We start from the raw sequence: 230,686 nt of genomic DNA on the forward strand, positions 1-230,686 counted from the left end.
CTTCTTTTTCTAGTATTTCCAAAAGAATACGCTGCTCAATTTCATCCCAAGTTCCTGATAAATTGATCATCGCCAGTTGACTGGTTGCTTCATTTTGCAACGATTCCTTGACCTTTTGCCAACCTTCTTTCGCTTCATTCGTGCCGATATAATGACCGTTCGTACAAGCAAGCATGCTCTCAAGGACGATCCTCAGTTGATGAATGTTTCCTGGCCATAGCTTGTGCATGAGATCTTCTTCCAGTACCTCCTGCCTGATGCCAACGATTTGTTTGCCGTGCCTCGAGTTATAATTCGCGATTAACACACGGGCGATCTCATCAATATCTTCCAATCTTTCGCGCAAAGGCGGCAGGCTGATATACATATCCATGAAGGCCAGGACAAAGGATGGCTCCATTTCTTCTTTTTTTAGCATTAGCTTAATCGGGTGAGACGTTGTGACAATGAGACGGACATTCGTACCTATTGTCATCGTTGAAAGCAATTTACGCTGCAGCCGCTGACTAACATGCTGGATATTATCCAGACAAATCGTTCCTACAGATTCTTTGAAAAGCAGCCCCGGATAGTCGTCCGTTCCGAGTAAAACAGCTTCCTGCTCCTCCTCCGATAATTGCTCACAAGGAATGATGTACAGCGCGTCCCCTGCGCTTTCGCTAGCGGAATGAATGGCTTGACAGAATAACTGCTTTCCGCTGCCCTCTTCTCCCGATATCCAAATGGGATTGCGCGTCTGCGCCATCGCTTTGGCACGTTTGATTGCTTGCAGAATGACGCTGCTGGAGCCCATCACCTGGGCAAAAGTAGCAATCCGATCCGTTATTTGGAAATTGTAAGTAGCAGTGGTGTTCAGTTGATTTTCTGAAGGATACAAATAAATGAAATAATGGTAGCTTAGACGATTTTGCTTGGAAGGCACGATGATTTCAATGCTTACCTGCCTTTTTTGAAACCATTTTGTTTGCTTATTTACGCCGCTTGTTGTTCCTTTGCCAGCTTCCTCCAAATAACGGCTCCATATCGGATCTATGCCGGCAAGATTCATTCCGCGTATGACAGCGCTGTTATAACCTAATAATGAGGCAGCTGCCTCATTGGCATAAAGAATGCCGCCGCTTTCGTTGACTGCCATGACGCCCGTCCGGTGGTGCTCCAGAATATGCTCAAATAAATGTTCGCTCTCCTGGGCTTTCCAGACGAGCTCATAGATTCGCTTCACCTCTTCAAGCGCTTCAAGCACAGACTCCCGTCCGCTGGTAATCAGGATGCCGTTATAGCCCATTTGTTCAGCTGTATTCACGGTGACAACGTCTCCAAGCACGATTTGGGCATCTTGTTCGAAAGCTTTTTGCAGCGCTTCAGGAACATCATCGGCCCGATCTACCGAATAGATAGGAATTTCATAATCGAGCAGGCTGGATACCTCCGCAACACCGCGGCAAATATTAGGAAAACCAATGATGGCTACCTTGCTATTCGAATTTTTCACCAATGTGAGCACTCTCAAAATATCGTATCCAGAGACTGGAATATCGACCACAGGCGTTGTTACATGACTTTTAATAAGTGTTGAGGTTCCCCCACGGCTCAAAATGATATCATATTTTCCCTTGGCAGCTTGGACGATAGGAAGAGCATTATGAAGATCCGCAACTTCGATATCAATCTTTATCCGCGGATCCTCTTTTGCGATATTCTCTATTAAACCCTTTAGACCGGGGTATGGAGCGATTGCCAGTACTTTGATTTGCATTTGAAATGAGACCCCTTTATAAAAAATGTGATTTCATGTGTTGCACATTACAACAAATATGTATCATTATAAGCTTTTTTGTTTTATTATTGCCAATTATCCAAGTGATTACTTGATTATGCAACAATATATTCGGCGGCTGTATCGTTCTAACCAATGAAATAGCCAGCTTCACATAGACCATAATCATGTGAAGCTGGCTATTTGTTTACATAATATATATTATGTCTCTAATAATTATATCCACTTACTCGACAACTCGAACACGGCTCCCATCCAAAAGCGGTTCCGTAGTAATCAGATCACAAATATGGAGAGTAGTTTAAATGGTTTCAAATTTGACAGGTCTCATAAATAACTTCATAATCTGTTCTTGCGCATCTTGAGCTTTCCAAAGAACAGCGTTCACAGCCTGACAAATGGGCAATTCCACATCATACTTGGCTGACAAATGAAGCAAGGCTTTCACTGTAGCTGCTCCTTCGGCTAATTTCTCAAAGGGCTCTTGTTTGACAAAAGCTTCTCCAAATCGCCGATTATGACTATGTTTGGAAAACACCGTCGCCTCATAATCACCGAGATGACCCAATCCATATACAGTCAACTCATTCCCGCCCATGGCCTTGACTAGCCGGGCTATCTCTTTCGTCCCCCTAGCCATTAATGCACCTTTCAAGCTTGAATAGCCTAATCCGTCCAAGATGCCTGCCGCAATGCCGATCACATTTTTCGCAGCCGCACCAATCTCATTTCCTAATACATCTTCCCCATAATAAAAGCGGATCGTTTCGCTTCCCAAGCTATCAACGATTAACTTCGTAACTTGACTGTCGTCCGAATCAATCACCATACAGTTCGGAATGTCCTGCACGAAGTCTTGCACATGACCTGGGCCGACCCAGATGGCAACATGGACAGGCTGCTGAATTTCTTGCTTAATAACACTTGTTAGCCTTTCCCCGGAATTTTCCTCAAGACCTTTCATACACAGAACAAATGTCTTGTCTGAAAGGTTCAACGAATTAAGCTGCTTGGCAAACCCTCTAAGTTCTTGAGCGCTAATCGCAATAAAGATAAGTTCAGCAAATGCAGCGGCTTCTTCCAAGCTATTCGTCAACTGAATAGGTTGTGGTAACAGTAAATAATCATTTGTTCTCGTCTGCAACAGCTTCTGATAATTGCGGGAAGCCTCTCTTCCCCATAATGTAACATCATGTCCTTGTTGATTAGCATACCAAGACAAAAAAGATCCCCATCTTCCGCAGCCTAATACAGTCACTTTCATTACATAGCACTTCCTTTACGTCAATCTGAGGCCTGAGTACTCTCTATGCATCTCTATTAGCATTATTCGCGAAAAAAGTTGACGATCCTCTCGATGCCCATGAAAATAATACATCCGCCGGAGGGGCGGATGTGAAGTTTGACTATTTTTTTGGCAACCACAAACGATTTGACGTGCGGCCTCCCAGAAGGGGTCTGCCAACTTGTTTTTTTCCAGGCATGCCTGTAGGAATTTTTCTCAGTGATGAAATGCCTCTAGATGGCAAGGCTACAGGACCAGTAGATTTGCTCGCGCTACGAATTGCGGTTAATGTGAGTGTGAAATTGGCAACAAGCAAACCGAGCCTAATTCCCCTAAAACCGACAGTTCGGCAGGTGGAACAACCTGTGTCCCAGCACCAGCGATACGGTGTCGAAGGAACCTGTGTGAAGAATTGCCCTGCCCAGCGGCGTCCGAACGCATCTTCAGCGTAATAATAAAACGTTTGCCCGCCAACGAACCCACTCCACACTTGTCTCGTTTGCCCAGGGTCCACTCTGTACCAGCCGGTTTTGACAAAGGTCGTTGGTCGACAGAGTAAATTAAAGTATCCGAAGGAAATAAAGAGAGTAGCATCCGTGCCGTTTCGGAAACTGAAACCCATCGTTCGTCACTTCCCATCCAATTATAGTAATCTTACAGTTTATACTATGAGATTACTGAAATTCAGAAAGGGACAACCGTTGGCTCTCCTAAAATATTAGTTAGTGCTGGATCGCTAACTTCGCTTTCCATTTTGTTCCGCGACAAGACTCTTAAAATTGTCTAGTTTATAATTCATTTTCTCAAGCGCTATACTCATTTCAGACATTTGCATCTCTATGTCTTCTTTGTGTTTACGAAGAACTTGATAGCAACCTTCATAGTCTTGATCGATATAGAACTGAATATAGTGGTCGATTTCTTTTAACGGCATATGGGTTCGCTTCAGATGTGTAATGAAAATGAATCGTTCCAGGTCGCCGCTCGTATATTCCCGCTGTCCATTGCTTTTACGATTAGGTGAGGGCAAGACCCCGATTTTCTCATAATAACGTATCGTATCTATGCTCAGGCCCGTCTTCTCAGACAGCTCTGAGATCGAAAGTGTAAGCTCCATACCAAGCCTCCTTTGTAGCAATCTTATCGCCTGGAGTATACTCCATGTCAACCGGAATGGCCGCCTATAAAGCAATAAAGGCCGCTATTTAGCGACCATTCACTGTTTCATGCTGCATTTCGTACTCCATATCTTTTTTGATTTTATCCGGCATTTGGTCCGGCTTAGCGCCAAACCACTTCGTATACATCGATTCGTAAGTTCCGTCTTTGCTAACAGCCTCGATGCCTTTGTTCACTTTGCCGATATATTTATTACGTTTCTTCCCAACGACGGCGTATCGCTCTTTGTTAAACGTTTCTCCAACCATTTTCACTTGTCCTTGCGCTTTGTCCTGCAGAAAATCATGGGCGTTACGCTCATCAAAAATGGCGGCATCCACCGTATTGTTTTTTAATTCGTTGTAGACATCAGCGACATTGGAATAGCTCCGTATTTTTGCTCCTTGAATTTCACCTGCATAGTTAAACGCAGTCGATCCGTTCTTGGTTGCCACCACTTTCTGAGCTAAATCCTCCTTGCTTTTAATGACACCATTGTCGGTAGATGTCAAGACGACCAGCCCTGTTTGAAAATAAGGACTGGAGTAATCAAAATTGTTCTTGCGGGCATTGCTGACCGTCATCCCGGCAATCGCCAGATCTACCGAGCCGGATTTGACGCTCTTGATGAGTTCTCCATGCTCCATGGGAACGAGTTCATACTTAATATCCGCTTTTTTCGCAATTGCTTGCCACAAATCGACCTCGAAGCCCTTCTTATCCCCGTTTTCCATATACGTGAACGGACGGAAGTTTTGCTCAATGCCGACTTTGACCGTTTCCTGTTTCCCGCACCCTGAGGCAGCAAGCATAACCAACAGGACGGCTAACAGAACGATGCCTCGCTTGCTTCGATTTCCAACCATAGCTTGGATACCCTCCTTCTCATAACAACGGTATTATTTGTTAATCGATGAGAGGTTATACTTGGTTATTTACATAGAACTAACGATATGTCGGTGCGATTACTCCCCTATCAGCCTCTAACTTTTCCAGCTCTGTGCCATTCTTCAAATCAATTCTCTCATTTCCTTTTACATTTACAGGCCACTCATGCCCATCATAAGAAACGATCCCTTCTACCGTTCGAACGCTCATCCCGATGAAAAATTTCAGCTTTCCTTCTCGATCCGTCACGGCTCTTAGTCCATTCGGAAATTGCAGGAGCAACTTCCCATCCCGATAAACAATCGATTGCTCCAACGTATTCACCAGTTCAAAAATAACGCCGTCTACTGAGCGACTATAGGCCGTAGCCTCAGCGATTTCTTCTCCGTGGTCGACGGCGTACGGAAGCAGCCCTGTAAACCAAAGTTCACTTTCCGGTCTAGGCATAATCCCACAAAGCCGTTCAACATAATCCAATACGCACAAAATGGCCGGTGAGTAGGTTTGCGTAAAACCCTCTTCGCCTGTCCACGGACTAAGCGCTTGAGAGAAACGCGTCATTTTATTGAAGGCCGCCATGATGGGATACAACACATACGTTAGCTCAACGAATCGGCCGTGATGTTCAAAGGCATGCGGCGCGCGGATCAGGCTGAGAAAATTGGAAGGCCCTGCCCAACTGTTATACGATGAAAAAGGATCAAATCGAGGATCATCCATCGCGATTGAGGTAAAGGGATACTTGGCAAAGAACTTGCGCGTATTGAGCAGATATTTCCGCAGCGCTTGATCGAAAAATGCTTGATCCCCAACTTCGCAAGCTAACACACGCAGAAGGATATCCGATTGAACGCGGACCAGCTCGTCATTTTTATCCCGATCATAGAAGAACTGATCCGCCTCATCAAAGCAGTATTGGAATAAACGATTTAAGCTCGTAGCTGCTTTCTCCCGCCAAAACTCACCGCTTTCCCCTAACTCTTCCGCCATTTTCGCCAAATAAAGGCGCTGACAATACACATTTGCCGTTAAATCCGGTGCAAGGAAAGGCAGAATCGGAGAATCCGGGTTGTACACGCGCGGATCATTCCTATGCGGTGTGTCCGGTACATGCCAGAAGCGCGGCGACAAGTCATGTCCCGTATCGAACGTACAGAACGCTTCCACGGCACCTGTACCGCGCGTATCGCGATAAGTAGCAAGCCACTCGTCATAGCGCTGCATGGCCGTGTACATTTTACGCAGAAATGTCTGATCCTTCCCATTTAGTTGATAATGATTCCACACACTTCGCGCAAGCGGTGTCACCAGTTGAATTTGCCTATACGATGGGCCAGTCTCGGTCAACTTATACGGAATTAAACCATCTTCGCGCTGGTTGTCAGCGAACATTTCATAGGTCGTTTGCGACACGGACGGTAGGAATCGTGAAAGCAGCTCGGCATTAATGGTTCCGGTGCTTTCCAACCAACAACCCAAATAGATGCCGCCTTCATGTAAAATTGGCTTGTCGCCCAGAGTTGGCACCACGCAATCCAACAGTTTACGCAGCGCCTCGTAGTAGACGCTCTCAAATTTATCGGAGGAGGCGGCAAATTTAACGCCATGCTGTACCCATTCTTTCACGACTTGAACATCGGAAGCTTTTTTCAGCTCACCGATCTTTTCCTCCGTTTGAATCCCACGCAGCTTCATAAGCATATCTTCTCTCATCTGTTTCAGCCTCTCTTCTTATCTCATTTAAAAGTTCCAGCATGCTCATGAGTAGATAAGAAAAAGACTGCCAGTGGCAGTCTTTTCTCCCGCAAGCGGATTTCTTATTTGTTATTGTTGAAAATTTTGACTGTACCGGTATAGAAATCGGCCACGCCTTTTTTCACATCTTTTTTGCCAAACCCGATTTCCTGTACGGTTGTTTCAATTAATTTCGTATACTCCGTGTTGCCAGGAGGGTTGTAGCTCACAGCGAACGGTTCTTTGTTCGTTGCTGCAGAGACACGGCTCGTATAATCATAGATGACTTGATCAACGGGATTCGCATCCTTCTTCAACAGCTCACGCATTTTGGATGTAACAGGAACACCGCGGTCATTGCCCAAAATTTTCGCTGCATCCGGATCGTTAATCCAGTAATTCATGAGCATCGCCACTTCTTTCGGATGCTTCGTTTTGGCATAACCGGACAAGCCTTGGCTGGATTCGAATACGACTCCGGTACCTTTCGGTCCGCGAGGTAGTTGGACTAATTCCAGCTTATCGGGAATCAAGTTTTGATGAGCGCCAAGCTGATTGGAAGCTAGCAGACTCATCGCCACTTTGCCGGTAACAACAAGTGATTTGCTCGTATCCGACGGAGGGTTTGACACTTGCAGCGCCGGTGTAACAACGCCGCCAGCTTTGGTCATGGAATCCCATAAGCCGAACCACTCTTCCGCGTCCTGCTGCTCAAAGCCAAGCTTCGCGTTATCCATGTCGTAAAGCATCTTGCCTCTCTGCTTCAAGTAGATATCCATGCCATCGACAGTGAAATTGTAGGTGCCGAATACATCCTTGCCCAACTTATCCGAAATTTCCTTGCTGGTTTTTCCAAATTCTTCCCACGTCCAACCGTCTTTTGGAACGGGGATTCCAGCTTTTTTGAACAACTCCGTATTGACAACAATCCCCCTTGCATTCGCTCCCGCAGAGACATGTAGTAGCTTGCCTTTGAATGTCCCGTACTGAATCATGGATTTATCCATATCACTAAGGTCAAGTTCCTTGCCTACATAAGGGTCCATCTCCAACAAAACGTTTTTATTGGCATAATCAACGACGTTCCCGCCAAGGAAAAATGCATCGGGCGCTGTTCCGGAAGCGAGTTGCGTGTTGAGCTTATCGAAATAACCGGAGCTTGGCGCGAACTCACCAACAATTTTGATATTCGGATTTTTCTCTTCGAACTTGCGCAGCGCTTCATTCGTGCGATCTGCCCGTTTTTGATCGCCCCACCACATCAGCCTTAGCTCAACCGGCTCTGTTTTCGCAGCTCCGCTTGCCGTACTTGCCGCTGGAGCGCTTGTTGTGCCGCTGCTTGTACCTGTGCCTGTTCCTGAGGAGCAAGCCGTTGTCACGGCCATCAACATGGCCAACGTTGTCATGATCAACTGTTTTTTCATAGATAATTCCCCCTGCTTTTCATGTTATGATCGTTGATACCCTGATCGTAAAGCATTTTTAATGGACATAGAATGTCATTTCTTCGGGTGTTGACTACTCAATTTTTCGGGTTATTTCAAACCCGTAGTCGCAATGCCTTCCAAGAAATATTTCTGGAAAGATAGGAAAATCGTCATGATCGGTACCAGTGAAAGCACAGACATCGCCAGCAGCGCACCCCAATCTGATTCCCCGGAAGGATCAAACAAAGAGCGGATCCCAAGTTGAACAGTGAACAATTTGATGTTGTTCAAATAAATCATTTGCGAGAAGAAGTCGTCCCACGTCCAGATAAAGGTGAAAATGGCAGTTGTAATTAATGCCGGCACCAGCAGCGGCATCATAATCCGAAAATAGATTTGACCTTGTCCACATCCGTCAATCGTTGCACTCTCATCCAGCTCTTTCGGAATACCTCGGATGAACTGCACCATAAGCAGGATGAAGAAAGAATCATGAGCCAGCCATTTGGGTACGATCAGCGGCAGGTACGTGTTAATCCACTCAAATTTGTTATAAATAATGTACTGCGGGACTAAAGTGACATGGTAAGGCAGCATGATCGTCACCAGCATAAGACTGAACCAAAGCTTTTTGAATCTGAATTCCAAACGGGCAAAAGCATAAGCAGCGAATGAGCACGTAATGATGTTTCCAAGAACTGAAAGTACCGAAATTTGCGCGGAATTCAGGAAAAACCGGCCGAACGTCGTTCCCTGCAGCCCTTTCCAGCCGTTAATATAATTATCGAATGTAAATGTTGATGGCCAAAGGCTTGTATTTGAGAATATGAGCTGATTCGGTTTAAACGACGCGCTGAGCAGCCACAAGACGGGATACAGCATCAGCAAGCCAAAAGCGATAATCAACAAATGTTTAAGTAATTTTGTATAGTTCCTGTTCACAGTCATTGCATCATCCCCTTTCATCCTTGCCATCGCCGTAAAATACCCAATACTTTGAGGTCAGGAACACAACGGCCGTTAATACGCCAATCACAACTACCATGATCCACGCAAGCGCAGACGCATACCCCATATCGAAGAACGCAAATCCTTTTAAATACAGATACAGTGTATAAAATAGGGTTGAGTTAACCGGGCCTCCACGCCCGTCACCGATCACATAACCAGGTGTAAACACCTGGAAAGAGTTAATAATGCTCATGACGAGGTTAAAAAAGATAACTGGCGACAACAGCGGCAGTGTGATCTGAAAAAACTGCCTGATCTTTCCTGCACCATCCACTTGCGAGGCTTCATACAGATCTGCAGGCACTTGCTTCAGTCCTGCCAAAAAGATAACCATCGCAGATCCAAACTGCCACACCGACAGAGTAATGATCGTGGATAAGATATAATCCGGATGTGCTACCCAAGCCGGCCCCTCTATGCCAAACAAGCTCAAAAATTGGTTGAACAATCCATCTCCATCGAATATTTTACGCCATACGATGGCAATCGCAACGCTTCCCCCAAGCAGAGAAGGGATATAGTAGACGGTGCGGTAAACGCCTAGCGCTCGAATTCCTTTATTCAGCGCCATTGCCACCAATAAGGCAAATATCAATCGAAGAGGCACGGACAGCAAGGCATATTGGAACGTTAGTCCCATCGAATGCAGAAAGGAGTCGTCTTCCTTAAAGATTTGTACATAATTGTCCAGTCCTAGCCACCTGGGCCTGTTCAGTAAATTGAATTTCGTGAACGACAGATACAGCGAACCCACCATTGGTCCTAAGGTTAAACAGAAGAATCCGACCAGCCATGGCAATAAAAATAAATAAGCCGTACGATTTTGCCTCGAAAGGGCGGATTTTCGTAGAGATGACATGAGCGCCCTCCTCCTTCGTGATCGTTTCGGGTGGCGATGTGCCCCCATTAGGATCATCATAAGGATTTACGGCGCTCCTTTGAATGCTATTTCTTCGGTACTTGATTATCAAATTTTTCAGGTGATTTGAGGCGCACTCGATAATCGGATGGCGAAATCCCGTACATCCGCTTAAATTTCGAACTAAAATAACTCGCATTCGAAAAGCCCGTCAGCTCTGCAATATCCCACAGACTGAGCATCGTCTCCTCTAGCAGCTGTACAGCTTTCCCCATCCGCACATCCGTAATGTATTGAATAAACGTTTTGCCGACTTTGGCTTTGAACATCTCGGAGAAATAGGAGGAATTATAATTAAAACGTTCGGCTAACATGGTTAAATTCAGATCATACATATAATTGTCTTGAATAAATTGCTTGGCAGCCTGAATCATGGAATGATCGGCATCCAGAGAGTCTTTTTCCGGCCCTCCCATGATTTTCACAGCCAGTTTATTCAGAAATTGCTGAGCCTTGGCTGCCGTATCAAAACCCCATACCTGCTCAGGACGAAGCCACAGTTGTTCACTGCTCTCTAAGGCAATGCCGGCCGTAAAGGCCATCGTATCCAGCATCAGATATAACTGAAAAATAAGTTTCACAAAGCGAGCTTGCGAAGCGGTAAAAGAGGCACTCAGCTCTTTGTAAACCGCTTGCTCAAACGCGACCAAATCGCCTCGCGTCACATAGCGCTGCAGCACCTTCGTCGTTTCCTCCGAAAGAACGACCTCCATGGCGCCATGCTGCTGAATGACATTCGAACCATGATTCCCTTTCAAATTCCAAGCCAATAATGCAGATAAATAACCATCCTTCCATTGTCTTAGGCCAGTCACCGCCTGACCTATACCAATCGCAGGCTCGAATCCCAAATGATCGGTTACGGCTTGACGTAAGTTTTGAACGAAAGTTCCCAATTCTCCTTCCTCAGTGGCGGTAACGAAATGCATCAATCCCGCATAATTCGCATCGCGAAACACATGATACAGACCCTTTGAATTGTCTGCCGCTTCTCTGCAGAGCATTTCGAAAGGCAATCGCAATTTGTCAGGTGAACGTTCCTGCTGCATCGTGTGGCGCTCTATTAAACCTGCAGTAACGAAACGCACTTGTCGGCTTTCCCATGCATCCAGTTGAAACCACTTGGCTCTTTCCCGCAGTACGGACTCCCGTTCCACCTCTTCTTTGACAAGATGAACAAGAAAATGTTCTTTCATTTCCTTGTAATATTGCGAGAGCCGCCACTGCATCATGGCTTGTTGGTCACGTTCATTCCTTAATCCATCCAGCTCCTGAATAATTTTGACCAGCGTTTCAGTTAGTTCATCTTGGGTCACAGGCTTGAGCAAATAATTCCTTGCTTGATTGCGAATCGCCGCTTTGGCATAATGAAAATCCTCATAACCTGTAATAACAATCAACCGCAAGGCGGGATACTGTTCGTAGCAAGCTTCCAAAAAGGACACTCCGTTCATGACGGGCATATTCATATCCGTGATGACCACATCAGCAGGATGCTGTGTCAGCCACTCCATGGCTTCAGCTCCGTTGCCTGCCTCACCTGCAATGTTCAAGCCTAAGCGTTCCCAGTCAACCTTAAGCTTCAAGCCAAGGCGGATTTCCGGTTCATCATCGACAATAAGCACTTTATACATCTAGGCTCCCTCCTTGAATAGGTAAACTCAGTGAGATACTTGTGCCTGCCAACTCACCCGGCGTAATTTCGAACTCGAACAAATTGCCGTAGTAGAGTTGGCATCTGGCCAAAACATTGCGCAAACCGATTTGCTCCGACCTTGTTTTCAAAATATGGTCAAAATGAGAAGTCAAAGACTCAGCGCGCAGCTGCTGGTATAGGTCCAACGATATTCCCGTGCCGTTATCAGCAACGGTGAGAATTAAGCGCTGATCTTCACGTTGTACTCTAACAACTACTTTCGCTTCAGCCTGCTCTTTAAAGCTGTATTTTACAGCGTTTTCAATCAGCGGTTGCAAAATAAACTTAGGAATAACACATTGACGAAGCGACTCCTCTTCTTCCATTGAGAGATGCAGTCTATCGGCAAAACGAATTTGTAAAATGGAAGCATAATGGCGGACATATTTCAGTTCCTCTTCAAGTGGCGTTAAATCGTTGCTGATTTTCAAGGAAAAACGCATCATTTTCCCCAACGCTTCTATGACCTTCACGGTATCCTGTGTACGATGCTGCATAGCCAAACTGCTTAATAATTCGAGCGTATTAAATAAAAAATGCGGATTAATTTGCATCAGCAAAGCTTTATATTCCGCCTGCTGCTTCAACAGCTTTAGCTCAAATTCCGTTTTGATATGATACCGGAGCCGACTGACCATGTTTCGAAACGTTGCCGTGACATAACTGACTTCATTGCGCACCTTTTCGCCCTCAGGGATTCGATTCTCAGCGCCGTCAAAATCGCCCATCTGAACATAACGCATGCCGGATGCCAGCCGTGAGAGCGGTTTCGAAATACCATGCGAAAGCCAAATTGCCGCAATAATTGCCCCTACCAGCAGCAAGGAACCGAAGATCAGGAGACTTGTGCGCAGCTTGTACAACTTGCCGTACAAATCAACTTCAGGGACAATGCCAACCAACAGCCAATTGTTAAGCTTCAGCTTTTTATAAACCATAATATCCTTAGCGCCAGCTTCATTCTCCAGATAAATAACACCGTTCTGCTGCGTGCTGTTGCGAATTGTTTCCATTTGTTTGGCAGCCTCGGGGTGAGAGTCGTATTCGTGCTGTCCGAGAACGGATTCCCCTTGACCATCCAGCAGGAAAATCGTACCTTTTTCACCTAAATGAATCCGACTTAAAGGCTCAAGGAAAAATTGAGAGCTGACATTAATCTTCATCATATTTCTGGATTGCAAGGGCTCGAATGTGCCGATTGGGAGCAATAAACTGAGTACGTCAAACGTTTTCGAACGATTCAGTTCAATCGGATCTTTATGAGCAGACACCCATTGAATGCCTCTCGTTTTAAAACGATCGTACCAAGCTTCCTTCTTGAACGACGAATCGTTCATCATTTGATTGTCCGCCGTGATCCACAAGCCCTCCTGCCGATACACCGTCACCGACGAAACAATCGAATAATTATTAGTGGTTTGGGTTAGAAACTGGCTGAGATTAATGTTTGCCAGCATTTTTTCACCTGCCGGCAATGCAGGATCTGACAGGGTATTGTCCCAGTTTTTCACCGTCGAACTGTTAAAAACAATGGATGAAACATCGTAGATCTGAACCAACGCCATGTTGACGAATGACCCGTATTCGTCCATTTTTTCGAAAGCGGACGATTCGATATAGGACCGTATAATGGATCGTGACTCCGTAAAAAACAAGTACGACATCGTCCCGAACGAGACGAACAACAAGACGACGAAAAAAACGATCAATCGGTTTTTTAGCGAGTAGAACATGTACGGCCCCCTCTAGCTCGTTGTGGCATCTATAATTACATTCCATATAACGCCTTCGGGCAGCTTTTTGTCAACTGCTAAAAACATTGTAAATAAAAAAAATGCCACATTGACTGCGGCATTTCATCCCTTTATTTGCTGACTTTATTCCTCTTCACCCACTTCAACTTCTCCATTTAACTGATCCGCATATGCTCGAATTAAATCATATTCATGATTGGTTTCGGCGTTTTCCGCCTGTTCATCCGCTTGAAATTGCATCCACATCTCATTTTCAATCTGCATGCTGCCAACCCCTTCGTGTTGTTGCAATTAGAATTTCCTATCCGGGAATTGTTATCCTTTCACCATAGAAAGTTTTCCTTCTACTGGCTGCATCACGACACGTATACTAGAAAGTAAGAACTCTGAAAGGAGATATGGCTAATGATTGTAGCAGAACAAATTTACCGGTCGTATGGAATGGATAAAGACCAATTTATCACCTTTATGAAAGAACGAAGTTTGCATACAGCTATTCAATCGCTTGGCATCGACTTCGTGGAATTGGCGCCTGATCGAGTTGTCATGTCCATGCCGGTCGGACCTAGCACCCATCAGCCTGCCGGTATCCTGCATGGCGGAGCCTCGGTTCTATTGGCGGAAACAGCCGCTTCCATTGCCTCAGAGATTAATATCGTCGATAAAGAAAAGTATGCGGCGGTTGGGTTAGAAATTAATGCGAATCACCTTAAAAGCAAACGAGATGGCATTGTAACAGCAGTTGCCACACCTATACACAAAGGCCGGAAAACGATGGTTTGGGATATTCGCATCTCCGATGAGAAGAGTCAACTGATTTGTATTTCACGCTGTACCGTCGCAATTATAGATAAAAAATGACGAAAACAGCCCAGACAATGTGTCTAGGGCTGTTTATACATCGTTATGTAAGCTTACTCCTCTGCATAAATCATTTTAACCGTCATACCGCCGTCGATGGTTAGATTCTGACCCGTAATGAAACCGGCTTTCTCATCGGCCAGGTAGAGACAAGCAGCGGCAATATCTTCTGGTTTGCCTACTCTGCCTACCGGATGTTGTTTTTTATCCACTTCGGAATGAACAATGCTGCCTTCGACAGCCGGATAGTGCCAATCCCGAACCTCAATCCATCCGGGTGAAATGGCGTTGACACGAATGCCATATTCGCCCAAGCTTATAGCCATCGCATGCGTCAGTGCTGAGATGCCGCCTTTTGAAGCCGAGTAGGCCTCTGTGTTAGGCTCTGACATATACGCCCGTGTTGACGAGATATTGATGATGGCGCCGCCTTGCCCTTTCGCCTTCATCACACGTGCCGCGGCTTGCGAACATAGGAAAGCTCCGCCTAAATTCACGGAGATGACCCGTAAGAACTGTTCACTCGTGAGATCAAACACGTCCGCGTTATGCATAATCCCTGCATTATTAACAAGAACGTCAATCCCGCCTAAGTCAGAGACCGTGCGCTCCATCCACTGCCTAACTTCGTCTTCCTTCGAAACATCAACCTTCGTGAAAACGACATGTTCTGTATAGGAATCCAAGAGTTTTACCGTCTCCAAACCGGCATCTTCATGAATATCCGCTATGGAAACACTGAACCCTGCTTGAGCAAAGGCAAGAGCGATCGCACGTCCAATGCCATGCCCACCACCTGTGATTGCTGCTACTTTTCGCATAATCGTCACCTCATCTATTTATTTTTCATTATTTTACTATAACGGATTTGATCAAACATGTGTAATCGCCTATGCAATGGAATTGCAAGAGAAGGAAGTAGAGCATGTCACATGGAATTACTTCCTTGACCAATTAAATCCTTCATCTGGAGTGCTGCTCAAATATGACAAGCTATATGACTGATTATAAAACGTTTACTGCCCGAGATGGCGCTAAACTGCCTTACCGGCATTTCAAAGGACCTTCCGATATTGTGCTCATTTTTTTGCATGGCATTACAGAACCCAGCCTCTATTTACGTGAGTTTGGTACATACATGTCCGAACAACATTTGGCAACTGTCCTCTTACCCGATTTACGCGGTTATGGAGAAAATCCGCTTCGCCGAGGCGACATCGATTATATCGGACAGCTGGACGATGACATCGAAGATTTAATTCACCACATCCAAAGTTGTTATCCGGATGCAACTATCATCTTTGGCGGTCATTCTGCAGGTGGAGCTACGGCTCTGAGGCAAACAATTCGCCCGATTCACGCGAATATTCATGCCTATTTGCTTATTTCTTCTGCTCTTAGTCCCAATTCTCCACTTGCTCGCAAAGACGGCAACAATAATGAATCTACAGTAAGCATTCCGAAATATACGTTGTTGATGGGACTCAATGCAATTGGCATTACCAAGTTTAACCATACCGTTGTTTATCGACGACTCACGCCTCAGGATAAACTGCATGGCACTGAAACTTGCCAGCTAAGCTATCGATTGGCTGTATCCCGCATGTTAGATAATCAATATGAGAACTATTTGCGCCAATTAAACGCGTCTACTTTCGTCCTCGTTGGTGAAGAAGATGAAGTCTTTAATGCCCACGCCTATGAACCTTTGTACAACAAATATACACCTGCCAAAGTCCGCGTTCTAGTTGGCCATAACCATGACAGGATCGTGAAATCGGAAGAAGCTCTATCTATTGTAGGCGAGTGGCTGCAAGCCGTTCGAGCTAATAAAGCTTGATTTTAAAAACTAGCACATATAAAAATGACTTGAAGTTCCCCGTAGGAATTCAAGTCATTTCGATTTATATTGCCTGCCTGTTAGTTATAAGTTATTTTCAAACCCAATTCAGCCGCACGGTTAAGCGCCCCTTCAGAGAATTTAGGTTTCTTATATCTTTGTTCAAATTCTTCTTTGTCTAACGGGATCCATTTAAAATCTTTATTCTGATAGATCCACGTCTTCGTTCCCCAATCCACGTGGATGGTCCGGTTCGTTACTTTTTTGATGACGCCAATTTCAATGATAAAACCCGTTTTGCCAAATAACTTGGCACAATATTTGTTCAGCATTTCGCTCACGATGACACCCCATTTCTCTATACCTCGCTCTATTCTCTTATAAAATGCTTGTTAATGCAACCATGGCAAGTCCCTCTTAACACAAAAAAGGCACCAACCTTGGTGCCTAACTTGCTTCAAGCCTTACGCTAAAATTGAATTGGATCGGAGAGATTGAAGGATTGCAGATGCAATTTCAACCGAAGTATCCTGGTGTTGATACTCTTCGCCGAATGAAGTGCGAAATAGCTGATTGATGGCTTGGCTAAAGCTGTGCGCATCTAAATCTGAAACTTGTTTCGTTATATAAATTGTTAGCGTTCGCGCTTCACCTTCATATTCGTCTTCAAGACCATGCATGTCCAGCAGTCCGATAGGATCCCATGCATCCAGGTGTTGTTTGACGATCTCCATAATGGGTGAGGGATCATAGGGTAGAGAATTCAAATACGCATTTTCTTTGACAATCTCTTTTCTAATACTCCACATCATATAATTCATTTTTGTTTGCTCAGATACCGCTCTAAACTTCAATGGTTAAGCCTCCTTTATTGGACGCTCTCTTGATTCTCTGTCATCAACTTGTCAGACTTTGTCATCCGTTTGGCAGATCGTTCAATTATCGCCCCATTGAAGTTTAGCATTTTCCCCGTCCCTTGAGCAATACATGCCATCGGATGTTCCGCTAGATACACAGGTACACCTAATTCTTGTTGTAGACGCTTGTCCAGTCCTTCCAGTAAAGCGCCGCCACCGCAAAGCAGAATGCCTTGCTCCATAACGTCGCCAGCGAGCTCTGGAGGGCATTTCTCCATGGCAAGCCGTATGCACTCCACAATTGAAATCATAAAATCATCAAAAATCTCATAAATCTCCGTCGAAGAGATCGTAATGCTACGTGGCAAACCTTCCATCAAGTCACGCCCCCGAATGTCCATCGTGATTTCCTTCACAGGTTTCACGACCGTTGCGACGTTCTTCTTGATTTCCTCTGCCGTTCGCTCACCAATAACCATATTGTAGGCACGTTTCACATATTCAATAATATCCTGATCAATCGACATGCCTCCACGGCGAATTGCCTCACTTACAACAATGCCGCCAAGTGAGATAATCGCAACTTGGCTCGTTCCTCCGCCAATATCAAGGACCATGCTGCCTATGGGTTCTTCGACAGGAAGTCCTGCTCCCATCGCTGCGGCCAGCGGCTCTTCTACCGTTGTTGACCGCCTCGCTCCTTTATGAACGATCATCTCTTCAACGGCCCGCTTTTGCACATTCGTAATACCGCATGGCACGGAAATCAAAACGTGAAAGCTCCGGAACCAATTGTATCCTTTTCTAATTTTGCCAATAAAATATTTAAGCATCGCTAAGGTCATATCAAAATTAGCAATGACGCCATCTTTTAACGGATAAATGACTTCCACATTAGCTGGAGTTCTCCCAATCATATCATAGGCTTCTTGGCCAATAGCTTTGATTTCCCCTGTATCTGTTTGAATGGCGACTACGGACGGCTCTTGCAGAACAATACCTTTTTTTTGCTGGTAAATTAGCGTATTACAGGTGCCCAAATCTACACCAAACAGTTCTTCCAATCTCTTTAACATGACTCGCTCCTTCTCGCTGTTTATTAGACGATGCCCCTAGTAGCGTGTTTATTTAAAATGATTATGACTAACTGCATCTGTATACTTGTTCGCATTGCCAAGCCATTCTACGGGGGTATGCCAATAAACACCAGTCATTCCCAAAACAAACAAAACGTCAGATCCATCCTACTTATTCTGAATCAAACCGATTCCATTTCCTACAGGATCAACTAAATAAGCAAGATAGAAGTTATCAAATTCCATCTTCTCTCTAACAACTTGAGCTCCCATTTCTACAGAGTTATGTATAGCTTCATCTATGTTATCAACTTGAATTTGAATTCTAATACCATGAGGATAATCGCTTGGTCCCTTAGAAATTCCGCCATGAATGCCAGGCTTGTCCTCATTTCCTGTTGTCACTGGAAGGTAACCCCAATTGGATGCGCCGATTTCCCAACCAAAAACAGTAGAATAGAAATTCGCCGCACGCTCAGGATCTTGACTATTCATTTCAAATAAGACAACTCGTCCCATTTCACTCATCCCCTTAATTTGGAATTAATATCCACATAATACCAAACATTTGTTCCCGTGTAAACACTAAATAACGCAACAGGAACTACAGGGTTAAAACACTCTAGTTCAGCGCAAATAACGCCCTGTAGTTCCTACCCAACGCACACTTCTCTCCACCATTCATTCTTGGTAAGAGTAAAATCCCTGCCCCGATTTACGCCCTAATCTCCCCGCTTTCACATATTTACGCAGCAGTGGACAAGGCCGATACTTGGAATCTTTAAAACCATCATAGAGAATTTCCATGATCGAAAGACACGTATCTAGTCCAATGAAATCCGCGAGCTCCAGCGGTCCCATCGGATGATTCATGCCGAGTTTCATCACTTTATCCACGGATTCAATAGAGGCTACACCTTCATATACGGTGAAAATGGCTTCATTAATCATCGGCATCAAGATCCGGTTAGAAACAAAGCCGGGGAAATCGTTCACTTCAACGGGTGTTTTTCCCATTCGCTGACTCAGCCCGTAAACAACCTCGAACACTTCCTGCGATGTCTCCAACCCTCGAATCACTTCTACGAGAGGCATGACCGGCACTGGATTCATAAAATGCATCCCGATAATTTGTTCCGGACGTCCCGTAACAGCTGCAATTTCCGAAATAGGAAGTGATGACGTATTCGTCGCCAAAATCGTATGAGGCGGACAAAGACTATCCAGCCTATGGAACAGCAAGACCTTCAACGCCATATTTTCAGATATGGCTTCGATAACGAAATCTGCTTGCTCCGCGTGCTCTACAAACTCAGTTGGTTGTATGCGGCTAACAATCTCCGCCATGCCTTCCGGGGTCAGTTTGCCTTTTTCAACATTTCGGCTTAACTGTTTGTTGATCGCCTGCATGCCCCTGTTCAGAAATTCCGAGGATGAGTCGTGCAGCAGCACCCGGAAGCCTGCAGCAGCAGCCACCTGTGCGATCCCGCTCCCCATTTGTCCAGCGCCAATGACCATGATGGTCTGTATGTTCATCGTCCCGCTCCCTCCAACCTCTTCATCCATCCACCCGAATGAGAATGGCATCACCTTGCGCAGCCCCGCTGCAAATTGCGGCAATTCCGTATCCGCCACCGCTTCTTCGTAGCTCATGGATTAAGGTGAGCAGAATCCGTGCACCGCTTGCTCCAATAGGATGGCCGAGCGCGATGGCCCCCCCTCCCACGTTAACAAGTTCCGGATTCCATCCAAGCATTTGTTCACTGGTCAGCAAGACCGCAGCGAAGGCTTCGTTCACTTCAAACCGGCTGATTTGATCCAGCGTGATGCCTGTTTGCCGCAACAGCTTCTGAATCGCTAACGCAGGCGTTGTCGCAATGTACGGCGCCTTCTCGCCAACATTCGCCGACCCGACAATCGTGGCAAGCGGGGTCACACCGTGAGCTGCTGCCTTCTCCTTTGACATCACGACCATCGCCGCCGCCCCGTCGTTAACGCCAGGGGCGTTTCCCGCCGTGATCGTTCCGCCTTTCACCAGTGCCGGCAACGCAGCAAGTTTCTCCAAACTTGTATCCGTTCGCGGACCTTCGTCTTCATCGACCAGCTTTGTTCCATGCTTTGATTGCACAACAATAGGCACAATTTCTTCCGCTGAGTAACCTTTTCTCCTCGCCTCAATCGCCAAAACATGACTGCGAAGAGCCCATTCGTCCTGCCGCTCACGACTTAAGCCGAATTCTCTGGCTACATCGCTGCCATGAACGAACATTTGGACATGTTCAAATGGGCAGAGCAAACCATCGTGAATCATTAAGTCAATGGTCGTCTGATTCCCCATCCGCGCCCCCCAGCGGGTGCTTGGCAGCAAGAATGGGGCACTGCTCATGCTCTCCATTCCACCGGCAATCATGCATTCGGCATCGCCGGAACGGATCATTTGATCAGCAAGTGTGACACTTCGCAGACCCGATGCGCATACCTTATTGATCGTTTCTGCCGTTACACGCCACTCTAGACCCGCCAAACGCGCAGCCTGACGCGCGGGATTTTGCCCTGCTCCCCCTTGCAGGACCATGCCCATAATGACAGCCTCAATCACAGACGGCTCAAGAGAAGAACGCTGCATCGCCTCCCGAATTGCAGTACCGCCAAGTTCGACTGCCGAGACATCCTTTAAGCCGCCGCCAATTTTCCCAAAAGGTGTGCGGGCACCTCCAACAATGACACTTTCCTTCATGCATTAATCCTCCTAAGGTGAAAAGCCTCAGTAGATCATAGTTTCCATATCATATTTTTCTAAATAATACTTGACGCGCTGCAAAAATCGACCGCAAATCATCCCATCGAGAATACGGTGATCAAACGAAAGGCAGATTGAGACCATGGATCGGATGGCAATCATTTCTTGAATCACAACGGGTTTCCGAACAATATTCTCAAAGGTAAGATTAGCCGCTTGCGGTTGCTGAATAATGGGATAAGAAAGCATCGACCCAATGGTTCCGGTATTATGAAAAGTAAACGTACCGCCTTGCATATCCGCCATTCGTAAAGTGCCCGCCTTTGCCCGCTTGAGTAAATCAAACAGCTCAAACGCCAAGCCAGCTATGGATTTGCGGTCCGCATGATGGAGGACAGGCGTAATCACAGCGTCCTCAGAGCCAACTGCGACGGAAACATGAATATGTCTTTTGACAGCAATACCTTCCGGGGTCCATGATGCGTTGATTAGCGGGAACTCCTTTAAAGCATTCACAATCCCTTTGATTACAAAAGGTGAGATTGTAAGCGGCAAGCCTTCTTTCAACAAGAAGGTTTCCTTCAGCTTTTGCCGCAAGTTGACGAGATTAGTAACATCAACTTCGATCATCAGCCAGGCATGGGGAATTTCGGTGACACTTTGCTGCATGCGGGAAGCAATTGCTTGTCGCATCGGGCTGATAGCAAGCAGTTGATCGCCTGAGAGGGTTGCACCTGATTCCTCGTTTTGCGACATAGCTACCCTCCTCTACAATTCCGCTAACTGGCGCATCGCATCCTTCACGGTATCTACACTCGGCAGGTAATATTTCTCCAGCGTCGGCGCCATCCCGACTGGGGGAACGTCGGGCGGTGCGCAACGCATGATGGGAGCATCCAGCTCATACAAGAGGTGTTCAGCCAACATAGCCGATATCTCTGCACCAATACCACCAGTTTTGTTATCCTCGTGGACAATTAGAACTTTTCCTGTTTTCGCTGCAGCTTCAAAAATAGCCGGTTTGTCAAGAGGATGCAGTGTTCGCAGATCAAGAAGCTCTGTACCGATGCCCTCTAACTCCAGTTCAGCCGCTGCTTTCATGGCATATTGAACGGATAAACCGTAAGCAATGACCGTAATATCCGTACCTTCACGTCGGGTTATTGCTTTACCGATGGGGACGGTATAATCATCCGCGGGAACTTCGTCCGATACGGAGAGATAACATTTTTTATGCTCGAAAAAGAGAACCGGATCGTCGTCACGAATTGCTGCTTTCAATAATCCCTTGGCGTCATAAGCTGTGGACGGAGCGACAATTTTGAGGCCCGGCGTCCCAAAAAACACCGATTCGGGACATTGTGAATGATACAACCCCCCGCCGCCTGTGGCGCCGTAAGGTGCACGAATGACAATCGGGCAATGCCAGTCATTATTGGAGCGATAACGAATCTTGGCAGCTTCGCTAATGATTTGATTGGCTGCTGGAAATATGAAATCGGCAAATTGAATTTCTGCAATCGGCCTCATACCGACCATCGCCGCCCCAATTGCGACGCCTACGATGGCTGATTCAGAAAGCGGCGTATCGAGCACCCGCAGCTCGCCGAATTTATCGCGCATGCCTTTCGTGGCGTTCAGGACACCCCCTTTTCCGATATCTTCACCTAATACAAAAACGTTATCATCCCGCTGCATTTCCTCCGACATCGCTGAACGAATAGCTTCCAAGTAGGTTATGATCGGCATCTCAAACATCACCCCCATCTTCCGCGTACACATGCCGAAGTACATCCTCCGGAGCCGGAAATGGTGATTTTTCAGCGTATTTTGTGGCTTCATTCACTTCTTTGGCAATATTCTCTTGCAAGGCGCGATCCAAATCCTCACTAAGTACGTCACTTTCCATTAAATAACGCCGGAACCGTTGAACGCCTTCCTGATCTTTGTGGTAATCCACTTCTTCCTTCGTTCGATAGAGCATATCGTCGTCGGCGGTGGAATGAGGAGGAATTCGATACATCATTGCTTCAATTAATGTGGGACCATAGCCACGAACGGCACGCTCTCTGGCTTCTTTTACCGCACGATAAACTTCCAGAGCATCATTGCCGTCAACTCGTTGACCTGGAAAACCATACCCTGCTGCACGATCAACGACACGACCGGCAACCTGCCGATGGGCTGGAATAGAAATCGCATATTGATTGTTTTCGCATAGGAAAATCACAGGCAGCTTGAATACGCCGGCGAAATTGAAAGCCTCATGCACATCACCTTGATTACTCGAGCCTTCTCCAAAAGTTACGAATGCCACATGTTCTTCCTTCCTCATCAGAGCTGTGAGCGCAATGCCAACCGCATGCAGAACTTGCGTCGCTACGGGACTTGAGCCGGATACGATATGGTGCTTTTTATAACCGAAATGCCCTGGCATCTGCCGGCCCCCGTTAATATCCTCCGCTTTGAACAGCGCCGCCAACAGCAGTTCCTGGACCGTCATGCCGATTGTGAGCACAAAAGCATAATCTCTGTAATAGGGAAGGAAATAATCCTGCTGTTTATCTAAAGCGAATGCAGCCGCCACCTGTGCCGCTTCTTGACCGAAGCTGGAAATGTGAAAGGCCGTTTTGCCTGATCTTTGCAGCAGGGTAGCGCGTTCATCGAATTTTCTCGCTTTCAGCATGTAAGCATACATCTTCAGCACGTCATCGTCCGTTAAACCCAGCTGTTGATGCTTGAGCATGTGCTGAGAAGACATCGCCATTCCTCCTCTTCTGTTCATTACATGTTTCTGCGATACTGCCCGCCGACTTGATAAAGCGCACGTGTAATTTGCCCAAGACTCGCAACTTTGACAGTTTCCATTAATTCCGCGAAAATATTTCCGCCTGAGAGCGCCACCCCCTGAAGTTTCTGCAAAGCCGCTGGAGCTGCTTGTTGATTTCGATCAAGAAATTCCCGAAGATGGGTAATTTGTTGGTTTTTTTCGGCTGTTGATGCCCTCGCAAGCGGAATATCCATGTCCCCCTCAGGTGGATTAGGATTCAAGAATGTATTGACGCCAATGATCGGCAAGTCTCCTTGATGTTTTTTCATCTCATAGAGCATCGATTCATTCTGAATTTTACCCCTTTGATACTGAGTCTCCATGGCACCGAGCACACCGCCACGATCACTAATGCGTTCCAGTTCTTGCAAGACAGCCTCCTCGACCAGATCCGTCAATTCCTCAATGATAAAAGAGCCCTGAAGCATGTTTTCGTTTTTAATAAAACCAAGCTCTTTCGTAATGATTAACTGAATGGCCATCGCTCGGCGAACCGACTCCTCCGTTGGCGTCGTTACAGCCTCATCATAAGAATTCGTATGCAGCGAATTGCAGTTATCCAGCAGCGCCATCAAGGCTTGAAGGGTCGTTCGAATGTCATTAAAATCCATTTCCTGCGCATGTAAAGAACGCCCTGAGGTTTGTATATGATATTTCAGCTTCTGGCTGCGATCGTTCCCGCCATACTTCATTTTCATTGCCGTTGCCCATATGCGGCGCGCTACCCGCCCGATGACGGTATATTCCGGATCTAACCCATTGCTGAAAAAGAAAGAAAGATTCGGCGCAAAGTCATCAATCGACATCCCACGGGACAAATAATATTCCACATATGTAAATCCATTGGCCAACGTAAAAGCGAGCTGAGAAATCGGGTTCGCCCCAGCCTCTGCGATATGATAACCCGAGATAGAAACCGAATAATAATTACGTACTTCCTGATCGATAAAATACTGCTGAATATCGCCCATCATTCGCAGCGCGAATTCCGTAGAAAAAATACAGGTGTTCTGTCCCTGATCCTCCTTCAAAATATCCGCTTGCACCGTTCCTCTAACCGATTTCAGCGTTGTCCAGCGAATTTCGGACGCCTCATCTATGGTTGGCTCTCTTCCACATTTCTGAACGAAACGCTCTATCTGATCGTCCATCGCTGTATTCATATACATTGCCAAAATGATCGGCGCAGGCCCATTAATTGTCATGGAAACAGATGTCATTGGATCACATAGATCAAAACCGGCGTAGAGCTTTTTCATATCATCCAACGTACAGATGCTAACGCCGCTTTCGCCTATTTTTCCATAGATATCCTGACGTTCATCGGGATCTTCCCCGTACAAGGTGACAGAGTCAAAAGCTGTGCTGAGACGTTTTGCTTGATCATTTTTGGACAAATAATGGAATCTCAGATTCGTTCGTTCCGGTGTGCCCTCACCTGCGAACTGACGTTTGGGGTCCTCGGCGGTACGCTTAAAAGGAAACACTCCTGCGGTATAAGGGAAATCTCCCGGCACATTTTCACGGTACAGCCATCGAATAATGTCGCCAGAATCTCTATATTTCGGCAAGCTGATCTTCGGAATATCCATTCCTGATAAGCTTGTCGTGGTAAGTTCCGTCACGATTTCCTTCTCCCGAACACGCGTAATGAACGTCTTGCCGCTATACTGTTTCTGACGTTCAGGCCACTGTTCAAGCATGCGGAGCGTATCTTTGTGCATTTGATTCTCACAATTCAGCTTAAGCGCATGAAGGGAAGCTAAACTTTCCTCCTGAGCATGCGCTGCAACTTGCGCTTGCCTAGTGGCAGCGATAGCTCCTTCGAGCCGGTAGCAGACACTCGCCAGTTCCGCTTCCTTTTCCGCAAAAGCATGATAGGACCGGATGCACTGTGCGATTTCACCGAGATATCGCGTACGATCCACCGGAATAATGACATGTGTTTTCGCATGTGCTGCCGAGCCGAATCCATCAATCGGCCATTGCAAAGAGCACTTGCGGTTCAACGTCTGAATGATCGCTTTAAATAACGTATCCACGCCAACGTCGTTAAATTGACTAGCCATCGTGCCATAGACAGGCATCGATTCATAAGGCTCAGAGAATCTGCCGTGATTTCGCTGCACCTGCTTCTTCACATCCCGAAGAGCATCTTCGGACCCTCGTCGATCAAATTTGTTAATCGCCACCAAATCTGCGTAGTCGAGCATATCGATCTTCTCTAATTGCGAAGGCGCGCCGAATTCGCTAGTCATGACATAGAGGGAGACATCCGCCAGTTTTGTGATCTGGTGATCGCCTTGACCAATTCCGCTTGTTTCGACAAGGATCAGATCAAAGCCCGCTTGCTGCAGAACAGCGATTGCCGGGCTAAGCGCTGCGGATAATTCGTTGCCCGATCCGCGTGTAGCCATACTGCGCATATACACGCGATCGGAATGAACAGCATTCATGCGTATCCGATCGCCAAGCAAAGCTCCCCCGCTTCGCTGTTTAGTTGGATCAACCGATAGAATCGCTATCGTCTTATCTGGATATTGCCGCAGGAAACGCTGGACGATTTCGTCCGTTAAGGAGCTTTTCCCCGCTCCTCCTGTGCCAGTAATGCCGACAATCGGGCATGCCGGCACCTGTGTCGGCGAGTTATGTTCAGGCGATTTGTCCGCTGTGTTATCACATGAGAGTTCTGCCATTGTTATACGCTGCGCCAGAGATCTGTGATCTTTCGCTGATTCAGTACCGTTAGCTCTATTCCTATCGGTAGCAACCGTACAGAAATCGCACTCCTTCATCATGTAGGAAATCATCCCTTGAAGCCCTAGCTCCCTGCCATCGTCAGGTGAAAAAAGGCGGGTAACGCCATACGCTTGCAGCCTTTTGATCTCCGACGGCAGGATGACGCCGCCCCCTCCACCAAAAACTTTTATGCTGGAGGCGCCTTTTTCACGCAGCAAATCGATCATATAAGAAAAAAATTCGACATGACCACCTTGATAAGAGGAAACGGCAATGCCTTGAACATCCTCCTGAATCGCTGCCTGCACAATCTCCTGAACCGACCGGTTATGCCCAAGATGAATCACTTCCGCTCCGCTAGCTTGCAGAATCCTCCGCATAATCGTTATGGACACATCATGGCCGTCGAACAAAGCGGAAGCAGTGATGAATCGCACTTTATGATTCCCTGATGACACCGCTGAACCTCCTCTCCTCGGATGACGGATGTGCACAAAAACCCCACCGACATTAGGATATCAGTGAGGCCTAGCCCTTCTCGGGCAAAATGGTTTTGGCAATTTTCCCATCCAGCGCTTCATATTCAAAGTAACGAATCGTATCGTACAGCTCGCTGCGTGTTTGCATGTGGTCTAGAAATTCTTTTTGTGTTCCCGTCGTCTGGATTTCCTCAAACACCCGCTCCATCGCCTTGGCCGCTACACGCAGCGAAGTCACCGGATAAATCACCATGCGAAATCCCCAGCTTTCGAACTGCTGCGCCGTAAAATAAGGCGTTCTTCCGAACTCCGTCATATTTGCCAGCAAGGGACAGGTCAATTCTTGGCTGAATCTGAGAAATTCCTCTTCTTTCTCCAGCGCCTCCGGGAAAATCGCATCTGCACCTGCAGCTACATACTGTTTCGCTCGAGCGATCGCCGCGTCCATTCCCTCTACACTTTTGGCGTCCGTTCGGGCAATAAGGTATAAAGATGGGGAAACGGTCTTGATCGTTTGAATTTTTTGCATCATCTCCTCAGGGGAAACCAGCTTTTTCCCGTTTAAATGGCCGCATTTCTTAGGCATTTCTTGATCTTCCAGTTGCACTGCTGCAACTTTGGCTTCCACCATCTCCTTCGCTGTTCGTGCTGCATTCAGAACACTTCCAAAGCCGGTGTCGATGTCAACCAACAGCGGGAGACCTGACGCGCGAACCAGTTCACGAGCGCGCTCCGCCACCTCGTTAGAGTAGATGAGGCCCAAATCAGGCAGCCCTCTGCTGGCTGTATAAGCGGCGCCAGAAAGATAGATGGCTTCAAACCGAGCTTGTTTGGCAATAAGAGCTGCCATTCCATCGTGAGCGCCGGGGATTTTGACAATGGGACCCGCTTCGACGAGTTGACGAAAACGAGCGGCTAACTCCCATTGCTCAGGTTCTTCTTCAATGAGCCATGCCATAGGAACCTCCTGCATGATCATGTTTCCTGTTTTTTTGTGCATACCATCGGTCAAATAACAAAAAGCGATAGGAAATCCTGACATGGCGTCTGAATGAAACGCTCATAGTCAAGCGTAAGGTCCAAAATGTCGTATGATTTTCTCCTAGGGAAGCGGGTCACAAGGTTCGTCTCGAATTTCTCTATCACCTTAGGCAGACCTTCTGTTCGCCGCCTGCGATGACCGATTGGGTATTCACAGACGACTTTCTCGGTTGAGGTGCCATCCTGAAAATGAATTTGCACCGCATTCGCAATCGAGCGTTTGTCCGGGTCCAGATAATCCTTACTGTACTGCTCCTCTTCCGTGACGATCATCTTCGCCCTAAGAGCATCAATACGCGGGTCTTTTGCGATGCTTTCTTCATAATGCTCAGCCGTCAGTGTTCCGTACAGCAGCCCGATGGCAACCATGTACTGCAAGCAATGATCCCGATCCGCCGGGTTAAACAAAGGTCCTTTTTTATCAATGATCCGGATGGCGGATTGATGGGTGGTAAGCGTGATAGACTTAATTTCCCCTATACGCTCATTTACCAAGGGATGCAGCTCTAGCGCGCATTCCACAGCTGTCTGCGCATGAAATTCGGCAGGAAATGATATTTTGAATAAAATATTTTCCATTACATAGGAACCCAGCTCTCGCCCTAAAGTCAGCTCCTTGCCTCGGAACAACACATCTTGGAAACCCCATGTTTTGGCCGAAAGCGCGGTTGCATACCCCATCTCACCGCCGACAGCCATTAAGGCCAGACGCACCGCGCGACTAGTCGCATCCCCTGCAGCCCAGGACTTGCGCGAGCCAGTATTAGGCGCATGCCTGTAAGTTCTTAAGCTGGCTCCATCAATCCAGGCATTCGAGAGCGCGCTGCACACCTCCGCCTTCGTTCCGCCAAGCATGGCAGTCGCTACGGCCGTTGACGCTATTTTTACAAGATGAACATGGTCTAATCCCACACGATTTAAACTATTTTCTAAGGCCAGCACGCCTTGAATCTCATGCGCCTTAATCGACATCGTAAGAATATCCTTCACGTAGAGCGGCATTTTGCCCTCTGCTACCCTGCTGCGGCTAATATAGTCGGCAAGCGCCACGATACAGCCTAGATTATCGGATGGATGCCCCCATTCAGCCGCCAACCACGTGTCATTATAGTCGAGCCATCGGATCATGCACCCGATATTGAATGCCGCATGCACCGGGTCCAATTCGTACCGTGTACCCGGAACTCGGGCGCCTCCAGGCAAACTCGCTCCCGGCACAATCGGGCCCAGATGTTTCGCACATTCCGGAAAACGCAGCGCCAGCAAGCCGGTTCCTAGGGAATCCAACAGCACATGCTGCGCAATGCGATACGCTTCTTCGCTTTCAATATGCGCGTTTAGTGTATAGTCGGCTATTTCTTCAATTAACGGGTCAAAAGTCATCTCCTTATCGGCCGAGTTCTCGAATCCGCTCATTTACACTGTCGTCCTTTCTGGCAAATGAATTTCCAGCCCTCAAGGATGTAAGTTACGAGGTCCTGTGTATAGGACACGAGGCCGGAATAGCCGATTATTTGCGTGCTGCTCCATTACATGGCTGCTGACGCCAATCGTACGGGCAGCGAGAAATACCGGAGTGAACAATTCAATCGGAATGCCGAGCAAATAATAAACAGGAGCTGCATAATAGTCCAAGTTCGGATGAAGATTCTTCTCGCGTTTCATGACTTCTTCACCAACCACACACATCGTGTACAGCTCAGGTTGATTTTTCTCTAACGAAAGCGCAGCTAACGCATCTTTCATCAACAACGCGCGCGGATCGGCTTTTTTCATATAAACCCGATGACCGAAACCCATAATGCGTTCCTTCCGAGCTAATTTGCTTAACATGAGCGTTTCCAAGTTGCCTTCCGAACCTGCCTCAAGCAGCATCTCCATGACAGCTTCATTAGCGCCGCCGTGCAGCGTTCCTTTCAATGAGGCAACTGCTCCGGTTAGCGCGCCGTACAGGTCGGACTGTGTCGAAGCAATTACCCTTGCCGCGAATGTCGAATTCGGCATTTCATGCTCACTGTAGACGATCAGAGATTGGTCGAAAATATCCTCTTCCATCTTTGAAGGTACTTGACCCGTTATCATGTACAAAAAATTAGCAGAATAGGATAAGTCTTTTCGAGGTTCTACGAACGTTTGTTTGGTCTTGGCTTGATAGCCATTTGCTACAATTTGCGGCACCTTTGCCAGCAACCTGATCGCTTTTCGCGTATTTGCCTCCTTAGAACGATCTTCAAGCTCGTCATCGTAGCTGGCCAAAGCTGAAATCCCCGTTCTCAGCACATCCATAAGGTTAGCTTGCTCTGGCAGTAAACGAAGGATAGAACAAATGTTCGATGTCAATCCATATTCATCTTTAATTCTTTCTTCGAACGATGATCGTTCATTTTCATTAGGCAGCACTCCCTCAAGCAATAGCCCTGCAACATCCAGATAGGTAACCTGTTGCGCAAGCTCGATGAGGTCATATCCGCGAACAACAATTTCTTCTTTCTCGACATCCAGATATGAAATTCCCGTTTCACTAGCAATAACGTTCTCCAGTCCAGGGTGATAGCTGTTACTCATCTCATCGCTCCCCTTTCTCTCTTCCTGCCGCGTTTAGTCGGCAAGCAGCATGCGGGAAATCACAATACGCTGAATTTCGTTCGTCCCTTCATAGATTTGTGTAACCTTAGCGTCGCGCATATAACGTTCAACCGGATAATCTTTCGTGTACCCATAACCTCCGAAAATTTGGACAGCTTCAAGACTGACAGCAACAGCCGTATCACTGGCAAAAAGCTTCGCTATAGCGGCCTCCTTCCCGTACGGCAAGCCCTTGCTTTCCTTCCACGCGGCTTGATAGGTCAGCAGTCTGGCAGCTTCAATCTTGGTAGCCATATCAGCCAGTTTAAAAGCAATCGCCTGCTGCTCCCCGATTGGCTTTCCGAACTGCTTGCGCTGTTTCGCATAGCTAATCGATGCCTCCATCGCCGCCTGGGCAATCCCGAGCGCTTGCGCGGCAATGCCGATTCGCCCGCCGTCCAGACTTCGCATCGCGATTCGGAAGCCCTCTCCCTCAACCCCGAGCAAATGTACTGCGGGCACTCGGCAGTTCTCAAAACGCAGCTCGAGCGTTGGCGAAGAGCGAATGCCCAGCTTTTTCTCCTTGTGGCCGAAAATAAATCCCTCAGTCCCTTTCTCCACAAGAAATGCGCTGCACCCGCGCTTCTTGTTCACTGGATCCGTCATAGCAAAAACGATATAGACATCCGCTTCCCCTCCATTCGTGACAAATAACTTGGAACCATTTAGCACATAATGGTCCCCGTCCTTGACGGCCATTGTTTTCATCGCTCCCGCATCAGAGCCTGAACCGCTTTCTGTCAAGCTGTAAGCGCCAAGCTTCTTGCCTTGAGCCAGCGGCCGCAAAAACGCCATTTTCTGCGCTTCCGTCCCGTATTTCGAGATCGCCCATGAAACTAATGACGTATGCACGGATAACATCACACCTGTAGAAGCGCAAGCCTTCGAGAGCTCCTCGACGACGATGGCATACGTCAAGAAATCAGATCCGATGCCCCCGTATACTTCAGGCCACGGGATTCCCGTCAGGCCAAGCTCGCCCATTTTATCGAATATGGTCCGATCGAATCGCTCTTCTTCATCCCTTTGAGCAGCCGTAGGTTCAATTTCGTTTTTGGCAAAATCCCGCACCATAGCACGAATCATATTCTGTTCATCCGTTAAGGACAGTTCCATATGACCGCCTCCTTCGACATGATCGCTATTCCTGCATGTTTAGCCGAGGATAAGATCGGTGATTTGCTTCTTCATGGGACAAGTTGTAACCGCTTCCAACAACATGTTTTATATATACACGCCTTTCCGAAGGCTTATACCTGACAGGCTATGAAATTACCCGAAAATGAAAAAACACCGCTATTTAGCGATGTTTCTTCTCAGGACTATCTTAATTTAATCGGCATTCCGCTTACGGAAGACTCCAATGCCGCTAAGGTAATGCGCAGCGTGATAGCCGCGTCGGCGTAATCTGTCAAAATCCGCGACCGGTCTCCGGTTTTGATCGCATGCAAGAACGCATCCGTTTCAATTTCATAAGGATTGAGGATGTTCTTATACTCCGTTGTTTGCGTACTTTCATGATTCTTTAAGTACCGATTTTGTTGAATTTCCAAAACACCTTGATCTGTAAACAGTTCCAATCCCGATCGATGACCGAAAGGCAGCATACACGTATTCGTGATTGACGCCACGGCTCCACCTGCGAGCTTCAATGTCACAGCCCCGACATCAGCCACTTCAACGCCGTCGTGCTTCGTATGCATGTGGCGCTGCGCATAAACCGCGTACACTTCTTCCACTTCGCCAACCAAATAGCGAACCAAATCCACAATATGTGTTGTTTGTTCGACAAATTGACCGCCGGACCCATTTTGCTTACGCCACCAATGAACACCCGGCATGTCTCCTAACCAACTGCCAACCGCCATTCCGACTTTGCGGGTTTCCAGCAGCTCTTTCGCCTTCTGCACAGTGTCCGTATATCGGATATGATAACCAACCGAGGTGATGATATCCCTGCTATTCACCTGCGCTTGGATGCGATTCACAGTTTCCATGTCCAACCCGATCGGCTTTTCAATCAGGAATGGGATATTTCGCTGGACGATGGCTTCTTCAATACTACCATGCGCCATAGGCGGTACACTTATGTATACGGCGTCTGGTTTAACCGTATCCAACATCATCTCTATCTCGTCAAAAGCTTGTGCGCCAGCGAATTTCTGCGCCATCTTCTCCGCCTTTGGCAGCGAAGAACCAAGAAAAGCAACGACTTGCGCATCCTCCCTGGCAGCTAACAAACTTGCATGCTTCTCAGCAAACCATCCTGTTCCGGCAATTGCAATTTTCAACATGTTGATATACGCCTCCTAGTGGCTCAAATTAGCATAGATTCCCATAAGACAAGTATATACGCAGATGACAATCTTTTCTCTACTAAATTTTTTCTGATAAAATTTTAATCGTAATGTTAGTAATTATCATGATTTGGGTATATGATAATGAAGTCTCTGTCGATTTTGGCAAGATCTTTCAAGGTCATCTGGCCAAAAGTATGGTTTAATGGATGTATCATGTTTTGAAAATTCCCTGAAAGGTAATTACTGACCATGAAAACTGCCTCATTTCTATTTCCGAAAGATAAAGTAGCCTTTATTAAGTCAACCTCTTCCATGAAGGAAGCAATGGAACAATTAGAGCAGCACTATTATACAGCACTTCCCATCGTCGATGAAGGCGGAAAGTACGTAGGTACACTTTCCGAAGGCGACCTGTTGTGGACGCTCAAAAATAAGCCTGGCGTAAGCTTTGAGAACATGGATGACATCCCGGTAAGCAGCATAAAAAAACATATTCGCAACGAATGTGTTTCCATTGATGCGTTTATGGAGGATATGCTGGCCAAAGCAGCCGATCAAAACTTTGTTCCTGTCGTCGATGACAAACAAATTTTCTTAGGTATTATCCGCCGCAAAGATATTATCGCTTACTATATGAATAACATTACGGATTAAAATGAAAAGGAACTGGAGGCTGTGCCTCCGTTCCTTTTTCTTTTTAAGGCAACTGCCTTAAATCTGTACATGTTTAAGATTGCTGCATAAAGTACAGTTATTTAGCTGTATCTTCATGAAATGCCATATTTTACTGTAAAAGGTGCAGGTAATTTCAAGGAAATCAACTATTTCGTTGGTTTCAACGAAAATTACCTGTACAAAATGCAGTTGATAATAATCATTCAGGTGACAGCTGCTGAATTTACTGTATTTTTTGCAGGTAATGGTAAGTCTTATCCTGACCTTCCTTGCCAAGCAGGATTAGTTAGTCAACATACGGAGCAACAAGCTTCCGAACACGCTCAATCCCTTCCCACATGTCGCCAGGTCCATCATAGACGAGTGTAAACGGTCCTTCATACCCTGCTTGCTTTGCAATCTCCATGCACCGAATGAACTCTTCTTCATCCGGAAATCCTTCGCTATCCGTTTGCGCTTTGGCATGGATGGATTCACTGTATGGAATCGTTTTGGCGAGCGCATCGAACTTGTCGCTTCCTTTGAAATTGCCATAATCGGATGTGAACCCTAGGACATCTTCGCATCTCTCTAGCAAAGCAAGGCAGTTATCTGCTACGGAAGTCAATGAGTGGAAGTTTTCCGTAACCACCCTAACGCCGCGTGAACCGGCATACTCGCCTAATTCTCGTATTGCATTAGCGGAACGCGTTAAGGCTTGCGCGTCTGAAGGCTCCGCATCGCCAGCAATCACACGAACTCTTTCTGCTCCTGCACGGGCGGCAATATCGATCCATCCCTTGATCCAAGCGATGTCCGAGGCTCTGCGATCCTCATCAGCGCTAGAGATATCGCCGTACTCGAGTAGCAGCGTGTAGAAGCGAACATTTGCTGTTTGGAACGATTGTTTCAATGCAGTAAGATACGCTGCGCTCGTTTCCGGAAAATGAAAATGGCAAACCTCCAAAGAGGCAAACCCTTTGTCGGCAAGCACAGCGGGAAGCTCAAGCAGTGTAAGATGTTCCGGTTGCTCTTGCGCAGCCGTGATTTGGGAGTGCGTAGATTCATCCCAGCGTGTCCAGCGTAATGGCCCCAGCAGTCGGTGCAAGCTCCAGCTCGTCAACGATAAAAATGGCATATTGTCAACCCTTCCCTAGCTCTATTTGGTCATATTTTACCAAATACGTATTGCTGAACACCATATGCCATCTCGCCGTCTCATCTCTTATTGTGCTGTTTTGTCCACTTCTTCCACAACCAGATATCCGTTGCCATCAGGATCTTGAAAATGGAAACAGGTTACACCCAACCTCTTTTCAATCCCCTCTTTCACAAGACCCCCTACAGAATGGACATGCGCAAGGGCAGCGTCCAAATCCGGCGATTCCATGATCATAATCGGATTCGTGCGAGTTTCTACTTGCAGCTGCTCAAAGTATTTACTTTGGGAATGACTTAGCCGATTATCGTCAATGAGCAAATGAGGGCCGCGATCCATCAGAATCGCTGGCAAATCGCCGAAACGCGGGTCTGAACCGGCGCTTTTCCCCACAAAAGCTTCATACCAAGCCGTCGTATCCTCAATATCATCGGTATGCACCAAGATGCGGCTAATTTTTCGCAAATGTGCATTCGTTGGCCTGCCCGGTTTTAGACCTAAGTCACGATTCGCTTTGCAAACCATATGAGAGTTTATATTAAAAACGGATATATATTCGTCAGTAAAAGCCTCTGTCAATACCGTATGAGGTCTATGCTCACAAAATTGATGGGCAGCATGGATATCATCGGCATCGAACATCACCGTCGGTGGAGACCCCCAGGTATTCCTGTCCAGAATGATTTCCGTTTCCTCCAAAGCAAAAATATAAATACCATGGGTGTCCTGATCAGGCTGAGGCACGATCGGGCGCTGAAACAAATTCGCATACCATTCAATAGCTCGTTTAAGATCGTGAACGGGAACAAATACGGCTGGCATAAAAGCATTAATCGGATGTGACATCTTCGTTTTCCTCCTTAGATAGTCGTTCAACTTATAGACACAGCGGCTGCGTAATTTCTATCACGCTCATTCCACAATAGATGCAATCATTTGGATGCCTTCTTTTTCGGCCTCCCAAGCGAGCCGTAGTTCCTCTCCAATCTTGCTCATTCGGCCTGCATGACTGCCACCATATCCGAATGGAAAGCTCGGATACAAGCGAGTAAACGATTCGCTGACTTGTGTATAGCATGCTGCCGCTTCGGCAAGCCGCTGCTTACGCCAATCATTGTTGCTGCTATTTGACAACTCGAGCAAATACTGAGCAGCATGATGCCGAGCTTCGGCTAAAATCGCCACTTGATAGGCATGTCCTTGCAGATCAAGCGAACCATCCTTTACCGCCTCCAGCCAGAGGCGGTAACCGTCAAGGCCGAAGGCATAGCCAGCAAGCGGAGGCTCTTTCCCTCTTGCATGATCAATAATCGCTCGCAGTGTGGCGTCCACTGTCTGAGAAGGCGCCACTCTCCCGCGAATACCAAGGACGAACAATGGCGGCTGATCAGCCTTTCGTCCCAACTGGTCATAACGGACAATCCGTTCCTCTCGGTTATGACCTAGATATAGGATTTTCTGCTCGTTGTCATCGTAGCCATATATAAACCCAAACTCATTACTTTGCATGTTCCAAATAATCGCAGGAACACCTTGGTCGATAGAACCATGAAGAATGGATAAGATATGAACTTGCTGTTCCGGCGTTAACGTCTTTCGTTGAGGACGTCCAAAGCAGGTCCCGTGAACGCCGAGCCGTTCTAGAATGCGATAGGCGGTGTAACTCCAGTCAAACGTTGAGATCCCTTGGGAATGACAGCTTTTCGCCACATTCAAACGGAATGCATCCCCTGAGATCCCCATCAGCTCCGTATGGGAAATGTGTTCCTCTCCTACAGTTCGAAGCGCTTCACCGATCATAACCGATAGAAATGCATAAGGCCGAGAAAACACCGGAAGTGGCAGCGTTCTGGCGGCTCTGTGACCACTCTTCTTCCGTACCTCCAGATAACGCTCGATTTCCTTGCGGAATCGCTCTTCATTCGCTTTCACCCGAGCGCGAGACAGCAAATTGTAAATATTGCTTGGTTTCATGCCGAAGCGGGCAGCCAGTTCTTCCGTCGTCGCATCATCAAATGCATTCGCGCTTAAAACCTCGCGTGCCTGCTCAGAAAGCGGGCGCATGGAACTGCGAATCAGATCTTCGCCTTCTTCCCGTTCCTGCCATGCTGTTGGACTGAACACTTCTCCCCCGCTGAACGCTTCCCAACCTGTTTCCGGTATATCCTCCGTAACATATTCGCTCCGGTTAGCAGCTCCACGAATCGAATTCATGGCGATACGGCGAACCATAACCCGAAACCACGTACCGAATTTCTCTTCATCTTTCAGAGCGTGTATGTTGTCTTTTACTTTGAGAAAAGCTTCCTGGACCACATCTTCCGCGAGAAAAGCATCGCGAACGACGGCTTGCGCCCACGATAAGGCAGCTGAACGATAGGCGCTGAGCAGCAGCTCAAAAGCAATCGGATCTCCCTCTTTGACGCGGCGAATAAGATCGGGCAAATCATTATGGTTCCCCACTGGCAACCTCCTGCCGTGTTTATTTCCCGTCTATATTCGCTAATAAAGACCGATTCTCCTACCTATTCGCTCGATAGCTGGATAGATTCCAGGATGGCCAAGTTTTGTTCTTTTGATCACTCATCACACGATCTATGGTTTGTTGAACAGAACTTAACTCGGGATGCTTCACCTGCAGTTCCTTCAAAGCGGGAACTACATCGGTTGAAAGTCTTCCCAAATATTCAAGGTCGATGACACCCGTTTTTTCATAGCGCTCCATGTTGTTAATAGCAATCCGGTGGTCGAGATTCATGTAGTTCATCACCAAATAAGCAAGTATGGCCGTCGTTATGTAGGCTCTGGACATCGACATCGTTTCTATCCAAATCCGGAAAAAAGCAAGGATAAACAAAATGCCAAGGAAGATCATAAACCCATGCACAAGCAGTCTCGTTTGCGTAAATCCATAAGCTTCTTCATAAAGCGAAAGCCTTCCATAAGCAGAGATTAGCATGACTATCGTGCAGGCTACCAACAAAGTAAGCAGCACTTTTCGGATTTTTTCTCCTAATGGACTGCTTGAACGAATCCAATGTAAACCAGGAAATAGCAGCGATACATTGATTAGAGCAACAACAACCAGCTCTGCGAAACCTCTGCGCGCATATTCCGCATACGCTACACCGGATGGCAGCAGGCCATCTGCAGCCCCGAATAAATAAGAAAACTGGATAATCGCAAACAGCACATAAACAACATTCACACATATAAGCAGCGTTCCTGCTGTGATTGGGTCAAGCTGCGCTTTGCTCCGGACTACGACTTCCGTAGCGGCAGCAGTTTCATCTTTCTGACTGTCGAATGGGTGCGATGCTTCAGTGAGTTTTGGGAAAAGCAGTCCCCACATATAACAAAAAGAGTAAATGCTAATCACAACCGCAAGAATGATTCGTCCTACACTTTCCCCTATGGACGCGCCACTGAACCATGTTGGAATCTCCGCGATCCAGGAAAAGAATATCTGGTCAGCTGAAGCTAACAACAGGGTGACGATAAACAGGATTGGCGCTGCCAGCAGCAGACCTGCCAAAACTTTTACGACTTTTCCCCAAGACGAATCTTTATGGTTACCTCCGCTTGGCAGCCATGCCTTCAACATTCCGAAAGGTACAGGAAGATACGTAATCGGACTGCTGATAACATGCCTAACCATGTCTTGCAAAAATGTGGCATGGTACCACGCATGTTTGCTATTCCTTGACAACACGACCGTTTGCATCACGATACAAAGCGGAAGAGCGATCATATTTAGCAGGTGAAAAAAACGGTTTGCGAACAAGGCATAGGTCAAGGCCAACAAACCAACCGGCACCATCAGCAACCACCCTGCCGTACTCTGCCCTTTCCATGGCTCAAATCCACCTAATCGGCCTTTTATCGAATAAAAATAAAGTCCATAGAAACCGGCAACGCTTAGAAAGACAGAAACACCTGCTGGTCGGCCGATAAATAAATATTGTACCAGCAGACCGAATAAACAAGCGTACGCTAACATGTAGCTATATTTTCTTTGCCATGGAGCTGGATCTCTCATTGAACTTTCTCTCCTTTAATCATAACGATATAGAATTGCAAGGAATTGATAATTCCTGCCTTTTATTGTAACCTTTAAAACAAGAACAAAAAGTGTAAGATTATTTTCGGAAATTTCATATTTTATGACGGAGGCACTTAATGAAAATTCGCAAGCATTATTTGACACTTCGACATGCCTTTCCACAGCTTCAAGAAGAGTCTCCGCTGGAGACAACGCTCGAAGAGCTTGCTGCACAGTTAGATTGCACACATCGCAATATGGTGCTACTACTTAAGCGAATGCAGCAAGAACAGTGGCTCACCTGGCAACCCAAAAAGGGCCGCGGCAATCGCTCGACCCTCATTTTTCATATGCGCAAAGAGCAATTACTTTTGGAAGAAGCCAAACAGTTCGTGGCTAAGCAAGATTTGCAATCTGCTCTTGGACTGCTGCAATCAACTGAACATTCCTCTCACTTACGAGAGCAGTTCCAAGATTGGTTGTCTGGTCAATTCGGCTTTCGTTCCGAGCTTCAGGGTGATCGCCGATCGGATGTGCTGCGCTTTCCTCTGACTCAAACCATCCATGCGTTAGATCCCGCTGCCATCCATTATGCGGGGGAATCTCATCTGGTGAATCAGCTATTCGACGGTCTCGTCCGGATGGATTCGAAGGGGGAGCACATCGTGCCTCATTTGGCGCATGCATGGGAAGTTGATGAAACAAGAACCGTTTGGACGTTTTATCTCCGAAAAGGCGTGCGCTTTCACCATGGGCGCGAAATGTCCGCCAGCGACGTGAAATATGCGCTGGAAAGGCTTCGGCGCTTAGCGCCACGCGGACTGTACAGCTGGGCTTATGCAGGAATCGAGCAGATTTCATGCCCGAATGAGACGACCGTTGTTATCCGCTTAGTAGAGCGCAACGAATTGTTTTTGGGCTTCTTGAGCACGAATCGAGCTGCGATTGTTCCTGAAGATGCGTGTGAGGCAGCCGGAGGTTGGATGGGAACGAACCCTGTCGGGACAGGTCCTTTTCGCTTAGCGGGGCATGAGCACGGCATTTGGATTCTGGAGGCATTTCCTGCGTATTTTCAAGGCCGAGGTTTCCTGGATCGTGTCGAGGTGTGGACGCTGCCAGAGAATGAACATTTGTCTGACTCTACTCATAAGCTGCCTTTCCAAGTCATGCACAATGTACGAATTTCGGACATGGACGCTCAGCGCTGGCAGCAAGTGCGGCAATCGGGCATGACCACAAAATTCATGACCGTGAATGAGAGAAAAGAAGGCCCTTTACGAAATCCACTCATTCGCCAAGCGCTCAGTCTGGCATTAGATCAAGCTTATTTATTAGAGCAGCTTTCCGGGGATGTGATCGAATCGGCAAACTCTTTCTTTCCGAGGTCAGCTACAGAGGAACAAGAAGAAGTCCTTGCTCCCCTCCCTTATTCAACAGCACCAACAAGTTTTGAGCATTTGCTCTACACTGCCGGTTATCAAGGGGAGACGCTTACGTTAGCTACAATTCCGCAATACGAGCAGGATGCGCTTCTATTACAGAACATGTACGCTTTAGCGGGCATCACCCTCCAAATCATGCTCATTCCTGCTGAGCAATTCAATGGCGAACTGCGCATGTCGGCTGATCTTGTTCTCTTCGCCATTATGATTGACGAGCACCGTGAGCTGCGGCTTTACGATATGTACAAAAGCATGCAGCAGCATGCGGCGCCTGAAGTGCAGCGCTTGCTTGATGACAGCTTGCAGCTGCTCCGTAATGAAATCGACCCGATACGCAGAAAAACGCTGCTCGAGCAGTTAGAATCACAGCTCAAGCAGCGTTACAGCTTGCTTTTTCTATATCGGAAACATCTCAAAACCGCTTACCACCCGTCAATTCGCGGGATTTCGTTCGATTCCCTCGGGTGGGTACGATTTCGCGACATTTGGTTCACCTAAACAAACGCCCATTACAGACTATACGTCAGTGCTACGCCTGAAGGCAGCACATGTTCAATATGTTCACGAAGCGTTTCATTCGTGTGCATCTCCTCGCTAAAGATAGCGATAATCCCGCTATCTTCCCGCGTACGGATCAAGCGGCCAATCCCTTGTCTCAGTCTTAACAGCATGTAAGGAATGTCCACTTCCACATAAGCATTCGCGGCTGCTTCCCGTTTGGCCATAAACACAGGGTCTTGCGGTGGGAACGGAAGCGCCCAAATAATAACATTCGACAGTGATGGACCAGGCACATCAAGCCCTTCCCATAAACTTACCGCAGCAAGCACGCTATGTTCGTCGCCTTGGAAAGACGCAATGAGATGGCTGATTTCTTGATCGCCTTCAAATAGAAACCGCAGCTTCTCACACTCACTCCGCTTCAGAATCTCTTGCTTAAACCGCCGCAGCTCTTCATGGGTCGGGAATAGAATTAGCGCCCGGCCCTCCGTTCTTTGCAGCAGCTTGACAGCTGCCTCCATTTTCTCCTGGAAATTTCCGCCGGAAGTCCATTTGGGTGCGAGCACTTCCATACGTTCTGCATAATCATACGGCGAGTCCACGGAGAACGATAAATACTTGTCCAATCCCAAGCTGTCCGCCACATAATCAAACGTTCCCTCTACGGATAACGTAGCGGAGGAGAACACGATTGGCATTTTGGCAGAAAACACTTGCTCTCTAAGCACTTCTTTCACCGTTCTTGGCATGACCACTAAGCTTAAACCCGTTATACTTTCCGTTGCCCAACAGATGAAAGCTTGATCGTGACGGAATAACGCCAGCGCTTTCTGCATCATTTCCAAATGCTCTTCGACAATTTTGAGCTGATAGTCATTCAAAGTGAACATCTCACTCTCAAAGACAAGCTCCTCTTCAATTTGTGATAAAATATCACACAATCGGTGAATCTCACGCAGCAATTGCTCATTCATCACAATCTGCTTGCGATCCGAGCCCGGGATTGGTCGGCAGCAGCTTTCCAGCACTTCGAACATGTATTCGCTTTGCTCAATAGCCTGGTCAATACAGACGGCTAATGTCTCGCGCACTTCCCCTTTTAACAACCGGACCACTAACTCTTCAAAAACCGTATGCTTTAGCTTGTAGGTCAAAGCTTTCTGCGCAGCCGACTCCATCAAATGTCCTTCATCGAAAACAACTGCACAATGCTCCGGCAATAGCGGCAACTGACCTTCCCGCTTCCGTCCCTCATACGTCCAAACATGTTCCATGTAAAAATCATGGGAGCAAATAATGAGATCAGCGGATTTCCGGTACGACTCTCGGGATAAGGTTTGACCGCAGCGGTGCCGTTTATCGCAGACGAAACAATCCTGATAAGCATCCCAACTGACACGTTCCCACTGCTCATCGTTCAAATTCGGGTAGTCTTTCCGATCTCCGTATGCATAAAAGGACTGCAGAGCCTCTCGTGTGTGGACAAAGTCAGGCAAACCAGCATGCAGATCACGGTATAAGCTTATATCTTCATGTCCAAATCGGGCTTCATCCAGCTTCTGAAGACACAGATACTGATCAGGTGATTTGGCAAGCCGAGCATCAATTACAAGATCCAAGTGCCGCATTAATTTGTCAATATCTCCGCCAGGCTTGACCAATTGCTCAATTAATGATTCGTCCGCACACGCGATGATGGCCGGTTTGTTCGTGAGTCTGGAATAACAAATCGCATATAACAAATAGACAAGTGTTTTCCCGGTTCCTACACCCGCTTCAGCAAAAATGGTTTGTTTCTCCGCAAAAGCCCGCTCCAGCTGAAACGCCATATAGATCTGTTCATCGCGAACTTCAAACCCTGCTTCGGGTAAAACCTCATAGAATAAATCAGCAATCCAGTCAGAAACCTGCTGCATGAATGGCTGTGAATGATCATAATCGAATGGATACCGTCCCACGTTACAAGCCCCCAAAAATAGAAATCTAATCAAACTTGTATTATCTCACTAACTAGATACAAAAGCAAAGAAAGATAGAAAAAAGCTTCATTCATCCCGCTTTAACTGTGGAGATGAAGAAGCTTTCTATCTGTGATCAACTTCATTTTACATGCTGAAACGTTCTCGATATCCGCATTTGCGGCATAACTCTTCTACGACTTCCCGTCTCGAAAAGCCTTCGAACAAACGGTTCGCCCGCTCCCCTTCAACAATCTCAGAAAACGGCGTATGGTTAATATTCCCCAAATTAATAACGCCTTCCCCATCGAGACAGCATGGAATGACCGTACCGTCAACCAGGATGCCCGCTTGATTCCGCAGAGCATGGCAGAAGCCTGGCCCTTCAATCTCTTGCGCTTTCAGATCCGGCCATTGAAACTCATGATCCTGGTTCAGATATACGCGTTCTGCCAGTTTTACACCGCTTCCACGCACAAATTCCTCGTCAATTTTGTAATCCAGCTCAAACTCTCTCTCCAGCATTTCCAATACTTCACGATTCCGCTGCCGCTCCTGATTCGTTTGATTATCCATTGTTAAGTTCCACAACCGGAAAGAGATAATGACATTAGACTTTGCTACAATTTCCTTTGCGAATCGTAAGATGCTCATCACATAGCCTTCTTTATCCTCCGAGCCTTCGTGGCCGTCAAAACTGTGCAAAGAGAAATTCATTTGGCGAAGGGCCGGTTTGTCCAGCAGCTTATGCCTATTTTTATTAATCAACGTTCCGTTGGTCGTAATATTAACTTTAAAGCCTTTCTCATGGCTCAAATCAAGCAGTTCGTCGATCTTGGGATGCAGCAAAGGCTCTCCTTTGACATGCAGATAAATGTGATCCGTATGCGGCTTGATTTGATCAAGAATGTTCGTAAACGTATCTATCTTAATAAAATTAGCCTGCCGCTTCGTTTGCGGACAAAACGTACAAGCCAGATTGCATACACTTGTAATCTCAATATAAAACTTTTTAAACTTCTTCATGCCATGGCTCCGTTTCTAGCTGCGCTACTATGATAATAGCTATTATAACAAGCTGCTCTCCTGAAAGAAAGGAATTGAAAGAATTAGAAAATCCATTTCACCATCCATCCGATAAAATAGGCCGAAGGAATAAGAAATACTTGGGCCAACAAAGTACCTAGAAAACGGGATGTCATCAGCAGGGCATAAATTTTCCCAAGCTGACTACGTTGTGACTCGTCCTGCAGCGCTTTATCGGTAATGAGCCCTAACTGTGGATCGATGAAAATGGTGAGCAGGATCGTGGCGATCCCATTGATGAGACCTGATGCCTGGGAGGCCGTTGTTGCATACGCAGGTAACAAATGCGCCGCATACAAAGATGACAGCACCCCCACAGAATAAAAGGCAGTTACTAGGATGTTGATGACTAAAAATCTTTTGGACACGCCTAAATAGCGGAACTGGCTAAGCTTGAACTTAGGCTTTTTTAAGTAATTTTTGGTGTTCTTCAACTGCTCTATCTTCACGCTTGAAATGAGTTTCGGGATAGAACCTGCCACTTCCAAACGAGCAATAACTCTTACACTGAGGTTGATAAAAGAAGGAAATAAGGCAATGGCGATCAGCGTGCCAATGGACGATGCGAACAAAGATATCCGTAAGTATCTTTCTAAATCAAAAGTCGGGACAGCCTTGGCATAGTCGACGAAATTAGCCGTCATAGGCGCTTGAATTAAATTGGCTGTTCGAGAAACGAGCACTACGATACCAACTAGCGATAGCGCTACTGCCAGTTTGTTCACCTTCACCCCGGCAAAACGTATGGAATAGGATAAGGTTTCAGCGGTATGAATGATCATCGTTAAAATGAACACTAAAATGAGTGTATTCGTCATCGTCATTTGATCTTTAACTCCATCAGCCGTTTCAGGACGGCTTCCCAACGCACCTTCATTTCTTCTCTGCGCTGCATGCTGTCGAGCTTTTCTTGGTGAAAACTAATTGTCGTTCTGCCTGGAGAAGCGGCGGGCAGCAGCCGAATTTGCAGTGTCGATGCTTCCGCCCAACTTGCAGGCTGCCAAGAGAGACGTAGCTGTTCATTCGGTTTAACCACGCGAAGAACCCCGTTAATTCCTTCTTTTGTGCAAAACGCATGCCCTTTTTCGAAAAGGATAGTAGGCGTCTCCCCTAACCAAAGCTTGCGGCCTTGCGGCGAAGTCAATAATTCCCATGCCTTCTCTTGACTTAAAGTAATCGTCCTTCTGACACCGATCTGAAAGCCTGCAGCCGCCGTAAGTCCTACCATATTCTCTGAATTCATTAGCACTCCCCCTTCGCTATGTCGATCCAGTGTGCAACTGCTCTAAGTATTTCTTCAACTCCATCAGATCCCTAATCGTGTACTCTCGCTCAAAATTACCTGCGAAATGGTCGTCTTCCTTCCAGATTCCCTTCATTCCCACCCTTCGGCTTGCCTGAACATCATTTTCCGGATGATCACCGACATAGGCTGCTTCACCAGGCTGTGCTCCCAATCTATGTAATGCTCTATGAAAAATCTCAGGATCCGGCTTGCGCAGCCCTTCTATTTCGGAAACGAGTATCGTATCAAAATAGGTCGAAATCCTTAACGCTTCCATATTTTTCATCTGAAATGTACCGTAACCATTGGAAATTAGGCCTAGCTTAAAACCGCTTTCTTTCAAGTAGATTAAAAGCTCATGAAGATTTGGAAACCCGACACAGTGCAAGCTGAATTGATGCATGTAATCCTCTAATAAGTCCTCCCACTGCAAAGCAAGATCAAATTCATGTATGAGCTGCTGATACACTTGATCTTTCCATACGTAACCTCTCTGATCTAGGGCCACAAACCTGTTCACATACACGGATTTATCAATATGCTGAAGCTCAGCCATCCGTTGGTGCTGATTTTCCACAAAAGCTTTCAAAGATGTATCTCGATCCAGCAGCGTTCCGTCCAGATCAAAAATAATGGCTTTTAACACGGGAGCCTTCACACCTTTCTAGCTAAAAAATGAATCCGGATATCGAAGCTCTCCGCTCCAATCCTTTAGAAAACCTTCTGTGATTTCACAAACCATAAATACTTCATCTGGCACCTCAAACTGCTTTAACTCAAATCCATAAGTCCTAGCAGGTACAAATCCAAATTTCGGATAATAGCTGGCGTGACCAATCAGAAATATAGCCCCGTATCCTAGTTCTTTTGTTTTACGGATACCTTCCTGGATAAGTTGAGCGCCAACGCCTTGTTTTTGAAAGTCCGGCTTTACTGCTATTGGGGCTAATACGATGACCTCGTGTTCTTTGTCCTCATCCACTACGCTCGCTTTACTTAGCAAAATATGGCCTGCAAGCTGATGATCCATCTCCGCCACAATCGACAACTCCGGTATAAAACCCTCTGAAGCCCGGATACGCTCAATCAGTTGAGCTTCGTCTTCTCTATGTCCAAAAGCCTCCACATTCAGCTGATAGACCGCCTCATGATCTTGAATTTCCTCAGTTCTGATTCTCATGATTGAACCTCCCCTCAAAATCAAATATTCGTTTATCTACTAGGATTTCCCTTTAAATGCTTGTAAAAAATATGGTTGCATCTCATCAATAAGTTGCGAATTCAGCATCATCCTTCACTCATCCTCATACTAATCCCATCACTCATTACCTTTCCCATAAGTTTTACTGGAAAATGTGATGCTAATTTGTTCATTTCTGTTGCTCATGAACCAATAGATGGAAATGATCAAGCTATTTTCTCAAGTTTCATCAGAAACAAGGCGAATCGACTGAAATAACTCCTGAAATTCCAGTTACTTCATCAAAACCTTAGTTCGTGTAATTTTTAACGGTAGAATTTCCAGTTGCTCCTCCAACAAACATGAATAAAAAAGAGAGCCCCTAAGGCTCTCTTTTTTATTCATCACTCTGATTGCCGCTCATCGCCGTACCAAAGTTCTCGGAACGTCGTGCTGCGCTGCAGCAGCTCCTCCGACGTACCTTCGGCTTCGATGCGTCCCTCCTTCATCACAATGATGTGATCGGCACGCGTCAACGCCGTTTTGCGGTGCGAGACGACCAAGCAGGTCGCATCGCTTCGACGCTGGAACATCCGCTCCCAGAGCTTCTGTTCCGTCTCCACGTCGAGCGCGCTCGACAGGTCGTCGAAGACGTACAGCTCGGCGTCGCGCACGAGCATGCGCGCTGCGGCCGTCCGCTGCGCCTGGCCGCCGGAGAGCTTCACCCCGCGCGGGCCGATGACGGTGTCCAGCCCGCCGGGCAGCTGTGCGACGTCGTACTCGAGCACCGCCGCGTGCAGCGCCTGCTGCAAGCTGTCGCTTTGCTCCGCTTGCCCGAGCAAAATATTGTTGCGCAGCGTATCGCTGTACAAGCGCGGCACTTGCGCGGTGTAGGCGCTCCGCGGCGGGGTGAAGAAGGTGCCCGGGTCTTCGACGGGCACTCCGTTCCACGCGATCGTTCCTTTCCCTTTGGGCAGAAGCCCAAGGAGGGAACGCACCAGCGTGGTTTTGCCAGAACCGATCGCTCCCGTTACGACGGTGAACGATCCTCTTCGCAAGCTGAAGTGAATGTCTGAGATGCCCCTGCCCGTATCCGCATAGGCGTAGCTCAATCCATTCACATCAAGCCGCTGCAGCTCAGCTCCGCTCTCGAGAACAGCATTATCGCTCTGCTTCCCTCCGCTCTCGCTCCCGAGCGTTGCAGCTTCGCTTTGCCTCACGCTGCGTTTACCCTCGAACGCCTCACCCTCGCTCTGCTTTCCTCCATCCCCGCTCCTCTCCGCTCTGCTTGGCTTCAAATGCAGCGAATTAACCATCGTTAGAACCTTCGCCGAAGCTCCTTGCAATAGAAACGTTAACCGTTCCAGCGACACGCTCATCTGCTTAAAATACGTAATGAATTTCCCCACATTCGTAATAAATTGCGTCACGAAGGTCAAATAGTAGACGAACAGCGCAAAGTCCCCGACGGTAAAGGTGCCAGCTCTCATTTTTGTACCAGCTAGCAGAAGAATAAGCCCAGTACCCAAGTTTACGGAATTGGAAAAAACCGAATCCAAAAGCTCCGTCATGAGACGGTCTTTGAGCATCGCTTTTCGGCGATTGTCGCCAAAGCTGCGGAAACGCTCAATGACGCGATCCTCGGCTCCTGCCACTTGGATAGCTTGTACGTTACCGAACATTTCGCTGATTTCCCCGGTCACTTTGGAAGTCGCTTCTCTACTGGCCGCGCGGTATTTCTGCAGGCGAACCGTCGCCAGCTGCGCAGCCGTAATGACAAGCACAATCGGCAGAAACACAAGCATCGTCATTTGAGCATCAATACGTATCAGAATATAAGCGGACACAATGGCAAAACAAGTCAAACCAAAGACATCAACAGACCAGCTTACCGCCTCTTCCGATTGATCCACATCATCCCGGAAATGACTAATCGCTTCCCCTGGAGAAACCGGAATCGCTTGTGCCCCTGGCTGCTTCAAAACATGCTCAAGCAAATTCCGTCTCAGCAGCATCCCCATCCGAAACCGGAAATGAACATCCGTTATAAACCCGATAATAATGAGGCATATACGTCCTAGAGCGGCAGCAATGAGCAGTGCGATCAAGCCCCAGACACCATAGCCCAGCATGGAATTCCCTGTCAAAGAGTCGAAAAATTGTTTCGTAATCAAACCTGGCACGATTGGTGCCAAGTAAATTATCGTCCAAGCAATTGCATTAATAAAATAACGCCCAGGACGGTACATAATAAGCCGCCATAAATACTGGAACGTAGTCATACCAGCACCTCCTCAAGCCCTGTTGCAAGCAATTGGCTGAATCGGGAATTCGGGTCTGCGGCTAACTGTTCTCTTCTCCCCGTTTCCATCACATGACCATTATCCAAAATGAGGATATGATCGGCGCGCTGTACGGTAGCTAATCGGTGCGCGATCATGATACAGGATCGTTCGGTCAACAGTTTGGATACGGCTTTTTCAATGCGTTGCTCGGTCAGAGGGTCTAGCCTCGAGGATGCTTCGTCCATGATGACAAGTCCCGGTTTCGTTAAAAACACCCGCGCGAAGGCCAGCAATTGGGCTTCACCCGCCGATAAACTGCCTCCTCCGGAGGCTAGCATCGTATCCAGGCCTTCAGGCATTGACTCATACCATGAGCCGAGTCCGAGTTCCGTAAGCACATCTACAATTTCTTTATCCGTAATGGCATGATCATAAAAGGTTAAATTATCACGAATGGTTCCCTGCATAATTTCAATATTTTGCGTCACCAATGCGACATGCTTCCGAAGCTCCGCTAACGTGCAGTCACGTATATCCGTTCCGCCTAGCGCAATCATACCGCTTTGCGGATCATAAAACCGCAGCAGAAGTCTGGCCATCGTTGACTTGCCGCTGCCGGTTCGCCCAAGTAAGCCTAAGACTTCTCCTGGCTTCAAATTCAACTCTACGCCTTTGAGCGTAGGCTGGTCCCCGTCGTAACTGAACGTCACATCGCGAAATTCAACACTAAGCGGTCCTTTTGGCAGTAGCGCTCCCGGTCCATCCTTAATCTCGGATTGCGTAGCAAACAGTTCACGAATCCGGGAAATACTGGCATCCGCCTTCTGCAAATCCTCCATTTGCGTACGGATTTTCTCAATTGGCTTAGCTAAGAGCTCTGTATAAAAGAAAATTAAGTACACCGTTCCGAGAGAGATGTTCTGGCTATACCACAGATAAGCACTAATTCCAAAAGCCATGGCATTGCCCAATGCGAAAACGAAAATCGACATATTCCACATCGCGCAGAAACCCAGAAAGGCTTTGACTCGCAGTGGCAGCATTTTTCTTAACATCGTATAAAAACGATTCATCACGAATCCTACTGCTCCATTGGCGCGGATATCCTCCGTTCCTTCCAAATGCTCGCCAATAAAACCGTAAAACTCGGCATTCGCCTGCCGCCATCCCGCCCATACAGGAACTGCGAATTTACGAATCCACTGAATCATAAAAACAGCAAAGACGACGAAAAAAGCCATCCCTGCGCCAATGACCCAATTCTCGCGGAATAATAGCACAATAATGCCTGCCATCAGTAGCAGGTTGCCGAATAGATGAATAATCATGCTGGAGAAGAAATTCGCAAGCGCATTCACATCGCCGTCTACTCGTTCGATAAGCGAACCAGATGTATGCGATTTATGAAAGGACATATCCAGGGACAAGCAATGCGCCGCCAAATCAACGCGCAATTTATTCGTTGTTTTCCAAGCGACATTTTCGCTATAGTACGTTGCGATGACGGAGACGAGCTGCTGCACAAGCGAAAAACCGATAAAGAAAATAGCTGCAGTGATCAATGGCTGCATGGCACTACCAGCTTGCGCCTGATCGATAAAATAGCGGATGATTTGGGGATTGACTAACTGCAGTCCTATAGATGCGAATAAAAGCAGCGTCAATAAAACGAGTGTACCTTTCTGCGGGAACAAATATCGGCTCAGAAGCTCAGCGTATTGCCCCATGGAGTTACTCTTTTTCGGTTTTACCTTCATTATGTAAGGTCCTCCAGTGATTATTAATGACATTAATCATTCATGTCGTTAAGTATTTTCCTCCTTTTCCAATCGTATATTCAATCATACTAAATTGAACTGCAGCCGACAACGCACGTTTTCAACTGCGACAACCCTCCATGGTGTTGGGTCGGCAGAATGTGCTGTCGAGTTGGGGCATTGGATGAAATCCAACCAACATATTGATTTGAAGGTTAAATACGCAATCTTCTTGGATGAAATCCAATGAGATCATTTAAACGTGATGCTATAGCGCTGAATATGGCCGTTCTATTGGATTTCGTCCAATGAAAGGAGCGATTTTAGTGCATTATTGGCTCTTTCCTTGTATTTTTTCCAACGAGGCTAAGTTGTTCCCAAAACTGTAGTGCTATTTTTGCCCCTTCAAACAAAAAAAACCGCAATTGCTCGCGATTTTTTCCAAATGCAAGAAAAATCCCCCAAAACTCAGTGGACGCATTGTATAATAGAAAAAATACCATTACGGCTCTCACGTTACCTTCACTAACAAACAGGCGGTGGATGAGTATGGTTCAGACACTTTTGCAATTAACCGTGAAAGATATTTTGCAGCGCCCTCTGTTTCAGAAAGCCGAAACCATCGCAAGTGAAGAAGCCTTGAACCGCATTGTTCGCTGGGTTCACATTATGGAAGTACCGCACGTCGGACATCTATTGAATGGCCACGAACTCATCCTCAACACGGGAATTGGCTGGCATGATAACGAAGAATTAAGCCTTTCCTTCCTCCAACAACTCATCGATAGCGGAGCATCCGGGCTATGTATTGAACTGGGGACTTATACGAAGCAACCCCTTGAACGTCTGAAAGAGCTCGCCATGCGCGAACATTTTCCACTCATCTTTTTCCATGAAGAAGTCCGTTATATTGATATTACTCAAGATTTGCATGCTTATTTCATCCATCAGCATTATTCCATGGTTTCCGAGCTGGAAGCCTTGTCCACTCAGTTGAATCAGCTGCTCCTTTCAGGGAAGGGATTACAGCCGCTTTTACAGTTATTACACGAAACGACACGCGCCCAAGTTGCCTTTTTTCCTTATGGAGAGGAAGCACGGTTTATACCCGAATTACCGAGAACCGATGCAGATCTCTTTTATGAAAAATGGATCTTTGGAGAAATCTTTCGACTGCCTGATATCAAAAGCAAGCTCGCCCATCGCCCTATTCTAGCCCTTGAGCGCATGTTTGCTGATCTTCTTTTGTACGGTGAAAAGGAGTTAAGCGAATTCCAAATTCTTGCGTTGGACCGGTTCGCAACGGCCATTGCTCAAGAAATGATGCGCACAACCTACATGGAGGAGAAAAAGCGGTACAAGCAGGATCTGTGGGTCACGGATTGGCTGAACGGGAAGCATACGCACCAAGTCATCCGGGACTACATGCTTGCCCTGAAACCCAATGTGAAGCTTGAGCAAGCTGTAGTGTGCGTGTTCGAAAGCAAGGCTGTACGGGAAGATTTGATCGATCATGAAGCGCAGCTTCTTCAAAAACAAATGGTAGCGCGCTCTATTTTTGAAGGTGAAGGTTTCTATCTGGTCCCTCATTTTACAAACGCTCAGTTCGTTTTAATCCTGCTTGATCAGCTAGGAGCATCCCCTTTTCAAGATCGTATGATGAGGGCTATCCAACGCTTGCAAAAGACTGAACACCTGCAGGAGACAGCGTTTTTCTCACCTTTTTTGGGGATCGGCAAAAGAATCAATGATCCTTCTCTCCTCAAGTTAAGTTATCAAACCGCGCTGGATACGATTGAAATTCAGAAAGACATCGGGGTACTGGCCCAACCTTTCTACGACGAGCTTCACGTGGGCAAAATCATCCTGATGATGAAACAAAGCGGGGCCTTAGCCTCCTTTATTGAAGAATATCTTGGTCGCATCCTCCACTATGATCGGGAGAAAAACGGTCAACTTTTGAAAACGCTGAAAATGTATTTAGCTTTAAGCGGCTCCAAGCAGGAAACAGCCAAAGAGCTTTTCATCGTGAGGCAAACCTTATATCACCGCCTGGACAAAATTGCTCTACTGTTAGGCGAGGATTATATGCGCCCCGACAAAAGAATGGCCATAGAGCTTGCGCTCCATGGCTACGAATACATGTATGGCATCATTGCTTAGATCTGTTCCTGGCCCTGCCGAATGAGCAACGTCGCATAATATTTCCTCGCATTTGCTGTCTTCAGATGGAGGGTAGCTGTTTCGCCGCCGGGGTGTTCGAATTGCAGCCATGCGCCGCTCAAATCTTCCTTCACCCCGACAATTTTAAATTTCTGAGCAACAAAACCATCGAGTTTTTGCTTCTCCAGTAGAAATTGTGCGTGTTCAGACATGTGTTGCACCCCTTTGAGCCACGGTATCTTGCTTTGGCTTAAGCTGATGGAATTCAGATGGATAGGTCTTCCGCTTTACGAATTGACCAATGCCAGGAGTGCCCACAAACTGTTTATTCTGAATCACGTACTCCCCTCTAGATAGCACAGTAACAGGCTCTCCAGTGATTTCAAGACCTTCAAACGGATTATAATCCACATTCATATGGTGAGTGTCGCGTGAAATAACACGAACTGCATTCGGGTCAAAAATAACAATATCGGCATCGCAGCCCACGGCGATTGTTCCTTTCTTAGGGAATAAACCGAACAATTTGGCGCTTCGCGTTGACACGATATCTACAAATTGGTTCAATGTGATCCGCCCTTTCAGGACGCCTTCCGAAAACAGAATCGAGAATCTGTCTTCTATACAAGGACCGCCATTAGGGATTTTGCTAAAATCACCTAACCCAAGCTCCTTCTGACCTTTGAAATTAAAAGAGCAGTGGTCAGATCCCAGCGTTTGAAGTTGTCCGTTTTTAAGTGCAGTCCATAGTGCATCTTGATGCTCTTGGGGGCGAAGCGGTGGTGACCACACATATTTTGCACCTTCGAAATCCGGCTTCTCTAAGTATGTTTGATCCAACATTAAATACTGCGGACAAGTCTCGCCCCATACATCGACTCCTTGATTCCGCGCTTCGGCAATTTGCTGAACAGCTTCCTCGCATGTCACGTGTACTACGTACAATTGGGAATTTGCCAAAGCGGTTAATTTGGCTGCGCGCCCCGTTGCTTCTCCTTCGATTAAGGATGGACGTGTCAGCGCATGGTAAATCGGCTCTGTATTTCCTGCATCCAGCGCTTCTTTGATCAAATAATCAATCACGTCGCCGTTCTCAGCATGCACCATGACGAGTGCGCCATGCCGTTTCGCTTCTAGCAATGTACGATATAGCGTTCCGTCGTCGGCTTGAAAAACATTTTTGTACGCCATGAATACTTTGAGCGAAGTAATCCCTTCGTCATGTATCATTTTGGGCAGCTCAGCCAGCACTTCGTCGTTGATTTCTGCAATCATCAGATGGAAGCTGTAGTCAATTACAGCCTTGCCCTCCGCTTTGTTATGCCAGGTTTGAACAGATTCACTCAACGGCACGCCTTTATTCGTCAAACAAAAATCAATAATCGTTGTCGTTCCTCCATATGCTGCCGCCTTCGTTCCTGTCTCGAAATTGTCCGCTGTAACCGTCCCGCCAAAGGGCATATCCAAGTGCGTGTGCGGATCTACACCACCTGGAAAAACATAAAATCCCTGCGCATCAATGATTTCGGCGCTTTCTACCTCCAGATTTAGCCCAATCTGCGAAATGATGCCGTTCTCGATCAGAACGTCCGCCTGATATTGGTCAGCAGCTGTCACAACCGTGCCATTCTTAATAAGTTTGGCCATCGTTATACAGCCTCCTTTTTGTTGGAATTCCCTTCGCCTAGCTTGGCAATCGCTTCTTGTCTCTCGTTCCATGTTAGAGGAGGTTCAGTGCCGGCCACCTCAACCATCGTAATGGCACCTTCTACAGGACAAACAATAGCGCATAAATTGCACCCGACACAGTCTTCTTCACGCACTTGCAAATACGACTCACCTGTATCACTGGTCAGCATATCGATACATTGATGAGAGGTATCCTCACAAGCAATATGGCATTTATTGCAGTTTATACAAGTGTCGTTATCAATTTTGGCAACAATGGCATAGTTTAAATCCAAATTTCCCCAATCCGAATAACGGGGAACGGATTTACCGATCAAGTCCATTACGCTCGCGAGCCCTTTTTCATCTAAATAGTTGTTCAATCCGTCGATCATATCCTCTACGATTCGGAAGCCATGATGCATAGCCGCCGTACATACCTGCACCCCTGTAGCACCCATCAGCATAAATTCAACAGCATCTCGCCAGTTGGATATACCGCCAATTCCAGAGATTGGAATGCCAACCTCCGAATTGCGCGCACAATCCGCGACCATGTGCAGCGCGATCGGCTTTACAGCAGGACCGCAATAGCCGCCATGAGAGCCCTTCCCCCCGACATGAGGGATCGTATTCCACGTATCGATGTCGACCCCAGCTAACGAATTGATCGTATTGATTAGGGAGATTGCATCCGCTCCGCCTCGAACTGCAGCCTTCGCCGTACTTGTAATGTCTGTAATATTCGGCGTCAGTTTCACGATGACCGGCGTCTTCGCTGCTTCTTTCGCCCACATCGTTTGCGCTTCCACAAGATCGGGCTGCTGCCCGGAGGCTGATCCCATGCCGCGCTCCGCCATCCCGTGCGGACAGCCAAAGTTCAGTTCAAGTCCGTCCACGCCGACGGCTTCGACCTTCTTTACAATTTCATGCCACTTTTCACGTTTGGGTTCAACCATCAGTGAAACAACAAGCGCATGATGAGGAAAACGCTTCTTCGTCTCGTAGATCTCTTGCAAATTGACCTCAAGCGGCCGATCCGTGATCAATTCAATATTGTTAAAGCCAGCGACACGTTGTCCGTTGAAATGAACGGCAGCGAATCGTGAGGAGGTATTAATAATGGGGTCTCCGAGCGTTTTCCATACCGCACCGCCCCAGCCGGCTTCGAATGCCCGCTGGACTTGGTAACCTGTATTCGTCGGAGGCGCCGATGCCAACCAGAAAGGGTTTGGTGAAGTTATGCCTGCTAGATTGATGCGTAGATCTGCCATGCCGTATCCCTCCAGTATGATGTACGATTAATGACCAACTATTAGGCAGTCTCGTTCTGAGCTGTAATCACTTGTTTGTAGATCGCATAAGCTGCTTGCTTCCCTTGCTGAGCGGCTGAAACAACCATCGCCTCCCCTTGCCCCTCCCCGAAAATAACATCTCCTGCCGCAAATACTTTGGGGTTTGACGTTTGACCTGTCTCAGGATTCACTGTCACTGTCCCCCGAATATGTGCTAGCTTGAATTGATTGATTAGGGATGCATGGCGCGTTTGTCCAATCGCTTTAATGACCGCGTCAACCGGAAGGATGAACTCTGACCCTGAAATAGGGACCGGCCGCCTTCGTCCTGCCTCCACATCGATCAGTTCCATCCGGATGCATTCCAAAGCCGCTACGTTGCCGTTAGCGTCGCCAATAATTCGCTTCGGAGCTGTAAGCCATCTGAATGCAACGCCGTCCATTTTGGCAAAATCAAATTCAAAATCATACGCCGTCATTTCCGCTTGCGTTCGCCGGTACACGATCTGAACCTGCTCTGCGCCAAGTCTCACCGAACAGGTAGCTGCGTCAATCGCCGTATTTCCTGCGCCGATAACGGCTACACGCTTTCCGATCAGGTTCGTATCCAGATCTTCTGCTGACTTCGTTGCTTCAACGAAATCTATGGCATCAAAGACGCCATTTAAGGCTTCGCCTTCAATACCAAGCATCGGCACCTTCGACATCCCGACCGCCAGCACAACAGCGTCATAGTTTTCTAGAAGGGACTCAGCCGAAATATCTACGCCAACCTGTGTGTTCAATTTGAAATCTACCCCAAGCTGGCGAATCTGCTCTACTTCCCATAGTGAAATTTCCTGAGGTAAGCGAAAAGAGACGATGCCGTATGTATCTAACCCTCCTGCTTGTTCTTTCGCTTCGAAAACCGTCACTTGAAACCCGAATCTGGCGAGCTCTCGGGCTGCCGAAAGACCAGCCGGCCCACTGCCAATGATGGCAGCGGATTTCCCGATGCTTGCTCCGGTTTTAAATAATACGACCTCGTTTTTCATTGCCCAGTCTGTGGCGTAGCGCTGCAATTGCCCGATTAGTATAGGCTTGGACGAATGATTAAGCACGCAAGCCCCCTCGCAGAGTTCCTCCGTCGGGCATACCCTGGAGCATGTAGCCCCTACCGGGTTTGCCTCCATAATAATGCGAGACGAGCCTTTGAGATTGCCTGAGGCGATCTTTTTAATAAAAGAAGGAATTTCAATCCCTGTCGGACAGGCGCGTACACAAGGAGCATCATAACAATACAAACATCGATTCGATTCTTCGATCGCCTCTTTCGGCTTCATGCCCGCTTTGACTTCGGCGAAATTACGTTTCAAATCATTTAATGAAATAAATGATGTCCCCATTTGCCACACCTCCGCACGTATAGGCTAACTATCTAATGAATGCTATCAAGTCTGCGATCCTGAATTTCCTAAAGCGATTCGGCGAGCTGTTCGATACAACAGTTCAGTTCCTAATGAGATATCGTCAGGACTTGCATATTCCTTGGGATTATGGCTAATTCCCTCCAAACATCGAACGAAAATCATCCCGTAATCGCACACATGCGACATCGCTAGAGAATCATGAAACGGACCGCTCATAAGCTCCGGCGGAGAAATTCCCAGCTCTCCTGCCTCCTCGCGCAAGCTCTGCATGATCCAACCGGCGCAATAACGCGGTTCACTGTTCGTATCCTCCCGAATCGTATAGGTAAGACCATGTTCCCGAGAGACGTTCTCGATCACACTCAACAATTCGGTTTCGAGCGCATTGCGACGCGATAAATCGATATCGCGCAAATCAATCGTGAAGGACACTTTCTCAGGAATGATGTTGCGAGAATCCGGAAAAACAGTAAGTGAACCTACCGTTCCAACGGTAGGAGCATTCGGCACTTGCTGCACAAGCTCGTTGAGCGCAACGATGATCTTAGCGCTTCCCAGCAGGGCGTCATGACGCATCGACATCGGCACAGATCCTGCATGCCCGGCGAACCCGGTCATCTCAACGGTAAGCCATAACGGACCCGATATGCCTGTAACGATACCGATGGGCTCGTTCAGTGCTTCAAGGACCGGTCCTTGTTCAATGTGAAGTTCAAGGAAAGTGCCGATGCGCCCTTCTTGAAACACATAATTTTCGAAATTCACAGGATCACAGCCGAATTGGATTAATGCTTCTCGGCGTGTAACGCCGTTTTTATCCGTCCGCTCGAGCTCGTTCTCTTCCAGCTTGCCAGTCATTCCACGGACGCCGAACAGCCCTTTATTGAAACGACAGCCTTCCTCGTCACAGAATGCCACAACTTCAACATCGCATTCAGGCGCTTGACCAGATTCGACCAGGGTTTGAACCACCTCAATCGCACCAAGCACGCCAATCGCGCCATCGAATCTACCGCCATAAGGCTGTGAGTCGATGTGAGATCCGAGCATGAGCACTGGAGCATCCGGATTACGGCCTCTCAGCTTCCCGATGAGGTTAGCGAATGGATCGATGTGCGCTTCCATCCCTGCCTCTTCCATCCATTGTTTCACGAGTTCCACGCCTTCCCGATCTTCCTTGGAGAGCGCCAATCGGCAGACGCCAGTATCTCCGATTTTTCCAATTTGTGAAAGTTCATGAATATGCTGATGTAGGCGTGAAGTGTCAATTTGTATCCGAGAGCTTGTAGACAATGTCCTTCATCCTTTCTCCTAATTGGCATCGAACACAGCAAGTAAAGTGTCTACGATAAAAGCAATATCCTCGTCCGTCGAAGAGAATGGCGGACTTAACGTAAGAATGTTGGCATAGCCAGGCACGGTATCGCCATTTTTTCCGATCAACAGCCCTTTTTGCTTGCAAGCCGCTATAATGCTCATCACGCGCTCTGCCGTTGCAGGCTGCTTGGTCTGCACATCTTCCACTAATTCAATGCCCATTGCCGATCCAAAAATTCGAATTTCACCTATGTGCGGATGATCCAGCAATGGTTTCAAGCCGTTTTTAAAAACGCTTCCGATCTGAGCGGAACGTGCCACTAAATTTTCCTTTTCTAAAATTTCGATATTTTTCAAGGCCACAACACAAGAAACCGGATTACCGCCGAACGTGTTAATATGGCGTAAATGACTTGTGGGTTCCTGGCTGTTTTTGAACGAATCATATAATTCCAAGGAAACAGCCGTAGCGGACAACGGTGAGTAAGCGCTTGTCATGCCTTTGGCCATCGTCACAATGTCAGGTCTGACACCGAAATTGAGATGACCGAATTTCTCACCGGAACGGCCAAAACCGCAAATCACTTCATCAACGATGAGCAAAACGTCGTATTTATCACAAATGCTGCGAACCGTTTGCATATACTCGTCCGGCGGAATAATCATGCCTCCACCCGTAATAACCGGCTCCATAATGACACCGGCAACGGAATCTGCGCCTTCCCAAACGATGACATCCTCGATAGCTTTAGCGCATTGCAAGCTGCAGCTCCCTTGCTTTTGGCCGAAAGGACAGCGGTAGCAGTAAGGAGGCGGAACATGCTGGAATCCTACCCCAAGCGGTTCATATTTCAGCTTTCGCTGTGCTTGCCCCGTTGCCCCTAATGCCCCCATCGAATTCCCATGATAGGCGCGATGCCTAGAAATGAACTTGTGTTTCGTTGGTTTCCCATTTTGATGAAAGTATTGCCTCGCGATTTTGAAAGCCACTTCATTGGCATCCGAACCTGAGTTAGAGAAAAAAATGCGGTAGTCACCATCCAACCACTCATTGATTTTGGCTGCAAGCTCGATTGATGGGATGTGAGATTGCACCATGGTGGCATAGGCAAGCTTCATCATTTGTGCAGCGGCCGCTTCGGCAATTTCCTTCCGTCCATGGCCTACATTCACGCACCATAGCCCGGACATACCGTCCAAATAACGATTGCCATCCACATCCGTCACCCAGCTTCCTTCACCGGAAGCAAGGATCATGGGGTTTTCGTTATGTGCAGACATATGGTGCCACACATATTTGCGATCTTTCTCAAGCAGCTCCTCCTTAGTGGGTAGATCACTCATTTCATTACTCTCCATAGTCAGCCTCCTCTCCTCAGAATTCTTGCAAAAAAACCCTTATCTTATTTCTATGTGCAGAAAGAGGTAGACATCCCTTGGAGTCATTGTTAAATCTATATTTCATTCCGTTTTATGTGACTGACCTTGGTATAAACTGGTTCGAATGTCTGCGGATAGCGCAAGAAATGGGTCCAATTCCCGTGTTTGTGCGGTGCGTTCCTCTCCAAAGTCAACGGAGTGAATCGAATGTATCCGTCCAGGATGAGCCGTTAAAACAATGATTCGATCAGATAGGAAGACCGCTTCGGACACGCTATGGGAAACAAAAACGATCGTTTTCTTCGTTTTCTTCTTAATCGCAAGGAGCTCGACTTGCAGCTTATCCTTCGTGAACGCATCCAACGCTGAGAAGGGTTCATCCATAAATAAAATGGGAGGATCCAAGGATAAAGCCCGGGCAATCGCAACTCTTTGCTGCATGCCACCGCTTAACTGCCAAGGGTAATACTCTTTAAATTTCGTTAAACCGACCGTTTCAAGCAGCTGATCAACCATATGCTTATACTCCGAGCGGTTTTGGCCTAATACCTCTAGTGGAAGTTCAATATTTTCCTGCACAGTTCGCCATTCAAATAAAGCCGGTTGCTGCAGCACAATGCCGAACTTTCGGCGCAAACGTACTTCTCGCGGATGCTCTTTCTCAATAAGAATCTGACCGCTGGACGGTTGCAATAGGTCTGCCATAATACGCAGCAGTGTTGATTTTCCACAGCCTCGAGGTCCAAGTAAGGATACGAATTCATTTTGGTGCACATCGAATGTAATGTCCTGGAGGACCGTCACCTGCCTCCCTCTTTTTCCGAACACCTTGCATACACCATCCAATGATATTTCCACCTTTTGCCGAGAAAGCTCTGAATTCATCATGCTCCTCCTCAACTTGCCCTTATCATCGCGTTATAGATGTGTTATTTACAATAACTGTATATGTTATATTATATAACACTCGGGATTTATTTCATTATACAAAGTGTTCCGAAATTCATGAATCAACGTGACAGAATGTAAAATCCCTCCTCTCGAATTCAAATAACCCTGTCTCATTCAAGAGTCAGGGTTATCATATACGTTACATAATTAATATTATGTAAACAAATATTCATGCTATATTTTAACCGTTGGTTCTAGCACTGTAAGTGTGTTATCAAATGTATTGAGATCCACCATAGCTCCGATTGGAATGGCTGCCTTGTAGTACCCATGCGCTGTACTCAAATTCGTCATAAGAGGTTTGCCTAGCGGATACATGACACCGTTGATTAGATCATCGTAAGTCGTTGAATACGAAACAGTACAATTGGTGCATTGACCCATGATAATCCCTTGGCAATGTTGGAACTTACCGGCCATAATTAATTGTGTCAAATAGCGATAAATCGTGTTCGATGGTTCATGTGTCTCTTCGATCAGCACGATTTTGCCTGTTGTATTAATTTCATACGGTGTTCCCAAGGATCCTACGAACGAGGTTAGATTACCACCGACAATTTGCCCTCGTACATTGCCTTGAATTAAGCTTTTTAGCGGAATCCCAGGTGGATTTTGAATCACCCTTGTTTGTGATAAAGTCGACGTCGCCGAGAAAAACTGATCAAAGCTATACTTAGGTGTGTTAGGGTCAAAATCAATTAAAAGAAGACTTTGGAACGTAATTAAGTTTGAAAATTGATTGAGGATATTCAATAAGATCGTAATATCGCTGTAGCCTGTTATAATTTTTGGATTTTTGTTAATCAACTGATAGTCTAAATACGGTAAAATATCTCTTACCCCTGTGCCTCCCCTAGTCGGCAGTATCATTTTGACCTGATGATTTGAAATCATGGCCATAAAATCTTCTGCACGCTGTTGAGCCGTTGAAGCAACAATGCCATCATAGGAATACGCATATTTCCCAACAAGCACCTCAAAACCCATACTTTCAAGCGTCGCTATTCTTGCATCAATGATACTAGCGTCAAGCGGACTTCCTAAAGTAACAATTCCTATGGTGTCACCACCACGTAACATGGGGGGCTGAATGGTCATTTGCATGCCTCCTACCAATGCCCTTGTATTGCAAAGGTTTAATCTCTCTGTTGCCTTATATGCGCCAAAAGAGAAATATATGACCTCGATGATTATTTTCCATGTCCCTATATCCCCATTCCAGCTGGGATAAACGCGGTAACGCGATTCATTGCCTCTTGCTTTTGTTTATCGGCAACGTGTGTATAGATCTGAGTTGTTTGTATGCTCGCATGACCTAACAATTCCTGCAAAGTTCGAATATCTGTTCCTGCCAGTACCTGCATCGTAGCAAAAGTATGGCGCAGCTTATGGCTGGAAATGGACTTTCCTTGCAGTTCAGCATAGTGCTTCTTCAGCTCCTCGAAATGTTTCTCCGCGATCGTTTGAATCATCCGTATGCTGATTCGGCGCCCGAATTGCGATACGAAAAATGGCTGCTCACCTTTATTCCGCGAATCTAGCCGCTCTGCCAGCGCTTTATTCAACACCTTGACCAATTCATCCGGCAGCGGAATTAAGCGCCATTTCCGACCTTTACCATAAACAAGCAGTGACTTGGTCGTCAGGTTAAAATCCGCGGTATTTAATCGATGCAGTTCGCTAACCCGCAAACCTGCATAACTCATCAACAGAAACATCGCCACATTGCGAATTTGATATTTCCCCTCGATCGATTGCAGGAAAACGGACAGCAGCTGCTCGCTTAGAAATGTTGGAATCTGATTTTTCTCTACCTTCGATTTCTTTATGTGGAGAGATGGGTTGCTAGACGCCAATTGAAGATCGATCAATGCTGTGAAAAAAGTACGGATCGATGACAAATATCGATTACGTGCCGCATCGCCCGCCCCTCCCTGACGCATTTTAGTTAAAAAACGCATGATATCAATCGCCTCTATGGTGGATAAAGCTTTTTCCATCGACGAAAGAAATAAACGAACATCCCCCAGGTAAGCTTGCTGTGTTCTTTTGGTAAACCCCTGATCCTTCATCCAGGTATCAAACAGCTCCAAATAGTCGTCATCATACTCCAATCCTTGTCCCATCTTCGTTCACTCCGTCCGTTAGAATCTAAGTTACGTTAAATATAGATTTAGTGCAATTTTTTTAACGGAAAAAAGCGGCCGAAACCGGCCGAAAAGTGTGCTAATCTCTAGGGTATTCCACTTTCATAATATCCATAAAAGGAACTTTATCCAATTCCCCATTGCTGGTTTCCATATGTACGCGACCTGTTCGTGAATCCATCGTCTTGATCAGTCCACGCACCTGCTCTTCGCGTCCCCATACCGTAAGGACGATCTCTGAGTTTTCCATCTTCGCTTCCGACAGTTGATTCCCAATCTCTTCTAAAACAAACTCATCGCGTGTTGGTCTTTTTGCAACTTTCGCTTTTGCCATTCTCGTTCCCCCTGCGTCCTCATCACCTTGCCGGTGATATAATTTCTTTCACTCTTCCTACTTGTCCATCGGTTAGTCTTACTTTAATCCCATGCGGATGTGTCGGTGAATTCGTTAATAAGTCTTTCACAATTCCTCTTGTTAGCTTTCCGCTCCGTTGATCTTGTTTCAAGACAATATTGACTTCGATTCCCGGCAGGACATCTTTACGATTTTGCCCATTCATGATGTTTGAGTCGCCTGCTTTCTTTCCAGATTGTGCTTCATTATACCACATATTTCACGCATTCCCTACCGGAAGTGCGAACATAAGTAAAACCCTTTACAGCTCACATGTTAACTTATACGATGATGGATATACCCTACACGAATTGAAGGAGCTTTTCCTATGAGTAGATCATGGCCTCTGCCTGCAAAACCTTGGATCATGCATCAAATATGGAATGACTTGTTATTCGCTCATTGGCCAGTGCCTGTTGAAATCATAAGAGAACGAATCCCTTCTCCTCTTTCGATAGATACCTTCGAAGGAACGGCTTGGATAGGTGTCGTTCCTTTTCATATGACAGGTGTTACTCCCAGGGGCATTCCTGCACTGCCTTATTTCTCGTCATTCCCGGAAATCAATGTCCGTACTTACGTCACGATTCACGGGAAGCCTGGCGTATACTTCTTCAGCTTAGAAGCCCATAATAAATTCGCTGTCGAAGCGGCGCGCACTTTATTCCATCTCCCCTATTTTTATTCGCAAATTGAAGTGAAGAGAACATCAAATAACACTACGTTATACCATAGTGTTCGTCAAGATCCGCGCGCTCGGCAAGGTGAGTTTTTAGCGGAGTACCGCCCCTCCTCCCCCATTCGCCATGCAGTAGCTGGAACATTAGAGTACTGGCTTACGGAACGTTACTGTCTATATTGCCAGGATCGCCGCGGAACGATCTATCGGGGAGAGATCGATCACGATCTATGGCCTTTGCAATCGGCAGAAGCTGAAATCTCCATGAATACGCTGCCTGCCTCATTTGGAATAAAACTACCGGAGCAATCACCTCTCTTACATTTTGCCAAACAATTAAAAGTGAAGATATGGGCTCTTGAGAAACTAAACGAGCATTTTAGCGACGAATAGTGTTCAATATGGTAACTTGAAATTAATTAATGCCATTAATGAATAGTGACATTAATTAATCTATGTATAGAAAAACTCTGTATAGCGCATCCCTTAAAACTCGAAAACGCTAAAAACGATAATACTATTCCCATGGATAAAATGTTCAGATATAATAAATATAATTAATGTCATTAAATTTACACAATACTAGTAATACCTTAGAAATATTACGGAGGTAATATGCGATATGCCAAAGATCATGGACTATATGATCAGTCCTTACCCATTGAGAATCATTACTTCACCCATCGATTCCAGTAAGCTAAAGCTGCAATCTTTGATTATTACAAACGTTGGCCACTTGCCCGGACGTATCTCTTTTCGCCATCAAGCAACATTCTCCAAATGGGCATTTATTTATTTGTCCGGAGGCAGTGGCTCCTATCAAGCTAATAACGGACCGGTACAATACGTGGAAAGCGGAACTCTGCTCTTCTTACGACCAGGCGTCATTTATAATTATGGTCCCGATCAAGGCGGTTTTTGGGATGAGTATTATTTTACTTTTGAGGGCACTCGTATCAAGGAATGGCTTGACAGTTGGTTAACAAATGTCGACGAAGCGAAACAAGTCGGTCATGAAGATGCTACCCAACACAACCGGATCGAACGGATTTTCATGCTGATGGAAAGCGGATTACCTGATAACATCGATCGCGCCGCGCTGCTTGTGGAAACGTTGCTTTTTGAATTTATGCTGAAAGCCCAAACTACATCCCAGACGACAAAAACACAACAGGTCATTGACATTATGGACGACCTCGGGGATTCCCTCTTTCAGCCTTTCGATGCGAAAAGTATCGCCAAACGGCACCACATCTCGATTTCTACACTACGCAGAGTTGTGAGTGAATATACAGGCTATCCGCTCAACGCTTATATCAACCGTTTGAAAATAGCTGAAGCGAAAAACATTCTCCTCAATACAGAGGATTCAGTCAAAGAAGTGGCCGATTCTTTAGGGTTTAAAGATGTCTTTTACTTTTCGCGATTATTTAAAAAATACGTCGGCGTGGCCCCTCTTATTTACCGAAACAATATGCAGCTTTAAATTTGTTTACATAACATTAGTTATGTAACTATTTAATTATCTTTTTTTAAAAATGAGTGCTTCGTCCTAGTACGACTTGTCATCGAGCTACATATGATATCTCAGTAGTAAATCTTCCCAATCGGGAGGTGAATCCAAATGACACTAGCACTTACAGGATGGATGCTCTACGCAATGTTTGTAGTTCTTGGTTTGATGGGCCTAAGCTTCTTATACAACTTATATACTGCTCTCAAAGCCGGTTCGTTCTCCAGCGACTTATTTCTCTCTTATTTGAAAGATTTACTGTTCTATGTGTTCCCATTATTCATGCTTTCCAACATGATGGCTCTTGACCCTACAGGTTTCTTACTGTTGATCGGCTATTATCTTGGCGCACTCGGAGTTGCACTCAAATATCTGGGAAGCTTTAAAAAATAATTTGTAATCGCATTCAAAAAATGCGCATGATATGGCTCATCTTAAGAGCCAAAAGCAGCCATGAGATCATGGCTGCTTTTTTCATTTTCTAAGAGTAAAAACTTTTCTCCAAAGAGACCTAATTTCCTTAAATCAAGTTAATGTTCGAACCGGGGAACCAGCTAGATATTCTCTAATATCCTCAACCACATCTCTATAAAAAGCCTGATAATTCGCTTCGGAGACATAACCGATATGCGGTGTAGTCAAAAGATTCGGTAACGATCTGTACGCATCGTCTTTCGGCAGAGGTTCCACCTCGAATACATCAACTGCGGCGCCTGCGATCCAACGATTTTGCAAGGCCTCGGCAAGAGCTTCTTGATCTACGATAGGAGCGCGAGACGTATTGATCAAGTAAGCCGAGGGGCGCATACGCTTGAGATCCGCCGCACCGATCAACCCTCTTGTCCTGTCGCTGAGAACAAGATGAATCGACACAAAGTCGCTGCTCTCTAGCAGCTCCTCCTTCGAATTAGCGAATCTCACGCCAACTTCGTCGGCTCGCTCTTGCGTTAAATTCTGGCTCCATGCCACGACATCCATGCCGAAAGCTTGGCCAAATTTGGCGATCTTGGTGCCAAGTTTGCCAAGGCCCAGTACGCCAAGTGTCTTGCCGTACAAATCTGTTCCAATCGTGCTCTGCCACTGACCATTGCGAATGGCGTTATGCTCTTGCACGATGTTGCGTGCAAGCCCTAGAACCAAAGCCCAAGTGAGCTCAGCGGTTGCATTGCCTGCGCCACCCGTCCCGCAAACGGTGATGCCTTGCGCTGCAGCAGCGTCCAAATCAATCGAGGCATTCCGCATGCCTGTTGTAACTAGAAGCTTTAAGTGAGGAAGCCGCTGAAGGAGAGATGCGCGGAAAGGAGTACGTTCGCGCATAATCACAACAATTTCGCAGTCGGCGATTAGCTCGACAAGCTCATCTTGCTGATCGATATGCTGATTGATGCTTTTGACCTCCACTTGGCCCGTAATCGTTGACCAATCTGCAGCGGTTAAAGCTACTTGCTGATAGTCGTCTAATATTGCACAGCGAAGCTTCATTATGTAAGTGCCTCCTTCATCGTACATGTAAGTATACCAATTTTAAGTATATTCCTGTCGAGAGCACCTTGCAAACCGTGCGCAAGTTTGACATTCATTTCCACCGAATAAAATAGACACTGGCCACAATTAAGTGTCAGTGTCTATTCTTAGCTTATCTAGTTACCTTCAGCGGAGATATCGCCCAATCGGGCGAAACGCCTCGCAAACCTATGCGACCGTTAAGAAACGCATTCGGATCCGTCCAACGGAGCAAAGGCTCTTTGCTTGCATCGGAATAAACGGCAATCGTTGGTCCTTCCAGCTTCACGATAACCTTCCGGGTTTGGCCAGGCTCAAAGGTTAGCGAGCCCGATGCCTCTTCCACGGCATTTTCATAGCTGACTCGGCTTAGATTAACTTTACCGTTATGAAACGTAAGCGCATAACCCATGAAACCATCTTTAACCTGATCTTTAAACTCCGATTCATTCGTCGTCCTCAGTAGAATTACGGCCTCTTCCGCGGTAGCTTTTTTCATTGTCATCTCAAAGCTGACGGTATAGTCCGCCCAACCCCATTCACCGCCGAAACGATTGGCAATCCCTACTTGATTCGGCTTAACAACCGACTGCTCCGGCACCGGCACGGTTAGATTCGCTTCCACATACCTCAGGGTGGTTTCACCTTTCAGAAGACGCAGGGACAGCCATTGTGTCCCTTGCTTCAATTCAAATACCCCCAGTGGTATTTTCGTCCACTCCGAATCGGCTGCAAAAAAGGAGGAATCGAGTTTAATTTTCTTCGTCGCTCCATTCGTTTCAACCAATAACGTCGACCCTGCCGACGCTCTGGACACATTCACAGCCAACAGATAGCTGGCGTCCTGCCGAATATTGACCGGGTATCTGAGTCCATCGCCTTTGCTAGATAAGTTCACGGCATCACTGCCGTCCGGAGTAATTCCTGGACGAATAACTGGATGTCCCTCTTGAATACCATGAACAGCTTCCATCGTACCGGGCAGCGGTTTCACAGCTTTCCGATCGCTGCTGCCATTGAACTCGTTCGAAAAAGCCGTGTAATGCAAGTCCGGCTTTGTTCCCAGAGGCCATACATAGCCAATGCGGCCGGCCTTCGCCACCTCGCCGGAATATTCGATCTTAAGCAGTCCATCCCAATAAATCAGCGTCCCAGACTTTCCTGTCTCGACGCGGATTGCATGTAATTTCGTAAAATCCGTGCCCTGTGGCAGCTTCTTCGTGGAAACAACCGTTTCAATGCCATCCACACGATGGATGAGCGCAAGTTCCATCGAAGCTCCATTTATACGTACTGCCCAGTAATTCTTCGAATCCGTGTAGCCGAATATTGTTTCCAGCGAGTTTGGCGCATCACCCAGCTCTCCCACTCGGAAATTGTACTCAGCCGTATATTCGCTACCGGTACCTATTCGTGTCAGCAAGACCTCGCCACCATCAGTTGAATGAATCTTCTCCCATTTGTCATCGCTTGGTGATTGGCTTGGCTCGTCTCGGAATTCAGGCATAACGGGTGCTTCCTGCGGTGTTCCATGCGTCGGTCCAAGCACGGACATCTTATCGCCGTTGAATACAAGCCGATCCAGATTCAATTTGCGTACGGGTGGCCCTTCCGCAGAACGTCCCATCAGATTGTGATAGACGATGTAGTAAGAATCCAGATTAGGTCCCATCACTGTTGCACTGTGACCAAGTCCATTGAAATCGTTCGCTGTGGAAATCAGGATCGGATTATTTTCAGGAATGGTATAAGCGGCAGTGGGAGATTCATGATTAACGCCGTAATTAACGCGATAGCCCCTGCTGAAAACGTGATTACCCGTGTACGTTATGAAATATCGTCTATTTCGCTTGATGATCATTGAACCTTCCGTCCAGTGACCTAAGGAAGCATTCAATTGTTTTCCTGCTTCAATTGTAAATGGATTGGGCATTGAACTTATCATAATACCGCCGAATTTAGCGTGAGTAAAATACCATTTCTCATCATCATCCATAAAAACAGAACCATCAATCGTGAAGCCCAAATTATCCGTCTTTTTCACGAAGGGTCCGGTAGGCTTGTCACTTTGTAAGACGTAATGTCCTTTGCCCGCCGGCGAAGTGTACATATAGAACGCTCCGTTCCAATAGACAACCTCCGGGGCATACGCACCTTCACTGACGGGTTCTTCAGTAACCAAACCTTCGTAGCGCCAATTCACTAGATCATCCGAACTCCAAGCCTTAACACCGACTCTTCTGTCCTTTGTGCTGCAATATAGGTAGTATTTACCGTTAAAACGCAGAATGTAAGGATCTCCAATGCCGTAATCTTCCCATTCCTGATCCAAAACAAAGGGATTCTGGTAGGTCTGACCCAGGGTTACCTCCATCCTGTTCGCCTCCTCCCACCCCTGAAGTTGGGATTGCTTATCAACCACCACAATGACCAGGATTGTGGCACACATTGCTAGCGCTATGTTCCATGCTTTTTTCCATCGCAATCGGTTATCTTTTCCTCCCATTAGCGCGTGATTTCTAATACGTAGATAGACGCCGCTCTCAATGAACAGGTCACTTGCGATTTTATAATTTCCAAATAATGAGATTTGCAGATCACGGTTTCAGGATTTAACGCATCGTTAATGCTTTCATAATGGTCCGCAGTGACTTCCAGTAAGCGGGCAGTGCCTGTTTCAGCAAAACCGTTAAGCTGAATATCCGTCATCGTATCTTCGAGACTTCGATTCACGATAAAAATAGTCAACTTATCACCTTGTGTGTTCGTACAAGCGACAACATCCAAATTCGGCAGAGCATCCAAATGAGGAATTTGGATCGGGCTGTTTACTTGAAAGCTTTCGCAATCGGTATGGGATTCAACAACATAGCCGAGATCACGGTTCGCATACATTTTCATGACATAATAGGTCGGTGTGCCGTAAACGGTTAAGGAATTTTCACTTCTTCCGGAAGATTTCCCTCGAAATTGGTCCGCATAGAAATCCCCAACACGGATACATCCGCCAAGCCAGCCATTCACTAGGTCCGAAAAGCTGCCGATCTCTATCAAATCGCTATTTCGGATAAATTCATTCAGATTCGCTGCATTCGCCACAGCTGCTTCAAGTGTGTGTTCATTCGGCAGACCCTTGCGAATAGTGTTCGGATAATACATGGTGTTGTATTCCGTTACAGCCAATTTAATATGCGCATACCGATCAGATACTGCGAACAGTTCCCTCGTTTGACGTACGGTTTCTCTTGTCCATTCAGGATAAGAAACGATAGCTTTGTAACGCTCTTCGCTTAATGTACGGTGATTCATTCCAAAACGATTGCATCCGTGATATAAGTGCAAAGTTAAGTAATCAATGTGCTCGGCAGCTTTCTCCAATAAGGTTCTGTTCCAATCCATTTTGTCATCACCGCAGGCCAGCAGCTTAATCTCGGGATCGGCCGCTTTCATGGATTCGGCAAATTGCGTATAACGTTCTGCGAAGTGCTCCGCTGTGCAATGGCCTACCTGCCACGCTCCCCACACTTCGTTCCCGATCTCCCAGTATTTCACGCCATAAGGCTCGGGATGACCATTAGCCGCCCGAAGTTTACCCATCGGTGTGTCCACGCTGCCATTGCAATATTCAATCCACTCCGCTGCTTCTTCAGGAGTTCCAGACCCATCATTTACACAGATAAGCGGCTCTACCTTCAATTCCTGGCAAAATGCGATAAACTCGTCTGTACCGAAATATTTATTCGTCCAGCCACCCCAAGCTTCATTAATGACTGCAGGACGCTCATAGACAGGACCGATAGCTTGCTGCCAATGATAGGCACTAATATAATTCCCGGCCAGCCGCATCATACCGGCATTTAAGTCTCTCGTCATCTCCATCACTTCTTTGCGAACATTGCCTTCGCTACCAGAAGGGAGCAGCGAAATATGATCCAACCAAAGCATCCCCGTGGACACATGATCCAACCAACGTTCATGATCCGAGGGCACATATAATCTGAACTCAGCGTTCTCACAGTCCCGTTGTACTCGGAGACGTGTTTCATAATATTTCCAATTATGGCTTTCAATCTGGATTCGTACATGTCCGAGCACTTCACCACTCGACTTATCCACGATTTCCGCAGAGACAAATTTGATTTCCACAGAAGCTCTTGCAAACAGCGCAAGCGTATAGCCATCTTGATCTTGTTTGACGGCAATCGCTTGTCTAATCCCGGCATATCCCTCGTCGTCGCTATAAGTTCTAATCCGTTGACTATGACCGGAGTGACGGGCTGCCGCAGGTTCAAGCCCATACAGCGTACTTTTCCCATTTGTAAAAGGACGCCAGCTTCCTGAAAGCCCTCTGTACGCTACATCCGTACTTTCAAAATCCATATCTCTCAGAGGATAAGCCAGCATGGCATCCATATGATCACGGATATCCTCTACAAAATGACCGAATAGGTAAGGATTAATTGGATTAGTACGAACTTGATTTGTATTCACTTGAATGCTAGCTCTAGATTGCACCATAAACGCAACGCTTCCTTTCACGTTCTATCCTTTTAATGAGCCAATCATAACGCCCTTCACAAAATGCCGCTGTACGAAAGGGTACATCAACAATACCGGCAAACTGGAAATGATAATAACCACATATTTGATGCTTTCAGCTAATAGCACTTTAGATTCCAGCCCTACATTGCTATCGGCTGCGTCCGACTGACTGACCATGAGTACTTCACGCAGCACGAGTTGCAGCGGATACAAATCTTTACTGCGAATATAGATTAAGGCATTAAAATAGGAGTTCCAATGACCTACAGCGTAAAAAAGAATCATAACGGCCATAATCGGTTTCGATAATGGTAAAATAACATGGGTCAACAGCTTCCAGTTCGAACACCCATCCATATTAGCTGCTTCCTGAATCTCCCAAGGAATGCTGGTTTGAAAATACGTTCTCATGACAATTAAGTTATACGTGGCAATTGCACCAGGGATGACCAACGCCCACATCGTATCCACCATGCCTAAATTTTTCACGAGGAGATAGGAAGGAATGAGGCCCCCGCTGAAAAACATCGTAAGTGTAACGAAAAACATAATGCCACCACGCCCAGGCAAATCCGGTCTTGACAGCGGGTAAGCGGCAAGTGTCGTCATTATGAGGTTGATCGCCGTCCCGATTAACGTATACAGAATGGTATTTCCATAACCGTTCCAAATCTGATCGTTATGAAAAACGTTCCTGTATGCTTCTAACGTGATCTGCTTAGGCAGCAAGATGACATCGCCATTCAGCACTAGTGCGGGATCGCTGAAAGAAGCGCTTACGATAAAGATGAGCGGATACAGCACGATAACTACAATTAAAGCTGCCAGTACGTTTACAGCAACATCAAATACTCTTTCATCCGAGCTCCTCTTCGTGAGCGTTTGCATCTGCATCACTCGGCTCCTCCTACCATAAACTTGTCTCCGCCTTTTTACGGGCAAAGCGATTCACAAGAATCAACAGCGCAAGGTTGATCACGGAGTTGAACAATCCTATGGCAGCTGTATAGCTATATTCGCCTTTTAAAATACCCGCCGAATAGACGAAAGTGGAAATGACATCGCTGGACTCTAAATTCAAATTATTTTGCATGAGCAAAATTTTCTCAAACCCAACGTTCATGAAGTGTCCCACATCGAGGATCAATAAAATGACGATAACCGGCAGAATACCCGGTATAGAGACGTGCCATATGCGACGCAGCCGGCTTGCACCATCCATTTTAGCTGCTTCATAAAGCTGTGGATTGACTCCACTCAAGGCTGCAATATAGATAATCGATTGCCAACCCATATTTTGCCATATATTAGAACTGACAAAGATCGACTTGAACCATCCCGCAGAATCAAGAAATCGTACGGGTTCTCCGCCAATCGCCTCAATAATTGTATTCACTGGACCGCCTCGTGGAGATAAAAAGAGCATCAGCATCCCCACCATTACAACAATGGAAATAAAATGCGGAATGTACGTAATATTTTGCACGACTTTACTGAATGCTTTATTGCGAATTTCTGTCACCAGTAAAGCGAGCAGGATCGGGATCGGAAATGCAAATAATAAGGAAAATAAATTAATAGAAATCGTGTTCCACAGCAGTCTCCAGAAATAATAAGATTCTACGAAGCGTTTGAAGTGATCAAGCCCTACCCATGCGCTTCCATTGATACCTTTTGCAGGGCTGAAGTTTTTGAAAGCGATCTGCAGACCGTATAACGGCCCATAATGGAACACAAGATACCATACAATGGGAATGAGCAGCATAAGGTAGAGATCATACCGACTGCTCACAGCTTTCATGAGGCTGGAGCGCCTCGATTTGGGTCGAGACGCAGCGCCCGCTGTATTTGCCGTACTGTTCATCTTTTGTCCTCCAGCCGTCAACACTTATTTTTGCTGTTTGAGTTTATCGTAAGCATCTTGATACAGCTTCTGAAGCTCATCAATTTTCATTTTCTTCAGTGTGCTCTGAAACTCGCCCCACTTATCAAAACTAAGGGCACCCGCGATAAACTTCGTGCTCTGCTCCTCGTAATACTTATCAATATCATTACGCAAAATATTAATTTGTTGGGCTGTTTGCTCGTCAAACATCGGTGATGCATAACGAATCTTCGGCATGTACGGATCCAGTTTCTTTTGAGCTTCCTGAACCTGAGGCGGATTGATGTATGAAGCCACCTTCTCGCTGATCAAGTGCGGTGCTCCTCCTCCCGCGTACGGGGTGATTTTGCCTTGATTACCGGAATTCAGGAAAGCCTCTGTATAAAATGGAATCCCATCTCGCAATTCATAGTTCTCGCCCTTGCGACCAAAACGCAGCAACGTAGATCCTTCATCGCCATAGAAATAATCCACCCAACGCAGTGTAGCTTCTGGATTCTTATTTACGGAGGTGATGGCAAAAGCACCGAAATCCCTTGGAACCGGTTGCGCCAACTGCAATCTATCACCATGCGGCCCTTTCACTGGAGCTATACCGATGTATTGATTCGCCACTTTCGTATCCAGCATCGGATTATTCGTCTGATCAAAGAAGAAACCGGTATTTCCTGTTCCTTGCTTAGCCAAATACTGAGCTTCCTTCTGCGTAAATAGCTCTGAATCAAGCAATTTCTCGGAATACAGCTTATTTAGGTACATCAATAATTCCTTGTTCCGATCGTTGCCCATCCAAATATTCACTTTGTCGTTATCTAAATTAATGTTGTATCCCAACTGAAAATCCAACCCAAAGGATCCAGCCATGATAGGAACGATGCTGAGGCCATTGCGCGCTGTCATCGGGATTTCATCCTGTTTGCCGTTACCGTTCGGATCTTTATCCCGGAAAGCTTTCAGCACCTCATACAGTTCGTCCGTCGTCTCCGGTTCTTTCAGGTTCAGCTTCTTCAGCCAGACTTGATTCATCCAACGTTTATCGGTTCTGGCAGCGTTTACAGTTACGATACCAGGCAGGGCATAGATGTGACCCTCAGGAGTCGTTATCGCAGAGCGAATTTCCGGATAAGTATCCATCAGCTTTTTAATATTTGGCGCGTACTTGTCAATCAAATTCTCAAGAGGAATCAATTGACCTCCGGAACCGTATCGAATTGCCTCTAACGGTGTCAAGCCTGAGCGGTACAAAGCATCAGGGAGTTCATTCGATGCGAAAAGCAGGTTCTTTTTCTCATTAAAACCATCTGTTGGCGCTTCAATGAACTCAACTTGAATGTTGCTCATTTTCTCGTAATCCTGAAACACCGGCATGTCTTTAAACGGCCCATTGACAGGCGCAATTCGTGTGAACATTTTCAGCTTCAACGGTTCTTTGACAATCGGAAATCCTTCTGCAGATGCATTACTTGAAGTTTCACCTTTGGATTTGCCTTCTTTCTCTGTACTTGGCTTATCCGTGCTGCAAGCCGATAACGTCAAACTGGAAACAACTAAAGTAGAAAGTAGTACTGTCCCCCATTTTCTTTTCATTCTTTCTTTCCTCCGTTCATGTTGTTTTCCCCTTGTTAGGAAAGCGTTTTCTAAGGGTTGATCTCATTATAAAGAAAGATTTCGCCTTGCTGATTCAACATATATGACATTTCATTCTACTTTTTTGATGTTTTCAAATGATCGATATAGGCTTGCGGTGTCATCCCCGTCATGCTTTTAAACACTTTAAAAAAGTATGTATAGCTTAAAAAGCCTACCTCACTGCTTATTTGCTTTAGCGCAAAAGCGTCGGACTCCATGAGCATGCAGCTTTTTTTAATACGAACGCGATTAATATATTCGGTAAATGTCATTTGCGTTTCCTCTTTGAACAGTCTGCTTAAGTAGGACGGATTTAAATTGAGAGCACCGGCCGTACTTTCCAAGGAAATATTGGCGGCATAGTTATCCGAAATGTATTGGACCGCTTTGCCAATATGACGTGAGTAGGATCCCCCAGCTTGTTGTTCCTTAATGAAATCAACGATCCGTGCGTAATAAGACAATACCCACATCTCGATTTCGGAAACACTGTTCATCCGCCCAAATTCATTCCGTGTAGGGATAAGCTGCACATCTTCCCTGGCGATATGAGCAAATTGCCGTTTCAGTGACATCTCTACGAGTCGAAGCAATTCACTGACTATGGTTTGTACCGTCATTGCGTAGACAGGCTGATGTTTTACAGCAGCAAAGATGGTGGTGATGGTATGGCGGATCCTATCCCCGTCGAGCTGTTCCAGGTAGAGAAGCAGTTGCTTCTTCTCTTCTACAATCAGAGCATCTCTTAACACCGTAGGGTGCATACCTTGATATAAAATATCATTCATCTCTTGGTCGGCCTTGCGATAACTGGTGACAAGCTGCTTTAAACTCCCGCTTCGCGGGCCTATGATGCAGACGCATTTCAAATTAAGGAACTTCTCCAGGGAATGCGAGAGCGCGCTCGTGGCTTGATTAATTTGACTCGTTACCACAAGTTCACTTCGCTCCTCGGATGAGAACAGAATAATGAATCGTCCTTCCCCCACATAACCTACCGTTCGTTTCTGAACATCGCCAATTGCCATTTGCATCACATCCGTCGCTTGCTGCACGAACCTATTTTTCTGAACGTCATTCAACAACTCCGTGACTAACAGAAACGGTACGATTTGAACGGCGGCAGTTCCATAATTGACGGAATGCGTGTAGAGGTCATTGTCTTTGGCATAAGCCACCAATGTTTCTTCAGCGCCTTCAACATCTCTAGCTATATTCGCCACATGTTCGCGAAGTATTACCGGGCTTAGGCTTTCGATGATTTGAGTTTGCGCGCTGCGTGCTTTATGCTCCCGCGCTTCACTCTGCAGCTCCATGACGGCTCGATCCAGAAGTGCCAAGAGCGCGTTCGCGTTCAAGCGATGTTTGAGCAAATAATCCATTGCTCCATTCATCAGACAAGTACGAACATAATCGAAATCGTCAAAGCTGCTCAGCATAATCATTTTAACCATCGGAAATTGCTCTTTGATCCTGCGACTGAGCTCTACCCCATTCATCGTCGGCATGCTCACATCCACTATGGCAATGTGCGGCGTATGCTGCTCTATCATAGAAAGGGCTATAGCGCCGTTATGCGCTTCTCCACAAATCGTGAATCCATGCTTTTCCCAGTCCAACATTCCCTTCACATCGTTGCGGGCCAATGCTTCATCGTCAACCAATAAAACCTCAAACATCTTTCACCCCTCCTGTTCACTTCGCGTTATCATTGGAAATCTGATCTGCACTGTCGTATAGGCATCAGGTTCACTATCTAGAAAAACACCGTATGGCTCCCCGAAAAGGCGAACAATACGCTCATGGACATTGCGTACTCCCATGCCGCTGAAGCGTGTATTCGTGTTTGCTTCGAACAGCGCCTTAATCTGATCTTTCGACATCCCTCTGCCGTTATCTCGCACATCTATTCTTAATTCCTTGCTCTCCTCATAGATGCGAATCAACACTTCTCCCTCACACTCAGAGGCGGAAAGCCCATGAATAATGGCGTTCTCCACAATAGGTTGGAGCATCAGTTTCAACACGCTAAGCTGTAAGAGCTCATCATTTTCGACTTCAATCATCAGATGAACAGGTTCTACATATTTGTATTTTTCAATGGTGACATAACTACGGACATACTGAAGTTCTTCTTGCAGCGTAAGAAATTCATTCGTATTTCCAAGCACACCGCGCATGAGCTCAATTAAAGATTCAGATACCTCAACAATGTTCGGTACCCCGTTTAGCTTTGCTAAATATTTCACCGTATTCAGAGTGTTATATAGAAAATGAGGACGAATTTGAGCCTGAAGAACAGCAAGTTCCGCTTCACGCTTCTCCTTCTCCGTTGTCATGATTCCCTCAAGTAAACGCTTTAATTGTTCCACCATGCTTTTGAAAACTTGATACAGCTGACCGATTTCATCCTTGGAATGTATTTCGACAGTAGGCAGCGACATATTGCCTTCCATAACATGCATCATCATGGATCTTAATCTGCGAATATTTCTCGTCATGCGGGAAGAAACCTGTAAGGTGCCGATGACAATGATGATAAAAACGATAATAGCTACAGTAGCCAACATATGACGGATTCGCGCTGTTTCGGTTAATAGCGACTTCATGGGTACGAGTGCAAGCGTGGACCATCCTGTATACTCTGATTTGCGCATGACGACCAGATAAGAGGTTTGGTTAATGATCCTTTCAACCGAGCCATCTGTACCGTTAAGTTCCTGATTAAGCTTAATGATCGTTTCTCTACCCAGAGCGCTTGTGCTCGGTTGATAGATAAATTCGTTTTTCCTGTCTACGACGTATAACATACTATCCGAAGTAGGTTTAACATCATATATTTTCCTAACAATTTCGTCATTCAAATCGAACATGACCATACCGATTAAATTCCGGTTATAGCGGAGTTCACGTCCGGTCACAATCGAATTATTAAAGCCGGTTTGATGAAAATAGGCGTGGCCCGATCCATTTTGCAGCAAATCGTCCATCATCGGGGTGAATAAAATGTTCTTGTCGAGCCACGGGGAGCCCACAAAAAATACCTTTTCATTCAAGCCGATAACAGCTACCCGCGAGATGTACGGCTTATAGGCAATCAGGGCGGATAAAAACTCCTCGATCCGTTTTTGTTCCTGAAACCATTCGTAGCTCGGTTCCTCCGTTTTGCTAAGCAGTGTGTCCAATACAGTTTTATTCGTAGCAACCACCGTGTTTAATCGGCTTACTTCTTCTAATCGGAGATTCAAGGACTCGTCTGCCTGACGGATACTTTCTGTAACAGACTTAATCGCATTGTTCTTGACCGTTTCTCTCATATACAAATAAACGATGCTCGTCACGGCCACGATGCCTAGCAGTGTAACCAGACTGAAGGCGACGAAGATTTTCCCCTGAATGCTTACCGTAGGTGAAATTAACTTCTTCAAGGAGGAAAACTTCATAGGTAGGTGCTCCCTTCTACTGCGCTTAGATTAGAAAAAAACATGAACCCTGCCCGGAAGCCCGAGCTTGATTCATGCTTTTATATTACTCACAACTAGGCGTTATGCATAGCCCTTGTCCATCTTCCTCCGCTTGGAGAAGAACGATTCCCGGGCGCGTCCGGAATGGTGCCGTGCGATCGTTTCCAAAAAAAGTAGACCAAAGTCTGCCGTCTCCATCGATAAACATCGTACCGTGGCCTCCATGAGGCACCCCTACACGTCTAGGGGTGTACGGGCCGTAAATGTGATCCGCTACGGCATACATTAAATCATAAGTGCCGTCTACCCGTTTGTCGCCATTCCATTCCGCTGCTCCGAGGATATACTTCCCTTTGTATTTTACGATGAACGCACCTTCATAACCGACACGCTGTCCGTCTGAACTCAGCAGCTTGCGGGGATCTTCCACGAATCCCGTCATATTCTTTTTCATTCGCGCTATTTTCCCGTCCTGCCAGACGAAATACACCTCGCCATCGCTATCCTGGAAAAAGCTTGAATCAATATCCGTATTCGTCATGCGCCCCATATCGATATAAGGACCTTCGACGTGTCCGGACACGCTTTTGATTAACCCGGTGCTCCCGCCTTGTAAGGAATAAGTGATCCAAAATGTCTCATACAAATAAATCATCTCAGGTGCCCAGAGACATGGATTCTCATAAATATGGTTCTCCCATGTACCGTTCTCGGATAGATCCCATACTTTCGCAACATGATGCCACTCCTGCAAATCAGATGACCTCCACACGTGCAGCTGATCATTCCGGTACCAGAAGTTGCGATGCGGCTTATCGGATGTCCCTGTCAGATAATACGTGCCATCAGGTCCGGTGCTGATATGAGGATCTCGAATAGGAAAGTCAGCTGCCGGTTTGAGTCTGCCCACGGCACCTTTCTCCAACACCACGCCATCCGTCGGTCTTATGAAACCAGGACTGGCAAAAGTCATTGGAACGACAGCCGGATAATACTCAACCAATGAATATTGACCACTACCTGTAAATGAGGCATAGAGCTGATGTTCGGGTCCATCGAATAGACTAATCTGCCCTCCATGGGGAAGAGCCAAATATCTCCGGCTGTAGGGGCCATAGATCGATTGGCTCACAGCAACAAACGTATCCGCAGCCTCGCTGCCCATCCGAGCAAAACGATCGGCACAAAACATGGCATAGTATCCATCCTGTTTGTATAAAAAAGCACCATATGCTCCGACTTGCACATTGCCGGTATACGATGGATCATCTTCTCGTCCTGCGACTTTCCACGGCTGTACCTCAATCATCCTCGGAATTTCGGCTAAGCCGGTCATATCCTCTTTCATGCGCGCAATTTGACCATTGCTGTAGACCCAATAGACAGCTCCGTCTTCGTCCTCAAATAACGAGGCATCCTGCCCATCCGTTGTCATCTTTCCCATATCTTCGTATGGCCCCAACACGGAATTCGACGTGCTTTTAAGCAATCCGGTACCGCCTTGGCTTAACCCGTAAGTAACCCAGAACGTTCCTTTTACAAAACGGATTTCCGGCGCGCAAATGCCAGTTGTGCCTGTCCCTTCCTTTTGCCATGTCCCCTCCAACTCTAAGCTCCATACGCTAATCGGGTCTGTCCATGTCTTCAAGTCCGTCGAAATCCACACTTGCACATTTGTGCCATCAACCGTTCCCGTCAAATAATACAAATGGTCCGGTCCGGTACAAATACTTGCGTCCTTCAAAGGAACATCAATCAATCGTTCAATGCTTACCGCATTTTCTGAATAGCTGGTACAGGCAGCCCATTCCGTTTCAGGATGTGGAGGCTGTACGATAAAATCGTTCTGCATTGGATCCTTCCTTTCGTAATCGAAGAGTGCCTCAGATAAGTATAACATGCTTTGTATAAACTCTTAATATAGAAAGCTGCGCATGAGGTGAGGAAAACGGACATCGAACCGCTTGCTTGAGCCTGAGGGAGATAAAATCACGGTTTATTTTCAGGAGAGTAGCCATAATAGTTGCGAAAAGCTCTTGAGAATGAATATAGACTCGGATAGCCGACACTATAAGCAACCTCCGTGATTGTCCGATCCTTTAAAGCTATCAACGCTGAAGCCTTTTCCATTTTCAGACGGTATAGATAACGATTGGGTGATACGCCTATGCGCTTCTTGAAAATATCAGAGAAGTAAGATCGATGAACCCCCGCCTCTTCAGCAACCTCTTTGATGCTGATTCCTTCCAACGCATGCAGCTGCATAAAATCAAGTGACCGTTTTAACCATGGGATGTCATCTACGTTCGTTTTCCCATCGTTTATCGTCGTTCCTTCTTTCATAAGAGCAGCAAAAACTCCATATAACTTTTCCTGTAGCTCGGTTGAAAAGCCGATGTCTTCAGTTTCGTCCGGTTGTTGATCCGAGATGAACTGTAGGAAGGTATCTATTTTTGCCCAAACTTCCCGACTGCATCTTGCACGTAATACGGGAGTTGTTTGTGTTAATCCAAGCGAATGCAGAAGCGGTAAAGCTTGTGGACCTTGAAAAGCTATCCAAACAAGCTTTAAGGTCTCTTTTTGTTCATAGATACGATAGGAATAGGATTCATCCGGGAAAAAGCAGCAAAGATCATTCGATTGAAGAATCGCTTCCCCGCTTTCGGTTTGAAGAAGTAATTGGCCTTCAACCACGAAATGCAGGCTGTAGCATTCAATTCTCTTAGGCCCGACCTGATAGTTCGGTTTGGCAACGTTATGACCAACACGAATACACCACAAGCCGCTCATTTTTATAAACTCATTAGGATTTAAATAATCGTGTTGTGCATATTCGTGGGGATATTCCTGCATCGCATATTCACCTCAAAACTTAATAGATGGCTTCAAGATCATCATACCTAACAAAATGTTAAACGTATACGATTCTATGATATTTTAAAATTGACACTCACCCCTTATTCTTAATATATAATCACGAAATATGGAGGAGTTATTGGATGAAGAAGCCTAATATTTTGTTAATAACTAGTGATCAGCAGCATTGGAATACGTTAGGTGCTTTTAACTCGGAAATCAAGACGCCGAATCTGGATCGTTTGGTGAAGGAAGGAACGACATTTACTCGTTCCTACTGTCCAAACCCAACTTGTACGCCGACTAGAGCATCCATCATTACAGGTATGTATCCAAGTCAACATGGAGCATGGACACTTGGCACGAAGTTGTTAGAGAATGTTCATACGGTCGGTGAAGATTTTCGTGAAGCCGGTTACCATTCTGCACTTGTCGGTAAAGCTCATTTTCAACCATTAGCTTCTACTGAACAATATCCTTCTCTCGAAGCCTATCCGATCTTACAAGATCTTGATTTCTGGAAAAAAAATAATGGACCCTTCTACGGCTTCGATCATGTAGAGCTAGCCCGTAATCATACGAATGAAGCGCATGTCGGCCAACATTACGCCCTTTGGATGGAAGAAAAGGGCTGCATGAACTGGCGTGATTATTTCCTGCCCCCAACCGGGACGATGGATCGCTCCATTCTTCACAAATGGCCTATTCCAGAGCAATATCACTACAATACCTGGATTGCTGAGAGAACCAACGCGCTTCTGGAGCAATATAAAGAAGAAGATCAAAGCTTTTTCCTTTGGTCCAGCTTCTTTGACCCTCATCCGGATTATTTGGCTCCTGAACCGTGGGATACGATGTATGATCCCGATCAGTTGACCATTCCAGAAGTCACGCCTGGTGAGCATGACCAAAATCCACCGCATTTTCAATTAACCCAATTGGAAAATCCCGATTTTCAACCTTGGCATGAAGGTGACTATGCGGTACATGGCTATCATTCCCATTCAGCCTTATTTTCGGAGCATGACCGCAAACAGCTGGTCGCAACGTACTATGGCATGATCAGTTTAATGGACAAATATATTGGAAATATTCTGAACAAGCTTGATGAACTGGGTCTTGCGGACAATACAATCGTAGTATTTACAACGGACCACGGGCACTTCTATGGTCAACACGGCCTCCAGGCCAAAGGCGGCTTCCATTACGAAGATCTTATCAAAATTCCGTTCATTGTTCGGTATCCCGGTCAAGTTCCTGCCGGCGTTACTTCGCCTGCCATTCAGTCATTGGTAGATTTGGCCCCTACCTTTCTCTCTCTATGCGGTATTACGATTCCTCACCATATGACAGGTGTAGATCAGTCACAAGTCTGGCGCGGTCAGCAAAGCCAAGTTAGAGATCATGCGATTTGCGAGTTTCGTCATACCCCGACGACAATTCATCAAAAAACCTATGTGGATGAAAGATATAAAATTACCGTGTACTATAACCAAACCTATGGGGAAATATTTGATTTGCAAGATGATCCGGGTGAAATCCGCAATTTATGGAATCTTCCTGAATATCAGATCCTGAAGTCGGAGCTTTTGTTGAAATATGCCTGGGCGGAATTAGGTAAAGAGTCTATGGCGATGCCTCGGGTTTGGCATGCCTAACGAGGATGAAGATCGTGAATAAACTCGGGAAGCATGGCCCTATTTATCATCTGCCGCAGGTAGGAGACCCCCCTCCCCTGAGCGTACAATTCTTGGGGGTAAATTACTGCGAATCGGATTACTGCAATATTCGGGAGCTTGCGCAGGTAACTGTTATCGGCTTGGTACGTTCAGGACAAGGGACTGTTAAGGTTGGCAAACGAACTTCGACTGCACGTCGGGGAGACGTATTCATCCTCCCTGCTGGCTGCTACCATGAAGTTGCCTCAGACTCACAGAATGAGGAACAATGGAGCTACATATGGTTAAACATTAGCGGCAACTGGATTCTTACGATGCTCGAAGCTTATCAATTGCTTCCCCATATCGTCGTGCAAAATAGCGGGTTAGAACCTCTTTTTCACGAGGCTATCGACAATGCTAAGCACAAATCCGCCCAGGAGCTGCAAACTGAACTTCAGGTTAATCTTATGCGAATCATCGTTTGCCTTTCTGAGGTATTGCGAAAACAAGGCGATACTTTAACGTCAACGGTTCAATCTATCAAACAATTTCTGGATAACAGTGTCTTCTCTCCTTACGACACATCAGAACTTTCCTCTCAGATTGGTGTTTCTGCCAGACACATGAATCGTTTATTTAAAAAAGAGGTAGGAACGACCCTCTATAACTATGTCATTGCCAAAAAGATAGAATCCGCTAAACGCATGCTGGTCGACACTCAATTAACGATAAGTGAAATTGGATACAAGCTGGGATATGTCGATCCCCATTATTTTTCGAACCTGTTCCACAGCAAAACAAATGTGAGACCTAGTGACTTTCGCAAGAGATTTCGTGCAATTCAATAGAAATACCCGCGAGGACCTATTTCTTCGCGGTTTTTTTTGACTTTGAATGGGCACTTCATTCACTCAGCAGAGTAAGCTTACATGACATGTAAATTTTAATTGATCAAATGCTTCGGATAAGGTAAAACTATTATAATAAACTTTTTTAACTATACTTGATTATGAAGGCGGATGAGATTGTGATAGTACAGGTCGACAACGAAACAGTTGCAAGTGAATACGTACACGGCGTATACGAAACAGTAGTAAAACGTAATCCTCATGAGAAAGAGTTCCATCAAGCAGTGAAGGAGATTCTTGAGTCCCTGATCCCTGTTCTCTCCAAACATCCGAAGTATATGAAACATGGTATCCTTGAACGAATCGTCGAGCCAGAGCGCTTGGTCACTTTCCGCGTGCCATGGGTGGACGACCAAGGAGTTACCCATGTAAACCGCGGTTTCCGTGTGCAATTTAACAGCGCGATCGGACCTTACAAAGGTGGTTTGCGTTTTCACCCTTCCGTTAATGCAAGCATCATCAAATTTCTTGGATTTGAACAAACTTTCAAAAACTCCCTTACAGGCCAGCCAATTGGCGGCGGTAAAGGCGGCTCTGATTTCGATCCGAAAGGCAAGTCCGATAATGAAATCATGCGTTTTACGCAAAGTTTCATGACGGAGCTTTATAAATATATGGGGCCAGATACGGACGTACCTGCTGGCGATATTGGCGTTGGTGCGCGGGAAATCGGCTTCATGTTCGGTCAGTACAAACGAATTCGCGGTGCATACGAGGCTGGTGTTTTGACTGGCAAAGGGATTATCTATGGCGGCAGTTTGGGGCGTACAGAGGCGACTGGGTATGGTTGCGTTTACTTTGTAAATGAAATGCTACAATCCAAAGGCCTTAGCTTTAACGACAGCACTGTCGTTGTTTCCGGTTCAGGCAATGTGGCGATCTACTCCATGCAAAAAGCGATGCAGTTAGGCGCTACTGTCGTAGCTTGCAGCGACTCTAACGGCTATATCTATGATAAAATTGGAATCGACCTTGACACAGTGCGCCGTTTGAAAGAAGTCGATAGAAAGCGAATCAGCGAGTATGTCAACGAGCATCCTACAGCCACTTACCATGAGGGTTGTGACGGCATTTGGACAATTCCATGCGACATCGCTCTGCCAAGCGCGACGCAAAACGAGATCAATGAGGAATCGGCTAAAATCCTGGTAAGAAATGGCGTACAAGCTGTTGGCGAAGGTGCCAACATGCCATCCACGTTGGAAGCCATTGAGGTATTCCTGAAAGCAGGCGTGCTCTTCGGACCTGCTAAGGCAGCGAATGCCGGTGGTGTTGCCGTATCAGCGCTTGAAATGTCTCAGAACAGCATGCGTTACTCCTGGCAATTCCATGAGGTAGACGATAAGCTTCATGCCATTATGAAAAATATTTACAAAAGTGCTGTTCAAGCGGCAGAGGAATACGGCCACCCGGGCAATCTGGTTGTAGGCGCTAATATTGCAGGCTTTACTAAAGTCGCAGACGCGATGATTGCACAAGGTGTTGTCTAGACTCTCGAAGATCAGGTTGCCACATTAGCTGGCAGCCTGTTTTTAGTTTTCACGGAATGTCTTTATGAAATTTTTCTGGTCCTTCGTAAACTGATACCCTCGTCGCTCGTAGAAATGGTGAGCCTGTACACGAGTTGGATGCGATAACAGTTTTATCCCCGAATATCCGGCATCCTTTGCCCACTGTTCAAGACTTTCAATCAACATGCTGCCAATCCCTTGACCCCTGTACGCCACATTGACAACGAACCCCAGGATGTTTACTAGTGAGTCAGCAAACAGTAATTCGTAGGGACTGCCATGAATATATCCAATCACCTCGTTATGTTGTTCATACACAAAGATGACATCTTTTGTTTTGGTTGTAAGGGTGACTAACTTCTCTTTTACTTTCTCTTCCGTAAAGACAGATAGATTCGGATTAAAGTGTTGGTTCAACAAATAAATATCCTGATAATCAGAAATCCTAACTTCTCTGACATTCTTATCTCTCAACTTGAACATCTCCAATCTTCACATTCCGTGTCACATTTTCGCCAAATAAGGAACATCTCTATGTACTAGTTCGCCTTTCTTTTTCATTGACCTGCCCGCTCTGCATCTATCCATTTGACTTTTCTTTTCGTTGTTATCCGATCTCTTATCTTCATAATCGGCACTTCGTAATACCTGTGCATCAGATAAGTAAACGAAATCATCAGAATCAGAGAAAATGCCAGCAAATACAGGCTGTGGCCGATCCGACTTGTTGTATTTTCCCGGCTGAACCAGACAAAAATATTCCAGTGAAACAAGTAATAACCGTAACTTTGCGAGCTGATGAAGCGGAAAAAGGCTCGTAATTTAGGGAAATCATCCATTCTGGGAAGATGCACTTCCAGATAGGCGATTAACATCGCGATAAATAGCGAAACGAAAGTGAACAAGAACGTCCGGTTAAACCAGGAATGATCCATCGTTTGATTTTGAATGCCGGTGTAAACCAAGTAACCGCTGAAATAAGCCAGTCCGGCTAACGCAAGCAGCAAGGAAACTTTGCCAGCCAGAAACTTCTGGTAGACATTTGTATGGTACGTTTTAATGCCCGCCAGAATAACGCCGAACATGAGACTATCAAGTCGAAGCGGAATTTGTTTGCGTATCCCGAAATCCCAAACCGGCTGACTGACCGATACATGATAGATACGAAGAAGGAGCGGAATAATAAGGATAAGAGATGTAATCATGAAGAATGCGGCGGATTTATGCCGAAATTTTCCTGTAAAAAAGAGCGGTAGCGGGACCAGCAAGTAGAACCACTCTTCGATCGACAAACTCCATGAAATCGGCAAAAAAGATAAATCCTGTTCCTTGAAGTTTTGCAGAAAAATCAGATTCGTGACATCCACATGGTGATTAACAAATAAATAAGTCGTGACCACCGCAAAATAATACAGAGGCAGCGTCCGGAACCAGCGGCGGAAATAGAAATTCTTGAGTCCTAACAAAGTACCGTTATCCACGATATCACGCAACAAAATGCCACCGATTAAAAAGCCGCTTAAAACAAAAAACAACTCTACCGCCAAATATCCGGTCACATAATTGAGCGAGTTGAAGTCATGATACTTCATGAAAAAGAACCCGAGTCCGTGGCAAAATAAAACTAGCAAGATGGCAGTGCTGCGAACGATATCCAATCCGGCATTGCGTTCCATTCCCCTGCTCTCCTTCCATTAAGTTCAGTTATGTAATCGCTTACCATTTACTATATAGTAAATGGATTTTCAATATGTCAAAAATAGACCCCTAGCTGCGCGCTAAGGGTCTTCAGGTTAACTAACTTCGTCTTCCGTGCGTTTCTCCCTACGAAACTCGCGTGGTGGCATACCCGTGAATTTCTTAAACATTCTGTTGAAAGAATTAATGTTCTGATATCCTGAATTACTGGCGACATCCTGTATTCGCAGATCAGTTTCCAGCAGCATTTGCTGCGCCACACGGATTCGTACCCCATTAATATAATCAATGAAGTTTTCCCCCGTCTTCTCCTTGAAATACGTAGACAAATAGCCTCCTGTTATATGTAGGTGCTCAGCTACGATATCCAGCGTAATATCTTGAGCAAAATGCTTATTCACGTAGTCCACCACAAAATCAATGACTGGATCTTCATTTTTCTGATTACTTCGAATCTCCTCGCAGGCTGCAACAAGCAATTGACTGAAAAATTTGCGATAATGCCGACCCGAATAAAAGCTCTGACTCGTGCTCAATCCGGCGATAACGGGTTGGATGGCCCGTTCATCTAAACGCAGCACATGGAATGCTTTGCGTACCTTTTGGACAATATCAATTAAAAATTCTTGATATTGCAGCACTGTTTCACACTTGCGTTCCATAAGAGCAAGCTGGCGATCGAGCAGATGAAGCAACTCCTGTGTATTCCCTGCTGCCAGATTGCAGTCGAATTGCTGTTCTTGAGCAGACGTTAGCAAATGTACGGATTGACGACCAGCAAGCTGTCGCACAATTTGCGTATCCTCGTTAAGCTTCCGTTCTTGCAGCAGCTTAACCGTCTGCTCATAGGCCTCTGTGAAATCAAACGATTGAGGAAATGCCGGTGAGATCGCGATGGTTAGAAAATAAAAATCAGCATCATGAGCTACGACGTTCAGTAATTCAGCCATATAAGCATCCATACGAGAATCGTCAATCTCATTAATGACCGATAGCATTTGCCGGCTCTCGATCTGAATAGTTAAGGAAGCGGGGAATGCCTTTAGCAAGCTATGATTAATATACGTATAAATGCTGTAAGTTAACGGGCCTGGCTCTTCTTTCATTTCCTCCCAGAACCTATCTTTGTACGTAATCTCGTACACGACGAAACGATATTCCTGAGTGGAAATCATATCAATGGCTCCTGGAGAGCCGCTATATATTTTCTTTAGTTTATTTAAGTAACTGTACGACAAGAGTTGGATATTCTTTTGAGCCAGATCCGATTGAATCCTTGCATTCGTCTGCAGCATATCATCCAGTTTCTGACCGATTAACTTAAACTCGCGAATATTGCTCTTAAATCGAACATCCTCACCTGCTGACATCTGCAGCGTGGATACCAGCTGCTTAACCGGACGGTTAAAGCGAACACTGAACAGTACGGATATAACAACACTCACGATCAAGGAAAGAATGAGTAGAACTAATAATGTCACATTAAGTTTTGAAATCTGCTTCGAAATGCTTGCACTAGGTATGATATTTATATACGTGTACCCACTGTTCTGTCCGGTCTGATAAAAGTAATAGGTATTGTCACGCAGCAAATACGTTTTGTCTACCGGCAGTTCTGGAAGCTCCTCTCGATTAGCCAAACCTCCCGTTGAAAACAAAGGTAAACCCTGCTTGTTCAAGATTATGAAATTGGCGTTCACAGAACGATGAAAAGCTTCGAATAGCTGATTCGCATCCATCATGGCAACGATGTAGAAGTCATCATTTTGCCAGTGCTTAAGCACATAAGGGATGAACAATCCTTTGGTTGTCACATCACCTGCTTTATGAAAAGAATGCTCATAAAATTTGGACATGGGAAACATCCTGGCACTATACGTTTCGTTGAATTGCCTTTGCCAGAAAGAATCCGGGTAATCGGTGCTGGCATAGAACTTTTCGAACATAGATGTTCTGTCATTGGTCCCTATTCTGCTTAACGTTAGCGAACCTTCCTTGAAGACAATAATGGCATTGTCTACATAAATCAAAGGATTGCCAACAACCTTGATTATCTCCTGTTTGACCCTATCCAGCAGCGCATAACGAGCATTCCCGCTGGCCTTCTGAAGACGATCCACGTCATCGTTAAAATAAAGAGCATACATTTGCTTCTGAACGAGTTGAAAATGTTCCTCATATCTCTCTGAGGTAAATCGGATGTTCTGCGCGTTATAACTAATGATTTCATTCCTAATATTGTTCTGGAAAAACGTAAACGACAAGTAATTAAAAGACATAAGCAGCACAATGACAGTGAGAAAGCCTAGCAGCAAACGAATGAGCAAGGAAGACGTTCTAGATTGGACTCGCGAAAGTAAACGTATCCTACTCCCCTCCATATCTGTTTTTATGGTCTTTCCTATCTCAATGTATGTATTTATCATCTACGAAAAGTCTTACTTAAATAATACGGAAAAAAGCCTATTTTGCCTATTCACTTTTTCACGAAAACTTAACATATTTACGAATTTCATAGAAGAGGGGACAATTCGGAATTATTATGGATTACATTCTATACGAACGGTGCTATGCTAATTTCGAAATAACAAGAACATCAACACCTAGGAGTCGCCGGGCAATGACGAATGACAGCACTTTCAAGTACTCATGATCGGGGGGGGATACTCAAATGAATAAGTTAGACGCAGCTGGAGCAAATCCGGAGACTTCCTTACCGGGCGTTCCCGGTCGAACTGTTCTGATGTGGAGGAAGATCGCAAAAAGCAAGAGTTTGCTTCTCATGTTCTTACCATGCTTGCTGTATTATTTAATTTTTAAGTATTTGCCTATGTTCGGAATTGTCATTTCGTTCAAGGACTATAACCTGTACAAAGGGATATGGGCCAGTGAGTGGGTTGGTCTTAAGTATTATAAGATGTTCTTCCATAGTCCGGATTTTTGGATCATTTTGCGAAATACTTTTCTACTTGGCATTAATAAACTTATTTTCGGATTCCCTGCCCCAATTATCTTGGCCTTGCTTCTTAATGAGGTCAAGAACATGGTATTCAAACGATTTGTTCAAACCGTCAGTTATTTACCGCACTTCATCTCTAATGTCGTTGTTGCTGGAATGGTCGTTATGTTCTTATCTCCTTCTCAAGGATTTGTTAATCGTATGATTCAATCCTTTGGCTTCGAACCGATTCATTTTATGATTAAACCCGAGTTGTTCCGATTCATTTATGTTGGTTCAGAGGTTTGGCAGCATATTGGATGGGAGGCCATCATTTATTTGGCAGCACTTTCTTCCATTGATCCTTCCCTCTATGAAGCTGCTGATATAGACGGCGCCAGCCGCTGGAGGAAGCTTTGGAACGTCACACTGCCAGGAATATCCACGACCATTATCATATTGTTCATCCTTAATGTCGGTCGGGTGCTGGAAATAGGATTTGAGAAGGTATTCCTGCTGTATAACCCGGCCACCTATTCTACCGCCGATATTCTAAGCACCTATGTGTATCGTACAGGGCTCGTTAGCGGTAATTTCAGTTACGCTGCAGCTATAGATATGTTCACTGGAATTGTATGTTTCTTCTTCATCTATAGCACAAATGCACTAAGCCGTCGCCTATCACAAACAAGTCTGTGGTAATTCTTGAGGAGGATTCTTCCATATGACACGCTCCAAAATAACTTTATTTTCAGTCGTTAACATCGTCATCCTTCTAGGAGTTGTACTGCTTACACTCTATCCATTTATCTATATGGCCGCTGTTTCGCTAAGCAGCAACATTCATGTGCTCAAAGGAGAAATCAGCTGGTACCCAAAAGGCTTCAACCTTGACATGTATAAGGTCGTTTTAAAAGATCCGCGCATTGGCACCGCCTACTGGAATACCATTGTTTACGTCGTGTTGGGCACCACCCTTTCTCTTGTTATCACATCGCTAGGGGCTTACGCTCTTGCCAAAAAAGATATGGTATTCGGGCGTGGATTCACAATGATCATTATATTCACCCTATTCTTCAGCGGTGGGATGATCCCAACTTTCCTCGTTGTAAAAGAACTAGGCGTCATCGACACGGTCTGGGGCATGGTACTTCCTGGCGCTGTGAGCACATGGAATTTGCTCATTATGCGTACCTTCTTCTCCAATATACCAGTAGAATTAGAGGAATCGGGACAAATGGACGGACTGGGCAATTTTGGCGTTTTCTTCCGGATCGTTGTCCCTTTGTCGCAAGCGGTATTCGCCACAATCGGTTTGTTCTACGCGGTAGGATTATGGAACAATTTCTTGCTGCCGCTGCTATATTTACGAGATCAAGAGCTTTTCCCCTTGCAGGTCATTTTGCGCAACATCGTCCTTGCCGGACAATCGAACCAAGCGGACATTGCAGCAGTTGGCGATGCAAATGTTGTGCTGGAAGAACCGCTGAAGTTCGCAACGATCATGGTTTCCACAGTTCCCATCCTTCTCGCCTACCCTTTCCTGCAGAAGTATTTTGTCAAAGGCGTAATGATCGGGGCGGTCAAGTCTTAGCTATGCTGAGCAATACCCCATTAATGCTCAATGAGAAATTAGTAAAATGAAAAGGAGAGGTTCACGCATGAAGAAATGGACTACGACACTTGGATCACTATTAATCAGTGCCTCCATGTTGGTAGGCTGCTCAGGTACAACATCTACGCCAACAGCGACGGACGCAGGCAGTTCAACTAAGCCTGCAGTCAAGGCAGAAAAGCCCAAAAATACGTTTACCATGTTATTAGAGGTTCACCCGAATTGGCCGTATAACAAGGACTGGGTTGTCTGGAAGTGGATTGAAGAGAAAACCGGCGCCACTTTCAATGTTCAGCTTCCGTCTGGAGAACTGAAGGATACCATTAATCTGAATGTAGCTTCTGGTAACATGCCTGACATCACCTTCTTCAATCCTCGCGCAGATGCTGATAAATTTGGGCAGCAAGGGGTTCTCGCCAACATTCTGGATTATAAAGATGTCATGCCGAATTTAACAGCTTGGCTGAAGAAATACCCGGACATCGCGAAAGCTGCTTTGGCCGCTGACGGTAAAATGTACATGCTTCCCAATGAAGGCTTCGGTGAAACGAATCGAGTCATCTGGATGTATCGGGAAGATATTTTCAAGAAAAACGGGCTTAAACCTCCTGCCAATTATGAGGAACTGATTACTGTGGGCAAGAAGCTGAAGGAACTATACCCTAACAGCTATCCATTCTCCTTCCGAAGCGGAGCCAATCTTGGCATCCTTAACTTTGCCACCGCACAGTTCGGCACAATGAACGGTTTGTTCCAGGATGAGAAAACGGGCAAAGTTCGCTATGGTCCTATTGAGAACGAGTACAAGAAGATGATCGAGTTCTTCCAACGTATGCAAAAAGAAGGGCTTATTCCACCGGACTGGCTGACTTTCAACGTTCAACAATGGCAAAATGCCGTTTCTAATGACCAAACATTCATGATACTCGATTATATCGGTCGTCTCGATCTCTTCAACATCCCAATGAAAAAGACGAATCCTAGCTTCAATCTGGCATTCATGCCCCCTCCTGAGGGCGTACCCGGATTTAGTGTAAACCCTTATACGCACATTCTGGAAACAGGCATGACCTTCTCTTCCAAATCCAAGAAAGTCAAGGAAGCACTCCAGGCTTTCGATTGGTTTTATAGTGAGGAAGGTAAAGAATTGCTCAGCTGGGGCAAAGGCGACGAAGTGTACATCACTGAGAATGGGCAAAAGAAATTGCGCCCTGAATATCTGGATATAACCGATGTTCGTAAAAAGACGGGATTAGCGACGAATGGAACCTACACTTGGTTTAATTATGACGCTCATCTGATTCCTGCAACACAAGAACAGCGTAATGCCTATGATCTGGCCAGGAAACATGACAGTGTCTACCATGTGAGACCACAGTACATTGAAAGCGAGCTGTCCAATGTATCCTTGCTGCAAGCAGCCGTAGACAAGCACCGCAACGAGCAAATCACCAAATTCATACTAGGTCAACGCAGCATGGATGAATGGGATCAGTATGTTGCCGAAGCTAAAAAGATTGGTGTAGACGAGCTGATGAAAATCACTCAAACCGCGTACGACCGACTTAAGTAATACGCTTCTCTGTTAGTAGAATCAGTAAACAAAGAACGCCTTACCGGGAGCTGCCGCTTCCCAGTATGGCGTTCTGTTTAATCAGAGATAAGGAGAATGACAGATGAATTCACCCTTAAGTTTGACACAAGAGTTCACATCCGACGGGGCTTGGTGTTTTTTCGCCGATCCTCGTGCGCTCTACTATCAGGGTCAGCATCATAGAACGTATGTCGGCTGGTTGAATAGCACTGGAGATGTATGGATCGGCTGTTACGATCACCTCCTGGGAGCCTACGACACTTTCTTGATCCGTTCTGATCTTCAGCAGGATGATCACGCCAACCCATCCCTATACATAGACGAATCGGGGCATATCACGATCTTTTATTCCGCCCACAATGGGTCCAAGATGTACTATCGGACAACACGGTTGCCAGAAGACCTCTCCTCTTTCGGAGCGGAAATGCAGCTTCCTGCGAATACCGATGGGCATTTCGGCTACACCTACCCTACTCCAATCTATCTATCGGCGGAAAAAAGGCTCTATTTGTTCTGGCGTGGAGGCAATTTCAAGCCTAATTTCAGCGTGTCCTCGGATTTGAATCAAGGTGAATGGTCCCCGGTGCGCACGCTGATCATGGACAGCGGACAACGGCCTTACATCCGTTATGCCTCCAATGGGAAAGACACGATACATTTCTCCTGTACCGATGGACATCCGAACATTGAACCTTACAACAGTATTTATTATGCCCGTTACCGAGAAGGAGCCATATATCGGGCAGACGGCTCGTTAATCAAGCAATCTGTAGATTTACCGCTAGAACTAACCGAAATAGACAGAGTGTTCGACGGCACAAGTGCACAACGCAATGCCTGGATTTGGGATGTAGCCGAGGATGAGCAAGGCTATCCCGTCATCGTTTATGCCGTATTTGAGTCCTTGGAGGATCATCGTTACTACTACAGCCGATGGGATGGCGCACATTGGGTGACGAATGAGATCACAGCTGCCGGCCGTTGGTTCCCTCAAACCCCTGAAAGTGTTACAGAGACTGAGCCCTATTATTCTGGCGGAATTATTCTGGATCATTCCGATCCATCCATCGTGTATGTATCCCGGCAAGTACAAGGGACTTTCGAGATCGAACGGTGGTCTACTTCTAATCTTGGGGTCACGTGGTCATCTGCAGCTATAACGGCAAATTCTACCTCCCATCAAGTGCGGCCATTCCTGACTCGTGGAAGCCATGACGGACAAGCCATCCTCTTCTGGATGAGTGGAGACTATATACACTACACGAATTACAATACTTCTATAAGATCATTGATTCCTACTTCCAGTTAACCTCTTTACCTGATTGAGTTGGAAAAACTACCGTTATTCTAAGCTGGCTTGCAGCAGAGGCTCCCCCTCAGTCACTTGATGACTTTTGGGGGAGCCTCTTTGTCTTTGGTTATTAGTTCGCGAGCCATTCTTTCAAATACTTTGCCACAAACTTATCATCGTTTAAATGCGGATAATCCGCGTACATCCGGTCAATCTCCTCATCTTGGCCTGGAGATAATACCTCATTTGGGTTCAGACACCATGTCCCTTTTAACAATCCTTGACGGCGCAGAACTTCATGTATGCCCGGAATGCAGCCTTCAAAATGGTGCGCCGGGTCAAAAAACGCGGCGTTCGTCTCCGTTACCTCGATATTTCGAGTTAACCATTGTTTGTCAATCTGCCCAGCATTTCTCGCTTGCTTGATTTCCTCCAGCAGCTCGACAGCCTTTTGCGTCCAAACCGCCCAATGCCCTAGCAGCCCACCGACGATGCTTTTTTCCACAGGAGCACCATAGACTTGAAAGCGGTAGGTTGTCAGCAAATCGTTAACAATATTATCATCATTGCCCGTATATAGAGCAATCTCGTCACGACGGCTTGAATAGCAGACGGCGCGAGCAACATCAATCGTCTGGTAACGATTAAACGGCGCCATTTTGATCGCGACAATCCCTGGAATTTCGGCAAACTGCCGCCAAAAATCAAAGCTGAACGTACGCCCGCCTACCGATGGCTGCAAATAAAAGCCGATGACCGGCATTTGACCGGCCACCTCTCTCGTTCGCTCTAGAATATCCGCTTCCTTCCAATCCTGCAGACCGCCCATGCTAAGGAGCCCTGCGTCATACCCTAACTTAAGTGCCAACTCTGATTCTGCCAGAGCCTGCTTCGTAGGACCGCAAATCCCTGCTACTTTAATAAAAGGACGCTCTAAACCCGCTTTGTCTACTTCCTCTGAAGCCATTCGCAGCACCGGTTCCAGTAGATTGACGTCTTTATTACGAATTTCAAATTGGGTAGAATGTACGCCAACCGCTATCCCTCCAGCGCCTGCCGCCATATAATAACGGGTTAACGCACGCTGATGCTGTTCATCAAGCTGACGGTTTTCATCCAAAGCCAGAGGATGAGCAGGAATCACAAGCCCTTCATGGAGCGCCTGCAGCTTGGTCTGAGACAAGCTTCCGCTTAAATTGGAAGGCATTAGAATTTCCCCTGCCTTTCTTGGAAATGAGTTTCCTTATTCCAAGTTGCACCGTCACTTGCCACCCATTCGGCAATCCAATCCAACATTTGGAGAAGTGTCACCCGCGGATAGCCGAATAGTTGAAAAGCTTTAGAGGCATTATTTAACAGCGCATCCTCCGCTTCCTGCCCAACAATGACAGGTTGCGTGCCCAGCCGCTTACCAAATTCATGAGCGATCCAACGCATGGACATCGTTTCCGGGCCTGTTACATTCAAAAAATTCGGAGGACTTGAACAAATAGTCAGACTCCTCAGAGCAATTTCGTTGGCGTCTCCCTGCCAGATGCAATTCGCATGCCCCATGGTCACATCGATGGGCTTTCCGGCTTTTACCGCTTTGGCGACCTCCAGCAGCACACCATATCGAAGATCAATCGCATAATTCAGGCGATAGATGACCATCGGAATCTCATATTTCCGAGAAAAATATTCAAATATACGTTCACGACCTAGCGTTGATTGACCATATTCTCCAAGCGGAGATGGGGCTTGAGATTCTGTTGCACCGCCCTGGAAGACTGGGGTAAACGGATAAATATTTCCAGATGAAAAGACCACAATGCGGGAATGTCTAAATTTTTCCGCTACGCGTCCCGGCAGGTACGCATTCATTGCCCATGTGAAATGCTCGCGTCCCGTAGTCCCGAACTTATTGCCTGCCATGTAGATGATATTTTTCACATCAGGAAGTTTTTGCAACTGCTCATCATCCAACAGATCGCACGCAATCGTGTGGATGCCCTCCAGCTCCAGCTGCTCTTTCAAGCCAGGCTCCGAAAATCGCGAAACACCCCAAATTGTTTTTTCAACACCAGCTTTCTTCAACGCATTCCTAGCAAGTCTCGCTAAGCTTGGCCCCATCTTCCCGCCAATACCAAGCAGCATGATATCCCCATCCAACGCAGCCAGATCCTGAATTAAGGCTTCTGACGGCTCCGCAAGTTTGGCTTCCAATTCTTCAATTGATCTAATCATACCTGACCTCCTTGTGTAGATACTTGCGGTACTTGCAGCAGTCCATATGAATCTCGATCCACATACAAGGTGCAATCCGAATGTGTCCGCAAGATGGATGCCGGGCAGGAAGTAGATATGGGTCCGCGAAGTGTTTGTTCAACAGCAGCGCGTTTGGTTGGTCCTGGAACAATACAAAATAAGTGCGCGCCAGCCATCATCGTCGGTATGGTCAAAGTGAGTGCATGGGTAGGAACGGCATCGAAGTCCGGGAAACAGCCGTCATTGACCTGCTGTTTTCGGCAAGCAGCATCGAGTTCAACCGGTTTAATGATGAAGCTATCTTCAAAATCGGCCACAGGAGGATCATTAAATGCAATATGACCATTTTCCCCGATACCAAGGCAGATGATATCAATTGGCGCAACCGCAATCAGATCGCTATAGCGTTGACATTCCTGCTCAATAGTCGTAGAGCTCTGAATCAAGTGAAGCTCCCCGGGTTTAACTAATTTGAACAGTCTCTCTGATAAAAACTGACTGAATTTTTGCGGTGCATCATCGGGAAGACCGATATATTCATCCATATGAAATGCGGTAATACGAGACCAGTCGATGCCTTTCTGATTCACGAGTTCCGCCAGAAATTCATTTTGAGAAGGGGCCGCCGCAAAAATGATCCTTACTTTGTCTTTTCGAGACAGCAACTCTTTGATCTTCGTTGCTGCCTCTACGGCAGCTGCAGCCCCCATGATTTGGCGATTTTCAAAAACTTTCACTTTAAGATGCTTTGCTTTCTCTTCTTTCAGCGACGGATGGCTAAACAGCTTTCTTAATCCCTCTAGGGATTGCTTGGTCCCCTCCATTTTACTGCCGCCAGGAGGAATGTAATGAGTCTCTATGACATATAGCCCCTTGTATCCCTCGTTCTCCAAATCATGAATTTGTTGCACGTACGGAACTCTACCGGAGCCGATTGGCACGCAGGAGGGCTTGCCGCCGCTTTCGATCAAGGCATCTTTCAAGTGCACATGGGCTAACAGATCTTTCACTTCGTTATACACTCGGGGATAAGACCAGATCTCTCCCAAAGCTTCATTGCCGGGATCCCATAAAGCTTTCAAGCTTGGAGAGTTGACCTTCCGAATAAGCTTAGCTACTTCGAAAGAATAACCTCCGTTGCAGGAGCCCTCATTCTCTAACAACAAAATGATGTTGTGCCGTGCAGCAATTTCAGCTGCTTTTTTTAAGTGGCCTGCGACTTCATCTTCGTACTGCTCAGGCTCTTTCTCACGCCAAAAGGAAAAAATCCGAATAAGGCCAGTGCCAAGTTTCTCAGCAATCTCAATTGTTCGAGCAAGCTTTTTAAAATGAGCATCAACACTCTCCTCCTCCTGCCCGAACCTGTCCCCGGCTTCAACAGGCCGAGTTGGATCAAGTGCGCATTTAAATAAAGGTGAAGCCAATGCAGATATGTGCAGGCTTCGATTATCGACTTCTTGACGAACCCGCTCTACCTGCTCATCCGTCAGATTGGCTACATTTATTCCGTCCACCATGCGAACTTCCACGTATTTCAAGCCTTCGGCTTGTATCCAATCCAGCGCTTCTATGAAATCATGGCTTACTTCATCGCTAATGACGCCAAGTCGGTCCCATATCATAAGTTATACACTCCTTCAATAATACAGATTGTATGTTCAGCAGAAGATAGTTTAGAGCTTGACCGTTTTCCCAGTTGCCCGGCTTTCGTTCGCCGCTTCCAGAAAGCGAATGATTTCAAAAGTTTCTTGAGGATCAATTGATGGCGTTCCTGATTGGAACATGGCTACCGCCGCCTCGACTAGGCCGGCATATTTTGGTTTCGGATGCTTGTCGCCATCAACGAATTCCGTTTTGTTCACGCGATGGATGACAGCCCCAAACGTTTTATTTCCCTGTCGGTTGCCGCGAATTGTCCCAATTCGGCCATCCTCCCAATCACCGACGGCCAGTTCATGGAACTCGCTCGTGCTTGCGGTCACCTGCACACACCCTTTGCCCATTATGCGATACAACATTTCGGCGGCGTGAATCCCGTACCAGAACAGACCTGGCTGTGTTGGCTGGAGTTCTGCAGGTCCGTAGCAATCGGCGCCAATAATATCAGCACTATTCTCTGAAAGGGAATCAACCAGCCCTTGTTCATAACGCAGCGAGGATGCACTCATCAACGGCACGTGATACTCGGCCGCCAACTGTACGATTTCCTTCGCATCAGAGGTCGAAACGGCAAACGGTTTATCGATGAACACCGGCTTCCTGAAGGGAGCAATTTTACGAAACTGTTCCAAATGAACGCGTCCGTCTACAGAAGTTAGTAAGATGGCATCTGAACGTTCCGCTACTGCCTCTGGAGAATCAAGCAGCTGTACACCGTGCTCGTCCCGAATCGCACTTGTGAACCGCTCCAACCTCGAATAGCTCAATTCAAAATCAGGCGATCCGCCGGGAAAAGCATAAGTAACTTTCCCTCCGGGAACATGAAACTCATGATCTTGCTCGTTTAGCAACTTAGTGAAAGCTGTGCAATGGGAAGTGTCAAGTCCGATCATCCCAATAATTAATGATTTTGGGTTAGTCATAACAATCAGCCCTTTCTGTGCTTTTCAGCTATTTTTATGCTTGTGATACGAGCCTTCCTTCTTTAAAAGTGTTCAAAATATGTAACGATCCATCATCCTTAAACGCAAACAACACGATATCCGCCGGAGCATGTTGTTGAAGCCCTTTAGCCGTCGGCAGGCCCATTAACTCAGATGGTCGGATTGATGCCATCTCCCAGGCATCAGCCAAACTGCATAAGCCTTTCTTCACCAAATGCTGAATGCCCCATACCAGCATTTGTGCGGATCCTGCCAACACCTTGGCATTTTCAGCCAAATGCAGCTTGCCGTCCGGCGCCAGCACGACCTCGCCGCCAATATGCGTGGTATAACGTCCCGGTTCAAGTCCGCTTAGGTAGACTGCATCACTGACGAGAATTGCTTTGTCGCCTTTCACCTTCATGAATACTTTCAGCACCGACTCGGGTAAATGGAAACCATCAGCGATCATACATGCCCAGAGCTCATCTGCCGCCAACTGCTCCCAAATATAATTCGGATGCCTTGGCAGCATCAGGTGAGCTGCGTTACCGAGATGCGTGGACACCTTTGCCCCGGCAGCAATCGCTGAACGAATCTGTTCTGGCGCAGCATTGGTATGCCCAATTGACACCGTAACACCACTTTCAGTACAAAGCCTGATAAACTTATCGGAATCCGGCCATTCCGGCGACATGGTCACGAAGGTAATACGACCTTCCGCAGCTTCCTGCCAATGCTGGAATAACTCCCAATTCGGTGCTGTAACAAACGATTTCCCATGCGCTCCCCGTGGTCCATCTTCGGGTGAGATGAACGGACCCTCCAGATGTATGCCGCGAATGCAGCTATCGGATAGGGGATCCGTACGACAGGCTTCCGTTATGGCGCGTAATATCTGACTAATCTTGTCTTCACTGTTCGTGATTACCGTTGGATAATAGGTGGTGACTCCCTTTTTCCAAATATCACGCGTCAGCTCCATAACTGTCTCCTTCGCTAACGGAGCTTGATTGAAATCTCTTCCCGCGTAGCCGTTGATTTGCAAATCGACCAGACCGGGGCCGATCCATGGCAGCTGCTCCTGAAGCTCAGCTTCCAGCAAGCAAATATTTTCAATGTGACCATTCGCGATGGTAACGTCTATCGGCAATCCTGTACGATAATGTCGACCTGTAACAACGGTCTTCGCCTCACGTTTTGTCTCTTCCGGCAACCCTATCCCCCCTACATTTTCCTAAGTCATGTCAGCTGCAGAGGACTATTTCAGCATAATCTCTTTCCCGCTTCGTGCCGATTCATAGATTGCGAGAATCAAATCCACAGCTTTTCTGCCTTCTTCTCCCGGTACCATGGGATCTCTGTCCTCACGAATAGCTTGGATTAAATCATCAACCAATATAAAATGCCCGTCGTTGGCAATCTGGGAAGGATCATTTTTGGCGCTTACTCTTGGCTCCACCTTAGGCGCTTCTTCTTCACTGTCAGCAAATTTCCACTGCTTGAAACCAGTATCGTCAAAAATAATCGTGCCTTTCTCTCCGTGAAGTTCGAAGCGCGTCTCCTGTCCCGGATACACAGAAGTAGTTCCTTGAATCACGCCAAATGCGCCGTTCTTGTATTTCACAACCGCAACTGCCGTATCTTCCACTTCAATCTCACGAACCAGCGCGGACGAATAGGCAAAGACAGATTGGACATCTCCCATCAGCCACTGAATCAAGTCGATGCCATGCACACCTTGGTTCATCAGGGCGCCTCCTCCATCGATAGCCCAAGTACCTCGCCAGCCGGCGCTTTTGTAATACTGAGGGCTGCGGTAGCTTTTCTGATAAGCATCGCCAAGCACCAGCTTACCCAGCTTGCCAGCTTCTATGGCTTTTTTCGCGACAATAGACGCCTCAGTTACGCGGCGTTGAAATACGCAGCCGAGCTTCACATTTGCCTTGCGGCAAGCATCGATCATAAGCGTCATGCTTTCCGCAGTGATATCAAGCGGCTTTTCACACAACACATGTTTGCCTGCCTGTGCCGCCGCAATGACGACTTCCCAATGATAGCCGCTTGGTACCGCTACCGTAACTGCATCAATATCGTCACGCTTCAGCAGCTGCTGATAGTCCTGATATACATGCGGAATCGAAAAATCAGCGGCTAATTTTCCTGCCTTTTCAATCTCAACATCGGCAATACCAACCAATTCTGCTTGAAAGTTCCCCTGAATTGCCTTCGCATGAGAGGGAGCAATAACTCCGGCTCCTATAACAGCAAATCTCATCTTTTCGCTCATATCATCACTCCTCCTCTATTGTTACTTCACGATCTGCTCAATTCCTGTCTCACTTGAAGCATATACACTCTCGATAACAGAAACGACGGTTTTGGAATACGCACCGGAACAATCCAGCCACGTATCGTTTGTAATCGCATCCATAAAATCTAATAATTGCTGGACCAAAGGCTGCTCAGCCGGCTTCAGCAGGACAGGCTCGTACATACCGTTACGACTTATGGACAGGCCCTTCCCCGTCTCCAGCTTGAGCATACCCTTTGTAAAAATAAACTCCGTTTCATTACGTGAAACTCCTGGATATCCGGATTGCGTAATCACAGCCGGAACACCGGAAGAGGTTTCCATATACATAATCCCGCTGCCTTCAACATCTCCACGTTTTTCATGGAAGCTTACGGATGCCTTCACCTTGGTGACCCTGCTTTGTGTCATCCATTGAATTTTATCAATAGAATGCGCTCCCAGATTCGTCATGATGCCTCCACCTGCTTTACTCTTCTCGAAGAACCACCCGGGTCGATCTGCTCTATAGTAGTTTACGTTCCGCGTATCATTAATCATGACAAGCTTTCCAAGCTCGCCACTCTCAATAATTCGTCTAACCTCAATATTCTCTGGAAAATAATGTTGCGTATGACCAACCATTAATTTAACTTCATTCCGCTCAGCAGCAGCAATAATCTCATCGCATTCCACTGTATTTAAAGCCATCGGCTTTTCAAGTAAAATATGAGATCCATAATCGGCACAGCGGATAGACACTTCTTTATGCAAAAAATGTGGCAGCGCAATCACAGCAATATCCGGTTTTTCTTTCTGCAGCATTTCTTGATAATCTGTATAACCCCTAACGCCATATTTCTTTGCCGTCTCCGCTGCCAGAGATTCATTTATCTCAACAACGGCAACTGGCTCCAATCCTTCAATCTCACTTGCTGCTTCTAAATGTTTGACACCTATAGCCCCTGCGCCCAATACTGCCAGCTTCATACCTGATATCCCTCCCTCTTGTGCTGTCTGTTGTTACCGTCCACCTTAATTCTAATCATAGTTGTAATAGTAAGAAAAATAAATCTGCAGTACTACGAATTATGCACATAATTACGAATCATTCGAATATTAGTGAATCTTCCGAAAAATCGACTATTTGACGAGAAGCACCAAGAACAAAAATAGACCCAAAGCATTACGCTGAGGATCTACATGTCAAATATCGAATTGCCTTCTTACAGCTCCAAGCAAAACTCACTCAAAACATCGTTCACTTTCACGGGGGTACCGCTTTCCATGCTTCTTTCCATCGCTGTCAGAATAGAAAGGGTGTGAATCCCCTCCATCAGATTCGGTTTCGGCGTTTCGCCATGTTCCAGACAATCAGTAAAATATTCAATGTAATTTTGATACTCACCCGCATGATGACTTGTTCCCTCAAAACGGAAATAGTACGGGAATTTCTCTTCGAACGTATGGGTCACAGGCTGCTCCGGCGGAAAATGCGTATGATACAGCAGATTAGAGTAGACAGCTCTACTTGTCCCTTTCGTCCCCCTAAGTGTACAGCTTATACCCGGTTCAATATGCTGCAGCGAGGGTTTGGTGTAGGAACCGGACACTTGGGCGATTCGTCCCTCTTTATCTTTCATCACAAATCTCATCGAATCTGGCGCTGTTAATCCATACTCCTTGTTCGTATTGCTCGAGTGTCCGTAACCGAACACTTCTTCGATTTCTGGCAAATACCATTTGGCCAGATCAACGGCATGAATCATAAAATTATATAACCAACTGAATCCCCGCTGCCTGCTCCAATCTTTCTGCAAAAACCAGCGAGAATCCGATATGTAGGAAGTTTCTACGGTATCTACTTCGCCATGGTAACCTGCTAAGAAATCATTGCGTTGATGGATCATCGGCTCAAAAAATCTGGAACTCTGTCCCACAAAAACATGTTTGCCCGAGCTCTTCCATACCTGAAGCAGGCCGCTGGCTTCTTCCAGAGAATGAAGCATCGGTTTGGTTACAATGACATGTTTGCCTGCTTCTAACGCCATTTGGATATGCCGGCCGTGCAGTTGATCCGGTGTATAGATAGCTATGACATCGATCTCAGGATCATTGAGCAGATCCATATAGTTAAGGGTATATCGCTGAAACCCGAATTCATCTTTTCGCAGCTTGCACATCTCTTCATTAATGTCGCAAACATTCACCAGATCCCAACGTTCACTTTGCAGTGCTGCAGAGATAATGCTGCGTCCTTCCCCAAGGCCGATAACGCCTAGTTTGTATTTAGGCTTATTCATGCTGTTTACAACTCCTTCTTTAAAAATTTAGCTTATCAATCGTCCCATCGTCTGCTGCCTGCTATCCTTTGACGGATCCGGATGTCATCCCGGAAATGATATATTTTTGGCCAATGAGATAGATGACGATGACCGGTAGTGTTGTCAGCACAATATCCGCCGAAACTAAGTTCCAATTCACCTGAAAACGTCCATAAAAGTTATAAACGGCTAACGTCATCGGCCACTTCGTCGAAGAGTTCAAATAATATAAGGGAAGCACAAAGTCGTTCCAAGCGCCCATAAAGTTCAAAATAGCGACTGTCACAATGACCGGTACTAAAAGAGGAAGAACAATCGCGTAAAACAGCTTGAATGGAGGGCATCCATCCACAATCCCTGCTTCGTCCAACTCTTTTGGTACGGAGGCTACGAATCCGTAGATAAGAAATACACTGAATGGGATCGAGCCGACGGCCAGCAAAATGATAATGCCAAGCTGCGTATTAATGAGATGCGTCATTTGCATGACTTTGGTCAAGGTAACAAAGTTAACCGGCATCGCGATGCCCATAATTACGAACAAATAAAGAATCCGATTCATGCGCGTTCGGTTTCTAGAAAATACATAAGCTGCAATGGAAGCAAGCGCTATACCCAGCACAGTTGATACACTGGCATATAATAGGCTGTTAAAAAATGATTGGATTAATTTGCCTTGCTCAATAACAATGGCATAATTGCTCCAAGCCAAGCTTTTCGGCAGGTTCATACTCATCGTGTTCGCTTCCAGCTGCGTTTTAAGAGAATTAATGACGATCAGCAGCAGAGGAATGAACATGAGCAGGCTAAGTACCCAAGCAAACACATTTCGAAGCAGGGAGATAACGGGGTTTATTCTCATGCGCTAATCTCCTCTTCTTTGGCCATCAACCGAATCACGAAGTAACCGACAATGGTCATAAACAAGAACAGAACGGTTGACAAAGCTGTACCTACGCCGTATCTGCCTTGTGAAAATTCCTTGAAAATCGTCGTATACAGCACATCCGTCGCGTAGCCAGGGCCTCCGTTCGTCAAAACATACACAACTTCAAAGACTTTGAGACCATGCAATAAATTGAGCACGGTGGTAACGACGAGAGCAGGCATCAGAAGTGGCACCGTAACATATTTGAACTTTTGCCAGCTATTTGCACCATCGATCTGTGCAGCTTCATAATAGGTTTTCGAGATCGATTGCAAACCAGCGAGCAGGATGATCATGATATAACCTACACCCTTCCACGTATCGACGGCGATAATCGATTTGAACGCCCAATTCACATCAACGAGCCACTTTTGCGTCAAGACATCTAGGCCGATTGCGCGCAGTGATTCATTCAGGAGGCCGGTAGCTGGATTGAGCACAGACTTGAAAATAAGGCCGACCACAAGCATCGGAACGATCGAAGGCATGAAAATCATCACACGGTGAAACCCTTTCATGCGAATGCCCTCATTAAAAGCAATGGCAAATGCAAGTCCGAGAACCGTCTTCAGAATCACCGTCGATATCGTAAAATTGAGTGTATTCACAATAAATTTCATGTACTTCTCATCAGCTGAGAACAGCGAGCTAAAATTATCAAATCCAATGAACTGAATATCGCTGGAATACATGTTCCAATCGGTAAATGAGTAATAGAAGCCCATCAAACCCGGTATGATAAAAAAAAGCAAGTATAACCCGAGTGTCGCCCAACTGAAATAGGAAGGATAAATCTTATTGTTCATAACGGTAAGCTCCCCACTCCGAATAGAATACTAATCTCTTTTATTTGGCCCAGGCTGGGTCTTTGGCCACTCCTGCCATGTCAGCTCTCCGTTTATCAATGCTTTTCAACACATCGATTGGCTCCATTGCCTTGCTGAACATCGCAACCATATCTTTCCCCATATCCATCCATTGCGGATTGACATAGTTGACATAATCCTGCAGGTCCGTTCCTCGCTTTGGATAAGCCGCAAACAGCTTCTTCTGCTCATCGGTATATTTATCCTTAAGTCCTGTGAAGTTTAGATTGGAGACCGTCTTGTCGTTGTCGACCATATATTGCAGATTTTCCGGTTTGGCTAAAAAGGCTAGATACTGCTTCGCCTCTTCCATATGTTTTGAGCCGGAATAAACGAACTTACTCGGACCACCCGGATTGATGTAATAAAATTGATTGTCGGCAAGCGGAATTGGGAAAAATCCGAAATCTTCGACTTTCAGCTCGGGATTAATTTTGGTGACATCACCAGGTGTGCTTTGCGTTGACAGGGACATGGCGAATTTACCGCTAGCCAGTTTGTTCGCTGTATCGGAACCGGTGTCAGAGAACGTGTTCTCACCAAAAAATCCGAGATCATACATTTCCTTCAGCTGAGTCAAGGATGTTTTCATGCTTGCATCATCAACAAATTTCTTTTTGTTTGCGTTCAGATCGTTGTAAAGATTAGGCGTAACTTCATCATATCGAGGTCCCGGTTCTGCAAACCAAAGCACATGGTGCCAGCCATCTGCAATAGGTTCATAGATCGGCGTAATGCCGGCTTGCTTAATTTTCAAGGAAGCTTGCTTGAATTCTTCATAAGTTTTTGGCACGCTGATCCCGAACTTCTCATAGATCTTTTTGTTATATACAACGACAAAGCTGTTGCCGGTATCCCAAATCGTAAGCGCATACACTTTTCCGTTTAATGAAAGCTGCTCCAGTGAAAGCTTATCCTCCCGTTGGGTCCATTCCTGATCGCTCAGATCGACGGCGTTCTTCTCTACGTTGTAATTTAAACTTATCTCGCTTTTGCCGCTTTGTCCGCCGAATAGATCCGGACCTTCCTTAGCATTCAACTTAGTCTTCAATACATTAAAGTATTGGTCGGCTGGAATAATTTGATAATCGATACGGATGCCGGTTTCGCTCTCAAACTTTTTAGCGAGCTGCATCTCTGTATCCTTAATCCACCCTTGACTTGCAATATACGTTAGCGTTACGTCTTTCTTAGCGGGAGTTTTGCTATCAGCTGCAGATGTATTGCTTTTCACTGCGGGCGATGAAGCATTACTTGTCGCACTTGGTGTGGATCCACTACTGCATCCTCCAACCAATGCCACGGTAAATATGGATACGGCCAACATCCATAACGGCTTTTTCATAACACCACTCCCCCTTGGGTATGACCCTTATAAATCCGCTTACATTTCGGGTATGCCCTCATTATAGATGCCTTGCCCGTGATCTAACATGGAGAAATCCGACTCCTTTTATGTACAAATTTGACTTGCATGCGCTTTCAAGAAAAGCTTTGACAAAACGTTCAGCCCGATGGAAAATGAAAGCATCAAAGGCACACCAACCGCTTGGAGGCAGGTTATGTGGACGAAACACCGCAACATACGATCGATTCTTTTCTCCACCTACTCGTTCATTATCGTTATTGTGTTCACCGTTCTGGTTGCCTGGTTCTATCTATGGGCCTCCGATCTGCTGCGGAAGAATGCGACAGATACCTTGGAAAGCATGGGACAGTCCATGCAGGACAACATTGATTCCGAGTTCCATAAATTAAACGATGTTTCGCTGAATGTGATGTACTCCAATCTCGTGAAAAATCATTTTCAAAGCTATCTTTCCCTCACGACCAATTCGGAAGTGAAGCAGCCAGAGAACGTTAGTGCAACTAGCGCTGAGAAATCTGTGCAAAATGCCAAAGAGTTGACTGACATTCTCACGGCCGCAATCGGTCCATCTCGGCCTGTTGAGCAGCTGTATTTGTATGATTTCAAAAGCAAAGTATATGGCAACGGTTTTGATAATGGAGAACGAACCTATCTCCCCCAAGATAAACCGTGGTTTAACGCAGTGATGAATAACGCAGCCGGAAAATATATTTCTCTTCCTGTCCCCGATGAGGAAATGTCACGTTTCATCTCCTCTCAAGAGAAGCAGTTTTCGATATCTTTGTTCCGTCTTTTCTATGATAACTACAATACGCCAATGGGGATTATCGAAGTGAAGCAGTACTTTAATCGCATTTTCAAAAGCGCCATAGATTTTACTGAACGCAATCCCTACCAAGCTAAAGTCCTCGTCTACAATAATGCCAACGAAATCATCTACCCCACGAATGCGGATAAAGAACGATATTTGCCCTATATGCGGTATAAGGAGACGGATGGAACAGCCGGAGATCAATCGTTTTACAATCAGGATACGGGAGAAAAAGCGCTGTTATCACTGCATTACTCCGACTTTACCGGGCTCAGTACAGTTATTATCGTATCTGAAAACAAGTTGCTGTCGCCTCTTTTCACCTTTGCGAAACGCACGGTGCTAGTAGCCCTGGTTATTCTGCTCTTGGCTATTTTACTATCCTTTCTTGCGGCAAAACGGATTACAATGCCGATTCAAAAAATTCATCGTTCCATGCGAACCATGCGGCTGGAAGACCTAGGCAGCGAACGTGTTGCTACACCCCAGTTAAATAGCGGATTAAACGAACTGGACCAGTTGTATTGGTCGTTCATGAAGATGAGCACGCGGCTGAAGCAATCCATGGATGATTTGCTGATGTCGCAGCACCAAGAACTGCAAGCGAAACTGATTGCTCTGCAGACGCAAATGAATCCGCATTTTCTGTATAATACACTAACGACAATCCAGGTAATGGCGCAGGAAAATATGAACGCGGAAATCGTTGCCATGACAGAAAATATGTCCGACTTTCTTCGTTATTTCTCGGCAGACGGTTCCCTGGTCGCTCTCAAGGAGGAAGTTCTGCATACCCGAAAATATTTGGAAATCAATCAAATTCGCTTCGAGCGTAAGCTTCATTTCGAATTTGACATCGATGAGCAGCTCACAGAACTACGTATACCAAAACTTATTATCCAACCATTAGTAGAAAATGCGCTCAAATTTGCAACCAAACATCAGCCGCCATGGACGATTCGTGTGAGTGGGACAATCTCAGCTGAACATTGGCAAGTTGAAGTTGCCGATACGGGAGATGGTTTTAGTGAGGAAAGTTTGGTGGTTCTTCATCGGAAAATCAAAGAGATTGATAAAACAAACGTGCTTCCTTTACTCCAACTAAACGGAATGGGACTGTTAAATATTTATATCCGCATGAAACTGATGTACGGTAACAATACCATTTTCAGGATTGTAAACGGGCAAGGCGCAACCGTTATTATTGGCGGAACACTTACGCAAGGGGGTATCAACGAACATCATGGTCATGGAGGAACGGCTGTTCGTTAAGGTCATTGTCGCCGAAGATGAGGATTTGATCCGTAATAATCTTGTTAAAAGAATTGAGAACCTTTGCGATACGGTAAAAGTCATAGGAGCAGCGCAAGACGGCAAAGAAGCGCTTGAGCTGGTGCGCCAAGATCAGCCTGATCTTATCGTGACAGATATTCGCATGCCCGTTATGGATGGGCTGGAGCTTATCAAGTCGCTGGATAGCTACTTTCCTCGCATCCGCAAAATTATCGCCAGCGGCTATGCCGATTTCGCCTATGCCAAGGAGGCTATGCAGTATAATGTCAAAGATTATCTGCTCAAACCGGTTTCAACAGAGGAGCTGCAGCGCGTGCTATCGCGGAACATTTCGCTTATTGAGAATGAGAGGGCTCAGTTTCAGGACCATTTAAAAGGTTTGAACATGCAAACGGCCCAAAATCCCGAGGATATCGTTCAACTTGTCCGTGAGTTTATGCGCGAAAATTTCACCAAAGAGTTAAGCCTTGAGCAAATTGCAAGGCATTTTAATTTCACAGCCTCTTATTTAAGCAAAATTTTTATCAAATACACCTCAGAACCTCCCTCCCGTTACCTGATGACCCTGCGCATTAATGAGGCCAAATACCTGTTGACGCATTATCGCAATTTATCGATAAAAGAAGTCGGCGAACGTGTCGGTTACCTCGATCAGTTTTACTTCAGCCGTATTTTCAAACAAATGACCGGCTTCACTCCCAAGGAATATCAAAGATAAGGCTGCCGAATTTATCCGTGAAGGAAACCCTTCTCGGCGTCTATCGACAGCCTATTGTGTGCTTTAATAATTGCCGGCAAAGCGGCTCGGCGGCGGCACATTCCCTTCTTTATCGATGCTGTCCATGTACACGGCTCTCTTCGCGACTGTATCCTCTGCTGCATCCAAGGCTTTCACATTGTCGCCCTGAAACAGTTCATCAATAATCCATTTCTGCCCAAACCCGGCATGAACCACCTCATCGGCCCAATCGAAGTCCTGGAAAGTCGTCATTAACGGGTCCTTAGCGACATCCCGGCAAAATTCCCACTCCTCTCTTTTTCCCGGTGGATATTTCATCGCCGCTTTCTCAATAGCAATGGTTAAATGGGTATACGCTTCATCTTTGTTAAACAATTGGCTCGTCATATCATACCAGCCCGTCCAATTCGGGATGGCATGGACATCGTAGCCCTTACTCCGCAGCGCCGCTTCTCCGAACCAGCAGTGCCTGACTTCATCCCAGCAATGTCTAGCGGTATCGTAGTAAAAGGACCACGGCTTCCCTTCCGTAGAGAAGTGCACATAAGCTACGCCTTCGGCTGGCGACATCTCGAAGTAACGGGAAAGCATCATTTGAAGAAAACGTCCTTCATCATTGTCTTCGAATGTCATGCCCTTCATTTTGATGACTGACGTTTGAAACCGATTGTCTCGGGTGCTCGTGAAAGGAAGCTGAAACGGTTCCGTGTTCACGATCAAACTCGGATTCACCGGTATTTGATCCTCGCATCCATCAATGTCCCCGGCTGCTTGCAGCAGCGCTTGGATATACTGCTTCCAGCTCTCTGCCTTTTCTTTCTCCTCCCAACTAGCGGCTTCCATAAAGTGAGCAATCGCCTGCTCGCCCCAAACCATTTGCCCTTTGCGGTCGATTAGCTGATGCTGCAAAAGATGTATCGTCGGTTCATCGACGAGCGGTTGAGCTTCAGACAGATACCTGTTCACCGCATTGATTGATGCGGGCTTCAGCACCTCAAATAATGCGACCAGCAAGTTTAGCGTATTGGACGATTCCAAAATGGCAGTCATCAACCGATCTAATGCATCATCCGGGCACTTCTCAAAAGCTCTCACACCCATCCGAAGCTGTTTGCAGCGGTTTCGGAACTGGTTATAGAATTCGGCATCCTGCCAGGTGAACCGAGCTAACGCTCCTTTTACCTCATATTCAGGCCGTGCCGTCATGTGTCCCGCTTCAAGATTCATGCAACGCCGATCAACGTACGCAATACGCTGAAGACGCTTAGCCGACTCCTCAACGGACAAACCAATTCGATCCCACTGTTCGATTCCCATAAACGGATGCAGCATCGTGAAACATCTCCTTCAAATGTTTGTACTAAAGATATCTTGAATACCTTCATATTACGAATAAAACGGTGTAAAATGAATTCACTACAGCACGAAATCTTTGTACTTTCCTACATAAAGGAGATACTTGAACGTGGAATTCATCTCTCATTTAAGCTTAAACGGCAACTTCAGCAAAGTCACTTGCGAGCGGACATGGAAATGGGATACACGGCTGCAGCCGTTGGAGGATTTCGATCTCTGGTATGCCTGGAGTGGTACAGGCACAATGCTTCGAAACGGATTGACATCACCCGTCGGAAGCGGAACATGTTTCATATTCAAGCCGGGAGACCGTACAGCAGCAAGCCATGATCCGCAGCAGCCATTAACAGTCACCTATATTCACTTTTCTTTGGCTGATTATCAGCAATTACTGCCGGCAATGCCATCCGGTACTCATACTGTAAAGGATCGCTTCGTCTTCGAAACCTATCTCAATCGATATGTTGAAGCGATGTTGGAGAACACGAAAGGTTCCGCCATAGAGGGAAAACTGTTGTTAACCTTGATGCTGATGCAGTTAAAACGCGAAGAAGAGCAGCCGGCCTTGCACCCAGCCGATCATACAACATCGCTCATTCGGATGTTAGCTCACCGTATCCGTCAGACACCGGGCATGCCGCATTCGATGGAATCTTTGGCGGAGAATGCCAGCTTATCCCCGCGCTATTTTTCGCTCAAATTTAAAGAAGTGATGGGAATGTCCCTGGAGCAATATATTATCCAGACACGCATTGAGCGGGCCGAACATTTGCTACGCTATAACGGGATGAATGCCTCTGAAGTGGCTGAAGCGCTTGGATACAAGGACTTGTCTTTTTTCAGCAGACAGTTCAAAAAAGTAAGAGGAAAAAACCCTTCCGAAATTAGGAAAGAAGGGTTGCGGAAATAAATGTTTGAAGTCTACGAGCACAATCACTTCCCGTTACAACCCTTTGCTCACCCAAAACGTGACACGGTCACCATTATGAACAGCGGTTCCTGGAGGGATGTCTTGCTTGAATACGGTTCCCTGGGATGCGCTGCTCGACTCCAAGAAAAACTCGTAGCGAAGACCTGCATCCAATGCCATCTTCTCTGCTTCCTCCCTCGTATGATTGACCAAGTCCGGAACGACGCCAAACTGATCTTCTCCCGCGCTATCGCTACTCAGCAGAGTTGGAGCAACTACTGGCTCAGCTGTCGGTGTGGCAGTACGATCGGGTGTTGGCGATGCAGATGATTTTGAAAAATCTGCCCCACTTGTCGCAACTGCTACAGGATCGGCCTTAGCAGTCGTCTGCTGCTTCGCATCGTTCGCATAATCCGAGTTCGAACGCAAGGATAAAAAGAGTGCCAAAACGAGTACACTGAGTCCGGCGGGCGCGATCAAGAACCATTTGCGAACACCCATTTTCTTACTGGACGTAGAAGGTTTGGCATAGGATGGCGTACGAGGCTCTGGCTTCTCACCAGCGATGCCAAGAAGCCCTTCCAGCTCCAGCTGAAAATCTTCAAACGTGCACAAGCCTTCATACGCCTTGCAGGCTAACGCAACGGCACGTTCACGAGTTTCTTCTGCCATATGGGCAAACAACAAACTCATCTCAAATGAGTAAGAACTCATAGAGGATGTAGGAATATCCGTTTTCGCAGCCAGCTGATAGAGCAGCAGCCCCAGACCCGGTGCTCCGCGCCTCCCGTTGTTCCCCTCCGTCCATCGATCCATGATCCGCAGCTGGCCTTGATCTGTGATCCAAAGATTATTCACATCAACCGAAAAGGCTAAATGCTGTTTCATTTGTGCCTCTCGAAGAGCTATAGCCAACTCGTGCACGTACGTAAGTGCTTTGTTTCCGGTTATCACCAAGTCGTTCAGCCGATCGGTCAAAAGACTTCCCGACTCCACCCTAAGTACGGCATACAACGTCCCGTCTTCCGACCCGTATTCCAGCATCTGCATGAAATGTTTGTTGGAGATCTGCGACGCTTTTTTCATCCAATGTAAAATTTCCTCATTTTCTAGTACATCACTTTCTTGAAAAGTATATATAATAACATCTCGCTCAGAGGTTACATCCTGTCCTCTTACGATCTGTCCATTCGTCAATTGCTTAAGCGGTTGAACGATCCTATATCGGTTTGCAAGATTTGCAGGATTACCCATAGACAATTTCCTCCTTATACGTATAGTTTATTCGCCAACCAGTCATTTTTTAAGTCACAATTGGTCGTAATTACCATATGTTCAAGGCGTACCGATATCGTGTGAAAAATGAAGAAAATTTTCTCATAATAACCACTTTTTTCGGGAAATGTATAGGGGACTTACATTAATCATGTACCTTAAGGAGCCAATCATCATGCAAAGTCTATACACAGCAACCGTAACAGCAGTCGGTGGAAGAAGCGGGAAAGTGGTCTCTTCCGACCAAGTCATCTCCCTTGAACTCAAAACGCCAACAGGGCTAGGCGGGCCAGGTGGCCATGGCACGAATCCGGAGCAACTTTTTGCGGCAGGATATTCCGCATGTTTCGATGGCGCACTGAATCTGGCGATTCGCCAAAAAGGCATCAAAGTTGAGGGCACACAAGTAACGGCCCATATTACGATTAACAAAACAGACGACGGCGGATTTCAGTTATCCGCGGAACTCGATGTGACCGTTGACGGGGTTGCCCAGGAAGTGGCCAGAGAACTTGCCAATGCGGCACATCAAATATGCCCTTACTCCAAAGCAACAAGAGGTAACATCGATGTGACAATCAATATTGTTGAATAAGTTTGCCTAATAAAAAGAGGCAATCCCTCGGTCAATGTAATGACCTTGGGGTCGCCTCTTTTTTAATGCTAAGAAATTTTACTCCATCGCTCCATAAACAACAGCCCGAATCCGCGGATGAATAAAAGGCTCGCGGCTCGGAAGCAACTGCTGCATATAGACAATAGAGAGCTCTTCTTTGGGATCGATTAGCAAATAGGATCCTGCCATACCCGCCCAACCGAATTCACCGATTGAACCGTTGTTTCCGCCAGCCGCAGGATCCAGCAATACGCGAACGCCTAGGCCATAGCCATAACCGCTCATTTGCGTCCAGTCGAAATCTCGCAGCTGTTGAGCACTCAAATGATTCGTTGCCATCAATTGAACGGTTTTGGGGCTTAAGATACGAGTTCCACCTAGTTCGCCGCCATTCGCGAGTACTTGCGCAAACTTGCTGTAATCCCCAATTGTCGAAAGCAGCCCAGCTCCTCCGCTCTCCAACTGACAATCCGGCTGATAGCAGGCATCCAATCTAGTGTTAGGTGTCATTGTGCCATCAGCAGCACAATCATACATCGTGCACAGTCGGTCACGCTGATCCTCTCTCATACGGAAGGAGGTATCTTTCATGCCTAGCGGCTCGAAAATTTCCTTCTCCAGAAAATCGCCAAACTTTTGGCCTGACAACACCTCAATCAATGCGGCAAGAACATCGTGGCTCATCCCGTATTTCCAACGAGTACCAGGCTCAAAGGCAAGCGGTACGGACGCAATCGCTTTGACCGCTGTTCGAGTATCCATGGTCTCGGCTGCTTTTTCCATTTTCGCGCGCGTTTGGCGTTCCGTTTCATTGCCGTCTCCACCATATGTAATCCCGGAAGTCATCATAAACAGATCCTTGATCCGAATCGGAGCTCCCGCCGGGACCAAAGTCTTCACACCGAAATCGTTATACTTGTACACCTGCGGGTTTTGAAACTCCGGCAAATAATCACCTAGTGGATCGTTTAGCAGATAAAGGCCTTTCTCATAAAGCATGAGTGCTGCAACACAGGTTACTACCTTGGTCATGGAATAAATCCGGTAGACGGTGTTAAGATTGATCTCTTGCTTTTTGTCCAAATCCGCATACCCCAGGGTTTCCTTGTAGATCACTTCTCCCCGGTGTACTACCGTACATGCACAGCCAACTGGCCCTTTCTCCATAAAGCTCTTCAACAGCGGAGTCAACCGCTCGCCTAATCGATCGTTTCTACCCACAGCCACAGCCCCTCTCGGAAACGTTTTCAACTACTATTATAACGTAAGAATGGCGCGTTGTCGCATGTGGTTTCTCGTAGAGTTAAAACTAGTCTAACGATCTATTTAGCGTTTTTTCTCTTGCAGCAATGGTTTGTTCGTATCTGTTAATCTTATCATCTAAACGTAACAATACATTTTTCATATCTTCCATCCTTGTTCTGAGCTGCTCAAGCTGTTCAACGAGGAGCTCTTTTCTAGCTTCTTTCGTCTCATCGCCCTGTTGAAACAACGCTACGTACTCAATCAAAACTTCAACCGGAAGACCTACGCCTCGCATACATTTAATAAATTCAACCCATTTGCAATCTTCTTCCGTATAATCCCTGATTCCGCTTTTATTTCGATTCACCCTTGGAATAAGTCCGATTCGTTCATAATAACGAAGAGTATCTTGTGACAAGTCAAATTTTTCACTTGCTTCGGCAATTAACATGTTGCTCGCCCCCCTTTCTCAGTCTTTATATTAATTAAATGGCACCAATAACCCGATGAGGAACATACGGCTCTTCGAGTGAAGCAACTTCTTCACGTGATAGCGAAATGGAAAGAGCCGCTACAGCGTCTTCGAGATTTGACATTTTCGTTGCACCGATAATAGGAGCTGTTACTGGTTCCTTCTGCAATAACCATGCGAGAGCGATTTGCGCCCGAGGGACACCATGCTGCTCTGCGATTGCCGCAACACGCTCAACAATGAGTTTATCCGTATTTGCCGTAGCATCATATTTTGATTTCTGAACTTGATCGGTTTCAGAACGATGCGTCGCTTCCGACCAATCACGTGTCAATCGTCCTGAAGCAAGCGGACTGTATGGAATAACGCCGATTTTCTCTTCCTTGCAAAGCGGCAGCATCTCCCTCTCCTCTTCACGGTATATGAGGTTCAAATGATTCTGCATCGATACAAACCGAGTCCATCCATGTTTTTCAGCCGTGTGCAATGCCTTCAGGAACTGCCAGGCGTACATCGCGGAAGCGCCAATTTATCTTGCCTTCCCTGCCTTAACAATATCATGCAGGGCTTCCATCGTTTCTTCAATTGGCGTGTTGTAGTCCCAGCGATGAATTTGGTACAGGTCTATATAATCTGTTCCCAATCGCTTAAGGCTCTTGTCGATCTCACTCATGATCGCCTTGCGGGAAAGACCGGCACCATTCGGACCTTGATGCATACGGAAATGAACCTTCGTCGCAAGAACAATTTCATCTCGATTGGCATAATCCTTTAGTGCGCGTCCAACGATTTCCTCGCTGGTACCATCCGAATACACATTTGCCGTATCAAAAAAGTTAATACCCTGCTCCAGCGCTTTTTTGATAATAGGACGGCTGCGCTCTTCATCAAGCACCCATGGATGAACCCATCGCTCTGCAACACCGAAGCTCATACACCCTAGACAAATTCGTGATACATCCAAACCCGTATTTCCAAGCTTCACATAGTCCATTTCATTGTTCCTCACTTTCAAATTCATATCGTCTTCCACAAAACTAGTCTACCCCTTGGAGTTAACTCCAAGTCAACCCCCTATTTTCCCGATCATCTGAACCATGGTTAAATGCCAAAAAAAGACCCACAGGATGGGTCTGATCTTCGTATTAAACAGCCTAAATATCCGGATTGGGATTAATAATGGCCAGAACTTGATGGTCCTCCCACACGCCATTAATCTTCACATTGCTGCGGGAGATCCCTTCCTTGTGGAAACCGGCCTTCTCTAACACACGAATTGAACCAGGATTCTTAGGAGAAGCTTCGCCAATAATCCGGTGAATCCTCAGTTCCTCGAAAGCATAACGCACCACTTGTTTCACTGCTTCCGTCATATAACCCTTGCCGTTGGCCGCCTGGTCCAAATTGTAGCCAATCATGCAGCTCTGTAGAGGTCCCCGTACGACATACGTCAACCCGATGGTACCGACGATCTGTTCATCTTCCGTTTGGCATACCACGAAGGAGTATTTCCGATCCTCCATTCGATCGATCCTGCTCTTATTCAGCCATTGGAGCATGTGCTCCTCTGTGTAATAGTCATCGGAATTACTTGGAGAAAATTGCTCGAAAAACGCCCTATTGCGCTTGTTCATTGCGATGATCTGTGCAATGTCCGCTTCTTCAGGGAACCGAACATAGACTAGTGGTTGAGACATCTGCACCATCCTTTTACCCTATTATTTTTTTCGTGCAGTGACAATCGGCTGGTAATACCCTGTTTCGGACGGCATCTGCCATTCAATGGAAGAGAATCCCGCTTGTGTCAAAATACGACTAAATTCCTCTCGCAGCAAAGCTCTGTATCTCGTTTTATTATGCTTAGTTTTCCACACGCCGTCAATTTCTTGCATAATAAAGTGATTAGTCAGATAAGCAGCCGACTCCTCTTCCCAGTCCCAAATTTGAAAAACAATGCGTTTACCCTGATCAAAAATACGCGGTTCCGTAGCTTTTGGCTTCGATTTTACTAATTCATCATAATCTCTCATTGTAATCAGGATTAACCCATTAATTTCCAATTTTTTATACATATTACTAGCGGCTTTAAGCAGTTCTTCATCCGTAAGAAGGTGAGGGATTGCGTTATCAGCCGAAAGAACGATGTGAAACATACCGAAAACGTCTTTGTCCAACGATCGAAAATCAGCTACTCCTCCATTTAATTCAACCCCAAAAGACTCAGCCTCTTTTTTGGCCCTTTCTACGGACACTGGACTTAAATCTGTCGCAGTCACTTTAAATCCATTTAATGCCAAGCCTATTGCCTGTGTGCCAATCCCACAAGAACAGTCCAACAGTGTCGTTTCTTCAGTAACTGAAGCCGTTAATTTCGAGCGGATGATTCTGCTTAATGTTTCTCCTTGCGAAGCAATGGCTCGTGTCCATTCCTCGAAAATTAAATGGTAGTCTTCTGCAAGCTCATCATAAAAATGTAAAGTAGAATCGTTCATTAGGCTCACCTCATTATTTTTTTGAAAAGGAAGCTCATCATTATGCCTATCTTTTCTCATTTTACACGATTGAAGGCATTCCATCCGCACAAAAAACGTCCACTCATCGAGTGAACGTTTAACTCTGTTAACTATTAATCTTTCACCGACCCTTGCATAAGACCGGCAATAAACTGGCGGCTGAATAGCGAAAATACAATGATGAGCGGCACGGTAGCCATTAATGTAGCCGCCATGACCATGGAGTAATCAGTGCTGTACACCCCGTTCATAGAGGCAATCAACATCTGGATTGTAAACTTTTCCTGCACTGAAATGACGACAAGCGGCCACAGGTAATCGTTCCACGACCCTAGAAACGTAATGATTCCCAGTGTCGCAAGTGCTGGACGCAGTACCGGAAGCGCGACTCTCCAATAAAGATCGAACGAGTTACAGCCGTCTATTCGACCGGCATTTATAAGCTCGTCATGAACGACCGAAGTCGTATACTGCCGCATCCAGAAGATCCCGAACGCGCTGGCCGCTCCTGGTACAATAAGCGCTTTAAGATCATTGATCCAGCCAAGTTTTTGCATAATGATGAATTGTGGTATAAGACCTAACTGTTGAGGCACCATCATTGTCGCTAATAAAAAGAAGAATAACGGCGCCTTCGCTGGAAACTGGAATTTCGCAAAGGCAAATCCTGCTAAAGAGCAGAAAAACAACACTAACGCCGTATGTGTGCCTGCAACAAGAAGACTATTGCTAAATGAGCGAAAAAAGCCGACATGATCAAGCACTTTTCCAATATTGACAAGCAGTTGGTCTCCAGGCAGAAGCCGAGGTGGAAACCGGAACATGTCCGCTGTCGTCGCTGTTGACATGACAAGCAGCCAATAGAAAGGAAACAGGGATAGAATCGCCCCGGTAATCATGACTACATGGAGCCAAAGGGTGCCCGGCGCTCTTGTCTTTTTCACAGCAACAGCAGTGATGACGCGTCCGAAGGATACTTTGGAAGATGATGGCACCATCAGACTCCCTCCCCTCTTGAGACGAACTTCCAATTCACAAATGAAAATATGCCGATAATCAGAAACAGCATCCATGCAACAGCGGAAGCATAACCGAACATTTGGTTGCCAAACGCCTGATTATACAGGTATAACACCAGCGTCAGCCCGCCTTTCGTCGCTCCTCCGGTATTGCCAACCAGAATGAGCGGTTCCGTAAACAGCTGCATACCGCCAATCGTCGAGAGAATAACAGTAAAGAGAATAATTGGCTTCAGAAGAGGCAACGTAATGCTGAAGAACTGCTGCTTGCGGCTGGCTCCGTCAATGGTAGCTGCCTCGTACAAATCATGCGGGATGCTCTGAAGTCCCGCCAAGTAAATGATTGCGTTATAACCGGACCAACGCCAGATGACCATGAGCGAGATGGCAACTTTCACCCAAAACGGATCATTGATCCATTCAATGCGAGGAAGCCCTATTGCCTGCAGCAGGCCGTTAATGAGACCGAATTGGCTGCCAAAAAACGATCCGAAGATGATGGCAACCGCTACAATTGAAGTAATGTTAGGTAGAAAATAAACCGCCCGGTAAAAGTCCTTAAACCGCATAAAAGCTGCATTAAGCAAAAAGGCAATCACGAGTGCAGCGAACAGCTGAGGCACAGTGGACAGAAACCAAATAACAAAAGTGTTGCCGACCGATGTCCAGAATTCCGGATCGTCCGTCAACAGATTACGAAAATTGCGAAACCCTACAAACTCCATGGGGCCAAGCCCATCCCAGGAATGAAACGCCAGATACAGCGAGAACAGGATGGGAAACAGGCTGAAAGCGATAAAGAGAATATAAAATGGAGAAATCATTACGTAGGGCGCCAGATGGGCTTTGAACCCTTTCATCGGCTCCACATCCTATCCTCATAAGATATACCTACAGGGAGCAATTCGCTTCCATCGCCACTATGGGCCAGTGAATCGAAATTGCCCCCTATTGGCCTTTATTTATTCTTCAATTTCGTTTTGGCTTTCTCGACGAGTGACCAGAACTCTTTATCAGGATCTTTCGTTTTATCTACCGCTACAGCTTGCATGCCGTCGCCAATGATATCCGCAACCGTTTGATAGTTTGGCCCCTTACGCTGCACTTTTACGTCTTTAGCAACTTCAGAGTACAACACACCAAGCTTCTGATTGCCCCAAAACTCATAACCCGTTTCTGTGAAAGCCTTGTCCCCATATACGGATGGTGTTGAAGGGAAGTTGCCGGATAGTTTAAAGACTTCGAGCTGCTGCTGAGGAGAAATCAGCCAACTAATAGCGGTGTAAGCTTCCTTCGCGTATTTGGACTCCTTAGGGATGGTCAGGAACGATCCGCCCATGTTGCCAGTGCCTTCCGGAATTTTCGCTGCGCGCCATTTCCCTTTCGTATCCGGAGCACGGGTTTCGACATGTCCTCGGCCCCATGCTGCTGAGATATACGTGGCAATTTTGCCTGAGTTGAGAGCTGCCGAATACTCTTGAAGAGCATTCTTTTGATCATAACTACCCGCAATACCCATGTCACGAGCCTTTTTAAAATATTCCAAAGCTTTCTTTACTTGCGGATTTTTTTCAATGATGAGTTGATCGTCCTTATCGAAGTACAACTCATCCCCTTGATCACGAATAGCGCCGAAAAGTTCATTAGGATTCGATAAAATATCGGCCCCCGTTTTCTCTTTAAGCGTTTTACCTGCAGCTAGGAAATCGTCCCACGTCTTGATCTTGGCTGCAACGTCGTTCGGTTCGGACGGTAATCCAGCTTGTTGGAACAAATCCTGCCGATAATAGAGCACCATCGGACCGATATCCGTCGGAAGACCAAGCTGTTTCTCGCCGACCGTGGATTGTTTCCACTTCCAGTCAAGAAAGTCTTTGGCTATTTCCTTGGCGCCAAAAGTATTAAGATCATTAAATTTATCTGGGTATTTCAGAAACTGATCCAACTGTGAAATATCGATCATTGCGATATCCGGAGCTCCAGACCCCGCTGACATCGCCGTTAAAAGCTTTTTGTGTGCATCTTCCCATTTGTAAATTTGTGGAATGATCTCGATGTTAGGATGGGTGCGGTTAAACTCTGGGATGATTTTTTCGAATGAAGCCCCCTGCCAAAACCACATTTGAAGTTGAACTTTCTTGCCATCGCTTGCTTTCGCATCCGTTTTTACTGCTTCCGGTGCTCCTCCACCACTGCTGCAAGCACTAAGAAGGAGGACGGAAGCCATTAGTAAACCTAAGGCCTTACCCTTCGACACGTTTTTCATCGATTAACGCTCCCTTCAAATTTCGAGCCTATTAAGAAAGCCCTTACATTTAGTATAAACAGGGGTGGACAACCCGTATAGGTAACGCATCTTCGATTTCTTGGACTTAAGTTAGGAAAGTTCCGTCCACTGTCCGATAAGCTCCCGGAGCTATCCCCTCGAACGTTTTGAAGATTCGGCTGAAATATGCAGGGTCCTTGTAGCCCACTTTTTCACACACCTCGTAGATCTTCAAATTCGTATCTCTTAACCACTTTTTAGCCTCAGTCAAGCGGTGCTGTGTTAAATAGTGCGTATAAGTCATTCCCGTTTCCTGGTGAAATAAGTTGCTCAAATAATTGGGGTTGATTTGGTATTGCTGGGCAAAGTCGGACAAGTTGGCCGCACCGGCATACTCTTTGTGAACATAGCCAAGAAGCGCTCGGATGATCGGCGGGAACGATTCACCGCCACTTTCTTTACGCGTAATTTCTGTAAATCCAAGGCTGATCATACTGCGGATGTACATCAAGCTAAGATCTCCGATCTCCTTCGTCGCTCCCCCATAGCCTGTCTTCACTTCAATTCGCAGCTTTGCCGCCATCCACTTCGATGTCTCTTGCACTTCCCTCTCCCAAGCCTCCTGATCGCATTGATTAGCAAACAGCACGACTGTGACGAGCCTGTCCTCAAGACACACGGCTGCTGTGCCCAGACGGCTGAATGCCTCATAAGCACATTCCCTGATAAAATAACGAACCGAAGCTTCCCCTAATGACCTTAAATCTTTGGTTGAAAAGGAAACGAGCATGATTTTCTTGTGAGACGGAATCAAACCTTCATCGAAAGTTGGAACCGGCACACCTTGGAGCAAATCATGAAGACGCTTTTCTAATAGCGCACGTTCTCTAATGACATTAACTTGTTGAGATTCCTGTCTGCGACGATGCTTCTCATAGGATGCCAGAAAGACCTCTCTGAGCTTTTCCTTGGACAATGGCTTAAGCAAATAGGCATGAACCCCGTGCTCCATTGCCTTCTGTGCATAATCGAACTCCGCATGCCCTGTGAGCACGTATACATCGGTTCCAGGCGAATGCTCCCGCGCAAATTCCGCTAATTGCAGACCATCCGCTGCAGGCATGCGGATATCCGTAATAAGGAGATGGACTTTCTGCTTCTTTAACAAAGCCATTGCCTCAAGTCCATTTGCTGCATCCAGCACTTCTCCCACGCCATCTAACCGCGAAAGGGTTCTGCATACCGGGTGGCGCACATTTGCTTCATCATCGACGACAAGAACTGTAAACATCACGATCAACCTCCCGTATTTGTCTGCTTGAATCGGCGGACGATGTCCTCCCATGTATGTTCTGGATCTGCTCCCTCTGATTCCACTCGGCGCAGGCCCTCTTTGATCATTCGTTCAATCCCTTCATATTCAAAATCATTGTAAGCCGCTTTGTAACGAAGCGCCGTATAGGAATAAATCTGACCGACAGGTGCGTCATGAAAGAAAGCGTCCCGCACCTCTAGAAACTCCCGGGTCGAATAAGACTCCGGTGTGGAAGGGAAATTACCGCTGCCAATGAAATTGTCTAGCTGCTGTGCTGGAGCCGTCAACCATTGCGCTAGCTCATAAGCCGCATGAGGATTGCGGCTCGTCCGTGGAACAGCCAGACATGTCCCTGACCAATTCGAGGGAAGTCCGGGCGCCCGTGCCAGATCCCATACACCTGCGGTAGAGGGGGCAACTTTCTTGAAAGCTCCATGAAGCCAGGAGGGTGCCAAGACAACGGCGAACTTCCCGTTTACGGCAGCTGCAGCCCAAGCGGAAGATTGCGACGGAAGGCCCGCATTTAGCCCGAGCTTATGAAAGCGTATAGCTTGATCCCAGGCTTCTTTCACATGCGGATCAAGCTCATGATCCATCGGCGTCAAATAATAACCGTCGAATTGGTTCAAATAACTCATAAATACATTGGTCAAATTATCGATAAGATAAGCGCCTGTTTTCTCTTTGATTTCCAATCCAACCTGCTCCATTTGCTCCCAATTGGTTAGAACTTCGGCGACTTCCTCCCGTTCGATTGGTAGCCCTGCCATCTGAAACAAGTCCCGGCGGTACGCTAAGGCGACAGGGCCGATGTCCACTGGCATCGCAAATAGGAAACCGCCATCCTTGCTTTCTGCTTGGCGCCATTTCCAATCCAAGTAGTGTTCCCTCTCATCGCCATAATCGTAGAGATTAAAAAATTCATTTTGAAAACGCTTTACTTGATTAAGTTGAGAAGCCTCAAGCAGAACTAGATCCGGCGTGTCCGCTTTGGTAGCCAGGGACGTCATCAGCCCCGGTAAAACATCGTCAAATTGAAAGCTGACGATCTCTACATCCACTCCAGGATGATCGGCCATATATTTCTTAACGAGCCGTTCAAGCCCACTTCCCGGCCATAGCCAAACACGAAGCTTCACGACTTGCGACGTGTTTCCGTTCACACTAGGTAAAGCTGATTCCGGTTCACATGAAGTCAAGAATAAGAAACTCACGAGGCAAACCATGAGCCATAAGGTGGATTGATTACCTTTTCGATCATTAAGCAGCGCCAGTCCCCCCTTTTTTGGACAGTAAGGGTGGAACTGTAACCATCTCCGAAGTATGAAGCGGCAATGACAGCATAACCTGCAGCCCGCCTAGCGGACTCTTGGAGAGGCTAATCCCGCTGCTGGGCCCGAAGAACGCTTGCAGCTGTTTGTGGAGGTTGCTCAGTCCGATTCCTCGCCCTTGTTTCTCGAAGCTTTGCTCTTGATGGATGGATACCTCCAACATCTGCAATGCCTCTTGCGTCATCCCTACGCCGTTGTCCTCAACAGAGCACTTCACCATGCCGTCTTGTCGATAGATCCGCACTCGGATTTGCCAATCCCCCTCATCTTGCTGCTCCAATCCATGATGGAAAGCATTCTCGACTAGAGGCTGGAGTACGAGTCGTATTACGCGTTGTTGTTCTAGTCCATCCTCCACCTCTATGCTTACTTGAAACTTCTCCCCGTATCTTGCTCGCTGCAAAAGCAAATAACGATTCAGCTGTTCCATATCTTCACCTAATGTTACGAGGTCCGTCGACGGGTGGACACTATATCGGAGTAGTTCACTTAGCGCGAGCGTCATGGCTTGCGCCTGATCCGGCCGTTCATCCTCAATGGTCCAGTAAATCAGATTGAGCGAATTGTACAAAAAGTGAGGCCTAAACTGTGCTTTAAGTGCTACCAACTGCGCCCACTGTACCGTAATTTGCTGCTCCGAGAGCCGCTCTACAACGTCCTCCAACTCTTCCACTAAGGCATTGTAATTGGCATAAAGTCTAGTGATTTCACGGCTAGCAAATGGTTTGTCAATCGGCTTGACCCCTTCTTTACGGAGTCGATTCATGCCATCGGCCAGCAGCCGGATTGGTTTGGTAAGTGTCCATGTAAAGTACGTCACAAACACTAAGGCAATGAGGATACCTGCGCCCATGGTGAGCAAGGCATGAGCCCAAATTTGAGAAGCCTCGCTGTTGACTGCCTCAGGTTTGAAATAGGCGATTGTCGTCCAACCGCTATACGAAGATTTTGCATAAGATACCAGCACTTGCTTCTGATCCTCCCTTGTCTTCCATTCGAAGAAAGGTTGCGCATTTCTTCCAAATTTACTGAACAGGCCAACGTCCGCAGCCGTACCGATTTCTCGTGGAACCGTCGAATACACGATGTTGCCGATGGAATCCATCACCTGCACCTTTCGCTCGATCCGTTGGCCTGTTTCGCCAATAATCCGATTGATTTTATCCACCGGAAATACAATAAACTCATCTCCGAGCGGTGTCAGGCTTGACGGGTCCTTCAACTTACGAGCTCCAATAATCGCCGGGATTTCGCCATCCCGCCAGGCAGGCCCGTATACCCACAGCATGTGTCCGTCAAGCGTTTGCATTTTGCTGTACCAGCTTACAGCAGCTACATCGTCCGCCATCCGCCAGAATAACTGCAGGGATTCATTAGAAGCGTACGCGTGTCCATTGCGGTCAAATAAATGAAGCAGCATATCCCCGGCAATGTAGCGTATTTTTTCCGCCAAATACCGATTTAGGTCCATTGAAACTTGAGATTCAGCAGCTTGTGGGGGAACATCCGCTTTTAGAGCAGCCAACACTTTCTCATCGAATGCAACCATTTGTGTAGCCTGATCGTATTGGCGCAGCAACACATCGATTTTGGCTGACAGCTGTTCCACGGATTCTTGGGTATAACTTGCGGTGCGGTTGAGCACAATCTGTGACGTCATGCGGTAATTCAGCAAATTTGTAAGCGCGATCGCCAGTGCGGCAATCAAGAACATCCCCGCGAGCAACTGGACAAAAATGGGTACAGGGCGTCGCAGCACCGTGCTTCACCTCCATCATTAGGTGTAAAAATGATTGTCAATTACCTTTTTCTACCTATGAGACCTTTCCCCTCTATACGCTGCTCAAAATATGTCTAATGAACTAGTTACCTGCCGAATATCGGCACATTTCGATTCGTTTTGTCGAAAAAAAGACACCGATAGGTGCCTTACAAGCTTACTCATCTTAAGCGGTTAAACCTCTCAACGCTCTTTTTCATATCATCTTCAGAAAGAATCTCTTGGTTAAGTTTTACATCCCAAATACTGAGTTTCAACTTAGCGCAAAAATCCAATATGATTTCAATGGTCTTCATGATATCACCGTTAGTATTAAGTAATGAAGTTCGCCCTGATATTTCAGTTACCTTCTCTTCAAAAACTCCTGCATTTATCTCTATTTCAAATTTTGACGTATCATCCTCATAGTAGTTCGCCCTTCTAAACTGTTGATTTCTGTCCTGAAACTCATCCGCATGTTTTCCATGTAGTAACTTCTCTAGCACAAGGTTTTTCCCTTCGACTTTATCAAAACTTAATGCTAGAAACCTGCTAGTACTATCTCTGATATTTCCTTAGAAATAATATTTTCTTCTATTTTCCGAACAACTCACTCGTTATTAGACGCTTCTTGTCATTCAATGTATGTTAGGAGCAGTCTTCTATTCAAATGCTTCTCTTTTTCTCTCTTTTCCAACTTAACTCGTTAAAATTCTTCAACAAAAAAAGGAGCTGCTACGGAGCAAACTCCTTGATCTATCACAACCTCAAATTGAAGCGTACATGAATGAATTATCCAATATCATCAACATGTCATTTACGATGTGCGCCGCTGCATGATTACGCTGCAACGAGGCCATACGAGCTCTCATTTCTTCACTTTTAGTGGGATGCCGTACAAACTGCTGAATATTTATGTAAAAGTCCTCCATCTTATTGGCGATTGAAGCTACACCAAGCCTGGATAAATACAAGGCATTTTCTTTCTCTTGACCGCCATTTGGCTTATACACGAAAACCGGCAGTCGTAAGGCAATAGCCTCTGTCAACGTTAATCCGCCTGCTTTCGTTACAATACACATAGCTCTCGACATCCACTCGTGAACATTATCGACAAAACCAAGAATGGTGATCCCCGGGTACGCAGCAAAATCTGCCTCAAGTCTATCTTTCAACTTCTCGTTATGGCCACAGATGACAACTAATTGACAATCTTCTAGAAGCAGCAGCGAATCCAACATTTCATCCAGATAACTGGTTACTCCGCTTTCCGTAGCCATGATAAGGATAATCTTCTTTCGCAGTGATAGTGGTTGCGATTGCGCACGAATGCTCGCTGCTGCGAACTCTTGCTTCAGCGGAATGCCGCTGACCTCTATACAGTCTTTGTTATATCCTTTAAAAATAATTTGTTGTTTCAAATCTTCCGTTGCCACATAATACCGATCGACTTTTGGATGCAGCCAAGTTGCATGTAACGCGTAATCCGTGAGTACTGTAAAATTTTTAACCCCCATTGCACTACAGACGATTGGAGCAGCGCCGAAAGGAAACGTATTGACCACAACATCCGGACGTTCTTTTTGGATAAGTTCTCTTAGTTTCTTTTGACCCAAATAAGTCATTGATTTCTGAAATAGCGCGGTCTCTTTCGTTTCACGTGTTAAATAATAACTCCAGCCATAGTAGTCAAGGCCTAATTTAGAGCTTTTTGTACTTTTACTGATTAACGAAGAAGTTATGGAGTAGATCCACGGATGGCCTTCCTTTATGAGGTTAACAATTTTCACTTGCTCTATACCCTGTTTCAAGAACTGCTGCTGCAGCGCTTTAGAAGCTTGAATATGTCCATTTCCATAACTAGCCGTAAGAATTAAGATGCGAGGATTAAAAGGCATCGTTGAAATACCACCTTTCATCACAAACTTTAATAAACGGATACAAATAACTGCCGTACAGTTTCAATGTATTGCGAGTTGCATGGATCTATTTCAATTTTCTTTAACCATAACATATGCCAATGGGGATATGAAGTAGTTGATCTGCCGTGATGTAAAATTTCAGAAACATTCATAATTCCATACTAATCTATTAAATTAGCCCTCGCAGACAAGTTTTTCCTGCATATCCTAAAGTATCCCCGCTAGAAAGGAATGATAGAAATGGCTTTATTAATCAACCACTTTTATGGTATTGTTTACCGCAGTGCCAATGGGTTCATTACCGTTTTTAACGGTCGTGTGGTATCCAGAAATCGTAATTCCATTGTTCTTCGATTTATGAATAATCGTGGTGTCGTCGTTCTTAGAAGACTTTTCCTTCTTCAAATTCTTAGATTTGTTGCTATTTAATGGATTGCTAAAGCTACACCTTCGATGAAACGTTTACTCGTAAGACACTTGCTTCGCTTAGCTAATTCAATATTAACTGGAAATCCTGCTGTTATTTCAAGCAAATCATGAATTAAATGACAATTAACAGAAATATCTCCCTTTAATTTGCTCGAAAACCGCTGCTCCAAAGCACACCTCCCTATTAATAGGAAAAATTGCATTTATTTCATGAGAATACTTCTTTACTACATTAAATAACGGGAAGATTTTGCTTTATTTTGAAAAAGCTGCCCCATAAGCTCAAAAAAGAGGCTCTCCCATGGTCATTAAATGACTCAAGGGAATGCCTCTTTTTGTTTAATTCATGTTAGGAGTCATATACAGCATCAAACTCGATGATATTGTTGTCCACATCCAGGATATAAATCTGTGCAAACCCAGCCACGCTTTGGGGTCTTGCCTCATAAGGCACACCAATGTGTTCGAGCCATTGTATCGTATTCCGATAACTTTTAACCCATAAAGCAAAGTGCCCATCTACCGAATCTATGCCGCTCATACGCAATGCTTCGCCTTTTGGGTGTTCAAGCAAATGCAGCTGCTGATTCCCAATCGCATACCAGACACCATTGGATTTGAAAGGAGGGCGCTCAATTTCCTGAAAATGAAGCAGTTCCGAATAAAATTTCTTCGCTTTTTCCAAGTCTCTAACAGCTAAGCTTACATGATGGATCCGTTCATATTCGATCATATGCGCTCATTACCTCTCATCCGTCGATTTCAGTTAATTATTCAAAAAACAAGCATCTATTTCCGTATATACGGTTCCTAATAGGGCGACTAGCAGCACAACTATTATTAAGTTTACCATTAATTTAGATTTGTTCACAAGAATCAATCCCCTTCCTGATGAGTTATGTTCGGAGTTCTCACGGTATGATGATGGTTACTGTTGTTCCTTCTCCCAAACGGGAATGGATATGAACCCCATATTCTTTGCCATAGTAAAGTTTTAAGCGTTCATCTACGTTGTTGATGCCAACACCGCCTAACTTGGGCTGGGCAATTGATGGTTCGACGTCTTTATTTAAGCGATGAGCAAGCGGGTCGAAGCCCACGCCATCATCCCTCACAATGAACTGCACATGTCCATCATCCGTATAGTCACATGTAATTTCCACGAATCCGGAGCCTTCTTTTTCCCGGATGCCGTGATAAATCGCATTTTCCACAATGGGCTGCAAAATGATTTTAGGAATGACCTTGACCGCTAACGCGGGGTCGAAGTCTAGCTGATAATGAAGTTTATCTCCATATCGCTCCTTCTGAATAAATAAATATTGAGCGACATGGTTCATTTCATTTTCAATCGTCGTCATCTCGCTTCCTCCGCTTAGTGACAATTGAAAAAATTTGGCCAATGCTTTGGTCGTGGATATGACACGTTCGCTTTCATTAAATTCGGCCATCCAGACGATCGTATCCAACGTATTATATAGAAAATGGGGGTTGATTTGGCTATGCAGCACTTTTAGTTCATAGGTGTGCAGCGCTTTTTCCTTCGTTTCAATTTCCTCCAGCAATCTGCGAACTTCGGAAACCATCAAGTTAAAATGTTGGGCTAGTCCCTGCACTTCCGTCACGCCGGATTCAGGCACACTTACTTCCAACGTACCTGCTCTTACTTTTTGCATGGCCTGCTCTAATCGATGAACCGGCCGCGTGATGCTTCTGGCAATGATCAATGACACCGTAATAATAAGGATGAACAGTCCTATACCGACAATTGCAAAAGAACGAAGCATTTGGCTGCGAATTTGCAGCAAACCGTCCAGTGAACTAACGCCTACCAAAGTCCAATCGGAGTTTGCTATTCGTGTTTTATGAATAAGGACATTTTGCGATCGATCGTAACCGTTAGCTAACATGCTTATGTTCCTTAATTGCTCTTTCTTGGCTGGATCAACAAAAAATGTAGGGTCTTTGTGATAAACAATGCCGCTATGGCTATTAATGATGAATGCAAAACCTTTACTCCCCAGATCCAAATCTTTCAAATAATCATCGATGCCATTGTATTCGATATCCAATAGGATGACGCCAAGGTTCTGATTGTTCTCATCTTTCACTTCTTGGCTCATCGAAATCACCCATTTGTCCTTGTCCATCGCAAATTCCTGCATGCGGGCAGAAGAAAGGGCCGGCGTTTTACCTTTAATTGCTTCTACATACCAAGGCTCTGTCATCATATCGGATGATCGCTGCATGTTTAGCTTCGTTTCATTGGACAACATATAGCCGTCTTTTCCGATGACTACAACGGACTTAATATAGGAATCGGACATCAGCACAGTTCGGATAAGCTGCATCTCATCCTTCTCCCCTTCTTTGGTTGGAGAGGCTAAAGTCTTAATGGTCTGGGGATTGTTAGCAAGCACATTGGACAATACCAACAGCCGATCTATATACGCTCCAACGAAAGCCCCGCTTTTGGAAATGGCCATCTGCGACGACTGAATGGAGTCATTCATGACTACTCTAGAAATGCCTACATATAAGGCAGTGCCGATAATTCCTATGGTTACGAGACTGATTAGCATATAAACGAACGAAATACGAGATTGCAGCGACCGGGGAAATCTCATCACGAATATTTAATCCTTTCCCTGTATTGCAGTGGGGAGACCCCGAATTTCTTTTTGAACGCGGCGCTAAAGTAATTCGGGTTATCAAATCCTACCGCCGTTGAGATTTCATATATTTTCAAATCCGACACCAGAAGCTGAAGCTTTGAACGTTCTAGCCGGACAGCAATTAAGTAATCCTGAAAGGAGACGTTAAATAATCTTTTGAAAAGAACGCTCATGTACCCGCTGCTGAACCCTTTCTGATCCGCCAGAATGGCTAAGGAGAAATCGGGATTAGCGATATTCTCATCGATAATTTTGGCAATAGATGCTTTGTTATCGGATTCATCTTTTGCTTGCAGCGTCGTTTTATAATCGCTTACAAGGCTTTGCAGTTCGGATTGCTGCTGCTCGCTTTGAAGCTTACTCACCAACTTTTGAAGGACCTCATACACGTCTTCCTTAGATACCGGCTTAAGCACGTAATCATCAATGCCAATTTTCAAAGAAGTAACCGCATAATCGTAATAGTCATATCCCGTAATAACCGCAATCTTGACATTTTGCTTCAGATCTTTGGCTTTTCTGGCAAAATCAAGCCCGTTCATTTTCGGAATATTAATATCCAACAGGACGATATCAGGACGATGAGCAAGGAATAGCTTATACGCCTCCTCACCGTTTCCCGCCTCTATAATTTCAGTTATTTGAAATTTCTCAAAAGGAACCAGCCGTCTGATTCCATTCCTGATCAGCTCTTCGTCCTCCACAAGCAATAATTTGTACATCGCGCTTTACCTCCTGATTTATTCAACACTTGTACGCAAATATCCGTAGCCTTCCTTTTGCATGTCGTCCAGTGGAACAAACCGGATGGAGGCGCTATCGATACAGAATCTTTTCCCTGTCGATTCGGCAGGCCCATCATCGAATACATGACCAAGATGAATGCCGCCTACGCGGCTTTTGACCGCCGTACGAACCATATTGTACCTAGTGTCCTTCTCATAAGTTACCACATCAGGATCAATCGGTCTCGTAAAACTTGGCCAGCCACAGCCGGAATCATATTTGTCACGACTGGAGAATAGAGGTTCGCCTGTGGTGATATCGACATAGATGCCTGGATCATACGTATCCCAATATTCATTGGAATAAGCTCTCTCCTCGCCTCCGAGTACCGTTACGTTGTACTGAAGATCGGTCAATTTCGCTTTCAACTCTTCATTGCTGGGTCTGGAGTACTTTGTAGGGTCAACTTTAACTGGCTCATCCAGAATCGTTAAATCAACATGACAGTAACCATCCGGGTGTTTCTCCAAATAATCCTGATGCTCTTCCTCAGCTACATAAAAGTTCGTGAGAGGCAGTACTTCCGTCACGATCTTTTTATCATATTTCGTTTGCTCTTTAGCAACTACTGAGTTGATCACAGCAGCGTCACTCTCATTGACATAATAAATCCCAGATCGATAGCTGATTCCTATATCATTTCCCTGCTTATTCACGCTTGTCGGATTGATGATTTTAAAGAAACGAGTCAACAGATCGGACAATTCGATTCGTGCCGGATCATATTTAACCTCTACCGTCTCCGCAAATTTGCGGTCTTCCCGAACAACGTCCTTATACGTCGGATTTTCCCCTATGCCATTAGCATAACCGGAAATTACATCCTGTACGCCTGGAATTCGGGAAATGAAAGCTTCCACTCCCCAGAAGCAGCCACCTGCCAAATAAATGGTTTGCAGCTTACTATTGGAATAATCAATTTTATCATTAGGATTTGCGGATCTAGTCGTCGTAGGTTCATTTTTCGCTAATGTCGCCGATGATGCCCCCGCGGCTTTCGAAGAATCGCTGATACCGATTGAATTGGCGCAAGCAGTGACAAACAATAGCAACAGTAGAGAACTTACATACAGAAATCTTTTCATCATGTCTTTTCCTCCTATTCTACAAATGGAAAATTAAGAAATTTTCTTGAAATTATCAATAATCGCATCATTAAAATTATGACCTGGCACTGACTTTGCCAGAATACCGTCAGAACCAATGTAATAAGAAGATGGATAACCTCTTACTCCAAATTTTTGAGCCCATTTACCATCTTCATCGAGAAGCACCGTTAAGTTGCTTTTTTGCTCATCTTGCAGACCGTTAAACCACTCCGTAAATGCTTTGGTCGACTGTTCCCCTTTATAATTTGGGCTGACAATTGTAATCACTTTAAATCCATTGTCTTGACCGGCCAATTCATTCAATTCATCAAGTCCTGCCAAGCAGATTGAACACCAAGAGGCCCAGTACTTGACATATACTTTTTCTCCGGCAAAACTAGCCAATTCCACTTTATTTCCCTTCAGATCCTTGAGCTCAAACATAGGGGCCGCCTGCCCTGAATTGTATGAGGATGGAGCAGCCTTTGTGGCGCCTTTATCCCCGCATGCCGCAAGTACGAATAGTGAGAGCACAATCACACCGGCGAGTAACCATTTTACTTTCTTCATAATAAAACTCCTCCTGTCCATCATTAGAATAAAGATACAATTGCATTTAAATTATTCGTCATAAGCAGAACGCCCATCACGATGAGCAGAATACCGGAAATCACTTTTACTTTAGGCAAATGTTGATTAAGCGCTCTTAAACGTCCTGCAAGCAAATCCGAAAAGAAGGAAAGAATAAGGAAAGGAATAGCCAAACCTAGCGCGTAAATTAGCATATAACCGCCGCCTTGCAGGGAAGATCCTTCACTTGCAGATAAGCTGAGCACCGCCGCTAATATCGGGCCAATGCATGGCGACCAACCGAAGCTGAATGTAAAGCCGAGTAAAAAGGCCGCTGTGAAACCCTTTTTCCCATTCATTTCGATGGACAACCTTCTCTCTCGCTGCATAAATAGCACATGAAATACACCTGTTTGAAAGATTCCGAATAAGACGACGATGGCTCCGCAAATGACAATAAACCAAGAGGTGTTAATGACATTGCCGATAGCACCTGCTCCAAAACCAAGTAACACGAATACGAATGAAATGCCTAGTATAAAGAACAACGTGTTCCCTATCAGATGAGGACGAAGCTGAACCGCACCTATTTTTACGGCTTTTGCATCACTGCCTGGCGCTGCGCCGCTGAGTTGGGCAATAAAGACAGGTAATAGCGGCAAAATACATGGTGAGAAAAACGAAAGCAATCCTGCAATAAACACACTTCCCGCAAAAACCTGACTTGCCAACATATCAACCGCCTCCTTTCTTAGGAATAGCTTAATACTTTCTCACCCCAATTGGCATACATACTGATGATGACTTTCTATGAAATGATCATGTCTTTTTGTAGATTTGACAGAAAAATAAAAAACCCCCTAATCCTCGGATTAGGGAGTTTTAACTTAAGCACTACTTACAAATCATTAAAACATTACCATCAGGGTCTTTAAAATTAAACCAGTGATCATTCTCGATTTCAGTTAATAATTGAACATTTTTTGCTTTCATAAATTCATAAGCTTGAACGATATCATCGGTACGGAATTGAAAAGCCGGCACTTTATAAACGTGATCAGGTGCATATATCTTGCTGTCCAACACAAGACTAGGTCCTTCCATCGGCAAAACATAAATATGCCCAAACAAAACTTCTCCATCCGTCGGTAAGCCTAGAATATCACAATACCAATCACGAGCCCGTTCGATATTGCTGACTGGGATAAAGACGCCACCGATTTTATTCTGAATAGGATTCATACCATTCCTCCAACGTATTGAATAGGTTAACATTACTCTTCTTTAAGTGGCGATAATTGAGGCGGTTGAGGCAGCCCTAGCAGATTCGATGTCCAACGCAGCGCAGGTCCCAGCTGTAGCCACTGAATATATCGAAGCCGCGGGAGCTGAGGAATTGGCGGTTTCCCTGCTCTTGTAGCAAAGAATCCTGCCGCACAAACGGCAACAGATCGTTCGGCATATTCGGGGAATTCAATGCCGTGTGCAGCCATTTCCTTTTTGTAAATGGGCAATAATCGTTCTGCGGTAGGCCCTCCTTCCCCTTCTAAGCTAGGAAAGAAAAAACCAATATCGAATAGCAAGGGACCTCTGCAAGCCAATGCCCAATCGAACAACACTAATCTGCCGTCTCTAAATCGAAGATTATCCGAGCGTATGTCTTTATGGATCAAACCCCATGGTTGGTCTTGACGCATAAGATCCGCTTCAAGAGGAATCAAAACATCAAGCACCGCATCCAGCCAAGCCTCCGCTTCATCTCTATTCTCGTGAAACAGCTCGAGAAAATAATGTTGCTCTTCGCTGTTCTGTTTGATGGAAAGCCAGTTCTCCGTTACACCTCGGGCAGACATGGCTTCCACCTTATCAGCCTCGGCGATTCCCTGCACGTGTAAGTGGGCTAGATCACGCATCGCCTGAATTGCTAATGCTTCAGTCCAAGAAGGCACTTTCTTGCAGTTTTTTAAATCCTCCAATAATAAAAGATGCCAGCCTTGGGTGCTGACTGACCCATAATACCGTGGTGAAATCGGCGAAATCGCTTGAACCTCACGATACACGGCTTCTTCTAACGGAAGCACTCGCCAATTTTCTGCAAGTGATCCCAGCCCTGCTCCCTTGGCAAACAACGTTCTTCCATCTTCTAAAAAAATGCGAAACGTTGCCGTCGGTCCATATCCTCCGAACACACGAGTTGCCGTTCGAATCGAGCTTTCCATCCGCTCCTCCACTTGCTTCCTCAACTCAAGGGGTACATCGCGCCAATAAGGCTTAGGTTCACGCATATTCTTTCACCTCTCCTCTGTAGGTTACACCAATCCCAAGTTGATTATGGGATACTTGCTCCGAGGCTGACATTCACCTCTTCTTGCTTGTATTTTAGCATTGGAAATTGTATCGTTACCGTCGTTCCACTGGCTTGCGAATTATTTACAATATCGACTCGATAACGGGTTCCAAAAAAAGCTTCGAAACGCTCTTTTACATTCCGTATCCCATAACCGCCCGTATTTCCTTCCCGCTGGGCATTCCAGTTTTTTTTCAGTCCGACGCCGTCATCCGTGATTTGAATGATAACGTCTCCTTGGTCTTCTTTGGCGCTAATGGTAATATTTCCGGTTAATCGCTCATTGAATCCGTGCATAATCGCATTTTCTATGAACGGTTGTAACGTCATTTTGGGGATGTACCAATCTTGTAAATGCTCTGCTAGATCAATGGATACGGTCAACCCTTCCTCCCAGCGCAGCTGCTGGATTTGCACATAACACAACGCATGTGTAAATTCTTCGCGAATCGTGATCAGGCTTTCGCCGTTGGACAACCCGATTCTAAACATTTTCCCCATCAGCTCAAGTATTTGACTTAATTTATCATGACCAGCAGTCAGCGCCATCCAATTTAATTGATCTAATGTGTTATATAAAAAATGAGGGTTTATCATCGCTTGAAGCGCTTTGATTTCTGCTTTCTTTTGCTCCTTATATTGATTCTCCAGAGAAACATATAGCGACTTGATTCGATCCATTAATTTGCGATAACCGGAGAATAACACACCGAATTCATTATGATAGTCTTCCGGCAGATTCACTTTATTTGTGTTAGCTGTATATCTCCCCATTTCGTGGAGCAGCTGACGTATAGGTGTAATGAATAGATTCGAAAAATATAAGGTAAATAATAAGGCAATCAGAATCGCCGAAACACCCACAAGAGATAAAACAGCGGAGATGTGAACACTGCCTTTTGTGATTTGATTCAAAGGTGTGAGCTGAACGAGCATACAACTGGAATTATAATGCATGGCCCATACCATTAAGGTATTATTCTTTGGGGAGCTAGACGATTCGTTATTTCCGGGAAGCCCGACTTTCATATAACCGCTTTCATTATTCATGTCCAACAAATAGGACTTAATCTTCGTCGGTAAGGAGGGATCACCGATGTAAGTTATTACTCTGCCCCCTGAATCAAGCAATATCCGGTTGGAAGTCGGGATTTCACCACTGATCTGATTTTGAATTGATGACGCTTTCAAGTTCAGCATCATGAACCCTTGGTATTTGCCGCTATTTGAATATATTTTGCGGGCGAAGCTGATGACTTCTATTCGGCCTTGATTGGAAGTAATGGTATGTTGGCCAATCCATGCGAAGTCTGCATTCTCAACAGCTTCATACCAGCTTTGGGCTTTGGCTTGATTCAAGTCAATAAATGAAACAAGACTTTGTGATTTCGATGGAAATGCATTTCCCGTATATAATTCAATGGACTGAATTATTGGTGTAGAATACGCGATATTACTCAAAAATGTTTCTAGCTCTTCACGTTTCTGATAATTGACGTATGAATCCGTGGTGATGTCCGGATATTCCGTTGTCACAATATTCCTGGTCGCCGCCAAAGAAATTTGCTCAATTGCGCGCATTTGAATTTCAATTTTGTTATACAATTCATTCAAATTTTCTTTTTGATAATAGGTCGTTACCCTCACCAATTCTTTTGTTGAAAGTGTATAAGTTAGTAAAATGACAATCGTGAGCAAGATGAGGACAAAACTTGTTAAGCCTCCAAAAAGCAAATAATCGATCCGGTATCTTTTAAACATCTTCTTCATTCGCCATTCCGCCCTTATGTGAGTAATTCCGCAGGTGTAATACCAAAGTGCTTTCTAAATGTGGTACTAAAATAAGGGATATTATTGTAGCCTACTTTATTTGCGACCTCATAGATTCTATATTTTCTTTCTAAAATAAGCCGTTTAGCTTCTTCCATCTTCACACTGATAATATAGTTGTTGATCGTCTCTCCTGTTGCGTTCTTAAAGATTTGACTTAAATAGTTACGAGAGATATACACTTTATCGGCAAGTTCGGCAATCGTGATATCGTTGGCATAATTCTCACGGACATATTGTTTGATAAAATCAATGGCCATCTTATGCTTGAAGCTTTCTTGCCAAGGCTGATTCGTACAGATTCGCTGAATAATACTGAGCAGCCATGTTTCATACTGGTCAAACGTAAATATTTTATTCAACTCACTTTCCATACTGTGATCCTGAAAGATCTCCGTCAGTCGGATATCCTCATCCGCTAGCGCGAAGCTGAAAATAGCCCAAAATTGCGCGCCAAGTAAGCTGAATGGAGGAGGGGTTGCGCTTACCCTTAAGGTAGTCATATAACTTTCAATCATCTTCTGGGCATTCTTGCCTTGCGTTGTTTTGATATCCTCAATGATTTGTTGATAAAACTTGATCGGTTTGGCCGTCGTCTGGCTGTGACTGGCAGGGAAACGCTCCGTATTCACATATTCAAAGACACCGGTAGATTGAAGCATCCTGGCATCCGGGACTAGTGGTTGAAAAGCCTCTTCCAGTGAATCCGATAGATTGGACCAATTCTCTGTGAATCTGCCGATGCCAATCCGGATTGTAATATCGAGATAGGCTTGTACACATTCTATGATTTTCTTAGCAATAGTTCTTATATGATCGATATGCTCCGAATACACCGCGTTTTTTTCAAAATGAAGAATTAATGCTGCATGATAACCATGCAATTCAACATAATCATAAGATCGCTTCTCGGCTTGGAGAATTTCTTTCATAATGTTTTTGATGGCAAAACGAAATAACAATCGATCTTGCGTCCGGACATCGGAAATTCTCGACGTTCTTAGAATCTCTAATCCAAGGACGATATGGCTCTGATCATCTCTCATGTTGCATAAAAGCGTCATTTCATTCCAATTGCTAGCTGTCCCCGTCACGACTGTCTTTAACTGTTCTTTCCGCACGAACGGTTCATATTCATCAATTTGGTCTCGTAGTTTCTCCTGCTCAATCTTTGATTGATTTTCAAGTTCGATGGACGAAATGGTTCGCAGCAGCACTTCTGTGATGGTGTTTCTAGAAACTGGCTTTGATAAGTAATCCTCAACTTGAAGTCTTAGCGCTTGTCGAGCCACTTCAAAATCGGCGTAACCGCTATGAATAAGAATTTTTCCTTCAAAACTCTCATTGCGCAATGTTTCTATCATTTTCATTCCACCCATAACAGGCATATAAATGTCTGTTATGACGATATCAGGCTTTTTCTCCCGAATCAGTTCTAATCCGCGCTCTCCATTCAGACCCTCTCCTACTAACTCGGCTCCGATTTCTTCCCAGGGAATCACTTGTTTCATTCCTTTGAGTACCTGCCGATCATCATCAATGATTGCAACCTTCCACATCACGCTGCCTCCTATAAAAACGGGTGTCATGTCAAAGCACCCCTTAATTATAACATCAGAATAACCGAATTAGGGTTTCTATGTTAACTAAGGGGTGCTCACAACTACTTATTTTTCATATTCAGCCGATTTTTTCTTCAGCTCGTCAAATCCTTGCTCGATCTTCATTTTTCCGAACATAATTGATTCTGTAATCGTTTTGTAATCCTTCGTATCGAAATTGTTCCAACCTTTCGCACCCGGATTAAATTGTTGAGCTCCTTGTGTAGCCATGTTGATCATATCGATCGTTAATTTATCGGCGCTACTAAATTTCGGTTGTAATTGGGCGAGAATTTTACTTGAAACAGGCACACCGCGTGTCGTTCCCGAAATTTCTCCTGCTTCCGGATTGTTAATAAACCAGTCAATGAACTTTTTCGCTTCTTCTTTATGCTGAGAATCTTGGCTGACGCTAAAGAAGAATGTTGCCTTCAACCAACTTCCGCCCTGCTTGTCCTTCGGCATTGCATAAACACCAATGCTGCCAGGTTTTAGGCTATCCCATGAAGAAGCTTGTGCCGCATGTGCTGCTTTGAAGATAATTTTACCAGTAAGCATTAAGTCTTGCTTCGGATCCAAATCAACGTCACTGACCGATACATCCGCTGGTGGAATAATACCCGCATTGCGGAAATCTTCGGCCATCTTCATCCATTCCAACCAGGTGTCCTTATCGAAATTAAACTTTCCATCCGGTGTGACGGGGTAACCTTTTCCTTTACTTAATTGATAGGACGTATACATATCGCGATTTCTCGCAAAGTCCCCAATGACGTAATGATCCTTGTCCAATTTGGACTTAATGTCTTTCGCTAGGCTGAAAAATGCATCCCAGGTAATCCCTTCTGCCGGAAGCTTAATCCCAAGTTTATCTAATGACCCTTTGTCATAAATGAGACCCCAAGCATTTCCGCCAAGCGGAACGGCTGTTTGCTTATCTTTGTATTTTCCAGCTTCAACTAGTTTAGGATCTACATCCTTTTCATTGATACTGCTGATATCCGCTAACTGACCTCTAGCGTTCCAATCTGCGAGCCAAGCTGCGTCCATCTGAATAATATCCGGCGCATTCTTCGCTGCGGCTTGCGTAGTCAATTTATCGATATAACCGTCAAACCCTGAGTACTCCGGTTCGAACGTGATATTCGGATTATTCTTCGTATAAAGTTCCAACATTTTCAAAGTCGCATCATGACGTGGCTGAGATCCCCACCACATAATGCGCAGTTTAACCGGTTTATTGCTTGTTGTAGCATTCGTTGTACTGCTCGGACTCTTGCTATCGGCTGCTTTAGGCGATGACTCTGCCGCACCGCATCCTACTAACGATAATCCGATTGCTGTTGTTAACATGGCGATAGTCAGTCTTTTTCTCATTGTAGCCATTTGTCATAACCCCTTCGTGATATAGTAGTTTGAATTTTCAATCTTTACTAACTATAGCTCTATCAAATCATCATGCCTATGATAGTACCCAACGATTTGTTTCAAAATACTCCTAAGATTTGTTCAACCTTTAATCCCTGTTGTGGCAATTCCTTCTACGAAATATTTCTGTGCAAATGCGAAAATGAGCACCGACGGGATAATGGAAACAAGCCCCATCGCCAAAAGTTGTCCCCATTGCTGAGCGGACTGCGAATCATTGAGCATTCTTAAGGCCAGTCCTACCGTATACTTATCGACTGAGTTGATGTAGAGCAGATGGCCAAAAAAGTCATCCCAATTCCACAAAAAACAATAGATAACTACGGTCAGAAGTGCAGGTTTCGTGAGCGGCATCACGATGCGCCAGTAGATTCCGAACCAGCTGCAGCCATCCATTTTCGCCGATTCATCCAGTTCTCTTGGAATCCCCCGAATGAACTGCACAAGTAAGAATACGAAGAAGGTTCCGCCTGCACCTCCGGCCAAAGAGTGAGGCACAATGAACGGTAAATAGGTATTGACCCAACCGAGATGATGGAACAACGAATATTGTGGAATGATCGTTACTTGACCCGGCAGCATCAGGGTTAGCATTAAGATTGCGAACCAGAAATTTCGCAGCCGAAACTGCAATCTAGCAAACCCAAAAGCAACCAAGCTGCAAGAAATGACCGTCGTAAACAGAAGTCCAATGATGAGTTCAAAGTTGTTGATGTAGAAATCAGTAAATGAATGGCCTGGAATGGCATTCCAACCTTTCGAGAAATTGCTCCATAACGGATGTGCCGGGAACAGACCGGGCATACTCAGCTCTTGATTGGACTTTAAGGATGCTCCGACCCACCACAGGACTGGATAGATCATGGCTAAGCTCAAACATATTAAAATGACGTGAGTGAATATATGTCTACGTTGTAAAGAGGTACTCATTTCTGTTCCTCCTTTTCAGATTCATAGAAAACCCAATACTTGGATGAAAGAAAGATGACCGAAGTCGAAAGTGCAATAATGATCAACATAATCCAAGCAAGGCTGGAGGCATATCCCATTTGCAGTTGACTGAAAGCGCGCTCATATAAGTATAAAGCGTATACATACGTAGAATTCATAGGTCCACCCTGTGTGATGATCATGGCAGGCGTGAACATTTGGAAGGCGCCGATGATTCCCATAATGATATTGAAATAGATCGTTGGAGATAGCATCGGTAACGTGATGTTAAAAAACTGTCTAACCTTGCCCGCTCCATCCGCAGAGGAAGCTTCATAAAGGTCTTGTGGGATTTGTTTCAATCCCGCCAGGAAGATGACCATCGCTGAACCGAATTGCCACACAACGAGCAGAACCAATGTGCTCAAAGCGGTGTCTGGATTGTTGATCCAGCCCATGCCTTGGATACCGAATAAACCAAGAACTTCGTTGATATAACCGTCTCTGCCAAAAATATTTTTCCATAAAAGCGATACGGCGATGCTTCCTCCAATTAACGAAGGGAAGTAGATCATTGTTCGGTAGGCTGATATCCCTCTAAGGCTCTTGGCAAGGAGCATAGCAATGAATAATGCGGCAATTAGCCTTAAAGGAACGGAACCAAGCACATAGAGGAAAGTTACTTTGACGGATTGATAGAATCTAGTATCTACCGTGAATATTTTCTCGTAATTCCTGACCCCTACCCAATTCGCCTCTTCAAGTAACGAAAAATCGGTAAATGAATAATAAAGGGATTGAATCATCGGATAAAGCGTTAACAATAAGAATCCAATTAACCAAGGCGAGATAAACAAATGCCCGGTAATAAAGGAGTCCCATCGTTTTACTTTGGTAGACCGACGTTTGGTTGTTGAGGTTACAATTGTTGATTCCATCTAGCTCACCTCGTTATGTTTTTAGTTAATTATAGAAACAAACGATAGGCATTACTATAATAGTAAACTCCAATTTCTTTCAATTTACTCAGAAAAAAAAGCCCGCTATTTAGCGGACTCTGTTGAACTATGGGTTCTGTATGATGTCATCAATCACATGGTAGTAATGATCCATAATCACTACATTGGTAGTAAAAAGTTGATTGAAAAGCTCCAAAGTCAACCGGTCGTTCTCTACATCGATGCTTGTTCGATAACGCAGCTCCCCATCGGTTGCATCCATCTCGAAGTTGCCGATCACCAAGTCATAATTCTCTTCAAAAAGGAATTTCGCCACCTCGGTCCGCTGCTCTTCGGGCACTAACGCCGGGTAAATAGAAAATACGATACAAATTTGCTTTTCTTCATCTGTACGAACCAACACGATCCATTCGCCATTCTCTCCTGAGAATGATAAACGGGCAATGGTTTCATCCACCCATTCAAAAGGCAATTCCATCCGTTTCAGGTAGTCGTTCACGACCTCATTCAAAGTAGACTTCATGATGGTGGACGCTGCCTTTGTGACCGCAGGCTCGGCCCATTGGGTGCGGTAGCCAACTCTCAAAGTGCCCCCATCCAGCTCTTCCGGCAAACTCATTTGCTGCTTCACATCTGTGATCAGCCAGCTTTCGCTTTGGCGCAGAGGTCGTGATTCTTCGGAGTCCTCGACTAAGGATTGCAGAACATTTTCGACCTCTGAACCCTTGCGAAGTGCAGCTTTCATAAGGCTTTGTTTTAACATGACTTGAAGCTCGACAGGTTGCTTCTCATCGAATTTCACTTCTAAATCCCTATTACTTCTTTGGGCGAACAGCCCCATCCATTCTCCAGCTAACAATTGCTGGTATACGCTCCACTCTACTTCAAGAGAAAGCGTACAATGGGACTTCTCCTCAGATTCAATAAGGGTTATTCGTTTGGCATTAGCCTTTAACGCATCACCCACGAGGGTCAGAAATACGATTTCGATGTCAAAATCCAAATGTGACTTCTCTTCGTCACCATTAGCTCTCAGATCAACCATCTACAAACCTCCTTTACATCATGTTGTTTCTGCGAATCTATGTTATGGCGTGACCACGGGTACCTGACTTGGTGTAGTCGCTGTACTCGGTGCTGGAGTTTGAACCGGTGCTGTTGAAGTACTCGAAGTACTCGATGTACTTGCTGTATTCCCTGTACTTGCCGTACTTGACGCTCCTGCGGCACCAGTCGTTCCAGCAGTGGCCGTACTTGCAGCAGGAGTAGGCGCCGGACGGTCCTGGCCACCACCACCAAACCCGATAAACTCATACTTCATAGTTTTATCATTCCGGAATTCTAATTGCCCAAGTCGCTTGGACTTCTCTACAGCAACCTTAACAATCTCTGCATCAACTTCTAGCGACTTAACTTGGCTGGCGGAAAGTGTGATTGCCCACGGTGATGTTGGTACGCTTCTTCCATCATATTCCCTTTGGAAACCTATTTCCAGCTTAAGCGCATTGGATAGTCCAATTTTATCAACTGATTCAATATCTGATGCCTCTGAATCTTGGCCTGGTAACCAAGAACGCATGGTATCGTTAACGGTTTCATCCCCTTTAATTCGCGAGGCGAAGCTTGCCCCGATATCATCGAAATAATTCCCCGTGAATAACCCATCAGTTCCAGCATCTACTAATGAACCAGTCACTTGTTTTCCTTTTTCTGCCTTGGAAGCGAGCCCCTTCCTGAATAGAGCGGTAATATTTTTCCCTCCGCCAATCGCAGCAGTGACAATTTTGGATGCATACTTGGTGAAATCTCCACCTTCTTCTCCGAATTGGGAAGGGATACTTGCCGATAGCTGCAGATTCAATTCTTTGAGCTTGGTTTCGTCCCCATTTAAGAAGGTCGCAGAGCCTTCAAGACCAAAAGCAACTTTGTCTTTACCAAATTCAATTTCTATTTCCGTTCCCGCTTCTACGGTTGTATTAACTTCGCCTTTGCCAATACCTTTACCGGCCTTTTCAGCCGTTAAGCGCTCTGCCGCAGACATCACATTACCAGCTGCATCCTTGCCCTTCGTCTCAATAATCTCTTTGTTATACTTACTGAGCCGTTTGAATGCAAGCTCAGCAGAAAATGATGCGACACCTACGTTAGCTTCCATCGCCAATTTCGTAAGGAAACCAACATTCACCTCGGCTTCTTCATCACCCATATGCATTTCCTCAATCATCATGGCCCACTTCTCAGCCTCAATCAAGCTTGACTCCCCGGATTTACCGCCTTTCCCCCAGAAGTATGCCTGTGCGCTTTCCGGCATCTGTCTGTATAACCCATAAGAAAGTAAATTCATGACAGTATCTGTATCTTTACCTTTTCCTTCAAGGAATAGCCCGAAACGTGCGTTTGCATCAAAACCAAAGGTCGTAAACCCTGCGCCAAAGGTTAATTGGGTATTTACGCTTAATTCATCCGCTTCCCGCTCTGCTTCTCCTGCGAATCCGAAAAGGAAGTAGGCATTTCCGCCGCCTGCTGCGGAGGCAACTGGAATTTTTAACTCTAATTCTAATGAACTTGAATCTCCTGGGTTAGGTGTTGAAATGTCGATTAAATGACCGACTTTTGTTAACCCGGAAGATAAATCGCTTGCTTCTACAGACTTGACTATTGTTTTGGCAAGTTTCTTCGTTTTTTCATCATTTTGAACCGCTTCTTTAATTTGCGTGGTTTTAGCTGCATCCGGTAATGTCGCAGCCGTAGTCCCTTCCGCTTTGGTTCCTTTTGTGAGCTTCCTAGCTTCAAGAACAGCTTTATCTTTGTTCAACTTCAGCAATTTAGCTGCGTGTTCTTCAGCTGCCTTGACGCTTGCTGCTCGAATCTTATCCGCTTTGGCTTCAGGTAATCTAGCCACTTCATAAGCTGAGCTTTTTGCTACTTTTGTCATATCTTCTATGGTAAGGGCTTTAGGAATGACTCTTTCCAGAATGAGATTAGCCTCATCCCTCATCACATCGTCTACAAGGACTTTGGATTCCTTGTAGGCAACGGCTTTCGTAGCCGTTTTCAGATATTCTTTTTGCATGGGTCCCAGAGTGCTTGTTGAAGATTGGGTTGCACCCGTTGGTGCCCCACTTGTCGGAGCCGTTCCTGTAGGTGCAGCGTTTGTTTGGGTTGAAGTACTTGATGGATTATCTATCTCATTATTGATCTGCGCATTAACTTTGGTTCGTGCTGCTTTTTTAAGATCTTCACGATACGCATTCAACTCTGCCGATCTTCTGAACGCTCTTCGGCCTACGCCTAATTTGGATAAAACCGCTGATTTCATAGGAGCGAACAGGACGGTTTGATAAATTTCTTCCATATCTTTAATATCTCTAGTCGTCCCGTCGACGGTTTCTTGCCTCACAACATCTAAGTCGACCAGTCGGCTTTCAAGCCCAATTCGCTTGGTTAACTCATCCGTTCCAGCCCTTCCAACACTTATGGAATCAAAACCAGAGGTACCTCCGGCTGCAGTCGGGGGAGCGAACTTCAAGGCAATGGCTCTTTTAGATGACGTAACCGAATTAGTGAATAAGGTTTTGGAATATGTATCCAGCTTTTTCTTTGCATCAGCTGCTGCTTTTGTTTTCTGTTTTTCAAATGTGGCATTGTTTAAATTTGGCGTAATCAGATAGGCTTTATTCGCTTCTTCTTTCATGGCCGTTTTTTTAGTGTCTGCAAACTCGCTATCCGCTACTTCAATGGCATATTCTTTTAATTTGGTTATCATAATGCCATCTGCTTTTGCTTGTGCGAACTTATAGGCATCTTCTCTCTGTTCTGCTGTACCCGTTGACCCCATACTCGCTCTGATTTCTGCTTTCACTTTTTCTTTCACATTTTTACGAATCGGATCCGCTTGTGAATCTGAAGTCAAGTAAGTATCGATAGCTCTCTTCAGTTTCTCGCTGATTTCCGTATAAGCACTATCAACAAGTGTCGTAACTTTCGCGTCACGTGCCGTTACAAGATCGGCATTTCGCTGCTGCTGCTCCTGTGATACGGCAGGAGCTGGGGATGCACTGGCTCCTCCCGCTCTTTGAATGAGGGGATGTGTATTCCCCATCCTTTGAACCATCCCCTGAACCGCCCTGTTCCCCAGGGTTCTCTGCATTTGCATAATACTTGCAGGTGTCATTTGAAGAGTATCCAGTGTGCTTGGAACTTCCGTCTCGGACCTGATCGGCTGAGCTTGAGCCGTTGTTTGGCTGCTAGTTGTCCGACTTGCGGATGTATGTTCACTCACAACTAAGCCCCCCTTTAGCTACAATAAATCCACGCCATTCTCTATTTTTGAAAAAATACGCTCATGTTGTCGAATAATAGTTCAATTATACCATGACCACCACTAGAAATTGTGAAAAATATTATCTATTAAAAAACAAAAAAACCGCGAAGCGTATAACCCTCGCGGTTTTTTGAATGTTAGAAGTCTCAACAATATTTTCGACAAAATCATCGACATATCCTACATTAGACCCATATCAACGATTCGCTATCTCAAACTCATCGCCAGGTGCCATGACCTTACCTTTTAACCCCCGCGCTTCAAGCTGTTTCACGAAAAGCTCCGCGTCTTGCTTGATACCAGGGAATGTACTGTGGTGAATCGGTACTGTCAGTTTCGCGTTGTACCATTCCGCGGCTTGGAGGGCATCTTCCGGTCCCATGGTGTAGAAGTCTCCAATCGGCAAGAAAACGACGTCGATCGGATGGCGCTCGCCAATCATTTTCATATCGCTGAATAAAGAAGTATCTCCCGCGTGCAAAATCGTCAAGCCTTCTGCAAACACGAGGAACCCAGCAGGCATGCCCGCGTACAGAATTTGTTTCGTTTCTTCAATTACAATCCCAGAACTATGGAACGCTTGAACCATTTTCGCCTTAGCGAAGCCCAAATCGAACGTGCCTCCCATGTTCATGCCGACGGTATTTTTTACTCCTTGCCAAGACATATAAGACGCCAGCTCAACAATAGAGACAACCGGTGCGTCGTTATTGGCACTCGCAATAGGCGCTGCGTCTAGAATATGGTCCATATGCGCATGCGTTAGCAGCACGGCATCAACCTTAATGTCCTCCGGCTTAATTTTGGCCGTAGGATTGCCGCTTAAGAAAGGATCGATGATGAGAGATTTATCCCCCGTCTGAATTTGAATACAAGCATGACCATGATAATTGATTTTCATTGAAGATGTACTCCTTTACCTCTTACTTTTTTTATGTCTATTATTACATAGGATTTCTATTTAGGAAACGGCTCATTACGATCGAAACCATCTTATTCATGCATTTTTTTTGTAAATTGATATCTATGTGGTTATGCAATTAATTTCAAACCAACGGCCGCGCTCAATACCATCGCGATGAATATCATACGTTTCCAATCCCTGGATTCACCATAAAAAAGCATGCCGACGATGGCCCCGCCAACTGTACCGATCCCTGTCCAGACGGCATACGAAGTGCCCATTGGCAAACTTTTCATCGCCAGGCTTAAAAGCGAGAAACTCATAACAATACCAACGATGAAAAGACTGAACGAGCGAATATTTTTCGATTTATTAATCTGGTTCATCCCCACAACGCCTACGACTTCGAACAAACCGGCAAACATCAGAAAAATCCAACCCATTAGACGGCAGCTCCTTTCTTATCATTCTCCTTCGTGACAAATTTCAGTCCGAATACACCGGATAAAAGCAGGAGAATGAGAAATACTTTGAGAAACCTGAACGGTTCTCCAAACAGCAGCATTTCAACCAAAACTGTGCCTGCAGTCCCCATTCCCGTAAAGACCGCATAGACGGTACCCACCGGCAGTTTCGTAGATGCGCTAATAACCAGATGAAATGAGATATACATTGCAATGATTGTTCCTATCCACATCAGCGTTGTATCCGAATGTTTTAAACCTGTGACCCATATAACTTCGAAAAAGGCCCCTATAAAAATATAAATCCAATTACGATACATGGTGTGAACCTCCTCCTGTTGATTACTTCTTGATGCCGCGCCAATAGACAAACCAAGAAGCTTCTATTCTTTTCATCGATCTTTCGACTCCGCCAAACAGCAATTCTACGAACATGCCATCTAACACAGCTAAAAAAGCAACGGTCGCCACGCTACTGCTGACCTCTTTGCATATGGCCCCATCTGCAATTGCTTGCTCAAAGAGCGGGACTAACATCGTTTCCAAAGTATCTAAATAGTGATAACCCTTTTGGACGATGACCTCATAGAGATGAGTCGGCGGGAAAAAGGCTACACGCAAAAAAAACTTCGTATTATCATCTTTTTCATAGCAATCCTGATATTGAATAAGGAAGCCATAAAGCAGTTGGTCGACGGCAAGATCTTTATGGCTTTCAAGATACTCAAGAACAAATGTCAATTCCCGGGCAAGCACATCGTCAAGCAGCGCAAGGAAAAGTTCATCTTTCCCTTTGAAGTGTGTATAAATCGATTGCTTCTTGATACCTACATCCGTTGCAATATCCGCGAGTGAGGCACCTTCGTATCCATTACTGGCAAAATGCTTGAGGGCAACCTCTTTTATTCGAGCAGCAGTCATCTTTCATCACCCTTCCGAACGTTCGTCAGGACATTGTATCACGTTCACATTCTTATGGCAACTCATAACGCGGCAGCTAATCCGTTGTTGAGATTAACCAAAAAGAGGCAGCCTTATTCGGCCGCCTTGTTCTGGTTTTTTATTTTGAATCATCTATTAAAATATACGGCAACAATGAAATTGGCGTTATCAAAGGGGGATATCAATTGCCTGATGGTTGTAGTGTCGAAGCTGCTTTTGAAATTCTGGTCGGCAAATGGAAACCCGTTATTCTCTTTCACCTTTTCAAGCATGAAACGATGAAATTTACTGAACTTCATAAAGCAATCCCGGATATAACGAAAAAAATGTTGACCGCGCAATTAAGAGAGTTAGAATATCATGATATCGTGCACCGTAAAATCATTCTTCAAATCCCTCCAAAAGTGGAATACTCCATAACCGAATATGGCAAGAAATTGAGACCTCTTTTACAAGCAATAAACGACTGGGGAATGTCTCATGCAGCACATATGAACGAGTTAATAGAAAAAAGCAAATCTGAATAATTTTTGTACGATTAAACAAACTAACGAATAAAACAAAGGTGATATTCGATTGACAAACCTACTTGAAACAGTTGTTGATGTGATGAAAACTCTCGTTGATGACGAACCTAAACCACCCTTACATATAGGCGAAGCCATGACTTGTTGGACGTACTTAACCATGCTGGAAGAAGAAATAGCAAGTGTACAAATTGGACTCAATACGACAACAGATATCGAATTGTTAGATGCCCTCCATGGTTCTATGGAGATAGCTAGTACGCAATCAAAAATACTTAGGGATTTTATGTTGCGAGAAGGCGTAACTCTCCCACCGGTATCCGAAAAAAAACCACAATCAGACCCTCACGCCATCCCAATGGGCGTCAAATTAACGGATGATGAGATTGCCAATGCACTTTCCATTAAAGTTGTCGCCAACTACATGATGTGTGCGACCGGTGCCGTTCAATCCGTGCGCAATGATGTGGGCTTCATGTTTGCAGGTTTTCAGGCAGAGAAATTAAAGTACGGAGCTTCTTTAAAAACCTTAATGCGGAAACGTGGCTGGATTAAAATTCCTCCGTACTATGTTCCGAATGGCTTGCCTACGCAATGATCATTCCAATAACAAAGAGCAATTTAAACTAGAACTTAGTTTAAGCTGCTCTTTGTTTTTTTATGAACAAGTGGCCGGATTCTGAATAGAAAATTCCTTGTTTTGAATGGTGAAAATGTTGATTTACCTGGGTTTCATGATGATTTAGCTCGTCAAGTATAATTTTTTGAGAAGATTCTCATGGTTTTTTAATAAAGCAGGCTTGACCCTTGCCAGCCCACGGTTTTCTCTTCTCCTAGCAAATTATAGGAGACTTCCAGTCTGCTATACTAGGCTCAGCTAAGAAATTAGCGCTCACAACAAGGAGGAGGACAACAACTATGACATTACATCATAAATGGAGCAAGCGATTGGCTATTTTGACAATTGGAGCGACCGTTGCTATCTCAGGAGGGGTAATTAGTAGTCCACAGCCTACTCAAGCTGCTACGAATAATGATACTTCTACTATTGACGCTACAATTACAAGTACGTCGAAAGCAGATAGCATTATCGCACTAGGCAAAAGATATCTGGGCACACCTTATAAGTTCGGTGCAGCAGTTGGACAAACGCGAAACTTTGACTGTTCGACACTGACGAAATACATTTTCGGTAAATACGGCATCACTTTGCCGCGGACTGCTGCTCAGCAATCCAAAGTTGGTAGTTATGTGTCAAAAAGCAATTGGAAGAAAGGCGACCTGCTATTCTTCTCCGTCCCTGGCAGATCAGGAGTCGGTCATGTAGGCGTTTACCTTGGAAATAACAAAATGCTTAATACTTACGGTGCTGGCGGTGTGAAAATCAGTACGATTAACTCTTATTGGAATTCTCATTACATGACAGCGCGACGTGTGATTAAATAGTCTTTTGAATGAGGAGCTAAGCAGCTTACATGTGCTTAGCTTCTTTTTTATATGGTCTCAAATAATTAGCCGCTAGAGAGGAAACAATATGTTCGTGTTTATACTACCTGAAGGAGATTAATTGACGTGAATAAACTACGTGCCACACAAATCGCTGCTTCACCGGTCATGGCCAATGTTTCTTGCAACGGCGTTCCTATTTATATTCAAAATGTCGATGAAACGAATGAAACGGCGAGAATTTATCCGTTAGATCAACCTGATCAAGAACAAGAAGTTCCACTTCACAGTTTGACCGAACATTAAAGTTAACCGAAATACATCTGAGAAGCTGTCTCTGTAGTTAAAGCTACTAAGGGGACAGCTTCTTTTCATTTCCCCCTCTGAGAGGCTCCGAGGAATAGCGCTTTTCTTATAAAAACGGGCAATTGGTACGGTTTCAGGCAGAAATGTACCTATCCACTTTCAGAAATGATCTTATATAATCGGACATGTGCAAGTGCGGTAGCGCTTACATAAACGAAGTTAATTCAACGACAAAGGAGACAAGTGAAGATGAAAAGCAGATTGCAACGCCGAAGGAAGGTATGGCTGGGATTGCTGCTTACTATCATTGTCATTGCGCAGATCGGCTACATCCCTTCCGGCGAAAGCAAGGTCAGAGCGGCAGACAATGGCTTGGCACAGAAGCCGTATATGGGCTGGAGCAGCTACAGCATGCAGGTCTACGATGGTCCGTCCGGCAACTGGATTTCCGAAGCCAAGATCAAGAAGATGTCTGACGCCATGCACGAGAAATTGCAGTCTCACGGATACAAATATATCAATATCGATGCGGGTTGGAACGGCAGCATGGACGAATACGGCAGACCGGTGCCGAGTGCTGCGCTTTATCCGGGAGGTTTTCAGAATCTCGTCGACTACATCCACGGTAACGGCCAAAAAGCCGGCCTCTATTTAATTCCCGGCGTTTCGCCTGAAGCGGTCACTCAGAACTTACCTATTTATAATGCTCCTGGCTGTAACATCGGTGATATCGTCGTAAAACCTTACAAGTTCGCGGATTATTGGAACATTGGATACAAAATTGATTTCAGCAATCCTTGCTCGCAAAAATATATCGATTCCGTCGCGGATGCCATCGCTTCCTGGGGTGTGGATTTCGTCAAATTCGATAGCGTCACACCAGGCTCCGGGCATAATGATGTCAGCATCGATGCGCGTGACGATGTCAAAGCCTGGTCAACAGCGCTTGGCAGACACAATATTTGGTTTGAATTATCTTGGGCTCTCGACCACAACTACGTGGATTATTGGAAAAAATATGCGAACGGTTGGCGGGTCGATTGGGATGTAGAGTCCTATGACCGCGAGGTCGGCATGACGCAATGGGCTAATATTGCGCGTTTGTTCCCTGACGCAGCCCTTTGGTGGCGGGATGCCGGACCGGGAGGTTGGAATGATTTCGACTCCTTGAATGTCGGCAATGGAGCTACCTCCGGTTTAACCAAAGACGAAAGGCAAACCGCAGCTACGCTGTGGGCAGCCTCAGCCGCGCAGTTCTATACAGGCGACGACCTATCCAACCTCGACGCCTATGGTCTTGACTTGCTGACGAATGACGAAGTCATCGCGGTTAATCAAGCTGGGCGTCCGGTACACCCAGTTTCAACATCGACCAATCAGCAAGTCTGGTATGCGAATAACGGTGACGGAACGTACACGGTTGCTCTTTTCAATCTGGGCAACAAAGCAGCGCCTGTGACCGTTAACTGGAACGATATCGGGCTGAGCGGCCCTGCTTCCGTTCGCGACCTGTGGAGCCATTCCGAGCTTGGCACTTATACGTCAAGTTATGGTCCTGTGTCCTTGGAACCGCACGCCTCTCGCCTCTTCAAAATAACGGCACAAAGCGGTTCTTCATTCGTCAATGACGACGACACTGGCGTAAGATACACCGGCACTTGGACACGTAACGGCGGCAAAGAATTGGCTCGCGACGCGCAAGACTTGTCCATTGCAATTACGGACTCTTCCCCTTCTCCCGCTAGTGCTAGTAGTCAAATCGGAAATCAAGCAACACCGCAAACGAATTCATCTAACGGCACAGTCTCTCACGCTGTCTACATCAACGATACGGATCCATTGATTCAGTATTCGAACAAGTGGGGGCACAGCGGCGGAAGACCTTTCGGGGACTATCAGGATGATGTTCATTACGGTGAGCCGGACAACGGGACGCAGCCGGAATTCAGCTACTCATTCACGGGCACTGGCATTGAACTTTTCTCTGAACAAGGCACATCCAATGGACGAATGGACGTTTATATCGATGGACAGTTAAAGGGCACTGTCGATGCTGAAGGCCCTCAACAAACCGGCTTATACTCGGTCTATCGGATTGCCGATCTTCCGCAAGGTCAGCACACGCTTAGAGTGTTAAGAAACGGCACCGGCCAATACTATTTCATCCTGGATGCTTTAAAGGTGACGACTGAAACGTTGCTTGGCCAACCTTCTGCGAACAGTTTTGACAAAGATCAGCCTGCCGACATTACGTCGAATCTCCTTCTTGGCGCAAGTTCGCTGACAGGCATCACAAATGGTGCTGTGTCTCTGCAGCCAAATACGGACTTCACGATAAGCGGAGGCAATCTTGTAACGATTAAGAAAGAATTCCTCCTCCAGCAGCCATCGGGGCAGCCTGTCCAACTGGCGTTCACTTTTGCAGGTGGAGACTCACAATCACTTTCTATCGCAATCACGGGAACGTCACTCAATCCTGCAACCGCTGCTTTTGACAAGAAAACATCCGCACAAACGGACGTCTTAACAACGCTTACACTTGGAAGCACCAACAGCCTGACTGGCATTATCAACGGCATAGACAGCTTAATACCTGGTCAGGACTACACAATTACGAATAATGTTGTAAAAATCTCAAAATCCTACTTGAATCAACAGCCTGTTGGACTAACGAATTTGACATTCACATTCCTTTCTGGAAGTCCCAGAACGTTCGCCATTACAGTTAGCAACTCTGCCTCTCCCGGAAGGTACACTTACATCAATGACGACAGCTCGGAAATCCACTACACCGGCGCTTGGAACCGCAGCACGAACCGCCCTTTTAACGACTATGGCAAGGACGTGCATTATGTCGAGCAAAACAACGACTTTTTCACCTACACTTTTAATGGCACTGGCATTACTTATATAACAGAAGTCGATCAAGGCCAAGGCGATGTGGACATCTACATCGACGGTCAGCTATATGGAACGGCTCATACGTTCGGAGCGAACTCGCATAACATAGCCCAGCAAGAAGTCTATACAGTCAGTAATTTGACACCTGGTATTCATACATTGAAAGCAGTTAAAAAGTCAGGGCAGTTCATGCTGCTTGATGCGCTTAAAGTCCAGCAGCCCGACCTGATGGATATCTCTGCCGCTGACTTCAATAAAACGACGGCTGCAGATGTGATCGTTACTATCTTGGGCAACCCGGACAGCCTGCAAAGCATTTCGAACGGCGCGAGCAAACTCGTGAATCCTACCGATTATGAAATTAACGGCCAACAATTGACGATTAAAAAAGCTTATCTCGCAGCTCAACCTGTTGGCAGCTTGAAGCTTACTTTTTCTTTCACAGGTGACTATGCCGACGATGTCCATGCAACTTCCGTGAATGGAGACTCCTACCTCTATTCGTTCACAGGAACCGGTATCGAACTCCTCGCACCAACGGGGCCGGAGTTGGGTGACATCGACATCTATCTCGACGGGGAGTTGAAGCAAACGATCAACGCCCATTCAGCCATCCGGAATGCCGGTCAAAGTCTTTACCGCGTCTCGTCACTTCCGAAGGGTGCTCATACATTGAAAGCGGTCAAAAAATCAGGCAGCTATATGCTTGTAGATGCGTTCAAATATGATATTGCCGCGGCAAATGGCACACCTTCCACGCCACAAACGGGTGGCGGCGGCTATGGAGGAGGTTACGGAGGAGCGATTGTGAGCCCTAACGCATTTAATGTCGTGCGAACTACACAAGCTGACGGAACGAGCAAAGAGGAAGTTAAGCTCTCAGATGATAATGCGAAAATATTGATTCAGAAGTCCAAGACCTCTGGCTCCAATTCAGCTGTCATCTCCTTACCGGATGCCAAAGATGATGTATCCATGACGACTGTTCAAATGAGCAAAGAATCGCTCAGCTTGCTTGGCGACAGCGGTCTTGACCTTAATCTCGATACCGCTAATGTTAAAGTCCTGATTGCTAACAGTTCGCTCAAAAGCTTAAAAGATGATAGTTATTTTAACCTTGTTCCGGTAAAAGCTTCGGCAGTCGGCAAGGAGTTGGAACGTCGCGCAAACGCGGCGACAGTGGTACTAGGCGTTACCGGAGGCGCAAACACTTCGCTGGTTGGCCGTCCTGTAGAGATTACGACGAACCTGCATGATCAAGAGGTTACCCTTGTCCTCCCGCTTCCAGATGATTTGAGCGATATTGAGATTCAACAAATCGGTGTTTATATCGAACACAGTGACGGGACTACGGAGTTTAAAAAAGGCACTGTGACCACGTTCCAAGGCGCTCGCGGGATACAGTTCACAACGAACAAATTCAGTACGTTTGCCCTTTTGAAAGTCGATGGCCGGACATTGTCCTTCTCGCATGAGCCATACATCCAAGGCTACGAGAACAACTTGTTCCGTCCCGACAATCGCATTACCCGCGCAGAAATGGCAATGATTCTCTCGCGTATTGCGGCCAAACCGGCATCAGGCAGCGGCAGCGAATTCGTTGACGTGAAGCCGGAGCTTTGGTCTTATGATGCGATTGCCCAAGTGTCACGCATGGGTCTGATGCAAGGTTACGCAGACGGCACCTTCAGACCGGATCAGCCGATCACCAGGGCGGAAATGGCAGCTCTTGCCGCCCGGTTTGCAGTGAGTCCCTCTGGGTCCGGAGCAGGCTTTACGGATACGTCCGGCCTTTGGGCCGAAGATGCAATCAAAGCCGCCCAAGCTGCGGGGTACTTGAACGGCTATGCAGATGGCTCCTTCGGTCCAACTCATCCGCTCACTCGCGCAGAAGCCGTTACCGTGATCAATCGGGTCCTCGGCCGAGGGCCGCTTCATGGTATCGTCCACTCGCCATGGACTGACGTCCCAGACAGTCATTGGGCGGTCCATGACATTGAGGAAGCTTCGGTCCGCCACTCGTTTGAGCCGTTAGCTTCCGGTGGAGAAAAGATCGTGGAGTGATTCCGACATTCATATCACGCTCTAGGGAAAAAGGGCATTTCAACTTCGTTGAAATGCCCTTTTCTCGTGTGGAGGAACGTCATTTTCCACTGTTATAAATATTCCTTGACAGGAATATTCCTAATGAGGTATATTCAAAACATAAATTTAATGTCCTAGGAGGCTGAAAGGCAATGAAAAAAATTACGATTCCTTACTGGATTTTTACTGTATTAGTGGTGTTATTTATGGGGATGGGAGCAATCGGTGATACTGTAAAAGCAGCGTCTGCGGTAGAGCTCTTCAAGCATTTGGGTTACCCCGACTATCTTCTACCCTTTCTTGGAATTGCCAAGATATTAGGCGTCATAGCTATCCTTATTCCCGGTTTTCCTCGAATCAAAGAATGGGCATATGCCGGTTTGATCTTCGATTTGACTGGTGCTGCGTATTCAACCATCGCTGTGGATAGCTTTATGGCCGTATTGGGTTTTCTTCCAGGCTATATTATCATTGCAGGTTCCTATATATATTATCATAAAAGGCAAAAAGCTGGCATGCTGAGTCAAACGAATCAAGTAATGCGAGTAGAACGACGTACCGTTTAAGCGTTTAAATAATGAAGAACGGCTGTAAAATAGCAGCCGTTCTTTTTGTAATTAAATAAGTTTTTCTAAGCTTTTGCCCCTAATTTTGCTAAATTAGCAAAACTAATCTCTAAGCTCTCAAAAGGATTCCGGTCATAGCAATCATCCTGCTCAACCGCTGCCCATTCCACGCCAATGTCTTCGCAGGCTTGAATGATTCCTTTGAAATTCATATTGCCTTCACCGACCTCGGAAAAACGCTGTTTCCGATCCGGAGTCACAATCATATCTTTAAAATGTACGACCTTCATACGTCCATCCATTTTGCGGATCCACTCCACGGGATCTGCCCCGCCTGCCTGTACCCAATAAACATCCAACTCGAAATCGACGCTATCAGGATCCGACATTTCAAACAAAATGTCCATGCCTGTCTTCCCATCATATTTAGCGAACTCAAAATCATGATTGTGATAGATAAATTGCAGCCCGGCATCTTTCAACTGTTTGCCAAATTCCGAAGCTTGTTTGGCGAATGTGGCATAACCTTGACTGTTCTCCCGAAACTCCGGCGGTAGTCCGCCTAAACCGACATATTTACAATCCCATGCTTGATGCTTCTTAATGACGCCGTCCATATCATTCAACAAGTCGTTATATCCGATATGAGTGGCACAGATCGTCAACCCTTCTTGGTCTGCAAGCGCTTTAAATTCTTGAATGTCGATGGGTCCAATACCGGAAGCTTGTACAGCGTTATAACCCAATTGCTTAACTTTTTTCAAGCTTTCGCTAATATCAGCGGGTGTTTTCAGAAAGTTGCGAAGCGTATACAGTTGCGCGGCGATTCTCATTCCTATCACTCCATTCATCAAATTTGAGTCATTTCATATATAACATAGAATGATGGGTTTGAGCCACACAAAAATACAGTTGCTCCACAATTTTCATATGAGAACTGCGTTGGAACTAATAAAGCTGCCGTTTCTTAGCACGGCAGCTTTTGATCTAGAGCTCAACAATTTTTGTTGCGACGTTATGGCAAAATTCCCGGTCATGCTCTACAAATAGAATCGTCGGTGAGTATTCGAGCAGCAAATCTTCAATTTGCATCCGAGAAATGACGTCAATAAAATTAAGCGGTTCATCCCAAATATGCAAATGTACCTGCTCACTCAGGCTTTTTGCAATTAATACTTTTTTCTTTTGTCCGCCGCTATACGATGAAATATCCTTGTCAAATTGAATTCTGGAAAAATCCAGCTTTCTTAAAATGGATTTAAAAAGACTTTCATCAATCCCACATTCGGCAGCATAGTCAGATAGATTTCCCTGAAGGTGCGATGTGTCTTGGGACACGTAGGATATTTTTAACTGGCTGTCCTTTCGAATGTTGCCTGTGAAATTCATATCCTCGCCGCAAATTAGTTTGATGATACTTGATTTTCCAGAGCCATTTTGACCTGAAAGCGCAATACGATCACCTTGCTCAATCGTGAAACTTAGATTTGAGCATACGGTCTTCTCACCGTAATAAATGGACACATGGTCAAGCTCAACCAGCTGGTTTTTGTGAAAAGCAAGCTGCGAAATCTCTAAGCTTTCTGAGCTCTCGATATTTTTGAGGAGTTTCGACTTCTCTTGGATAGCCGAATGCTGTCTTTGCTCAATGGCTTTAGATCGTTTCATCATTTTAGCAGCTTTATGGCCAATATAGCCTTTATCAACCTTGGAACCGGAGTTTCTTGTTCCGTTTTTTGTTTTTTCCACTTCGTGCGACCAGTTACCCGTCCGTTTAGCGGAATCTGACAATCGTTTAATGTCTTTTCTAAGTTTTTCGTTCTCAGCCAGCTCGAAGTGATCTTGCCGCGACTTATTTTCCCACCAGCTTGAAAAGTTGCCTTTTTGAATTTCTATGTTGGTCTTATTGATGGATAAAATGTGATCTACACAGTTATCTAGAAAGGATCTGTCATGCGATACCAAGATAAATCCACTTTTCGATTTAAGATAATCGCTAACGAGTTTTCTTGCTTTCATATCGAGATGATTGGTCGGCTCATCAATTAAAAGAAAACTGTTCTCTTTGATGAACAACGTAGCCAGCAATACTTTTGTTTGCTCTCCGTTGGATAAGGAATCAAATGGCCGGTACAAAACATCCTCTGAAACCTTTAAAAGAGAAAGCTCGCGCATTAACTGCCAGTGGATATAGTCGGGATAAATGTCATTGATGACATCTATCGTATTATTGCTTTTGTTCTCAACGGGGAACGGGAAATATTCAAAGCTTACATTAGCGGAAATGTATCCACTGTATTCAAACTTACCAAGCAACAGGTTGAGAAACGTTGTCTTCCCTCGGCCGTTTCTTCCTGTAAAGCCTAATTTCCAATCGGTATCGATTTGGAAATTGACGTTTTCAAATATGTTATCGTAACTTCCTTCATAAGCGAACGTCAAGTTTGTAACGTTTATTAATGACATAGACAGATCCTCCTGTATAAAAAAATAAAAGCTACAAGAAAGTTACATTCTTGTAGCTCAAATAAATACAGTTAATTAACCCCTGGACGGAGTTAAATAAGGATATCTTGTATCGTTTGAGTGAAAGATAATGTAACTTTCTTGCATACGAAATAAAACATGCGAAAAATCGCTTTAATGTTTTACCGTTAGCAAGAAAACCTACATTATGCCTTCAACTCCACTCTTGAAAATTTAAATAAAGTATAACAAACTCATTTTTAAAAATCAATACAATTAAGCCTGACGATAAGCAGGAGCGCCCATCGGGGATGATCCCGCGCCACCATCTACGCTAATTTCTGCCCCCTGAACAAAGGAAGAATCTTCAGAAGCCAGGAACAAAGCCACATTGGCGATCTCCACGGGTTCGCCTAAGCGATTCATTGGAATCTTAGGCGCTAACGCGGCTTCAACTTTTGACAAGCCTTCTGGTTGACCCCAAATTGGCGTCCGAGTAGCTCCTGGGACGATCGTGTTTACTCGGATACCGAGTGGGGATAATTCAGAAACGAACACTCTGGCCAAACTGGTCACTGCACCTTTGCTTGCGGCATAAGCTGCATAACCCGGACTTCCTCCTTTGGCAAGCACGGAGCCGTTTAAGATCACAGAAGCTCCTGATTTCAGATAAGGTAAAGCAGCTTGAACGGTGAAAAATACGCCAGTCACGTTTACTTGCATAATTTTCTCAAAAAGAGTAAGTTCGGTACCTCCAACAGGCGTATAACCGGAAATACCTGCATTCGCGAAAACAACGTCTAGATGACCGAATGTCTCGACCGCTTTGGATACAGCTTCTTCTGCACTTGTTGGATCAGTCGCATCTGCCTGAACGGCAAGAACGTTAGATGCACCAAGCTTTTCTACTGCCGCGTTCAACGCTTCCTGATTACGACCGGTAATAACCACCTTCGCACCTTCGGCCACATATAATTTCGCTGTTTCATAACCAATTCCGCTGCTTCCACCCGTAATTAAAGCAACTTTCCCATTCAATTTTCCCATTTTGTATCTCTCCTTTAGAAAATAATTTTTTAAGAATGATCGTTCTTAAATTATTAAAAAAAACAGTCACGCTCTGTTTCTTTTTTTGAAACAGGATGACGTCGTCCTTACTGAAAGTATCTTAGCACATTGAGAACGAACAGTAAAGAATTTTTTTTAACGATCATTCTCATATTTCACTCTATCCTTCTATTCGCTGAATAATGAACTGAATATGTGGGGAAAACAACTAGTGGGTGCAACGTTATAAAAACTTGTTCCGATACTCTGATGGCGTGGCCCCATACTGCTTCTTAAAACTCTCCCTGAAATGATCCTGATCTGTATACCCGATTCTGTCGCAGACTTCATAAATTTTAATGGCTGGATCCTTCAGAAGCCTTGCCGCCTCTTCCATACGAAGACGAATAATGGCATGGTTCATTGTAACCCCTGTTACTTCTTTAACCAGAAGGTTTAGATATTTTTCGCTTAACCCTACGGCATCCGCTACATCCGACAAAGACAACTCCTTGCGCATATATCCATCTTTCATATACTGGATTGCCTGCTCAACCAGCTTCTTCTTTTTTAAATTACCGCTCCATTCTCTATGAAGCAAGGTTTCAGTCAAATTGGGAAGCGATTCTTTGGCTGCTTTCTCTGCGATCCTAAGCGCGAGACGTTCTTCCCTCTCTTTGCGTAGTACGTCAACCGCATTTGTAAGTACTTTCTCAATGGCATCCGGATCAATCGGCTTCAGAACATAGTCCAGCACTTGCAGCTTAATCGCCTGTCTGGCATGCTCAAATTCGTTCAGCCCTGATAAAATGATACAGCGGATATCCGGATTACGGGATTTGATAATCTCAATCAATTCCAATCCATTCATCTTGGGCATGCCAATATCTGTCAACAGAAGATCCGGCTTCTCCCGATCTAACCAGTCAAGCGCCTCTTGCCCATTCTCAACAGCACCTAGCAGATGGATATCTAAATCCTCCCAACGAATGGCACGGACCAAGGTCTCCCGCACGATTTTCACATCTTCGGCAATTAACAACTTAAACATTCGAAGCCTCCTTTCTTGCTGCAACTCGTTCCGGACGATAAGGCATAACAACTTCGACGCTGGTGCCTGTACCCTCTGAAACTTTTAAATACCGCAAACCATATCCGTCTCCAACAAACAATTGGATTCTCCTGTGTACATTCATGGTGCCGTACCCGCTTCCTGCTTCTATTGAAAATTGTTCGTCTCGTACAAAATGCTGCCCAAGCATACGATTCATCTTATCCGCATCACAGCCACGGCCGTTATCTTCCACTCTGATTGCAAGCTCTCCCTGTTCTAATCTAGCGGAAATGACAATTCGACAGCCCGTCTTGCGTTCAGCAAATCCGTGAATGATAGCGTTTTCTGCTAACGGTTGCAAAATAAGATGAACGACAGATGCGGACCGAAGTTCACTCGGTAATTGGATATCAAAGGTCAAATCGTCGATCATCATCTGCTGAATATGGAGATAGGCTTCAACTTGCTTGATCTCATCTTCCAAGGAAATCAAGGTTTGCCCCCGATTCAAGCCGTAGCGAAATACGTTGGCAAGCGAACGCACAACCTGACTCGTCTCCCGATCTCCTGTCATAATGGCCCTGCAGTTAATTAAATCCAAGGTGTTGTATAGGAAATGGGGATTGATTTGGGCATGTAACAACTCCAATTGAAGCTGACGACGTTCTATTTCTTCGGTAAACGACTTTTCGATCAGGCGATGAATTGTTACGAGCATAGATGTGAACTTCTGGTTCAGCTCGTCAACTTCATAGATCCCCGTTCTTTGTGACGGAAGCGGTACTTTGAACTCCACAACTTCCGGGCGCTGTATGGCTGTTACCAGTTTCGTGATAGGGACAGTGACCCTCACGACGATTCTTCGGAGCCATATCCCCGCAATGAGTAAGGCCGCTGCTGCTGTGGCTGCGCCAATTGCCGAAATGGCAAAAGTGTATCTGCTGAAATGACTGCTGGGAGCTACGGCGAGAAGCTTCCATCCATTCTTCAGCGTCTCGAACATGACTCTATAGGTTTCGCCATCTATTTTCGTTTCGATGGAGCCTTCGGCTCCTTTTAATTGATGAACATAAGGCAGTTCTCCGGCATTCGAGAGAAAGTCATGGCGCTCGCCATAAATGACACGATTGTTTTCGTCAAGCAGCAGATGAAAGCCCTGATCTAATGGCGCATTATCGAACACGCCTTTCACGCTGCGGGTATCCGCACCGACAATCACAGTACTGATGCTTCGGCCGTCTTTGAGGCTTGCTTTTTTCCTTGCGGAATAGATCATGGCTAGGTTTGAATCCGTCTTTTGACCCCACCAAACATTCTGTTGTTTCCCGCTGCTCAGATTTTGATACCATCCTTGATTTAGCAAATCGTTATTTTTATAAATCCCTGTAGTCGGATAAAAATGATCCGGAGCCATCGCATAAAGCCCGCTCTCCGGTTCCAATATAACGGATACGACGTATGATTGCTGAGCGATATTGACTGAGCCGAAATCGTTCAGGAGAGACAATAAAGACAGATTCTGCAAATTCGTCTGCAAGGTGTAGTAATCGTCTGCTGCTTCGTAAGGCTGTTGATAGGTATTCATTAGTAAATTTTCAATGGATTGATTGCTTAATACAAATGCCGCAACGTTATTCATCGTATCAAATTGATATTCAATATTTCTATAAACGAATTTCATGGATTGTTCCGCCATTTTGACGGAATGGTCGTTCTGCACGCGGATGAGGATGTAACTGGCTGCTGCCGCAAATAGTGCGATGAACGTGACGATCAATGCAAATATCGGAAGACTGAGCCTGGACAATAACCTTGAGCTGCCTCTTTGTTTTCGTATCCGAATAGCCATCCAAACCTACCCTTTTTCACCGGTGTTATTGCAGAAGCCCCATCTGTTTACACCTGAAGAGGGGCTTCAGCAATTCAGCTGCGGTTCGACTATAGCTTAATCATACACCAAATGATCAGCACCGTCCTGCACATGTTGGTTGTTGTTCTACTTGCCTGATTTTTTCTTAAAAGAAGCCTCTAATTCACTTAGGATTTGAGTACCGCCTTGTGATTTCCATTTTTCCACAAATTCATCGAATTTCTTGCCGTCGGCGCCCATTATAATTTGTGTAAAAACGGAATCCCGCATTGTGTTCAGTTCTACAAGTTTAGCGATTTTCGTAGGCGAATCCAAATAATTGGAGGCATCCGTAATTTGGAATTTATTGTTGATGGCTACATCCAAAGCCTGCGATTGTCTAAGCGGCAGCGACTCCAAATATCGAGGCCAGCCCTTTAAACCTGGGGCGAACAGATAGCTTTGAACACCACGGAAATTCCCGTTCTTATCTTGTTGTGTCTTAGGATCGAGCAAATCGGTAATCAGCTTCATCTTGCCGTTATCGATTTTGTAGTCTTCTCCTTCTATGCCCCATACGGTTAACATTTGGTTCTCCAAAGACAACGAATTTTCGATGACGGATAGAACCTTTTTAGGATCTTTCGTTTTCGCGCTGATGGCGTGCATTTGTCCGAAAGGCGCCCCAGCCGGCGCTACGGCTTTACCATCCGAGCCTACAATGGAGTCCGTCAAAGTCAAATATTTAAGAGGTTGAAAGGACTGATCCGGCAACTTCCCGTCTGAAGCGAGCTTCCCGGTTTTCTTGAGCTCATTGGTTTCCACTTGGGTGTCATAGTCATTTGGCGTTGACCACCAACCCATCCACGAAAATAGTTTTCCACTGAACAGTTTCGCGCGCAGCTGCTCTTCTTTAATGGTCGCGAATTCTTTATCGATGAGTCCTTCCGCATACATTTTCTGCAAATAAAGCAGGGCTTCTTTCATTTTCGGATTGATATCATAATTGCTGAATGTACCGTTCTTCTCAGTAAAATAACCCGGAGTTACGCCAAAAGCACCAAAAATATGGTCAAAAGAGTTATTGGCATATTTCTGCTGGCCGATTTGCGCCGTATAGCCGCCTAACGGGATAACATCCGGCTTAGCCGCTTTGATTTTTTTGAGCAGGTTATCATACTCATCAAGTGTCTTGGGTACCTGAGCGCCTGCACTTTCCAAATAATCCTTTCGCAGGACTAGATTCCAGCGATATCCTGCTCCTGGACCTCCTTGATAAGGAATACCGTATATTTTACCGTTTACTTTTGCCTGCTCGAAAACCTCTTTGGGTACCTCCTTGAGAATATTCGGGGTATCTTTTTCATTAATAAGATTCGTAAGATCGTAAAAAGCGCCTTGTTGGGCATACTTTTGGAAATCATCGGCAAAATCAATCCGTACCACATCGGGTATGTCTCCGCTCGACATCTTCAGATTCAACTTCGTTTTATACTGTTGGACATCGACCATTTCCGGAACGATTTTAATGTTCAGTTTCTTCTCTATGGTGTGCATGATGAGATCTTTCGAAGGATCATAAGGCTTGGATATATCTTGTCCTTTTAGCCATTTCAGTTCATACGGCTCATCACTTGTTGGCGCGGCTGAACCAGCGATTCCTGTTGGTGTAGTCGTCGCAGCAACCGGATCGACAGCTTTACTACATCCTGCAAGCGTTACGCTCACTGCCAGTATGGCGGCAATTGCGCTGTACGACCAAACTTTACCTTGATTTGACATGTTGACATGACCTCCTAGACTTGAGTTAATCGTATATTTCTATCCCTTTACAGAACCAATCAGCATCCCCTGTTCAAAATGTTTTTGAATAAACGGGTAAACCAGCATCATTGGCAGCGCAACAATCACAATTGCAGCCATTTGGATGCCTATGGTAGGCGGCGGCGTAGACCCTGCTGCTTCAAGCAGCTCCGGCGGAAGGCTGGAACTGGCAATAATAGTGCGTAATACGAGCTGTACAGGCGCTTTGTGCCAATCCGTGACATACAACATGGCATTGAAGAAATCGTTCCAGTAAACAACCAAATAGAGCAGCCCTATCGTTGCGATAACCGGCTTAGATAGCGGCAGGACAATCTGCCATAGGACTCTAAATTCGGATGCCCCGTCCATGGAAGCGGATTCACGTAAGCTTTCGGGAATACTTTCAAAGAATGATTTCATGATGATCATACTGAAAGCGCTATAAGCCATGACCAAAATTAGTACATAATTGGTGTTCAACAATCCCAACTGTTTGATCGTAATATAGGTGGGAATCATCCCCCCTTTAAACAACATGGTGAAGATGAAGTAAAGCATAAAGATTCTGCGCCCGGGCAATTTCTTCTCCGCAAGCGCGTAAGCAGCTGTAGTCGTAAGGAACAAAGCGAGCAGGACGCCTCCTGCCGTATTGCGAATCGTATTACCATAAGCCGCAAAAATTAGCGATCCTTCCTTCAGTAAATACGTGTAGTACTCCAAACTGAACGAAGTTGGAAATAAAATCAAACCGTCCTTTTCACTGAAAATATGATAAGGAGTCACAGATACGCAAATTACATACCAAAAAGGGATGACAATGACGATGGTAATGATCGTTAATATCAAATAATTCGTGGCGACAAAAACGTTCTCGCCTATCGTTAGCTTCATCGGTACTCTTCCCCTTTTATCAGAAAATGCCGGAATCATTGAACTGTTTGGCCATCTGATTGGCGGCAACCATCAATACAAGGCCAATTACACCTTTGATAACGTCTGCTGCAGCAGCAAGGCTAAGATTGAACTGCTCTATGCCAACACGGTAAATGTATGTATCCAGAATATCTCCGACTTCAAAAACCATCGGATTGTACAAGTTGATGACTTGATCAAGCCCTGCGCTCATGATATATCCTGTCCGAAGGATGAAAATGACAATGATTGTTCCTGTGATGCCTGGCAAGGTAACGTGAACAATACGCTGAAACCGTGTCGCACCGTCCATAATGGCTGCTTCGTACACTTCCGGGTTGAGTCCGGCGATTGCCGCAATATAGATGATAGCCGCCCATCCCATTTCCTTCATGGCATCCGTGACTACCAGGATCGTTCGAAAATACGCGGGTTCAACAAGCAAATAAGCCGGATCGCCTCCGAAAAACGCAATGATTTTATTAATAACTCCTGTTTCCGGCGATAGGAGCAATGTGATAATCCCCCCATAAACGACCCAGGAAACGAACCTTGGCAAATAGACGGCGGTTTGGAGCGATTTTTTGAACCAGGCAACTCGTACTTCATTTAATGCAAGCGCTAGCAAAATAGGGCATAAAAAACCACTTATCATTTTGTACAAGCTAATGAGCAGTGTGTTTTTGAACGCGTTCAGAAACATCTCCGATTCAAACAGCATCTGAAAATATTTGAAACCTGCCCAATGGCTGCCCGAAAAACCCTGTATTGCGTTGTAATCCATAAAAGCAATACTAACCCCGTAAAGCGGAAGATAATCAAAAATGAGGACCCATAAGAATGCTGGAACTAACAGAACATACAGCAGCTTATATTTCCAAATCCTCCTTATCTGCCTGTGTAACGGCTTTTCTTTTTCGTTTGTGATTCTGGCGGTCACCAGTTCCATTACTATCCCCCTCCAGTCCGACCTCTGCAGCTAACCTTTCTGAGCTAAATTGTTTACAAGACTAAGCTTATAGGAAATCGACAGGGTGGAAAACCCGAGCGAAGGACAAAAATGCAGGGGAAAAGTCTTTTTTCGGTCGACAGTTTCCAATAAACAAGGGATGGAGCACCGCTATAACGGGCTCCATCCCTTGTTATTTTAATCAGGATATGTCTCCTTCAGGAACTGTATCGACTGCTTAATTAACGACTTTAAGACATCAACTTGGATGTCATCCACTTTATTAATGTAGACGCAGGCTTTCCCGGTCGTATGTTTTCCTAAATCCTGCAAAAGTGATTCCCGCTGCGAGTCACCTGTTGCGAAGTACAAACTAATTTTGCCTTTCCTTGGCGAAAATCCGACAAGCAGCGCATCGCCTTCATGTCCGCTGGCATATTTGTAGTGATAGGATCCAAACCCTATGATGCTCGTCCCCCACATCTTCGCGGGATAGCCGGATGTTTCCGTAAAGATATCCAGAAGCTTATAGGCGTCTTCACGTTTCTTGGGACTATCGACATCCTCAATAAACGCTAAAACGCTTGTATCGTTTTCCTTCGTCTTTTGTTCATACATGGGATACAATCACTCGCTTCCTTAAGATGTACCGACTTGAAAAGTAACGTATCATGAGTCGCTGCAGCTTGTCAAAACAACTGTTTTATTGCGTCAACCAATAAAAAATAATTATAATGATTCCTTCATGATGCTAAGCAGGTTGTCCTTGTGGTAATCTGATAATAATTAAAACGAACGGAGGGGTTACGTGTGATAGATTTTATCCGAGTTAGATCTTTGCGCGGCTAATTGAATAGCGCTCAAGATTCTGTCTGTGTACAGAGGACTCAGGATAAGTCTGTCCATTTATAACCCTGATTTGTTGCACCTATCTGTGAATCAAGATGCTCAGTTGTAGGAAGATGAAGTATCCTTCTCGCTAACTGTTGTTTGTTTTCTTGTATTCACTAAGATAGTCAACGTCCTCTCAACCACTGACAACACAAGCCCTCTGCTTGTGTTGTTTCTTTTTACTACCCAACTTGAAAGGATGATGACCTATGGAACAACAGAAAGAGAAAGCGATTATTGTCGGTGTCCATCTATGGAACCGATCGGATTTTGCTTATTCGATGGAGGAATTAAGCAACCTGGCTGAAGCCTGCCACGTTGAAGTGGTTGGCGAGCTATCACAGAAAGTTACGCGTGTGAATCCCTCCCACTATATCGGAACGGGAAAAATTCAAGAGTTAGCCGTTCTAATCGCCGATAAGGGCGCATCGGTGGTCATATGTAATGATGAATTAACTCCTTCTCAGATTCGAAACCTGGAATCCTCCCTTGACTGCAAAGTCATTGACAGAACGATCTTGATTCTGGATATTTTCGGGGAGCGCGCTCAAACACGGGAAGCACAGCTCCAAGTTGAGGTCGCGGAGCTCCACTACATGCTTCCCAGACTTGTCGGACTGCGTGAGTCTTTAGGACGCCAAGGTGGCGGAGCCGGTTTGAAAAATCGGGGTTCAGGTGAAACGAAGCTCGAACTTGACCGTCGTAAAATCGAAGATCGTATCGCAGCTTTACAATCCGAGTTAGAGAAACTCGTTGGCCGGCGCCAAACACAACGGAAGCAGCGGCGCAAAAACGAGGTGCCGGTTATTTGCGTCGTTGGCTATACGAATGCCGGGAAATCAAGTTTGATGAATGCCATGATCGAACAGTACAATCCGCGAGCGGATAAGCAACATAAACAAGTCTTTACCAAAGACATGTTGTTCGCCACGCTGGAGACCTCTGTTCGCAGCATCACCTTGCCCGACCGTAAAACATTTCTGTTAACAGATACGGTAGGGTTTGTTAGCCAACTTCCCCACCATTTAATTAAAGCATTTCGCTCTACTTTGGAGGAAGTCTCCGAAGCTGATCTGTTAATTCAAGTCGTAGACATCTCTAATCCCGAGTACGAAAAGCATATTCAAGTGACCAATGACACGTTGAAAGAGCTGGGCGCTGACCATATTCCCATGATTTTTGCCTACAACAAAGCTGATCTGACGGATCATGCCTACCCTCGAGTAGAAAAGGATCTCGTCTACCTTTCTGCTAGACAGCAAAGCGGCATGGAAGAGCTCACTCAGTTGATTCGCGACCGTATCTTCCACAATTACATGGCATGCGAAATATTAATTCCATATGGGCAAAGTCGATTAGTAGCCTATTTCAATGAGCATGCCCATATTCAGTCAACGAACTATGAGCCTGACGGGACTCGTCTCAAGTTGGAATGCCGCGTATCCGATTATCATCAGTTCCGCGATGACTTTCAGCAACTTTAAAGTACGAAATACCCTCAACCGAAATAGAAAAACAGCGCATCTGAAAAGATGCGCTGTTTCGATATAAAGTATAAATCTTAGAATTGCTTTGCAACTTCTTTCGCTTTAACGATCGCATTTGCTTTGATTTCAGCAGCTTTATCAGGTGCAGCAGCCATACCTTCAACGAAGATGCCTTCGAAGCTAGGTACGCCAGTGAACATCATGATTTTTTTCAAGTAGCTGTGACCAGACTCGAACCCAACTGCTGGACCTTCTGAGTATACGCCGCCAGAAGCTTGGATGTGAAGTGCTTTTTTGTTGTTCAGCAAACCAACAGGGCCTTCAGCTGTGTATTTGAACGTTTTACCAGCTGCACAGATCGCATCGATGTAAGCTTTCATAACTGGAGGGAAGGAGAAGTTCCACATTGGTGAAACGTACACGTATTTGTCAGCGGATATGTATTGATCCACGATTTCACCAAGACGCGCGATTTTAGCTTGCTCATCAGCTGTTAGTGCGCTGAATTCAGTTCCAGAGCCAAGTTTACCCCAGCCGCTCAATACATCCCCATCGATTTGTGGAATGTTCGTTTTGAACAAATCAATATGGATAACTTCGTCACCAGGATTTGTTTCACGGTATGTTTCGATAAATTCTTTGCCCACCGCCATGCTATAGGAAGCTTGGTGATCATTTGGGTTTGCCGTAATGTAAAGTACAGTTGCCATGGTTTCACTCTCACATTCTGTAATTTAATTTGTTACAATTTATATTATAACTTATTTTTAATAAGTTGCAAGCAAAATGTTATTTATCTACTTTCAGAGTATAACACGAGTTAAGTAAGCGATTTACTCCTACTAAAAAAAGACTGCACAAGGCAGCCTTATAGGGTCTAGATGGTAAACGCGTGATGACCAATCGTAATCTTCTTAATTCTGCTTTTACTCCAAGATGCTTTAGCCGTGACCGGATTATAAAAATAAAGAGCTCCTGTTGTTGGATCCATACCATTCAAAGCGGCTGCTGCCGCACGGTAAGCTGTTTCATTAGGTTGAAGAGCAAACTGACCATCATCTACGGATGAAAACTGACCAGGTTGATGAATGACCTCCGTGATGGAATCTGGAAACTGTTCGGATTGAACACGATTCAGAATGACAGCTCCCACGGCAACTTGACCCAAGAAGGATTCACCCCGAGCTTCAGAATGAATGATTCGTGCCAGCTCGTCCAGCACTGAGTGTTTGGGGGAAATCGATTTTTTTAACTTCGACAATGTCAGTGAGTCAGCTTCACCATCAACCGTCAAGCCGTAGCTGGCTTGAAATTTCTTAACAGCATTCTTCGTTTGGCTCCCATAATAGCCAGTAATTCCTGCATGAAAGTAGCCAAGTGCGCTTAATCTCTCTTGCATATCCAATACTTGATCACTTTGCGTACCCTGGGATAAAGATTGTGCGCTGACCGGAACAGCCATCCCCATGATTCCGAGGGAACAAATGCAGATTAGAGCCTGTACTTTTTTCTTCATGTTTCAAGATAACCTCCTCTTCCTTTTACGCGCTGTATGTGGCAACAACATACAGCATTACAAATTTAGGGGTGTTGATCCGACTCAAGATGTCGCCATACACGCTCTACGAATAGAGACCAGCTTCAAGCTGTACCTATACACTTCGGGAGATCATCCTGATAAAGGTCGCAAAAAAAGGACTTGAGGCTTAATCCCCAAGTCCTTACCGTTCAAAACATACAATATAAGTCGATCCTAATTGCTTATAATTCTTTATTTAACATCATTTCGAGAACAAGTTTATCCATCTCCGACGTTGCCTCATTCCCGATCCGACAGAAGTTATCGATAGTCTTCTCGGCGTCATTTTCAATGAATCCATTGGTCGAGGATATGGACTTCCCTTTTGACGCCAGAAGCGCAGATTGTACCGCCGCGCTTGTGCAAGTCGCAACTTTCATAGCGCAGCCGCCCTTCGCCCCATCGCACATCATCCCGGTCACATTGCCAAGCATGTTCTGGATTGCAGCCCGGATCTCGGGTTTCCCTCCGCCAAGCAGATAGGTTATTCCGCAGCTAGCGCCCGTACCCGATACGGTCACTCCGCATAACGCGGATAATCGCCCAAACTTCGATTTGATATGAATCGTAACCAAATGGCTAAGCGCAACCGCGCGAATGAGTTGCTCCTCAGAGGCGCCGAGTCTTTCTGCAGCCGCGATGACAGGATTCGTCGCGGCAATCCCTTGATTGCCGCTTCCTGAATTCGCCATGACAGGCATCGTGGAACCAGCCATACGAGCATCCGAACCTGCTGCCGCGAGCGCCATCGCATGGGAAATGAGATCATCGGATAAAATTCCTCGCTGCACGTTTTCTTTTATCGTCTTCCCGACCTCAAGTCCGTACGAATGTGTTAAGCCGTCTAAACCTGCCTTGCGATTCAATTCTATGCTTTGTTTGACCAAACTGAGCTCTTCAAGTTCAACAGAATTCACGAAATCAACAATCGAATCGATCGTTAGCGAATTCCGGTCCTCCTTAGAGCTCTTAAAGCTCGCGTTTGCACAGCCTCCAGTATCCACGATCTTCCCATCGACTTCTATCAACGTAATATTCGTATGGTTATCTGTAATGACAACCTTTGCGTACCTTTGCTCGGCTTCAATCTTGACTTCAATGTATAGTTTGGTTGGTGTATCAGCGAGATGAACCACAGAAATACCCTCATCCACCATTGTCCGAGCCTCGGAAATGGCGGCTGGATCAATATCGGCGAGTACTTCTAATTGTTTCTCCGCATTGCCGGCAATCGCCCCTAGCGCAGCTACAAAGTCGATCCCTGTCTGACCCGTGCCGGGTATGCCGACGGCTAATGCATTCTTTATGATGCCTGCACTAGCATACACCGTAATTTTGTCTATTGGACCATTAATATAAGTCCTTGCCTTGGCTGCTGCTAACGCAATCGCAACTGGCTCTGTACAGCCAAGCGCAACAACAAGTTCATTTCTAAGTATGTGAATGAATATTTCCGACTTCAAGATGTACCCCCCTAGCCCCGAAAGGTACAATGACCTTTTGAATGATGACTAAAATATACTATAATTGCTTCATTTCGTACAACTCTCTATTATTGGGTAAAGCAGCAATTTCGCTTAACCTTCAACCGTTTCTCGAATGACGGGCTGCCGTACGTCCACAGACTTTTGTTTGGCCAAAATCAAGGTTAAGATACCACTTGCAATTGTAAGGACGGCCAATGTTAATAGATAAGTTGAAATCCCGAACCAATCCAGACATGCACCCGTCGCAAGCAGCGCAACCTGAAACATTACGCGATCAAGCATGCCTCGAAATGAGAAAAAACGGCCTTGCACGTCTTGCGGGACTTTGATTTGAAAAAGAGTCGATACCATTGGAAAGAAAAAAGCGACGGCACAGCCGAATAGAACAAAAGAACCAAGCACGGCAGAGGTATTCTCGCTAAAGGACATGCCAGCAAATGAAATCGCAAATAGTAACATAAATAGTGTAGAGCTGGTTACCAGATTTCGCTTTCCGATCACCCGTTTGGCAAATAAACCTACGATTAAAATGCTCATACCTTCAATGGAATAAATCCATCCCATCAGTTCCGGCTTATGTTGGACTTGACTAAATTTAAGGACAAGCAAATTGAAACCACCCAAGAACAAAGTGATAATACCGCTATTGATAAGTGCTATAAGGACAGCAGGCTCTTGTCGGATGAACGGAAACAGCTCGGAGAAGCGGATTTTCTCCTTCTTTTTAACAATCGTAGAATCCGTAATATTTGTAATCTTCAACTGCGTAATGAGCAGAACTAGAATCGCGTAAAATACAAGCGACAATGCGTACACCGTGTATAAATTCATGACGGCGACCAGAATGCCCGCGACAGCTGTACCGCCAATCCTTGCTATTGTAGTCACGTTGAAATTAACGGTATTCGCCTTCAGCAGATCGGATGCTGAAACGACTGCTGGCAGTGCTGCTTGCACGGTTGGCATATAGACTGTCGCGGCTAACTGCATAATGACCACTGACAATAACATGATTGCGACAGATTGGTAATATAAAGCAGCGAACATACAAATCGGAGCAAAACAACGAACGATCCCTGATATGAGCAGGATTTTTTTCTTATCATAGCGGTCGGCCCAAACGCCTGCTTGCGGTGAAATGAGCACACCAAGAAATAACCCGCACATCAGGATTAAACTTTTGCCTAAGTCAGACGGAACGTGGCTTTGCATGAATTGCAAATTGGCAATGATGCTAGTCCAGATGCCTCCGCCTTGGATGGCTTCACCAATCATCAAAATGATAAACGCACGATTTCGAAACAAAGAAGAATTCATTCCTAATCTCCAGTCCATTCAATATTCGTTAGTCACATTTAATACTAGGAAGTGCGTATGATGATCCGAATCCGAGTTCATGGAAAAACCGAGTGAACGATAAAAAACATCAGCTTGATGGTTATCCGTTTTTAGCACAAGGAGGTGATAACTTTTTCTCGCTTCCGCAATGACAGACGCCAGTAACATTCGCCCAATTCCAAATCTGCGCACACTTGGCATGACATAAAGCCGTCGAACACGGCCGACATCTGCGCCATTGGTGTAATGATCCCGGTTCAATCCGCAGACCCCGACAATATCACTGCCCAGTTTGGCAATGAAAAGAGCTTCTCCATCTTGATCAAATTGATTACTCCCATTCGCATACTCGTTCATCAATCTGCCCAGATGGCGAAATCCTTCACGAGCACTCTCTTCTGCCAAAGGCAACAATAATTGAGTATCCAGAATCTCAACTTTTTGGATGTGAAAATGACTCATGGAATCAACTCCCTAGCTCCCCAACGTTAGATTTAAAGAGGTCTCTGCGACTTCCTTTCCGTTCACGAGTAAAACTATTCGATGCTTGCCAGGGTAATGCCGGCGGGTCGTCAGATCGGCCCATCGATGTGTTCTAGCAGCTGCAAGCCGTGTTCCTCCAGGTACAGTCTTATCCGACAGGAGAAACAACTTCCGCGAATGTTTCCCTCCTGATTTCACAAAATCAATTCCGTATTCGATACGCAGATGAACGGGTTCACCCAGCCGTACGTGAACTTCGTAGCGAAGTTCACAATTCTCGCCAATCATCAGCTCGTTCGGCTCAGCCATAAGCACCGCGTAATCCGCAATGGGATCGTCATCCCGCGACACCGCATATCCAAACAGGGCTAGCACCTCCGGAGTCGCTTGGCGAATCAAAGTTCTGCAGCCGTGCCTCACGATCCAATCCGTATCCGGATTGACCCCCTTCCAACGCGCAGCTGTCTCCAGAACGATCGCCGGATGATCCTTCGCAATATCGTTCAAATTATTAGCGACACTTTTGCGAACATAGAGCGACGAATCGGCTTTCAGCTTCTCCAAAATGCCCAGTACCGGCGCAGGATCCTGCTTAAACATCGGCAGCGATTGTCCCCAAGGAAGACGCGGACGGCATCCTTCACTAGCGAGCCTGCGTACATTCTCATTCGGATGATCTGCCCAAACGGACATCTGTCGTATCATGCGTTCGGGATCATGCAAAATAAACGGCCGCACAGCAAACTCAGCGGAAGATCTTGTTGTGAATCTTTCCAATGCTTGCATAGACAGCTCCCAATGCTCGCCGTTTTGACCGTATACTTCCACAAAATCAGGAAAAAACAAATAAGGAAAGCCAATACAAGTATCTTCAATTGCATATAAAATGGCCAACGCCTCGCTAAAAGAAGGCGGCAGATGCTCGCCGAGCGTTAGCGTAATTTTCCTCATCCTTTGTTTCAAAGCTAAATCTACCCAGTCAGCATGCATAACCTTCTCCACGAACGATTCCTCGTCGAATGGTGGGTAGGCGCTGTGAACTTTTTTGGCGAATTCCTGGAGAAACGCTTGATTGTACATATCTTTTAATGCGTCTGCCATTTCTGTTAGTCCTCCGTCTCCGTATCAACTACATGAACTTATATAGCATAGCACAGTAAAGCTGACAACAGTACGTCATATTTACCGAAGGTTGAATAATTTATTGCACTGTTAGCAAAAAAACGAACTATGCGTCCTTCCGAATAAAACCCCACAAACCGCAAGGGTTTGTGGGGTTTGTGGGGTTTCCATGTGTATGGGACTAAGCGATACTGAATCGAGCCAGGATCTGCTGCAGTTCTTCTGCCATCTCCGATAAGGATTGTGCTGCGACTCTCACTTCCCCTGTAGTCTCAAGCTGATTTACAGCGGAAGTTGACACGTCCTGGGAAGAGTCCGCTGTTTTCTTAGCGATGGAAGCAACTTGTTGGACAGATGCCGTAATCTCTTGCGCACCAGCCGACATTTGTTCGGAAGTTGCGGCCATTTCCTGAATTTGTGACGCCACAAGTGTAGTAGACTGCAAAATTTCACCGAAGTTTTGCTCCGTTTTCTGCACGAGCTCAATGCCTGTTTGAACTTCATTTTTGACTTGACTGAGAGCATCGCCCGAATCATGTACGGTTGTTTGAATTTCACTCAGCAACGCGGAAATCTCACCTGAAAATTGTCCGGATTGCTCGGCTAGCTTGCGTACTTCAGAAGCTACGACGGCAAAGCCGCGTCCCTGCTCACCAGCTCTGGCTGCTTCAATCGCAGCATTAAGTGCCAGAAGATTCGTTTGCTGGGCAATATCCTGAATAGCTTGTAAAATATGCCCGATCTCTTGCGATTTTCTCTCCAACATTGACATTACTTGATCTGTTTGAGTAACAGATTCATGAATGGATTCCATTTGCTGAACAGTGTTCTGCACATAGGTTCCACCGGCTTCTGCCTGCTGTTTGGTCCATTCGATCGACTCCGCAATCGTAGAAGCACTTTCGGCCATCCGATATATTCCGCTGCCCACTTCTTCCATCGAGCGCGAAGTTTCTTCCATCGTTAGCGTCTGTTGATCCGCCCCTGTAGCCACTTCTTTCACCGTCTGAGTGATGTGATTGGATACTTCCTGCATATCAATAGAGCTGATACGAAGTTGTTCTGCAGAAGAAGCAACGCTTTGCGCATGTCCATTCACAGCTTCGATCATACTTCTCATATGCTCCGTCATTTGTGCAAACGAAGCGCTGAGATCTCCGATTTCATCCTTCTGTTTCAAAGCTGTATAGCTCACAGAAAGATCCCCTTCCGATATACGTCTTGCCGCTGCACTCATCGTCGTGATCGGTTTGGAGACGTGACGAGCAATCAGGAACGAGATAAGTAAACCTAAGACGATTGCAAAAATACTAAGAACCGTATTCCACTTAATACCATCCTGATAAGAATGCTCTACCTCCGTTGCCCATCCTTCCGCATTTTCCTGAATACGTTTGGTGAACATTTCTATTAGCAACGAGCAGCTTCCCAAGTTACTATCCGCAACCTGGATAAGAGCCAGACCTTCAGCGCCGTGTTTTTGCGCAGCTTCCAGCGTAGAAGGAAAAACCGTAGCGTACTGCGTCCATTGCTCTTTGAATACTTTAAGCATCTGGATATCTTTCTCATCCTGGAAAGTCCCATCCAGAAGATTGATTTTCTTTTCAATATCATTAAATAAGGTTTGAGCTCTCTCTGCAGGAGTCGTTGTTGCCTCTTCCTCTAACATGCCCGTACCACTTAAGTTTTGCTTCGTCTTATCCTCCATATTAAATTGAATGCGGAGAATTTGATCGTCGAGACTTTTCAAATCATAGTTCAAATTGCCCAGTAAGATAACGGAAGGAAGTCCTTTATCCGTCGTTAGTTTAGCGGTGTCACCCATCGATTTCATCCGCATTTGAGACGTAATACTGATTGTCGTAAGAAGCACTAAAACAATGACAAAGCTAAAAAGAAGTTTCTTGTACAGCGTGAGTTTCATTCTGCCAGCCTCCGAAGTTTCTCTTATTGTTGTAAGGGGTCATGTTTTCCCTTTTTTTTACAGGATAAATTATCCTATGTTTAATTTCGGCGAAACAAGTCGAATTTTTTATAGCTAATTAAAAATAAGTATGAATTCCGTTGAATCACCGCGTTTTTTCGGTCATGAAAAAGGCTGCCGAGAATCAATCCTCGACAGCCTTGTAGGTCTATTTTCCGATGTCTACTACTCTATCAATCCAGGTTTCCGCAAAAAGTTTTTAGGTACTAACAGCTACATCTTCTCTTGTTATATATGCCTCGGGATCTAGTGAATTAACGCCTCTACAACTGACAAACAAATCTAAACAATAATATCCGACATGATGATCGGATGCAGTTGGCCCTGGTAGGCAAATGAAGTTTGACCGGTTTCTTCCGAAACAACCAGAGCCAAAGCATCTGTTCGTTCCGTAATGCCAATTGCCGCCCGATGCCGCGTACCTAATTTTTTATTTTCTACGATAGTGGCTGATAAGGGAAGGACATTCGCTGCTGAAACGATTTGATCATAACTAATGAACACAGCCCCATCATGCAAGGGATTGCCAGGGTAAAAGATCGATTCGAGTAAGGAATACGATACTTTGGCTCCTACTGGAATGCCATTATGAAGATGTTCCCCGATAGGATCGTTTCGTTGGATGACAATCAACGCACCATGGCGGCGTTTCGACAAATGATCAACGGCAATAGACAGGTCCAAATATTGGATGGAGAAAGCTGACAAATAACATTGCATGTAAAAGGAAGCGGCAATGGATTCAACTCTCCTGAACCTTTCTTGAATCGCCTCTAAATCGCTTAGCATGCAGTGATTTTCATTATCTATGATTTGTAAGCTATGATGGAGCGCATCAGAAATTTCTTGGATGTGCTTTTTGAGCTGTTCTTTCATTGGGGATTCATCGCATCGGATCTGATTCAACTCGTACACCTCTGGTTACCGTATTACTTATTATGATTCCCAGTTTTGAAAAGATCATCAATTATCAATATTGCCGTTTTAAAGCTCTATTTTGTTCTTAAACATGCTGGAAACGGAATACCTATAAAAAAATTGTTGTTATTCGGTCAGGGGGCTGATCCCTTTGTTTATTTATACGGTCAAATCTGGCGATTCACTTTATACAATTTCCAGAAAATATCAAGTATCGCTTGATACGATACGCTCCGTAAACGGATTAAATGAAGCTGATCTCGTACCAGGTCAAGCACTCATAATGGCGACGACGACCTACATTGTTCAACAAGGTGACACTCTTTCCTCTATCGCGAGCATCAGCTATGTTCCCTCACAACTTCTGAAAACCGCCAATGGTCTGGAAAGCGATGCCTTGACTGTCGGAATGCGGTTAACCTTACCGACTCGGCCCAAGTATTTGGAGGAAGGGCTAAGCTATATTTTACCTAGTACGCCGGAACAAATTCAGAAAACAGTTCAAAACTTCGCAAACCTGAATACATACTTTGGTGTTTTTGAATATCATATTACGGCTGACGGCAATCTGAGCGAACTGCCTTATGATGATCTTGTGATTAAAGTTTCTCGTGATCACCTTGTAGCGCCTCTTGCTACAATAACAAATTTAACGCCAGGAGGGTTCAGCTCCGACATAACGAAACAATTGCTGCAGTCTCCGGAACTTCGAAACCGTTTAATCGATAACATCTATACCTTACTGAAAACGAAAAATTACACTGGAGTCAATGTCGATTTCGAGCGAATTAGAGCAGATGAACGCGACTTGTATTCCGGTTTTTTGAGAGCCTTGAATGAGAGATTAAAGCCAGATGGCTATTATACTTCCGTAGCGGTACCCGTAAAAAGGTCCGATCTTGACCATCCCGGGTATGATTATGGGGGGATTGCTAGCTCTGTTAACTTCGTATTTATTATGGCCTATGATTTCCATGAAGCGCATTCAGGACCTGGGCCTGTTGGCCCGATCGATGAAATTAGAAAAACGGTTGAATATGCACTCCAACACATGCCTCGTCATAAAATTATTCTTGGTGTCCCGCGGTATGGTTTTGACTGGACCATGGAGGGGAATGTCCCCCTAACGGCCAAAGCCGTTTCCGTAAAATCAGCAACAGATACCGCTATTAGGTATGAGGTGAATATTCAATACTCCGAGCAGTATCAGCAGCCGTATTTTGGCTATTGGGATGAGCAAGGACGCAGACATATCGTCTGGTTTGAGGATGCGCGGGCACGGGCAGCGAAATGTCAGTTGGTCATTGACTACCAGCTTCTCGGCATTGGTGCGTGGCAGCTTGGCTTGAATTTCCCTCAATCCGCCTATCTAATCATGCACTTTTTCAGGAACAGAAGAGTTGTTTAATCCACTACACGGATCACAACTTTTCCTTTAACATGACCATCTCCCAAATGCTGAAGAGCTTCAGCGAGATCACGTAATGGATAGTACTTATCTATAATGGGTGTAATGGCTCCAGCCTCAACAAGTCTACCCAACTCCTTTTGATCATGTTGATTTGGCTTATGGACTAATATGCCCATGTTCTTCTTCTCCGTCATTGAAATCCAAGGTCCCAGGCACATAACCTGAAAAATTCGAGACATAGAGCCTCCTACCATAACATACGCTCCTGATGGGCTTATTGCACGTTTGTAATCGAAAATTGATCGATTTCCTACTATATCAAGAATTAAATCATACTGCTGTCCGTTTTTTGTAAAATCTTTCATTGTGTAGTCAATAACCTCGTCTGCGCCAAGCGATGTAAGCATATCCAATTTCAAGCCGATATCGACAGCTGCTACTTTCGCCCCGATTGATTTGGCATATTGTATAGCGATCGTTCCTACTCCTCCACCTGCCCCATTGACAAGAATTTTCTGCCCCTTCTGAATCTTTCCTTTATCACGGAGGCCTTGTAAAGCAAGGACTCCCGCCTGTGGGAGAGCTGCGGCTTGATCGAATGACATAGGCGGTGGTTTGTGTGACAAAACGTCTTCACGAACAGAAACAAACTCCGCGAATCCGCCCCAACCACTGCCTGATATGTCCCCGAACACCTCATCGCCAGGTTGAAACTGTTTGACTTCTCGTCCCACCGCTTCTACGATCCCAGCAATGTCAGCTCCGAGAATGCTGTATTTAGGCTTTAGAATCCCCCCAAGGCGTACCATTTAGGGTATTCCTCGCATAAGATCCCAATCCCATGAATTGACGGACGCAGCATGAACGCGGACTAGGACTTCATTGTCTTTGGGGGTTGGTTTTTCTACTTCAACAAGGTTAAGAACGTCTTTGGTTCCGTATTTCGTATAGACCATTGCTTTCATTCTCATACCTCCAACGAGATCCCTATCATGGTTGATCTTATCATGTCCCGACTAAAAATATGTCAATATTTTTCAATAAAATCACGTACTCTAGTTTCCACCGAAAGCACTAATCAGAGAGCAAGGCCGCATTTGCCTAAGCAAAATAAAAAAGCCTGAAGGAAATGAATATTTCCTTAGGCTTTTTTATCACTCCAGACTCGCTCATCCCTACCTAATGGGAAGGAAGCCAGCCTACAATTTGTAATACCGTTAACGCGACTTCGATAACAATTAGAATCACGACAATCCACTCTACGAATAACCCTCGGATAGAATGACTGATATTGGAAAATCCCTCAAGGATGTGATACAAAATGTCTGTTTTGCTTTTCAAAATTTTATAGCGATCATTCAGTTCAAAGAAATCCATCATCCCATCATAAAATTCACTGGCCATGCTATTCGTCCAAGTTAGATCAGGTTTATCCAAAATCATGATGTAGGCAAGTGTGTTGTACTCATGGCGCACGATTTTGGCTGTGGTTCTCGCCAATTCTTTATTGCCCACGCGAAGCTTCCCTTTCTCTAATCGATCGATCATTCCTTCAAGACCATCATGAATATCACCAAGTTGTTCCTCAATTTTCTCCAGAGCTACGGATTTGGCAAGCACTGTGGAGATGAGTTCAGGGTAAAAGGACTGGTACTCGGCAACTATTACATACTTGTCTGTCAACTCCATGCTCTCGATTTCCTCAATATGCAGACTGTAATCGTCCATATATCGATCCACATGCTGAAGCTCCAGATCAGCCTCAAAGGTTTGGATAAATTTCAAAAAAGCTGTAATTTCATCCTTGTTTTTGTGATTAACAAATACAACACTTCCAAATGAAAATACCAATACTTGTTGTAAGGAATCCGTTTCTTTCTGAAGGATCGAGGATAAAAGATCACCCCTCAGGATTAACGGTTGTTCCCACGTGTATTTTTTGGGAATGTTACAATGAATTGCGATTTTGTTTAAATCAATTTCATTTGTGACTGCCAGAGCTCTGAAAGTAATATCTTTCATGTTCACCACTCATCTGCTAAAAAAAGTTATACTAACTAGTCTTGACAGAATAAGATGGCTTCAATCCTGTACGGAGCCTGTATTTTCCAATTTCAGCTTCTGGGGACCGGCTCATTCCCTACTTTATCCCTTGGCATCAAATATTTAAAGGCAAGCCTCAGAAGCGGCGGAACCGCGAAGTAAATGAACCAGGTCCGGAATATTTGGTAGCAGGTGACAATCGCAATATCCGCATGAACCTCTTTGGCCATGATTCCCATTTGATCCATGCCTCCAGGTGCCATAGCCAAAAAAGCAGTCGCTGCCGTAACGTCATGCATGTTAGAGAGCATTAGGCTTAAACCTAACGAGCCTAAGATAAGCACACAGCCGCTTATGATCGCGAGCCCAATGATACGTACTTTATGTGTTAAACTTTCCGGACGAAGGAGTAAACCAACGTACGTGCCTATTAATAGTTGCGATACGTCTAGGAGACCTGACGGCAGAGCTGGACCTGATACACCGGAAAGATGAAGCACGGCTGTGGCGATCATTGGCCCCAGCAAAAAAGCCGATGGAAAACGAATCTTTTTCGCCATCACCGCACATATCACACAAACAATAGCGAACAAGAAAATATTCGGGAAAAGATCACTCCAACGCGCACTTACTCCTGCAATCTGCTCTATTGCCGATCGATCACCGCCAAACAATGGACTAAATATAAGTAGCGGTACGCAGAAAATAATTATCATCAACCGAGACACTTGGAGGAACGTCATCACGGTGAGATCAATGCCTTTCGTATCCTCTGCAAGGATGATCATCTGCGACAATCCTCCTGGAATACTCCCCATCAACACCGTCGGCAGGTCCAAGCCCGATACCTTGGATATGCAATAGGCGATAAGCGCGCTGAACAGCAGCAGCAAAACGGTCATTAAAATCATGCTGGGCAGCTGCTTTCCCATCTCTTGCAATGTGTTTACCGTGAATGTTAAGCCTATAGAATAGCCTATAATAATCAGTGCCGTATCACGCAAATAACTAGGCCAAAGCGGCTTTACCTTTTTCAAAAAACGAGCTCCCAAGAAAGCAAACAGCATCGGTCCCAAGAGCCACGGTAAGGGAGAATGAATGAGCGTGAATAACGTTCCTCCTACAAGCGACAAAGCAAGTGTGACGATGAAACGAATCACGGCTGCTCAGTCAATTCGGCAATCCGTTTATTCACTTCACCTTGGAAATACCCGCCATGATAACAGATAACGTTCACGATATCGAAGGCTAGCAGCTTCTTAAGCGATCTTAGTGCATCTTGCATATCAGGCGTAACAGCTGCCCGCGGCCCCATTAATTCGCCATTGTCGACGACCATGGCATCTCCGGCAATCAGCGTTTTGCTCGCATGATGATATAAACAGACATGCCCGGGCGTATGTCCCGGCGTATGAATGACGGTTAGGCCGCCTGCAATCGGCAGCGTCTCTCCATCTGCGATCGTGCTCTCCACGTTGGGGTGTGACGGATACAGAAAAGTCTGCTCGAATTGGTTACGGATCACTTCCGGCAGCTGAGCCAGGAGCGCAGTCAGCCTCTCCGGGCTCACCTTGATCATCGGTTTCTCCCCATTGATGACGTCTTTGTCGTCTTCATGGGCATACACGATTGGAGATTCGTCTTCAGCCGCGAGAAACTCGGGCAGTCCACCTACATGATCGATATCCTGATGTGTCAAAATAATGGAACGCAGCGGGACATTCAAGACCCCTGCTTGCTTCGCTAACTCCCGGATCGCAGGAGCAGAACCGGGCATACCAGTATCGATTAATACCCAGGACTCCTTGTCATAAAGTATCGTCGGATGAATCGTCATAGGTCCCAGATTTAAGGACAACATATCAATGCCTTCTGCTATTCTCATGTGATTGCCGATACCTTAACCTCTATCAATCTTAAGGCAAGATCTCGGCCACCTCCTCTTATTCAAGTCTAAAACCAATGAGTTCATTATAGAACTCGATAGTTTTATCGTCAATGAGAAACATTGACGTTCCTCTTGACTCATGTCAAGATAGGGGGTGGAGGGATCGCGATGGTAGACTCGAAAAAAGACAAAATCCTCAATACAGCCATCGAGCTGTTCCGATCGAAAGGTTACAGCGCTGCATCCATGCAGGATATCGCTGAAGCTTGCGGTATGGCTAAAGCCAGCATCTATAAATTTTTTGCTACTAAAGAAGAATTGTTTACAGCCGCTTTCGTCGCATGCCATCAGACATTGTTAGATCAAGCAGCAGCACTTGATCGTGGAGCTGCTCAATTGAGCCTGACTCCCAAAGAGAAGCTGCGGCGGAAGATCGAATTCCAGCTGCAATATACGGTCGAGAATCACCTGTTCATGATTGACTTCCGAGAACTCCCCATTACAACCAATGAACAATTCATCGCGGCATGGAAACGGAAGAAAACCGCGTTGCATACTTGGCGCCGCGAACTGTTAATCGAAACATACGGCAAACAGATTGAGCCCTACATTTGGGATATTGTTGCCATTTTCCGAGGCATTCATATTGAATACTTAGCTTATGTCCAGCAGAAAGTGATTGCCTTACCGATGTCCGAGTTGGCGTCTTTCATCGTGGATCGCTTGGATGCCTTAATCGACGATTTCATTCGTACAGCACCGAAGCCCATCATTGTTGAAAGCAACACACATTTCAACTATTTGAATCCGAGTGATTCTCCTGCCCGTCAGACGACGATTGAGCAGTTGATTTCGCTAATGATCGTCAAGATCAGCGAACTGTCAAAGTCGGAAGAAGTGCGCGAGGAGCTTCAGAAGGTTACCGTAATGTTACAAGAGGAATGCGTTCGCCAAACTCCTAATCCAACACTCATCAAGGTGTTTACCTCTTATCTTGATGTCGTTCCGGAACTACGGCCCCATCTTCGCCAGCTCAACTATCTCCTAACTTAATCGGCATAGCCCATCAATAATGAAAACGAACCCCGCGATTACTGACTAAATTGCGGGGTTCTTGGCTTTCGTAGTGGCTCTTCCCCGCCTTAGGTCCGGCTTCAAAAACCGTCATAGGTCCGTTTTCGCAGTACCTTGCAAGAGTTACAATAAAGACATGAAAACGAAACAATGACATGCCATAGATCGCAAAATGGAGAGGAGCCATATACACATGAACAAATTATTCCGTTCTAGAACAGACAGCAAATTAACAGGTCTATGCGGAGGACTAGCAGAATGGCTTGGTTTAAATGCAACGATGATTCGCTTGTTAGTCATCATCGCCGCCTTGTTCAGTTTCGGTACTGTAGCCCTTATCTATATGATTGGATGCCTGCTTGTCCCTAAAGCGCCGCAAAGCCACTACGATTTTACACCTCCATATCACAACTAATGGTCTACACAAGTAAAACGTCAGTGAAAACTGGCGTTTTTTCTTGTTTCACGAACAACGGAGTTAACAATTCCGCCATACTACATGAGTATTGGATTTTTTAGATTAAAATGTTGCGTTGTTCATATCATGTAAAGATCCATCTTATGACTTGAAGCGGCAGGAGGACTGCAAATGCCTATTTGGAGTGAAGTGAATGAGGAAATTCGCCGCATGAGCGCTAGGCTCGAACACTGGCAGCAGCAAGACGGTTCTTGGCGATTTTGCTTTGAAAATAGTCTGTTAACCGACGCCTACATGATTATCGTCCTTCGGACACTGGAAGTTCCTCAGGAGGCGCTAATCAAACAATTGCATGATCGTATCGCTGCTGAACAACAACCCAATGGAGCATGGAAAGTCTATCAGGATGAAGCGGATGGACATTTGGATACGACCGTAAATGCCTATTTTGCTCTTTTGTACTCGGGCTACAGCCAAAAAACAGACGAACCCATGATGAAAGCTGCGCGTTTTATCACTTCAAAAGGCGGGATCAGGCAAGTGAAAACCTTTCTAACGAAGGTATTCTTGGCAACCGCAGGACAATATCCATGGCCATCCTCGATAGTGATTCCGCTTGAATTTCTGCTGCTGCCGATGACCTCTCCCGTCAACTTTTTTGATTTCTCCGGCTTTGCCCGCGTTCACTTTGCACCGGTCTTAATCATGGCCGACCTCAAATTTGTTAAAAAAAATGCGGCTACTCCTGACTTATCGGATCTGACTCTCCCAGTCCGTAAGGATTCTCAGTCACCCCGCGGTTTTCAAGAGCTGCTGAATGAAGTTCATTCCGGCATTAAACAGCTAACCAGTCTTCCCCAGCAGCTGCATAAACGAGCAGTTCGATATGCAGAAACCTATATGCTGGAACGTATCGAAGCAGATGGGACACTTTATAGCTATGCGACGTGTACGCTGCTGATGATCTTATCCTTGTTAGCGTTGGGCTATGACAAGAATCACCCTACGATTACCGCTGCGCTGAGCGGACTCTACTCCATGCTATGGAACATAAACGGAAAGGTTCATCTCCAAAACTCACCGTCGACAGTCTGGGATACAGCCTTACTTGCCGCGGCGCTGCAGCAAGCGGGAACTTCACCCGATCATCCTTCGATCGCAAAAGCAGTCCATTATTTGCACCGTTTGCAGCAAACCAAATTAGGAGATTGGAGATTTCATGTCGCTCATCCAGTACCCGGTGGTTGGGGTTTCTCCGAATCGAATACGATTAACCCAGACGTGGACGATACCACAGCAGCTTTGCGGGCTATACATGCAACCGCGCAGCGAACTCCTGAATACCAAGACGTATGGAACCGCGGGTTGAACTGGGTTCTGTCCATGCAGAATAAAGATGGCGGTTGGCCTGCTTTCGAAAGAGGAGTTACCAACAAACTGCTGACGCTGGTCCCGATTGACGGCGCCTCCGCAGCTGCGATTGATCCGTCCACTGCGGATCTAACCGGAAGGACATTGGAATTCCTTGGCGCAACAGCTGGCTTGGACATCCGTCAAACTTTCGTGCACAGAGGTGTGGATTGGTTATTCTCGAATCAAGAGGCAGATGGTTCGTGGTATGGCCGATGGGGAGTTTGCTACATCTATGGCACATGGGCTGCTTTGACAGGGCTAATGGCTGTTCAAACGGAACCCGATCACCCTGCAGTGCGAAAAGCCGTCGATTGGCTGCTAAGCATCCAAAACGAAGACGGCGGCTGGGGCGAATCCTGCAGCAGCGATAGCTCCAAACACTACATACCACTCGGTGCCAGCACGCCCTCCCAAACCGCTTGGGCGCTCGATGCGCTTATCGCGGTATGTGATGAACCTCTACCTGCCATTCACAAGGGCATGCGGCAATTGCTCCTGCTGCTGCACAAGGATGACTGGACGACGCGGTATCCAACAGGAGCAGGGCTGCCGGGCAGCTTTTATTCCCATTATCACAGTTATCGATATATTTGGCCCTTATTCACGCTGAGTAACTACAAGAAGAAATATGAGAATATGTAAAATGAACAATACACGACATGCTTACGTCAAATCCAAGGCAACTTTGCTATACGAAGGAGAATAATCATGAGGAAATTTTTCAAATCCCTATTTCATAAGCGGTCATTTGCTGATCAGCTGGAGACTTATCTCGAAGCAACGGTGTTAAAGTGGAAAAAACGCATCAACCCTATAACGAACAGAATCGGATTTGGCATTTATTTTTACAAGAACATCACCATTAATTTAAATCGCCTGAACAAGGAAATATTGGAAATTGCCCAGGATAGCGCTAAACTTTCGCACTTCAACAAAACCACATTTCCCAGTTTTATATCCGTCGTCGACGGCATCCATACAAGGATGTTCACGCATCTGCCAAATCACGTCATTCAACAAATTACAACTTTAGTTAAAATGCTCCCAGGTTTCAAAGAGCTGCAATCGATATCACGAACTTATGGGTACATATGTGAACTACAATACAATCAAGGAAGAGTATTTTTCGGCTCCTTACAGATTCACTTTATTAAAATAGAAAGATTGGCTATGCCTTAATGGGAGGCATGGCTGGCGTCCTGCCTTTTTTGAATCGCATGCATGCCCATAATGACAGCCACTAGTTCATAACTATCCAATTCCGCAGATTGGTTTCTCAGTGTAAATGCTCCTGAAGAAAACCATCCGTTTATTTTCTCGAAATGAGCGACAAGCACGCCTGAGGAATCGGATATTTCATATTCTTTTGAAAATGCCGGGGAGGTGATGTCATAGCTGCCTCTCCCTTGCGTTTCATACGTGAATTTTTTGGAAAACATGGCAAATCGGCTTCGCAGAACACCGGCCAAATTCCCACCCGGATGCGAAACCTCCCATTTTCCAGACAAGAACGGAAATCCTCCTTTGTAGAGCAGCCGATCATCTACGCCATACACATCGATTGCCGAACCAAAGGAGCTCTTTAAATCCAGATGCCCCATGTTTTTTTCCTCGTTGTCCAAAATCTCCGTAAAACCTGCATTAAAGAAATTATCACGAAAAAATAAATTCATTTTCTCTCCTCCTTCAGTTAAAATCATCTAACAGGATGCAGAAAGGAAGTTTGTGAAGATGAGACACACGACTTCAACAGTCCCACGAGCAGCTGTTCGGGGATCATCACTGGGTGTTATTTTCATGGCGTTATTCGGTACGCTTTGGGCAGGCATCGGGATTGGCGGGCTTCAGGGCTGGGGTTCCACTTGGCTGATCATCACGGCTGTACTCGTTGGTGTAACGCTGCTCTCAGGCGGCATTTCGCTGCTTGTTGCCTCCAAGCAATTATCACAACCAGCCGATTCCGATACACGCCGCTGGAGACGTGTGTGGATGTGGTTTGGTATCATTTTCACCATAGAGGGTGCGGCAATTGGAGTCGCTAGCGCCATATGCACCACTGCAAACCATTTTAATCTGCTTTTTCCCGTAATGGCCATTATCGTAGGTGTTCATTTCATTCCGCTCGCACCGTTGTTTCAGATCAAAGCTCACTACGTAACAGGAACACTTCTTACCTTGCTTGCGATTGTTACCCTTCTGTTTGTTCCTGAACATGCAGTGCTTGACGGGCATCCCGTCATTACATGGTGGCTCGTTGTCGGTTTTGGATCCTCACTGATTCTTTGGGGCACAGGATTAATGATCTGGCTTGTAGGCAAGAGATGGGTAGCTGCATCGCTAATTAACAAGGAACAATAGCGTTCACCCAATAAGTGAGTGAACGCTATTGGTTTCTTAGTAAGCAAATACTCGTTTCATAAAAGCTAAACTGTCACGCTGATCTGTTTCGGGATCTCGGACTGTACATTCCGCAGAAATCATTCCTTCATAGCCCGAAGCTTTCAGCGCTGTTACGAACTGTTCATAGGGATACTGACCTGTTCCCGGTGAGAATCGACCTGTATCCGCTAAATGGATATGTTGCAGCCATGCTTTGTTGTCGATTAGCGTTTGAAGCGATTCTTTCTCTTCATCCATATGATAAAAATCCGCCAATACCCGAACAGACGGGTGATTTACTTGTTTCGCGAAACGAACAGCTTCGGAGACACTGTTAATGAGGTTAGTCTCTTTTTTATTTAACGGTTCAATCACCAACGTTACGCCAGTCCCGGCAAATTCTTCACCGATGCGGGACAACAGTTGCATGAACTGCTCCTCTGAACGGTTTCGTTCCCAACCTTCGGGAATGTTACGCGATCTTCCGCTCCCCAGAACGACATTTTTGGCTCCGACTTGATTTAGCGCCTTAGCCGCTTTGTGTATATAACGTTGGAGACGCTCCTGATCTACCTCTGGTCCAACAACTTTTAGATCGCCAGGGAAAAAAATGTTAAATGCCCGAACTGGAAGCGGGCTATTCATGAACAAAGGCAATCTAGCCGCATATTCCGTTTCATTTTCCAAATTTAAAGAAACTAGCGCACATTCTATGTAATCAAAACCCAAATCCTTCAATTTCTCAGCCTGTTGAATCTCACTGCACCAACCAAAGGTATACATAGTCATCCATCCTTCTTACGTTCAATTTGTAATTAAAAAAGAACTAATGATAGCGCATACAAACCCTTGCTAATTATGACGCTATGAAGTGGAAAAAGTTGCTATTCTTCTCTTTCAGATTCCCAGGAAGCTCATGCCCAAACTCGTTCAAACCAATCGTAAGCCACTTTACCCGAAATCTCATGAGTGCCCTCAAAAAGATCTAAGGTTAATCTCTCTTCTGCCTCTAAAATCTGATAAATGCAGCGAATCTGCTCATATGCCTCCATGGTTGCGTGTACAGGAAAAATCGGGTCGTCTTTCCCTGATTCAATGAGAAGTGGCCTAGGAGCAATCAAGCCGATAAGATCCGGCATCTCAGCTACAAGTGACAGACCAGGCACATAATTGTCTATGCAGTGATGAATGGAAAGAATACTAGCTTGAAAAGTGTTCGCATACCCACTTACGACAGCTGCCGTTATGCGATTATCAATGGCCGCAGCGAATGAGCAGACAAGTCCCCCTCCGGAAATCCCCATACATCCAATCCTAGCGGCATCTATATCATCACGAGTGAGTAGATAATCTACACATCGCAGAGCTTCAAACACACGATAGCCAGCCATCGTTTGACCCATTGCCAAGAGGGATGTAGATAGACTGTGACATGAGTTTGCATCCTGCTTTTCACCGCTCAACTTACGATCACCAAAGCCTAACAATTCTGGTGCAACAACGATATAGCCTTTATTGACAAGCTCTACGGCGAAATCTTTCTGATAGCCCTTGTGTCCTGTTTTTTCCTCACCCTCTATCGTTAGACCCACAATGTCCTTGCTGCCATATCCATGGCCATGACAGGCTATAATGGCTCCCGCCTGCTCTTCGCGTTCTTTCGGAATAAGTACGTAAACGGGCATGTAGAGGTCAGGATACGTCTGAATTTGAATTCTTTCTCTTGTATACGTGCCACAATCCACAGATTCCAAAAGCTCGGGACCAAGTTCGGGAATCTTCGCTGGATAACCACCTAACAACTCAACAAAACGCGGACGTAAACGCTCATTCCAGTTCAGCCATTCCTCCTGTGAACTTGCTTGAAACTTTTCGGATGGCGTTACACGATCGTACAGATGTTTAAAATAGTGATCCGGGTTCCACATAACAGCCAGCACCTCGTTTTCAATTTGAAATTAACACCGATGGACTGATTATTCTCTCAGCTTTAAGCGATCTCTTATCATTGATCTCAGCTGTTCTTTCTCCTCTTCGGGAATCCATTCTGTTAATCTAGCTGCAGCAACCGGCAACATCCAATGATCGATCTCGTCCAATCGTAGATTGGAATGGGCAAGATAATAAGTTAAGTACACTTCCCCCATCCTCTTTCTCATTGCTTGAAGTTGATCCTTCACATGGCTCGGAGCAGCCTCTGGGAGTGTACCATATCGGAATAAAAGCAAAGTGCGTGTAATATCCCCGGCAGGATGGCCACTCATCCCCGTCATCCAATCAATGATCCACCTTTTCTCCCCGACCATGGCGTTATCCGGATGAAAATCACCATGGCAAACACGGTTGCCGTTAGGCAGGACTTCAAGCATTTGAAGGATGGCATTTTTTTCATCCGTTGAAAGCTGAGGAGCTTGATGAATGTTATATGCTAGCACTTCCTTTTGTTTGCGAAAAGGCTTGCCCCTCTCATCGGCAGGGACTTCATAACGATGAAGCGTGACATGCATGTCAGCTAGCATTTCTGAAAAATCATCCAGCTCTTGTGGATGCTCTACCATTTTCTGAAGGAGCGGCTTCCCTTCAATGTATTCAAAGCTAATGCCAACTCTTCCATCAATCTCTACGAACTCGTTTGCTCTCGGGACAGAGATGCCAAGCGATGCAACTTGTTTCGTGATCTCATATTCGTAGATGATTGCCTCTTTCGGAAAACCATTGCGGTAAAGTTTGATTACGCTTTCATGATGATGTTGGAAAATCTCGGCTGTTCTTCCCTCTGCTATTCGCTTCATCCCGTTTTCCTCTCTTTTTGACTTGTTTCCTTATTTTAACATAGGATCAACGCTTGAATCGATATAAAAAAGTTCGTCAAACCAAAAAAAGACCGCCAGGCTCCCTGACGGTCTTACTTATCATTTATTCGAACATAGCTCTAGCAATCACCGCAAGATCGTTAATATCAATAACACCATCTTTGACTAAATCAAATTGCTTGACCAAGTTCCAATCTGGGCTTGATTCCGTTTTACCATAGTTCGCAGCGGCAATTGCGATATCACCGACCGTTACTTTGCCATCTCCATTGACGTCTCCTGAAGGGCTGGTATTTGCGGAGCTCGTAAATGCTTGCAAAGCTTGATTCAAGCTGCTTGTTGCTTGATCGATTTCCGCCTGCGCAACCGCGTTTGCGGCAACCGTAATGGCAGTATTGATAGCTGCTTGCAAAGTAGCTTTGGAACCTGTTGGGTATTGTCCCGGTGCACTACCTTCAACAGCTGCTTGTAAAGTTGCTTGTGCTTGAGCAATTAATGTATTCAACGCTTCTTTGTTCAGTTCATCAGTGCCAGTAACTTTCACGTTATGTGTAACAGAGTTCAGTGAACTCTCTACACCCGCTGAGTTAGCGATTTGCACGGAAGATAGCTGAATACTTGCACTAGCTGTTTGTTTAAGAGCTTTCCATGTTAATTTAAGCAGTCCTCCATCCGCGGAAACGGCATGATCAGCGCCTAGGCTTGCCAACAAAATACGCACTTTTCCAGGCACATCCTTATTCACTGAAACGACTTCAAGACCTGTTTTCAGTGATTTTGCTGAATCAAAAAGGAAGGTATTCGCATCATAGCTGAACGTTAAATCCTGTGCGAAGATAGCATCGGACGAATTCGTCGAAACATGCGCCAGTCCATAGTTCACATCAAAGTTATTGCCAACTTCAATTTGAGTTACACCTGTCAACGTTCCTGTTAATTCAGTCGGTTCAGTTGGCTCGGTCACATTTGGTACGTCTGCCTTATACATCGCTAAATAATCCAAATTGACATTACCGATACTGCTTTCATCAATTCGGTAACTAATGACATTTTTACCCGCTTGTAAGGCCAAACGTTCAGAACCTGTAAACCATTCATCCCAGCTAATCGCTGTTTTGTCCGGAGCAATCGTCTTCACATGTGCACCGTTGACATAGACATTGATTTTTGCTCTTGAAGGCAATTGAACGGTAGGATTCGTAGTCGATTCCCCATTCACTTGTTCCCCATATGCGTATCTTACACCTACGATATAATCCCCTGCTTCAGCCGCATTGACAACAAAATTCGCTTCAGCCCCTGATTTCTTGGGCAAATGAATATATCCCGTTCCTTGGAAGTTCAAATGGCTGTTTTCTTTCGTGATATCACCTAACAGAACAGCATCTTCGGCTTGATACATATCTCCTTGTCCCAAATCGCCTGAAGGCAGGTTTTGCCACTCATTCGGAGAAACAGGTGTACCAAAGTTTGGCGTACCATCGGCATTCCAACCGAATTTTTTAATATTGACCTGACGCCACCAGTTACGCCCTGTATCTTGATACACCCGTGAATGATAAACCATCCAATCTTCCGTACCATCTACGGATTTTACAAAGCTTGCTCGAGCTGGTCCTGATACATCACTTGTGGATACGAAAACATCATTCTTGCGCGTCCAAGAACTCGGGTTTAAGAAGTTTCCATCCGTATTCATAAAATAAGATAACCGGTAACCGTCTGATGCATAGTCACCCTCGGACATCGTGATGAACACTTTGCCGTCACGCTGCAAGACACGAGGACCTTCCCCGCCTCCGCCAGGCAAAAATGACCGGTCAACGGTGATGGTGTAAGGATTATCCATTGGAGCAATTGCCGGACCGATTGGTTCTCCGGAGCCTAAAGTACCCCAGACGGCGTAGAGTTTCCCTTTATTTTCAAAAACCGTAAAATCGTTCGCTTGCTTATAGACACCATTTTCACCCGCATAAAGAGCACCTTTGTCAACATAAGCCCCTTGAGGATCATCCGTAACGGATTGCAGAACGGTCGCCATGTGCTTGTAATCGTAAGCTTTCAAGTCGGCACAGTAGTAAATATACCATTTGCCGTCAAAGAAGAAGATTTCCGGAGCAAAAATCCGCGTTTGTGTTCCTTGCGAATCAAAAACCAGCTTCTTTTCCCCTTGGTCTGTGAGGGTCCGGGATTTGGATACATACACTTTATTCTCAGAATCTAGGTTACTAGAAGAAACGAAGTAATAATAGCCGTCTTTGTAAGTTACAAAGGGGTCCTGCCCTTGATAAAGCGGATTGTTAAATTTGTTATGTAAAGATGAACTTGTGACACCCATTTCTTTCATAAATGCGGAACGAGCGATGGATACGTTTTCAATTCCTTGAATTAGCGCTTCAACCTTATCACGGTCATTCATTTGTGCGCCATCAATCGTATTCAGCAGCTCTTCAGCCGTTTGTTTCGCAGTCTGGAGATTGGTTCGATCACTTGCAGTTACTTTATCTCCAAAATTGTCGGCTAAATAATCCAACTTTTGAATTTCTGCTGTTAACTCGCTTTTTTTTGTTACCAACGTACGGTCTGCCGGCAAGTAAAGGGCTGATTCAGGAACGATTTGTCGCTGCTGACTTGCACTTTCCCATTCCATCTTGAGCCAAGTACCGCCCCAACCTTGTAAATATTCAACTTTGATATCATAGTGTTTACCGGCCTCCAAAGAGATAGGAACGCTATCTTGCGGTTTTTCCCAAGTTTGCTGCCAGAAATCAATGATCAACTGCCCATTAACCCAAAGCCGAAACCCATCGTCACCAACCATATGGAAGGTATAATCTTCTGTGTATGCAGGAACTATTGTACCTGTAAAACGAGCTGTATTATAATCAGGTGTTCCAGAAAATTGATTAAAAATACTACTAAATGAATCCCCATTCAGATTGCCAATAGCTCTTGATCCACGCAGATCATCGAATTTGAATACGGTGATATCTGTTCGATTATCAGGATTCGGCACACATTTAAAGAAATCCCCCATTAATCCATGTCCATCCGAAATTGGATCTGCAGCACGAGCATTCATAGGCAAATTGATCGTACAGGCAAATAAGATAAAAGCCATAAGTATCCCTATTACTTTTTTCATCGGTAATCTCCTATTCTCATATTCGTTTCTACTCCGTGGATATTCTGCTAACGCTCCGAGTTAATGCAAGAAACAAAGCCAGCAGCCTCGTTGCCTAGTGACGCACACCGCGTTACCTCCTTCCCCTTTCTTGCTGCGTGTTTTTAACTTATCATATTTTTAAAAATATAGATTTGTAATATCCCGAGCTTTTTTACAATTATCCTCCCTTTTTATGTAAGTGGGTGAAAAGGCACTTATTTCGTGTACAAAAACAAAAAAAACTGACGCCGATTACGTTCGGACGACAGTTTACTTCTGCGAAATTTCCTAGAGCGTCATAGCTTGTCCATATCTGGCCAGGAACTCTTCCTTCTCCTTGTAATCGGGCATCACGCTCCCTACGCGCCTCCAGAAGGAGCGATCATGATTCATATGGGTGAGATGACATAACTCATGGATGATGACATAATCAATCACATCTATTGGAGCCATAGCTAAACGGTAATTAAAAGTTAATTTTTTGTCGGAGCTGCAGCTTCCCCATTTGGTTTTGGACTCCTCGATTTCAATCACCTTCGGTTTTACCTTTAATTGCGTTTGATAAATCTTGATGCGTTCGGCAATGATTTTCTTGCAGCTTGAGAAATAGAACTTCTTAAGATTTATTTTCAACTCTTCCTCATTAAGCCCGGTAGTATCAATTAACTCATGGAGAAAATGATACTTTCCAAGATGAAGGAACTTCCCTTCCTCTTGATACTCTTTTGTTCCAACAGTTTCTTTTAATTTCTCTATAAGCTTTAATTTCTCTACAATCTGTTTGCCATATTGTTTTACAGCATTCATAATGGTTTCCTGGCTTGTATCATTAGGTGCTTTCACTGTCATGTAGCCTGTGGGTTCGATGTGAATCGATATTTTTTTTCTAACCCCATATACGACATGAAACTCAATTGTCATACCTTCAAACTGAATCTTCATCCTGATCATCGGTCCTTTACTTTCACTACGGTACCTCCTCATTTTAACTTTTTCATGAAAAAAAGACCAATCCCCTTATTGAGGATCAGCCTTACTCTTCACTCGCTTTTTGGTTTCTCTTTGGTGTCTTCTTCTAATAATCCCTTCGTTCCTTGTCTAAACTCCTTGATTGTAGTACCGAACGCACGACCCAATTGAGGCAGTTTCGTTGGTCCGAATAGTAATAAAGCCACTACTGCAATGATGATAACACCTGAAACACCAATGCCTGAAAGCATGATAACACCTACCTTCTACCCTTCATTTATTAAAATTTTACCATAAGCGCTGTGATATACATAATGAGAATCCCTGCCGACACCCCGCCAAAATTCAACCAAGAAACAGGTGACAAACTGCGCTTTTGAGATTCTTTGAGGATCATTTTGGAAATAACATAAATCACTTGAAGTATAGCGCCAGCGCCGATTCCGAAGAATAAAGCCGCCAAAGTATCATTAAATATGAATCCACCGACCCAAGTTCCGATGATGGCTGGCCCGCCCGCGATTAAAGCTAATGTAACAAAAGTCTTCCAGCTAGGACGATATTTAAGCAATGGAGCAGCGATCCCTACACCTTCTGTAATATTGTGAAGGGTAAAACCAATGATCAAGAAAGTTCCCAAAGCTGCCTCTCCGACAGCAAATGCGGATCCAATGGCAAGGCCTTCACCGAAATTATGCAAACCGATGCCTGTGGCGATTTTCCGGGACACTCTGCTTCCCTCAAGCGTTTTGCTGCTTAATTTGCGATCATTTGACTGGTCAACGGCGATCAAGAATAAACAGCTGAGCAGTGCGCCAAACCATACTAATCCAGTACCTTGGAACACACCAGGAGCTGCGGCTGCCATTTCAAACCCTTCCTCGAACGTATCAATGACAAGAAAAAATAAGAGTCCTATCGTCAAGGAAAGAATCACATGCATACCTTTCACCGAAAACCGGCGTAAGAAGGGGTACCATAGCAGACCTAACCCCACAGGAATGACACCGACATAAAATCCAATTAAGGCATATTGAACAAAAAGTTTTCCTGACGGAGTTGGCGTAGCTGATGCTGCTGCAACCTCACCTGTGAAAATCAATCCATTGGACGTGATTAATTTGATTTCATGCGGGTCCCCTTGCACCCACGGGTAGGGAATATGAATTGTTCCTCTCTGGAATCGTTGCAAGGTGTCGCTCGGTGAAAACTCTGCATTCCAGAAAGCTCCATCAACAACGACTTGAGCAATCGTAACTTCCTCAGGTCCTGAGTTGAGAACCTTCACTTGAATGCCATCCTCATTCAGCGTGATCTTCTCAACGTTCACAACTTCAATCGGCGCAGCAGGCTCACTCTCTATGCCAGTACCAACTTTAGCAATCGTACCGATGATGGCAATTAACAAAATGAGCGGGAGAATTCCCCATAAGATAGCTTTTAATGAAATGGATGACGTCTTGGTTTCCCTTTGATCTGTGTAACTCATTGAGCAATTACCTCCTTTCTTATTCAGCTATGAAGAAGCCCATCCAACCAAGCTCCGCAAATTCACTTTGATGGGCATGAAACATATATTTCCCGGCGGATGGAAACACGATTTCCAGAATACCGCGTTCCCCTTGGCATTGCATGATCGTATCCGTAAATTGAGGACGAGCCTCAGGGTCCGCGCCGGTTGCGTAATAGTTGAAAAAGTTCGCATGAAGGTGAAAAGAATTGATCAGATCGAACTCCGTCAGATTACTGAGATAAATACGTACAAGTTCTCCGACCTTCACTTTAATTGGTTCTTGTTGGTAAGCAAAAGCATACCCGTTTACCGTGTATATTTCGTTTTCTCCATCGAGATCCAAATCAAACCCGTTCATGACCATACTGAATTCTCGGGCTGCAGCTCTTGGTTTCTTCGGATCAATGATGAAATTCCCATATAGTCCTTTATGAATATGTCTTGCTAACGGAGCAACATGACAATGATACACATGCATGCCGGCTGGTTTGGCTTCAAATTCGTAAGTAAAAGTATCGCCAGCATTGACGGCTTCCAACCCATCCATATTCGTAGGATGCATGCCATGAAAGTGGATGGAATGCGGATGGCTCGTTGCATTTCCGAAATGAATACGAAGGACATCGCCTTCGGTACAACGAATGGTTGGGCCAGGAATTGTGCCGTTAAAAGTCCATCCCGGGAACTTAATGCCCTTGGCAATCTGAACTTCATTCTCATAGGCGGTAATTTCATACTCGCGCAATGTTCTTCCATCGGGAAGTTGACTTACCTTGCCATAATCAAATGCTGTCAATGCCTTCTGTGCGGCTTTAAATCCTTCGGTAGCGTCATTACTTGGCACATAGCCATGCTTCATGCCTTCGTGCAGCTGCCCTTTCATCGCCTTATGAATGTCATGTTTATCCGCCACTAAGGTCGACTTTCCGAATAACGTGGATGGATTTAATAATGCAGCACCAATTACGGCAAAAGCCCCGGCACCTCCCATCTTTAAAAGTTTACGTCTTGAGATCTTATCACTCGAGTCACGCAGCATTGTTGTACCCTCCCCTATTAATATTGCTTGTTTACAATTATTTTGCACTAAGGAAACATTTTGAGTAAAAATTTTGTTTCCATTGGGACAAAAAGTTTGCCCAAGGAAACACTTTGACTTAAATATATGCTTTAACCTGGTTTTTGTAAACCATTTTTTTGTTAAGTATAAAAATATATTTATATCGCCACTGCAATCTGTGCGCCCCTATATTGCCCTATCTACTAAGATGTCCAATCAAAGTTAAACCATAGATCATCTAGTATATTAGGAGCACTCCAAGGGAGGGAATGGCATTGAAATTGTATGAAATAAAAGGTTCCTATGACGCAATCGTTAGTTTAGGCAGTGCTTGCAATCCGTCGCTTCAATTAAAACGTCACCAGTTGAGAACGTTTTCAGGTCCGCTGGATTGGCATGTATCTCTTTCCCTTTCTGATGTAAACCGTTTGTTGAAGAATAAATTCCATAACTTCATGGATTTGAGCAATATGAAATTAATAGATGGCGTTGCTCATTTATTAGATGACGGAGTCCCCATTCAGTCCGTAAAGTCGCATTTTGTAAAAGATACTTTATACAATATCCTTTCCGTTCATGATTTTCCGATAGACCCTAATCAACACTGGACGATGACATACCCCTCTTATCTGGAAAAAATGAATCGTCGAATAAACAGATTGCTGGATAAGATGCAAACTAGCCGAACCATGTTATTTGTTAGATGGGCCGCCAATTATGAACAAGCCGTTGAGTTGCAAACGGTTTTATCCGAAATGGTAAAGGGCCAGTTTACCGTCCTAATCCTCTGTCCAGTTGATGGCGCCAATGTGGTTTCGCTATTGGATTGGGGCATGGAAAGAGTTTGTGCCGTGGAGGTTCCTTCCGACCCTAATCGGAATGCAACATGGGATTATGTCTTCCAAGGGGTAAAGATCAACTAGAAAAAGGAGTTAAGCATGTAAGCTGCTTAACTCCTTTTTCACATCTGCACTGATGTTTACCGTTATTTTTTATACACCTTATTGTAAGCATCTTGGTAAATTTGGATGAATTGATCCATACCGGAATCTTTAAGACCTTTCAAGTAGGCGTCCCAATCCTTATCAATGCTCTTAGCGCCCATAATGAACTGCAGCATGGATTGTTTCACATAATCCGTAATAATCGGCTTTAATTGCTTAACCTGATTCGCTTGTTCATTCGTCAAGAAAATATCCGTCGGGTACTCTTCCTTCGGCTGATGCCCTTCGTACAACTCCTTCGTGGCTTTGTACAATCGTGCTTCCAATCCATCCATCGTATAGATGTCTTGGCTTACTGCATACGATGTTTCACGATATTCAGCTGAACGAAGATTTGGTCCCATTTGGTTCCAGTGGTCGTTCTGTACCTGACCTACACCGTATGAAGTTTCTTTCACCTTGAACTTAGCTGCAGTTCCACGCGTGTTTTTATGACTCGCATCCGCTTTCACCCAGTTGCGGTTTTCTTCTCCGAAGTTGGACAACGTCGTGCCTTCATCCGAATAGAGATAGTCAGCCAAACGAATGGCTGCTTCCGGATTTTTGTTTTTGTTCGTTATGGCAAATACGGAATTCCCAATCCCTATATAGTGCGCGGTGAACGAGGCTCCATCTGGTCCCGTTAGCGGAGCAATCGGATCATAGTCCTTATGGCGAGTTGCCGCCGGCGATGCATCGGTGAACTCACCGAACCAACCTGCCGGAATTGCTCCTGCAATGGCTGTGTCAGGGCTGTTCCCTTTCTGTGATAGCGCATCTGATTTCTGCGTAAATGCTTCCTTATCAATCAAGCCTTCCGAATACAATTTATTCAAATATTGCAATCCTTTTTTGAAACCTGGCTGGTCAACAGCTGTTCCCAGCTTACCGCCATTTAATACGAAATAGTTATTATCAGCATTAAAATAAACGAACGCGTTCATGACGAAGGTTTCAATATCCGTATGCCAGCCCGTTGGCGAACCGGTGAACGCGATTTCATCGGCTTTGCCGTTGCCATTTGGATCTTTCTCCTTAAAGGCTTTCAACATGTTGTAGAAATCGTCCGTTGTCTTCGGTGCACTCAGCCCAAGCTTTTGCAGCCATTTCGAGTTTACCCACATTTTGGCGGAAAATTGGCAGTGATAGCATTCATTGACTGAAGGTATCGCATAGATGTTGCCATCCGGCGCAGTAATTGCTTTTTCAAGATAAGAAATATCTTTGAATGCTTTTTTAATATTTGGCGCATATTGATCGATCAGCTTATTAAGCGGTAGCAAAACACCTTGTTGACCATATAACAACTGCTCTTCCTTCGTAAGATCCCCTGACATGAAAATATCAGGATAGTCTCCACTTGCCAGCAGTAACTGCTTTTTCTCTTTCAAGGCTGCTGCTTCGCCAGGTACAAGCTGCCAGTTCAAATGAATATTCGTCTTATCTTCCAAATATTTGGTAAACCAATTTGTATTCAAATCAGCAATATTCGCCGATTGCGGCGCGAAAGCACTCATGTTGATTTTATTTTTGGCGATCGGAAAGCCCGTTGCATTTACGTTGCTTCCTCCATCTGAACTTCCGCCTCCATTCGGAGTAGCGCTGTTCGGCTCGCCGCTGCCCGATGTGCAGCCGACCACAAACGTAGTAATGAATACGATTAGGGCTATCGATTTCCATGTTCTATTGGTTCTTTTCATCCCCATACTCAAACCCTCCTTGTTTGTCTTCGCCAATCCATCTTCGTGGGGGCAAACCGGAGTTATCCGCTGCCTCGCATCCCGCCTTTCATCCTTCACCAGGAATCAGCCTTTTAAAGAACCAATCAGTAGACCCTTCACAAAATGCTTTTGCACAAAAGGATAAAGAATAAGAACAGGCGCACTTGCAACGACAATAAGTGAATATTTAAGCAGTTCCTTCAAGCCCTGTCTCTCCGCTAGTTCCCTGACGTCTTTAATCATTGTAGGATCAATTGAGTTCAGGATTAGGATGTTACGTAAAATAAGCTGCAGCGGATATAAGTTAGCGCTCTTCAAGAAGATTAAAGCTTCGAAATAAGAATTCCAGTAGCCAATTGCATACATAAGCACTAGAACGGCAATGATCGGTTTAGATAACGGTATGACGATTCGCGTTAAAAATTTGAAGTCGCTGCATCCATCCAAATGTGCGGCCTCCGTTAGCTCGGAAGGAATCGACGTTTGGAAAAACGTCCTCGCCAGAATAACCTGCCAGACGGAAATCGCACCTGGGATAATCATGGCCCATCTCGTATCAAGCATCCCCAGTCCTTTTACTGTCAAATAATAAGGGATTAAACCTCCGCTGAAAAGCATGGTGAAAACAAACAAAGCCGTAATCACGTTGCGTCCATAAAAGTTTTTACGAGAAAGCGGATAAGCAGCGGTAATTGTCAACGATACGCTAATTAGGGTCCCTACGACCAGATAGAACAAAGAGTTGCCGTAGCCTTTCAAAATTTGCGGGTTCTGAAATACGGCTTGATAACCTCGTAGTGTCGGCTCAACAGGGAGAAGCCACACCTTGCCAGAAATAACAGCGGATGATGAGCTGAAAGATGAGCTAACGATGTAAATTAAGGGATACGCTACAATGACTAAGCAAATGATCAAAAAAAGATAGACGAAGAACAGATAAACACGATCTATACTGCTTTCAACGATGCGAGTCGTTGATTTTCTTGATTTTAACGCTAAGGCTTGTTCGGAATTCATCATCTACACTGCCTCCTACCACAAACTTGTCTCGGAATTTTTCCTTGCCACATAATTAACAACGATGAGCAGCAGCAAGTTCACGACGGCATTAAATAGTCCGACCGCTGCGGAGAAACTAAAGTTCGCTCCGACTAACCCCATTTTGTATACATAGGTCGAAATGACTTCGGAAGCCCCAACGTTGATCGCATTTTGCATCAGATACACTTTCTCAAACCCTACGTTCATGATTTGCCCTGCATTCAAAATAAGCAAGATCACAGCCGTCGGCATAAGACTCGGCAAATCGATATGGATCATCCGCTGGAAGCGTGATGCGCCGTCCACTTTCGCCGCCTCATATAAGTGTGGATCTACCCCGGCCAAAGCCGCAATATAGATAACCGAAGCATAACCGGTAAACTGCCAGACATCGGAGAGCACATAGACCGTTTTGAAATACTCCGGCTTTGACATTATATTTTCGGCTGGAAAACCGAATTTATCGGCCAATAGATGGACAAATCCAAGTTGTGGCGAAAGGAACAGCATGATAATCGACACCATGATAACGGTGGAAATGAAATAAGGCGCGAATGTGACTAGCTGTACGGCCCGTTTAAACACGCCATTTCTTAACTCGTTTAAAGCTAATGCAAGAATGATAGGCGCAGGAAAACCTACAATTAGCGAGTATAGGCTTAAGAGAGCTGTGTTTTTAATGATTCGCCAGAAAATCGGCAGCCGGAAAAATTCAATGAAATGTTTAAAGCCAATCCAATCGCTTCCCCAAATCCCTTTGGTTACGACATAATTTTTAAAAGCAATTTGCACGCCAGCCATCGGTACATATTTAAAAATAAGCAAATATAGAAGTGACGGCAGAATAATTAGATAGAGCTGCCAGTTTTTCCTTACCATTCTCAATGCTATACTCATGGTAACTCTCCCTCCAAGATGCATTTAAATGTCTCATTTGTTTAAGCGCTTACAAGGACTATCATAATGGACTGTCGAACAAATTTATAGGGATCATTTTTAAGATGAACTGTCCATTCATAAGGTGGTGTGTCTCATTCCAAAGAAGCTTGCTTTCAACTATCAGAATTTGTCTATTGTAAAAAAAATGGCGATAGGCTACATCGTGATCATCTTTGTTCCGATCATCTCGTTCGGCCTATTCCTTTATAATCAGAACTATAATAGTTTCCTGGAAGAATACGCACAAGGCAGACAAAAAATCGTGAATCAAGTGTTAAATAATATAAGTATCAGCACAGTGCAGATCGAGTCCGCTTATCAACTATTCCAAAACAATTCCAATACGATCGCCTATTTAAGCGGGAATTATCGCACAGATTTTGAGCAAGTTTCCAACTTCTTGACCTATATTCGCCCTTTATTTTCCTATATCCTGTCATCCAATCGAATGATTGATGGGATGACGATTTACATGGAACAGCAAAATGGGATGATTTTCCGACCGGAAATGGCCAGAATGGATGAATTCAAATTAGGAGAAGGCATCCGAAAGCTTCCGCTAGGTGTAGGGAAATGGGTAACGTTCAGCAACGTATCGGATCCAAACATCGACCTCCATTATGTTCACAAAATAGGGAATCGGAATTTTGAGCAGGACATCGGTCTTCTCGATATTAAAGTTACCTCCAAGCTAATTAAACCACTGTTTGAATCGTTAAATTTGAATAGCAAAAGCAATCTTTATGTGCTTGATCAGGATCACCAAGTCATCTCGCGCATTGAGAAAATTCCACTAAATAAAGTTTCAGAAAAAGCGATATTGGACGACGCCTTCCAAACGAACATGAAGTACTTTTATCAAACTGTAGGCGGAAATAAAATGTTGATTGAATCCTTTTATGCTGACAGTTTGAAGCTGCATTTTGTTATGATGGAGCAAGTAGATGATGTCTTTAGCGGGATCAAGAAAAACAAATATGTACTTGTGATGATTGTAACGATCCTATTATTGACACTATCCGGAATGTACTACCTGATCGCAAGTTCGATTACGAAACGGATTTTGAAGCTTTCCAAGCATATGCGGCGTGTCGATGAAAACCACTTCCCCCTGTACGTAGGAGAAATTAATAAAGATGAAGTTGGGCATCTGACCTCCTCTTACAATGCGATGATCCGGCGAATGGACGAACTGGTCAATACCGTGCACCGCTCTGAAATGCTGAGGAAAGAATCCGCCTATCAAATGATGCAAGCGCAAATCAAACCTCATTTCCTCTACAATACGCTTGAATCCATACGTATGATCGCAGAAGCTAATGATGATCCGGAAGCGGCCGAAATGTCCTATACGTTAGGCAAGTTGTTCCGCTACAGTTTATCGGGATCGAAAAGTGAAACAACCTTGAAAGAAGAGGTTGAAAATGTCAAAGACTATATCAAAATCCAGCAGATCAGGCTCGGTGACCGGCTGCAAGTAAGTTTCATGATTGACGCAGCAATTGATCATTTTATCTGTCCCCACTATATTTTGCAGCCAATTATTGAAAATAGTATCGTCCATGGGATTGCTACCGTAAGAAAACAAGTTGCGCTCACCATTCGCATTTGGGAAGATGCTGCGTTCATGTTCATTTCTGTAAGCGATACGGGTGCGGGTATTGTGGAGGATCGATTGGCACGGGTTCAAGGGGTTTTAAATGGTAAAATGGATGCTTCTCACCTGCAGAGTGGCGGAGGCGGACTCGGCATCGTAAATGTCAGTGAACGCATCAAAATGTTTTTTGGCGAAGGTTCAGGTACCCAGATCACGAGTAAACTTAACGAGGGAACGACTTGTTTACTCAAATTAGGCAAGGGGGCAGCACAATGAAGCTAATGGTTGTCGATGACGAACCGATCCTATTGAATGGCATTATCCGTATGATTGAGAAAGCGAACACCTCTTTTACCGAGATTGTCGGAGCAAGCGATGGCATTGACGCGCTGCACAAGCTGGCAACCTTTCAGCCCGATTTGATCCTAACGGATATTCATATGCCTGAAATGGACGGGCTCGCGCTTATTAAAGAAGTGCAAGCGCAACATTTTGGCAACCGCTTCGTTATTATTACCGGTTATGATGACTTTGCGTATGCTAGACAAGCGCTGCGTTACCAAGTCGTTGACTATTTATTAAAACCAATTAATAAAGTCGAACTGGTCGGCGTACTCGAAAAAGTTGAACAGACGATTCGGATCGAACAGCGCCAAATGAGAGAACATGACCTGCTGATGCTGAAGGAACATCTCCTTTATGATATGCCCTATGAGGACATGCCGCTCAAGCCGGAGCAGCTGCACACCCTTCTTCCTGATCCGTTTGTGACAATGCTTGTCTTTCAACCCGATGAACATACGCCGATGTTGACAGCTGAACGCCTGAAGCAGCTGTGTAACCAACTTTCCGAGATGCCGTTCAAGGCTTATTCTTTTCAATCCCGATTTTTACGGCAAACTGTGGTTATCCTTAACGGGATGCATGTGCCAACAGAGGCAGAGCTGCAGGTTGCCTGTGGTGATCTGTTAGAGAGCAAAAGCACGCCATACATCGGACTTGCCATTGGCGGTAGCGGTAGAAAAATGGATATAGATAACTTGCGGGAGCTGTACATGGAAGCGGTGGCTTCCATGCTGTTTAACCGGCACTTCGCCAACTGCAGCATCAGCTTCTATCGAAGAGATGCTGAACGTATGGGGCATGAATTGGCTCTTGCCCAAGAGAGCGATCGCATGATTGCTCTCGAACAAATCGCAAAGGAAATGCAGGCCCTGCACCTTCATTTGTCTGACTGTGATCACCAGCACATCAGACTTCGCGAGTTGGTTCTCAGTCTTGTTAGCGATCACAACCAAAAAGTCGGCACCATGTTCGATGTCGCAAATCACTCGAAACTTACAGGACAACTCCTCCCCTTTGAGCGGCGTCCTGAACACAGTCAGCCACATACGCAGGCTATCGATAAAATCGTTTCCTTTGTCGAACAAAACTATAAGTTGGATTTATCTCTCGATGTGGTTGCCGAACATGTGCAAATGCATCCGAATTACATCAGCATGCTGTTTCGCAAAGAGATGGACCTCACCTTCCTTCACTACTTACATACGTTTCGGCTTACCAAAGCCAAGCAGTTCATGCAGGATCATCCTGACTGGCCGATCAATACTATCGCTGAACTCGTTGGCTATGAAAATCCGCGGCATTTTTTCAAAGTGTTTAAAAAATTTGAGAACACCACGCCCGGACAATACCGGCTCGGAAGTTCATCGATCTAAAAGCAAAAAGAAGCAATCGGCAGCTTCCCCGCCAATTGCTTCTTAGTTTCATTTTACTTGAGAATCGAACTCGCCTGCTGCATGATCTCCGCGATGAGATCCCCGGCTTTCTCCCCGTCCGTCAACATTCTTGTCCCTTGTCCTGCCCATAAAGACATATATTCCGCATTCTTCTGGTCAGCCGAAGCATTTCGAATATCTCTTGTTATCGTATTCTGTGTAGGAAAGGGCAACGGTTCAACGCCAGTCTCGTCCCATTGCCGAATAAATGAATTTACAATGCCTCTCGCAGGGCGGCCTGAGAATGCCTTGGTGATAACGGTGCTTTCCTCCGTACTTTTCAAGAGCGCTTCCTTGTACGCCACATTCGCACCTGATTCATAAGCGGTCAGGAACCGTGTTCCCATCTGAACACCTTGGGCACCAAGGGCAAGCGCGGCAACGAGACCACGTCCGTCCATGATGCCCCCAGCGGCAATAACAGGAATCCGAACTTGATCCACGATCTGCGGTACCAATGCGATGGTGCCAATATTGGCTCCCATCGGATGGCTCGTTATGTCAAAGGTTCCACGATGGCCCCCTGCTTCGCTGCCTTGAGCTACAATCGCATCGCAACCCGCCTGTTCAGCCAAGATAGCTTCTTGCACGGTCGTGACCATCGTCACGATACGTAAGCCAGCCGATTTGGCCTTCTGCCTAAGAGACTCTGAAAGAACGCCGAAAGCTGTGCTAATGACAGGCACCTGCTCTTCCAGCAATACAGCGATTTGCTCTTCGAAATAATCAGGCGTGCTGACGTTCTCCCCAGTGGCTTCCGCAATGCCAAGTTGGCCGCGCACCTTGTTAAGCTCCTGTTGAACAACTTGTGTTCTCGTGTTGTTGTCAGGCACTCGAAGAGCAAACAGATTGACTCCGAAGGGGGCGTCCGTCAACTGCTTTAACTCCCGGATGGCCACCCGAATCGCGTCCGGTGTCATATACGCGGCTCCTATCGTGCCGAGACCCCCTGCATTGGAAACGGCCGCTGCCAGATTCACAGTGCCTGGAACCCCTGCCATTCCGGCCAAAAATAGGGGGTATTTGATTTTAAATAGACGGCAAATATCCGTTGTAAGTTGAAGGCTCATGTTATTATTTCTCCTTTGAAAACGCGCTAAGCATCAGCGAGCGCACGCGCAATTATTGTTTTTGCCTCTTCGGCAACTGCAGCCTCATGGTCGTCAATGGCCTGCATCCAGATCAACATGGGTATGTACACAGCAATTAAACGAGCTAAACGCTTCGTCTCTTCATCCACTTCCCCATACTCAGCAAAAAAACTCGCACGAGCACCAGGAGGCAAAAAGCTATAAACAACATTCAGATCACAGGCAGGGTGGCCAATATTCATATCACCCCAGTCAATAATACCAGAGATTAACCCCTGCTCATTGACGAGCATATTTTTAAAATGCAAATCACCATGCAGAAAGATATGTCTTGGTTCTACAGGTTCTGTGTTTAGTTCATGCAAATAATCCGCCATTGCCTGATAATCTTCATCGCTGATATGAGCTCTGAGATCAGCCAGGAAAATTAGCATTTTCTCTTTTCGTAACGCTATATCGGTCAGATTTCTATGGTCAAATTGGATTCCGCTCTCTACGGCAAGTTGAACGGGAAAAGTATGAAGTCTTTTTAAAAATCGTGCAAGAATAGGTGCTGATAAAGTTCGTTGCTCATCCGTCAATCCAATAGGGAATTTGCCTATTAAATAAGGATATCCAAGAAAAGGTGCCGGATATTCATAATCTCCTTCACCAAAAAATAGCGGTTTAGAATAGGGAATAGGTATGTACGCCTCAAGCATCGGTAAAATTTTGCCTTCCATTTGCAATGGGGCAATGGCCACTTTTCTTCTTGGAAAACGGAAAACGAATTCATCACCAACGCGGTAAACGGTATTATCCCAGCCGTAACCAAGTTTATGTATCGTTAAATGCGCTAGCTGAGGAAACTGGCTAGAGATGAATTTCCTGGCTAAACCCTCTGAAACCTCCCACTCTGGATCCCACAGATTCGAACCTCCCAAATGCCTCTACCGCCTCTTCTTCAGTTTCATCTCAAAAAAAGAAAACCGCGCAATGCGCGGGTGATGAAAGATTTCTTATTCTCTGATTATTTGGAATATACGATCCATTTTAGACTAAAATGGCTTTCCAAGAAGCCTCTATCGTCTGTTGAATTTTGATATCCGTTAACTCAAATTTCTTCACATAGTAGCCTTTGACAATGGACGAAACAATTCCATACGTGATGGAATTGCAAAAATTCACATCTAATTCCCGAATGACGCCGTTTCGCTGCCCTTCTCTAATCAGAGCTAGAATCGCTTCACGAGAAACACTGTCATCTTCCAGTTTGCGCAATTCAGGTTTGATGCAAGGCGAATAGGAATACGCATCGATGAATCGGAAATGCTTAGGGAATTCCACCGCGAAACGAATCCTGTTCGTATGAAGGCATTTAAAACGCTCATACAAGCTTAACTCAGCATCGTAACCCATCATCAGGTGATCTCCGAGAAGGATTCGACACTCCCGATACAGCTCATTGATAAGCTCTTCCTTATTGCTGAAATAATTAAAAACAGTACCCGAGCCTACATTCGCTCTTTTCATAATTTTCGCAAAAGTAACGGCCTGCAGTCCTTCTTCATCTATTAAATCCAACGTAGCATTCAAGATATCTTCTCGTTTACTCATTATACACACCTCGTTAACCTCAACTTTAGTATGTACAACTGGGATCGTCAAGTATTCGGAATGCATATTCTGTAATTTCATGGTTTTTTCACGAAAAATGCTGCGATGTGGCCGTGTTTTCGCTAAACTCTTCATTTAATTGGAATGTTCACTCCAAAAATATGTTGACTTCTTCTTTCTCAGGCTTTATGATGTGTTGGAACAAACACTCCAAAGATGAAAGGAAGATCACACAGATGTCTTCAACCACGCCAGCTTTAAATGGACGATTAAGCACCTCACCGATCGTTCTCGCCATTATACTTGCATGCCAACTAATGATTATTTTGGACGGCTCGATTGTGATTACTTCACTGCCGGAGATTGGACGCAACCTGCACCTGTCTGCAACAGATTTATCCTGGGTGCAAAATGCTTACTCGTTAACCTTCGGTGGGCTTCTCCTACTCGGAGCAAGAGCGGGCGATCTCTTAGGACGCAGACGTGTCTTCATGGCCGGCATCGCCGTATTCACGCTGGCTTCGTTAATTGCCGGCTTCGCCAACTCCGCTGAGAGCTTGCTAATCGCTCGATCGATTCAAGGCTTAGCCGCCGCTTTTGCCGCACCATCTACCCTTGCGCTGCTTATGGTTAGCTTTCCGGAAGGCAAAGAGCGGACGCGCGCAATCTCCCTTTACAGCGCCGTGTCCGGTGCCGGCGGGAGCGTGGGGCTTGTGCTCGGCGGCGTCCTGACAGATTTGATTTCTTGGCGCTTAGGCATGTTCATCAATGTACCTATTGGTATCGCACTTATCATCTTAGCTCCTCGTTATCTAAAAGAAACGCCGCGGCTTAACGGTCGGTTCGATATCACAGGCGCCGTCACTTCAACAGTCGGAATGACGTCCATCGTGTACGGCTTTGTCCGCGCAGCCTCTGACGGCTGGAGCAATGTTGGGACGATCGCATCATTCCTTATCGGGATCGTATTGTTAGCCGTCTTTATCCGTATCGAAAAGAAAGCCGAACAGCCAATTACACCGCTCCGCTTGTTTGCAAGCCGTGAACGCACTGGCGCCTATTTGGCAAGACTTCTATTTGTAGGCGGTATGTCTGCCATGTTCTTTTTTCTAACGCAATTCCTGCAAGGTGTAACGAACTTTAATGCGCTCGTTGCCGGTATTGCTTTTCTACCCATGACGGGCGTAATGTTCAGTATGGTATATGCCGTTCCTCGTTTGCTGTCACGCTTTGGAAGCACAAGATTAATGATCGGCGGCGTATTCCTTGCTCTTATCGGAATGTTCTGGTTAAGCCGTATCACCGTAGATACTTCCTATTTTCCAAATATCGCGATTCCGTTAGTGATTTTGGGTGTTGGCGCTGGGGTCGTCTTTATCCCCCTCACATCATCCGGGATCGCCGGTGTTGAACGCAGCGACGCAGGTGCAGCTTCCGGTCTTGTGAATGTCGCTCATCAAACGGGCGCTTCCTTGGGGCTTGCTATCTTGATTACCGTGTTTGGTTCAGCGAGCCGCGAAGCCGTTAATCATCCGCTTGCAGGAGCAGTGCAACAAGACCAAGCAAGGTATGTACTCGCTCACGCCTCTGCAGCTTCCATCACAGGATCTGTCGTCTTTATGGCGCTGTCGCTTATAGCCATTATTGTGCTCATTCAAAAGAAACGCACACCCCAAAAATTACAGTCTTCTCAAGTCGAAATTAGTGAAGTCAGTGTGCATTAATCCATTTGTGGAGAATAACTTGAGGAATCGGCGTTAATAGAAAAGAGGCTATCCCGCGGTCATGTCATGACCTTACGGACAGCCTCTTTTCTATTTTATTCGATCGGGACACGTGCAATATGCTTCGCTAGCGAGCCGTCAAAAGGGAACAGGTTATGACGAACCCGCTCCTTTAACCCTTCTAATTCCAGTCGAGCTTGATGAATCAAATCGGTTGGATAAGCAAACTTGATGGCATTGCTCGCAAATTCGTCTTCATCAACAACCATCCATTCGCCGCCTAATTGAATATAATCCAGATCTAAATCTACAAAGGAAACTGTATTCCCATCCAATTTGGCAGGTTGGTTAATATTGCAATAATACTGCCGGATCTTGCCACCGACGATGTCAGCACTTACCGTAAACCACGAATCAAATGAAAAAAATTCAATCGTCCACGTCTCCATCGTAAACACTTTTTGCTTCGTATAATGTTGCAACTGTCTTCCCTTTTGGCCCAAAACAAAAATGTAAGAATCCGTCTTTTCCAAAAGCGTTGTGTTCCATTCGTAATGAGGAACATTTCCGTATTTCAGCGCTTGAATCGTTATCTGCTTATCCATGGTGGTATCCTCATCGTTCTCCGTCGTTGTACGATTCATTCTTAGGTTCCGCAATAGGTCCGGTAAGGACGAGCAGTTTGTGCTGGCAGTACGGAATATTCCGATTGTTCGGCTGTATGCGCGAAAGGGTTTGAAAGAACTTGAAGAAGCCGCTCCATCACACGATAGTCTCCATGTTTTACTGCTGCTTCTAATGCTTCTTCTACCCGATGATTACGTGGAATAATGGCCGGATTGCTGGTGCGCATTAATTGCTGTGACAAGTCTTTCGTCTCCTGCTGTCTGCCTAATCTCGCCTGCCATTGCTCATACCACTGAGCGAATTCCGCGGTCCCGAAAAGGAACGTCTCCTCGGGTTTATCCAAGGTTAACGCACGGAACGTATTCGTGAAATCTTCCCCGTATTTATGCATCATACTGAGCAGCTCTTCGATTAACGTGACGTCTTGAACCTCTTCGTTAAAAATCCCCAATTTCGCTCTCATTCCTGACAGCCAATTCCGATGATACCGTTCCGAAAAATTAGCAAGCGCACTTTCAGCTATTTGTATCGCTTCTTCTTCATTCTCACTCAATAAAGGCAATAAGGTTTCAGCAAATCTTGCAAGGTTCCAAGCCGCAATGCGAGGCTGATTGCCATAGGCATAGCGCCCCTGCGAATCAATGGAACTGAACACGGTAGCCGGGTCATACACATCCATGAAAGCGCAAGGACCATAATCGATCGTTTCACCGCTAAGCGCCATGTTGTCTGTGTTCATCACGCCATGAATAAACCCAACAAGCTGCCATTTGGCGATAAGATTAGCCTGACGTTTAATCACTTCATTTAAAAGGGACAGGTACCGGTTCTCATCCGCCTCAACTTCTGGAAAATGCCTCTGCAACGTGTAATCAGCCATGGCTTGAAGATCCTGAGGAGTGCCAAATTTTGCCGCAAATTGAAAAGTACCAACACGTATATGACTAGCAGCTATACGGGTAACAATTGCTCCTTGTTGCTCGGTTTCACGATACACGGTTTCACCTGTCGCAACCACCGCTAAACTGCGGGTTGTTGGGATACCTAATGCGCTCATCGCTTCACTTATAATATATTCACGCAGCATCGGACCAAGCGCCGCTCTACCATCCCCACCGCGGGAGTAAATGGTAGGTCCTGCCCCTTTTAGCTGAATATCAACTCGGTCGCCTTGAGGAGTAATATGTTCGCCGAGCAAATTAGTCCGGCCGTCCCCTAACATATTAAAATATCCAAATTGATGCCCTGCATAAGCTTGAGCAAGTGGCGAAGCACCTTCAGGGATTTGGTTGCCTCCGAAAATCTCCGCGCCATCAGCTCCTTGAAGCTCCTGGATATCTAAACCTAGTGATACAGCCAACCTATCGTTGAAAATCACGATTTCTGGTGAAGGAACAGGAGTCGGATTGATCCGGCTATAAAATAGTTTAGGCAGACGAGCATAACTGTTGTCAAAATTCCAGCCGCGCTCTTTTTCGTCCTCCTGTTTTGACAATTCGGCCTGCCAAGCACGCATTCCGCCATCGACGGTGATCGCGTCAAACCCCTTCTCACGCAGTATAATGGCACAATTCGTCCCAGAGTTACCACCTGAACAAGTGACGTACACCGTTTTGCCTCCTGCGATTTTTTGAAGTTCGGCTGCGGTACTTTCTGACCAGTTGTTAATTTTACCTTTTTCAATGTGTACGCGATGAAGATTATTATGCTCTGGTGTATATTCAGAAGCGGTTTCATTGCTACGGACATCGAGCAACAGGACTTCTTCTGTTTCTAGTTTTTTAAACAATTCAGGGATTGATATTTTGTCCACGGTAGCCTCCTATAACAAATAAACGAGATTGAATTCATTCATTAATCATATCACCCGCTTACTTCTCCAGCAAATCAGCGCTTAGTAAACAAAAAAAGTGCCAAACAACCTCACAAAATCGAGGTTCTTGGCACTAAGATATGTAATACGCGATTATGCGGATTTTTTCTTGTTTTTCACATTTTTATTTAAGAAATGAATAAGTGCTTCATAAAAGTCGCGTACGTTTTCCTGTTTTTGATACCCATGACCCTCATTCTTCTTCAGCATGTAAGGGACATCTACATCCAATTTGCGCAGCGCGGCCACCATTTGATCCGATTCTGCTCTATTCACTCTAGGATCATTTACACCTTGTGCGATCATTAGCGGCGCTTTTATTTGGTCGACATGCAGGACCGGCGATGCCGCTTCAAGCAGTTTCTTATCTTTGACAGGGTCACCGACCTGCTGATACATCATCGAACGGTCCATGGACCAGTATGGCGGAATCGTGTTCAAGAAGGTAATCAGATTGGAAGGTCCTACGAAATCCACACCCGCAGCATACAAATCAGGCGTAAACGTCATCCCTGCCAATGTCGCATATCCACCATAGGATGCTCCATAGATGGCAATGCGCTCAGGATCAGCAGTTCCCCTTTTAATCAACCAATTCACACCGTCCGTGATATCGTTTTGCATGGTTTTCCCCCACTGCTTATCTCCCGCGTTCATGAAGGCTTTCCCGTAACCTGATGACCCACGGAAATTCATCTGCAACACCGCATACCCTTGACTCGCCAGTAGTTGAGCTTCCATATTGAAATCCCAGGAATCGCGAGCCCACGGTCCACCATGCGGGTTGATAACAACGGGCAATTTGTTAGGAGCTGCGCCTTGGGGGAGCGTTAAGTACCCGTGAATCGTTAGTCCATCTCTACTTTTAAAAGATATCGGCTGCATTTTCGCCATCTTCTTTTCATCTAACTTTGGTTGTACGTCTGCAACTTTGTCAATCTTATCCGTTTTACGGTCGTAGAGATAATAGCTGCCATAAGATGTATCGCTATATGTGTATAGCAGCAAGACATCCCTGTCCGGCGATCCGATCAAATTCCAATGAGCAGTTTGAAGTTTGTCCTCGATTTTGTGGAACAACGTTTCAAATTCATGATCCAAGGCCTGTAACTTCATCTCTTCCGTCTCATAGGTGACGGCCGCAATGGATTTGTTCTTATAGGACACGATAAAATTAGTGAGATCCACCTCATCATTGACATAAATGACTTCCGTCTCTTTCTTGGTAAGCGGGTCATATTTCACGAGAGCCTGCTTATCGCGCCCTACATTGGAAACAGCGTAGATTTGCTCGTCATTGAACGTAAACATAGCCGGAATAAAGGTATCTTTGCGATCAAACGTATCAATTTTATCAAAATCTTTGCTTTCATTTTCACGATATAGAAGGTTAGTGGCTTCACCGTCTACAGCTATTGCGGCACGAACCTCTCCCCAGTTATCCGTTACCCAAAATTTGACGTTTCCAGGATTCTGCACCTGCAAATTTGTATCACCTGTACTGAGCTTAACCCTATAAACGTCCATCACTTTGGGATCACGCTTATTCATAGTTAGCAATAACTCAATATCGCTTTCAGTCTTGGAAGGCAACACATCCAGAAGATCAGCTTTTACATTCGTATATGGCGTTAAGTCTTTTTCACCTGACCCGTCAACGTTCACTACATAAATATGTGTGTTTTCCGTACCGCCTTTATCCATCTTGTAAATCAACACTTTATCGGTAATCCAATATATGCTATCAATATTCTCGTCTTTGGAGCTCGTGATTCTCGTACTTTCCGACTCTCCAACCTTTTGGATATATAGGTTCATGCGGTTTTCCCATGGTTGTAAATAAGCTAACGACTTACTATCAGGGGATAGCCGCATTTGGGCTTTATTCGGTAGTTGCAAAAAGTCATCCAGTGAACCAGGACCCTGCCCTATTTCTTCTTTTTGAGAAATCGTTCGGAATAAAAATAAGACTAACTGAGCGCGAGTTACCTGATCCTGCGGCATAAACATTAATTGCTCAGTAATAAAATTTTGCTTTAACTTCAAGACATCGTCATGATGCGCTTTGCCGATCGTTGCTTCATCCTTAAGCCATGTTTGGATGCCGTTATCCTTCAGTTGGAAAGCACGCACCAGCAAGCTTGACATCTGTTCGCGTGTCAAGAGCGCATCGGGTTGGTACATGCCATCGCTGCCTTGCACAATGTTTTGTTCTTTCAATGCATTGACTGCTTCTGCATAAGGGCTATTTGCTGAAACGTCCGTAAAACCATTCAACGTTGTCGGCTTTTTGAGCTTGAGCGCTTTGCTCAGCCATTTAGCGGCATCTCCGCGAGTAACGGCATCGTCCGGATGAAAGCCTCCGTCATCTTCGGCATCCACGATACCTTTCTCTTTGAGATGAGTTATCTCTTGACTTGCATAATAATCTGCCGGCACATCCGGATATGCCACTGCATCGCTGTTTGCCTGTGCCCCGATTGGTAGCGAAATGGCCGCTATCCATACTGCCGCCAACAAGGAAGCTACCCCTTTTCGAAATGAAACCATCCTGACCCATCATCCTCCTGTAAAATACATGCGACAACAAAAATACGGAACGAGTCCCATTATATCCCAAAAATTGAGAAATTGATAGACTTGTAGAGTAGAAAAGTAATAGGTAAAATTACCCATAACAATTGCATGATATTCCTTTAGGCTTTCACATGTATGAAATCGGAATATAGGTGGAAGATAGAGGTAACAGTCTGAGGATGGGAGCCGTATACGAACATGAGTAAATCAACATTGCTGCAGGAATCAGCAAAACGCAAATTACTTTTCAGCGCGGGGATAAGCTGGTTATTTGATGCCATGGATGTAGGGATTATTTCCTTTATCGTCGCCGCTTTGGCTGTTGATTGGAAATTGGGAGCACAGCAAATTGGCCTATTGGCAGCCATCAATTCAATAGGAATGGCTGTTGGTGCAGCCGTTGCCGGAGCAAGTGCAGATCGCTATGGCCGTAGATCCGTGCTTTTGGTAACCCTGCTGATTTTTTCTGTCGCAAGCGGACTTTCTGCAATAGCAACCGGTTTCATCATGTTATGTATCCTGCGTTTCATCACTGGATTCGGTCTTGGCGGGGAGCTGCCCGTAGCTTCTACACTTGTTTCTGAGTCATTTTCCGCTACAGAAAGAGGACGGGCTGTGGTGCTGCTCGAAAGCTTTTGGGCATGCGGATGGATTATCGCGGCTTTAATTTCCTATTTTGTTATTCCTGCATATGGCTGGAGAGCGGCATTTCTCATAGGTGCGCTGCCGGCCTTATATGCCTTATACCTAAGAAGAGCGATTCAAGATTCGCCGCGCTTTAATGAGCAACGAAGTCGCCGTTTAACGCTCAAAGAACGTGCCTCCTCCGTCTGGTCGGCAAATTTCCGGAAATCAACGATTACGCTCTGGATTCTCTGGTTTGTCGTTGTTTTCTCCTATTACGGCATATTTCTGTGGCTTCCATCTGTCATGGTGTTGAAGGGCTTTAGTCTTGTAAAAAGTTTTCAATATGTGCTGATCATGACGCTAGCACAGCTTCCGGGCTATTTCACTGCGGCTTATTTTATCGAGAAATTCGGTCGTAAGTTCGTTCTCGTCACTTACTTGCTGTTAACAGCTTTTTGCGCGATTTGGTTCAGTACGGCCGCTACAGAAGCCATGCTGATTGCCGCAGGGATTAGCCTATCCTTTTTCAATCTTGGCGCTTGGGGAGCCATGTATGCGTATACCCCCGAGCTATACCCTACTCGTGTCCGCTCGACAGGCGTTGGTTTTGCAGCATCCTTTGGACGTGTCGGAGGCATCATAGGTCCTTATCTTGTAGGATTATTGGTGTCTCGACATCACAGCATTACCTCGGTATTTACTATTTTCTTCATTGCCATCGTATTCGGAGCGCTGGTTCTTCTGTTCTTCGGCAAAGAAACGAAAGGAACCGATCCGGATCAAGCCGCTAGCAGCTGACATGAATTTGAATACGCAAAAGCCCAACAACCCACCGGACGTATTTAAAATAAGATCATCCACATCAAAGCTGCCGATAGAAAATAGAACTTGTGAGCATTCCAAGCTCAAACTTAAAGCAAAGGATCGAAACCCTACACCTATCATTGACATCTTTGATTTTTTGGACAAAATCATCAAGAAAACGCCATAAGGAATGAATATCAAGATATTTCCGTACAAATTGATAATGTCATGGCTGGATAAACTTTGAATGTTGTGCGAGATGGACTCGAATGGACGGAAGTTAGCCATTTGCAGGCGATGCCGGATATAGATCGGATTCCCTAGATATCTCTGAAGTTGATGCCAGAGGAAAGGGATGTCAACCGAAGCGAATTTAAATAAGATAACTTTAACCACCACGTAGATATAAAGGGCAAATAGCCCGGACATCACAGTGTCATACATGAATTTCAACTGTTTCAACCTGTATCCTCACCTTTCCTAAGTTTTTGATGCCATTTATAAAAATACAGTGACAATAACGCCATCCATGTTGTTGCCGGACAGCTCGTATTTAAGCTTGCTTGGCACTTGGATGGTTGTATTTTTTGTAATCGGATGATAAGAAATTTCATATTTGACACCGAGAACAGTTGTTGTTAATGTCTGTTGTTGTTTCAGGAAATCCAAATACTGTTCCAGCGTTAAATTTTTTTGCTGCATAATCAAGCTATGAGGCACTCCAACATATCGGAAATGCCAAGGTTCATACTGGATGCCGGTAATCGCGGTTTTATCCTTGGGATAACGCAAAATAAACCCGTAGGTCGCAGCATTCTTCTTCAGCCAATTCCCTTCAGGAGCTTGACTCATTTCCGATTGCGTCGAACCAATATCAAGAGCGATACCTAAATTGTGCTCGCTATTCCCTGCCGGCAAAGCATAATCCGGGCCCATATCTTTATACAACTTACTTTGTTCTTTGTTATCCCGGTAGCCGCTGTTAATGATAAAATGATGAATTCCCTCTTTATCAGCCGCTTGGATCATGGTGGTAAAATTTTTCACGATGCTTTGTGATAAGCGAATCGTGTTATCCAATAAACCATAGCCATCGACCAATTCTTTATGCTGAAAAAGATTAACCACATCCGTGAGAATCCCTACCTGGTGGATCGGGTAATCCTTATTAATTAAGACTAAATTCCCTCGGTATATTTGATCTTTCATAATCTTAATCGTTTGTTCGCTTTTTTGGGGAATCGACTCTTGAATGTCAACTTTTTCTCCCCCTTGTTCTTCATTTACACGCTCCGTTTTCTGGTGAATGGCTTCATAACCAAGCAGTGCAAGTATGACAAGACAAAAAACCCACTTCTTCATTCTTCGTTTCCTCCTTCTTCTTACTAGACATAAGAATAGGGCAAACTTTTTAAGAAAGAAGTGGGTTAAAATTAAAGTTTTTCTTAAATTTCTCTCATTAAAGCGGTAAACGCACCTCAAAGAGCGTGCGAACCAAGCTGCTCTGGGCAGTTATCGTTCCTTGATGCTGTTCCACGATATTTTTGGCTATGAAGAGACCGAGTCCCGTACTTCCCCCTTGATGCGTGCGGGCCCGGTCACCGGTGTAGAACATATCAAAAATATGCGGCAGCTCTTCCGAAGGAATACTATCGCCATAATTAACAACTTGGACGACAGCTTCCCCTGCATCAAGATAACAGTTGAAATCCACGAATTGGCCGTCTTTTCCGTACCGATTCGCATTCGTTAATAAATTTTCAAAAACACGTGCGAGCAGCTCGCCATCACCCCGAATTTGCAAATGCGGTTCAATATTTAGTCTAACCAAGAGGTGACTTTTCTCGAAAACAGGATACAATTCCTCATTAAGCTGAATGAGAAGATCACTCAGATCGATTTGCTTTTTCTCAATGGAAAGCATGCCGTAATTCATCCTTGTGAGTTCAAACAGTTCGTCGATAAGCTTCTCCAGCCGTTTGGACTTCGTAAAAGCAATCGTTGTATAATGCCTGATTTGTTCCGCCGTCAATTGATTGTCCTGAAGCAGAAAATCTAAATAACCTAAGACCGAGGTTAGTGGTGTCCGCAAATCATGAGCTAGATTTAAGACCAGCTGATCTTTGCTGCTTTCCGCGAAATCGCCCCGCTCCACCGCTTTTTGCAGCTTCTCACTTGCCATATTGATATCTTCCGCAATTTCTCTGAACTCATCATTCGATGAAATGTGAACTCGGCTTTGAAAATCCCCGTTAGCGAGACGATGAATCCCTGTGGAAATCTCATGAAAATAGGTAGCATAAGGTTTGGTAAGGAAAAAGAAACAAACAATCGCTAGAGGGATAAAAAAGATGAGAAAGAAATTAAAATCCCCAATATTCGAGATAAAATGGCGTAATTTCGCCAAAGGATCTTCGGCCCGAACACCGCTGTAGTAAAGCTGAAGGACTTTATAAAGGATGAAGGTGAAAGCGCCGGACAAAAGCATGCTCATTCCTAATAGAACGATCATTTGGAAGCGGAAACTTCGTATCATTTTAGCCATTGAATGTATATCCCACACCCCAAACGGTTTTGATCCATTTGTTTTTATTGTTCTCATCTTCACCTAGTTTTTTGCGTAGGGTACGGATGTGCACCATGACGGTGTTGCCACTTTCATAAAAGGCTTCGCCCCATACGTGTTGGAAAATATTTTCCACACTGAAAACTTTTTTGGAATGAGCCGCCAAAAGGTAGAGGATATCAAATTCTTTCGGTGTTAACTCAATGTTTTCACCATATAGAATTACTGTCCGCTTGTCAGGGTCAATCGTCAGTCCTCCTGCTTCCAGCAGGTTATGGTCGACTTTGGGTTGACTTAACTGCATGGACCGTCGCAAATGAGCGTTCACTCGAGCGACCAGTTCCATCGGATTGAACGGCTTGGTCATGTAATCGTCGGCTCCAATCACCAATCCCGTTATCTTATCCAAGTCCGATGATTTGGCGCTAAGAAAAATGATCGGCATTTGATGCTTTTCACGTATTTGCCGAGTCACTTCATGTCCGTCCAACTTCGGCATCATGATATCTAGGATAGCCAAATCTATCGAATGAGATTGAATCGCATGAATAGCTTCTTTGCCATCCGCCGCTTTGATAATTTGGTACCCTTCTCTTTCTAAATGCAGCGCAATCAGGTCGGCAATCTCAGCCTCATCATCTGCGACTAATATTGTAATTCGTTTCATCGATATCCCTCTTCTATTTAAAATGCTTCATTCCTATTCTATCCGAATTCAGCGCATTTGCCCATTCTCCCTCTCATGGTATTGATTCATCAGATCCGCCAACTTGCGCGCAGCATCGTCCGAAAAGCAAAGCTTCAGATTCGCATCGGATACCTCTGCTGAAATGGACGAGTAGGCATACATCTTCTCCTCGTAGGCTTGAACAGCCGTGTTCAAGTCATCGTGCTGAACGATGGACAACGCCAGCTCAGCGGCATCTAACATCGCTAAATTTACGCCTTCGCCAGCAAAAGGGGACATCAGATGCGCGGCATCTCCAATCAGGGTGACACCAGGTTTATGCGTCCATTGGAGTCCAACCGGCAGACTATAGATACGTCTAGGCACTATTGGCCCATCTGCGGAACGGATATAATCGGTCAGTGAAGCATCCCAATCGCTAAAATACTCCAGCAGCTTTTTTTTCGCTTCTTCAGGCTGATCAAACGGGATACCGCAAGTATCCAGCCATTCGCGTTCAGCTTCAAATGCCGCATATACACAAATTCGGCCATCTCCATTCAACTGACTCAATATGCCTTTATGATCCGCAAGGGCGAACATTTTGCCGCGTCGATTAAAAGCAGCCAGTTTCGGATGTGCGACAGCGGCATTTTCAACATATAGTTCAACCATGCTTAGTCCGCTGTAGGCAGGAACTGATTCTGTAAGCAGCGGACGAATACGGGAAAATGCCCCGTCTGCGGCTACAACAAGGTGAACAGTGTCCACATGCCCATTTTGAAAATGCAGTTCGTGCATCCCATCATCCGTAGGAATAGCCTGAACTAAATCGTGACCCCACTGAATGGTGCCAGGGTCGATAGCGTTTAACAACAGATCCCGCAGCGTCCCGCGATCGATTTCGGGTCTATCCCCCTCATGGGACTCCGCCACTTCATCCATATACAGATTGCCGAATTTATCGAGAAGTTTGAAATCTTCTCCTTCATATCGGGCGAGCGTCTCAAATTGTTCGATTAAGCCAGCTTCTCTGAGTGCTTTCTGTCCAGAATCGGAATGGATATCTAAAGAACCGCCTTGTTTGCGGCTTGAAGGTGATGTTTCACGTTCATAAACGGTAGTTTTGATACCATGCTGCTGTAAAATCCGGGACAACGTCAGTCCTCCAGGACCTGCTCCTACGATAGCAATGCGTTGCTGGTCTTTTGTTGTGTTCATACGAATCGACCCCTCGTCGTTAGATTTTAATTATCAACTGACCCGAGTATACGACTGCTTTTTAAACTGAAAATAAACGAGGAAGTTTCAATGGGTGTCACGTTTCTACAACTTTCACATACATCATAGTTTACAATAAAATAACCACCATCAAGCAAATCCTGCAGCCGATGTAGAATGTACCAGGGAGAGCTCTCATGAAAAAGAATCATATTGTCATCGCAATTACATGTCTTTTCTTTGCAGGAGCTATTGTTGGATTGGGTTTAATGGAAGATAATAACGAAACAGAACCGATCGTCAAGACGCAAACCAATGATTTGCCGAACAAAAAACTTTATGGATTTATATTTTATGAGGAACCTGCCTCTTACATTTCATATCAAAAGTAGGGAACATTAACTTTGACCTCCCTACTGCATTCTGTGTTCAAAGACTTTCAAATTGGGTATCCGTCAGCTTCTCGCTGAGCTTCCAAAGTTTAGTTGCATATTCAGGGTCATTGGCCCATGGACGTACTCCATAACCTTTGGCGTAGTGTTGTATTGGGAGAATCAAAACGGTTTTCCCTAATCAACATAACCGAACAAAGTCCCAAATATTATTTCAACTGTACTTGGTGTTGTAAATGATCAAACTCAAAAATCATTTAAGGCTCAGAAAGTTATAATTAGTACAGAAGACAATAAGACTCTTTCTACAAAGACTAACCCAATCAAGTAATTCATGCCTCCAATTTGGGGGCTTTTTTATATATCCGTTTTATTGGGAGTCCTCAGTTCCGAAGTTTCATGAGAATGAAAACCTTCGATGAATTCTAAGCACTTCCCACGCATTGTGGGCATTACAATATGATGTTAAATAGAATTGCGAAACCATAAATAAGAGCTATAAATAGAAAGACAAAAAAAAGAACGAGAGCTATTGCATATAGTAACCTTTGCACTGTCTTGACACGCTCCCATGATTCCTCAATTTTATTAATTCAAGTTGCCACAAAAAACTCATTTACTTGCTTTGTGCCACCACCAAATTGCCAACCTTTTGACTCAATAAACTCAATAAATGCATCTAAGAATTCATTGTGTCCTAAATCACCTTCATCTGCAAAAATCGAACCATTAATTTCAACACCTTTTTGCATTTTTAATAGTCACCTTCCTATTTCGATTAGAATTACTTCACAACAATCTTAACCTTTGTTCCATCTGAATATTTTTCTAGTTGATTTGAAATCCAAGATCCAGCACCCCTATTATCTTCAGGAGTGACATACATGATATCTGCCCCTTTTCCACCTTCCGCACACTTAGCCATTGGAAATTCGTCGCGGTCAAATCCCTTCTTTATAGGTACACCTTTCAAAGACTCCTTACGATTCTCCTCTGCACTTTTTCGATCAATGGTACAAATATTACTCTTACCATGCTCTTCTGCTGATTTGATGTGTGCTGCTGTTTCAGGGTAGCGTTCATTGGGAACAACAATTGTTAATGCAACACTGTCGGTTTGCATTACGTTACTATTAGATGTTTGTAAGCTATAGTATGAAATTCCAATTACAATAATCAATCCTAAAAAAGTGAGATAATTCTTCTTAATGCTGGATCCACCCTTCCAATTAAAGATTCATTTCATTCGCTTCCAGAGTATTTATTAACTGTAATAGGATAGTGATAAATTTCTATATCTGGATCAATGAAGCCTCGACGTTGAGCAGCTAGAAGTGTTCAATACATGTTTTTACGTCCAACAGGATTATCGGTATGAAGATATATCTTATTAGCTCGTAGCCCTTGTTCGCAAATGTATTTAACAAAATCATAACCATTGCGCATTTCTTTACCTTCTGTATCTTCTCCAAGGTCGTGATCTAATGTTAGAATATTAATCTCGTTATTTTCAATAAGCTCTACAGCTTCAACATATGTTCTTGCAACTGTAAAACCGTCTGGACAATCTCGAAGGTCATCTACGTATAAATTAATCATGTTTTCACCTCACCCATGAAAGGCACGTTTTAATCATTTCTTTAAACTATTGTTGTTTGGCATAAAAAGCTTTCGACTAAAGTAAGCAAAAGATCTGTAACTAATTTCTCTAGCTCAAACACTAGTCCCTCTTTCTCGTCATCTCATGCTCCGCTTTTAGTTAAAATATCTATTTTATAACTGTTCTATTTCTTTTTCTCTTCCTCTTTTTCATCATCCACTTTTCGCTTTTTAGTATTTTCTTCGTCATCTTTATTGTCATTTTCACTTTCGTTAACAGGAGCTTCTCTTTTTGACTTTAATCCTTTTAGTTTTTCTTGGAATCGTGCATATCTATTAGCAAACATATCTTGATCAACATCTAAACGCCCATCCTTTGCTTTATTTGCCCTAAAGAATGGAAACCACTTAGCAGCAATTTCTTCCGCTGATAAATCATATCTTCCTGAATCTTTGACTAGGTCAATAATTATGTTATTGGTGGTAGCATTTCGTCTCTTCTTTCTCACTTCCTCCTCAGCCGCCGCTGCGATTCTAGCGGCATTCTCTTGGTTTTGCAAAACAACATCTTCATTCGCAGCTTTTATTTCAGAATAGTGTTCAATACCATCTAACATATCTTGGTATTGATCAGCATATCCGCTAAGTCTTCTTTCATCACCCCTATTTAAAGGGGTATCAATTAGAACACCTTCATCAGTATAATATGCACGATTTCGGCCTTCATCTTCTGTAATGTGAAAGGAAGAAACCCATCTAGGACTAATGTAGTTGTACTTCAATGGACCAGCAAAATCTGGTGAATCAGGGAATACTGTTGCATGAACTCTTGGAGTAAGTTCTTGCACTCTGCTATCTGTACCTTGTTTGTTATGTGGAACCTCACTGTATAATCTTTTAGCTTGAATAACATTGTTATTTCCAAGTAATTGTCCCACCATTTTATTTCCAATAGTCCGTTGAAGCTGTGTAATTATATTGCCTGAGAGATTCCCAAGAGGCGCATTGTTACTCTTTGTTTCTTTCTTGATGTCGTTGTTATTGTTGTTAGATCGGTGAGCGTTTGCTTCTTGATTAGGTTTATGATTATTACCATCTCGTATCATGCCAACTCTCCATTCAAAGTACAATTATAAAATAACTGTTTAATCGTAAAACCGCCAAGCACCGCTATCCATTTGAAAAACCTCAACCAACTTAAATCATCTGGAATAGATTCAGGTGCGTATTTTATCAAATGATTATTTAAAGAATCCACTAGTATTGAAGCATCTAGTTTTATAACAGTCTATATAATTTAACTTCGTAATCTTCAAACGTTGACTCTATGATCTTCTCTACTACAGACCACTCACCATAAGCAAGGCCCAGCCAATATTATGAGGAAGAGCAACAGGTAAACGATTTGTCATTGCAATATGCATTAATTCAACTATGGCCTTCTGAAATGCTTCATAATCAGTATATCTCACATTTGATCTTCCATAATTCAATTGTGAGTATATATCAGCTATCTGTTTGCTATTTGATTGCCACACCATCTGACATTCACCTAGTAACCTTTCTGGATTCATTGCGTCACATTGCTCCCATAACGCCTCTACAATTAACCTGATGCGTCTTCAGAGCAACTCATTATATCTCCATCAATCACCCGAATACTCACGTTTTCACACCTCATTTTCCATAGAAAGAATGCTTTTATCCCCAATTTTATCAACTCTATTATACTATTCCCTTTATTTTCCTTACCTCAAATATAACACAACCAATTACCGATCGTAAAAAGCCCAAGATGAACGTCCATCTTGGGCTCTTTTCATTATGTGCGTTACAGACATCATTCATTCTCAAATTGCACAGGATAGTTGGCTCCAAAAGGCGCGTCCGGTCTTTCGAATTCTCCCATGAGATAACGCCGCGTCGGTGTTGTGCGCGCTAGAAACTCCTGATTGTTCCCAAATCGATCGGAGCACCGTACCCACGGCGGGCTATAAATATAGTGCATCGTGTAACGGTCATAATCACCGTCGTGCGCATATGTGCGATGCCAAACTGCATTGTGAAAAAATAAGACTGACCCTGCTGGCGCACAGATAACATGGCCGATTGGCACGTCTTCCCTGTTCGATCGAATCGAGTCCGGCAGCTGAACCTGGCTTCGATGGCTTCCCGGGATAAGCTCCATATTTCCGGTTCGCGGTACCATCTGATCCGTCAGTAAAAAGGAAGCGCGCAGCTGAAGCAGGGGAATCGGATAGCCAAGCTTACGAAAGTCGTAAGCGCCCGATCCGTCTTGATGCCATCCGCCTACGCCACCGAAAGCTGGCTGTTTCGTACACCAGCCGGACTGCATAATAAACCGATCACCATAAAGCGCTCTGACTTTGGGCAGTATAGCCGGATGATCGATCAGTCGCTCTAAGGATATTTCAGTTTCATATCCTCTTCCCACCTGTGCCCAGCCGGTCGTGCCGGTTGATTGATGTAAACGAATGGAAGCTTCCAGACATTCATTGACTTCCTCTTGCGAGAGAACATTTGGAATCAAGAGATAGCCCCAAGATTCAAATGTGAACCGATCTAATTCCGTAAACTCTCCTGGACTCGAAATGGGATTCATACGATAACTCCTCCTTATCCTTTTCCACACTTAGACTTTCGCTGTTAACCGGCCTGTGGATTCCCCTTCTACTAAAGCTGATTTTACGATCCATTTGATGGGCTCATTCATCTTTTCTTTGTTATCTAGCTGTTGAAGCAGCAATTCAACCGATTTCGAACCTATTTCCTGCTCATGCTGGTCAATATGAGTGAACGTACGGTCATCCGTTAGCTCAGAATATGGATTGTCATAGGTAATAAGAGATAAATCATTCGGGACTTTCATCCCGAGATGTTTAACAAGTCCAGCCATAAATAAGCCCAACTTCATGTTCAATGTAATGTATGCGGTTGCCGTGCGATTTTTCATGAACAGATATAGCGGATGCTTTTCAATCAAATTAGTATCGTTTACCTGAAAATCAGTAACAATCAGCGCCGGATTAATCATCGAGCCTTTTTGTTTCAACGCTTCCATATACCCCCGAATCCGTTCGTCAACGGTCATAGTGCCAAGCGAAATATCAGAGCATATGGCAATATCTCGATGCCCCAGCTCCCATAGATGATTGACGGCCAACTGCGCGCTCACCATATTATCCGAGCAGACACAATGCGTTTCAAACCCTGGCAGGAAACGGTCCACCAGCACGAACGGGAATTTGTTCATTTTCAAAATCAAAATTTCTTCATTGTACGTTTCTGCATCAATCGGAAAAATGATAAGCCCTGCCGCCCCGTTATGAATCAATTCCTGAATGGCTTCCTTCTCCCGCTCCTGATTATTGTGCGAAAGGATAATGGATAAGTAGTAACCGGTGTCTTCCAGAGCGGTCTGAATTCCCCTGATTAGTCGGATGGCAAAAAAATCTTCCAAAAAAGGAAGAACTAATCCGATCATTTTGCGCGTAGATGAAGGTCGGCCTGATTCCGTTGTTTGCTTGCCAGAAGCTGATGGATGGTTCTTGGAATCGTTGTCCAAATTCTTATCCGAATTCCCTCCATACTCCGAGCTGACAAAGCTGCCTCTCCCTGGTATGCGGTAGATCCATCCATCTTTCGCGAGCTGCGTTAGCGCATTAGACACCGTCATTCGGCTAACCTTGAATTGCTCCATCAACTGCTTTTCCGTCGGGAATTTGCTATTTACTTCCAGCTCTCCGGAGAGGATCATTTGTTTAAAATGCTCTTGAATTTGCAAATAAAGCGGCTGTCGCTCATCCCTTTTGATTGATTCCCGGATTCTGCTCATATAGCTCCTCCTCAGAAGGGCTCTGTTCGACACATCGCCAGGCTTGATCCAAATCTTGAATTAAATCTTCAGGGTCTTCTGCACCGATGTACAGTCGAACAAGCGTACCTATTTGCGGATCCTTAGCATTCAATGCATGAAAGGCGTTCACATTGATCAAACTTTCGAATCCACCCCAGCTGGCTCCAATCCTGAAAAAGTGCATGTGATCCGCCCAGGCTCTGAGCTTGTCGACGGATTCCCGAGATTCGAAGGAAAATAAGCTGCCGGTGCCCGACATCTGCGTTTTTGCCAGTTCATACTGAGGATGATTCGGCAATCCGGGATGATTTATTTTCGCGACATAACGCTGTCTGCTCACGTATTCCGCAACTTTAAGCCCACTTGATTCATGACGCTGCATCCGTAATGGCAGTGTTCGGAGCCCACGTGTTACCAACCCCGCTGTTTGTGGGGTCATGACGCCGCCGAATAACATGTATTCGTTAGACATTAGCGGGTCCATCAACCGCTTGGAACCAACGACGACACCTCCTAAGCAATCACTATGACCGGAAATATACTTCGTTATGGAATGAACGACGAGACCGACCCCCAGTGTGAGCGGATTTTGGAAACAAGGCGTCGCCCAAGAATTGTCGAGAATCGTTTCCGCTCCAATAGAGGCCGCCAAATCCGTACAACCGCGGATGTCCTGCAGCTGAAAAAACATACTCGTCGGACTCTCCAAATACAGCAACCTTGTATTTGACCTTACGGCGTTTTTCCAATGATCTAGGTTGCTGCCATCGACAAAAGTGGTTTCAACACCGAATTTTTGCAGATAATTGCCTAGAAATTCTCTTGTCGGGCCATATGCTTGATGAGAACAAATCACATGATCGCCCGACCCTACGATCGACATAATCGCTGCCGAAATGGCCGCCATTCCGGATGCAAAGCATTTTGCCCTTTCTCCCTGCTCTAACTGGGCAAGCTTGTCTTCCAGGAATCGCACAGTTGGATTATTGCCTCTTGAATACACGAAATTTTCTTGTTCATTCACTCTTGCCATATTAAATTGTTCATACGTATCGAACGAAAATAAACTTGTCTGGTAAATCGGAACATTGATGGAGCCGTGATGGTGGTCATCATGTTCATCATGCGCCACGATCGAGAATTTTTTTTCATTAATCGTCATCAGCCTTTCACCGCCCCTTGGGTTAGTCCCTCCACGATAAATCGCTGTGCGAGAGCGAACAACAAAATAGTCGGAAGTACAGATAACACGGTTCCAGCGGACATGGAACCCCAATCGACATTAAATTTGAGAATAAACGAATTCATCGCTACCGGCAGTGTTTTCAGCGATTCATTATCAATGAACATAACGGCCAAGAAAAGCTCATTCCAGTTCTGCACGAAAGCGAAGATGAACATGGAGGAGATTCCCGGCATCATAATCGGAATGATGACTCGCATTAACGCAGACAACTGGGAACAACCGTCAATCATCGCCGCTTCCTCCAAATTGGACGGAATGCGTTGGAAGAAGCCCCGCAGCATAATCGTGGAAAAAGGAATCAGAATGACCGTGTACATTAAAACTAATGAGATGCGTTGATTCAGCAAATGCATATTTGACATCATCATATAAAGTGGAGCCAATGAAATAAAACCTGGCAGCATTTGCGTAATGAAGAAACCGAGCATAATTTGCCTATGCCCCCGAAACCGGAATCGCGCCAGCACATAAGCACTGCATATCGCAATCACGATAACAATCAGCGCAGAAGTAATGGAGACAAGCAGGCTATTGGCGATATACACGTTGAATTTGGACACTTTGAAAATGTTAATGTAATTTTGGAAGGTGAATTGCTCAGGCCAATAATGAATCGGATAACTGAAAATTTCCTTCTGTGGTTTCAATGAGGTAATGACGATCCAGTATAAGGGAAAAACCATCAGGACGAAGTAAAAAGAGAGAAAGACAACCTTCGTGAGCCGATACCAGAATTTCCGTTTCATCAAAAGTCACCTACCTTCTCAGACTTCGTTACCATCAAGTAAAATACGGTGTACAAGAACAGCATCACAATCATGATGACGCCAACAGCCGAAGCTGCGCCATAATCCCCGTCATAGATGATTTTGTTAAGCATTAAGGAAGACAGAATGTGTGTGGCGCCTCCCGGCCCTCCATTCGTCATGCCATAAATGAGCGTTGGATCGTTGAATATCCAGATAACCCGCAGCAACGTCGTAGCAATAATGGTTGGCATAATATACGGAATTGTTACATCTAGGAGCTTGCGATAGCTGTTAGCACCATCAATGCTCGCCGCCTCATAGAGCTCAGAAGGGATAGATTGTAGCGCAGCTAGCAGCATGATCGTGAAGAAAGCGATGCCGTACCATACATTTGCGATAATCACAGAGGACATCGCCCACTTAGGATCCGACAAGAAACCAATTCGGTCTTCAATAAGGCCTAGCCGCAGCAAGAGGTCATTAGCGACACCGATTTGTGAGTTAAATAGCCATTTCCAAATAAGACCAATGAGAAAACCGGATAATGCCCATGGATAAAAAATAAACCCCTGATATACCCCTCGTCCCCAAAATTTCTTATTTAAAAACAGCGCCAGGATGAACCCCAGAAGAAATTGTAAAATTAACGAAAAGAACACCCAGTACAAGCTGTTTTTCAACGCTGCAAGAAATTGATGATCGCGGAACGCATCCACAAAGTTTTGTATACCGACAAAATGCACCTGCTTCAGATTGAATAGCTTGTAATCTTGAAAAGCCATTACAACCCCCTTCAGAAAGGGGTAATAAGTAAAAATAGCGACTAGCAGCAGTGCGGGCAGCAAGCTGGAGAGTATGAATTTTTGCCGAGCACTCACGTCGAACACCTCCCCGGTAAGACAGCAGCGGCAGGCGA

The 230,686-nt window shown here is 45.3% G+C and carries 201 protein-coding genes and 2 pseudogenes (1 of these 203 only partly in view); 38 read left to right on the top strand and 165 right to left on the bottom strand.

Annotated elements, in window-relative coordinates; all coding sequences use genetic code 11:
* From ACUN27_RS19125 to ACUN27_RS19180, 12 genes are all read right to left on the bottom strand, one after another.
* Positions 1-1,756, bottom strand: the 5' portion of a protein-coding gene (locus ACUN27_RS19125; RefSeq protein WP_445559430.1) for a PrpR N-terminal domain-containing protein. 86 nt of this gene lie to the left of the window's left edge; the window shows 1,756 of its 1,842 coding nt (coding positions 1-1,756); its start codon is at positions 1,754-1,756; its stop codon lies off the left edge, out of view.
* A 322-nt stretch (positions 1,757-2,078) separates the two neighbouring features.
* Positions 2,079-3,041, bottom strand: coding sequence for an NAD(P)H-dependent glycerol-3-phosphate dehydrogenase (locus ACUN27_RS19130; RefSeq protein WP_315950221.1), 963 nt, complete (start codon positions 3,039-3,041; stop codon positions 2,079-2,081).
* Between the two features lie 142 nt (positions 3,042-3,183).
* Positions 3,184-3,684, bottom strand: a complete 501-nt coding sequence (locus ACUN27_RS19135) for a DUF1036 domain-containing protein (RefSeq protein ID WP_315950220.1) — start codon at positions 3,682-3,684, stop codon at positions 3,184-3,186.
* Between the two features lie 114 nt (positions 3,685-3,798).
* Positions 3,799-4,179 (bottom strand): MerR family transcriptional regulator, encoded by a 381-nt coding sequence (locus ACUN27_RS19140; RefSeq protein ID WP_445559431.1) that lies wholly within the window; start codon positions 4,177-4,179, stop codon positions 3,799-3,801.
* A gap of 88 nt (positions 4,180-4,267) precedes the next feature.
* Complete coding sequence (locus tag ACUN27_RS19145) at positions 4,268-5,086, bottom strand: transporter substrate-binding domain-containing protein (protein ID WP_315950218.1); 819 nt, start codon at positions 5,084-5,086, stop codon at positions 4,268-4,270.
* Between the two features lie 79 nt (positions 5,087-5,165).
* Positions 5,166-6,821, bottom strand: a complete 1,656-nt coding sequence (locus tag ACUN27_RS19150) for an MGH1-like glycoside hydrolase domain-containing protein (protein WP_315950217.1) — start codon at positions 6,819-6,821, stop codon at positions 5,166-5,168.
* A 104-nt stretch (positions 6,822-6,925) separates the two neighbouring features.
* On the bottom strand, positions 6,926-8,266 hold the full coding sequence (locus ACUN27_RS19155; protein WP_326061415.1) for an ABC transporter substrate-binding protein: 1,341 nt from the start codon (positions 8,264-8,266) through the stop codon (positions 6,926-6,928).
* Between the two features lie 111 nt (positions 8,267-8,377).
* Positions 8,378-9,217 (bottom strand): carbohydrate ABC transporter permease, encoded by an 840-nt coding sequence (locus ACUN27_RS19160; protein ID WP_315950214.1) that lies wholly within the window; start codon positions 9,215-9,217, stop codon positions 8,378-8,380.
* Between the two features lie 4 nt (positions 9,218-9,221).
* Complete coding sequence (locus tag ACUN27_RS19165; RefSeq protein ID WP_315950212.1) at positions 9,222-10,139, bottom strand: carbohydrate ABC transporter permease; 918 nt, start codon at positions 10,137-10,139, stop codon at positions 9,222-9,224.
* 86 nt (positions 10,140-10,225) lie between these two features.
* A complete protein-coding gene (locus ACUN27_RS19170; protein ID WP_315950211.1) occupies positions 10,226-11,833 on the bottom strand; it encodes a response regulator in 1,608 nt (535 codons plus the stop codon).
* A complete protein-coding gene (locus ACUN27_RS19175) occupies positions 11,826-13,628 on the bottom strand; it encodes a sensor histidine kinase (RefSeq protein WP_315950209.1) in 1,803 nt (600 codons plus the stop codon). The genes ACUN27_RS19170 and ACUN27_RS19175 overlap by 8 nt, the downstream gene beginning before the upstream one ends.
* Before the next feature lie 144 nt (positions 13,629-13,772).
* The gene (locus ACUN27_RS19180; protein WP_326061418.1) at positions 13,773-13,913 is read right to left on the bottom strand and encodes a hypothetical protein; all 141 of its coding nucleotides are present in this window, start codon (positions 13,911-13,913) and stop codon (positions 13,773-13,775) included.
* Between the two features lie 204 nt (positions 13,914-14,117).
* Between ACUN27_RS19180 and ACUN27_RS19185 the strand changes: the two genes are divergently transcribed.
* Positions 14,118-14,510: a PaaI family thioesterase gene (locus ACUN27_RS19185; RefSeq protein ID WP_315950415.1), complete on the top strand. Its 393-nt coding sequence runs from the start codon at positions 14,118-14,120 to the stop codon at positions 14,508-14,510.
* Between the two features lie 53 nt (positions 14,511-14,563).
* Here ACUN27_RS19185 and ACUN27_RS19190 read toward each other — a convergent pair whose 3' ends face one another.
* Positions 14,564-15,331 carry a glucose 1-dehydrogenase gene (locus ACUN27_RS19190; protein ID WP_445559432.1) on the bottom strand — a complete coding sequence of 256 codons (768 nt, stop codon included), beginning with the start codon at positions 15,329-15,331 and terminating at the stop codon, positions 14,564-14,566.
* Between the two features lie 176 nt (positions 15,332-15,507).
* Between ACUN27_RS19190 and ACUN27_RS19195 the strand changes: the two genes are divergently transcribed.
* Positions 15,508-16,350: an alpha/beta hydrolase gene (locus tag ACUN27_RS19195; RefSeq protein WP_445559433.1), complete on the top strand. Its 843-nt coding sequence runs from the start codon at positions 15,508-15,510 to the stop codon at positions 16,348-16,350.
* A gap of 80 nt (positions 16,351-16,430) precedes the next feature.
* Here the strand turns inward: ACUN27_RS19195 and ACUN27_RS19200 are convergent, their stop codons facing one another.
* The 15 genes from ACUN27_RS19200 to ACUN27_RS19270 form a co-directional block, all read right to left on the bottom strand.
* Positions 16,431-16,691, bottom strand: a complete 261-nt coding sequence (locus ACUN27_RS19200) for a hypothetical protein (protein WP_315950203.1) — start codon at positions 16,689-16,691, stop codon at positions 16,431-16,433.
* A 123-nt stretch (positions 16,692-16,814) separates the two neighbouring features.
* Positions 16,815-17,204: a hypothetical protein gene (locus ACUN27_RS19205; protein ID WP_315950201.1), complete on the bottom strand. Its 390-nt coding sequence runs from the start codon at positions 17,202-17,204 to the stop codon at positions 16,815-16,817.
* A gap of 14 nt (positions 17,205-17,218) precedes the next feature.
* Positions 17,219-18,283 (bottom strand): rod shape-determining protein, encoded by a 1,065-nt coding sequence (locus tag ACUN27_RS19210; RefSeq protein WP_315950199.1) that lies wholly within the window; start codon positions 18,281-18,283, stop codon positions 17,219-17,221.
* 168 nt (positions 18,284-18,451) lie between these two features.
* On the bottom strand, positions 18,452-18,802 hold the full coding sequence (locus tag ACUN27_RS19215; RefSeq protein WP_315950197.1) for a VOC family protein: 351 nt from the start codon (positions 18,800-18,802) through the stop codon (positions 18,452-18,454).
* Positions 18,803-18,964: 162 nt separating this feature from the next.
* Positions 18,965-19,819: a 3-hydroxybutyryl-CoA dehydrogenase gene (locus tag ACUN27_RS19220; protein WP_326061423.1), complete on the bottom strand. Its 855-nt coding sequence runs from the start codon at positions 19,817-19,819 to the stop codon at positions 18,965-18,967.
* Between the two features lie 22 nt (positions 19,820-19,841).
* Positions 19,842-21,020, bottom strand: a complete 1,179-nt coding sequence (locus ACUN27_RS19225; protein WP_445559434.1) for an acetyl-CoA C-acetyltransferase — start codon at positions 21,018-21,020, stop codon at positions 19,842-19,844.
* A gap of 27 nt (positions 21,021-21,047) precedes the next feature.
* The gene (locus tag ACUN27_RS19230) at positions 21,048-21,779 is read right to left on the bottom strand and encodes a dihydrolipoamide acetyltransferase family protein (RefSeq protein ID WP_315950191.1); all 732 of its coding nucleotides are present in this window, start codon (positions 21,777-21,779) and stop codon (positions 21,048-21,050) included.
* 12 nt (positions 21,780-21,791) lie between these two features.
* The gene (locus tag ACUN27_RS19235) at positions 21,792-22,772 is read right to left on the bottom strand and encodes an alpha-ketoacid dehydrogenase subunit beta (RefSeq protein ID WP_315950413.1); all 981 of its coding nucleotides are present in this window, start codon (positions 22,770-22,772) and stop codon (positions 21,792-21,794) included.
* A 1-nt stretch (position 22,773) separates the two neighbouring features.
* The gene (locus ACUN27_RS19240) at positions 22,774-23,784 is read right to left on the bottom strand and encodes a thiamine pyrophosphate-dependent dehydrogenase E1 component subunit alpha (protein ID WP_315950190.1); all 1,011 of its coding nucleotides are present in this window, start codon (positions 23,782-23,784) and stop codon (positions 22,774-22,776) included.
* Between the two features lie 23 nt (positions 23,785-23,807).
* Complete coding sequence (gene icmF / locus ACUN27_RS19245) at positions 23,808-27,050, bottom strand: fused isobutyryl-CoA mutase/GTPase IcmF (protein ID WP_445559435.1); 3,243 nt, start codon at positions 27,048-27,050, stop codon at positions 23,808-23,810.
* A gap of 70 nt (positions 27,051-27,120) precedes the next feature.
* Complete coding sequence (prpB, locus tag ACUN27_RS19250) at positions 27,121-28,029, bottom strand: methylisocitrate lyase (protein ID WP_315950188.1); 909 nt, start codon at positions 28,027-28,029, stop codon at positions 27,121-27,123.
* 50 nt (positions 28,030-28,079) lie between these two features.
* Positions 28,080-29,528, bottom strand: a complete 1,449-nt coding sequence (locus ACUN27_RS19255; protein WP_445559437.1) for a bifunctional 2-methylcitrate dehydratase/aconitate hydratase — start codon at positions 29,526-29,528, stop codon at positions 28,080-28,082.
* A 39-nt stretch (positions 29,529-29,567) separates the two neighbouring features.
* Complete coding sequence (mmgD, locus tag ACUN27_RS19260) at positions 29,568-30,677, bottom strand: citrate synthase (RefSeq protein WP_315950184.1); 1,110 nt, start codon at positions 30,675-30,677, stop codon at positions 29,568-29,570.
* Between the two features lie 33 nt (positions 30,678-30,710).
* A complete protein-coding gene (locus ACUN27_RS19265; protein WP_315950183.1) occupies positions 30,711-31,853 on the bottom strand; it encodes an acyl-CoA dehydrogenase in 1,143 nt (380 codons plus the stop codon).
* Between the two features lie 206 nt (positions 31,854-32,059).
* A complete protein-coding gene (locus tag ACUN27_RS19270) occupies positions 32,060-33,031 on the bottom strand; it encodes a Gfo/Idh/MocA family protein (RefSeq protein WP_445559438.1) in 972 nt (323 codons plus the stop codon).
* Positions 33,032-33,286: 255 nt separating this feature from the next.
* Between ACUN27_RS19270 and ACUN27_RS19275 the strand changes: the two genes are divergently transcribed.
* On the top strand, positions 33,287-33,691 hold the full coding sequence (locus tag ACUN27_RS19275) for a CBS domain-containing protein (RefSeq protein WP_445559439.1): 405 nt from the start codon (positions 33,287-33,289) through the stop codon (positions 33,689-33,691).
* Between the two features lie 307 nt (positions 33,692-33,998).
* Here the strand turns inward: ACUN27_RS19275 and ACUN27_RS19280 are convergent, their stop codons facing one another.
* From ACUN27_RS19280 to ACUN27_RS19295, 4 genes are all read right to left on the bottom strand, one after another.
* Positions 33,999-34,829: a sugar phosphate isomerase/epimerase family protein gene (locus ACUN27_RS19280; protein ID WP_315950180.1), complete on the bottom strand. Its 831-nt coding sequence runs from the start codon at positions 34,827-34,829 to the stop codon at positions 33,999-34,001.
* Positions 34,830-34,916: 87 nt separating this feature from the next.
* Complete coding sequence (locus ACUN27_RS19285; RefSeq protein WP_315950179.1) at positions 34,917-35,696, bottom strand: VOC family protein; 780 nt, start codon at positions 35,694-35,696, stop codon at positions 34,917-34,919.
* 66 nt (positions 35,697-35,762) lie between these two features.
* Positions 35,763-37,313: an RNA polymerase sigma factor gene (locus tag ACUN27_RS19290; protein WP_315950178.1), complete on the bottom strand. Its 1,551-nt coding sequence runs from the start codon at positions 37,311-37,313 to the stop codon at positions 35,763-35,765.
* Between the two features lie 58 nt (positions 37,314-37,371).
* Positions 37,372-38,889: a DUF4153 domain-containing protein gene (locus tag ACUN27_RS19295; protein ID WP_315950177.1), complete on the bottom strand. Its 1,518-nt coding sequence runs from the start codon at positions 38,887-38,889 to the stop codon at positions 37,372-37,374.
* Positions 38,890-39,029: 140 nt separating this feature from the next.
* Here ACUN27_RS19295 and ACUN27_RS19300 point away from each other — a divergent pair, with 140 nt between their 5' ends.
* Positions 39,030-40,832 (top strand): ABC transporter substrate-binding protein, encoded by a 1,803-nt coding sequence (locus ACUN27_RS19300; RefSeq protein WP_315950176.1) that lies wholly within the window; start codon positions 39,030-39,032, stop codon positions 40,830-40,832.
* An 11-nt stretch (positions 40,833-40,843) separates the two neighbouring features.
* Here ACUN27_RS19300 and ACUN27_RS19305 read toward each other — a convergent pair whose 3' ends face one another.
* From ACUN27_RS19305 to ACUN27_RS19340, 8 genes are all read right to left on the bottom strand, one after another.
* Positions 40,844-42,793: an ATP-dependent DNA helicase gene (locus ACUN27_RS19305; RefSeq protein WP_315950175.1), complete on the bottom strand. Its 1,950-nt coding sequence runs from the start codon at positions 42,791-42,793 to the stop codon at positions 40,844-40,846.
* A 147-nt stretch (positions 42,794-42,940) separates the two neighbouring features.
* Complete coding sequence (locus tag ACUN27_RS19310; RefSeq protein ID WP_127458297.1) at positions 42,941-43,819, bottom strand: radical SAM/SPASM domain-containing protein; 879 nt, start codon at positions 43,817-43,819, stop codon at positions 42,941-42,943.
* Between the two features lie 83 nt (positions 43,820-43,902).
* Positions 43,903-44,697, bottom strand: coding sequence for a lipid II flippase Amj family protein (locus tag ACUN27_RS19315; protein ID WP_315950412.1), 795 nt, complete (start codon positions 44,695-44,697; stop codon positions 43,903-43,905).
* A 2-nt stretch (positions 44,698-44,699) separates the two neighbouring features.
* Positions 44,700-45,122 (bottom strand): SRPBCC family protein, encoded by a 423-nt coding sequence (locus tag ACUN27_RS19320; RefSeq protein ID WP_445559440.1) that lies wholly within the window; start codon positions 45,120-45,122, stop codon positions 44,700-44,702.
* A 16-nt stretch (positions 45,123-45,138) separates the two neighbouring features.
* Complete coding sequence (locus ACUN27_RS19325; RefSeq protein ID WP_315950173.1) at positions 45,139-45,810, bottom strand: HAD family hydrolase; 672 nt, start codon at positions 45,808-45,810, stop codon at positions 45,139-45,141.
* Between the two features lie 18 nt (positions 45,811-45,828).
* The gene (locus ACUN27_RS19330) at positions 45,829-46,344 is read right to left on the bottom strand and encodes a GNAT family N-acetyltransferase (protein WP_315950172.1); all 516 of its coding nucleotides are present in this window, start codon (positions 46,342-46,344) and stop codon (positions 45,829-45,831) included.
* A 404-nt stretch (positions 46,345-46,748) separates the two neighbouring features.
* A complete protein-coding gene (locus ACUN27_RS19335) occupies positions 46,749-48,626 on the bottom strand; it encodes an ABC transporter ATP-binding protein (protein ID WP_445559441.1) in 1,878 nt (625 codons plus the stop codon).
* The gene (locus tag ACUN27_RS19340) at positions 48,623-50,386 is read right to left on the bottom strand and encodes an ABC transporter ATP-binding protein (RefSeq protein ID WP_445559442.1); all 1,764 of its coding nucleotides are present in this window, start codon (positions 50,384-50,386) and stop codon (positions 48,623-48,625) included. The genes ACUN27_RS19335 and ACUN27_RS19340 overlap by 4 nt, the downstream gene beginning before the upstream one ends.
* A 549-nt stretch (positions 50,387-50,935) precedes the next feature.
* On the opposite strand from ACUN27_RS19340, the gene ACUN27_RS19345 reads away from it, so the two are divergent.
* The gene (locus tag ACUN27_RS19345; RefSeq protein WP_315950169.1) at positions 50,936-52,549 is read left to right on the top strand and encodes a PucR family transcriptional regulator; all 1,614 of its coding nucleotides are present in this window, start codon (positions 50,936-50,938) and stop codon (positions 52,547-52,549) included.
* Here ACUN27_RS19345 and ACUN27_RS19350 read toward each other — a convergent pair.
* The 11 genes from ACUN27_RS19350 to ACUN27_RS19400 all read right to left on the bottom strand — a co-directional run bounded on the left by ACUN27_RS19350 (position 52,546) and on the right by ACUN27_RS19400 (position 63,276).
* Entirely contained in the window at positions 52,546-52,761 is a 216-nt protein-coding gene (locus ACUN27_RS19350; protein WP_315950168.1) for a hypothetical protein, read from the bottom strand. The genes ACUN27_RS19345 and ACUN27_RS19350 overlap by 4 nt on opposite strands.
* Entirely contained in the window at positions 52,754-54,196 is a 1,443-nt protein-coding gene (hydA, locus tag ACUN27_RS19355; RefSeq protein ID WP_445559443.1) for a dihydropyrimidinase, read from the bottom strand. The genes ACUN27_RS19350 and hydA overlap by 8 nt, the downstream gene beginning before the upstream one ends.
* Positions 54,197-54,198: 2 nt before the next feature.
* Entirely contained in the window at positions 54,199-55,491 is a 1,293-nt protein-coding gene (gene preA, locus ACUN27_RS19360) for an NAD-dependent dihydropyrimidine dehydrogenase subunit PreA (protein WP_445559444.1), read from the bottom strand.
* A 41-nt stretch (positions 55,492-55,532) separates the two neighbouring features.
* Entirely contained in the window at positions 55,533-56,897 is a 1,365-nt protein-coding gene (locus ACUN27_RS19365) for an NAD(P)-dependent oxidoreductase (protein WP_315950166.1), read from the bottom strand.
* 45 nt (positions 56,898-56,942) lie between these two features.
* The gene (locus ACUN27_RS19370; protein ID WP_315950165.1) at positions 56,943-58,214 is read right to left on the bottom strand and encodes a M20 family metallo-hydrolase; all 1,272 of its coding nucleotides are present in this window, start codon (positions 58,212-58,214) and stop codon (positions 56,943-56,945) included.
* 18 nt (positions 58,215-58,232) lie between these two features.
* The gene (locus ACUN27_RS19375; RefSeq protein ID WP_445559445.1) at positions 58,233-59,597 is read right to left on the bottom strand and encodes an aspartate aminotransferase family protein; all 1,365 of its coding nucleotides are present in this window, start codon (positions 59,595-59,597) and stop codon (positions 58,233-58,235) included.
* Between the two features lie 102 nt (positions 59,598-59,699).
* Positions 59,700-60,503 carry an ABC transporter ATP-binding protein gene (locus ACUN27_RS19380; protein WP_445559446.1) on the bottom strand — a complete coding sequence of 268 codons (804 nt, stop codon included), beginning with the start codon at positions 60,501-60,503 and terminating at the stop codon, positions 59,700-59,702.
* 240 nt (positions 60,504-60,743) lie between these two features.
* Complete coding sequence (locus tag ACUN27_RS19385; protein ID WP_315950159.1) at positions 60,744-61,667, bottom strand: S66 peptidase family protein; 924 nt, start codon at positions 61,665-61,667, stop codon at positions 60,744-60,746.
* Between the two features lie 107 nt (positions 61,668-61,774).
* Positions 61,775-62,695: a tyrosine-type recombinase/integrase gene (locus ACUN27_RS19390; RefSeq protein WP_315950157.1), complete on the bottom strand. Its 921-nt coding sequence runs from the start codon at positions 62,693-62,695 to the stop codon at positions 61,775-61,777.
* 100 nt (positions 62,696-62,795) lie between these two features.
* Positions 62,796-63,050: a YolD-like family protein gene (locus ACUN27_RS19395; RefSeq protein WP_315950156.1), complete on the bottom strand. Its 255-nt coding sequence runs from the start codon at positions 63,048-63,050 to the stop codon at positions 62,796-62,798.
* A gap of 22 nt (positions 63,051-63,072) precedes the next feature.
* Positions 63,073-63,276 carry a YwbE family protein gene (locus ACUN27_RS19400; RefSeq protein WP_315950154.1) on the bottom strand — a complete coding sequence of 68 codons (204 nt, stop codon included), beginning with the start codon at positions 63,274-63,276 and terminating at the stop codon, positions 63,073-63,075.
* Positions 63,277-63,438: 162 nt separating this feature from the next.
* Here ACUN27_RS19400 and ACUN27_RS19405 point away from each other — a divergent pair, with 162 nt between their 5' ends.
* The 3 genes from ACUN27_RS19405 (at position 63,439) to ACUN27_RS19415 (ending at position 65,695) form a co-directional block, all read left to right on the top strand.
* Positions 63,439-64,182: a YqjF family protein gene (locus ACUN27_RS19405; RefSeq protein WP_445559447.1), complete on the top strand. Its 744-nt coding sequence runs from the start codon at positions 63,439-63,441 to the stop codon at positions 64,180-64,182.
* 229 nt (positions 64,183-64,411) lie between these two features.
* Entirely contained in the window at positions 64,412-65,275 is an 864-nt protein-coding gene (locus ACUN27_RS19410; RefSeq protein WP_445559448.1) for a helix-turn-helix domain-containing protein, read from the top strand.
* A gap of 138 nt (positions 65,276-65,413) precedes the next feature.
* Positions 65,414-65,695, top strand: coding sequence for a hypothetical protein (locus tag ACUN27_RS19415; protein ID WP_315950149.1), 282 nt, complete (start codon positions 65,414-65,416; stop codon positions 65,693-65,695).
* Positions 65,696-65,827: 132 nt separating this feature from the next.
* On the opposite strand, the gene ACUN27_RS19420 is transcribed toward ACUN27_RS19415, so the two are convergent.
* The 10 genes from ACUN27_RS19420 to ACUN27_RS19465 all read right to left on the bottom strand — a co-directional run bounded on the left by ACUN27_RS19420 (position 65,828) and on the right by ACUN27_RS19465 (position 81,178).
* The gene (locus ACUN27_RS19420; protein ID WP_445559449.1) at positions 65,828-66,784 is read right to left on the bottom strand and encodes a D-2-hydroxyacid dehydrogenase family protein; all 957 of its coding nucleotides are present in this window, start codon (positions 66,782-66,784) and stop codon (positions 65,828-65,830) included.
* A 154-nt stretch (positions 66,785-66,938) separates the two neighbouring features.
* Entirely contained in the window at positions 66,939-69,179 is a 2,241-nt protein-coding gene (locus ACUN27_RS19425; RefSeq protein WP_445559450.1) for a family 43 glycosylhydrolase, read from the bottom strand.
* Between the two features lie 131 nt (positions 69,180-69,310).
* A complete protein-coding gene (locus ACUN27_RS19430; RefSeq protein ID WP_445559451.1) occupies positions 69,311-71,323 on the bottom strand; it encodes an alpha-L-arabinofuranosidase C-terminal domain-containing protein in 2,013 nt (670 codons plus the stop codon).
* A 24-nt stretch (positions 71,324-71,347) separates the two neighbouring features.
* A complete protein-coding gene (locus ACUN27_RS19435; RefSeq protein WP_315950410.1) occupies positions 71,348-72,241 on the bottom strand; it encodes a carbohydrate ABC transporter permease in 894 nt (297 codons plus the stop codon).
* 13 nt (positions 72,242-72,254) lie between these two features.
* Positions 72,255-73,211, bottom strand: a complete 957-nt coding sequence (locus ACUN27_RS19440; RefSeq protein WP_326060441.1) for an ABC transporter permease — start codon at positions 73,209-73,211, stop codon at positions 72,255-72,257.
* 24 nt (positions 73,212-73,235) lie between these two features.
* Positions 73,236-74,819, bottom strand: coding sequence for an extracellular solute-binding protein (locus tag ACUN27_RS19445; RefSeq protein ID WP_445559452.1), 1,584 nt, complete (start codon positions 74,817-74,819; stop codon positions 73,236-73,238).
* Between the two features lie 116 nt (positions 74,820-74,935).
* Positions 74,936-76,540, bottom strand: a complete 1,605-nt coding sequence (locus tag ACUN27_RS19450; protein ID WP_326060442.1) for a response regulator — start codon at positions 76,538-76,540, stop codon at positions 74,936-74,938.
* Positions 76,541-76,543: 3 nt separating this feature from the next.
* Complete coding sequence (locus ACUN27_RS19455) at positions 76,544-78,304, bottom strand: cache domain-containing sensor histidine kinase (protein WP_445559453.1); 1,761 nt, start codon at positions 78,302-78,304, stop codon at positions 76,544-76,546.
* Positions 78,305-78,389: 85 nt separating this feature from the next.
* On the bottom strand, positions 78,390-80,177 hold the full coding sequence (locus ACUN27_RS19460; RefSeq protein ID WP_445559454.1) for a family 43 glycosylhydrolase: 1,788 nt from the start codon (positions 80,175-80,177) through the stop codon (positions 78,390-78,392).
* Between the two features lie 137 nt (positions 80,178-80,314).
* A complete protein-coding gene (locus tag ACUN27_RS19465) occupies positions 80,315-81,178 on the bottom strand; it encodes a helix-turn-helix transcriptional regulator (protein WP_445559455.1) in 864 nt (287 codons plus the stop codon).
* 146 nt (positions 81,179-81,324) lie between these two features.
* On the opposite strand from ACUN27_RS19465, the gene ACUN27_RS19470 reads away from it, so the two are divergent.
* The 3 genes from ACUN27_RS19470 (at position 81,325) to gdhA (ending at position 85,240) form a co-directional block, all read left to right on the top strand.
* Complete coding sequence (locus tag ACUN27_RS19470) at positions 81,325-82,839, top strand: sulfatase family protein (protein WP_445559456.1); 1,515 nt, start codon at positions 81,325-81,327, stop codon at positions 82,837-82,839.
* Positions 82,840-82,853: 14 nt separating this feature from the next.
* A complete protein-coding gene (locus tag ACUN27_RS19475) occupies positions 82,854-83,690 on the top strand; it encodes an AraC family transcriptional regulator (protein WP_445559457.1) in 837 nt (278 codons plus the stop codon).
* 179 nt (positions 83,691-83,869) lie between these two features.
* Positions 83,870-85,240 (top strand): NADP-specific glutamate dehydrogenase, encoded by a 1,371-nt coding sequence (gdhA, locus tag ACUN27_RS19480; RefSeq protein ID WP_445559458.1) that lies wholly within the window; start codon positions 83,870-83,872, stop codon positions 85,238-85,240.
* A gap of 42 nt (positions 85,241-85,282) precedes the next feature.
* Here the strand turns inward: gdhA and ACUN27_RS19485 are convergent, their stop codons facing one another.
* The 3 genes from ACUN27_RS19485 to ACUN27_RS19495 form a co-directional block, all read right to left on the bottom strand.
* Positions 85,283-85,735: a GNAT family N-acetyltransferase gene (locus ACUN27_RS19485; protein ID WP_315950130.1), complete on the bottom strand. Its 453-nt coding sequence runs from the start codon at positions 85,733-85,735 to the stop codon at positions 85,283-85,285.
* 83 nt (positions 85,736-85,818) lie between these two features.
* Positions 85,819-86,937 (bottom strand): acyltransferase family protein, encoded by a 1,119-nt coding sequence (locus tag ACUN27_RS19490; RefSeq protein ID WP_445559459.1) that lies wholly within the window; start codon positions 86,935-86,937, stop codon positions 85,819-85,821.
* A 117-nt stretch (positions 86,938-87,054) separates the two neighbouring features.
* A complete protein-coding gene (locus tag ACUN27_RS19495; protein ID WP_445559460.1) occupies positions 87,055-89,286 on the bottom strand; it encodes a helix-turn-helix domain-containing protein in 2,232 nt (743 codons plus the stop codon).
* 416 nt (positions 89,287-89,702) lie between these two features.
* Here ACUN27_RS19495 and ACUN27_RS19500 point away from each other — a divergent pair, with 416 nt between their 5' ends.
* The 4 genes from ACUN27_RS19500 (at position 89,703) to ACUN27_RS19515 (ending at position 94,415) form a co-directional block, all read left to right on the top strand.
* The gene (locus ACUN27_RS19500) at positions 89,703-90,599 is read left to right on the top strand and encodes an ABC transporter permease (RefSeq protein WP_315950409.1); all 897 of its coding nucleotides are present in this window, start codon (positions 89,703-89,705) and stop codon (positions 90,597-90,599) included.
* A gap of 22 nt (positions 90,600-90,621) precedes the next feature.
* The gene (locus tag ACUN27_RS19505) at positions 90,622-91,491 is read left to right on the top strand and encodes a carbohydrate ABC transporter permease (RefSeq protein ID WP_315950125.1); all 870 of its coding nucleotides are present in this window, start codon (positions 90,622-90,624) and stop codon (positions 91,489-91,491) included.
* A gap of 67 nt (positions 91,492-91,558) precedes the next feature.
* Positions 91,559-93,085, top strand: coding sequence for an extracellular solute-binding protein (locus ACUN27_RS19510; protein ID WP_315950124.1), 1,527 nt, complete (start codon positions 91,559-91,561; stop codon positions 93,083-93,085).
* A gap of 103 nt (positions 93,086-93,188) precedes the next feature.
* Entirely contained in the window at positions 93,189-94,415 is a 1,227-nt protein-coding gene (locus ACUN27_RS19515) for a BNR-4 repeat-containing protein (protein WP_445559461.1), read from the top strand.
* A gap of 112 nt (positions 94,416-94,527) precedes the next feature.
* Here the strand turns inward: ACUN27_RS19515 and ACUN27_RS19520 are convergent, their stop codons facing one another.
* The 11 genes from ACUN27_RS19520 to ACUN27_RS19570 form a co-directional block, all read right to left on the bottom strand.
* Positions 94,528-95,604, bottom strand: coding sequence for a dihydrodipicolinate synthase family protein (locus ACUN27_RS19520; protein WP_315950121.1), 1,077 nt, complete (start codon positions 95,602-95,604; stop codon positions 94,528-94,530).
* The gene (locus ACUN27_RS19525) at positions 95,604-96,620 is read right to left on the bottom strand and encodes an NAD-dependent epimerase/dehydratase family protein (RefSeq protein ID WP_445560647.1); all 1,017 of its coding nucleotides are present in this window, start codon (positions 96,618-96,620) and stop codon (positions 95,604-95,606) included. The genes ACUN27_RS19520 and ACUN27_RS19525 overlap by 1 nt, the downstream gene beginning before the upstream one ends.
* Positions 96,620-98,266: a TIM barrel protein gene (locus ACUN27_RS19530; RefSeq protein WP_445559462.1), complete on the bottom strand. Its 1,647-nt coding sequence runs from the start codon at positions 98,264-98,266 to the stop codon at positions 96,620-96,622. The genes ACUN27_RS19525 and ACUN27_RS19530 overlap by 1 nt, the downstream gene beginning before the upstream one ends.
* A 51-nt stretch (positions 98,267-98,317) precedes the next feature.
* Complete coding sequence (locus ACUN27_RS19535; protein ID WP_445559463.1) at positions 98,318-99,226, bottom strand: Gfo/Idh/MocA family protein; 909 nt, start codon at positions 99,224-99,226, stop codon at positions 98,318-98,320.
* Between the two features lie 34 nt (positions 99,227-99,260).
* Positions 99,261-100,442 (bottom strand): N-acetylglucosamine-6-phosphate deacetylase, encoded by a 1,182-nt coding sequence (locus tag ACUN27_RS19540; protein WP_326060455.1) that lies wholly within the window; start codon positions 100,440-100,442, stop codon positions 99,261-99,263.
* Between the two features lie 45 nt (positions 100,443-100,487).
* A complete protein-coding gene (locus ACUN27_RS19545) occupies positions 100,488-101,516 on the bottom strand; it encodes a Gfo/Idh/MocA family protein (protein ID WP_445559464.1) in 1,029 nt (342 codons plus the stop codon).
* 21 nt (positions 101,517-101,537) lie between these two features.
* A complete protein-coding gene (locus ACUN27_RS19550) occupies positions 101,538-102,509 on the bottom strand; it encodes a Gfo/Idh/MocA family protein (protein WP_315950111.1) in 972 nt (323 codons plus the stop codon).
* A 236-nt stretch (positions 102,510-102,745) separates the two neighbouring features.
* Entirely contained in the window at positions 102,746-103,822 is a 1,077-nt protein-coding gene (locus ACUN27_RS19555; protein ID WP_445559465.1) for a Gfo/Idh/MocA family protein, read from the bottom strand.
* A gap of 61 nt (positions 103,823-103,883) precedes the next feature.
* Positions 103,884-104,705 carry a carbohydrate ABC transporter permease gene (locus ACUN27_RS19560; RefSeq protein ID WP_315950108.1) on the bottom strand — a complete coding sequence of 274 codons (822 nt, stop codon included), beginning with the start codon at positions 104,703-104,705 and terminating at the stop codon, positions 103,884-103,886.
* On the bottom strand, positions 104,702-105,577 hold the full coding sequence (locus ACUN27_RS19565) for a carbohydrate ABC transporter permease (RefSeq protein WP_445559466.1): 876 nt from the start codon (positions 105,575-105,577) through the stop codon (positions 104,702-104,704). The genes ACUN27_RS19560 and ACUN27_RS19565 overlap by 4 nt, the downstream gene beginning before the upstream one ends.
* 40 nt (positions 105,578-105,617) lie before the next feature.
* Positions 105,618-106,982, bottom strand: coding sequence for an ABC transporter substrate-binding protein (locus ACUN27_RS19570; protein WP_445559467.1), 1,365 nt, complete (start codon positions 106,980-106,982; stop codon positions 105,618-105,620).
* A gap of 217 nt (positions 106,983-107,199) precedes the next feature.
* On the opposite strand from ACUN27_RS19570, the gene ACUN27_RS19575 reads away from it, so the two are divergent.
* Positions 107,200-109,089: a sensor histidine kinase gene (locus ACUN27_RS19575; RefSeq protein WP_326060460.1), complete on the top strand. Its 1,890-nt coding sequence runs from the start codon at positions 107,200-107,202 to the stop codon at positions 109,087-109,089.
* Complete coding sequence (locus ACUN27_RS19580; RefSeq protein WP_445559469.1) at positions 109,067-109,828, top strand: response regulator transcription factor; 762 nt, start codon at positions 109,067-109,069, stop codon at positions 109,826-109,828. The genes ACUN27_RS19575 and ACUN27_RS19580 overlap by 23 nt, the downstream gene beginning before the upstream one ends.
* A gap of 63 nt (positions 109,829-109,891) precedes the next feature.
* Here the strand turns inward: ACUN27_RS19580 and ACUN27_RS19585 are convergent, their stop codons facing one another.
* Positions 109,892-111,181, bottom strand: coding sequence for a hypothetical protein (locus tag ACUN27_RS19585; RefSeq protein ID WP_445559470.1), 1,290 nt, complete (start codon positions 111,179-111,181; stop codon positions 109,892-109,894).
* Positions 111,182-111,314: 133 nt separating this feature from the next.
* On the opposite strand from ACUN27_RS19585, the gene ACUN27_RS19590 reads away from it, so the two are divergent.
* Positions 111,315-112,115 carry an AraC family transcriptional regulator gene (locus ACUN27_RS19590; RefSeq protein WP_445559471.1) on the top strand — a complete coding sequence of 267 codons (801 nt, stop codon included), beginning with the start codon at positions 111,315-111,317 and terminating at the stop codon, positions 112,113-112,115.
* Between the two features lie 33 nt (positions 112,116-112,148).
* Here the strand turns inward: ACUN27_RS19590 and ACUN27_RS19595 are convergent, their stop codons facing one another.
* Entirely contained in the window at positions 112,149-113,369 is a 1,221-nt protein-coding gene (locus tag ACUN27_RS19595; RefSeq protein ID WP_445559472.1) for a PASTA domain-containing protein, read from the bottom strand.
* Positions 113,370-113,565: 196 nt separating this feature from the next.
* Between ACUN27_RS19595 and ACUN27_RS19600 the strand changes: the two genes are divergently transcribed.
* Positions 113,566-113,985 (top strand): organic hydroperoxide resistance protein, encoded by a 420-nt coding sequence (locus tag ACUN27_RS19600; RefSeq protein ID WP_315950096.1) that lies wholly within the window; start codon positions 113,566-113,568, stop codon positions 113,983-113,985.
* 78 nt (positions 113,986-114,063) lie between these two features.
* On the opposite strand, the gene ACUN27_RS19605 is transcribed toward ACUN27_RS19600, so the two are convergent.
* The 33 genes and pseudogenes from ACUN27_RS19605 to ACUN27_RS19765 all read right to left on the bottom strand — a co-directional run bounded on the left by ACUN27_RS19605 (position 114,064) and on the right by ACUN27_RS19765 (position 149,104).
* Entirely contained in the window at positions 114,064-115,227 is a 1,164-nt protein-coding gene (locus ACUN27_RS19605) for a serine hydrolase domain-containing protein (protein WP_445559473.1), read from the bottom strand.
* Between the two features lie 88 nt (positions 115,228-115,315).
* Positions 115,316-115,702: a MerR family transcriptional regulator gene (locus ACUN27_RS19610; RefSeq protein WP_445559474.1), complete on the bottom strand. Its 387-nt coding sequence runs from the start codon at positions 115,700-115,702 to the stop codon at positions 115,316-115,318.
* Between the two features lie 34 nt (positions 115,703-115,736).
* Positions 115,737-116,717, bottom strand: a pseudogene (locus ACUN27_RS19615) (aldo/keto reductase).
* 160 nt (positions 116,718-116,877) lie between these two features.
* On the bottom strand, positions 116,878-117,420 hold the full coding sequence (locus ACUN27_RS19620; protein WP_315950091.1) for a GNAT family N-acetyltransferase: 543 nt from the start codon (positions 117,418-117,420) through the stop codon (positions 116,878-116,880).
* Positions 117,421-117,441: 21 nt separating this feature from the next.
* Entirely contained in the window at positions 117,442-118,275 is an 834-nt protein-coding gene (locus ACUN27_RS19625; protein WP_445559475.1) for a class I SAM-dependent methyltransferase, read from the bottom strand.
* Positions 118,276-118,349: 74 nt separating this feature from the next.
* On the bottom strand, positions 118,350-119,135 hold the full coding sequence (locus ACUN27_RS19630) for a carbohydrate ABC transporter permease (RefSeq protein WP_315950405.1): 786 nt from the start codon (positions 119,133-119,135) through the stop codon (positions 118,350-118,352).
* Between the two features lie 98 nt (positions 119,136-119,233).
* Complete coding sequence (locus ACUN27_RS19635; protein WP_315950088.1) at positions 119,234-120,115, bottom strand: carbohydrate ABC transporter permease; 882 nt, start codon at positions 120,113-120,115, stop codon at positions 119,234-119,236.
* A 98-nt stretch (positions 120,116-120,213) separates the two neighbouring features.
* The gene (locus tag ACUN27_RS19640; RefSeq protein WP_315950087.1) at positions 120,214-121,521 is read right to left on the bottom strand and encodes an ABC transporter substrate-binding protein; all 1,308 of its coding nucleotides are present in this window, start codon (positions 121,519-121,521) and stop codon (positions 120,214-120,216) included.
* Between the two features lie 106 nt (positions 121,522-121,627).
* Positions 121,628-122,866: a response regulator transcription factor gene (locus tag ACUN27_RS19645; RefSeq protein WP_315950086.1), complete on the bottom strand. Its 1,239-nt coding sequence runs from the start codon at positions 122,864-122,866 to the stop codon at positions 121,628-121,630.
* Complete coding sequence (locus tag ACUN27_RS19650; protein ID WP_315950085.1) at positions 122,818-124,035, bottom strand: ABC transporter substrate-binding protein; 1,218 nt, start codon at positions 124,033-124,035, stop codon at positions 122,818-122,820. Before ACUN27_RS19650 ends, ACUN27_RS19645 begins: the two co-directional genes overlap by 49 nt.
* Before the next feature lie 61 nt (positions 124,036-124,096).
* A complete protein-coding gene (locus ACUN27_RS19655) occupies positions 124,097-125,926 on the bottom strand; it encodes a sensor histidine kinase (RefSeq protein WP_326060465.1) in 1,830 nt (609 codons plus the stop codon).
* A 182-nt stretch (positions 125,927-126,108) separates the two neighbouring features.
* A complete protein-coding gene (locus ACUN27_RS19660) occupies positions 126,109-126,432 on the bottom strand; it encodes a hypothetical protein (RefSeq protein ID WP_326060466.1) in 324 nt (107 codons plus the stop codon).
* A gap of 261 nt (positions 126,433-126,693) precedes the next feature.
* Positions 126,694-127,824: an MGDG synthase family glycosyltransferase gene (locus ACUN27_RS19665; RefSeq protein ID WP_326060467.1), complete on the bottom strand. Its 1,131-nt coding sequence runs from the start codon at positions 127,822-127,824 to the stop codon at positions 126,694-126,696.
* A 449-nt stretch (positions 127,825-128,273) separates the two neighbouring features.
* Positions 128,274-128,447: a hypothetical protein gene (locus tag ACUN27_RS19670; RefSeq protein ID WP_315950080.1), complete on the bottom strand. Its 174-nt coding sequence runs from the start codon at positions 128,445-128,447 to the stop codon at positions 128,274-128,276.
* Positions 128,448-128,626: 179 nt separating this feature from the next.
* On the bottom strand, positions 128,627-129,010 hold the full coding sequence (locus tag ACUN27_RS19675; protein ID WP_315950079.1) for a VOC family protein: 384 nt from the start codon (positions 129,008-129,010) through the stop codon (positions 128,627-128,629).
* Positions 129,011-129,188: 178 nt separating this feature from the next.
* Positions 129,189-130,904, bottom strand: a complete 1,716-nt coding sequence (locus tag ACUN27_RS19680) for a cache domain-containing sensor histidine kinase (protein ID WP_326060530.1) — start codon at positions 130,902-130,904, stop codon at positions 129,189-129,191.
* Entirely contained in the window at positions 130,904-131,674 is a 771-nt protein-coding gene (locus tag ACUN27_RS19685) for a response regulator transcription factor (protein WP_315950077.1), read from the bottom strand. Before ACUN27_RS19685 ends, ACUN27_RS19680 begins: the two co-directional genes overlap by 1 nt.
* Positions 131,675-131,692: 18 nt before the next feature.
* On the bottom strand, positions 131,693-132,826 hold the full coding sequence (gene msrB, locus ACUN27_RS19690) for a peptide-methionine (R)-S-oxide reductase MsrB (protein ID WP_315950074.1): 1,134 nt from the start codon (positions 132,824-132,826) through the stop codon (positions 131,693-131,695).
* Between the two features lie 30 nt (positions 132,827-132,856).
* Positions 132,857-133,396 carry a redoxin domain-containing protein gene (locus ACUN27_RS19695; protein WP_315950072.1) on the bottom strand — a complete coding sequence of 180 codons (540 nt, stop codon included), beginning with the start codon at positions 133,394-133,396 and terminating at the stop codon, positions 132,857-132,859.
* 23 nt (positions 133,397-133,419) lie between these two features.
* Positions 133,420-134,130, bottom strand: coding sequence for a cytochrome c biogenesis protein CcdA (locus tag ACUN27_RS19700; RefSeq protein WP_315950070.1), 711 nt, complete (start codon positions 134,128-134,130; stop codon positions 133,420-133,422).
* A gap of 160 nt (positions 134,131-134,290) precedes the next feature.
* Complete coding sequence (locus ACUN27_RS19705) at positions 134,291-134,638, bottom strand: VOC family protein (protein ID WP_326060468.1); 348 nt, start codon at positions 134,636-134,638, stop codon at positions 134,291-134,293.
* A gap of 32 nt (positions 134,639-134,670) precedes the next feature.
* On the bottom strand, positions 134,671-135,681 hold the full coding sequence (locus ACUN27_RS19710) for a phosphotransferase (RefSeq protein WP_445559477.1): 1,011 nt from the start codon (positions 135,679-135,681) through the stop codon (positions 134,671-134,673).
* 44 nt (positions 135,682-135,725) lie between these two features.
* Positions 135,726-137,513 (bottom strand): cache domain-containing sensor histidine kinase, encoded by a 1,788-nt coding sequence (locus ACUN27_RS19715; RefSeq protein ID WP_326060470.1) that lies wholly within the window; start codon positions 137,511-137,513, stop codon positions 135,726-135,728.
* A 14-nt stretch (positions 137,514-137,527) separates the two neighbouring features.
* Positions 137,528-139,132 carry a response regulator gene (locus tag ACUN27_RS19720; protein WP_326060471.1) on the bottom strand — a complete coding sequence of 535 codons (1,605 nt, stop codon included), beginning with the start codon at positions 139,130-139,132 and terminating at the stop codon, positions 137,528-137,530.
* 108 nt (positions 139,133-139,240) lie between these two features.
* Entirely contained in the window at positions 139,241-140,560 is a 1,320-nt protein-coding gene (locus ACUN27_RS19725) for an ABC transporter substrate-binding protein (protein ID WP_326060472.1), read from the bottom strand.
* Between the two features lie 123 nt (positions 140,561-140,683).
* On the bottom strand, positions 140,684-141,532 hold the full coding sequence (locus tag ACUN27_RS19730; RefSeq protein ID WP_315950061.1) for a carbohydrate ABC transporter permease: 849 nt from the start codon (positions 141,530-141,532) through the stop codon (positions 140,684-140,686).
* The gene (locus tag ACUN27_RS19735) at positions 141,529-142,470 is read right to left on the bottom strand and encodes a carbohydrate ABC transporter permease (protein ID WP_326060473.1); all 942 of its coding nucleotides are present in this window, start codon (positions 142,468-142,470) and stop codon (positions 141,529-141,531) included. Before ACUN27_RS19735 ends, ACUN27_RS19730 begins: the two co-directional genes overlap by 4 nt.
* 127 nt (positions 142,471-142,597) lie before the next feature.
* A complete protein-coding gene (locus tag ACUN27_RS19740; RefSeq protein ID WP_326060474.1) occupies positions 142,598-143,536 on the bottom strand; it encodes a YbjN domain-containing protein in 939 nt (312 codons plus the stop codon).
* Between the two features lie 42 nt (positions 143,537-143,578).
* The gene (locus tag ACUN27_RS19745; RefSeq protein ID WP_326060475.1) at positions 143,579-146,773 is read right to left on the bottom strand and encodes a hypothetical protein; all 3,195 of its coding nucleotides are present in this window, start codon (positions 146,771-146,773) and stop codon (positions 143,579-143,581) included.
* Positions 146,774-147,011: 238 nt separating this feature from the next.
* Positions 147,012-147,716 (bottom strand): metal-dependent hydrolase, encoded by a 705-nt coding sequence (locus ACUN27_RS19750; RefSeq protein WP_315950055.1) that lies wholly within the window; start codon positions 147,714-147,716, stop codon positions 147,012-147,014.
* 131 nt (positions 147,717-147,847) lie between these two features.
* A complete protein-coding gene (locus ACUN27_RS19755) occupies positions 147,848-148,162 on the bottom strand; it encodes a DMT family transporter (RefSeq protein ID WP_326060476.1) in 315 nt (104 codons plus the stop codon).
* Positions 148,162-148,503, bottom strand: coding sequence for a DMT family transporter (locus tag ACUN27_RS19760; RefSeq protein WP_326060477.1), 342 nt, complete (start codon positions 148,501-148,503; stop codon positions 148,162-148,164). The genes ACUN27_RS19755 and ACUN27_RS19760 overlap by 1 nt, the downstream gene beginning before the upstream one ends.
* A gap of 22 nt (positions 148,504-148,525) precedes the next feature.
* Entirely contained in the window at positions 148,526-149,104 is a 579-nt protein-coding gene (locus ACUN27_RS19765) for a TetR/AcrR family transcriptional regulator (RefSeq protein WP_315950052.1), read from the bottom strand.
* 206 nt (positions 149,105-149,310) lie between these two features.
* Here ACUN27_RS19765 and ACUN27_RS19770 point away from each other — a divergent pair, with 206 nt between their 5' ends.
* The 6 genes from ACUN27_RS19770 (at position 149,311) to ACUN27_RS19795 (ending at position 156,956) form a co-directional block, all read left to right on the top strand.
* The gene (locus tag ACUN27_RS19770) at positions 149,311-149,652 is read left to right on the top strand and encodes a winged helix-turn-helix transcriptional regulator (RefSeq protein ID WP_326060478.1); all 342 of its coding nucleotides are present in this window, start codon (positions 149,311-149,313) and stop codon (positions 149,650-149,652) included.
* A gap of 49 nt (positions 149,653-149,701) precedes the next feature.
* A complete protein-coding gene (locus ACUN27_RS19775) occupies positions 149,702-150,250 on the top strand; it encodes a DUF3231 family protein (RefSeq protein WP_315950049.1) in 549 nt (182 codons plus the stop codon).
* A 320-nt stretch (positions 150,251-150,570) separates the two neighbouring features.
* Entirely contained in the window at positions 150,571-151,098 is a 528-nt protein-coding gene (locus ACUN27_RS19780; RefSeq protein WP_326060479.1) for a C40 family peptidase, read from the top strand.
* A 126-nt stretch (positions 151,099-151,224) separates the two neighbouring features.
* The gene (locus ACUN27_RS19785; protein ID WP_315950047.1) at positions 151,225-151,404 is read left to right on the top strand and encodes an H-type small acid-soluble spore protein; all 180 of its coding nucleotides are present in this window, start codon (positions 151,225-151,227) and stop codon (positions 151,402-151,404) included.
* 249 nt (positions 151,405-151,653) lie between these two features.
* Positions 151,654-156,369: a X2-like carbohydrate binding domain-containing protein gene (locus tag ACUN27_RS19790; RefSeq protein WP_445559478.1), complete on the top strand. Its 4,716-nt coding sequence runs from the start codon at positions 151,654-151,656 to the stop codon at positions 156,367-156,369.
* Between the two features lie 173 nt (positions 156,370-156,542).
* Positions 156,543-156,956 (top strand): DoxX family protein, encoded by a 414-nt coding sequence (locus tag ACUN27_RS19795; protein ID WP_315950044.1) that lies wholly within the window; start codon positions 156,543-156,545, stop codon positions 156,954-156,956.
* A gap of 65 nt (positions 156,957-157,021) precedes the next feature.
* Here the strand turns inward: ACUN27_RS19795 and ACUN27_RS19800 are convergent, their stop codons facing one another.
* From ACUN27_RS19800 to ACUN27_RS19840, 9 genes are all read right to left on the bottom strand, one after another.
* Complete coding sequence (locus ACUN27_RS19800) at positions 157,022-157,789, bottom strand: sugar phosphate isomerase/epimerase family protein (protein WP_157326385.1); 768 nt, start codon at positions 157,787-157,789, stop codon at positions 157,022-157,024.
* Between the two features lie 154 nt (positions 157,790-157,943).
* Positions 157,944-159,422, bottom strand: a complete 1,479-nt coding sequence (locus tag ACUN27_RS19805) for an Lsa family ABC-F type ribosomal protection protein (RefSeq protein ID WP_315950041.1) — start codon at positions 159,420-159,422, stop codon at positions 157,944-157,946.
* 276 nt (positions 159,423-159,698) lie between these two features.
* Positions 159,699-160,469 (bottom strand): SDR family NAD(P)-dependent oxidoreductase, encoded by a 771-nt coding sequence (locus ACUN27_RS19810; RefSeq protein ID WP_326060481.1) that lies wholly within the window; start codon positions 160,467-160,469, stop codon positions 159,699-159,701.
* Between the two features lie 244 nt (positions 160,470-160,713).
* Entirely contained in the window at positions 160,714-161,520 is an 807-nt protein-coding gene (locus ACUN27_RS19815; RefSeq protein ID WP_326060482.1) for a response regulator transcription factor, read from the bottom strand.
* Positions 161,513-163,372, bottom strand: a complete 1,860-nt coding sequence (locus ACUN27_RS19820) for a sensor histidine kinase (RefSeq protein ID WP_326060483.1) — start codon at positions 163,370-163,372, stop codon at positions 161,513-161,515. The genes ACUN27_RS19815 and ACUN27_RS19820 overlap by 8 nt, the downstream gene beginning before the upstream one ends.
* Before the next feature lie 147 nt (positions 163,373-163,519).
* The gene (locus ACUN27_RS19825; protein WP_445559479.1) at positions 163,520-165,154 is read right to left on the bottom strand and encodes an extracellular solute-binding protein; all 1,635 of its coding nucleotides are present in this window, start codon (positions 165,152-165,154) and stop codon (positions 163,520-163,522) included.
* Positions 165,155-165,193: 39 nt separating this feature from the next.
* Positions 165,194-166,069, bottom strand: coding sequence for a carbohydrate ABC transporter permease (locus ACUN27_RS19830; RefSeq protein ID WP_445559480.1), 876 nt, complete (start codon positions 166,067-166,069; stop codon positions 165,194-165,196).
* Between the two features lie 19 nt (positions 166,070-166,088).
* Positions 166,089-167,039, bottom strand: coding sequence for an ABC transporter permease (locus tag ACUN27_RS19835; RefSeq protein ID WP_445559481.1), 951 nt, complete (start codon positions 167,037-167,039; stop codon positions 166,089-166,091).
* A gap of 198 nt (positions 167,040-167,237) precedes the next feature.
* Positions 167,238-167,657 (bottom strand): DUF1801 domain-containing protein, encoded by a 420-nt coding sequence (locus ACUN27_RS19840; protein ID WP_315950033.1) that lies wholly within the window; start codon positions 167,655-167,657, stop codon positions 167,238-167,240.
* Between the two features lie 482 nt (positions 167,658-168,139).
* On the opposite strand from ACUN27_RS19840, the gene hflX reads away from it, so the two are divergent.
* The gene (gene hflX, locus ACUN27_RS19845) at positions 168,140-169,414 is read left to right on the top strand and encodes a GTPase HflX (protein ID WP_445559482.1); all 1,275 of its coding nucleotides are present in this window, start codon (positions 168,140-168,142) and stop codon (positions 169,412-169,414) included.
* A gap of 77 nt (positions 169,415-169,491) precedes the next feature.
* Here the strand turns inward: hflX and ACUN27_RS19850 are convergent, their stop codons facing one another.
* From ACUN27_RS19850 to cdaS, 8 genes are all read right to left on the bottom strand, one after another.
* A complete protein-coding gene (locus ACUN27_RS19850) occupies positions 169,492-170,127 on the bottom strand; it encodes an FMN-dependent NADH-azoreductase (protein ID WP_315950031.1) in 636 nt (211 codons plus the stop codon).
* Between the two features lie 167 nt (positions 170,128-170,294).
* Positions 170,295-170,933 (bottom strand): cell wall hydrolase, encoded by a 639-nt coding sequence (locus ACUN27_RS19855; RefSeq protein WP_315950030.1) that lies wholly within the window; start codon positions 170,931-170,933, stop codon positions 170,295-170,297.
* 245 nt (positions 170,934-171,178) lie between these two features.
* Positions 171,179-172,459 carry an L-cysteine desulfidase family protein gene (locus ACUN27_RS19860; protein WP_315950029.1) on the bottom strand — a complete coding sequence of 427 codons (1,281 nt, stop codon included), beginning with the start codon at positions 172,457-172,459 and terminating at the stop codon, positions 171,179-171,181.
* A 114-nt stretch (positions 172,460-172,573) separates the two neighbouring features.
* Positions 172,574-173,800, bottom strand: coding sequence for an MFS transporter (locus ACUN27_RS19865; protein ID WP_445559483.1), 1,227 nt, complete (start codon positions 173,798-173,800; stop codon positions 172,574-172,576).
* Between the two features lie 18 nt (positions 173,801-173,818).
* Positions 173,819-174,283 carry a GNAT family N-acetyltransferase gene (locus tag ACUN27_RS19870; RefSeq protein WP_326060491.1) on the bottom strand — a complete coding sequence of 155 codons (465 nt, stop codon included), beginning with the start codon at positions 174,281-174,283 and terminating at the stop codon, positions 173,819-173,821.
* A 12-nt stretch (positions 174,284-174,295) separates the two neighbouring features.
* The gene (locus ACUN27_RS19875; protein WP_326060492.1) at positions 174,296-175,405 is read right to left on the bottom strand and encodes a DNA alkylation repair protein; all 1,110 of its coding nucleotides are present in this window, start codon (positions 175,403-175,405) and stop codon (positions 174,296-174,298) included.
* A 202-nt stretch (positions 175,406-175,607) separates the two neighbouring features.
* Complete coding sequence (locus tag ACUN27_RS19880; protein ID WP_445559484.1) at positions 175,608-177,350, bottom strand: methyl-accepting chemotaxis protein; 1,743 nt, start codon at positions 177,348-177,350, stop codon at positions 175,608-175,610.
* A 342-nt stretch (positions 177,351-177,692) separates the two neighbouring features.
* The gene (gene cdaS, locus ACUN27_RS19885; RefSeq protein ID WP_445559485.1) at positions 177,693-178,316 is read right to left on the bottom strand and encodes a sporulation-specific diadenylate cyclase CdaS; all 624 of its coding nucleotides are present in this window, start codon (positions 178,314-178,316) and stop codon (positions 177,693-177,695) included.
* A gap of 163 nt (positions 178,317-178,479) precedes the next feature.
* On the opposite strand from cdaS, the gene ACUN27_RS19890 reads away from it, so the two are divergent.
* Positions 178,480-179,736 (top strand): glycosyl hydrolase family 18 protein, encoded by a 1,257-nt coding sequence (locus tag ACUN27_RS19890; RefSeq protein ID WP_445559486.1) that lies wholly within the window; start codon positions 178,480-178,482, stop codon positions 179,734-179,736.
* Here ACUN27_RS19890 and ACUN27_RS19895 read toward each other — a convergent pair.
* The 5 genes from ACUN27_RS19895 to ACUN27_RS19915 form a co-directional block, all read right to left on the bottom strand.
* A complete protein-coding gene (locus ACUN27_RS19895; RefSeq protein ID WP_445559488.1) occupies positions 179,733-180,548 on the bottom strand; it encodes an NAD(P)-dependent alcohol dehydrogenase in 816 nt (271 codons plus the stop codon). The genes ACUN27_RS19890 and ACUN27_RS19895 overlap by 4 nt on opposite strands.
* A complete protein-coding gene (locus ACUN27_RS19900; RefSeq protein ID WP_445559489.1) occupies positions 180,549-180,704 on the bottom strand; it encodes a hypothetical protein in 156 nt (51 codons plus the stop codon).
* A 214-nt stretch (positions 180,705-180,918) separates the two neighbouring features.
* Positions 180,919-181,761, bottom strand: coding sequence for an RMD1 family protein (locus ACUN27_RS19905; RefSeq protein ID WP_445559490.1), 843 nt, complete (start codon positions 181,759-181,761; stop codon positions 180,919-180,921).
* A gap of 92 nt (positions 181,762-181,853) precedes the next feature.
* Complete coding sequence (locus ACUN27_RS19910; protein WP_445559491.1) at positions 181,854-182,942, bottom strand: AbrB family transcriptional regulator; 1,089 nt, start codon at positions 182,940-182,942, stop codon at positions 181,854-181,856.
* Positions 182,939-183,667 carry an MBL fold metallo-hydrolase gene (locus ACUN27_RS19915; RefSeq protein WP_445559492.1) on the bottom strand — a complete coding sequence of 243 codons (729 nt, stop codon included), beginning with the start codon at positions 183,665-183,667 and terminating at the stop codon, positions 182,939-182,941. Before ACUN27_RS19915 ends, ACUN27_RS19910 begins: the two co-directional genes overlap by 4 nt.
* 171 nt (positions 183,668-183,838) lie before the next feature.
* Between ACUN27_RS19915 and ACUN27_RS19920 the strand changes: the two genes are divergently transcribed.
* From ACUN27_RS19920 to ACUN27_RS19935, 4 genes are all read left to right on the top strand, one after another.
* The gene (locus ACUN27_RS19920; RefSeq protein WP_315950012.1) at positions 183,839-184,723 is read left to right on the top strand and encodes a TetR/AcrR family transcriptional regulator; all 885 of its coding nucleotides are present in this window, start codon (positions 183,839-183,841) and stop codon (positions 184,721-184,723) included.
* Between the two features lie 214 nt (positions 184,724-184,937).
* Positions 184,938-185,159: a PspC domain-containing protein gene (locus ACUN27_RS19925; protein ID WP_315950011.1), complete on the top strand. Its 222-nt coding sequence runs from the start codon at positions 184,938-184,940 to the stop codon at positions 185,157-185,159.
* 174 nt (positions 185,160-185,333) lie between these two features.
* Entirely contained in the window at positions 185,334-187,217 is a 1,884-nt protein-coding gene (shc, locus tag ACUN27_RS19930; protein ID WP_315950010.1) for a squalene--hopene cyclase, read from the top strand.
* 66 nt (positions 187,218-187,283) lie between these two features.
* A complete protein-coding gene (locus ACUN27_RS19935; protein ID WP_315950009.1) occupies positions 187,284-187,754 on the top strand; it encodes a hypothetical protein in 471 nt (156 codons plus the stop codon).
* On the opposite strand, the gene ACUN27_RS19940 is transcribed toward ACUN27_RS19935, so the two are convergent.
* Positions 187,751-188,248 carry a hypothetical protein gene (locus ACUN27_RS19940; protein ID WP_315950008.1) on the bottom strand — a complete coding sequence of 166 codons (498 nt, stop codon included), beginning with the start codon at positions 188,246-188,248 and terminating at the stop codon, positions 187,751-187,753. The genes ACUN27_RS19935 and ACUN27_RS19940 overlap by 4 nt on opposite strands.
* 58 nt (positions 188,249-188,306) lie before the next feature.
* Between ACUN27_RS19940 and ACUN27_RS19945 the strand changes: the two genes are divergently transcribed.
* The gene (locus ACUN27_RS19945; protein ID WP_326060500.1) at positions 188,307-188,933 is read left to right on the top strand and encodes a hypothetical protein; all 627 of its coding nucleotides are present in this window, start codon (positions 188,307-188,309) and stop codon (positions 188,931-188,933) included.
* 36 nt (positions 188,934-188,969) lie between these two features.
* Here the strand turns inward: ACUN27_RS19945 and ACUN27_RS19950 are convergent, their stop codons facing one another.
* From ACUN27_RS19950 to ACUN27_RS19985, 8 genes are all read right to left on the bottom strand, one after another.
* Complete coding sequence (locus ACUN27_RS19950) at positions 188,970-189,743, bottom strand: sugar phosphate isomerase/epimerase family protein (RefSeq protein ID WP_445559493.1); 774 nt, start codon at positions 189,741-189,743, stop codon at positions 188,970-188,972.
* A 125-nt stretch (positions 189,744-189,868) separates the two neighbouring features.
* Positions 189,869-190,882, bottom strand: a complete 1,014-nt coding sequence (locus ACUN27_RS19955) for an alpha/beta hydrolase family protein (protein WP_445559495.1) — start codon at positions 190,880-190,882, stop codon at positions 189,869-189,871.
* A gap of 48 nt (positions 190,883-190,930) precedes the next feature.
* Complete coding sequence (locus ACUN27_RS19960; RefSeq protein ID WP_326060503.1) at positions 190,931-191,746, bottom strand: aminoglycoside phosphotransferase family protein; 816 nt, start codon at positions 191,744-191,746, stop codon at positions 190,931-190,933.
* Positions 191,747-191,870: 124 nt separating this feature from the next.
* A complete protein-coding gene (locus tag ACUN27_RS19965) occupies positions 191,871-194,912 on the bottom strand; it encodes a family 43 glycosylhydrolase (RefSeq protein WP_326060504.1) in 3,042 nt (1,013 codons plus the stop codon).
* A gap of 309 nt (positions 194,913-195,221) precedes the next feature.
* Positions 195,222-195,875, bottom strand: a complete 654-nt coding sequence (locus ACUN27_RS19970) for a M48 family metallopeptidase (protein WP_315950401.1) — start codon at positions 195,873-195,875, stop codon at positions 195,222-195,224.
* Between the two features lie 98 nt (positions 195,876-195,973).
* Positions 195,974-196,153, bottom strand: coding sequence for a twin-arginine translocase TatA/TatE family subunit (locus ACUN27_RS19975; RefSeq protein ID WP_315949999.1), 180 nt, complete (start codon positions 196,151-196,153; stop codon positions 195,974-195,976).
* Between the two features lie 29 nt (positions 196,154-196,182).
* The gene (locus tag ACUN27_RS19980; protein WP_326060506.1) at positions 196,183-197,391 is read right to left on the bottom strand and encodes a ZIP family metal transporter; all 1,209 of its coding nucleotides are present in this window, start codon (positions 197,389-197,391) and stop codon (positions 196,183-196,185) included.
* A gap of 19 nt (positions 197,392-197,410) precedes the next feature.
* Positions 197,411-198,454 (bottom strand): multicopper oxidase domain-containing protein, encoded by a 1,044-nt coding sequence (locus ACUN27_RS19985; RefSeq protein WP_326060507.1) that lies wholly within the window; start codon positions 198,452-198,454, stop codon positions 197,411-197,413.
* A gap of 296 nt (positions 198,455-198,750) precedes the next feature.
* Between ACUN27_RS19985 and ACUN27_RS19990 the strand changes: the two genes are divergently transcribed.
* Entirely contained in the window at positions 198,751-199,398 is a 648-nt protein-coding gene (locus ACUN27_RS19990; RefSeq protein ID WP_418936894.1) for a DUF1796 family putative cysteine peptidase, read from the top strand.
* 62 nt (positions 199,399-199,460) lie between these two features.
* Here the strand turns inward: ACUN27_RS19990 and ACUN27_RS19995 are convergent, their stop codons facing one another.
* From ACUN27_RS19995 to ACUN27_RS20005, 3 genes are all read right to left on the bottom strand, one after another.
* Positions 199,461-201,164, bottom strand: a complete 1,704-nt coding sequence (locus ACUN27_RS19995; protein WP_326060509.1) for an ABC transporter substrate-binding protein — start codon at positions 201,162-201,164, stop codon at positions 199,461-199,463.
* A gap of 99 nt (positions 201,165-201,263) precedes the next feature.
* Positions 201,264-202,199, bottom strand: coding sequence for a carbohydrate ABC transporter permease (locus ACUN27_RS20000; protein WP_315949994.1), 936 nt, complete (start codon positions 202,197-202,199; stop codon positions 201,264-201,266).
* A 12-nt stretch (positions 202,200-202,211) separates the two neighbouring features.
* On the bottom strand, positions 202,212-203,117 hold the full coding sequence (locus tag ACUN27_RS20005) for an ABC transporter permease (RefSeq protein WP_157326415.1): 906 nt from the start codon (positions 203,115-203,117) through the stop codon (positions 202,212-202,214).
* Positions 203,118-203,286: 169 nt separating this feature from the next.
* Between ACUN27_RS20005 and ACUN27_RS20010 the strand changes: the two genes are divergently transcribed.
* Together ACUN27_RS20010 and ACUN27_RS20015 are read left to right on the top strand one after the other, a co-directional pair.
* A complete protein-coding gene (locus ACUN27_RS20010; RefSeq protein ID WP_445559497.1) occupies positions 203,287-205,032 on the top strand; it encodes a sensor histidine kinase in 1,746 nt (581 codons plus the stop codon).
* Positions 205,029-206,474, top strand: a complete 1,446-nt coding sequence (locus ACUN27_RS20015; RefSeq protein WP_326060511.1) for a response regulator — start codon at positions 205,029-205,031, stop codon at positions 206,472-206,474. The genes ACUN27_RS20010 and ACUN27_RS20015 overlap by 4 nt, the downstream gene beginning before the upstream one ends.
* A 53-nt stretch (positions 206,475-206,527) precedes the next feature.
* Here the strand turns inward: ACUN27_RS20015 and ACUN27_RS20020 are convergent, their stop codons facing one another.
* From ACUN27_RS20020 to ACUN27_RS20030, 3 genes are all read right to left on the bottom strand, one after another.
* Positions 206,528-207,604, bottom strand: a complete 1,077-nt coding sequence (locus ACUN27_RS20020) for an NAD(P)H-dependent flavin oxidoreductase (RefSeq protein WP_445559498.1) — start codon at positions 207,602-207,604, stop codon at positions 206,528-206,530.
* 26 nt (positions 207,605-207,630) lie between these two features.
* Positions 207,631-208,548: a phosphotransferase gene (locus ACUN27_RS20025; protein ID WP_326060512.1), complete on the bottom strand. Its 918-nt coding sequence runs from the start codon at positions 208,546-208,548 to the stop codon at positions 207,631-207,633.
* Between the two features lie 109 nt (positions 208,549-208,657).
* A complete protein-coding gene (locus ACUN27_RS20030; protein ID WP_127454207.1) occupies positions 208,658-209,221 on the bottom strand; it encodes a TetR/AcrR family transcriptional regulator in 564 nt (187 codons plus the stop codon).
* 236 nt (positions 209,222-209,457) lie between these two features.
* Between ACUN27_RS20030 and ACUN27_RS20035 the strand changes: the two genes are divergently transcribed.
* Entirely contained in the window at positions 209,458-210,945 is a 1,488-nt protein-coding gene (locus ACUN27_RS20035) for an MFS transporter (RefSeq protein WP_445559499.1), read from the top strand.
* 95 nt (positions 210,946-211,040) lie between these two features.
* On the opposite strand, the gene ACUN27_RS20040 is transcribed toward ACUN27_RS20035, so the two are convergent.
* The 3 genes from ACUN27_RS20040 to ACUN27_RS20050 form a co-directional block, all read right to left on the bottom strand.
* The gene (locus ACUN27_RS20040; RefSeq protein ID WP_315949988.1) at positions 211,041-211,550 is read right to left on the bottom strand and encodes a DUF402 domain-containing protein; all 510 of its coding nucleotides are present in this window, start codon (positions 211,548-211,550) and stop codon (positions 211,041-211,043) included.
* 41 nt (positions 211,551-211,591) lie between these two features.
* Complete coding sequence (locus ACUN27_RS20045; RefSeq protein ID WP_315949987.1) at positions 211,592-213,385, bottom strand: protein adenylyltransferase SelO family protein; 1,794 nt, start codon at positions 213,383-213,385, stop codon at positions 211,592-211,594.
* Between the two features lie 153 nt (positions 213,386-213,538).
* Positions 213,539-215,995: a prolyl oligopeptidase family serine peptidase gene (locus ACUN27_RS20050; RefSeq protein ID WP_445559500.1), complete on the bottom strand. Its 2,457-nt coding sequence runs from the start codon at positions 215,993-215,995 to the stop codon at positions 213,539-213,541.
* 225 nt (positions 215,996-216,220) lie between these two features.
* On the opposite strand from ACUN27_RS20050, the gene ACUN27_RS20055 reads away from it, so the two are divergent.
* Positions 216,221-217,447 carry an MFS transporter gene (locus ACUN27_RS20055; protein WP_445559501.1) on the top strand — a complete coding sequence of 409 codons (1,227 nt, stop codon included), beginning with the start codon at positions 216,221-216,223 and terminating at the stop codon, positions 217,445-217,447.
* A 12-nt stretch (positions 217,448-217,459) separates the two neighbouring features.
* Here the strand turns inward: ACUN27_RS20055 and ACUN27_RS20060 are convergent.
* From ACUN27_RS20060 to ACUN27_RS20080, 5 genes and pseudogenes are all read right to left on the bottom strand, one after another.
* Positions 217,460-217,897 (bottom strand): annotated as a pseudogene (locus ACUN27_RS20060) (VanZ family protein); the annotation flags it as partial.
* Between the two features lie 54 nt (positions 217,898-217,951).
* Positions 217,952-218,815, bottom strand: coding sequence for a M15 family metallopeptidase (locus tag ACUN27_RS20065; protein ID WP_445559502.1), 864 nt, complete (start codon positions 218,813-218,815; stop codon positions 217,952-217,954).
* A gap of 97 nt (positions 218,816-218,912) precedes the next feature.
* Positions 218,913-219,998, bottom strand: a complete 1,086-nt coding sequence (locus tag ACUN27_RS20070) for a sensor histidine kinase (protein WP_315949983.1) — start codon at positions 219,996-219,998, stop codon at positions 218,913-218,915.
* Positions 219,991-220,686, bottom strand: a complete 696-nt coding sequence (locus tag ACUN27_RS20075; protein WP_326060520.1) for a response regulator transcription factor — start codon at positions 220,684-220,686, stop codon at positions 219,991-219,993. Before ACUN27_RS20075 ends, ACUN27_RS20070 begins: the two co-directional genes overlap by 8 nt.
* A gap of 48 nt (positions 220,687-220,734) precedes the next feature.
* Entirely contained in the window at positions 220,735-221,907 is a 1,173-nt protein-coding gene (locus tag ACUN27_RS20080; protein WP_445559503.1) for an FAD-dependent oxidoreductase, read from the bottom strand.
* A 197-nt stretch (positions 221,908-222,104) separates the two neighbouring features.
* Between ACUN27_RS20080 and ACUN27_RS20085 the strand changes: the two genes are divergently transcribed.
* The gene (locus tag ACUN27_RS20085; protein WP_315949980.1) at positions 222,105-222,299 is read left to right on the top strand and encodes a hypothetical protein; all 195 of its coding nucleotides are present in this window, start codon (positions 222,105-222,107) and stop codon (positions 222,297-222,299) included.
* Between the two features lie 593 nt (positions 222,300-222,892).
* Here ACUN27_RS20085 and ACUN27_RS20090 read toward each other — a convergent pair.
* The 10 genes from ACUN27_RS20090 to ACUN27_RS20135 all read right to left on the bottom strand — a co-directional run bounded on the left by ACUN27_RS20090 (position 222,893) and on the right by ACUN27_RS20135 (position 230,648).
* Positions 222,893-223,051 carry a hypothetical protein gene (locus ACUN27_RS20090; protein WP_315949979.1) on the bottom strand — a complete coding sequence of 53 codons (159 nt, stop codon included), beginning with the start codon at positions 223,049-223,051 and terminating at the stop codon, positions 222,893-222,895.
* 32 nt (positions 223,052-223,083) lie between these two features.
* The gene (locus ACUN27_RS20095; protein WP_445560648.1) at positions 223,084-223,422 is read right to left on the bottom strand and encodes a NucA/NucB deoxyribonuclease domain-containing protein; all 339 of its coding nucleotides are present in this window, start codon (positions 223,420-223,422) and stop codon (positions 223,084-223,086) included.
* Positions 223,423-223,637: 215 nt separating this feature from the next.
* The gene (locus tag ACUN27_RS20100; RefSeq protein ID WP_445559504.1) at positions 223,638-223,898 is read right to left on the bottom strand and encodes a cyclic-phosphate processing receiver domain-containing protein; all 261 of its coding nucleotides are present in this window, start codon (positions 223,896-223,898) and stop codon (positions 223,638-223,640) included.
* A gap of 185 nt (positions 223,899-224,083) precedes the next feature.
* Positions 224,084-225,004: a hypothetical protein gene (locus ACUN27_RS20105; RefSeq protein ID WP_315949977.1), complete on the bottom strand. Its 921-nt coding sequence runs from the start codon at positions 225,002-225,004 to the stop codon at positions 224,084-224,086.
* A gap of 234 nt (positions 225,005-225,238) precedes the next feature.
* Positions 225,239-225,472, bottom strand: coding sequence for a hypothetical protein (locus tag ACUN27_RS20110; protein WP_315949976.1), 234 nt, complete (start codon positions 225,470-225,472; stop codon positions 225,239-225,241).
* 266 nt (positions 225,473-225,738) lie between these two features.
* Complete coding sequence (locus tag ACUN27_RS20115) at positions 225,739-226,521, bottom strand: phytanoyl-CoA dioxygenase family protein (protein WP_315949975.1); 783 nt, start codon at positions 226,519-226,521, stop codon at positions 225,739-225,741.
* A 30-nt stretch (positions 226,522-226,551) separates the two neighbouring features.
* Positions 226,552-227,754: a GntR family transcriptional regulator gene (locus tag ACUN27_RS20120; protein WP_315949974.1), complete on the bottom strand. Its 1,203-nt coding sequence runs from the start codon at positions 227,752-227,754 to the stop codon at positions 226,552-226,554.
* Positions 227,720-228,937 carry a trans-sulfuration enzyme family protein gene (locus ACUN27_RS20125; protein ID WP_445559506.1) on the bottom strand — a complete coding sequence of 406 codons (1,218 nt, stop codon included), beginning with the start codon at positions 228,935-228,937 and terminating at the stop codon, positions 227,720-227,722. Before ACUN27_RS20125 ends, ACUN27_RS20120 begins: the two co-directional genes overlap by 35 nt.
* On the bottom strand, positions 228,937-229,767 hold the full coding sequence (locus ACUN27_RS20130) for a carbohydrate ABC transporter permease (protein ID WP_315949972.1): 831 nt from the start codon (positions 229,765-229,767) through the stop codon (positions 228,937-228,939). The genes ACUN27_RS20125 and ACUN27_RS20130 overlap by 1 nt, the downstream gene beginning before the upstream one ends.
* Positions 229,767-230,648 (bottom strand): carbohydrate ABC transporter permease, encoded by an 882-nt coding sequence (locus ACUN27_RS20135; protein WP_445559507.1) that lies wholly within the window; start codon positions 230,646-230,648, stop codon positions 229,767-229,769. The genes ACUN27_RS20130 and ACUN27_RS20135 overlap by 1 nt, the downstream gene beginning before the upstream one ends.
* Positions 230,649-230,686 lie beyond the last annotated feature (38 nt).

This window comes from Paenibacillus sp. WC2504 (assembly GCF_052682475.1).

Coding starts and splice junctions, on each gene's coding strand:
- ACUN27_RS19675 (WP_315950079.1), bottom strand. CDS start 129,010: ATGATCGAATATGAACGGATCCATCATGTAAGCTTAGCTGTTAGAGAC.
- ACUN27_RS19970 (WP_315950401.1), bottom strand. CDS start 195,875: ATGAAGATTCAGTTTGAAGGTATGACAATTGAGTTTCATGTCGTATAT.
- ACUN27_RS19755 (WP_326060476.1), bottom strand. CDS start 148,162: ATGGGTTGGATTTTTCTGATGTTTGCCGGTTTGTTCGAAGTCGTAGGC.
- ACUN27_RS19740 (WP_326060474.1), bottom strand. CDS start 143,536: ATGGTTGATCTGAGAGCTAATGGTGACGAAGAGAAGTCACATTTGGAT.
- ACUN27_RS19155 (WP_326061415.1), bottom strand. CDS start 8,266: ATGAAAAAACAGTTGATCATGACAACGTTGGCCATGTTGATGGCCGTG.
- ACUN27_RS19620 (WP_315950091.1), bottom strand. CDS start 117,420: ATGTCTCAACCACTAGTCTATGTTCGGTTCCCTGAAGAAGCGGACATT.
- ACUN27_RS19640 (WP_315950087.1), bottom strand. CDS start 121,521: ATGAAAAACGTGTCGAAGGGTAAGGCCTTAGGTTTACTAATGGCTTCC.
- ACUN27_RS19735 (WP_326060473.1), bottom strand. CDS start 142,470: ATGGAATCAACAATTGTAACCTCAACAACCAAACGTCGGTCTACCAAA.
- ACUN27_RS20130 (WP_315949972.1), bottom strand. CDS start 229,767: ATGAAACGGAAATTCTGGTATCGGCTCACGAAGGTTGTCTTTCTCTCT.
- ACUN27_RS19160 (WP_315950214.1), bottom strand. CDS start 9,217: ATGACTGTGAACAGGAACTATACAAAATTACTTAAACATTTGTTGATT.
- ACUN27_RS19570 (WP_445559467.1), bottom strand. CDS start 106,982: ATGAAAAAGCCGTTATGGATGTTGGCCGTATCCATATTTACCGTGGCA.
- ACUN27_RS19855 (WP_315950030.1), bottom strand. CDS start 170,933: ATGAAGAAAAAAGTACAGGCTCTAATCTGCATTTGTTCCCTCGGAATC.
- ACUN27_RS19575 (WP_326060460.1), top strand. CDS start 107,200: ATGTGGACGAAACACCGCAACATACGATCGATTCTTTTCTCCACCTAC.
- ACUN27_RS20055 (WP_445559501.1), top strand. CDS start 216,221: ATGAGTAAATCAACATTGCTGCAGGAATCAGCAAAACGCAAATTACTT.
- ACUN27_RS19515 (WP_445559461.1), top strand. CDS start 93,189: ATGAATTCACCCTTAAGTTTGACACAAGAGTTCACATCCGACGGGGCT.
- ACUN27_RS20065 (WP_445559502.1), bottom strand. CDS start 218,815: ATGAAGAAGTGGGTTTTTTGTCTTGTCATACTTGCACTGCTTGGTTAT.
- ACUN27_RS19275 (WP_445559439.1), top strand. CDS start 33,287: ATGAAAACTGCCTCATTTCTATTTCCGAAAGATAAAGTAGCCTTTATT.
- ACUN27_RS20105 (WP_315949977.1), bottom strand. CDS start 225,004: ATGATACGAGATGGTAATAATCATAAACCTAATCAAGAAGCAAACGCT.
- ACUN27_RS19905 (WP_445559490.1), bottom strand. CDS start 181,761: ATGAAAGATATTACTTTCAGAGCTCTGGCAGTCACAAATGAAATTGAT.
- ACUN27_RS19315 (WP_315950412.1), bottom strand. CDS start 44,697: ATGACGAATACACTCATTTTAGTGTTCATTTTAACGATGATCATTCAT.
- ACUN27_RS19520 (WP_315950121.1), bottom strand. CDS start 95,604: ATGCCTTCCAATTTAAGCGGAAGCTTGTCTCAGACCAAGCTGCAGGCG.
- ACUN27_RS19730 (WP_315950061.1), bottom strand. CDS start 141,532: ATGAGTACCTCTTTACAACGTAGACATATATTCACTCACGTCATTTTA.
- ACUN27_RS19270 (WP_445559438.1), bottom strand. CDS start 33,031: ATGTTGAAAATTGCAATTGCCGGAACAGGATGGTTTGCTGAGAAGCAT.
- ACUN27_RS19710 (WP_445559477.1), bottom strand. CDS start 135,681: ATGCGTGAACCTAAGCCTTATTGGCGCGATGTACCCCTTGAGTTGAGG.
- ACUN27_RS20080 (WP_445559503.1), bottom strand. CDS start 221,907: ATGAACACAACAAAAGACCAGCAACGCATTGCTATCGTAGGAGCAGGT.
- ACUN27_RS19705 (WP_326060468.1), bottom strand. CDS start 134,638: ATGAATCCTATTCAGAATAAAATCGGTGGCGTCTTTATCCCAGTCAGC.
- ACUN27_RS20090 (WP_315949979.1), bottom strand. CDS start 223,051: ATGCAAAAAGGTGTTGAAATTAATGGTTCGATTTTTGCAGATGAAGGT.
- ACUN27_RS19795 (WP_315950044.1), top strand. CDS start 156,543: ATGAAAAAAATTACGATTCCTTACTGGATTTTTACTGTATTAGTGGTG.
- ACUN27_RS19625 (WP_445559475.1), bottom strand. CDS start 118,275: ATGAGAAAAGATAGGCATAATGATGAGCTTCCTTTTCAAAAAAATAAT.
- ACUN27_RS19295 (WP_315950177.1), bottom strand. CDS start 38,889: ATGAGAGATCCAGCTCCATGGCAAAGAAAATATAGCTACATGTTAGCG.
- ACUN27_RS19435 (WP_315950410.1), bottom strand. CDS start 72,241: ATGCAGATGCAAACGCTCACGAAGAGGAGCTCGGATGAAAGAGTATTT.
- ACUN27_RS19150 (WP_315950217.1), bottom strand. CDS start 6,821: ATGAGAGAAGATATGCTTATGAAGCTGCGTGGGATTCAAACGGAGGAA.
- ACUN27_RS19760 (WP_326060477.1), bottom strand. CDS start 148,503: ATGTATCGTAATTGGATTTATATTTTTATAGGGGCCTTTTTCGAAGTT.
- ACUN27_RS19580 (WP_445559469.1), top strand. CDS start 109,067: ATGGAGGAACGGCTGTTCGTTAAGGTCATTGTCGCCGAAGATGAGGAT.
- msrB (WP_315950074.1), bottom strand. CDS start 132,826: ATGATGAAAAGATTTCTGTATGTAAGTTCTCTACTGTTGCTATTGTTT.
- ACUN27_RS19510 (WP_315950124.1), top strand. CDS start 91,559: ATGAAGAAATGGACTACGACACTTGGATCACTATTAATCAGTGCCTCC.
- ACUN27_RS19255 (WP_445559437.1), bottom strand. CDS start 29,528: ATGAGCGGATTCGAGAACTCGGCCGATAAGGAGATGACTTTTGACCCG.
- ACUN27_RS19665 (WP_326060467.1), bottom strand. CDS start 127,824: ATGCCTTTTAATCCTCGCATCTTAATTCTTACGGCTAGTTATGGAAAT.
- ACUN27_RS20115 (WP_315949975.1), bottom strand. CDS start 226,521: ATGAATCCCATTTCGAGTCCAGGAGAGTTTACGGAATTAGATCGGTTC.
- ACUN27_RS19320 (WP_445559440.1), bottom strand. CDS start 45,122: ATGAATTCAGAGAATATGGTAGGACTTACGGCGGCTGCAGGCTTTCAG.
- prpB (WP_315950188.1), bottom strand. CDS start 28,029: ATGGCATGGCTCATTGAAGAAGAACCTGAGCAATGGGAGTTAGCCGCT.
- ACUN27_RS19345 (WP_315950169.1), top strand. CDS start 50,936: ATGGTTCAGACACTTTTGCAATTAACCGTGAAAGATATTTTGCAGCGC.
- ACUN27_RS19835 (WP_445559481.1), bottom strand. CDS start 167,039: ATGGAACTGGTGACCGCCAGAATCACAAACGAAAAAGAAAAGCCGTTA.
- preA (WP_445559444.1), bottom strand. CDS start 55,491: ATGGCAGATCTACGCATCAATCTAGCAGGCATAACTTCACCAAACCCT.
- ACUN27_RS19380 (WP_445559446.1), bottom strand. CDS start 60,503: ATGAATTCAGAGCTTTCTCGGCAAAAGGTGGAAATATCATTGGATGGT.
- ACUN27_RS19965 (WP_326060504.1), bottom strand. CDS start 194,912: ATGAAAAAAGTAATAGGGATACTTATGGCTTTTATCTTATTTGCCTGT.
- ACUN27_RS20040 (WP_315949988.1), bottom strand. CDS start 211,550: ATGGATAAGCAGATAACGATTCAAGCGCTGAAATACGGAAATGTTCCT.
- ACUN27_RS19135 (WP_315950220.1), bottom strand. CDS start 3,684: ATGGGTTTCAGTTTCCGAAACGGCACGGATGCTACTCTCTTTATTTCC.
- ACUN27_RS19680 (WP_326060530.1), bottom strand. CDS start 130,904: ATGAGATTTCCCCGGTCGCTGCAATCTCGTATTTCGTTCGTTTATATG.
- ACUN27_RS19165 (WP_315950212.1), bottom strand. CDS start 10,139: ATGTCATCTCTACGAAAATCCGCCCTTTCGAGGCAAAATCGTACGGCT.
- ACUN27_RS19395 (WP_315950156.1), bottom strand. CDS start 63,050: ATGGCAAAAGCGAAAGTTGCAAAAAGACCAACACGCGATGAGTTTGTT.
- ACUN27_RS19545 (WP_445559464.1), bottom strand. CDS start 101,516: ATGAGCGAAAAGATGAGATTTGCTGTTATAGGAGCCGGAGTTATTGCT.
- ACUN27_RS19400 (WP_315950154.1), bottom strand. CDS start 63,276: ATGAATGGGCAAAATCGTAAAGATGTCCTGCCGGGAATCGAAGTCAAT.
- ACUN27_RS19280 (WP_315950180.1), bottom strand. CDS start 34,829: ATGCCATTTTTATCGTTGACGAGCTGGAGCTTGCACCGACTGCTGGGG.
- ACUN27_RS19985 (WP_326060507.1), bottom strand. CDS start 198,454: ATGCTGCGTGACTCGAGTGATAAGATCTCAAGACGTAAACTTTTAAAG.
- ACUN27_RS19285 (WP_315950179.1), bottom strand. CDS start 35,696: ATGTCACATCCGATTAATGCTTTTATGCCAGCCGTATTTGTTCCCGTT.
- mmgD (WP_315950184.1), bottom strand. CDS start 30,677: ATGAGTAACAGCTATCACCCTGGACTGGAGAACGTTATTGCTAGTGAA.
- ACUN27_RS19900 (WP_445559489.1), bottom strand. CDS start 180,704: ATGAAAGCAATGGTCTATACGAAATACGGAACCAAAGACGTTCTTAAC.
- ACUN27_RS19415 (WP_315950149.1), top strand. CDS start 65,414: ATGACACTAGCACTTACAGGATGGATGCTCTACGCAATGTTTGTAGTT.
- ACUN27_RS19420 (WP_445559449.1), bottom strand. CDS start 66,784: ATGAAGCTTCGCTGTGCAATATTAGACGACTATCAGCAAGTAGCTTTA.
- ACUN27_RS20020 (WP_445559498.1), bottom strand. CDS start 207,604: ATGAGCCTTCAACTTACAACGGATATTTGCCGTCTATTTAAAATCAAA.
- ACUN27_RS19185 (WP_315950415.1), top strand. CDS start 14,118: ATGAAAGAACGAAGTTTGCATACAGCTATTCAATCGCTTGGCATCGAC.
- ACUN27_RS20095 (WP_445560648.1), bottom strand. CDS start 223,422: ATGCAAACCGACAGTGTTGCATTAACAATTGTTGTTCCCAATGAACGC.
- ACUN27_RS19430 (WP_445559451.1), bottom strand. CDS start 71,323: ATGGTGCAATCTAGAGCTAGCATTCAAGTGAATACAAATCAAGTTCGT.
- ACUN27_RS19825 (WP_445559479.1), bottom strand. CDS start 165,154: ATGTCAAATCAAGGTAAAGTTTGGTCGTACAGCGCAATTGCCGCCATA.
- ACUN27_RS19960 (WP_326060503.1), bottom strand. CDS start 191,746: ATGAAGCGAATAGCAGAGGGAAGAACAGCCGAGATTTTCCAACATCAT.
- ACUN27_RS19630 (WP_315950405.1), bottom strand. CDS start 119,135: ATGATTACCGGGGCGATTCTATCCCTGTTTCCTTTCTATTGGCTGCTT.
- ACUN27_RS19720 (WP_326060471.1), bottom strand. CDS start 139,132: ATGTGGAAGGTTGCAATCATTGATGATGATCGGCAGGTACTCAAAGGA.
- ACUN27_RS19955 (WP_445559495.1), bottom strand. CDS start 190,882: ATGTGGAACCCGGATCACTATTTTAAACATCTGTACGATCGTGTAACG.
- ACUN27_RS19455 (WP_445559453.1), bottom strand. CDS start 78,304: ATGAAGTTTTCCTCCTTGAAGAAGTTAATTTCACCTACGGTAAGCATT.
- ACUN27_RS19140 (WP_445559431.1), bottom strand. CDS start 4,179: ATGGAGCTTACACTTTCGATCTCAGAGCTGTCTGAGAAGACGGGCCTG.
- ACUN27_RS19470 (WP_445559456.1), top strand. CDS start 81,325: ATGAAGAAGCCTAATATTTTGTTAATAACTAGTGATCAGCAGCATTGG.
- ACUN27_RS19875 (WP_326060492.1), bottom strand. CDS start 175,405: ATGGCAGACGCATTAAAAGATATGTACAATCAAGCGTTTCTCCAGGAA.
- ACUN27_RS19175 (WP_315950209.1), bottom strand. CDS start 13,628: ATGTTCTACTCGCTAAAAAACCGATTGATCGTTTTTTTCGTCGTCTTG.
- ACUN27_RS19535 (WP_445559463.1), bottom strand. CDS start 99,226: ATGACTAACCCAAAATCATTAATTATTGGGATGATCGGACTTGACACT.
- ACUN27_RS19340 (WP_445559442.1), bottom strand. CDS start 50,386: ATGAAGGTAAAACCGAAAAAGAGTAACTCCATGGGGCAATACGCTGAG.
- ACUN27_RS20030 (WP_127454207.1), bottom strand. CDS start 209,221: ATGAGTAAACGAGAAGATATCTTGAATGCTACGTTGGATTTAATAGAT.
- ACUN27_RS19180 (WP_326061418.1), bottom strand. CDS start 13,913: ATGCAGATTGAAAATGAGATGTGGATGCAATTTCAAGCGGATGAACAG.
- ACUN27_RS19880 (WP_445559484.1), bottom strand. CDS start 177,350: ATGAAACTCACGCTGTACAAGAAACTTCTTTTTAGCTTTGTCATTGTT.
- ACUN27_RS19600 (WP_315950096.1), top strand. CDS start 113,566: ATGCAAAGTCTATACACAGCAACCGTAACAGCAGTCGGTGGAAGAAGC.
- ACUN27_RS19210 (WP_315950199.1), bottom strand. CDS start 18,283: ATGTTAAAGAGATTGGAAGAACTGTTTGGTGTAGATTTGGGCACCTGT.
- ACUN27_RS19465 (WP_445559455.1), bottom strand. CDS start 81,178: ATGCAGGAATATCCCCACGAATATGCACAACACGATTATTTAAATCCT.
- ACUN27_RS19220 (WP_326061423.1), bottom strand. CDS start 19,819: ATGAACATACAGACCATCATGGTCATTGGCGCTGGACAAATGGGGAGC.
- ACUN27_RS19130 (WP_315950221.1), bottom strand. CDS start 3,041: ATGAAAGTGACTGTATTAGGCTGCGGAAGATGGGGATCTTTTTTGTCT.
- ACUN27_RS19895 (WP_445559488.1), bottom strand. CDS start 180,548: ATGGTACGCCTTGGGGGGATTCTAAAGCCTAAATACAGCATTCTCGGA.
- ACUN27_RS19530 (WP_445559462.1), bottom strand. CDS start 98,266: ATGATATGGGACCGACTTGGCGTCATTAGCGATGAAGTAAGCCATGAT.
- ACUN27_RS19450 (WP_326060442.1), bottom strand. CDS start 76,540: ATGTTTGAGGTTTTATTGGTTGACGATGAAGCATTGGCCCGCAACGAT.
- ACUN27_RS19550 (WP_315950111.1), bottom strand. CDS start 102,509: ATGAAGCTGGCAGTATTGGGCGCAGGGGCTATAGGTGTCAAACATTTA.
- ACUN27_RS20110 (WP_315949976.1), bottom strand. CDS start 225,472: ATGAATCCAGAAAGGTTACTAGGTGAATGTCAGATGGTGTGGCAATCA.
- ACUN27_RS19490 (WP_445559459.1), bottom strand. CDS start 86,937: ATGGAACGCAATGCCGGATTGGATATCGTTCGCAGCACTGCCATCTTG.
- ACUN27_RS19830 (WP_445559480.1), bottom strand. CDS start 166,069: ATGAAGCTAACGATAGGCGAGAACGTTTTTGTCGCCACGAATTATTTG.
- ACUN27_RS20005 (WP_157326415.1), bottom strand. CDS start 203,117: ATGAGTATAGCATTGAGAATGGTAAGGAAAAACTGGCAGCTCTATCTA.
- ACUN27_RS19940 (WP_315950008.1), bottom strand. CDS start 188,248: ATGAATTTATTTTTTCGTGATAATTTCTTTAATGCAGGTTTTACGGAG.
- ACUN27_RS19410 (WP_445559448.1), top strand. CDS start 64,412: ATGCCAAAGATCATGGACTATATGATCAGTCCTTACCCATTGAGAATC.
- ACUN27_RS19170 (WP_315950211.1), bottom strand. CDS start 11,833: ATGTATAAAGTGCTTATTGTCGATGATGAACCGGAAATCCGCCTTGGC.
- ACUN27_RS19780 (WP_326060479.1), top strand. CDS start 150,571: ATGACATTACATCATAAATGGAGCAAGCGATTGGCTATTTTGACAATT.
- ACUN27_RS20050 (WP_445559500.1), bottom strand. CDS start 215,995: ATGGTTTCATTTCGAAAAGGGGTAGCTTCCTTGTTGGCGGCAGTATGG.
- ACUN27_RS19505 (WP_315950125.1), top strand. CDS start 90,622: ATGACACGCTCCAAAATAACTTTATTTTCAGTCGTTAACATCGTCATC.
- ACUN27_RS20085 (WP_315949980.1), top strand. CDS start 222,105: ATGAAAAAGAATCATATTGTCATCGCAATTACATGTCTTTTCTTTGCA.
- ACUN27_RS20070 (WP_315949983.1), bottom strand. CDS start 219,998: ATGGCTAAAATGATACGAAGTTTCCGCTTCCAAATGATCGTTCTATTA.
- ACUN27_RS19195 (WP_445559433.1), top strand. CDS start 15,508: ATGACTGATTATAAAACGTTTACTGCCCGAGATGGCGCTAAACTGCCT.
- ACUN27_RS19790 (WP_445559478.1), top strand. CDS start 151,654: ATGAAAAGCAGATTGCAACGCCGAAGGAAGGTATGGCTGGGATTGCTG.
- ACUN27_RS20120 (WP_315949974.1), bottom strand. CDS start 227,754: ATGAGCAGAATCCGGGAATCAATCAAAAGGGATGAGCGACAGCCGCTT.
- ACUN27_RS19645 (WP_315950086.1), bottom strand. CDS start 122,866: ATGGGAGGACATCGTCCGCCGATTCAAGCAGACAAATACGGGAGGTTG.
- ACUN27_RS19445 (WP_445559452.1), bottom strand. CDS start 74,819: ATGAAAAGAAAATGGGGGACAGTACTACTTTCTACTTTAGTTGTTTCC.
- ACUN27_RS19390 (WP_315950157.1), bottom strand. CDS start 62,695: ATGGGACAAGGATTGGAGTATGATGACGACTATTTGGAGCTGTTTGAT.
- ACUN27_RS19935 (WP_315950009.1), top strand. CDS start 187,284: ATGAGGAAATTTTTCAAATCCCTATTTCATAAGCGGTCATTTGCTGAT.
- ACUN27_RS19945 (WP_326060500.1), top strand. CDS start 188,307: ATGAGACACACGACTTCAACAGTCCCACGAGCAGCTGTTCGGGGATCA.
- ACUN27_RS19375 (WP_445559445.1), bottom strand. CDS start 59,597: ATGGAGAGTAATGAAATGAGTGATCTACCCACTAAGGAGGAGCTGCTT.
- ACUN27_RS19565 (WP_445559466.1), bottom strand. CDS start 105,577: ATGAACAATAAGATTTATCCTTCCTATTTCAGTTGGGCGACACTCGGG.
- ACUN27_RS19840 (WP_315950033.1), bottom strand. CDS start 167,657: ATGTATGAACAAAAGACGAAGGAAAACGATACAAGCGTTTTAGCGTTT.
- ACUN27_RS19700 (WP_315950070.1), bottom strand. CDS start 134,130: ATGTTGGCAAGTCAGGTTTTTGCGGGAAGTGTGTTTATTGCAGGATTG.
- ACUN27_RS19230 (WP_315950191.1), bottom strand. CDS start 21,779: ATGTCGCAAAACGAGGAATCAGGTGCAACCCTCTCAGGCGATCAACTG.
- ACUN27_RS20000 (WP_315949994.1), bottom strand. CDS start 202,199: ATGATGAATTCCGAACAAGCCTTAGCGTTAAAATCAAGAAAATCAACG.
- hydA (WP_445559443.1), bottom strand. CDS start 54,196: ATGGCCAAACTTATTAAGAATGGCACGGTTGTGACAGCTGCTGACCAA.
- ACUN27_RS19350 (WP_315950168.1), bottom strand. CDS start 52,761: ATGTCTGAACACGCACAATTTCTACTGGAGAAGCAAAAACTCGATGGT.
- ACUN27_RS19815 (WP_326060482.1), bottom strand. CDS start 161,520: ATGTTTAAGTTGTTAATTGCCGAAGATGTGAAAATCGTGCGGGAGACC.
- ACUN27_RS19240 (WP_315950190.1), bottom strand. CDS start 23,784: ATGTCTTCTCAGCACATGCTCAAGCATCAACAGCTGGGTTTAACGGAC.
- ACUN27_RS19235 (WP_315950413.1), bottom strand. CDS start 22,772: ATGCCGATCATAACCTACTTGGAAGCTATTCGTTCAGCGATGTCGGAG.
- hflX (WP_445559482.1), top strand. CDS start 168,140: ATGGAACAACAGAAAGAGAAAGCGATTATTGTCGGTGTCCATCTATGG.
- ACUN27_RS19685 (WP_315950077.1), bottom strand. CDS start 131,674: ATGTACAAATTATTGCTTGTGGAGGACGAAGAGCTGATCAGGAATGGA.
- ACUN27_RS19800 (WP_157326385.1), bottom strand. CDS start 157,789: ATGAGAATCGCCGCGCAACTGTATACGCTTCGCAACTTTCTGAAAACA.
- ACUN27_RS19805 (WP_315950041.1), bottom strand. CDS start 159,422: ATGTCATTAATAAACGTTACAAACTTGACGTTCGCTTATGAAGGAAGT.
- ACUN27_RS19585 (WP_445559470.1), bottom strand. CDS start 111,181: ATGCTGCATCCGTTTATGGGAATCGAACAGTGGGATCGAATTGGTTTG.
- ACUN27_RS19560 (WP_315950108.1), bottom strand. CDS start 104,705: ATGAGAATAAACCCCGTTATCTCCCTGCTTCGAAATGTGTTTGCTTGG.
- ACUN27_RS19555 (WP_445559465.1), bottom strand. CDS start 103,822: ATGAATAAGCCTAAATACAAACTAGGCGTTATCGGCCTTGGGGAAGGA.
- ACUN27_RS19330 (WP_315950172.1), bottom strand. CDS start 46,344: ATGAGAATCAGAACTGAGGAAATTCAAGATCATGAGGCGGTCTATCAG.
- ACUN27_RS19695 (WP_315950072.1), bottom strand. CDS start 133,396: ATGAAGAAAGTAAAATGGTTACTCGCCGGTGTGATTGTGCTCTCACTA.
- ACUN27_RS19725 (WP_326060472.1), bottom strand. CDS start 140,560: ATGGCTACAATGAGAAAAAGACTGACTATCGCCATGTTAACAACAGCA.
- ACUN27_RS19215 (WP_315950197.1), bottom strand. CDS start 18,802: ATGGGACGAGTTGTCTTATTTGAAATGAATAGTCAAGATCCTGAGCGT.
- ACUN27_RS19300 (WP_315950176.1), top strand. CDS start 39,030: ATGAAAATTCGCAAGCATTATTTGACACTTCGACATGCCTTTCCACAG.
- shc (WP_315950010.1), top strand. CDS start 185,334: ATGCCTATTTGGAGTGAAGTGAATGAGGAAATTCGCCGCATGAGCGCT.
- ACUN27_RS19975 (WP_315949999.1), bottom strand. CDS start 196,153: ATGCTTTCAGGCATTGGTGTTTCAGGTGTTATCATCATTGCAGTAGTG.
- ACUN27_RS20100 (WP_445559504.1), bottom strand. CDS start 223,898: ATGATTAATTTATACGTAGATGACCTTCGAGATTGTCCAGACGGTTTT.
- ACUN27_RS19820 (WP_326060483.1), bottom strand. CDS start 163,372: ATGGCTATTCGGATACGAAAACAAAGAGGCAGCTCAAGGTTATTGTCC.
- ACUN27_RS19715 (WP_326060470.1), bottom strand. CDS start 137,513: ATGAAGAAGATGTTTAAAAGATACCGGATCGATTATTTGCTTTTTGGA.
- ACUN27_RS19500 (WP_315950409.1), top strand. CDS start 89,703: ATGTGGAGGAAGATCGCAAAAAGCAAGAGTTTGCTTCTCATGTTCTTA.
- ACUN27_RS19995 (WP_326060509.1), bottom strand. CDS start 201,164: ATGGGGATGAAAAGAACCAATAGAACATGGAAATCGATAGCCCTAATC.
- ACUN27_RS19335 (WP_445559441.1), bottom strand. CDS start 48,626: ATGACTACGTTCCAGTATTTATGGCGGCTTATTATGTACCGTCCTGGG.
- ACUN27_RS19915 (WP_445559492.1), bottom strand. CDS start 183,667: ATGAGAATAGCAGAAGGCATTGATATGTTGTCCTTAAATCTGGGACCT.
- ACUN27_RS19405 (WP_445559447.1), top strand. CDS start 63,439: ATGAGTAGATCATGGCCTCTGCCTGCAAAACCTTGGATCATGCATCAA.
- ACUN27_RS19310 (WP_127458297.1), bottom strand. CDS start 43,819: ATGAAGAAGTTTAAAAAGTTTTATATTGAGATTACAAGTGTATGCAAT.
- ACUN27_RS19810 (WP_326060481.1), bottom strand. CDS start 160,469: ATGGGAAAATTGAATGGGAAAGTTGCTTTAATTACGGGTGGAAGCAGC.
- ACUN27_RS19595 (WP_445559472.1), bottom strand. CDS start 113,369: ATGGGTAATCCTGCAAATCTTGCAAACCGATATAGGATCGTTCAACCG.
- ACUN27_RS19225 (WP_445559434.1), bottom strand. CDS start 21,020: ATGAAGGAAAGTGTCATTGTTGGAGGTGCCCGCACACCTTTTGGGAAA.
- ACUN27_RS19440 (WP_326060441.1), bottom strand. CDS start 73,211: ATGAACAGTACGGCAAATACAGCGGGCGCTGCGTCTCGACCCAAATCG.
- ACUN27_RS19980 (WP_326060506.1), bottom strand. CDS start 197,391: ATGAGTTACACAGATCAAAGGGAAACCAAGACGTCATCCATTTCATTA.
- ACUN27_RS19635 (WP_315950088.1), bottom strand. CDS start 120,115: ATGAAAGGGTTCAAAGCCCATCTGGCGCCCTACGTAATGATTTCTCCA.
- ACUN27_RS20015 (WP_326060511.1), top strand. CDS start 205,029: ATGAAGCTAATGGTTGTCGATGACGAACCGATCCTATTGAATGGCATT.
- ACUN27_RS19950 (WP_445559493.1), bottom strand. CDS start 189,743: ATGACTATGTATACCTTTGGTTGGTGCAGTGAGATTCAACAGGCTGAG.
- ACUN27_RS20035 (WP_445559499.1), top strand. CDS start 209,458: ATGTCTTCAACCACGCCAGCTTTAAATGGACGATTAAGCACCTCACCG.
- ACUN27_RS20125 (WP_445559506.1), bottom strand. CDS start 228,937: ATGACGATTAATGAAAAAAAATTCTCGATCGTGGCGCATGATGAACAT.
- ACUN27_RS19190 (WP_445559432.1), bottom strand. CDS start 15,331: ATGCGAAAAGTAGCAGCAATCACAGGTGGTGGGCATGGCATTGGACGT.
- ACUN27_RS20075 (WP_326060520.1), bottom strand. CDS start 220,686: ATGAAACGAATTACAATATTAGTCGCAGATGATGAGGCTGAGATTGCC.
- ACUN27_RS19920 (WP_315950012.1), top strand. CDS start 183,839: ATGGTAGACTCGAAAAAAGACAAAATCCTCAATACAGCCATCGAGCTG.
- ACUN27_RS19750 (WP_315950055.1), bottom strand. CDS start 147,716: ATGAAAATCAATTATCATGGTCATGCTTGTATTCAAATTCAGACGGGG.
- ACUN27_RS19425 (WP_445559450.1), bottom strand. CDS start 69,179: ATGGAGGTAACCCTGGGTCAGACCTACCAGAATCCCTTTGTTTTGGAT.
- ACUN27_RS19385 (WP_315950159.1), bottom strand. CDS start 61,667: ATGACCATTCAGCCCCCCATGTTACGTGGTGGTGACACCATAGGAATT.
- ACUN27_RS19870 (WP_326060491.1), bottom strand. CDS start 174,283: ATGAGTCATTTTCACATCCAAAAAGTTGAGATTCTGGATACTCAATTA.
- ACUN27_RS19865 (WP_445559483.1), bottom strand. CDS start 173,800: ATGAATTCTTCTTTGTTTCGAAATCGTGCGTTTATCATTTTGATGATT.
- ACUN27_RS19925 (WP_315950011.1), top strand. CDS start 184,938: ATGAACAAATTATTCCGTTCTAGAACAGACAGCAAATTAACAGGTCTA.
- ACUN27_RS19460 (WP_445559454.1), bottom strand. CDS start 80,177: ATGCAGAACGATTTTATCGTACAGCCTCCACATCCTGAAACGGAATGG.
- ACUN27_RS19265 (WP_315950183.1), bottom strand. CDS start 31,853: ATGGAACTGTCCTTAACGGATGAACAGAATATGATTCGTGCTATGGTG.
- ACUN27_RS19145 (WP_315950218.1), bottom strand. CDS start 5,086: ATGGTTGGAAATCGAAGCAAGCGAGGCATCGTTCTGTTAGCCGTCCTG.
- ACUN27_RS19610 (WP_445559474.1), bottom strand. CDS start 115,702: ATGTTAATTGCCGAAGCAAGTGAAAAATTTGACTTGTCACAAGATACT.
- ACUN27_RS19765 (WP_315950052.1), bottom strand. CDS start 149,104: ATGACTGCTGCTCGAATAAAAGAGGTTGCCCTCAAGCATTTTGCCAGT.
- ACUN27_RS19365 (WP_315950166.1), bottom strand. CDS start 56,897: ATGGGGACATCATTTATTTCATTAAATGATTTGAAACGTAATTTCGCC.
- ACUN27_RS19850 (WP_315950031.1), bottom strand. CDS start 170,127: ATGGCAACTGTACTTTACATTACGGCAAACCCAAATGATCACCAAGCT.